Source organism: Streptomyces sp. NPDC026062, from assembly GCF_055568375.1.
In genome coordinates, this window is record NZ_JBVHOQ010000005.1 from 114,298 (window position 1) to 298,491 (window position 184,194).

General features: G+C 70.7%; 134 protein-coding genes and 2 pseudogenes (1 of these 136 only partly in view). 56 read left to right on the top strand and 80 right to left on the bottom strand.

Translation table 11 applies throughout. The annotated features are described in order from the left end of the window. A protein-coding gene (locus ACZ4LX_RS06255) for a cryptochrome/photolyase family protein (protein WP_467639054.1) crosses the window boundary here: on the top strand, window positions 1–1,326 show its 3' portion. Its footprint begins 48 nt before the window's first position; the window shows 1,326 of its 1,374 coding nt (coding positions 49–1,374); its start codon lies beyond the left edge, outside the window; its stop codon occupies window positions 1,324–1,326. Between the two features lie 165 nt (window positions 1,327–1,491). Next, on the top strand, window positions 1,492–2,181 hold the full coding sequence (locus tag ACZ4LX_RS06260; protein WP_467639051.1) for a YoaK family protein: 690 nt from the start codon (window positions 1,492–1,494) through the stop codon (window positions 2,179–2,181). A gap of 175 nt (window positions 2,182–2,356) precedes the next feature. On the opposite strand, the gene ACZ4LX_RS06265 is transcribed toward ACZ4LX_RS06260, so the two are convergent. Further along, window positions 2,357–2,620: a type B 50S ribosomal protein L31 gene (locus ACZ4LX_RS06265; protein WP_467639048.1), complete on the bottom strand. Its 264-nt coding sequence runs from the start codon at window positions 2,618–2,620 to the stop codon at window positions 2,357–2,359. A gap of 68 nt (window positions 2,621–2,688) precedes the next feature. Further along, window positions 2,689–2,853 carry a 50S ribosomal protein L33 gene (gene rpmG, locus ACZ4LX_RS06270; protein ID WP_467639045.1) on the bottom strand — a complete coding sequence of 55 codons (165 nt, stop codon included), beginning with the start codon at window positions 2,851–2,853 and terminating at the stop codon, window positions 2,689–2,691. A 243-nt stretch (window positions 2,854–3,096) separates the two neighbouring features. On the opposite strand from rpmG, the gene ACZ4LX_RS06275 reads away from it, so the two are divergent. Further along, a complete protein-coding gene (locus ACZ4LX_RS06275; protein WP_467639042.1) occupies window positions 3,097–3,390 on the top strand; it encodes a hypothetical protein in 294 nt (97 codons plus the stop codon). A 344-nt stretch (window positions 3,391–3,734) separates the two neighbouring features. Continuing rightward, window positions 3,735–5,192, top strand: coding sequence for a PP2C family protein-serine/threonine phosphatase (locus tag ACZ4LX_RS06280; RefSeq protein WP_467639039.1), 1,458 nt, complete (start codon window positions 3,735–3,737; stop codon window positions 5,190–5,192). A 150-nt stretch (window positions 5,193–5,342) separates the two neighbouring features. Here ACZ4LX_RS06280 and ACZ4LX_RS06285 read toward each other — a convergent pair whose 3' ends face one another. Next, window positions 5,343–6,839 (bottom strand): DNA-binding protein NsdB, encoded by a 1,497-nt coding sequence (locus ACZ4LX_RS06285; RefSeq protein ID WP_467639036.1) that lies wholly within the window; start codon window positions 6,837–6,839, stop codon window positions 5,343–5,345. 231 nt (window positions 6,840–7,070) lie between these two features. Between ACZ4LX_RS06285 and ACZ4LX_RS06290 the strand changes: the two genes are divergently transcribed. Then, entirely contained in the window at window positions 7,071–8,210 is a 1,140-nt protein-coding gene (locus ACZ4LX_RS06290; RefSeq protein ID WP_467639033.1) for an aminoglycoside phosphotransferase family protein, read from the top strand. 109 nt (window positions 8,211–8,319) lie between these two features. Here the strand turns inward: ACZ4LX_RS06290 and ACZ4LX_RS06295 are convergent, their stop codons facing one another. Then, the gene (locus ACZ4LX_RS06295; protein ID WP_467639030.1) at window positions 8,320–9,651 is read right to left on the bottom strand and encodes an N-acetylmuramoyl-L-alanine amidase; all 1,332 of its coding nucleotides are present in this window, start codon (window positions 9,649–9,651) and stop codon (window positions 8,320–8,322) included. Between the two features lie 401 nt (window positions 9,652–10,052). Here ACZ4LX_RS06295 and ACZ4LX_RS06300 point away from each other — a divergent pair, with 401 nt between their 5' ends. Then, window positions 10,053–12,266, top strand: a complete 2,214-nt coding sequence (locus ACZ4LX_RS06300) for a terpene synthase family protein (protein WP_467639027.1) — start codon at window positions 10,053–10,055, stop codon at window positions 12,264–12,266. Here ACZ4LX_RS06300 and ACZ4LX_RS06305 read toward each other — a convergent pair. From ACZ4LX_RS06305 to ACZ4LX_RS06335, 7 genes and pseudogenes are all read right to left on the bottom strand, one after another. Further along, window positions 12,242–14,475 (bottom strand): annotated as a pseudogene (locus tag ACZ4LX_RS06305) (glycoside hydrolase family 95 protein). The gene ACZ4LX_RS06300 and the pseudogene ACZ4LX_RS06305 sit on opposite strands and share 25 nt — an antisense overlap. Window positions 14,476–14,770: 295 nt before the next feature. After that, window positions 14,771–15,271 carry a hypothetical protein gene (locus ACZ4LX_RS06310; protein ID WP_467639024.1) on the bottom strand — a complete coding sequence of 167 codons (501 nt, stop codon included), beginning with the start codon at window positions 15,269–15,271 and terminating at the stop codon, window positions 14,771–14,773. 85 nt (window positions 15,272–15,356) lie between these two features. Continuing rightward, on the bottom strand, window positions 15,357–15,767 hold the full coding sequence (locus tag ACZ4LX_RS06315) for an ACT domain-containing protein (protein ID WP_467639021.1): 411 nt from the start codon (window positions 15,765–15,767) through the stop codon (window positions 15,357–15,359). A 118-nt stretch (window positions 15,768–15,885) separates the two neighbouring features. Next, entirely contained in the window at window positions 15,886–17,052 is a 1,167-nt protein-coding gene (locus ACZ4LX_RS06320; RefSeq protein ID WP_467639018.1) for a thiolase domain-containing protein, read from the bottom strand. Beyond that, window positions 17,045–18,097, bottom strand: coding sequence for a thiolase domain-containing protein (locus ACZ4LX_RS06325; RefSeq protein ID WP_467639015.1), 1,053 nt, complete (start codon window positions 18,095–18,097; stop codon window positions 17,045–17,047). Before ACZ4LX_RS06325 ends, ACZ4LX_RS06320 begins: the two co-directional genes overlap by 8 nt. Further along, on the bottom strand, window positions 18,098–19,039 hold the full coding sequence (locus tag ACZ4LX_RS06330) for a Zn-ribbon domain-containing OB-fold protein (protein ID WP_467639012.1): 942 nt from the start codon (window positions 19,037–19,039) through the stop codon (window positions 18,098–18,100). Between the two features lie 16 nt (window positions 19,040–19,055). Then, window positions 19,056–19,856 (bottom strand): crotonase/enoyl-CoA hydratase family protein, encoded by an 801-nt coding sequence (locus ACZ4LX_RS06335; RefSeq protein ID WP_467639010.1) that lies wholly within the window; start codon window positions 19,854–19,856, stop codon window positions 19,056–19,058. A gap of 165 nt (window positions 19,857–20,021) precedes the next feature. On the opposite strand from ACZ4LX_RS06335, the gene ACZ4LX_RS06340 reads away from it, so the two are divergent. The 3 genes from ACZ4LX_RS06340 to ACZ4LX_RS06350 all read left to right on the top strand — a co-directional run bounded on the left by ACZ4LX_RS06340 (window position 20,022) and on the right by ACZ4LX_RS06350 (window position 23,978). Beyond that, window positions 20,022–21,650, top strand: a complete 1,629-nt coding sequence (locus ACZ4LX_RS06340; RefSeq protein ID WP_467639007.1) for an acyl-CoA synthetase — start codon at window positions 20,022–20,024, stop codon at window positions 21,648–21,650. A 157-nt stretch (window positions 21,651–21,807) separates the two neighbouring features. Then, a complete protein-coding gene (locus tag ACZ4LX_RS06345) occupies window positions 21,808–22,881 on the top strand; it encodes a right-handed parallel beta-helix repeat-containing protein (protein WP_467639004.1) in 1,074 nt (357 codons plus the stop codon). 35 nt (window positions 22,882–22,916) lie between these two features. After that, window positions 22,917–23,978, top strand: a complete 1,062-nt coding sequence (locus tag ACZ4LX_RS06350; protein ID WP_467639001.1) for a methyltransferase — start codon at window positions 22,917–22,919, stop codon at window positions 23,976–23,978. A 27-nt stretch (window positions 23,979–24,005) separates the two neighbouring features. Here ACZ4LX_RS06350 and ACZ4LX_RS06355 read toward each other — a convergent pair whose 3' ends face one another. The 7 genes from ACZ4LX_RS06355 to ACZ4LX_RS06385 form a co-directional block, all read right to left on the bottom strand. Next, window positions 24,006–24,338: a TcmI family type II polyketide cyclase gene (locus ACZ4LX_RS06355; protein WP_467638998.1), complete on the bottom strand. Its 333-nt coding sequence runs from the start codon at window positions 24,336–24,338 to the stop codon at window positions 24,006–24,008. A 62-nt stretch (window positions 24,339–24,400) separates the two neighbouring features. After that, on the bottom strand, window positions 24,401–24,880 hold the full coding sequence (locus ACZ4LX_RS06360) for an SRPBCC family protein (protein ID WP_467638995.1): 480 nt from the start codon (window positions 24,878–24,880) through the stop codon (window positions 24,401–24,403). A gap of 1 nt (window position 24,881) precedes the next feature. Next, window positions 24,882–25,139 carry a phosphopantetheine-binding protein gene (locus tag ACZ4LX_RS06365; protein ID WP_467638992.1) on the bottom strand — a complete coding sequence of 86 codons (258 nt, stop codon included), beginning with the start codon at window positions 25,137–25,139 and terminating at the stop codon, window positions 24,882–24,884. Between the two features lie 38 nt (window positions 25,140–25,177). Further along, a complete protein-coding gene (locus tag ACZ4LX_RS06370) occupies window positions 25,178–26,416 on the bottom strand; it encodes a beta-ketoacyl synthase N-terminal-like domain-containing protein (protein ID WP_467638990.1) in 1,239 nt (412 codons plus the stop codon). Beyond that, the gene (locus ACZ4LX_RS06375; RefSeq protein ID WP_467638987.1) at window positions 26,413–27,681 is read right to left on the bottom strand and encodes a beta-ketoacyl-[acyl-carrier-protein] synthase family protein; all 1,269 of its coding nucleotides are present in this window, start codon (window positions 27,679–27,681) and stop codon (window positions 26,413–26,415) included. The genes ACZ4LX_RS06370 and ACZ4LX_RS06375 overlap by 4 nt, the downstream gene beginning before the upstream one ends. Beyond that, window positions 27,678–28,112 (bottom strand): cupin domain-containing protein, encoded by a 435-nt coding sequence (locus ACZ4LX_RS06380; protein WP_359079799.1) that lies wholly within the window; start codon window positions 28,110–28,112, stop codon window positions 27,678–27,680. Before ACZ4LX_RS06380 ends, ACZ4LX_RS06375 begins: the two co-directional genes overlap by 4 nt. Before the next feature lie 76 nt (window positions 28,113–28,188). Further along, window positions 28,189–29,310, bottom strand: a complete 1,122-nt coding sequence (locus tag ACZ4LX_RS06385) for a SchA/CurD-like domain-containing protein (protein ID WP_467638983.1) — start codon at window positions 29,308–29,310, stop codon at window positions 28,189–28,191. 262 nt (window positions 29,311–29,572) lie between these two features. Between ACZ4LX_RS06385 and ACZ4LX_RS06390 the strand changes: the two genes are divergently transcribed. Continuing rightward, window positions 29,573–31,207, top strand: coding sequence for an FAD-dependent oxidoreductase (locus tag ACZ4LX_RS06390; protein ID WP_467638980.1), 1,635 nt, complete (start codon window positions 29,573–29,575; stop codon window positions 31,205–31,207). Between the two features lie 21 nt (window positions 31,208–31,228). Here ACZ4LX_RS06390 and ACZ4LX_RS06395 read toward each other — a convergent pair whose 3' ends face one another. Continuing rightward, on the bottom strand, window positions 31,229–32,752 hold the full coding sequence (locus tag ACZ4LX_RS06395; RefSeq protein WP_467638977.1) for an alpha/beta fold hydrolase: 1,524 nt from the start codon (window positions 32,750–32,752) through the stop codon (window positions 31,229–31,231). A 182-nt stretch (window positions 32,753–32,934) separates the two neighbouring features. On the opposite strand from ACZ4LX_RS06395, the gene paaK reads away from it, so the two are divergent. After that, window positions 32,935–34,230 carry a phenylacetate--CoA ligase PaaK gene (gene paaK / locus ACZ4LX_RS06400; protein ID WP_467638974.1) on the top strand — a complete coding sequence of 432 codons (1,296 nt, stop codon included), beginning with the start codon at window positions 32,935–32,937 and terminating at the stop codon, window positions 34,228–34,230. Window positions 34,231–34,245: 15 nt separating this feature from the next. Here the strand turns inward: paaK and ACZ4LX_RS06405 are convergent, their stop codons facing one another. From ACZ4LX_RS06405 to ACZ4LX_RS06415, 3 genes are all read right to left on the bottom strand, one after another. Then, the gene (locus ACZ4LX_RS06405; RefSeq protein ID WP_467638971.1) at window positions 34,246–35,745 is read right to left on the bottom strand and encodes an acyl-CoA synthetase; all 1,500 of its coding nucleotides are present in this window, start codon (window positions 35,743–35,745) and stop codon (window positions 34,246–34,248) included. Window positions 35,746–36,027: 282 nt separating this feature from the next. Further along, a complete protein-coding gene (locus ACZ4LX_RS06410) occupies window positions 36,028–37,569 on the bottom strand; it encodes an acyl-CoA synthetase (protein ID WP_467638968.1) in 1,542 nt (513 codons plus the stop codon). Beyond that, on the bottom strand, window positions 37,566–38,675 hold the full coding sequence (locus ACZ4LX_RS06415) for an NAD(P)H-dependent flavin oxidoreductase (protein ID WP_467638965.1): 1,110 nt from the start codon (window positions 38,673–38,675) through the stop codon (window positions 37,566–37,568). The genes ACZ4LX_RS06410 and ACZ4LX_RS06415 overlap by 4 nt, the downstream gene beginning before the upstream one ends. A gap of 183 nt (window positions 38,676–38,858) precedes the next feature. On the opposite strand from ACZ4LX_RS06415, the gene ACZ4LX_RS06420 reads away from it, so the two are divergent. From ACZ4LX_RS06420 to ACZ4LX_RS06430, 3 genes are all read left to right on the top strand, one after another. Then, window positions 38,859–40,709 (top strand): serine hydrolase domain-containing protein, encoded by a 1,851-nt coding sequence (locus tag ACZ4LX_RS06420; RefSeq protein WP_467638962.1) that lies wholly within the window; start codon window positions 38,859–38,861, stop codon window positions 40,707–40,709. Window positions 40,710–40,839: 130 nt separating this feature from the next. Beyond that, a complete protein-coding gene (locus tag ACZ4LX_RS06425) occupies window positions 40,840–41,316 on the top strand; it encodes a hypothetical protein (protein WP_467638959.1) in 477 nt (158 codons plus the stop codon). Between the two features lie 373 nt (window positions 41,317–41,689). Then, window positions 41,690–43,495, top strand: coding sequence for a nucleotide sugar dehydrogenase (locus ACZ4LX_RS06430; RefSeq protein WP_467638956.1), 1,806 nt, complete (start codon window positions 41,690–41,692; stop codon window positions 43,493–43,495). Here the strand turns inward: ACZ4LX_RS06430 and ACZ4LX_RS06435 are convergent. The 8 genes from ACZ4LX_RS06435 to ACZ4LX_RS06470 all read right to left on the bottom strand — a co-directional run bounded on the left by ACZ4LX_RS06435 (window position 43,432) and on the right by ACZ4LX_RS06470 (window position 57,472). Further along, window positions 43,432–44,262, bottom strand: a complete 831-nt coding sequence (locus ACZ4LX_RS06435) for a 4'-phosphopantetheinyl transferase family protein (RefSeq protein ID WP_467638953.1) — start codon at window positions 44,260–44,262, stop codon at window positions 43,432–43,434. The genes ACZ4LX_RS06430 and ACZ4LX_RS06435 overlap by 64 nt on opposite strands. Before the next feature lie 17 nt (window positions 44,263–44,279). Continuing rightward, on the bottom strand, window positions 44,280–50,096 hold the full coding sequence (locus ACZ4LX_RS06440; RefSeq protein WP_467638950.1) for an SDR family oxidoreductase: 5,817 nt from the start codon (window positions 50,094–50,096) through the stop codon (window positions 44,280–44,282). A 6-nt stretch (window positions 50,097–50,102) separates the two neighbouring features. Further along, the gene (locus tag ACZ4LX_RS06445) at window positions 50,103–51,497 is read right to left on the bottom strand and encodes an acyltransferase domain-containing protein (protein WP_467638947.1); all 1,395 of its coding nucleotides are present in this window, start codon (window positions 51,495–51,497) and stop codon (window positions 50,103–50,105) included. Then, window positions 51,494–51,922, bottom strand: coding sequence for a carboxymuconolactone decarboxylase family protein (locus tag ACZ4LX_RS06450; protein WP_467638944.1), 429 nt, complete (start codon window positions 51,920–51,922; stop codon window positions 51,494–51,496). The genes ACZ4LX_RS06445 and ACZ4LX_RS06450 overlap by 4 nt, the downstream gene beginning before the upstream one ends. Before the next feature lie 548 nt (window positions 51,923–52,470). Next, window positions 52,471–52,983, bottom strand: a complete 513-nt coding sequence (locus ACZ4LX_RS06455; RefSeq protein WP_467638941.1) for an AMIN-like domain-containing (lipo)protein — start codon at window positions 52,981–52,983, stop codon at window positions 52,471–52,473. A gap of 234 nt (window positions 52,984–53,217) precedes the next feature. Next, window positions 53,218–53,925: a hypothetical protein gene (locus ACZ4LX_RS06460; protein ID WP_467638938.1), complete on the bottom strand. Its 708-nt coding sequence runs from the start codon at window positions 53,923–53,925 to the stop codon at window positions 53,218–53,220. After that, on the bottom strand, window positions 53,925–56,885 hold the full coding sequence (locus ACZ4LX_RS06465; RefSeq protein WP_467638935.1) for a hypothetical protein: 2,961 nt from the start codon (window positions 56,883–56,885) through the stop codon (window positions 53,925–53,927). The genes ACZ4LX_RS06460 and ACZ4LX_RS06465 overlap by 1 nt, the downstream gene beginning before the upstream one ends. A 35-nt stretch (window positions 56,886–56,920) precedes the next feature. After that, a complete protein-coding gene (locus ACZ4LX_RS06470) occupies window positions 56,921–57,472 on the bottom strand; it encodes a DUF2690 domain-containing protein (RefSeq protein ID WP_467638932.1) in 552 nt (183 codons plus the stop codon). Between the two features lie 561 nt (window positions 57,473–58,033). Here ACZ4LX_RS06470 and ACZ4LX_RS06475 point away from each other — a divergent pair. Together ACZ4LX_RS06475 and ACZ4LX_RS06480 are read left to right on the top strand one after the other, a co-directional pair. Next, window positions 58,034–58,307: pseudogene (locus ACZ4LX_RS06475) on the top strand (IS5/IS1182 family transposase); the annotation flags it as partial. Window positions 58,308–59,120: 813 nt separating this feature from the next. Then, window positions 59,121–60,440 (top strand): glycoside hydrolase family 10 protein, encoded by a 1,320-nt coding sequence (locus ACZ4LX_RS06480; RefSeq protein ID WP_467638929.1) that lies wholly within the window; start codon window positions 59,121–59,123, stop codon window positions 60,438–60,440. 204 nt (window positions 60,441–60,644) lie between these two features. On the opposite strand, the gene ACZ4LX_RS06485 is transcribed toward ACZ4LX_RS06480, so the two are convergent. Further along, window positions 60,645–61,730 carry a LacI family DNA-binding transcriptional regulator gene (locus ACZ4LX_RS06485; RefSeq protein WP_467638926.1) on the bottom strand — a complete coding sequence of 362 codons (1,086 nt, stop codon included), beginning with the start codon at window positions 61,728–61,730 and terminating at the stop codon, window positions 60,645–60,647. A 226-nt stretch (window positions 61,731–61,956) separates the two neighbouring features. On the opposite strand from ACZ4LX_RS06485, the gene ACZ4LX_RS06490 reads away from it, so the two are divergent. The 11 genes from ACZ4LX_RS06490 to ACZ4LX_RS06540 are packed head-to-tail and all read left to right on the top strand — an operon-like array spanning window position 61,957 to window position 75,923. Next, the gene (locus ACZ4LX_RS06490; protein ID WP_467638923.1) at window positions 61,957–63,225 is read left to right on the top strand and encodes an ABC transporter substrate-binding protein; all 1,269 of its coding nucleotides are present in this window, start codon (window positions 61,957–61,959) and stop codon (window positions 63,223–63,225) included. Between the two features lie 9 nt (window positions 63,226–63,234). Then, on the top strand, window positions 63,235–64,209 hold the full coding sequence (locus ACZ4LX_RS06495) for a carbohydrate ABC transporter permease (RefSeq protein WP_467638920.1): 975 nt from the start codon (window positions 63,235–63,237) through the stop codon (window positions 64,207–64,209). Continuing rightward, a complete protein-coding gene (locus ACZ4LX_RS06500) occupies window positions 64,196–65,119 on the top strand; it encodes a carbohydrate ABC transporter permease (protein ID WP_467638917.1) in 924 nt (307 codons plus the stop codon). Before ACZ4LX_RS06495 ends, ACZ4LX_RS06500 begins: the two co-directional genes overlap by 14 nt. Before the next feature lie 45 nt (window positions 65,120–65,164). Beyond that, complete coding sequence (locus ACZ4LX_RS06505) at window positions 65,165–65,929, top strand: SDR family NAD(P)-dependent oxidoreductase (protein WP_467638914.1); 765 nt, start codon at window positions 65,165–65,167, stop codon at window positions 65,927–65,929. Further along, window positions 65,917–67,704, top strand: a complete 1,788-nt coding sequence (locus tag ACZ4LX_RS06510; protein WP_467638911.1) for a heparinase II/III domain-containing protein — start codon at window positions 65,917–65,919, stop codon at window positions 67,702–67,704. Before ACZ4LX_RS06505 ends, ACZ4LX_RS06510 begins: the two co-directional genes overlap by 13 nt. 3 nt (window positions 67,705–67,707) lie before the next feature. After that, window positions 67,708–69,687, top strand: coding sequence for a hypothetical protein (locus ACZ4LX_RS06515; protein ID WP_467638908.1), 1,980 nt, complete (start codon window positions 67,708–67,710; stop codon window positions 69,685–69,687). Window positions 69,688–69,689: 2 nt separating this feature from the next. After that, window positions 69,690–70,292, top strand: a complete 603-nt coding sequence (locus tag ACZ4LX_RS06520) for a YesL family protein (RefSeq protein WP_467638905.1) — start codon at window positions 69,690–69,692, stop codon at window positions 70,290–70,292. After that, the gene (locus tag ACZ4LX_RS06525; protein ID WP_467638902.1) at window positions 70,289–71,368 is read left to right on the top strand and encodes a DUF1565 domain-containing protein; all 1,080 of its coding nucleotides are present in this window, start codon (window positions 70,289–70,291) and stop codon (window positions 71,366–71,368) included. The genes ACZ4LX_RS06520 and ACZ4LX_RS06525 overlap by 4 nt, the downstream gene beginning before the upstream one ends. Further along, a complete protein-coding gene (locus ACZ4LX_RS06530) occupies window positions 71,365–72,516 on the top strand; it encodes an SGNH/GDSL hydrolase family protein (RefSeq protein ID WP_467638899.1) in 1,152 nt (383 codons plus the stop codon). Before ACZ4LX_RS06525 ends, ACZ4LX_RS06530 begins: the two co-directional genes overlap by 4 nt. A gap of 10 nt (window positions 72,517–72,526) precedes the next feature. Next, window positions 72,527–74,944 (top strand): polysaccharide lyase 8 family protein, encoded by a 2,418-nt coding sequence (locus tag ACZ4LX_RS06535; protein ID WP_467638896.1) that lies wholly within the window; start codon window positions 72,527–72,529, stop codon window positions 74,942–74,944. Between the two features lie 4 nt (window positions 74,945–74,948). Further along, on the top strand, window positions 74,949–75,923 hold the full coding sequence (locus ACZ4LX_RS06540; protein ID WP_467638893.1) for an acetylxylan esterase: 975 nt from the start codon (window positions 74,949–74,951) through the stop codon (window positions 75,921–75,923). A 26-nt stretch (window positions 75,924–75,949) separates the two neighbouring features. On the opposite strand, the gene ACZ4LX_RS06545 is transcribed toward ACZ4LX_RS06540, so the two are convergent. The 5 genes from ACZ4LX_RS06545 to ACZ4LX_RS06565 form a co-directional block, all read right to left on the bottom strand. After that, window positions 75,950–77,494, bottom strand: coding sequence for a phytoene desaturase family protein (locus ACZ4LX_RS06545; protein ID WP_467638890.1), 1,545 nt, complete (start codon window positions 77,492–77,494; stop codon window positions 75,950–75,952). Between the two features lie 56 nt (window positions 77,495–77,550). Next, window positions 77,551–79,788 carry a serine/threonine-protein kinase gene (locus tag ACZ4LX_RS06550; RefSeq protein ID WP_467638887.1) on the bottom strand — a complete coding sequence of 746 codons (2,238 nt, stop codon included), beginning with the start codon at window positions 79,786–79,788 and terminating at the stop codon, window positions 77,551–77,553. 17 nt (window positions 79,789–79,805) lie between these two features. Beyond that, window positions 79,806–80,705: an oxygenase MpaB family protein gene (locus tag ACZ4LX_RS06555; protein ID WP_467638884.1), complete on the bottom strand. Its 900-nt coding sequence runs from the start codon at window positions 80,703–80,705 to the stop codon at window positions 79,806–79,808. 324 nt (window positions 80,706–81,029) lie between these two features. Continuing rightward, window positions 81,030–81,305 carry a hypothetical protein gene (locus ACZ4LX_RS06560; RefSeq protein WP_467638881.1) on the bottom strand — a complete coding sequence of 92 codons (276 nt, stop codon included), beginning with the start codon at window positions 81,303–81,305 and terminating at the stop codon, window positions 81,030–81,032. Between the two features lie 498 nt (window positions 81,306–81,803). Then, window positions 81,804–82,553 (bottom strand): transposase, encoded by a 750-nt coding sequence (locus ACZ4LX_RS06565; RefSeq protein WP_467638878.1) that lies wholly within the window; start codon window positions 82,551–82,553, stop codon window positions 81,804–81,806. A gap of 695 nt (window positions 82,554–83,248) precedes the next feature. Between ACZ4LX_RS06565 and ACZ4LX_RS06570 the strand changes: the two genes are divergently transcribed. From ACZ4LX_RS06570 to ACZ4LX_RS06590, 5 genes are all read left to right on the top strand, one after another. Next, window positions 83,249–84,007 (top strand): transposase, encoded by a 759-nt coding sequence (locus ACZ4LX_RS06570; protein WP_467638875.1) that lies wholly within the window; start codon window positions 83,249–83,251, stop codon window positions 84,005–84,007. Window positions 84,008–84,424: 417 nt separating this feature from the next. Then, the gene (locus ACZ4LX_RS06575) at window positions 84,425–86,425 is read left to right on the top strand and encodes a hypothetical protein (RefSeq protein ID WP_467638873.1); all 2,001 of its coding nucleotides are present in this window, start codon (window positions 84,425–84,427) and stop codon (window positions 86,423–86,425) included. Then, entirely contained in the window at window positions 86,422–86,826 is a 405-nt protein-coding gene (locus ACZ4LX_RS06580; protein ID WP_176156439.1) for a hypothetical protein, read from the top strand. The genes ACZ4LX_RS06575 and ACZ4LX_RS06580 overlap by 4 nt, the downstream gene beginning before the upstream one ends. Before the next feature lie 217 nt (window positions 86,827–87,043). Beyond that, window positions 87,044–87,607, top strand: coding sequence for a hypothetical protein (locus ACZ4LX_RS06585; RefSeq protein ID WP_467639269.1), 564 nt, complete (start codon window positions 87,044–87,046; stop codon window positions 87,605–87,607). A gap of 42 nt (window positions 87,608–87,649) precedes the next feature. Further along, on the top strand, window positions 87,650–87,952 hold the full coding sequence (locus ACZ4LX_RS06590; RefSeq protein ID WP_467639266.1) for a hypothetical protein: 303 nt from the start codon (window positions 87,650–87,652) through the stop codon (window positions 87,950–87,952). Window positions 87,953–89,044: 1,092 nt separating this feature from the next. Here ACZ4LX_RS06590 and fabD read toward each other — a convergent pair. From fabD to ACZ4LX_RS06630, 8 genes are all read right to left on the bottom strand, one after another. Next, window positions 89,045–90,292, bottom strand: coding sequence for an ACP S-malonyltransferase (gene fabD / locus ACZ4LX_RS06595; RefSeq protein ID WP_467638870.1), 1,248 nt, complete (start codon window positions 90,290–90,292; stop codon window positions 89,045–89,047). Beyond that, the gene (locus tag ACZ4LX_RS06600) at window positions 90,292–91,356 is read right to left on the bottom strand and encodes a ketoacyl-ACP synthase III family protein (RefSeq protein WP_467638867.1); all 1,065 of its coding nucleotides are present in this window, start codon (window positions 91,354–91,356) and stop codon (window positions 90,292–90,294) included. Before ACZ4LX_RS06600 ends, fabD begins: the two co-directional genes overlap by 1 nt. Next, window positions 91,353–99,719, bottom strand: coding sequence for a type I polyketide synthase (locus ACZ4LX_RS06605; RefSeq protein WP_467638864.1), 8,367 nt, complete (start codon window positions 99,717–99,719; stop codon window positions 91,353–91,355). Before ACZ4LX_RS06605 ends, ACZ4LX_RS06600 begins: the two co-directional genes overlap by 4 nt. Next, the gene (locus tag ACZ4LX_RS06610) at window positions 99,712–104,139 is read right to left on the bottom strand and encodes a beta-ketoacyl synthase N-terminal-like domain-containing protein (protein ID WP_467638861.1); all 4,428 of its coding nucleotides are present in this window, start codon (window positions 104,137–104,139) and stop codon (window positions 99,712–99,714) included. The genes ACZ4LX_RS06605 and ACZ4LX_RS06610 overlap by 8 nt, the downstream gene beginning before the upstream one ends. Window positions 104,140–104,163: 24 nt before the next feature. Beyond that, the gene (locus ACZ4LX_RS06615) at window positions 104,164–114,831 is read right to left on the bottom strand and encodes an amino acid adenylation domain-containing protein (RefSeq protein ID WP_467638859.1); all 10,668 of its coding nucleotides are present in this window, start codon (window positions 114,829–114,831) and stop codon (window positions 104,164–104,166) included. A 759-nt stretch (window positions 114,832–115,590) separates the two neighbouring features. Continuing rightward, window positions 115,591–116,769: an acyl-CoA dehydrogenase family protein gene (locus tag ACZ4LX_RS06620; RefSeq protein ID WP_467638856.1), complete on the bottom strand. Its 1,179-nt coding sequence runs from the start codon at window positions 116,767–116,769 to the stop codon at window positions 115,591–115,593. A gap of 103 nt (window positions 116,770–116,872) precedes the next feature. After that, window positions 116,873–118,030: a methyltransferase gene (locus tag ACZ4LX_RS06625; protein WP_467638853.1), complete on the bottom strand. Its 1,158-nt coding sequence runs from the start codon at window positions 118,028–118,030 to the stop codon at window positions 116,873–116,875. 192 nt (window positions 118,031–118,222) lie between these two features. Then, window positions 118,223–118,420, bottom strand: coding sequence for a hypothetical protein (locus ACZ4LX_RS06630; RefSeq protein ID WP_467638850.1), 198 nt, complete (start codon window positions 118,418–118,420; stop codon window positions 118,223–118,225). 239 nt (window positions 118,421–118,659) lie between these two features. On the opposite strand from ACZ4LX_RS06630, the gene ACZ4LX_RS06635 reads away from it, so the two are divergent. Next, window positions 118,660–119,484, top strand: coding sequence for an endonuclease I family protein (locus ACZ4LX_RS06635; protein WP_467638847.1), 825 nt, complete (start codon window positions 118,660–118,662; stop codon window positions 119,482–119,484). Between the two features lie 244 nt (window positions 119,485–119,728). Here the strand turns inward: ACZ4LX_RS06635 and glsA are convergent, their stop codons facing one another. Both glsA and ACZ4LX_RS06645 read right to left on the bottom strand, forming a co-directional pair. Continuing rightward, window positions 119,729–121,066, bottom strand: coding sequence for a glutaminase A (gene glsA, locus ACZ4LX_RS06640; RefSeq protein ID WP_467638843.1), 1,338 nt, complete (start codon window positions 121,064–121,066; stop codon window positions 119,729–119,731). A gap of 14 nt (window positions 121,067–121,080) precedes the next feature. Next, on the bottom strand, window positions 121,081–121,644 hold the full coding sequence (locus ACZ4LX_RS06645) for a hypothetical protein (RefSeq protein ID WP_467638840.1): 564 nt from the start codon (window positions 121,642–121,644) through the stop codon (window positions 121,081–121,083). 312 nt (window positions 121,645–121,956) lie between these two features. Here ACZ4LX_RS06645 and ACZ4LX_RS06650 point away from each other — a divergent pair, with 312 nt between their 5' ends. Both ACZ4LX_RS06650 and ACZ4LX_RS06655 read left to right on the top strand, forming a co-directional pair. After that, window positions 121,957–123,069, top strand: coding sequence for a baeRF3 domain-containing protein (locus ACZ4LX_RS06650; RefSeq protein ID WP_467638837.1), 1,113 nt, complete (start codon window positions 121,957–121,959; stop codon window positions 123,067–123,069). A gap of 76 nt (window positions 123,070–123,145) precedes the next feature. Then, window positions 123,146–123,469, top strand: coding sequence for a plasmid stabilization protein (locus tag ACZ4LX_RS06655; RefSeq protein WP_467638835.1), 324 nt, complete (start codon window positions 123,146–123,148; stop codon window positions 123,467–123,469). A 66-nt stretch (window positions 123,470–123,535) separates the two neighbouring features. On the opposite strand, the gene ACZ4LX_RS06660 is transcribed toward ACZ4LX_RS06655, so the two are convergent. The 7 genes from ACZ4LX_RS06660 to ACZ4LX_RS06690 form a co-directional block, all read right to left on the bottom strand. Further along, complete coding sequence (locus ACZ4LX_RS06660; RefSeq protein WP_467638832.1) at window positions 123,536–125,923, bottom strand: phosphoketolase family protein; 2,388 nt, start codon at window positions 125,921–125,923, stop codon at window positions 123,536–123,538. A 34-nt stretch (window positions 125,924–125,957) separates the two neighbouring features. Then, entirely contained in the window at window positions 125,958–127,370 is a 1,413-nt protein-coding gene (locus tag ACZ4LX_RS06665; RefSeq protein WP_467638829.1) for an NADP-dependent succinic semialdehyde dehydrogenase, read from the bottom strand. A gap of 177 nt (window positions 127,371–127,547) precedes the next feature. Further along, on the bottom strand, window positions 127,548–128,051 hold the full coding sequence (locus tag ACZ4LX_RS06670) for an ATP-binding protein (protein ID WP_467638826.1): 504 nt from the start codon (window positions 128,049–128,051) through the stop codon (window positions 127,548–127,550). 189 nt (window positions 128,052–128,240) lie between these two features. Next, on the bottom strand, window positions 128,241–130,340 hold the full coding sequence (locus ACZ4LX_RS06675; protein WP_467638823.1) for a xanthine dehydrogenase family protein molybdopterin-binding subunit: 2,100 nt from the start codon (window positions 130,338–130,340) through the stop codon (window positions 128,241–128,243). Between the two features lie 152 nt (window positions 130,341–130,492). Continuing rightward, window positions 130,493–131,479, bottom strand: a complete 987-nt coding sequence (locus ACZ4LX_RS06680) for an FAD binding domain-containing protein (protein ID WP_467638820.1) — start codon at window positions 131,477–131,479, stop codon at window positions 130,493–130,495. Beyond that, window positions 131,476–132,042, bottom strand: a complete 567-nt coding sequence (locus tag ACZ4LX_RS06685) for a 2Fe-2S iron-sulfur cluster-binding protein (protein WP_467638818.1) — start codon at window positions 132,040–132,042, stop codon at window positions 131,476–131,478. Before ACZ4LX_RS06685 ends, ACZ4LX_RS06680 begins: the two co-directional genes overlap by 4 nt. Before the next feature lie 94 nt (window positions 132,043–132,136). Continuing rightward, window positions 132,137–132,529 carry a hypothetical protein gene (locus tag ACZ4LX_RS06690; protein ID WP_467638815.1) on the bottom strand — a complete coding sequence of 131 codons (393 nt, stop codon included), beginning with the start codon at window positions 132,527–132,529 and terminating at the stop codon, window positions 132,137–132,139. A 163-nt stretch (window positions 132,530–132,692) separates the two neighbouring features. Here ACZ4LX_RS06690 and ACZ4LX_RS06695 point away from each other — a divergent pair, with 163 nt between their 5' ends. Both ACZ4LX_RS06695 and ACZ4LX_RS06700 read left to right on the top strand, forming a co-directional pair. Beyond that, window positions 132,693–133,025, top strand: a complete 333-nt coding sequence (locus tag ACZ4LX_RS06695) for a DUF6479 family protein (RefSeq protein ID WP_467638812.1) — start codon at window positions 132,693–132,695, stop codon at window positions 133,023–133,025. A 197-nt stretch (window positions 133,026–133,222) separates the two neighbouring features. Then, window positions 133,223–134,050: a VOC family protein gene (locus ACZ4LX_RS06700; RefSeq protein ID WP_467638809.1), complete on the top strand. Its 828-nt coding sequence runs from the start codon at window positions 133,223–133,225 to the stop codon at window positions 134,048–134,050. Between the two features lie 13 nt (window positions 134,051–134,063). On the opposite strand, the gene ACZ4LX_RS06705 is transcribed toward ACZ4LX_RS06700, so the two are convergent. From ACZ4LX_RS06705 to ACZ4LX_RS06715, 3 genes are all read right to left on the bottom strand, one after another. Next, window positions 134,064–134,576 (bottom strand): DUF6328 family protein, encoded by a 513-nt coding sequence (locus tag ACZ4LX_RS06705; RefSeq protein ID WP_467638806.1) that lies wholly within the window; start codon window positions 134,574–134,576, stop codon window positions 134,064–134,066. A 120-nt stretch (window positions 134,577–134,696) separates the two neighbouring features. Further along, on the bottom strand, window positions 134,697–135,188 hold the full coding sequence (locus tag ACZ4LX_RS06710) for a GNAT family N-acetyltransferase (RefSeq protein WP_467638803.1): 492 nt from the start codon (window positions 135,186–135,188) through the stop codon (window positions 134,697–134,699). Between the two features lie 47 nt (window positions 135,189–135,235). Further along, the gene (locus ACZ4LX_RS06715; protein ID WP_467638800.1) at window positions 135,236–135,640 is read right to left on the bottom strand and encodes a DnaJ family domain-containing protein; all 405 of its coding nucleotides are present in this window, start codon (window positions 135,638–135,640) and stop codon (window positions 135,236–135,238) included. 239 nt (window positions 135,641–135,879) lie between these two features. On the opposite strand from ACZ4LX_RS06715, the gene ACZ4LX_RS06720 reads away from it, so the two are divergent. Then, on the top strand, window positions 135,880–136,455 hold the full coding sequence (locus ACZ4LX_RS06720) for a hypothetical protein (RefSeq protein ID WP_467638797.1): 576 nt from the start codon (window positions 135,880–135,882) through the stop codon (window positions 136,453–136,455). Beyond that, a complete protein-coding gene (locus ACZ4LX_RS06725; RefSeq protein WP_467638794.1) occupies window positions 136,452–137,057 on the top strand; it encodes a hypothetical protein in 606 nt (201 codons plus the stop codon). The genes ACZ4LX_RS06720 and ACZ4LX_RS06725 overlap by 4 nt, the downstream gene beginning before the upstream one ends. A 174-nt stretch (window positions 137,058–137,231) precedes the next feature. Here ACZ4LX_RS06725 and ACZ4LX_RS06730 read toward each other — a convergent pair whose 3' ends face one another. The 3 genes from ACZ4LX_RS06730 to ACZ4LX_RS06740 form a co-directional block, all read right to left on the bottom strand. After that, window positions 137,232–138,032 (bottom strand): tyrosine-protein phosphatase, encoded by an 801-nt coding sequence (locus ACZ4LX_RS06730; RefSeq protein WP_467638791.1) that lies wholly within the window; start codon window positions 138,030–138,032, stop codon window positions 137,232–137,234. Window positions 138,033–138,411: 379 nt separating this feature from the next. Beyond that, window positions 138,412–138,750 (bottom strand): SHOCT domain-containing protein, encoded by a 339-nt coding sequence (locus ACZ4LX_RS06735; RefSeq protein ID WP_467638788.1) that lies wholly within the window; start codon window positions 138,748–138,750, stop codon window positions 138,412–138,414. Window positions 138,751–138,809: 59 nt separating this feature from the next. After that, a complete protein-coding gene (locus ACZ4LX_RS06740) occupies window positions 138,810–139,238 on the bottom strand; it encodes a DUF6325 family protein (protein ID WP_467638786.1) in 429 nt (142 codons plus the stop codon). 269 nt (window positions 139,239–139,507) lie between these two features. On the opposite strand from ACZ4LX_RS06740, the gene mutA reads away from it, so the two are divergent. Genes mutA through meaB form a run of 3 tightly spaced genes read left to right on the top strand, consistent with a single transcriptional unit; the run spans window position 139,508 to window position 144,588 of the window. After that, window positions 139,508–141,364 carry a methylmalonyl-CoA mutase small subunit gene (gene mutA, locus ACZ4LX_RS06745; RefSeq protein WP_467638783.1) on the top strand — a complete coding sequence of 619 codons (1,857 nt, stop codon included), beginning with the start codon at window positions 139,508–139,510 and terminating at the stop codon, window positions 141,362–141,364. Continuing rightward, a complete protein-coding gene (scpA, locus tag ACZ4LX_RS06750) occupies window positions 141,364–143,565 on the top strand; it encodes a methylmalonyl-CoA mutase (protein WP_467638780.1) in 2,202 nt (733 codons plus the stop codon). Before mutA ends, scpA begins: the two co-directional genes overlap by 1 nt. Window positions 143,566–143,577: 12 nt before the next feature. Next, window positions 143,578–144,588, top strand: a complete 1,011-nt coding sequence (gene meaB, locus ACZ4LX_RS06755; RefSeq protein ID WP_467638777.1) for a methylmalonyl Co-A mutase-associated GTPase MeaB — start codon at window positions 143,578–143,580, stop codon at window positions 144,586–144,588. Here meaB and ACZ4LX_RS06760 read toward each other — a convergent pair. Next, complete coding sequence (locus ACZ4LX_RS06760; RefSeq protein ID WP_467638774.1) at window positions 144,585–145,466, bottom strand: GNAT family N-acetyltransferase; 882 nt, start codon at window positions 145,464–145,466, stop codon at window positions 144,585–144,587. The genes meaB and ACZ4LX_RS06760 overlap by 4 nt on opposite strands. Window positions 145,467–145,812: 346 nt before the next feature. Here ACZ4LX_RS06760 and rho point away from each other — a divergent pair, with 346 nt between their 5' ends. Further along, window positions 145,813–146,964 (top strand): transcription termination factor Rho, encoded by a 1,152-nt coding sequence (rho, locus tag ACZ4LX_RS06765; protein ID WP_467638771.1) that lies wholly within the window; start codon window positions 145,813–145,815, stop codon window positions 146,962–146,964. Between the two features lie 17 nt (window positions 146,965–146,981). Here rho and ACZ4LX_RS06770 read toward each other — a convergent pair whose 3' ends face one another. The 4 genes from ACZ4LX_RS06770 to ACZ4LX_RS06785 form a co-directional block, all read right to left on the bottom strand. After that, window positions 146,982–148,346, bottom strand: coding sequence for an NAD(P)/FAD-dependent oxidoreductase (locus ACZ4LX_RS06770; protein ID WP_467638769.1), 1,365 nt, complete (start codon window positions 148,344–148,346; stop codon window positions 146,982–146,984). Between the two features lie 133 nt (window positions 148,347–148,479). Beyond that, entirely contained in the window at window positions 148,480–148,827 is a 348-nt protein-coding gene (locus tag ACZ4LX_RS06775) for a hypothetical protein (protein WP_467638766.1), read from the bottom strand. A gap of 29 nt (window positions 148,828–148,856) precedes the next feature. Further along, window positions 148,857–150,587, bottom strand: coding sequence for an aa3-type cytochrome oxidase subunit I (gene ctaD, locus ACZ4LX_RS06780; RefSeq protein WP_467638763.1), 1,731 nt, complete (start codon window positions 150,585–150,587; stop codon window positions 148,857–148,859). A 343-nt stretch (window positions 150,588–150,930) separates the two neighbouring features. Further along, a complete protein-coding gene (locus ACZ4LX_RS06785; RefSeq protein ID WP_467638760.1) occupies window positions 150,931–153,153 on the bottom strand; it encodes an NADP-dependent isocitrate dehydrogenase in 2,223 nt (740 codons plus the stop codon). A gap of 128 nt (window positions 153,154–153,281) precedes the next feature. On the opposite strand from ACZ4LX_RS06785, the gene ACZ4LX_RS06790 reads away from it, so the two are divergent. Further along, the gene (locus tag ACZ4LX_RS06790; RefSeq protein ID WP_467638757.1) at window positions 153,282–153,791 is read left to right on the top strand and encodes a tetratricopeptide repeat protein; all 510 of its coding nucleotides are present in this window, start codon (window positions 153,282–153,284) and stop codon (window positions 153,789–153,791) included. 6 nt (window positions 153,792–153,797) lie between these two features. Here ACZ4LX_RS06790 and ACZ4LX_RS06795 read toward each other — a convergent pair whose 3' ends face one another. Together ACZ4LX_RS06795 and ACZ4LX_RS06800 are read right to left on the bottom strand one after the other, a co-directional pair. Next, window positions 153,798–154,829, bottom strand: coding sequence for a glutathione S-transferase family protein (locus ACZ4LX_RS06795; RefSeq protein WP_467638754.1), 1,032 nt, complete (start codon window positions 154,827–154,829; stop codon window positions 153,798–153,800). Between the two features lie 9 nt (window positions 154,830–154,838). Beyond that, the gene (locus ACZ4LX_RS06800) at window positions 154,839–156,347 is read right to left on the bottom strand and encodes an MFS transporter (protein WP_467638751.1); all 1,509 of its coding nucleotides are present in this window, start codon (window positions 156,345–156,347) and stop codon (window positions 154,839–154,841) included. Between the two features lie 142 nt (window positions 156,348–156,489). On the opposite strand from ACZ4LX_RS06800, the gene ACZ4LX_RS06805 reads away from it, so the two are divergent. Then, window positions 156,490–156,885 (top strand): TOBE domain-containing protein, encoded by a 396-nt coding sequence (locus ACZ4LX_RS06805; protein WP_467638748.1) that lies wholly within the window; start codon window positions 156,490–156,492, stop codon window positions 156,883–156,885. Window positions 156,886–156,953: 68 nt separating this feature from the next. Here the strand turns inward: ACZ4LX_RS06805 and ACZ4LX_RS06810 are convergent, their stop codons facing one another. Next, window positions 156,954–157,499, bottom strand: a complete 546-nt coding sequence (locus ACZ4LX_RS06810) for a DUF1697 domain-containing protein (RefSeq protein WP_467721111.1) — start codon at window positions 157,497–157,499, stop codon at window positions 156,954–156,956. A gap of 126 nt (window positions 157,500–157,625) precedes the next feature. Further along, the gene (locus ACZ4LX_RS06815) at window positions 157,626–158,915 is read right to left on the bottom strand and encodes an MFS transporter (RefSeq protein WP_467638742.1); all 1,290 of its coding nucleotides are present in this window, start codon (window positions 158,913–158,915) and stop codon (window positions 157,626–157,628) included. A 185-nt stretch (window positions 158,916–159,100) separates the two neighbouring features. Here ACZ4LX_RS06815 and dhaK point away from each other — a divergent pair, with 185 nt between their 5' ends. The 4 genes from dhaK to ACZ4LX_RS06835 are packed head-to-tail and all read left to right on the top strand — an operon-like array spanning window position 159,101 to window position 161,724. Then, window positions 159,101–160,087 carry a dihydroxyacetone kinase subunit DhaK gene (dhaK, locus tag ACZ4LX_RS06820; protein ID WP_467638739.1) on the top strand — a complete coding sequence of 329 codons (987 nt, stop codon included), beginning with the start codon at window positions 159,101–159,103 and terminating at the stop codon, window positions 160,085–160,087. Window positions 160,088–160,140: 53 nt separating this feature from the next. After that, on the top strand, window positions 160,141–160,755 hold the full coding sequence (gene dhaL, locus ACZ4LX_RS06825) for a dihydroxyacetone kinase subunit DhaL (RefSeq protein ID WP_467638736.1): 615 nt from the start codon (window positions 160,141–160,143) through the stop codon (window positions 160,753–160,755). Continuing rightward, the gene (locus ACZ4LX_RS06830) at window positions 160,752–161,162 is read left to right on the top strand and encodes a PTS-dependent dihydroxyacetone kinase phosphotransferase subunit DhaM (RefSeq protein ID WP_467638733.1); all 411 of its coding nucleotides are present in this window, start codon (window positions 160,752–160,754) and stop codon (window positions 161,160–161,162) included. The genes dhaL and ACZ4LX_RS06830 overlap by 4 nt, the downstream gene beginning before the upstream one ends. 49 nt (window positions 161,163–161,211) lie before the next feature. Continuing rightward, the gene (locus tag ACZ4LX_RS06835; RefSeq protein ID WP_467638731.1) at window positions 161,212–161,724 is read left to right on the top strand and encodes an NUDIX hydrolase; all 513 of its coding nucleotides are present in this window, start codon (window positions 161,212–161,214) and stop codon (window positions 161,722–161,724) included. Between the two features lie 49 nt (window positions 161,725–161,773). Here ACZ4LX_RS06835 and abc-f read toward each other — a convergent pair whose 3' ends face one another. The 9 genes from abc-f to ACZ4LX_RS06880 all read right to left on the bottom strand — a co-directional run bounded on the left by abc-f (window position 161,774) and on the right by ACZ4LX_RS06880 (window position 170,917). Further along, on the bottom strand, window positions 161,774–163,420 hold the full coding sequence (abc-f, locus tag ACZ4LX_RS06840) for a ribosomal protection-like ABC-F family protein (RefSeq protein ID WP_467638728.1): 1,647 nt from the start codon (window positions 163,418–163,420) through the stop codon (window positions 161,774–161,776). A gap of 404 nt (window positions 163,421–163,824) precedes the next feature. Further along, a complete protein-coding gene (locus ACZ4LX_RS06845) occupies window positions 163,825–164,139 on the bottom strand; it encodes a DUF6191 domain-containing protein (protein WP_467638725.1) in 315 nt (104 codons plus the stop codon). A gap of 115 nt (window positions 164,140–164,254) precedes the next feature. Then, window positions 164,255–165,295, bottom strand: a complete 1,041-nt coding sequence (locus ACZ4LX_RS06850) for an NAD(P)-dependent alcohol dehydrogenase (RefSeq protein ID WP_467638722.1) — start codon at window positions 165,293–165,295, stop codon at window positions 164,255–164,257. A gap of 59 nt (window positions 165,296–165,354) precedes the next feature. Next, entirely contained in the window at window positions 165,355–166,128 is a 774-nt protein-coding gene (locus ACZ4LX_RS06855; protein WP_467638718.1) for an SDR family NAD(P)-dependent oxidoreductase, read from the bottom strand. After that, complete coding sequence (locus tag ACZ4LX_RS06860; RefSeq protein ID WP_467638715.1) at window positions 166,125–166,796, bottom strand: TetR family transcriptional regulator; 672 nt, start codon at window positions 166,794–166,796, stop codon at window positions 166,125–166,127. The genes ACZ4LX_RS06855 and ACZ4LX_RS06860 overlap by 4 nt, the downstream gene beginning before the upstream one ends. A gap of 111 nt (window positions 166,797–166,907) precedes the next feature. After that, window positions 166,908–168,083: a PP2C family protein-serine/threonine phosphatase gene (locus ACZ4LX_RS06865; RefSeq protein WP_467638712.1), complete on the bottom strand. Its 1,176-nt coding sequence runs from the start codon at window positions 168,081–168,083 to the stop codon at window positions 166,908–166,910. 207 nt (window positions 168,084–168,290) lie between these two features. Next, window positions 168,291–169,055, bottom strand: a complete 765-nt coding sequence (locus tag ACZ4LX_RS06870; protein ID WP_467638709.1) for a GNAT family N-acetyltransferase — start codon at window positions 169,053–169,055, stop codon at window positions 168,291–168,293. A 49-nt stretch (window positions 169,056–169,104) separates the two neighbouring features. Then, window positions 169,105–170,028 carry an NADP-dependent oxidoreductase gene (locus tag ACZ4LX_RS06875; RefSeq protein ID WP_467638706.1) on the bottom strand — a complete coding sequence of 308 codons (924 nt, stop codon included), beginning with the start codon at window positions 170,026–170,028 and terminating at the stop codon, window positions 169,105–169,107. A 151-nt stretch (window positions 170,029–170,179) separates the two neighbouring features. After that, a complete protein-coding gene (locus ACZ4LX_RS06880) occupies window positions 170,180–170,917 on the bottom strand; it encodes an SAM-dependent methyltransferase (RefSeq protein WP_467638704.1) in 738 nt (245 codons plus the stop codon). A gap of 281 nt (window positions 170,918–171,198) precedes the next feature. Between ACZ4LX_RS06880 and ACZ4LX_RS06885 the strand changes: the two genes are divergently transcribed. The 7 genes from ACZ4LX_RS06885 (at window position 171,199) to ACZ4LX_RS06915 (ending at window position 180,781) form a co-directional block, all read left to right on the top strand. Then, entirely contained in the window at window positions 171,199–172,851 is a 1,653-nt protein-coding gene (locus ACZ4LX_RS06885) for an ABC transporter substrate-binding protein (RefSeq protein WP_467638701.1), read from the top strand. A gap of 47 nt (window positions 172,852–172,898) precedes the next feature. After that, window positions 172,899–175,025, top strand: a complete 2,127-nt coding sequence (locus ACZ4LX_RS06890; RefSeq protein ID WP_467638698.1) for a S9 family peptidase — start codon at window positions 172,899–172,901, stop codon at window positions 175,023–175,025. Beyond that, on the top strand, window positions 175,022–176,080 hold the full coding sequence (locus ACZ4LX_RS06895; protein WP_467638695.1) for an ABC transporter permease: 1,059 nt from the start codon (window positions 175,022–175,024) through the stop codon (window positions 176,078–176,080). Before ACZ4LX_RS06890 ends, ACZ4LX_RS06895 begins: the two co-directional genes overlap by 4 nt. Then, window positions 176,077–176,901 carry an ABC transporter permease gene (locus tag ACZ4LX_RS06900; RefSeq protein ID WP_467638692.1) on the top strand — a complete coding sequence of 275 codons (825 nt, stop codon included), beginning with the start codon at window positions 176,077–176,079 and terminating at the stop codon, window positions 176,899–176,901. The genes ACZ4LX_RS06895 and ACZ4LX_RS06900 overlap by 4 nt, the downstream gene beginning before the upstream one ends. Continuing rightward, on the top strand, window positions 176,901–178,829 hold the full coding sequence (locus tag ACZ4LX_RS06905) for an ABC transporter ATP-binding protein (protein WP_467638689.1): 1,929 nt from the start codon (window positions 176,901–176,903) through the stop codon (window positions 178,827–178,829). Before ACZ4LX_RS06900 ends, ACZ4LX_RS06905 begins: the two co-directional genes overlap by 1 nt. Before the next feature lie 68 nt (window positions 178,830–178,897). Continuing rightward, a complete protein-coding gene (locus ACZ4LX_RS06910) occupies window positions 178,898–179,509 on the top strand; it encodes a helix-turn-helix domain-containing protein (RefSeq protein ID WP_467638686.1) in 612 nt (203 codons plus the stop codon). A 309-nt stretch (window positions 179,510–179,818) separates the two neighbouring features. Beyond that, a complete protein-coding gene (locus tag ACZ4LX_RS06915) occupies window positions 179,819–180,781 on the top strand; it encodes an RNA polymerase sigma factor SigF (protein WP_467638682.1) in 963 nt (320 codons plus the stop codon). Window positions 180,782–180,978: 197 nt separating this feature from the next. Here the strand turns inward: ACZ4LX_RS06915 and ACZ4LX_RS06920 are convergent, their stop codons facing one another. The 3 genes from ACZ4LX_RS06920 to ACZ4LX_RS06930 all read right to left on the bottom strand — a co-directional run bounded on the left by ACZ4LX_RS06920 (window position 180,979) and on the right by ACZ4LX_RS06930 (window position 184,024). Continuing rightward, window positions 180,979–181,884 carry an NAD(P)-dependent oxidoreductase gene (locus ACZ4LX_RS06920; RefSeq protein ID WP_467638679.1) on the bottom strand — a complete coding sequence of 302 codons (906 nt, stop codon included), beginning with the start codon at window positions 181,882–181,884 and terminating at the stop codon, window positions 180,979–180,981. Window positions 181,885–181,940: 56 nt separating this feature from the next. Then, window positions 181,941–182,648 (bottom strand): adenosylcobinamide amidohydrolase, encoded by a 708-nt coding sequence (locus ACZ4LX_RS06925; RefSeq protein WP_467639258.1) that lies wholly within the window; start codon window positions 182,646–182,648, stop codon window positions 181,941–181,943. A 74-nt stretch (window positions 182,649–182,722) separates the two neighbouring features. Continuing rightward, window positions 182,723–184,024 (bottom strand): alpha/beta fold hydrolase, encoded by a 1,302-nt coding sequence (locus ACZ4LX_RS06930; protein ID WP_467638676.1) that lies wholly within the window; start codon window positions 184,022–184,024, stop codon window positions 182,723–182,725. Between the last annotated feature and the right edge of the window lie 170 nt (window positions 184,025–184,194).

Genomic DNA, 184,194 nt, shown 5'->3' on the forward strand with positions numbered 1-184,194 from the left:
CATCCACCGCTGAGGGCGGCACTGGCTTCCTCGGACGAGGTCGTACCGCTGTTCGTCCGTGACAGCGCCATCGAGACGGCCGGGTTCGGTGCCCCGAACCGCCTGGCCTTCCTTGCCGACTGTCTGCGGGATCTCGACGCGGGGCTGCGTGAGCGGGGCGGCAGACTGGTGATCCGCTCGGGTGATGTCGCCGAGGAGGTCGGCCGGATCGCCTCCGAGGCCGGTGCGGCGGACGTCCATCTCGCGGCCGGGGTCAGCACGTACGCCCGTCTTCGTGAGGAACGGCTGCGCGCGGCGCTGGAGTCCGACGGGCGGCGGCTCCACGTCCACGACGGTGTGATCACCGCGATCGCGCCCGGCGCCGTGACGCCGGCGGCCTCGGACCACTTCGCCGTGTTCACGCCCTACTTCAGGCGCTGGTCCGCGGAGCGGGTGCGGGATGCCTTCGCCGCACCCCGCACCGTGCGGGTCCCGGACGGTCCCGGGTCGGAAGCCGTACCCGCCCGCAGCGCGGTCTCCGGTGTGTCGGAGGGGCTCGCCGAGGGCGGGGAACGGCAGGCCCGCGCACAGTTCGCCGCATGGCGGCGTCACGGTCTCTCCGCGTACGAGGAACGGCACGACGACATGTACGGCGACGCGACCTCCCGGCTCTCGCCGCACCTGCACTTCGGCACTCTGTCTCCCGTCGAACTCGTCCACCGGGCCCGCACCATGGAGGGGGCCGGAGCCGAGGCCTTCGTCCGCCAGCTGTGCTGGCGCGAGTTCCATCACCAGGTCCTCGCGGCCCGGCCCGCCGCTTCCCGGCGGGACTACCGCACCCGGCACGACCACTGGCGGTCCGAGGCCGACGCCGCCGATGACATCGAGGCCTGGCGTCAGGGGCGCACCGGCTACCCCGTGGTCGACGCGGCCATGCGCCAGTTGCGCCACGAGGGCTGGATGCACAACCGCGGGCGGCTCCTCACGGCCGGCTTCCTGACCAAGACGCTGTACGTGGACTGGCGAATCGGCGCGCGGCACTTCCTGGACCTGCTGGTGGACGGGGATGTCGCCAACAACCAGCTGAACTGGCAGTGGATGGCCGGGACCGGCACGGACAGCCGCCCCAACCGGGTACTCAACCCCGTGACCCAGGCCAAGCGGTACGACCCGGACGGCGGCTACGTCCGCCGCTGGGTTCCGGAACTGGCGGCGATCCCGGGCCGCGCCGTGCACGAGCCGTGGAAACTCCGGGGCACGGGCCGCGACCGGCCCGACTATCCGGAGCCGGTGGTGGAACTGGCCGACGGACTGTCCCGCTTCAAACAGGCGCGAGGCCTGGACTGAGCGCCCTACCCGCTCCGGAGCCGACCGGCGCGTCGCAGCTCCCGGCCACGGTGACGCTTGCGCGGCGCCCCTCCGCCGCGGTCGTGCTCCGGGCACTGTGCGGAACGCGCCACGCCGGGGACGATGTGGCCGGGCGGGCCGGACGGCGGCAGCGAAGATGCTGACGTGCCGACTCCGAACTCATCCACCGAACCGGCAGACCGCGACACATCGGAAGGTTCCCGCGCCCATACGGCGCTTCTGCTGCTGTCCGCGGCCTCCGGGGCCGCGGACGCCTTCGTCTTCATCTGTGTCGGCCAGGTCTTCGCCGGAGTGATGACAGGCAATCTGGTGCTGCTGGGCGCCGCCGCCGCGGGCGCCGGTGAGGAGGGAGTCGCCCTGCGTGCGGTCACCGCGCTGGCCTCGTACGGATGCGGGGTGGCCTGGGGCGCGGTGGCCGGGGAGCGGATGTGGCGGCGGCTGCCCGTCATGCTGCTGGCCGAGGTGGCGCTCCTCACCGTGGGCGCGGTGCTGTGGGCGTGCGGCCTGATCACGTCGGACGCCGACCGGCTGGGCCTGTTGGTGGCCATGGGGCTCGCGATGGGCATCCAGGGCCGTGTCCGGGCCACGCCCACGAACTACTTCACCGGAACTCTGACCTCTCTGGTCGCACGGCTGGCCCAGGCGTCGTGGCGTCGCGGTGACGTCTGGGTCGCCGGGCGGCTGCTCGCCGTCGTGGCGGGCGCCGCACTGGCCGCGCTGGCGGTGCGCGCGTGGCCCGCTTCGGGCGCCGTTCCCGCTGCGGGTCTGGCGGCCGCCGCTCTGTTCACCGAAGCTGCCGGACGGCGGGCCCTCACGGCAGCGGTCCGGGCGTGAGCCACGGACAGGGGAAAGCCCCGGCCGGATCGGGGGAATCCAGCCGGGGCGGCTCTGATGTGGGAGCTCTGCGCGTCATCCACATTTAGGTGAACGATAAATCATGTACCCCTGTTCCCGGGAATCCGCCCTCCGGACTGTGATCCGGAGCACGGACGTCCGGGCCGGGGCCGCGTCATGCGCCTGCCGTCCGCGCCTCGGCTCCGTAACGGCGGTTGAACTGTTCGATCCGGCCGGCCGTGTCCAGCACCCGCTGGTTCCCCGTGTGGAACGGGTGGCTCGCCGACGAGGTCTCCACGTCGATGACGGGGTAGCTCCGGCCGTCCTCCCATGTCACCCGCTGATCGGAATCCGCGGTGGAACGGGTCAGGAAGGCCGCTCCCGCGGCGCGGTCACGGAAGACCACCGGACGGGAGACGGGGTGAATTCGGGACTTCATGGGCATTCCTTCCCTGGTACGAGTACGGGCGGGCGGCAGGGGCCACCCGGCGACGGTCAGAGCCTCGCTCAGCGCTCCTCGCGGAACAGCGCGTGCTGTCCGGCCACGGGGTCGTACTTGCGCAGGACCAGGCGGTCGGGGTTGTTGCGACGGCTCTTGCGCGTCACATAGCTCTGACCGGTTCCAGCGGTCGAGCGGAGGGTGACGACGGGACGGGCCTCACTGCGGGCCATGGGCACCTCCGGACTCCTCGTACCGATCCCGCCCCTTGATGAGAACGGGATTCGTTTTCGTTTCGCTCGTACAACACGGGTACACCCGGGAGCATTCCCGCCCCGCCGGGCACACGCCCACCAGGCGTCCCCGCGCCGCGCCCGAACCTCACGGGTACTCCCCGCCCAGCCGTCACGTGGGGACGCGACGCTCGTTGATCGCTGTGCCCGGCATTGCAGCCGACTCCCCGAGGAACGTGAACCATGCGCCTGAAGAACACCCTGACCACCCTTGCGGCCACCGCGATGATCGCCGCCTGTTCGATGACGGCGGCGGGCCCGGCGTCCGCCGCCGGGGCCACCGCGCCCGCCTGCGTGGCGCGCGACGTCATCAAGCAGAACAAGACCGCCTGGACGACGAACAACTGCGGCCGGAACATGCACATCCAGCTCGTGATCAACAACGGTCCCGACAGGTCGTGCTGGACCACCTCCCCCGGCGAGACCCTCGAATGGAAGTGGACGATCGGTTCGTACGGCCGTATCGCCCTCTGCTGACACCGCCGGCCGCCACCGCCCCGGCGCCCGGCCCGCAAAGCTCCGGAGCTCCTGCCCCCGGCGGGGGCTCCGGACCGCATATGCCCCGACACGGGTCCGCCGGCCCCGCGCGAAAGGGCGGGCACGGGCGCACACCAGGCGCCATACGCCTGATGACTTGCATCAACACCCGCATTCAGCAAGGGTGTTCGACTAATCAGGGTCGCGACCAGCCGCTGGCGTATGCCGGATGCAAGAACGGGTCGAGTGTTGCCAAACCCCTTACGGGCGCCTGCGGGCTGTGCGACAGTCGTATTCGGTCCGCCCTCAGACCTGGTTGTACCGCGCCTGTATCGGAGTACGACATGCCGCCCCGCCCGTCCTCGGACCATCCCGCCCGGCCGCCCGAGCACGATGCCGTCGACGCCTTGATCAACCGGACGCACCGGCTCCGCGGCGACGTGGACGCGGTGCGGCGCGACACCGTTCTCGTCGACGAGGACGACCCCCAGCTGCGCTGGCAGCGCGCATTGTGCGACCTGGCCGTCCATCAGCTCGACGACCTGGGCGCGCATCTGGGACAGCTCAGGCAGGGACTTCCATCGGAGGCCGCAGAGCATTTCGTGGCCGAGGAAGCGCTACTCGTCAGCCGCGCTTCACCCGCCGGCGAACAGCCGGGTCCGCTGATCGGCCGGGTGGGCAGCGCCGAATGGAACCTGCTGACCGACGAGGTGAGCTGGTCCGACGAACTGCTCCAGATCTTCGGCCGCACGCCCGAGGCCGGCCCGCTCTCGCTGGACGACCTGCCGTCCGTACTCCTGCCCGAGGACCAGCCCCTGCTGACCTCGCTGGTAACGGACTGCCTCGTCGACGGGAAGCCGATAGACGGGGAGTTCCGCATCCTGCACACCGACGGCGGGATCAGGACCTTACACATGAGGGGCGAGCCCGTCCTCGACGCGGACGGCTGCACCGCATCCATGTGGGCGGTTCTGCGCGATGTCAGCGCTCTGCACCGCAGCCGGCAGGTGGTGCACCGGACTCAGGAGTCGCTCCGCCGCCAGCAGCACATCGTCAGGACCGAACGCCGGATGGCCGTGGAGCTGCAGGAGGCCGTGCTCCCTCCGTGGCGGGGCTCGCTCAGCCTTCCGGACCAGGGTCCCGGGTCGCTGGACATCGCGGCCCACTATCTGCCGTCGGATTCCAGCGCCCTGATCGGCGGCGGCTGGTACGACGCGATGGAACTGCCGGACGGCCGGACGCTTCTCACCGTCGGCGATCTGACCGGTCACGGCATCCAGGCCACCTCCGCCATGGCGATGATCCTGGGTGCGCTGAGGGGCATGGCCGTCGCCGGGATCGAACCCGGAGCGCTGATGGGGCACCTCAATCAATTACTGGAGACATCCATCCAGCCCGCACTGGGCAGCGCGGTGTGCTGCCGGTTCGACCCCGCCACCCGCAGGATCGACTGGGCGCAGGCCGGACACCCGGCGCCACTGCTCTTCCGCAACGGAGCCGGGCGCCCGGTACCCCCGCCGGACGGGGTGCTCCTCGGAGCGGCGTCCGGAGTCTCCTACGAACAGGACGCATTCCACCTGCTCCCCGGTGATGTGCTGGTACTGCACACCGACGGCCTGGCCCGGGGCAGGGGGAACCCACACAGCGGTCTCCGCGCGGGCACGGACACCCTGCTCGGACTGGCACCCCGCTTCGCCCGGGCCCGTACGGCCCAGGAGTGCGTACGAACCGTTGCCGAGGAGTTCGGCTCCACCGAGCGACTGGACGACGCGTGTGTACTGATCGCCCGCATCGGGGCGTAGCAGCACGGATGCACCACGCACACAGGCCGACGAAGGAGTTCAGGGCACGGATCAGTGACGGCGGAGACCGGGTGGCCCCCATGACGCCCTACCCGAAAGGGAGTTGAGGAATGGTCGTGCTGCGGGTCGTCGTTGTCGCCGCGTCAGGGATCAGATCTCCGCACTCCTGGGCCTCTTGGTGCCGGTACTCCGGGGCAGCGCACGCTTGATGTCCTCGCGCAGGTCCTCGATCTTCGCGTAGCCCGCGAACCGGCCCGTCAGCCGGTACATTTCGCGCAGCCGGTCCCAGGTGCGATGCGAGGAGGTCTCCCCCATCGTCATCAGGGCGAGCCGGGCGTACCGGTCGGCCTGCTCGGGGTCGTCGGCGATGAAGCAGGCCGAGGCGAGCGAGATGTAGTCGAAGATCTTGGACCGCTGGCGTCCCCTGATCCGCAGTTCCAGCGCCTGCTTTGCATGCCGCTGGGCGGGAACGGCTGCCGACGGGTCGTGCTCGGCAAGCGTGCGGAACGCCAGGGCCTGCATGCCGTGCAGATCGGCCTCGTCGAACATCTGCATCCAGCTCGGCGGTGGGACATCTCCCTTGTCGGAGACGAAGAGCTCCTCGGCCAGGCCGAGGCTGCGCCGCATGGCCTGCCCCCGCCCCAGCGAGGCCTGCGCCCAGGCCTCGATCGTGTGCAGCATCGCCTGGGTGCGTGGCAGGACCATGTCCCCCGAGCCCGACTTGGCGAGTTTCATGAGGTCGAGTGCGTCATCGGGACGGCCCAGGTGGACCATCTGGCGGGCCGCCCGGGAAAGGGCTTCGCCCGCGCGAGGACGGTCACCGCCCTCGCGCGCGGCGTGTGCGGCGATGACGAAGTACTTCTGGGCCGTGGGTTCGAGGCCGATGTCGTGGGACATCCAGCCCGCGAGGACGGCGAGGTTGGCGGCGACGCCCCAGAGACGTCGCTGCAGGTGGTCGGGGTGGCGATAGGCGAGCATGCCGCCCACCTCGTTGAGCTGGCCCACTACGGCCTTGCGCTGGAGGCCGCCGCCGCGCGAGGCGTCCCAGGCTCGGAACACCTCCACGGAGCGCTCCAGCGCCTCGATCTCCTCCGAGCCGATGGGCGCGGCTTCGTACCGGTCGTAGCCGGCCGGATCCGCGTGCACGGGGTCGTCGATACGTGGGGCATCAGCCGCCAGTACGGGGTCGGTGTGCAGCCAGTCGTGCATGGGGCCGGCGATCGTGGAGCCGGCGGCGAGCGCGGCGCCCGCGCTCACCAAGCCGCGTCGGTTGAGCATGAGGTCCATTCCCGTGAATTCGGTGAGGACCGCTGCCGTCCGCTCGGGCGCCCAGGGGAGTTGGTCGGGATTCTCTTCCGTCCCGGTCTCTCGCCGTTTCCCCGCACGCCCGCGTCGGCCGAACCCGAGGTCCTCGATGGTCACGACACGACCGAGCCGCTCGGTGAACAGAGCTGCCAGCACTTTGGGCACGGGATCGCGCGGGGACTCCCCCATGTCGATCCATCGCCTTACGCGCGAGGTGTCGGTGGCCAGTTGCGGGTGGCCCATGGCCGCCGCCTTCCGGTTCACCATTCTCGCGAGTTCGCCCTTGGACCAGCCGGCAAGGCCGAACAGGTCGGACAGACGGGTGTTGGGTTCTCCGGTCACGTCAAGCCCCCAGGTTCTCGGCTGTATTGACAGTAACGCCCTGTCAGATGCCCTGCGAGTATTCGCCAGGGTTCGCCAGGGTCCGCCACATGGTGTGCCACCGGCAGGTCGGTGTCAGGTAGGAAAGCGCCACCCCGCCCGGCAGCCCTAGGTACTCCCCAGGGTGCCGATCGGCCGCCGGCCGGGGTGGCGCACGCAATTTGTCGGCGCGCGAAGGGATCTGTCTCCCCCATGTACACAGCATCGTCCTCCGTGTCCGCCCCACCACGGCCGCTGCGTCCCCTGGGTGTGGGTGGCGGACCGTATCTCGACCCCCGCGCCATCGTCCCCGCGCCCGGCATCGGCCGGCCCCGGCGTATGGCGGGGCCGGGCTCCCCTTCGCTCAGCGGAAGGCTGGATCTGTCCGGCCCCCAGGGCGCCCAGCTGAGGATGGTGATCGCCTCGGTGCACCGGATCTGCCCGGAGTTCAATCCGGTACAGGTACTGCGCCGAAGCGGCCGGTCGGTGCTCCTGGTCGGTTCCACCGGCCGTGCGACCGCGGTCGCCAAGTGCTTACTGGACCACTCCCCAGAATGGTCGGAGCGGTTCCGTCACGAAATAGCTGCATACCGGGCGTTCGTCCGGCACCGCCCGCCGGTCCGGGCGCCCCGGCTCATCGCTGCGGACCCGGAGAACTGCACCCTGGTCATCGAACGGATGCCCGGCCGGGTGGCGGCGCTGACCAGGCATCCCTCGGAGACGCCGCCGCGGGCGGATCTGAGAGCCGTACTCGGCGCCATCAGCAGGGTCAACTCCTGGCGTCCGCCGGCCGGCCTGTTCGACGCCCCGCTGGACTACGCGGCACGCATCGCCCGCTATCACGAGCTAGGTCTGTTCACCGATCGTGATCTGGGAGACCTCCAGAAGCTGCTGCACGGCCTTGCCCATGCAGGGGGCCGCCAGGGCATGGGGCAGTTCTGTCACGGTGACGCGCTGCTCTCCAACATCCTCCTGTCACCCACCGGTCCGGTTCTGGTCGACTGGGAGCACGCAGGCTGGTATCTGCCTGGCTACGACCTGGCGACGCTCTGGACGGTCCTGGGAGACGCGCCGGTGGCGCGGCGTCAGATCAGTCAGCTGGCCCAGGTCGCGGGTTCCGCGGCAAGGGATTCCTTCCTGGTCAATCTGATGCTCGTACTCACACGGGAGATCCGTACGTACGAGACGGCCCTTCAGCGGGCCATGCGGGACACCGGCGCACCGGCCCGGACGGGGCAAGACCGTCCGGGTGCGTACTCGTCGGGTGAGGAGCAGCGACTGCTGCTGCGTCGCCTGCACGACGACTGCGCGATGGCGCGGAGTGCCGTCCGAGCCGCGGTCGGCACTCGCTGACCTCGGCCGACGGGGGATGCGCGCTGCGGGTCGGTGCCGACACACCGGGCCCGCAGCGCGCTTTTTGCTGCCCTTGGGCCGAAACCCGCGAGACGGCGCCGGCCCTCTCTCAGTGCGCGCGGACGATATCGACGTCGGATGCCTTCACAAAGGCGATGCGGTGGCCGATCTGGACGGTCACGTACTTCTCCTTGCCCCGGAAGTACGCATGGTCCAGGGGATACGAGGAGTCGATGGTCGGCGCGTAGAAGAATCCGGTAGGGGCCTCTCCGCCGCCGGGGTAGGACTGGCCGGCCTTGATGGTGTACTGGAGAGCTGTGCCCACCCGCTGGTCCGCGAAGTCGGCGGGGTACTCCGACTTCTCCGGGTATGCCACCCCGTACACCGGCACCTCCGTCCTGCCGGCCTTCGGCCTGACGACGTAGCCGGCGGTGGGGGTCGTGGTGCGGGCATGATCCGGGGTGCGGAGCCAGGCCTTCTTGCCGTACCACCAGATCGCCGTCCAGCCGGGTGCGTGGTCGGCGACGACGGCCTGCTGGGTGGCGCTGATCTTGCTGCCCCAGTCGGCGGCGCAGTTGGTGCCGGGAGAACCGTCGGTGTGGAGTCCCGGGTCGGAGAAGAGCGGTGACGCGTCGGAGGGTTCCGTGTGGAGCGGGACGGCGCTGGAGCCCTGGACAGGCAGGTCGACGCCCTTCTCGCAGTCACGGAAGGCCTGCTTGTTCTCCTTGAACCTCGGGCTGACGGTGATGAGTTCGCTGCCCTTGCCGGCCGTCGGCACCGTGGGCCTGCCGAGGAGCGCCATGAAGCGGTTCCAGTCCCAGTAGGTGCCGGGGTCCCAGTGCATGCCCTTGGTCCCGGCCGCGCTGGTGGGCGGCACCCCGTCGTGGCCGATGATGTGCTGGCGGTCGAGGGGGATGTCGTACTTGGCGGCGAGGTAGCGCACGAGTGCGGCGGTCGACCGGTACATCTCGGGGGTGTACCACTTCGCGCCCTCGGTGGCGACGCCCTCCTGCTCGATCCCGATGGAGTGGGTGTTGAGGTACCAGTTCCCGGCCTGCCAGGCGACGTCCTTGTTCTTCACCATCTGCGTGACATGGCCGTCGCCGGAACGCACCACGTAGTGGGCCGAGGTCTGCTTCAGCGGGTTCTGGAAGATCTTCAGGGTCGTGTCGAAGTCCTCCTCGGTGTCATGGAGGACGATGAACTTGATCTTGTTGCTGTGCGGCCGGTCCGCGGTGTCGTAGTTGCCGTACGTCTCCTTGTCGGCCGGGTCGCCGGTCTGCTGGTACGCAGCCGGGACCCAGTCGCATGCGAGACCGCGCGGGCACTCCGGCCGCACCCCGTCCGCGCCGGCCCGTGCCGTGGGACTGAGCAGCGCGAGACTCAGTGCGCCGGTGGTGGTCAGCGCGAGTGCGAGTCCGGTCCTCTGCTTGGACGTCATGACAACCCTTCTTGGAGCTGGGCGTTTCCCGAGCCGTACGTGTCGAGAGGTCTTCGTGTTCCGATCTCGTGTTCGGTCGTGCGCGGACACTCTGTGACCTGAGGTGATAGCACGTCAAGAGCGTTGCGGCAGACGCGGGTCGCATCAGTGGATCAGACCACTGGCAGGTGTCCTGACCTGCGGACGGAAAGCTGCCGCAGGACTCCGGCGGTGCCGCGTTACCTGAGTTTTACGCGGCTGCGGACTGTCCGTCTCGATCCGGAACGACACCCGAACGGGCGCACTTCTTGTGTGACTAATGACCGCCGTGCGTGCCTCGAACGGCCGAAGGGTAGGCCTCGCCCGGACCTGACCGCGCCGCGTGACACCCACGCGGAGGCTCATCGAAAGGCCTGACGCAGATGGCACAGCCCTTCACTCTGCCGGACTTCTATGTTCCGTATCCGGCGCGCCTCAACCCTCATGCCGAACAGGCACGGCAGCACACGAAGGCATGGGCGCGGGCCATAGGAATGCTGGAGGGCTCCGGCATCTGGGAGGAGAGGGACCTCGACTCCCATGACTACGCGTTGCTGTGTGCCTATACGCACCCCGACTGTTCGGCCGAGGCCCTGTCCCTGGTGACGGACTGGTATGTGTGGGTCTTCTTCTTCGACGACCACTTCCTGGAGCTGTTCAAACGCACCCCCGACCGCCAGGGAGGCAAGGCGTACCTGGACCGGCTGCCCGCGTTCATGCCGATGGAGCGGGGCGCGCCCGTGCCCAAGCCGGTCAACCCGGTCGAGGCCGGTCTGGCGGACCTGTGGGCGCGGACGGTACCCGGCATGTCGGACGCGTGGCGGGTGAGGTTCGCCGAGGCGACGAAGAACCTGCTGAACGAGTCGCTGTGGGAGCTCGCCAACATCAACGAGGGCCGCATCGCCAACCCGGTGGAGTACATCGAGATGCGCCGCAAGGTGGGCGGCGCCCCCTGGTCGGCCGGTCTCGTGGAGTACGCCGCGGGCGCCGAGGTACCCGAGGCGGTGGCGGGTGAACGGGCGCTGCGTGTGCTGCGCGACGCGTTCTCCGACGGGGTCCATCTGCGCAACGACCTGTTCTCGTACCAGCGGGAGGTCGAGGACGAGGGCGAGAACAGCAATGGCGTCCTGGTTCTTGAGCGTTTCCTCGGCTGTTCGACGCAGGAGGCCGCCGAGGCGGTGAACGATCTGCTGACGTCCCGGCTCCAGCAGTTCGAGAACACCGCGCTGACCGAACTGGGTCCGCTCTGCGCGGGAAAGGGCCTCGACGCCGCGCAGACGGCGGCGGTGCTCGCGTACGTCAAGGGGCTGCAGGACTGGCAGTCCGGCGGCCATGAGTGGCACATGCGCTCCAGCCGCTACATGAACGACGGCGGGGCCGCCCGGACAGCGCCGGGCTTCGGGATGGCCGCCGCGTCGATCCGCTTCACCGCCCGCTCGGAGTCCGCCAGGCTGCGCGCCCGTACCCATCTGCCGTTCCAGCATGTCGGCCCGCCGCTGCTTCCCGACTTCGACCTTCCGTTCGATACGACGCTCAGCCCGCACCTGCACGGGGCCCGGGAGCGAATGGTCTGCTGGGCTCGCCGGGTGGGCTTTCTGGAGGCTCAGCCGGGGGTGCCGGGCTCGCACATCTGGGACGAGGCTCGGCTGCGGGCGATCGACCTCCCGCTGTGCGCGGCCGGCCTTCATCCGGACGCCACCCCTGACGAGCTCGACCTGTCCTCGCGGTGGCTGGCCTGGGGGACCTACGGGGACGACTGGTTCCCAGTGGTGTACGGACGGACCCGTGATCTGGTGGGAGCCCGGCTGGCGAACGAACGGCTGTCGCTCTTCATGCCGCTGAACGGGGCCGCTGCGCCCGAGCCCGTCAACGCGCTGGAACGCGCGCTGGGCGACCTCTGGGAGCGCACCTCCGCACCGATGGACGACAGCGGCAGGCGCGCGTTCCGTAAGTCCGTCGAGGAGATGACCGCCAGCTGGCTGTGGGAACTGGCGAACCAGGCGCAGAACCGGATTCCCGACCCGGTGGACTATGTCGAGATGCGGCGCATGACGTTCGGATCGGATCTGACGATGAGTCTGTGCCGGCTCGGGCACGGCAGGAAGGTACCGCCGGAGATCTACGGGAGCGGCCCGCTGCGCTCCCTGGAGAACGCGGCCGCCGACTACGCCGCGCTTCTGAACGATCTGTTCTCGTACCAGAAGGAGATCGAGTACGAGGGCGAGGTGCACAACGGTGTCCTGGTGGTGCGGAACTTCTTCGGGGTCGACTATCCGACCGGGGTGAGGATCCTGCACGATCTGATGAAGTCCCGGCTGCGCCAGTTTCTGCACGTGGCCGAGAACGAACTCCCGGTGCTGTACGACGACTTCGGTCTGGATGCCGAGGCGAGGGAGGTCCTTGCCGGTTACGTCCAGGAGCTGAAGCACTGGATCGCGGGCCTGCTGATCTGGCACCGGGACTGCGGACGCTACCGCGAGGAGGATCTGCGGCGCGGCACCGCGGCCCCGTGGCACCTGGGAGGTCCCACGGGGCTCGGCACCTCGGCGGCGCAGGTGACGTCGTTGTTCGCTCAGCTGTCGGGGGCCAGCGTGTAGCGCCGTCCGGCTCGGGCTCTGATGACCTTCTCGCCACTGGCGAAAAGCGTGGAGCGTACGGTCAGTTCACGGGTCCGGCTCGCTGTGATCACCGCACGGCGGGCCCGGCCTGCGGCCCATTCGATGTCGACGGTGAATCCTCCCCGTGCGCGCAGTCCGCGCACGGAGCCGTCCGGCCAGGCCGCGGGGAGGGCGGGGAGAAGGTCCACGGTGTCGTGATGGCTCTGCAGCAGCATCTCCGCGACACCTGAGGCAGCACCGAAGTTCCCGTCGATCTGGAAGGGCGGGTGGGTGTCCCAGAGGTTGGGGAGGGTGGAGTTCTTCAACTGCTCGGCCAGCATTCTGTGCGCGTGGCTGCCGTCCCTGAGCCGTGCCCAGAAGTTGATCTTCCAGGCCTTGGACCAGCCGGTGCCGCCGTCCCCGCGTGCGCCGAGGGAGACCCTGGCCGCTTCGGCCCAGTCGCTCCCGGCCTCTATCTGGCGGCCGGGGTGGAGGCCGAAGAGATGGGAGACATGACGGTGTTCGTCGGCCGGGTCGTCCAGGTCGGCCTTCCACTCCTGCAGCTGGCCCCAGGAGCCGACGCGCAGACCGGGGTCGAGGCTGCCGAGGGCTGTTTCGAGACGGCTGCGGAAGGCGGGGGCGTCCCCCAGGGTGCGGGCCGCCTCCAGGGTGCTGGTGAGGAGGTCATGGACGATCTGCTGGGACATCGCGGCCCTGCGGTGAAGTCACCGTGCTCGGGCGAGTAGCTCGGGGTGACGACGAGAAGTCCGTCGCGCGGGTCGGTACGCAGGTTGGCCAGCCAGAATTCGGCGGCTTCCCTCATCGCCGGATAGGCGGTGGAGCGCAGATAGCCGGTGGAGCCGCTGAAGCGGTAGTGCTCGTACATCTGCTGGGTGAGCCAGGCAGCGGCTTCGGGGAACCAGAAGGCCGTGGACCAGTCGTGGACTCCGGTGAAGCCGTACGGATTGGTCTCGTTGTGCACGACCCATCCCGGGGTGCCGAACATCTCCTCGGCGGTTCTGCGGCCCGGCTCGCGCATGGCCTCGATGCAGCGGTCGTAGGGAGCGGTGGTCTCGGCGAGATTGGTGACCTCGGCGAGCCAGTAGTTCATCTGGAGGTTGATGTTGCTGTGGTAGTCGGCGGACCAGGGCGGGGTGGTCGAGTTGTTCCAGACGCCCTGGAGGTTGGCCGGCAGTGAACCGGCCCGGGAGGAGGCGATCAGCAGGTAGCGGCCGTACTGGAAGAAGAGCGCTTCCAGGGCCCGGTCCGCGGCGCTCGTTTTGCCGGTGTAGGCGCTCAGCAGCTGGTCGGTCGGCAGGTCGGGCAGCTGCTGACCGATATCGAGGGCGACCCGGTCGAAGAGGGCGCGATGGTCGTCCACGTGGGCGTCGCGGACGCGCTCGTACGTGGAGGCCGCCGCCGTGTCGACAGCTGCCGTGACCTTGGTGTGCGGGTCCTGGCCGCGGTAGGCGGGAAATGTGTCCGCGTAGTCGGTGCCGGCCGCGAGGAAGAACCACGCACGGTCCGCACCGGTGACGGTAAGGCTGCCGTCGGTCCCGGCGGTGACCGTGCCACCGGTGGTTCGGACGCGGATCTGGGCCTCGAAGCGCAGCCCGTTGTCCTTGAGGGCACCCCGGACGGTGAGGCGGTCACCGGTGGCGGATGCGGTGAAGTCGTTGCGCGGCGAGGTGTACCGCAGGGTGAAGGCCACCTGTCCCGGGCGGTCCGCCGTCAGCCGCCCGGCGATGACGGAACCCGGGTGGGAGACGAAGAACTCCCTTGTATGGGCGACCCCTTCACAGCTGTAGGCCACGGAAGCGAGGGCGGTACGCAGGTCCAGGCCGCGCCGGTAGGAGGCGTCGGGGGCGGCCGGCGCACCCGGCACATCGAGGCGCAGCTCCCCGAAGAGCTGGTAGGCGCCGTACCCCCGGCGCGCCTGTCCGAGTTCGGCGGCCACGGCGTCGGGGCCCAGCGAGCCCTCGGCGTCGAGGCGCTCCCGCACTCCGGCGAGGGCTCCGGGTCTGGGGGCGGTCCAGTTGCCGAAGTCGTACCCCTGGGCCGAGCCGGGTCCGCCGGTCCACAGGGTCTTCTCGTTGAACGTGAGGAGCTCGGAGGCGAGCGTTCCATGGACGCTCGCTCCCAGGGCCCCGCCGCCGATGGGCAGGGACTCGCGCTCCCAGTCGGCGGCGGGTGCGCGATAGTGGAGCACGGGGTTCGGCAGCTTCGCCTTGTGTCTGCCGGTCGTCGATTCATCGGAGGTACCGGCTGCGGCGGCCTCGCCGGAGAGTGCGGGAACTCCCAGCGCCATAGCGCCTGTTACGCCGATCGCTGCCTTCACAGTGGTACGTCGCGTCATCCCGGATGTCATGCCGAATGACGCTAGAGGTCCGACGACTGAGTGGACAAGACGCATGACAAAGCGGCCTCTTGGACAGAGACCGCTGGTACTTGGACGGAAGTGACAGCGCCGGGCGGCGTGTGGCAGCCCGGCGGACGCGCCCGGCTCAGCCCTGCTGGAAGAGTTCGGCGGGCAGCGGCTTCAGAAGGGTGTACAGATCGTCGGTGATCGGCCGGTCCCAGCTGGCGATGGTGACGAGCACGCCGTCGCTGCGGTCGAACTGAACGCAGGAGATCCGGGTCTCGGAGAGCTTCACACGCCGGACGATCAGCAGGTTGTCGCCCTGCATGACGGGCATGTCCTCGGTGCCGGTGACCTCGACCGGCTCGTCGTTCTCCAGCGCGAGCAGCAGTTGGGCCACCTCGAAGGGCACCTGGCCCTCCTCGGTCTCGCGGGCCGGCGAGCCCTCGGGGAGATTGCCGATGATCATCGCGGGGCCGCGACCGCCGAACAGGTCGTAGCGCAGGAAGACGCCCTGACAGCTCCCGTCGGGAGCGGGCAGCAGACCGGCGCCGAGGTTGCCGGGCCAGTCGCCCGGGTCCATGGCCAGGACGTCGAAGTCGGGGCCCGCGGGTGTGGCGGCGCTACGGCGGCGGAGGAAGGACATGCAGACATGTTACGTGTCCGGGCCCACCTCGCCGAGCCGGGCCCGGGCGGACCGCTGCCGCTCCGCCCCGCCACGACACCGCCGGTCACCCCGTACCCGACTCCTCGGCGAGCTCCTCCAGCACGGCGACGGCCTCGGCGGCCCGGTCGTACGGGACGAAGAGGTGATCGTGATGGAACCCGGCCACCATGTTGCAGCTGATCCCCGCGTCGGTGAGGGCGAGCGAGACGGCAGCGGTCAGCCCGACGGCCGCCAGTGGTGAACGCGCACGGAGAGTGATCCAGCCTGCCGGGCTGTCGGCGGCGGTCAGCCCGGCAGCCGCGGCCTCCGCCTCGGGGAGGACCACCGTGAGCCCTTCGCCCTCGCGGACCGTGACGACGGGGGCGGTGCCATCGGGCGCGAGGCCGCCGGGCGCGGAGGCGTAGACATAGCGCCCCGGACGCAGCTCCGGACGCAGCGTGCTCAACAGGAACCGAAGATCGCTCTCACCCGTCACGGACACCACGCTACCCACGGGGTGCGGTGTCGCCGGTGACCACGGACGACACGAGCGCGGCGGCCCCCGGGCAGGCCGCGGAACGCATGGGGGTGCGGCCTGCCCGGGAAGAAAGGGTTCAGCCCGTGGGCGGTTCGGCGCCGACGAGCCACATGGAGAAGAACTGGGCCCCGCCGCCGTAGGCATGGCCGAGCGCCCTGCGGGCGCCTTCCACCTGGTGCTCCCCCGCCTGCCCCCGTACCTGGAGGGCCGCTTCGGCGAAGCGGATCATTCCCGAGGCACCGATGGGATTGGTGGAGAGCACCCCTCCCGACGGGTTGACCGGCAGGTCGCCGTCGAGTTCGGTGACTCCCGCCTCGGTGAGTTTCCATCCCTCGCCCTCGTCGGCGAAGCCCAGATTCTCCAGCCACATCGGTTCGTACCAGGAGAAGGGCACATACATCTCCACCGCGTCGATCTCCCGGCGCGGGTCACTGATCCCGGCCTGCCGGTACACATCGGCGGCGCAGTCCTTGCCGGCCTGCGGGGAGACGAAGTCCTTGCCGGCGAAGAGCGTCGGTTCGCTGCGCATCGCCCCACCGTGCACCCAGGCCGGAGGGCGCGGTGAACGGTCCGCGCCCGCACGGTCGGTGAGGATCATCGCGCAGGCCCCGTCGGAGGAGGGGCAGGTCTCCGAGTAACGGATGGGGTCCCAGAGCATGGGCGCGGCCTGGACCTTCTCCAGGGTGATGCCGGCGTCGTGGATGTGCGCGTACGGGTTCTTGAGCGCGTTGCGCCGGTCCTTGTAGGCGACGAGGGAGCCGACGGTGTCCGGCGCCCCGGTCCGGCGCATGTAGGCACGGACATGAGGGGCGAAGAAGCCGCCCGCGCCGGCCAGCAGCGGCTGCTGGAACGGGATGGGGAGCGAGAGGCCCCACATCGCGTTGGACTCCGACTGCTTCTCGAACGCGAGCGTGAGCACGGTCGTGTGCACGCGGGCGGCGACGAGGTTCGCGGCGACGAGGGCGGTCGAGCCGCCCACCGATCCCGCGGTGTGGACGCGGAGCATCGGTTTGCCGACCGCGCCCAGGGCATCGGCGAGGTAGAGCTCCGGCATCATCAGGCCCTCGAAGAAGTCGGGTGCCTTGCCGATGACCACGGCGTCGATGTCCGCCCAGGTCAGTCCGGCGTCCTGGAGGGCGGCCACGGCGGCTTCGCGGACCAGGCCCGCGAGGGAGACGTCGCGGCGCGCGGAGACGTGCTTGGTCTGGCCGATGCCGACGACGGCCACGGGCTCCTTAGACATGAGCACTCTCCCCTTCGAGAACGGCGACCAGATTCTGCTGGAGGCAGGGCCCGGAGGTGGCGTGGGCCAGCGCCCGGTCGGACTCGCCGCGGTGGATGCGGGCGGCGGCCTCACCGAGACGGATCAGCCCGGCGGCCATCACCGGATTGGCGGCGAGCGCGCCGCCGGACGGGTTGACCGTGACCTCGTCGCCCAGGCCGAGCGCCTTGCGCAGCACCACTTCCTGGGAAGTGAACGGGGCGTGCAGTTCGGCGGTGTCGACGGGCCGGTCGAAGACCCCGGCACGTTCGGCGGCGAGCCGGGTCGAGGGCGATTCGGTCAGCTCGCGCACCCCGAGGCCGTGGGCCTCGATGCGGTGGTCGATCCCGCGGATCCAGGCGGGCCTGGCGCAGAGGGACCGTGCGGTGTCCCCGGCGGCGAGGATCACGGCGGCGGCACCGTCGCCGATGGGCGGGCAGTCGCCGGTCCGCAGCGGCCGGACGAGGTAGTCGCCGCCCGGGACGGCGCCGCTGAGCTGGGCGTGCGGGTTGTCCGACGCGTCCGCGCGACTGCGGGTGGCGATGGCTGCGAGAGCGGCCTCGTCGGTGTCGCCGGCGTCGATCAGCGCCTGGGCCTGGAGCGCGGCGAGCGCGATGGAGTCGGGCCACAGCGGGCCGGTGTAGTACGGGTCGAGCTGCCGGGTGAGGACGTCGCGCACCTGGCCCGGCGAGGACTTCCCGTACGCATAGACGAGCGCGGTGTCCGCCTCGCCGGTCTGGATCTTCACCCAGGCCTCGTACAGGGCCCAGGCGCCGTCCATCTCGACATGGGACTCGGAGATCGGCGGGTGCGCGCCGACGCCGTCGAGCGCCATGGTGAAGGAGAAGGCGCGGCCCGCGAGGTAGTCGCTGGAGCCGGAGCAGGTGAAGCCGATGTCACTGGTCCTGAGCCCGGTCGCGTCGAGGACCTGGTGCAGGACGGGCATCAGCATCTCGACTTCGGAGAGTTCGTCGGTGCGCCGCAGGTGGTCGGTCTGCGCGAAGGCGACGATCGCTACGTCTCGCATCTAGACCAGCTCCTTGTACGCGTCGTAGTCGGCGTCCGGCTCTCCGGTCGGCCGGTAGTGGTCGGGGTGGCGGCTTCCCTCGGCCCATACGGGCTCGACGCGCAGCCCCATCCGTACCTGGTCGTAGGGGATGCCGCCGATCCGGGCGTGCAGGGCGAGGTCGGCGCCGTCCAGGGCGATGTGCGCGTAGACGTAGGGGACTTCGATGTCGAGGTTCTTCGCCTTGATGTTGACGACACAGAAGGTGGTGACCGTGCCACGCGGCCCGACCTCGACGCGTTCGTCGGTGGCGACGCCGCAGGTGGGGCAGGCGCCGCGGGGCGGGACGTACACCTTGCGGCAGGACGGGCAGCGTTCGCCGACGACGCGGCGGTCCGCGAGCGCTTCGAGGTAGGCGCTCTGGGCGCGGCCCGGCGAGTAGGTGTAGTCGAGGCGGGCGGGGGTGACGATCCCGGCGACCGGGTCCGCGAACTCCCCGTCGTGCGGGGCGGATCGGCCGGGATCGCCCTCGTACGGTTCGAAGCAGGCGATGTCCGTGATGGCGCCGGTGCGGTCCCCCGCCCAGCGGACACGGACTCGCATGCCGGTGCGGACGGCCTCGGGTCCGGGGGCGTCCAGGACGTGCAGGAGCGCGGTGTCGGCGCCGTCGAGCCGGACGAGTACCCAGGCGAAGGGGGTGTCCAGGGGCTGGTCGCGGCGGGGCTGCGGGTTCCAGGCCCAGGTGGTGACCGTTCCGGTGGCCGCGACCTCGACCAGGTCGCGGATCTCCTCGGCGGTGACGGGGTCGTATTCGACGGGCGGGACCAGGACCTTGCCGTCCGTGGTCCGGACGCCGAGCACGGTGCGTTCGCGCAGTCCGGTGAGGAAGGCGCTCTGCACCGGGCCGAGGGAGCGGGTGAAGGGGAATTCGACCACCAGCGGTGCGCTGAGGACGTCGGGCACGGTTGCCTCCTGGGGTTCAGGCCCGCCGGTAGACGGGCGGGCGCTTCTCGGCGAAGGCGCGGGCGCCCTCCTTGGCGTCGGCGGTGGCGAAGACGGGCCAGCCGCGCTCCAGTTCGGCCGCCAGGCCGTCGGTCTCGGTCATCTCCGCGGTCTCGTACACCGATGCCTTGACCTCTTCGACGGCGAGCGGGCCGCAGGCGTTGATCTGTTCGGCGACGGCGAGGGCCGCGTCCAGTGCGGTGCCGTCGGGGACGACCCGGCCGATCAGGCCGATCCTGGCGGCCTCACCGGCGGTGTAGGGGCGGCCGGTGAGCAGCATTTCGAGCGCGTGGGTGCGGGCGATCTGGCGCGGCAGCCGCACCGTCGAGCCGCCGATGGGGAAGAGGCCGCGCCGGACCTCGAAGAGGCCGAAGGTGGCGCTCTCCCCGGCGATGCGGATGTCGGTGCCCTGGAGGATCTCGGTGCCGCCCGCCACACAGTGGCCCTCGACGGCGGCGATCACCGGTTTGCGGGGGCGGTGGTGGCGCAGCATGGCCTTCCAGTGCAGATCGGGGTCGGCCGTCATCCGGTCCCGGTACTGCTCGCCCTCCATTCCCCGGCCGGCGAGGGCCTTGAGATCCATGCCAGCGCAGAAGCAGCCGCCGGCTCCGGTGAGGACGACGGAGCGGACCTCCTCGTCCTCGTCCGCGGCGAGCCAGCCGTCGTACAGGCCGACCAGCATCGGCAACGAGAGCGCGTTCTTGCTCTCGGGCCGGTTCAAGGTGAGCACCAGTGTGGCGCCTTCGCGCTGCACGGTGAGGTGTTCCGTACCGCCCATGGTCTGTCTCCCGTCTCAAGGCTAGAACAGGTTGCAGTAAGTGGAGTTGCAGTTCAATAGTTTTCTGACAGGGAGTCAGATTTCTTGCCGGGCCCCCTTCCCACTTGTGCCGGTCGGCGCTCTAATGACCGCCGAGCCACTCAGCAACCGGGGTCAGGAGGAACGGTGGAGTACAACCTTGCCGACCTGTTCGAGTCGGTCGTCGACGCTGTCCCGGAACGAGAGGCGCTGGTCTACCTCGACCATCCCGGCACGGGTGCCGAACGCAGGCTCACCTACGCGGAGCTCGACGCGGCGGCGAACCGCGTCGCCCACCATCTGATCGAGGCGGGCATCGGCCCCGGCGAGCATCTGGGACTGCACCTCTACAACGGTGTCGAGTACCTCCAGACCGTGCTGGCCTGCCTGAAGGCGCGCATCGTCCCGGTCAACGTCAACTACCGCTACGTCGAGGAGGAGCTGGTCTACCTCTACCGCGACGCGGATCTGGCGGCCCTGGTCTTCGACGCCGAGTTCGACGAGCGGGTCGCGGCCGCCGCGCCGCAGGCCCCCAAGCTCCGCCACCTCGTACGGGTGGGCTCGTCCACCGACGGCACACCCGGGCCCGATGCTGTCGCGTTCGCCTCGGCAGAGGCCGACGGGGATCCCGGGCGCGGCTTCATGGCCCGCTCCGCCGACGACCAGTTCATCATCTACACGGGCGGCACCACGGGCATGCCCAAGGGGGTGATGTGGCGCCAGGAGGACCTGTTCTTCTCCGGCCTCGGTGGCGGAGCGCCGACCGGCGACGCGGTCAGCGCCCCGCAGGAGCTGGCCGAGCGAGTGGCCGCCGGCGGGGAGGGCATCACCTTCTTCCCCACTCCCCCGCTGATGCACGGCACCTCGACCCTCACCGCGTTCATCGGCTTCAACTTCGGACAGCGGGTCGTCGTGCACCGCAAGTTCGTGCCGCACGAGGTGCTCCGTACGATCGAGAAGGAGAAGGTCACCAGCGTGTCCCTGGTGGGTGACGCGATGCTGCGGCCGCTGATCGACGCGCTGAAGGGGCCACTGAAGGGCACCGACTGCTCGGCGCTGTTCTCCGTCTCCAGCTCGGGCGCGATCATGTCCGACTCGGTGCGCGCGGAGTTCCAGGCGCTGGTGCCCCACGTGATGCTCCTCAACAACTTCGGCTCGTCCGAGTCCGGTTTCAACGGCACCGCGACCGCCGACTCCGGCCCGGAGAACGGATTCCGGCTCCGGGTCAACGCCCGTACGGCGGTCGTCGACCCGGCCACGTACGAGCCGGTGGCACCGGGCGAGCCGGGGCGGATCGCCCAGCGCGGTCACGTACCGCTGGGCTACTACAACGACCCGGGCAAGACCGCAGAGACGTTCTTCCGCAAGGGCGACGAGCGATGGGTCCTGCTCGGCGACATGGCGACGGTCGACGCCGAAGGCATCGTCACGGTGCTCGGCCGGGGCTCGCAGTGCATCAACACCGGGGGCGAGAAGGTCTATCCGGAGGAGGTCGAGCAGGCGCTCAAGTCCCACCCGGACGTGTACGACGCGCTGGTGGCGGGCGCTCCCGACGAGCGGTGGGGCAATCAGGTCGCCGCCGTGGTGCAGCTGCGGGAAGGCGCCGACGCACCCTCGCTCGGCGATGTACAGGCGCACTGCCGCACCCGGCTGGCCGGCTACAAGATCCCGCGCCACCTGGTGATCGCCCCGCAGATCCGGCGCTCCCCCAGCGGCAAGGCCGACTACCGGTGGGCACGCTCCGTCGTCGCACCCGCCGGCCCGGCCACCGGCTGACCCGGGAGCGCCCGCGAGGGTGCGTCACCCGAGTGCACGGCCCCGCTTCCACGGCGGACACGGGGCCGCGGCAACGGCGTAAGCCATTCGGGCACGCCCCGTACACAACCGGGCACCATGCGTGGCATCGGGGGGTGATCGCCCCTAGCTTCGGCTCATGAGGAAACGACACATCAAAAGCCTTGTGAGCGTCGCAGCCGCCTCGGCCGCCGGACTGGGCGTCGTCGCGCCGTCCGTTCCGGCCGCCGCCGCGGACGGCCATGTGGTGCGTCCGGGCCAGTCGATCCAGGCAGCGGTGGACGCCGCCCGGCCCGGTGACACCATCATCGTCCGGCCCGGCACCTACCGGGAGAGCGTGCTGATCACCACGCCCGGACTGACCCTGCGCGGCTTCGGGCGCCGTACGGTCATCGAGCCGGGCGCGAGCGGCACCCAGCCGGACAACGCCTGCGCTGAGGCCGGCAACGGCATCTGCGTCCTGGGCACGGCGGAACACACCGTGGACGACGTGTCCATCAGGTCCCTGACCGTGACCGGCTTCAGCAAGAGCGGCCTCTGGGCCTCCTGGACGGACGGGCTGGAGGTCCGCTCGGTGACGTCCACGTCCAACAAGGTCTGGGGCATCGCGCAGCAGCGGTCCACCCGTGCCGACATCCGGCACAACACCGCCCGCTCCAACGGCGATGCGGGCATCTTCGTCGCCAACAGCGTCGACGAGGAGGGCGGCGCCACCGACACCGGGGGGACCCGGGTCCGGGGCAACACCCTGACCGACAACCGCATCGGGTTCACCGCACGGCGCGTGCGCAACCTCTCGGTGCACCACAACACCTTCACCGCCAACTGCAGCGGCGTCTTCGTCGTGGGCGACGAGGGAACACCGCAGGCCGGGGACATGCTCATCCGGGCCAACCGGATCACCGACAACAACAAGTTCTGCGCCGCCACGTCGCGGCTGCCCGCGATCCAGGGGTCCGGCATCGTCCTCACCGGCACCGCCTCCACCGAGGTCCGGTCCAACGTGATCCGCGGCAACGTGGGCGCCACGCCCCTCTCGGGCGGCGTCGTGCTGTTCAAGAGCTTCGTCGGGGCGAAGAACACCGACAACACGATCAGCGACAACACGGTCCTGGGCAATCGGCCCGCGGACCTGGCCAACCAGGACACCGGTACGGGCAACCGCTTCACCGGCAACACCTGCGCCACTTCCGCTCCGGCCGGAATGTGCTGACCGGTGTCCCCCCGCACAAGGAGAAGCGAGACGGCATGACCACCGTGAGCACCAACCCGACCACCACACCCGTCCAGCCCGTTCCCACCCCGCAGCCGGCCATGCGGCTGCGTGAGATCGTGTTCGGCGCCGCCCGTTCCGCGGCCGTGCGCGCCGCGGCCCGGCTGGGCGTCGCCGACGCACTGGGCGAGACACCGGCGACCGCGGCCGAACTGGCCACGGTGGTGAAGACCGAGCCCGTACCCCTGCGGCGGCTGCTGCGCGCCCTGTCCTGCTACGGCATCTTCACCGAGCAGGCGGACGGCACCTTCGCCCACACCGACATGTCCCGGCTGCTGCGCGAGGACGACCCGAACAGTCTTCGGGACATCTCCCTCTGGTGCACCGAGCCGTGGACGTGGGAGGTCTGGCCCCGCCTGGACGACGCGGTGCGCTCCGGCGGCAACGTCTTCGAGGACGTGTTCGGCAAGGAGTTCTTCGACTACCTCCACCAGGACGCCCACGAGTCGGCCCAGGTGTTCAACCGGGCCATGACGACGTCCAGCATGCAGTCCGCGCTGGATGTCGCCGCGCTGCTCGACCTCACCGGGGTGTCGGTCGTCGCCGACATCGGCGGCGGTCAGGGGCATGTCCTGGCAAGCCTGCTGGAGAAGCACCCGTCGGTCAGCGGCACCCTGATGGACCTGCCCGGTGTCGTGGCACGGGCCGACGAACGGCTGCGGGACGGCGGTCCGCTCGCCGGCCGGGCGAGCATCGTGGCCGGGGACTGCCGTGAGGGCATTCCGGTGGCGGCCGATCTCTACATCATCAAGAACATCCTGGAGTGGGACGACGACAGCACCCGCCGGGCGCTGCGGGCCGTCATCGCGGCGGCCCGTCCCGGTGCGCGGGTCGTCGTCATCGAGAACCTTGTCGACGACACCCCGTCGATGCGGTTCACCACCGCCATGGACCTGCTGCTGCTCCTGAACGTGGGCGGTGCCAAGCACACCCGGCAGAGCCTGGTCGACCGGCTGTCCGAAGCCGGGCTGTCGATCGGTGAGATCCGGCCGGTCAACCCGTACCTCCACGCCTTCGAGTGTGTGATCCCGGACTGACCTCCGCTCCCGGGGCGCTCCTGTGCGTCAGGCGGTGGAGTCGCTCTCCCACCGGTAGAACTCCCGCGCCATCGCGTCCTTCGGCCCGCGCCAGGTCTGCGGGTCGTAAGGGCTGACGAAGGCGGTGAGCCGGTCGCTGATGTCCTTGAACGCCGGGTGCTCCGTCACCTTGGCGATCTCCGGGCCGGGCGGGCGCTCGGACTCGATCAGGTGCAGATAGACATCGCCGAACTGGAACAGCTTGCGCCGGGTGACGCCGACCAGGTGCGGCAGCTCACTGTTGTCGGACGCGGCGAACAGTTCGGCGATGTCCGGCGCCGACTCCGGCGCCATCCGGGCGACGATCAGTGCGTGGTGCATCGGGTGATGCCTTTCCGGTACCCGGTCCGGAACCGCGTTCCGGACCGTCGGCGGACGGTAGGTCAGTTGGCCGGGACGGAGGCCGTCCGCCGCTCGCGGTCGCGCTGCTCGATCTTGTCCCGGATGAGTTCCATCTGGACACGCGAGTTGCGGTTGATGTTGTCGGTCATCCAGGCGTCGTCGACCGGGGCGTCCGGGCGCATCGCGAAGTCCTGCGTCCACCGCATGCGGGTGCCGCCGGGCGCCTCGGAGTACTCCCACCGGATGTCCATGTGCTGGAACGGGCCGGGCTCGACACGGCGGGCCCGGACGGTGCGTCCGCGGCGGTCCATGGTGCGCTCGGAGACCCAGCTCCACACCTTGTCGTTGTCGTCGGGGTGCATGGTCAGGCGGAAGGTGGTCCGCTCGCCGTCGCGCTCGATGACCTCGACCGAGGCGTACTCGCTGAACAGCTGCGGCCAGTTCTCCAGGTCGTTCGTCATGTCCCAGACGAGGTCCAGGGGTGCGGCGATGACGATCTCGTTCTCGGTGTGTCCGGACACTTCAGGCTCCTGTCACAAGGCTGTTGTTCACGAGGTCGAGGAACTCGCGGGGCGTCTTGCAGCGGTCGGCGTCGGCCGGCAGCGGCTGCCCGTGCCGGTTCTCCAGGACGCCGACGATGCCGAGGAGGCCCAGCGAGTCGAGGCCGAACTCGTCGAAAGCGGTACCGGACCGGTTCTCCATCTCCCGGGGGTCGACGGTCAGTCCGGCGCCCTTCTTCATCAGGGCGGCAAGCTCTTCGTACGTAAGTCGATCGGGCATGAGGGACTTCTCCTTCTCACGAGGGGTGTCGGTGAGGCCTACGCGGGGCGCCGGAGCACCATCGCCGCGTTCGAGCCCATGAGGCCGCGGCTGAGCACGAGGGCCGTGCGCAGTTCGGCGGGGCGGGCCCGGCCCATGACCAGGTCGAGGTCGTGGCAGACCTCGAACACGTTGGGTGTGGGCGGGATCAGGCCGTCCTCCATGGCGAGGACGGCGGCGGCGGCGTCGAGGACAGGGGCGCCGCAGTAGGCCCGTCCGGTGCCGGTCTTGGGTGCGGTCACCGGGACGCGCCGGCCGTGTGCTCCGAGCGCGTCGGCCAGGGCCAGGGCCTCGGCCCGGTCGGCGGCGGGGACACCGAGGGCGTCCGCGAAGACCACGTCGATTTCCTCGGGCGCGCACCCGGCCTCCCGCAGTGCGCCCTCGATGGCGTGGGCGAGACCCTCGCGGGACTCCTCCCACCGCATCGCGGTGGTGAAGGTGGCCGCGTGACCGGAGAGTTCGGCCCGGACCCGGGCACCGCGCTCCCGGGCCGCGCCCTCCTCCTCGACCACGAACATCGCGCCGCCCTCGGCGGGCACGAATCCGCAGGCGTCCGAGGTGAACGGGCGGTAGGCCCGCGTCGGGTCCTCGGCGGCGCTCAGGTCCCGGTAGCCGAGCTGGCAGACGACGGAGTAGGGCGCGAGCGGAGCCTCGGCCGCGCCCACCACCACGGCGTCGGTGCCGCGCCTGACCGTCCGGTCGGCGTGCGCCAGGGCGTCGAGGCCGCCGGCCTCGTCGCTGGCCACCACCGCACACGGCCCCTTGAAACCACCCCGGATCGAGATCTGGCCGGTGCTGGCCGCGTAGAACCAGGCGATCGACTGGTAGGGGCCGACGTACTTGGAACCCTGGCCCCACAGCCGTTGCAGCTCGCGCTGGCCGAACTCGCCGCCACCGGAACCGGCGGCGGTCACCACGCCCACGCTGAACGGCGCGTTCTCGTAGTCCGCGCGGCCCAGCCGGGCGTCGTCCAGGGCCATGTCGGCCGCGGCCATCGCGAAGTGCGTGAACCGGTCGGTCTGCACGAGGTAGCGCTCCTCGATCAGCGAGACGGGGTCGAAACCCCTTACCTCGCCGGCCACGTGCAGCGGCAGGTCCTCGCACCCCTCGCGGGTGACCCGGTCCAGGACGCTCAGGCCTTCCTGCGTACGTTTCCAGAAGGATTCGGTGCTCGTGCCGTTGGGGGCGACGACGCCGATGCCGGTGACGACGGTGCGCCGGGCCTTGCGGGTGCTCATGGTGTCCTCCCACCGCTTCTGGTCAGGGCCACCGCGGACTGGAATCCGCCGAATCCGCTGCCGACCGACAGGACGCTGCGCAGTTTCAGCGGACGCGCGGTGCGGGGTACGTAGTCGAGGTCGCACTCGGGGTCCGGGGACTCGTAGTTCGCCGTCGGCGGCACCGTCTGGTGGACCAGCGCGAGTACACAGGCGGCGATCTCTATCGCACCGATCGCTCCGAGCGAATGGCCCACCATCGACTTGATGGAGCTCATCGGCACGTCGTGGGCGTGTGCGCCGAGTGCCCGCTTCACGGCGGCGGTCTCGTGCCGGTCGTTCTGCTTGGTGCCCGAGCCGTGCGCGTTGACGTAGTCGATGTCGGACGCGGCGATCCCGGCGTGCCCGAGGGCGCGGTTGATGGCCTCCGCCATCTCCAGGCCCTCCGGAGTCAGCCCGGTCATGTGATAGGCGTTCCCGAAGGTCGCGTAGCCCGCGATCTCGCAGTACACCGTCGCGCCGCGAGCACGGGCGTGCTCCAGTTCCTCCAGGACGAGTACGGCTCCGCCCTCACCCATCACGAAGCCGTCGCGGCGGGAGTCGAAGGGCCTGGAGGCGTGCTCCGGGTCCTCGTTGTTGGGCGAGGTCGCCTTGATCGCGTCGAAGCACGCCACGGTGATCGGGGTGATCGGCGAGTCCGAGGCCCCGGCGATGCACACATCGACGCGGCCCTCCTCGATGGAGTGGAAGGCGTAGCCGATCGCGTCGAGCCCGGAGGTGCAGCCTGTGGAGACCGTCTGGACCGGTCCGTGCGCGCCGACCTGTTCGGCGACGGCCGAGGCCAGCGAACTGGGAGAGAAGGCACGTTCCAGGTGGCGGCCGGCCGGACGGTGGTCGACGTCCCAGCGCGCTCCGCTGCCGCTGACGGCGACGTAGTCGTGCTCCAGCCGGGTGGTTCCGCCCACCGCGGTGCCGAGCGAGACGCCCATGCGCCACGGGTCGGTCCGCTCCGGGTCGAGGCCCGCGTCGGCGAGTGCCTCGCGGGCGGCCACCATCGCGAACTGCACATAGCGGTCCGCGCGGGCGACCTCTTCCTCGTCCAGTCCGTACGCAGCCGGGTCGAAGTCGCACTCGGCGGCGATCCGGGACCGGAATCCGGCCGGGTCGAAGAGTGTGATGCCCCGGGTCGCGGTGCGGCCGTTGGAGAGGAGGTCCCAGAAGGCCGGGGTGCCGATGCCGCCAGGAGCGACGACGCCGACACCGGTGACGGCCACGCGCCGGGTCATGAGGCGGCCTCGGTTCGTTCTGGCGGCGCGCCCCGCTCGGCCGATTCGGTGACCTCGGTGTCGACGTGGCCGAGTTCCGGGCGGGGGGCGAGCGGCCCGAGGTGGAAGACCATGCGCGCCTCCACGTCGCCCACGTTGCGGAATCGGTGGCGGACGTGCGGGGGGATCAGCAGTCCCTGGTCGGGCCGCATCGCGTGCGGTTCACCGTCCAGGTCGACCTCCAGGAGCCCGTTCACCACGTACACGAACTCCTCGGAGTACGGGTGGTAGTGCTCACCGATGCGGTCGCCGGGCTGAACGATGGCCAGACCCATGAAGCCGCTGGTGGCGCCCACGGCCGTTGGAGTGAGCAGCGCGCGCAGGTCACCTCCACGCCTGCGGTTGGGCTGGGTCTCGCTGAGGTCCACGATGCGTGGCCGGTGCATGGTCATGACTGCTTTCCTCCTGGCGCATTGCGCGTTGTTCCGACGGGTTGAGCGAGAACCCCCCAAGGTGCTGCCGCGCGGCTCAGGACTCCGCGGCACGCCGGTCGGTGATGAGGCGCATCTCGGACCGGGCGAGGAAGCGCGCGGCGTCCTGGTCGGTGGTCGGCACGGCATTGGCCTCACCGTCGAGAAGACGGGCGAGGCGGGCCGCCTTGCCGGGGCCGTGGATGCCGAGCGCCTGAGCGGGCTGGGCGTCGAGCGGGCCGCTCACTTCGAGGAGGCGGACCACGATGTCGTCGCGCTGGAAAATCGTGCTGCTGTCGATGGGGCTGCCGGTGTTGTCGGCCTCCTCCTCGTCGTGCTCGGCAAGGAGGCGGGCCAGTGCCATCCCGCAGCCCTCCTTGGCCTGGTAGAACAGCGCGTGGCGCTTGCACTCCCCGGCCGCGTGACGGCCCGTCGTCACATGGTGGACGGTGGGCAGGGCCGCTCGGGTGAAGAACATACGGGCGGAGTCGGGGTCGGCCAGGTCGCGGTCCTGCTCCAGGTACGGGTTGATCGCCTCCTCGACGGCCCGGACCTCGGGCTGCCGGGACACATGGCGCAGGGCCGCGAGGAGGTCGCCCTCGACCTCGACCGCACGCACCACCCGGTTGCCGTGCATGAACAGCGAGGTGCGACGCAGTCGGGTGTGCTCGTCGACCCGGGCCTGCGGGGAGTCGTAGTCGGCGAGGATCTTCGCGACGATTTCCTCGGTGCCCGGCTTGACGGTGAAGGTCAGCGCGTGGCGCACCACCCCGTCCCCGAGGCGGGGCGCGGCCTGAAGACCGCCCTTGACGGGCTCGAAGCTCTCCTCGAAGGCCGCGCCCGTCTCGCGCAGGACGCTGAAGCGCAGCGAGCGGGTGTCACGTACGCAGCTGTGCAAGGGCTGGACCGTGGCGACGTGGTCCTCGCTGTTCACCCAGGCGAGGAAGGGCGGTGCACTCTCCCACTCGCTGGTGATGAGCCACTGGGACGGGTTCTCGATGGACTGGCACAGCTGGTCGCTGATGTGGCCGGGGATCGCGGCGACCTGGTTGCGCATGTGCTCGTACGCCTCCAGGAACTGCTTCTGGGCGCCGTCGTGCAGGTCAAGCAGCAGGATGACCCGCAGCCTTGATCCGTCGAAGGCGGACTGGGAGGTCCGTTCCGAGAGGGTGGTGGTCATCTTGCGAACTCCTTCGAGACGAGGGGAGAACCGGCCGGGTGCCGGTGAGGAACTGTCGAGGGGCGGAGCGGGGTATCTCCCGGCGGGTGCGCACAGTCCGCCCGGACTGTGGGCGACGTCTCCGTGACCGATCGTGAAACGCTGGTCCGGGTGACGCGAGATTTATGAACCGTTCAGGTGAGCGGGCGTCCGAACCGCTCCGACAAGGCTCCGACGAGGGCATGAACACTGCATCTGTACGGCGTCCGAGCTGGAGCAACTCATGAACGAGAACGTCGACGTCCAAGTACCGGTCCTCATCGTGGGCGGCTCCCTGGTGGGCCTGTCCGCGTCCCTTTTCCTCGGCCGGCTCGGCGTCGAGCACCTGCTGGTCGAGAAGCACGCCGCGACCTCGACACATCCGCGGGGCCGCGGCAACAACGTCCGCACGATGGAGATCTTCCGCAGGGCCGGGGTGGAGCCGCAGATTCGTGCGGCGGCCTCGGTCCTGGCGGAGAACCACGGCATTCTGCAAGCCGGTTCACTGACCGGCGACGACCAGGAGTGGCTGTTCAAGGAAATCGACCCGGGTGGCGCACTCGCCCGCTTCAGCCCGAGCGGCTGGTGTCTGTGCAGCCAGAACGATCTGGAGCCGGTCCTTCTGGACCGGGCCCGGCAGCAGGGCGGCGATCTGCGGTTCTCCACCGAGCTGCTCTCGTTCGACCCGGACGGGGAAGGGGTCGGGGCGGTCCTGAAGAACCGGGACACGGGTGAGCACACGACCGTGCGGGCGGACTACCTGATCGCCGCCGACGGTCCGCGCAGCCCGGTCCGCGAGCAGTTGCGCATCGGCCGTTCGGGTGCTGGGGAGCTGTTCCACAATGTGAGCGTCACCTTCCGGTCCCGTGCGCTCGCCGATGTGCTGGGCGACCGGCGTTTCATCGTGTGCTACCTGACCAATCCGGAAGCGGACGGCGCGCTGCTGCCGGTGGACAACGAGCGGGAGTGGGTGTTCCACGCGCCGTGGCAGCCGGGCCGCGGCGAGACGCTGGAGGACTTCACGGACGAGCGGTGTGCGGCGCACATCCGCAAGGCCGTCGGAGCGCCGGACCTCGACGTCGAGATCACGGGCAAGGCGCCGTGGCACGCGGCGGAGCGGGTGGCGGACCGCTACTCACGGGGCCGGGTCTTCCTCGCCGGCGACTCGGCGCACGAGATGTCGCCCACCGGGGCGTTCGGCTCCAACACCGGCATCCAGGACGCGCACAACCTGGCGTGGAAGCTCGCGGCGGTGCTGCGGGGTGAGGCGGGTCCGGGTCTGCTGGACACGTACGAGGCGGAGCGGCGGCCGGTGGCACGGGCGACGAGCGAGCGGGCCTCGGCGCGTTCCGGCGAGCACAGCCACCCCGGGTACGCGGCGCCGCCGACCGTGGGCGGCGGGAAGCGGGGCGGGATGCTGAACGTGGCGCTGGGCTACCGCTATGTGGACGGCGCCGTGCTGGGCATCGGCCCGGAGTGGCCCGTGGTGCCCGAGGGCGTGCAGCTGTCGGGTGAACCGGGCAGCAGGGCACCGCACTTGTGGGTCCGCCGCGCCGGTGAGCGGATCTCCACGCTTGACCTGTACGAGCGGTCGTTCGTGCTGCTCACCGACGCGTCCGACGTGGCGTGGCGGCAGGCGGCCGCACGGGTCGGCGAGCGGCTGGGAGTGCGGCTCGCCGCGTTCGGGATCGGCACCGGCCCGGGATCCGATCTGGAGCCGGAGGCCGGTGCCGAGTGGGCCGAGGCCCACGGGACGAGCGCCGAGGGCGCCGTGGTGGTGCGCCCCGACGGGTTCGTCGCCTGGCGGGCGGAGTCGGGCGTCGAGGACGCCGAGGCGGCGCTGTACGAGGTCATGGTGGCCCTGTTGCGCCGGGACTGACGGCGGGGGTGCGCGCCGGGATCAGCCGACGCCGAACGACCGGAGGGCCGCGAGGAATTCCTCCGGTCGTTCGTCGTGCACGAGATGACCCGCCTCGATGGTGACGAGCCGGGCGCCGGGGATCTGGCGTGCCATCCAGGCGAGGTCCTCCTGGGCGATCTGGCTCGTGGGCCCGCCGCCGATGACGAGCGTGGGTGCGGTGATCTCACCCAGGCGCTCGCGGGCCTCCGTGCCGGGTTCGTTGAGCTGGGCATCGGTGGAGGGAATGACGGGCCAGTCGAAGTCCAGCTCTCCGCCGGGGTGTTCGGCGGGTGGGCGGGGCGGGTCGAGCGGGAAGGGCGGCGGCGCCTCCTCGATGACGAGGCGGCCGATCAGTCCTGGCTGCCGCTCGGCGAGCAGATAGGCGGCGGCGCCGCCCATGGAGTGCCCGACGACGGTGGCACCGGATAGGTTCCGGGCCTCCAGGAAGGCGTGCAGATCATCGCGGAACAGCTCGAAGGAGTAGCGGCCGGGCCAGTCGCTGAGTCCGTGGCCGCGGAAGTCGAAGGCGAACACCCGGTGCCGTGCGGCGAGTCGTTCGGCGACGGTGGTCCACGTCGTACTGTCGCCGCAGCGTCCATGGACCAGGACGACGGGCGGCGCGGAGGGGTCCCCCCACGCCCGGTAGGCAAGACGGATTCCGCCTGCCTGCACACTGTGCACATCCGGGTCCAGGAACGCGGTGACTGTACGGGTGAACGCGCCGGGGTCGTCCAGCCAGGGGAAGTGTCCGGCGGCCCGCTGCACGGCGAACTCGGACTCCGGGAAGAGCGCCGCGAGTTCGGCTCCGCGGTCGGGCGTGGACACACCGTCGTACTCTCCGGCGAGGACGAGCACCGGGGCCGGGAACTCCCGCAGCGCGGCGACCGTCGCCGGCGGGTCGAACGCCCCCTGTCCGTAATAGGCCCGAGCCGCCTCGGCGTTGATCTGCCGCGCGGACAGGGCGGCGTGGGCCTGCGCGGCGGCGTCCCAGCGTCCGTACAGGAACGGCCTCGCCCCGGTACGGAGTTCATCGGTGAGCCGCCCCGCCCAGATCTCTTCCAGGGCCAAGAGCGCCTGCGCGTACCAGGATTCCGACCGGCGGAGCGCGGCGGCCTCACGGGCCTCGCGCTCGGCGAACGCGAAGCCGACAGCCCGGGTGGTGGGCGACACGAGGACCAGGCTCCGCAGCGCGTGGGGGTACCGGGCCGCGTAGAGCGCGGCGAGGTCCCCGGCGGCCGAGTGGGCGAGCAGGTCGACGCGTTCGAGGCCGAGGTGCAGGCGCAACGCCTCGACGTCCTCGACGAGCCGGTCGCAGCGGTAGGTGGTGACGTCGTCCGGTACGGCGGAGTCCCCGGTCCCGCGCAGATCGAGAACGACCAGCTGTCGCGTGGCGGAGAGCCCGCCGAGGTCCCCGAGGTAGGCGCCGGCTCTCATCGCGCCGCCCGGGAGACAGATCAGCGGTGCGCCCTCCCCCAAGACGTGATAGGCGAGCTCGGTCTCGTCGTATGTGTGGAAAGTCGGCATGGACCCATCCAAACAGGGCCGACCGGGTGACGCAGGCGTGTTCGGTACGGGCGTAGCCGCAGCGCGAACCGGATGTGTCACCCCCCTTGCCACGTGGGGGAAGATCCTGAATTACTGCTCCCGGGAGAAACGACCGAATGATCGGTCGCCCGAACGGTGCGCACGGGAAGAGGGAGATCCGTATGACGGCTCTGCTGGACGCGGCGGAACGAATGGGCCGCGAGGAACTGGAAGCGCTGCAGCTGGAGCGGCTCCGGGCCACCCTGCGCCACGCCTACGACCGGGTGGACCACTACCGGCAGGCGTTCGACCGGGCGGGGCTGCGTCCGGACGACTGCCGCTCACTGGCTGATCTGGCCCGCTTCCCGTTCACCACCAAGGCCGATCTGCGCGACAACTACCCGTTCGGGATGTTCGCGGTGCCCGAGGAGCGGGTGCGCCGGATCCACGCCTCCAGCGGGACGACGGGACGACCGACGGTCGTCGGCTACACCGAGAGAGATCTGGACATCTGGGCGGATGTGGTGGCCCGCTCGATCAGGGCAGCCGGCGGGCGGCCGGGACAGAAGGTCTATGTCGCGTACGGTTACGGGCTCTTCACCGGCGGCCTGGGCGCGCACTACGGAGCGGAGCGGCTGGGCTGCACGGTCATTCCGGCCTCGGGCGGCATGACGGCCCGGCAGGTGCGGCTCATCCAGGACTTCCGGCCCGAGATCATCATGGTGACACCGTCCTACATGCTCACGCTCCTCGACGAGTTCGAGCGGCAGGGCGTCGATCCTCGGACGACATCGCTGAAGGTGGGCGTCTTCGGCGCAGAGCCGTGGACCGAGGAGATGCGCCGCGAGATCGAGGAACGGTTCGCGATCGACGCGGTCGACATATACGGACTGTCCGAGGTGATGGGGCCCGGTGTGGCGCAGGAGTGCGTGGAGACGAAGGACGGTCTGCACATCTGGGAGGACCACTTCTACCCCGAGGTGGTCGACCCGTTCACCGGCGAGGTACTTCCGGAGGGCGCGGAGGGCGAATTGGTGTTCACCTCGCTCACCAAGGAGGCCATGCCGGTGATCCGCTACCGGACCCGCGACCTCACCCGGCTGCTGCCCGGCACGGCCCGCGTATTCCGGCGCATGGAGAAGGTCACCGGGCGCAGTGACGATCTGGTGATCCTGCGCGGGGTGAACCTCTTCCCGACCCAGATCGAGGAGATCGTGCTCCGTACGCCGGGCGTGTCGCCGCACTTCCAGCTCCGGCTGACCCGTGAGGGGCGGCTGGACGTGCTGACGGTGCGGGCGGAGGCGCGGGCCGGGGCGACCGCGGAGCAGCGGGCAGCGGCCGCCGCGTCGGTCGCGGCGGCCGTCAAGGACGGGATCGGGGTCTCGGTCGGGGTCGAGATCCTCGATCCCGAGACACTGGAACGGTCGGTCGGCAAGTTCCGTCGGATCGTTGACGAGCGGGAGCGGCCGGGAAGGTGACGCCCCGCGCCCTCGTCAGGCGAAGCGGTCGCGGAGCTCCCGCTTGAGAATCTTTCCGCTGGCGTTGCGCGGGAGGCCGTCCACGAACACGATCCGCTTGGGAGCCTTGAAGTGGGCGATTCTCTCACGGGCGTGGCTGATCAGTTCGGCCTCGGTGGCCTCCCCGCGCAGCACGACAACGGCGGTGACCGCCTCGATCCAGCGCTCGTCGGGCAGTCCGACGACCGCCACCTCGGCAACGGCCAAGTGGGTGTAGAGCGCGTCCTCCACCTGACGCGAGGCGACGAGGACGCCGCCTGAGTTGATGACGTCCTTCACCCGGTCGACGACGGTGAAGTAGCCCTCCGGGTCACGGACGGCGAGGTCTCCGGAGTGGAACCAGCCGTCGCGGAACGCCTCGGCGCTCTCCTCGGGCTTGTCCCAGTAGCCGCTGCACAGCTGGGGTGAGCGGTAGACCACCTCGCCCGCCGTGCCGTCGGGGACGTCCTTGCCGTTCTCGTCGACGACCTTGGCCTCGACGAAGAGGACGGGCCGGCCGCAGGAGTCCATCCGGCCCTCGTGCTCGTCCGGTCCGAGGACGGTGGCGAGCGGGCCGATCTCGCTCTGGCCGAAACAGTTGTAGAAGGCCAGTGCCGGAAGGCGCTCGCGAAGGCGTTCGAGCACCGGGACGGGCATGATCGACGCCCCGTAGTAGGCCTTGCGCAGTCCGGCGAGATCACGCGCCGCGAAGTCCGGGTGGTTGGCGAGGCCGATCCAGACAGTGGGCGGGGCGAAGAGGCTGTCGGCCCGGCCCGACTCGACCAGGTCGAAGATCCGGGCCGCGTCCGGGGCGTCGAGAATCGTGTTCTCGGCGCCGACGGCGAGGTACGGCAGCAGGAACACGTGCATCTGCGCGGAGTGGTACAGGGGCAGGGCGTGCACGGGCCGGTCGCAGGGGCGCAGGTCGAGGGCGGTGACGGCGCTGACGTACTCGTGGACGAGGGCGCGGTGCGTCATCATCGCGCCCTTGGGCAGCGCGGTGGTGCCGGAGGTGTACAGCAGCTGCACGAGGTCGTCGGCGGCCGGTTCGTGCGCGGGCTCGAAGGGGCGCGGGGTGCCGAGATCGTCCAGGAGGGAGCCGGGGGCGTCGCGCAAGGGCCGGAGCGCGTACCCCTGCGGGACGCGGCCCGCGAGGTCCGGGTCGGTGAGGACCAGGGAGCTGCCGGACTGGCTCAGGATGTACGCGAGGTCCTCGCCCGTCAGGTTCTGGTTGACGGGCACATGGACAAGTCCGGCCCGGGCGCAGGCGAGGTACGCGATCAGGTACGCGTCGGAGTTGTGGGCGTAGGAGGCCACCCGGTCCCCCGGGTGCAGCCCGTGGCCGTCCATGAGGACGGCGGCCGCGGTACTGACCGCCTCGTCGAGACCCCGGTAGGTCCAGGCCCGGTCGGCGTACCGCAGGGCGGTGCGCTCGGGGGTGCGCCGTGCGCTGCGGGTCACGACGCCGTCGACTGTGCTGCTGCGTACACCGGTCATGGCGTGATCCTGTGCGGCCCGGGCCCCCAGGTCAAGGGTCCGGTTGTCTGCCGGGACGTCGGCGGACGTAGGGGCGTGCCGGGTGAGCGGCCCATGACGTCCCGGCCTGCCGAGGCGCCTCGGGTGGTGCGGGTGCGTGGACGGCGGCAGCCCCATTCACATTCCGCCGGTCCCTGGACCTCCGCGGTCCGGCGCGGCCACGGGGTCGGCGGAGTCCCGGGGCCCGTGCCGTCACCGTGCGGCCATGAGGCAGCCCGGCCCCCGTTCGCCCGGGTACGGGCTTCAGCTGTGCCCCTCCCAGTACGGTTCGCGCAACCGCCTTTTGTACAGCTTGCCGTTGGGGTCGCGGGGCATCGTCGTGATGAAGCCGAGGGACTTGGGACGCTTGTAACCGGCGAGCAGATCCGCACAGTGTGCGAGGATCCCGGCGGCCAGATCGTCGCCCGCCTCGTGTCCCTCGGCGGCTTCGACGACGGCTCTGACCTCCTCGCCCCAGTCGGCGTGCGGAATTCCGAAGACGGCGGCGTCGGCGACCGCGGGGTGGGTCAGCAGGGCGCTCTCGATCTCGGCGGGATAGATGTTCACCCCGCCGGAGATGATCATGTCGATCTTGCGGTCGCGGAGGAAGAGGTAGCCGTCCTCGTCCAGCACGCCGAGGTCGCCGACGGTGAAGTAGTCACCGATGCGGTTCTTCCTCGTCTTGCCCTCGTCCTTGTGGTAGCTGAAGCCGCCGGTGCTCATCTTCATGTACACGGTGCCGAGTTCGCCCGGCCCGAGCCGGTTGCCGTCGTCGTCGAAGACCGCGAGTTCGCTGATCGGCCAGGCACGGCCGACGGTGCCCGGCTTCTTGAGCCAGTCGTCGGCGGTGGCGAAGGCACCGCCCCCCTCGCTCGCAGCGTAGTACTCCTCGACGCACCCGCCCCACCAGTCGATCATGGCCCGTTTGACATGGTCGGGGCAGGGGGCCGCGCCGTGGATCGCATGCCGCATCGCCGTCACGTCGTACGCCTGTTTCACCTCGTCCGGGAGGGCGAGGAGACGGTGGAACTGGGTCGGGACCATGTGTGTGTGGGTGCAGCGGTGGGTGTCCATCGCCCGCAGCATCTCCTCGGGCGACCACTTGTCCATCAGGACGAGGGGGTGGCCGATGTGCAGGGCGGCGCCCGCGAACTGCAGCACGGCGGTGTGGTAGAGCGGCGAGCAGACCAGGTGGACGTTGCCGTCGAACGGCTTGATGCCGAAGATGCCGAGAAATCCGCCGAGATAGCTCTCCTCGGGGAGCTTTCCCGGCAGCGGACGGCGGATGCCCCGCGGGCGGCCGGTCGTGCCGGAGGTGTAGTTCATGACCCAGCCGAGCGTGCGCCCCTCAGGGGGCGAGACCGGCCGGTTCTCCAGCAGTTCGGCGTACGGACGGAAGCCGTTGACCGCGCCGACTCCGTAGCGGTGGCTCGCGGGCAGTTCCGCCTCGTCGGCGGCGGCCGTCGCGGCCTGGGCGAAGCGTTCGTGGGCGATGAGCACCTTGGCGCCGGAGTCGGAGACGATCCAGGCGATCTCCGGCCCCACGAGATGGTGGTTGACGGGGACGAGGTAGAACCCGGCCTGCGAGGCGGCGAGGTAGGCGGTGAGGAATTCGACTCCGTTGGGCAGCACGACGGCGAAGGCGTCGCCCTCTTCCAGCCCCGCCGCGCGCAGTCCGTGGACCATGCGGTTGGCCTCGGCGTGCAGCCGGCCCGCCGTCCAGTTCTCGCCGTCGGGTGCGACGAGGACTTCGCGGTCGGGGTCGGCCGTGGCCTGGGCCCAGAAACCGTTGGGCGGCTGGTTCATGAGGCGCTCCGTCCGGCGATGCGGTTGATCCGGTCAATGGCCCGCTCGAAGCCGAGGGTCAGGTCGTCGAAGACGGCCTGGACGCTGCGTTCGGTGTTCATCCGGCCGACGATCTGACCGACGGGCGTGCCGAGCAGTGCGTCCGTCTCGTACTTCTGGATACGGGAGACCGCCTCGGCGACCAGAAGTCCCTGGAGTGGCATGGGCAGGGTGCCGGGTCCCGACGGGTCGTCCCAGGCGTCCGTCCATTCGGTACGCAGCTGGCGTGCGGGTTTCCCGGTGAGGGCACGCGAGCGGACGGTGTCGCCGGAACCTGCGGCGAGGAGTTTGGCGGTCAGCGCCCGGGAGTGCATGTCGGCCTCCTCGGTGGTGAGCCAGAGGGAGCCGAGCCAGACGCCCTGGGCTCCCAGGGCGAGTCCGGCGGCGATCTGTTCGCCGCTGCCGATGCCGCCTGCGGCAAGGACCGGAAGCGGGCCCACGGCGTCGACCACGTCCGGGACGAGGACCATGGAGGCGATCTCGCCGGTGTGGCCTCCGGCCTCGTATCCCTGGGCGACGACGATGTCGATGCCCGCGTCCGCGTGGTGGCGGGCGTGCCGGGCGCTGCCGGCGAGGGCCGCGACGAGGACGTCGTGGCCGTGGGCTCGGGCGATGACATCGGCGGGCGGTGAGCCCAGCGCGTTGGCGAGGAGCTTGATGGGGTAGTCGAACGCCACGTCGAGCTGGTTGCGGGCGACCTCCTCCATCCAGCCCGTGATACGCCAGCCCGAGGCCTCTCCTTCGGCGAGTTCGGGAACTCCGTGTCTGGTGAGGGTCTCCTGGACGAACTTGCGGTGACCGGGCGGGATCATGGCCTCCACATCGGCCTCGCTCACGCCTTCCACCTTCTTGGCGGGCATGACGACGTCGAGGCCGTAGGGCTTGCCGTCCGTGTGTTCCTGCATCCAGTCGAGGTCGCGTGCGAGGTCGTCGGGGGCGGTGTAGCGGACCGCGCCGAGTACGCCGAATCCTCCGGCCCGGGTGATGGCCGCGGCCACCGCCGGGAACGGCGTGAAGCCGAAGATGGCGTGCTCGATCCCCAGTTTTTGGCTCAGCTCCGTCTCCATGGGCGGCAGGATGCCGCAGTCCGACAGACGAGGGAAGAGATTTTCTGATGCTGTGTCAGATTCTTTGTGGCTCCGGGGCCTACGGGGCGGCAGGGGGGTGACAGTAATCTCTGGCTCGGCAGGAAGTTTCAGACTCGGACAATTTTTCGAAAATTATTTTCAGGCATGAGGAAGGGGTTCCGGATGACCGAGGACACGGCGGGCGGAGGCATCAGCCGGCGGAGGCTGGGCAGTGGGATGCTGGCCCTGGGCGGCGCACTCGCCCTGGCGCCCATTCCGTTCGCGGCCGCGGCGTCTGCCACGGAATCGGGGGCGGGGTCGTCGGACATGGGCACGGAGGCAGCGGCGGAGAGCCCGGCGGTCCGGACCGGACCGACGCTGCGGCGCGGATCGGCCACCCGTGCGGGGCTGTTGCAGGAGCCCCTCGACCAGCTCGTCAGCGAGGCGGAGAAGTACCTGGCCGACGTGCCGAAACACCCCTGGTACGCGGGCGCCGTCCTGCTCGCGGGCCGGGGCGGAACGGTGGCGCTGCACCGGCCGATCGGCAAGGCCGTGCGCTATGCGGCGTACGACGAGAAGACCGACACCGGTGTGGAGTTCCCGGCGGACCAGCAGATTCCCATGGCCGAGGACACGGTCTTCGACCTGGCATCGGTGTCGAAGCTGTTCACGTCGATCCTGGCCGTGCAGCAGATCGAGCGCGGCACGCTGGAGCTGGAGGCGGCCGTCTCCTCCTACCTCCCCGACTTCGCCGGGGGCGGCAAGCAGGACATCACCATCCGTCAGCTGCTCACGCACACCTCTGGTTTCCGCGCCTGGATCCCCCTTTACCAGGCACCCACCCGCGAGGGAAAGCTGGAGCTGATCTGGAACGAGGTGCCGGCGAGCCCGCCCGGCACGGCGTACCTCTACTCCGACCTCAATCTGATCTCCCTCCAGCTGGTGCTGGAGAAGATCACCGGCCGCACCGAGGATGTACTGCTCCGCGAGCAGATCACCGCTCCGCTCGGGATGCAGCGCACCCGGTACAACCCGCCGGCCTCCTGGAAGCCGAAGATCGCCGCGACCGAGGACGCCCGGCTCCCCTGGTCCGGGCTGGAGCGCGGACTGGTCTGGGGCGAGGTCCACGACGAGAACGCGTACAGCCTGGACGGTGTCGCGGGCCACGCCGGGGTCTTCTCCTGCGCCTGGGACCTGGCGATCCTCGCCCGCACCCTGCTCAACGGCGGGGTCTACGGCCGCGCGAGGATCCTTTCGGCCGCTTCGGTGGATCTGCTGTTCACCGACTTCAACACCGCGTTCCCCGGTGACGCGCACGGCCTCGGCTTCGAGCTCTACCAGCACTGGTACATGGGCGCGATGGCCACACCGCGCACGGCGGGCCACACCGGGTTCACGGGCACGAGCCTGGTCCTCGACCCGACCACGGACTCGTTTCTGATCGTGCTGGGCAACTCGGTCCACCCCGTGCGCAACTGGCGCTCCGGCAGCGCGCCCCGTGTCGCCACCGCCAACCAGATGGCCCGTGCGGTCGCCGTCCCGCCCGCCCGTGGCCGTACGGCATGGTTCTCCGGTCTGGCCAGCGCCTCGTCCGCCACCTTGGCCCTGCCGCCGCTCGCTCTCGCGTCCTCACGGGCCCGGCTGAGCTGCGCGCTGTGGTGGGACACCGAGCCCGGCTCCGACTTCCTCTTCCTGGAGGCCTCGGCGGACGCCGGGGCCACCTGGCAACCTGTCCCGTTCACCACAGGCCCGGCTTCGCGGAAGGGGCAGGAGCGGCTGGAGACACATCCGGCGGGCTCGGTCTCCGGCTGGTCGGGCCGGGTCTGGCAGCGGCTCGATGCCGACCTCGCGCGGTGGAGCGGCGGGGAGTTGCGGCTGCGCTGGCGGTACACCACGGACCAGTTGTACGTCGGCCGCGGGGTGTACGTGGACGCCCTCAGGGTCGAGGACGACGGCCGTACGGTCTTCGACGAAGGCCGACCGGCCGACGCCCGGCGCATCGAGGCCAACGGCTGGGCCCCTTCGGCGAACTGACGGAAGAGCAGGGCGGCCGGGCGGCCTCTGCAACAAGACGTCCGCAGTGAGTCACAACTCTCTCACCGCTCAAGCCCTGCCGCCCTGCCGGCCGCACCATGTCCCTACTCGTGTCACACCAGGGGGGACCATGCACATCCGTACCACGACCGCGGCCGTTGCCGTACTGCTCGCCGTCACCCTCGTCGGCTGCAACAGCGACGACGGCAGCGACAGCAGTACCGGCACCACAAGAAGCACCACACCCGAAGCATCGGGGGCAGCGGACAAGAGCGACTCCGCCAAGGACACCGGCACGCCACCCGAGGCGTCGGGTGCGGCGGACAAGAGCGACTCCGCCAAGGACACCGGCATACCACCCGAGCCCAAGGGTGCGGCGCGATCCGCCGTCCTCCAAGCCATTCATGACGTCAACGGCAACCTCACCCACGACGAGGACAAGGCCATCAGCGCGGCGCGCAACCAGTGCGCGGCCCTTGACGGCGGTGCGACGGACCCGGACCACAGTGCCGCGCAGCGGTTCTCCTACGACGGCATCACCCTGACCGATGAGGATGGAAGCCACCTCAACTTCGGGCTGCGCAAAACACTCTGCCCCGAATCCTGATCAGCCACTCCACCGGCCCGGGCGCGACCGTATGCGGCCGGGCCTCGCCGCGCCCGGTGGTCACCCGGAGGTGGTCCGAACCGCTGACGATCCGGTCCGCGCGCACGTCGGGCCGGGTCCCCTCCGCGGTGGCGCGCTCGGCACCCGCGGGCTTTCTCCCCGAGGAAGAACGGTCCAAAGTCCCGCCCGTCGAGGTCTTTGGAGCGCGTTAAACGCAGCGTAAACCTTGCTACGTTGTCATTCTCGGGTAAACAAAGTGTTGAAGTGAGGTCGTTCGGATGCTTCAGGGGCAGGCCGCGGATGTCGCAGTAATCGGGCTCGGATATGTGGGAATGCCGCTGGCGCAATACGCCGTGCGAACCGGCTGAAAGTCGTGGGGCTCGACCGTGAAAGCGCGGTCGTCGACGGACTCAATTCCGGAAAGTCACATATCGGCGATCTCTCCGATTCCGACGTGACAGAAATGCGGGAGCACGGCTTCACCGCCACCACGAATCCCGATGTACTGGCAGAGGCACGCGTCGTCGTCACCTGCGTCCCCACCCCTCTGACCGCGCATGGGGAGCCCGATCTGGGAGCCGTGCACCGTGCGGTGGCGGCGGTGGCGGAACGGCTGCGGCCGGGCACGCTGGTGGTGCTCGAATCAACCACGTACCCGGGGACGACGGACGAGGTGGTGCGCCCGGCCCTGGAGGCGTCGGGGCTGCGTGTGGGCGTCGACTTCCATCTGGCCTTCTCGCCCGAGCGGATCGACCCGGGCAACCCGGGCAACCCGGAGTACGGCATCCACAACACTCCGAAGATCGTCGGCGGCTGCACCACGGAATGCACGACAGCGGCCCGAAAATTCTATGAGCAATTCGTCGACCAGGTCGTCGAGGCGAAGAGCCCGCGCGAAGCGGAATTCGCGAAGCTGCTGGAGAACACATACCGCTACGTCAACATCGGCCTGGTGAACGAGATGGCCACATTCAGCCAGGAGCTGGGTGTCGATCTCTGGAACGGTGCTGATCTGGCACGGCACATGGAACGTGGCCACGGTGTTCTTCGCCTCCTCGTCCCTCGTCATCCTGGCCCTGTTCGTCTGCGGCGCACTGCCCCGCAGTTTCGAGCGCCGGGCATCGGCCCCGGGCCGCGTGCTGGCGATCGTCCCCGTGTACAACGAGAGCCCGGACGATCTGCGCGCCTGATCGATGCGCTGCTCGCAGGGACCCGGGTGCCCGACGCGATCCACGTGGTCGACGACGGGTCGACGACCCCCGCCCGCCGGTACGAACACCCGAAAGTCGTCTGGCACCGCACCGAGAACGGCGGCAAGCGCGAAGCGCAGGTCTACGCGCTGAGTCAGGTGGACGCGGAAAACTTCGACTTCGTGGTCACGGTGGACTCCGACTCCGTTGTGCTGCCCGACGCCCTGGAGAAGGCGATGCGGGCCTTCTCCGAACCGAGCGTTCAGGGTGTCACGGGCAACGTGGTGACCACGAACCGCACCCAGAATCTGATCACCCGGGTCACCGACCTGTATCTCGGTGTCTCGATCCAGCTGATGCGTGGGGCCCGTTCTCTGTTCGGCGTCGTCATACCGTGCTCGGGCGCCTTCTCCGTCTACCGCAAGGAAGTGCTCTTCGACAATGTCGACGACTACGTGTCCAGCGGCACGTTCAGCGACGACCGGCGCCTGAGCCACTACGCGACGCAACGAGGTGAGGTGGTCCTGGCGCATGACGCCGTCGTACTCACCCAGATGCCGACCACGCCGCGCGGCGCCTTCCGGCAGCAACTCCGCTGGTCCAAGGGCAACTTCTTCTACATGAAGTGGGAGCTGCAGAACCTTCGGGGGCTCGCTCTCGCCATGAAGATCTGGCTGCTGATCTCCATGTTCGGGTGGCTCATCGCGACGGGCTATCTGTTCGTCTACGTTCCGCTCACGGGGCACACGTTCCCCTGGCGTGAGCTGCTCTACCTCTTCGTCCTCAAGTACCTGACCACACTCCACGGCGCCTTCGGGCGAGTGCCCGGCCGTGGTGGCTACGCCTCCTGGATCGTGCTGACACCGTTCCTGTCCCTCATGGAACTCTGCATACTGCGGCCCGCGCTCTATGTCGCGGCGTTCACCTACCGCAAGCAGGTGTGGGGCACACGCGGGGCAGTCACCCCGACGCCGGCCGTCGCCTCCTGAGGGTCCATGTGCCGCCCCGTACAGCACGTCGTGCGTACAGGGCACCACCGCAGAAGGGCCGGGTGGTGGCTGCTGCCCGACAGCAGGCGGGGTGGCGTGGCCAGGGCGGCGGTCCAGCGTAGTCGGCTGGTGGGTGAGGTCAGTGACAGCTGGGTGATCGCCAGGTCCTGATGCCCCGGGGCGTGGGCCAGCGTGACCGCTCCGCAGGAGCGCAGTTCGATGCTGCGGAAATCCAGGGTGAGGCCGAGCATGAGGGCCTTGGCATAGGCCTCCTTGCAGACCCACCTGCTCAGGAAGAAGGGACGCCTGCGGTGCGAAGGGAGCTCGGAGAGCTGTTGGCGTTCCCGAGCGTTGAGGGCACTGACGAACGAGAACGGGCCGGGGGTGGGAGCGGTGTCGACCGGCTCGATGTCGATACCGACCGGTCCGGGCCCACCGATCGCGATCACGGCCAGACGTCGGGTACGGGACACGGAGATGGACAGGTCCGGTGCTCCTGGGAGGCGCGGCGGACCGTGCGGTCGGCCGCAGTGCGCGCAGGTGGTTTCGAGCCGGACGCCGGCCGGAGAGGTGGCGAGGAGCCGTCCCAGAACCTGGCGCAGCGCGGCGCGCGTGAGACCGAATTCCCGGGCGGCATCCGGCAGGCGGTAGCGTGCCATGCGCTCGTGCTCTTCAAAGGACAGGGCGTCGAACGCGCCGGCGTGTGCACGCAGTGGCAGCGGGACGGTCCAGAGCCGGACCGCCGTTCCCCTCTCAGGTGTGCCCATGGGGCCTTCGGATGTGCTCACGGACCGACGTCGGCGGGCTGTGCCTGCGCTGAACGGTCGTGCGCGGCAGATGGTGGCCGGGCCGGCACCGTGCCCATCGGGGCCAGTTCCACCTCCGAGAGCTCCAGGAGGATCTGGCCACCGGGCGCGCAGGCCCGAAAGACCTGCCCCTCGTGGGAGTGCAGAGAGATCGTGGAACCGTATCTGCCCGCGAGCAGGGTGTCGTTGCTGCCCGGCGCGAACAGGTCGACCCGGCCCATCCTGCGGGGGACGTACAGTGTCTGCTCGCCGAGTGGGTCCACCGGCAGAGCAGCAGTGCGGCCCGCCGCACAGAGCAACAGGGACGGGATGGCGAAATCTCGCAGCCAGGGGCATTCCTCCAGGCTCGGTGCCCAGACGGCATGGCAGTCGCCGCCGTGGGTGTGGCTGTCACGGGTGTTGCGGTAAATGCCCTGGAGCAGCACGGGGGATGCTTCCGCGTAGTACGGATCCGGCACGGTGCGGCCCTGGACCGGTGGGCGCTCTGCCGGGCCCGGCAGAGGCGCGTGGCCAGGTACGGCAAGGACGACGACCGTGCTGAAGTGGCGGCGCCGCACCGGTGGCCGGGCGCCTCCCGGCGGGGTGACCTCGGATTCGAGGGTGACGCGCACCCGCAGTCTTCCCCGCACGTCCGGGGCCTGGTCCATGCTTGTGGCCGCTACGTGAAGGGTGAGTGGGAGGCGGCCGGTGAAAGGACGTACGAAGGTGTTGAAGTCGGCGTTGCGGAAGCCGCACACCAGGAGTCCGGGGTGCACCTGTGCGGCCGCTTCGGCGGCGATCTCCAGCATGAAGGTGCCGGGGAGGGTGGGCTTGCCGTCGACCAGGTGGTCGTCGAGATGGCCGTCGTGGCCGGGGGTGAAGGACAGCAGCCAGTGGTCCTTGCGGGTCTGGACCGCCCGAGGGCTGTCCAGGTATGCGGCCCCGTGACGGGAAGGGTCCGCTTCGTTGGAGGGCCGGCGGCCGGAGCGTTCCGCTTCGAAGAGGAGGGCTTCCTCTGCGCCCACGTAGGGGTGAGGGGTGGGGGCTGCTGTCGTCGCGGCCGCCAGTTCGGCGCGGAACTGCGCGACTGCCTCGCCGGTGGACACTGCTGTGAGTGTGGTGGCCCGGCCCATGTATCGCTTGGTGACCGGATCGGCCGCGTAGAAGCCGTCCTCGCCCCACAGCGGGAAGACGACCGTGCGCTCTCCAGGGGTGCTGCCGTGTTCGGCGGCTGCGGTCAGGAAGTCGTTCGCGGCGCAGTAGTCCGCCTCGCCCGGCAGACCGAGGGCCCCGCCGAGCACCGATCCGATGTTGCACCAGAGCTCTGGCGGGTCGTCGGCGAAGGCTGCTCTGAGATGGTGGTAGCCGAGCAGTTTGGTGTCCCGTACCCGCTGGAACGAGCCGAGGGCCTTGTTGTCGATGAGGGTCGCCCCGGGTAGGCCCGCAGCATGGATCACCAGGTCGACCCGCCCCTCCGCCAGCCGGATCTGCTCGGCGGCGGTGGCCACGGCCGGTGCCTTGAGCACATCGCAGGCCAGGTAGTGGACCCGGTCCTGGCCGTGCCGCCTGCGCAGCCGGTCCAGTGCGCGATGCACCTTGCGTTCTGCCAATTGCTGGTCGACGAGGGCGACCAGCTCCCGTACGGGAAGGCCGGGGTTGGTCCGGTGGGCCTCGCGCAGCAACTGCGCGCGCGCCTGGCCGTCTTCGTGCGGTCGCCCGTTGTGCGGCGGCTCGGGCGGCTCCGTCATGGGAGTGCGCCCGAGAAGCCAGACGCGGGCCTTGTGCGGGAGGGCGTCGACGAGTTCGACGCTGACGCCGCCGGCGCCGCCGGTGACGACGACGACCGGGTCCTCACCGAGCGAGGGGGGATTCGTCGCTGCGTCCCACGATGGTGTCCCGGGTGGTTCGGCGGACAGGGTCTCCACGTGCCGCCGTCCGCCGCGGTAGTGCACCACGGGGTGCGGGCTTGGCAGTCGGCGCTCCGCGGCAAGCGTCTCGAGGGCTCCGGGACCAAGGGGGGTGTCGGTGACCAGCGCGAAGACCGTCGAGTCCGGCTGCTCCCAGGCGAGGCTGCGGACCGTGCCGGTGAACAGTGCCGCATGCGGATGCGTGGGGGTGGGCTGACCGGCCAGCAGCACCGCCAGCGAACTTGCCGCAGTCCAGCGGGGCCAGAGCCGCTGCGCGATGAGGAACAGCAGATCGTGCAGCTTCAGCAGGTCCGGGGCAGGGGCTGCGGGCCAGGGCCGGGCGGTGGCGAAGTCGGCGAGCACGGTGAGAGAGGGGCGGGCCTCGTCGAGAGCATCGCGCAGGGCGTTCAGAGCATCGGAGTCCTGGAGATCCTCCGGTACGTGGACGCGGTGGCCGGCCTGCCCTGCCGAGCAGCCCACGATCAAGTCGGCCCGGTCCAGATGGGGGGTCAGCTGCTCGGCGTTGACGCCGGGACCGAGCAGGACCACTCCCCCGTCGGGGACCGGCCGCTGTGGACCGCCATGAGCGGGGCGGCCCACAGGAACCAGGACTCGGGTGTGGCGGGTGGTGAGCCGAGGTTTGTCCGCGACGGCGGGCGCCGACTGCTGCGGAGTCTGCTCCTGCCCGGTCGTCCGGCCCGGCTCGTCCCGGTCCGTCAGCATGCCCTGTCCCGGCCGTTCGCCGGCACCGGGAACGATGCGCAGAGGGAAGGCCCTTCGCGCTGCTGCGTGCAGCGTACGGACCTGGCCGGACTCCGCCGCTGCCAGCAGCCGCACCGCGGCGCGGACCGCTGTGCCGGGCCCGGCGTCGTCCCGCTCGGCGCGGACCGCTGGGCCGGGCCCGGTGTCATCCCGCTCCGGGCGGTCGGACCCGGAGCTCACAGGCACGAGATGCGCGAGCACCGGCCACTTCTGTCGGTGGGCGCGCTCCTGGGTGGCCAGCGCCAGCAGCACGGCCCCCTCGCCCCCGTAGCCGTCCGGTGTGCCGTCGCCGCCGGTGGTTCCGGAGACATCGGCGGTGACAGCGAGCACCAGCGCAAGGCCGAGCTCCCCGCTGAAGAGATAGCGGCTTGCGACCCGGACCGCGGCCAGCAAGGAGTCTTCCCCGGCGTCGACGGTCATCGAGGCACCGTGCAGATCGAATCGCGCGGCGATGCGGGACGCGATGACGTTCGTCATGACACCGGCCTGGCTGTCCTCACTCGCAGGCGGTGTGCTCTCCCGCACTGTTCGTACGTACTCCTCGACCCCGGAGACGATGCTGCCGGAGACCTTCCCCCTCAGTGTCCGCAGAAGGTCGTCGGCGTAACAACGCATGGTTGCCCCGGCGAGTGCTCGCGGAACGCCGGTGTGCGCCACGACGACGCCGGTGCTCTCCTCCAGTCCGGACCACAGGGGGCCGCACTCCGCTGCGAATCGCACGGCGGATTCGATGGACATGACCTGCGCGGGATCGATGGCGCGCAGGGTCCGTGGGGTGAGCCGCATATCGGCCGTGACGGGAACCGGATAGGGGCGGTCGAATACGGTGCCGGGAAGGCCGCCCTGCTCCTTGAGCCAGGCGGTGACCGTTGACCGGTCGGGGGTGCGGGGCAGATGGGCACTCCAGCCGACGAGCACGAGGTCACTCTTGGCGGCGGACGGCGCGGAGCGTGTCGGGGCCGTCGACGACAGGTCCTGAACGAGGAGGTGGCCATTGGTGCCACCGAAGCCGAAGGCCGAGATGCCCACGGTGCGCGGTGCGTCCGGACGGGCGGGGAAAGCGGTAGTCGCGCGGGGAACACGGATGCGCCCGGGGTCGACGCCTTCGGGCAGTTGCCGGAAGTGCGGCTGCGCGGGGATCTGTTCATGTCGCAGCGCCAGCAGGGCGTGAATGAGGGAGGCGGCCCCCGCGGCCCATCCCGTGTGTCCGATGACGGCTTTGCTGCCTGTGCAGTGGTAGCCGTTCGGCGGGGCGGCTTCCGCGAGCATCCGCAGTTCCGACCGGTCGCCCACGGGAGTTCCGGTCGCGTGGGCGATGACCCAGTCGATCTGGGAGGGCCGGGTGGCGTTCACGGCTCGGGCGCGCTCCACCGCGCGGCGCTGTCCTGCCGGATTGGGGGCTGAGATCGATTTCCCACGCCCGTCGGTGGCGGCTCCGAATCCGGACAGCACCCCAAGGACCGTGTCTCCGTCGGCCAGGGCCTTCGAGAGCAGCTTGAGGGCCACCATGCCGGCCCCGTCACTGAACAGCGTGCCGTCCGATCCGGCGTCCAGAGACCGCACCCGGCCGGACGTGGACAGGCCCCGCAGTTTGGCGAAGAGCACCGCATTGGTCGGGTCGAGGGCCTCCACACCACCGCAGAGAGCCACCTCGCAGGTGCCGTCGAGGAGCGCCTTGACCCCGAGGTCCACCGCGTACAGCGAGGAGGAGCAGGCGGTGTCGACCACCAGCAGCTCAGCGACCTCGTCGAGAATGCCGTCGATGGCGTCCCGGACAATGGCATCGGGCCGGGCATGGCGGGGATCGTCGAGCGCATATCGGTAGTGGGCGCGCAATACTCGGCGCACCTCGCGGGCCGCTTCCGGTCCACCGGCCGCGGCCGAAGCGGCGTCGACGACCGCTGACTCGGCAAGGCTCTGGCTGCCGCCGGGCCATGCGCCCACATACACTCCGCACCGTTCGGCCGGGGCTGTCCGCAGTCCGTCGACGGCTTGCAGCAGGCAGTGCCGCAGCCACAGCGCCGCTGGATCACGGTCCTTGGCGGGCCAGGTGTCATGCAGCCCGGGATGTGGCCGAAAGCCATGCAGATAGCCGCCCACGCGGGAGTAGGTGCGGTCTGTCGCGGACGAGTCGGCCGACCAGAAATGGTCCAGGGCGAAACGGTCCTGCGGCTCGCTGAAGATCTCACCCGGACGGTTGAGCAACTCCCAGAACTCATCCGGGCCGGAAGCTCCCGGCACGGCGATGCCCATCCCGACGACCGCGACCGCGTGTTCCGACCCGGGCGGTGGCGGGAGCGCGGTTGGTTCGTGAGCGGCGGCTGGTGGCCGGGCCTCGGACGATGGCCTGTTCGCGGCCGGTCGCCCGGCCGGCGGCGACAGCATGGCGTGTCCCAGCGACAGGCCGCCGTCGGCCAGGATCATCTGCCCGGTGATGAAGGCGGACGGCTCGTCGGCAAGGAACAGCACCAGGGCCACGAGATCCTCTTCGGTGGCCAGCCGCCCGAGTGGCGTCGCCCGCTCGATCACCTCACGCAGAGCCTCCGCCTCGGGGAACAGCGGCAGCGTCGTGTTGTCCATCATGCCGGCGGACGCGGTGTTGACCCGGATCCCCTGCGACGCGAACTCGACTGCCAGATAGCGCGTCAGCGCCTCGAGCGCGGCCTTGCTGACGCCCACCGTCGCATAGTTGCCGAAGACGTTTCCGGCTCCGATGGACGACAGATTGACGATGCTTCCCCCGCCTCGCCGGGCCATCAGGGGTGCGGCGGCCAGCGCGCAGCGGCGGGCCCCGTCGAGGTTGACCGCCATGGCCCGGCCCCAGTCCTCCTCCGTCAGGGTGGACATGGCCGCGAGGGTTCCCCGAGCGGCGTTGTTGACGAGGATGTCCAGGCCCTCGTGCCGGTCGGAGAGCTCGGCGAACATGGCGTCCACCTGGTCCTGTTTGGCCACCGACGCACGGACCAGCTCGCCCGAGCCTCCCGCCGCGAGGATCTCGTCGAGGGTGGCGCGTGCCGCGTCGCGCGAGTGGAAGTAGTTGATGACGACATGGGCCCCGAGCCCGGCCAGTTCGCGGCACACTGCCCGGCCCACGCCCTTGCCTCCGCCGGTGACCAGGGCGGTCTTTCCTGTCAGCCTTCCGTCCATCGCCGCTCACGCTCCCGTCCGGTCGGGAGAACCGACGGCAGTGGGGCCCGGCAGCTCCGTCAGCAGGTCGGCGACGCCGGACAGCGTCGTATAGGAGGTGACGCGCAGGCCCGCGGGCGGCTCACCGAGCCCGTAGCGCTGCCGTACAAGATCGAAGGCCTCCATCTGTTTGATCGAGTCCACTCCCAGATCGGCCTCCAGGTCGATCTCGTCGGCCAGCAACTCCTCCGGATAGTCCAGGAATTCGGCGTACGCCTCGCGGAGCTCGGTGAGGAGCTGTGCTCGCGCCGGAAGGTTCCCGGCCGCAGGTTCGCCCTGCGATTCCGGGGCTGCGGCCGGCCGAGGCACTTCGGCAGCGACCGCCGCGGGACCCGGCGCGGTTCGGGTTTCGGGCGGCCGTGTCGCAGACATCGCCTCCCGCACCGGGACGTCGGTGCTGATGCCTGCGCTGCGCAGCTCGGCGACGATCAGGTCGGATGTGCGCCGCCGGTCGAAGGGGGCGGTGACCACGATGCCTCGCGGCAACGCGGCAGCGGCCAGCTGGGTCAGGATCCGGCGGGCTCCCGACTCGACAAAGACCCGTACCCCGTCCCGGTGCAGCTGCTGCAGTCCGGTGTAGAACCGCACCGGCCGGACGAGGTGGCGGGCCGCCAGAAGCCGCAGATCATCCGGTCCTTCCATATAACGGCCCAGAATCGCCGAGTAGACGGGGACCCGCGGGGCCCGCATCGGCAACCGGGCGGTGCGTTCCTCCAGCAGGTCCGCGGCCCGTTGCAGCATCGGGTTGTGGAAGGGGTACGCGGCCCGCACCCGGGTCGCCCGTGCGCCGACGGCCTCGGCGAGCGCTTCCGCGCGAGCCAGCGCCCCCAGCGGACCGGAGATCACGCAGGCCTCCGGTCCGTTCTCCAGCGCGACCGTGACCGATGGGTCGTCGAGCAGACCCACCAGGTGTCCGCTGCGCCGGCCGTCGAGGTTCAGCGCGGTCATTCCGCCCCCCGTCAGGTCGAGGCCGGCGAACACCTTGGACCGTTCCAGGATGAACCGTGTCGCGTCGGCCACGGTCAGCGCCCGCGCCGCGGTGAGCGCGGCGATCTCCCCGAAACTGTGTCCGGCCAGCACATCGCTACGCACGCCGAGCGTCTCCAGCACCGTGTGGGTGGCGACATCGGTGGCGAAGATGGCCAGATCGAGGTCCTCGGGCCGGGTGTCGACCAGTTCGTCCTGTCCAGGTGCCGTTGCCTCTGTGAGCAGAGGAGAGACCGGGCTGCCGCCGAGACCGGCACTTGCCGCGTCGATCTCGGCGAGCACGTCCGTGACCCGGTGCCGGTCTTTGATGTCGGACAGGATCCCGGGCACATAGGAGCCCTGGCCGGGAAAGAGCAGAGCCGTTCGCATGGTCATGACGCCTCCGGGGCGGGAACCGGCAGCAGGTCGCGTTCGGCGAATGTCTCCCGGGCTGCCAGCACCGCGTTCACGGAGCGTGGTACTCCCGCGTAAGCAGCGATGTGCAGCATCACTTCAACGATCTGGGAAGGTGAGATGCCCGCGCCGAGAGCTACTTCCGTATGCAGCCGGATCTCACGCTCACAACCGCCAAGGGCCGCCAGCGCCGCCAAGGTGACCAGCTCCCGCTCGCCGGTAGCCAGCACCGGCCGGTGGTGGAGATCGCCGTAGATGGAGGTCACTATGTGATCCCCGAGAGCCGGGCAGACATCGGAGATGGAGGCGAGGAACGCATCGGTCCCTCCCTTCCCGCCCAGTTCATACATGGTCTTCAGGCCACGCTCATAACGCTGGTCCACCATCACTCCCAAGTAGCCGCTCACCAGACGCCTCGGCCGCCACTTCGATACTCGCCAGTAGTGGCGAGAAACGGCAGGCGCAGAGACAGCCTCTGGAAGCAATGAGCGGGCTACGACGTACGCCGCGAACCGTTGATGTCACCGCGCACGCCGGTCCTCGCAGGCGCATCAAGCAGCGCGCGGCCGCGGACTGCCGGCGGGCCCGGATCGTCGGAGGCATGTTCCACAGGCGCTCCACCGCTGCCGTACGCGACCCGGCTCAGCGGGGAAGCGTCCACTGCGACGGAGGTCGCTCTCGGCTCCGTCCGTACTCCGACCGCCCCCAGGGATTCAAGCCCCGGTCTCACCGAGGCCCTTCCAAAGACCGGACAACAAGGTGTGGCTCCGTGCCCGTTGAGTCCACCGATCACGGCTCGGTGGTACACCCTGCGTACAGGGAAGAGGCCTCTCCGCTCCCGGTTGCGCCGGAGCAGCGGCTCGGACTCCTGGTAGCCGTCTTCGGGCAGCGGCCTGTGCGCCGGGGGCGGATGCCGCCCCCGGCGCGCAGAGCCGCCTCATGCGAGGGGCGGGGCCTACCTGTAGATGTCGATGACCACGCGGTTCGGGGCGGTCAGGGTGAAGACGTTGTAGCGGGAGACCGGACCGTCGAGCGTGATACCGAAGGCGGGCTGGGAGTGCTGCTCGTGCAGGTACTGCACGCCCTTGACGGTGGGCAGGGCGAACGGCTTCACCAAGGGGTTCGTGTCCGCGTAGTCTCCGGTTCGGGCCGGGTAGAAGTCGGCGAACAGGTACGAACTGCCGGTGATGGCGAGGTTCTTCGTCTCGCCACTCGGCGTTCCGTATCCCGGGCTCGTGCTCTGGGTGACATCGACCTGCGGCAGGGTGCCCGTGCCCAGGTCGAAGACGACGCGGTCGTAGCCGTCGTGGGTGGCCGCGCGTACCCCGTCGACGCATATGTTGTCGCAGATCTCGGCTGCGGTCTCCGCGGGCGTCGCCGAGGCCATGGGGGCGGCGACGAGTGTGGCAAGGAGGGCGGTTGCCGCCGGGGCGACAAAGCGGACGAGAACACGTCTTGCAGCGCGCATGATTCCTCATTCCTTCGGGAGTTCTCCGGGTCAAAAGGACCCGGAGTCCAGATCAGATATCTGTCGGCAGTCACAGGAATTTCACACACTGGCCGGAAATTCCTGGGGCTCAAGGGCCTGCCGAGTGCTGAACGGCGGATGGTCCGTCGGACAGCTCCGGCCAAGGCCACTTGCTTGCGGGGCGAAGAGCCCTGCCGTCACCGGCAAGGCCCTTCGCCCGGGACGGTTCGCCTGCTATGCCGCCGCGCTTCCGAGGATGCGCAGCGAGTACTTTTCGTACGCCCGGTGCAGAACCATCACCACGGGCCCCGAGGTGAATACTCCGCTGACGACGTACTCCTTCTTGTTCTTGGTCTCGGCAACCTTCGCCTTGTACAAGGAGTCGGTTTCCTTCTTGGCCTGTTCGAGCCATGAAGACGCCTTGCCATGGTCGATGCCCGCCACGTCCAGCTCGGTGCAGGCCGCGAGGAAGCCGAGAGCTCCGGACTGATTCGTGCCGGTCCTGCACACAAGAGACGACATGTCCTCCTGGTCGGCGAATCCGGCCGAAACCGTCATCCCGCTTCCGCTGTCGCTTCCGGCGTGCCCGTGGATGTACGTTCTCTTCTTCCCGTCGGGCATTTCCTGATCGACGGGCTTGTCCAGCTTCAGCTTCCAGTCCTTCGCGAGCCGGGCGAGAAAGTCCTTCCCGGTGTATCCGGCGGCCATCGTGTGCCCCGCGTCGAGGCTGGGCCGCTCGTCACCTGCTACCGCGTGCTTCGGCAACTCGGTGACAGGCGGCGCAGTCGGCGTTCCGGAGGGCTTGGACGCGGCCTTGGCCGCTGCGGCCTTCGGATGCTCGGTCGCCGTCGTTTCGGGGGTGCTCCGGCTACAGGAGGTGGCTCCCGCCACGCCGATGACGACAGCCATCAGCACGACGGGAACGCGGAGGGCGGTGCGCATCACAGGCCACCGTCGTTGAGACTGCACACGCCGGGGTCCGCGTAGAGGGACGGAACGAAGGCGATCGCGTCGAACACCACGTTGTCGTCCCCGGTTGCGCCCTTCTGGATGTTGTCCAGTTCGATCCGGCCGCCCTTCCAGAAGGTGAAGGTGCCCATCTCGAACCAGGTTTCCTGGCCCGCACTGCGTGTTCCCTGGTTGATGCTGCAGTGGTCGGGCTCGGCGCCGGACGAGTTCTCGCCCGGGATGAAGTCGTACCCGATCGATGCTTCGGCGCCGTGGCTGGGCAGGTGGACATAGACCTTGTAGCGATTGCCGGGCTGGTCTCCGGAAGGGAGCAGCTTCGGGTTGATCTGCCACCGGCCGGTGACCTTGTGGAAGATCTCGCCGTAGTCGTAGCTGTGCGTGAAGTACACGTGGTGGTCGTACCCCGCGCCGAGCTGGTGAAGGTCGATGTTGCCGATGTAGGGGGTTGCGCGGTAGGAGCCGTCGTCCCTCTGCGTGGTGAAGTTGTCACCGACCTGGAGCGTGAACTTGCCGTCCCAGGCCCCCTCGAAGTCGCCGCAACCGTAAGTGTCCTCGTGCTCTCCGAGATCATCGATGACGATGGCATCGGTGTAGACACTCGGATGGTCGATGCACGGCCCGTGGTCGTACTTGCTCTGGAGCTCGGGTTCCGACGAGCCGAGGGAGTAGCGGAGATTCTCGGTGCTGGAGTTGCTGGTGCTCTGCGAGCCTATCCATTCCGCGCTCTTGCCCCAGTAGCACAGGTTGTTCCAGCTCGGGCACGGGTCCGCCGCGGCCGGGTCGCACGCATTGGACGCGTCGCAGAACAGTCCGTACGGGGGAGTCTTGAGGACGCTCAACGGCATGTCGGGTCTGACGTAGGACTCTTCGTTGTTCCAGGTCCGCTGGGGGTTCTCCGCCCAGCCGAGGATCTTCTCCGAGTAGTTCCACTCGCCGGGGCGGGAGGCGTCGTCGTAGTCGTAGCGCAGGAACGCCTCCCGGTCGGCCGGGTAGCTCGGGTTGATCGGGTTGTTGAAGAAACCCAGGCCGGCGTTGGCACCGACGGTGTAGACGCCGGAGTTGTAGCCCCACAGCGCCATGTACCAGTTCTCGATGTAGGCCGGGCTGCCGCTGTTGGCGTTCATGCCCAGGTCCTTGAGCTGGTTCCACTTCTCGCCCAGGATGCGCAGACCCGCGGCGATGTTCGCCGCGTAGTCCGTGGTGACGGCGCCCGCGTGCAGGGTGTCCAGCGGTTCGGGGTACGCCCCGTCCATTCCGGTCGTGACCTGGGCGATGCCGTAACCGCAGTCGGACGCCGTCGCGTCGGGATAACCGTGGATGCCGTTCTGGTTCCCGAGCCAGTCGGACCTGGTGACGTTGCCCGAGTCACCGTTCATGGAGTGCCAGGACGCCTGCTTGAAGTTGGACTCCTGGGCGAGGATGCCCAGCATGACCTGCGCGGGAATCTCGCCCCCACCGGTCAGTTCAGGCTTCGGGAACAGACCCTGCGGGGTATAGGCGCCAAGACCGGTGTCGTGCCAGTCCGCCCCACGCGAGATCGTCAGCTTGCCGTGGACAGCCTGATCGACGGCCCACTCGACCTGGTTGGCGCTGGCCTGGAGAGCCTGACGCTTGGGGTCGTTGCGCTTGACGATGCAGGGGGTCTCCATCCTCTCGATCTTGCCGTGGACAGCCGCACCCGCCCCGGACAGGCACTGGGTTTCCGGCGAGCCCTCACCGCAGTTGAGAGGATCGTCGTCATCGGACATGGCGAACGCGGTCGGGCCCATCGGCAGCGACGCGTCCGACTTCGGCCGCTTGCGGTCGGCGTCCACGAGCTTGGTGGCCTTCGCACCCGTCTTGAGCGCGGTCGCCTTGACGGTCAGCGATCCGGCGCCCTTGGCCTGCGACGAGCCGACGCCCTCGGTTACGCCCTTCATCTGCTCGGAGAACACCGAGTGGGTCACCAGGTGACCGAGACGCGAGATCCCGGCCACACGGCCGTCCACCGCGTGCTTGGCGAGTCCCGGGGCCTTGCCGGTGTCGATTCCCTTCACGTCACCGACGACCGCGTCGCCATGGGCCACGGAGAGGAGCTTCACCTTGCCCTTCGGAGCCCGGCCGAGCTCGGTGAAGGTCTTGCCGTCGAAGCGGGAGATGACGCTGCTCCCGCCCTTGACCGTACCGACGTCCACGGCGCCGTTCTCCGAGGCGGCCAGCGCGAACATCGGGCCGGGTACCTTGGAGAGCTTACGGGCGGACAGCTTCGTCTTCCCGTTGTCCTTCAGGTCGACGAGGTTGCCGTCGAGGACCCCGACGGTGCCCTTCTGCGTGGGCGTGACATGTGTCAGGTAGCCGTCGACAGTGCGGCGGGAAGACACCGATCCGGCGGCCGCGTCGACCGAGATCACCGTTGTCGAGCCGACCGACGTGTCCGTGGCCGAACTGGAGGTGAACGCCACCTCGTCGCCCGCGCCGCAGCCCGGCGCGAAGTAGGCCAGCTGAACCCGGTCGGGAACCTCGGTGACCTTGCCGTCGGAAAGACGGATCACCGCGGCGAAGGCGCCGCTCGCGTAGGCACCGGCCTTGTTGGACCAGACCGACGGTGCGTAGACCGCCGCCGCGTAGTTCCCTGAGCCCGTGGTACAGACGTAGCCCGTCCACGGACCGACGTCGGACAGTTCCTTGCGCCTGAGACGGGCGATCTCGTAGAAGGAGAACCCGTCGCTCTCCCGCGCCGCGAGGATGTGCAGACCCTCGGCGTCGCCGGTGGCCTGCACGATCTCGTCCGCCGAAGAGGTGTAGTCCGCTCCCAGGTCCTTGTTGGGCGCGGAGAACAGACGGGATGTGGTCTCGGTAGCGGCAGGGGCCGGTGTGGTATCTGTGGAAGCCAACGGGACCAGCGCGGCGGAGGCCGCCACCACGCTCATGATGACCAGCGGGTTCGTGGACAAATAGCGTATAAGGCGTCTTCTTCGCATGATGCTCCTCACATCCAGTCCGTGCAGCTGCCGTGCACGACCGGGAGGCTCGCATCGACCGGCCAGTCGTTGCTCCTGTTGGGGTCCTGGATGACATAACTCGTCGGTGCGGGGTCGAATGTGGCATTGACGTCGTTCCAGCACGCCTTCGCCGTCGTCTTCTTCCAGTTCTGCATCTTGGTATAGGCGCCTGCCACACCGTCGCCGAGACGGCCCGCAGTGTCGCCGGCCTGGACACCGCCGTCGGGATCGCGTGTCGTCCACAGTGTCAGGTACACATAATCGGGCGAAGTGTCGAGATCACGTGAGACCTTTGCCCACACTCCCTGACACATCGGCGACCACAGAAGCCGCACCGAGACCGATTCGTCCGCCTCGGTCACCTGCTGAAGAATCTCGGCATCCTCGTCACACCCCATCTCTATGGGGTCTTTTCCTGAACATGTGGCTCGAAAGCAGTCGAATTCCGCTGCCGCCGGGGACGCTTGGATTCCTTGAAAAACCCCCGCCAGCAGCGTCAGCGCTGCCGCCGCCGGCCCCCATCTACGTATGCCGTGCACACACATCACTCCAGACGTTCTCTTCTTCGTGCCGCACGATCGCGGCCCGGATGGCCGTGTTCGCTCTTTGCGTCTGTGCCGCCCCGGGCATCGGAGAGGCAGGCGCAGCCTATGTGAACGCGCCTGGGATTATGTGGAGTTATTGCGCCCCCCACCTGCGCAGATGTCGAAGTTGGACATGTCGCCGCAGTGCACCTCAAAGGTGGTGTGAGGCCATCGGAGGATGTGCGCCGGAAGGTGTTTACGCCGCGAAAAGCGGGGGTAATCGCTGCCCCCTCGGGGCGGCGATTGAAGTACAGACGCACCACTTGTCAGTTGTCCGTTCGCGGCCCCACGGCGTACGGAATCCCGGGAAGTCGAACCCATGACTCAGAGCTTGTTACGAGATTTGGCTGAAAACATACGGCGCGCCGTCGCCGGCCCGTCGCCGGTCAATGAGCGTTCTCGGCGTGGCCACCGACCGGGGGACGGTTCGGTGCGGGATCGGGGTACGCAGCGGACAGGGCTCCCGTGCAGTTCAGGAGGTGTTCGACGCCTCAACCCAGCGACGCGGTAGCCCTGTTGTCGTTCCCGGCACTTGCCGCGCTCGACCCGCCTCACGCATTGGCCGAGTGGGTCACGGTGCTCATCGTCATCCGCGAAGGTGACCGCCGGTGCGGACTCCGGCCGCACCGATGTGCGCCGATCCCACTCGTGCGACCCGCGCCGCCACGACACCCTCGCCCGTACCACCGCGGCCTCCGGGTACCCCGTCGGCACCGCCCACGCCTACGCCTACGCCGCCACGGCCACCCACCCGCTCACCGAGCAGGCGCCGGGCCGGCCGGGAACACTCACCGGACTTGAATGTGTGATGTCTGCTTGATCGTGTCAGCCGGCCGGAGTCAGACCGGCCCCTGCGGGGCGGCCGGCGATGAGGTGCGGCCGGCGCGGCCCGCTTGTGGCCGCGCTTCACAGCGGCGGCGAGCTGGTCGAGGTTCGGGGCGGCGAGGTTGCCGATCGCCCCCCTTCACCCCGCTCGCGCCACCGACGGCGCTCCACCCACCGCTCACCCACGTCGGAAACCCGTACAAGATTCTTTTGGTGTCGAAATATTTCGCCCTCACGTCGCGCGGCTTTCGATCCATTCTCCCTCCAATTCCTCGGCGCGATCACAGATATCGCAGGTCAGCCAGGATCCCTCCGGTCAGCGATCCGCCGTGACGACGGCCATCGCCTCAACCATTGCACACAACGTTCGGAATCCTTTCGTAGCCCTCAGCGGCGAATGTACCCATGCGCCCCATCCGTCATCCCGGCAAGACCGAGCGAAGGTCAAATAACAGCAGGTCAAAGTCATATTCAAAGACAGCCATGGAGTTAACCGCATCGAAACATTTCGGAAATGTAGCGTTGACGAGTCGTTCAGGCGCGCGCATACTCTCCCTCGCTCCCCTGTATCACCGATCAACTCCGCGCCACGGAGTCGCCAATGAGCGGTGCACCCGTGGCGGACGAACCGCTCCGCGCACAGTTCCCCCACTCGTCCGGGCGGCCCGCTGGGGCCCGCCCGGCGACCGGAAGAAGGTGTTGGAAAGTGATCGTCAATTCACCGCATGGCAGCAAGGCCACGCGTCCGCGGCCGCGCTCACGGGCGCGAAAGGCCGGCGTGCTCGCCACAGCGGGCCTGCTCACCGCGGCAGCGGTCCTCTCGCTCGCCGGCACCGCCGAGGCCGCCACGACGCTCGGGGCGTCGGCCGCCGCCAAGGGCCGGTACTTCGGCGCCGCTGTCGCCGCCAACCACCTGGGCGAGGCCGCGTACTCCTCGACCCTGGACACCGAGTTCACCATGGTGACCCCGGAGAACGAGATGAAGTGGGACGCCGTCGAGGCCTCCCGCAACAGCTTCAACTTCGCCTCCGCGGACCAGATCGTCAGCCACGCCCAGGGCAAGAACATGAAGCTCCGCGGGCACACCCTGGTGTGGCACTCCCAGCTGCCCGGCTGGGTCGGCGGCCTCGGCGCCGACGATCTGCGTTCGGCGATGAACAACCACATCAACCAGGTGATGGCGCACTACAAGGGCAAGATCTACGCCTGGGACGTGGTCAACGAGGCCTACCAGGACGGCAGCAGCGGTGCCAGGCGCAGCTCACCCTTCCAGGACAAGCTCGGCAACAGCTTCATCGAGGAGGCCTTCCGTACCGCACGGGCAGCCGATCCGGGCGCCAAGCTCTGTTACAACGACTACAACACCGACGGCCAGAACGCGAAGAGCAACGCGGTCTACGCCATGGTGCAGGACTTCAAGCAGCGCGGTGTGCCGATCGACTGCGTCGGCTTCCAGTCGCACTTCAACAGCAACTCCCCCGTCCCCGCCGACTACCAGGCCAATCTTCAGCGCTTCGCCGATCTCGGTGTCGACGTGCAGATCACCGAGCTGGACATCGAGGGTTCGGGATCGGCGCAGGCCGCGAGCTACACCAAGGTCGTGAACGCCTGCCTGGCCGTGTCGCGCTGCGCAGGTATCACCGTGTGGGGCATACCGGACAAGTACTCGTGGCGCAGCAGTGGCACTCCGCTGCTGTTCGACGACAACTACGGCAAGAAGCCGGCGTACACGGCCGTGCTCACGGCCCTGGGCGGAACCAGCGGCGGCGGGGGCGACGGGGGCACGGGCGGTGGCGCGTGCACGGCCACGTACACCAGGACCAACACCTGGGGCGACCGCTTCAACGGACAGGTGACGATCAGGGCAGGCAGTTCGGCGATCAGCACCTGGACGGTGCCCGTGACGGTGACGTCACCGCAGAAGATCGCCACGACCTGGAACGGCACCCCGTCCTGGGACGGCAGCGGCAACGTGATGACGATGAAGCCGAACGGCAACGGCAGTCTGGCCGCCGGTGCCTCGACTTCCTTCGGGTTCACCGTCATGACGAACGGCAACACCTCGGAGCCTGCCGTCGGCGCCTGCACCACCTCCTGACCCGCCCGCCCACGGACGGGCACGGGCACGAGAGGCCTCGGCCGTCCCGTCGGGCACTGGCACTACCGCAAGGGCACCGGCACAAGGGCCCGGTGCCGGAGCAGCGGCACAGAGGCACCGGCGCGAGGGCACCGTCTCCCGGACGGTGCCCTCGTGCCGTTGGCGTACGGACCGGCGCGCATCGCGGGGATGCGCACCGGTGGTTCACCCCCGCGCACCGGCCGTGTCCTGAGCCGCCGCCACGCCGGCCGGTGCTGGAGCCGTCGACTCCCGGATCACCAGCCTCGGCCTGATCAGGAGCGAACGCCCGGCAGCCGGCGCCGAGTCGATACGGGCGCGGAGCTGCTGAAACGTCTCGGCGGCCATCTCCGGCAACGGCTGCCGGACCGTGGTCAGCGGCGGCTCGAAGAGGTCGGCGAGCAGGATGTCGTCGAACCCGACCACGGAGATGTCCTGCCCTGCGCTGCGGCCGGCATCCTTCGCGCCCCGGCAGATCCCGATCGCGCACATGTCGTTGATGGCAACGAAAGCGGTGGGGGGACGCGACCCCCGGAGCAGTTCACCGGCGGCCCTGCGTCCCAGTTCGGCGGCGTCCTTGTCACCGAACTCGGCGGTGTCGGCGCCGGGCCACACGATCGCGTCCTCCGGATCGAGACCCGCCGACTCCAGGGCGGCCCGGAAACCGCGCAGCCGCTCGCGACGGTTGACACTGTTGACCGAGCCGGAGACGAACGCCAGCCGGCGGTGGCCCAGTTCGAGCAGATGGCGGGTGGCGAGCTCGGCACCCATCGCGTTGTCGACACTGATGGAGGCCAGCGACGGCGGGTCGCCCGCCTGGGCGGTGCGGTCGAAGGCCACCATCTTCAGCCCCCGGCCGAGCAGCGGTGCCACGTGGTCGAGCGAGGGCAGCGAGGAGCAGAGCACCACACCGCTCACCCCGTCGGCGAGCAGCTCCTCACCGTACTTGAGCTCACGGGCGGGATCCCGCTCACTGTTGCAGAGCAGTACGTGATACCCCTCGGCGAGCGCGATGGCCTCCAGCTCCCGGGCGAGCGCCCCCCAGAAGGGGTTGGCGACGGACGGCACGATCAGGCCGATGACCTTGATCCGGCCGGTGCGCAGCATGCGCGCGGCGCGGTTGGGCCGGTAGCTGAGCTGCTCGATCACCTGCTCCACGCGGGCCAGAGTGGCCGCCTGCATGCGGTCCGTACGTCCGTTGAGGACGTTCGACACGGTGCTGGCGGATACACCCGCAGCCTCCGCGACCTGATGGATCGTTACTCCGCTCATGCCACCTCCGGTTCGTCACGCGTTCACCCACCCTAGTGTACCGATTTACTGAACTCGCTTCACCGGTACACCCGTTAACTTCCCCGAAAATTGTTGTGCATCAGCTGTTGACGCATCTCGCGCGGCGTTCCTAGTCTCAGTGCATCGATTTACCAGCGCTTCTCAGCCACGACTGGGTTGCCATCGCTGGATCGATCCACAACCTCCACCTCACGAGGGGTGCCCCATGGAACTCAAACGACGGTCGCTGCTCGCCGCCATCGGTGCCGGTACGGCTGCGGCCGCACTGTCCGGCTGCGGCACCGGCTCCTCGGCGGCCGGCTCCGCCGACGGTCCCGCCGAGGGCGAGATCACGCTGCTCACCCCTATCTTCGAAGGTGCCGACGGCAAGACGCTGTTGGAGAAGGAGATCATCGGAGGCTTCCGGAAGAAGTATCCGGACGTCAAGGTGAACGTGGACTACACCACGTACGCGCAGCTCAACGAGAAGATCACCACGGGTATGGCCGGCGGGCTGCTGCCCGACGTGCTGATGATGGGCGTCGGCTGGATCCCGCCCTTCGCGGCCAAGAAGGCGATCGCCCCGCTGCCCGAGAAGTTCGCCGCCGCGCACGACTACGAGAAGCGGGTGCTGGAGCCGTCTCGTTACGAAGGCAAGCTCTACGCGCTGCCGGTGGTGCTCGACACCCGCATCGTCGTCTACCGCAAGGACCACTTCGCCGAGGCGGGCATCAAGAAGACGCCTGCCAACTGGGCCGAGCTGCGGGCCGTGGCGAAGCAGCTGACGAAGGACGGCCGGGTCGGTTTCGACCCGTTCTCCATCGATCTGCGCCAGTGCTGGGAGACGTTCCTGTTCGCCAACGGCGGTCAGCTCTTCAGCGCCGACGGCAAGAAGGTGCTGTTCACCGACAGCCGGGGCGTCGAGGCGCTGCAGTTCTTCAAGGACCTGATCAAGGACGGCTCCGCCAGCTACGCCAAGAAGACGGATCTCGGTGCCCCGACCAACGTCCAGACGGGCAGGGCGTCGATGATGATGACGACCAGCGCTCTGTGGGAACAGGTCCGCGAGCAGAACCCGGACCTGCTGAAGGGCGACAAACTCGGCGCGTTCGTGCTGGCCAACCGCAAGCCGGCGATGCTCCAGGGCGGCACCCTCGTCACCCAGTCGGCAAGCTCCAAGCACCCGGCGGCTGCCCGTGCCCTGGTCGAGTACCTCGCGACTCCGGAGGCGATCCTGGGCGCCGCCAAGCAGCGCGGCTCCGTACCCGGGCTCAAGGACCTGAGCGACAGCAGCTATGTCAAGGAGAACAAGTTCGTCGACCTCTCCCTGCAGAGCATGAGCGCCGCCTGTTCGGAGGGCGGCTCCGCCGCCTGGATGGAGATCCGCGAGAAGATCAAGCCGACGCTGGAGCCCGCGATCGTGGGCGGCCAGTCCGCGAAGGACGCCATCGCGGAACTCGGCCGTCTCGCCGAGGCCGCCATCGGCCGGATGTGAGGCGCCGCTGTGGGAGCTGTATCCGTACTGAAGGCACGGCCGGAGCGGCTGCCTTCCCCGCCTGAGAAGACCCGGCCCGCCAAGCGGCGGACCACCGGGAGGACCCCGACGGGTCCGGGGCGGCGCAGGCAGCGGGCCGGCATGCTGATGGTCGCCCCCGCCCTGCTGCACGCGTCGCTCTGGATCGGCCTGCCGGTCGTCGCCTCGGTGGTCCTGGCCTTCACGAAGTACGACGTGCTGACGCCGCCGCAGTTCGTGGGGCTGGACAACTTCTCGGAGATGATGGACGACGCGGTGTTCCGCAAGTCCATCGTCAACACCGTCATCTACACCTTCTTCACCGTGCCGTTCGGCATGATGCTGGGTCTGCTGGTGGCGCTCGCCCTGCACACCGGCCTGAAGGCGCGCGGCATCTTCCGTACCGCGATCTTCCTGCCGCAGGTCACCGCCACCGTGGCGATCGCCCTGGTGTGGCTGTGGATCTACAACCCGGGCAACGGACTGCTGAACGCCCTGCTCTCGTTCGTCGGCGTCGACGGTCCGGCCTGGCTGTCCTCGACCACCTGGGCACTGCCCTCGGTGATCCTGGTCGGGGTCTGGCAGGGCATCGGCATGAAGATGCTCATCTACCTGGCCGCGCTCCAGTCACTGCCGAGGGAGCTGTACGAAGCGGCCTCGGTGGACGGCGCTTCCAAGGCGCGGCAGTTCTTCTCGATCACACTGCCGCTGCTGAAGCCCGCGACGTTCTTCGTGCTCATCACCTCGATGGTCAACGCGTTCCAGTCGTTCGACCAGATCTACATCCTCACCGAGGGCGGACCGGCCAACAGCACCACGATGATGACGTACGAGATCTACAAGTCCGCCTTCCGGGAGTTCCGCGTCGGCTACGCCAGCGCCCAGTCTCTGGTGCTGTTCGTGCTGCTGATGGGCTTCACCCTGGTCAACCGGCGGATCATGGGAGGCACCCGTGGCCACAACTGAGCTGCACAAGGCCGGGGCAGCACAGCCGCCCCGTCCCCGGGCGAACCGGAAGCCGGTCGCGGGCGGCCGGATCGCGCTCTCTGTGACGCTGTCCGTGGTCTCGCTGCTGATGGTGGTGCCGTTCATCTGGATGGTGCTGACCTCCCTCAAGACACCGGTGGAGATCGCGTCGCAGGACGGCGGACTGCTGCCCGAGCACTGGGCCTTCGGCAACTACACCGACGCGCTGAAGGCCGCGCCCTTCGCCACGTACGCCCGCAACAGCTTCATCATCGCGTTCAGCCACACCATGCTCAACCTGGTGATCGCCTCAATGGCGGGGTACGCGCTGGCCCGGATCAGGTTCCGGGGCAGCGAGGTCATCTTCTACCTCTTCATCGCGGCACTGATGATCCCCACGTACACCAAGGTGCTCCCCGAGTTCCTGATCGTCCGCTTCATGCCGCTGGCCGGCGGGAACGACCTGTTCGGCCAGGGCGGCAGCGGCTGGCTCGACACGTGGTGGGCACTCATCGTGCCGGGCGCGGTCACCCCGTTCGCGGTCTTCCTCTTCCGGCAGTTCTACCTGGATCTTCCGGTGGAGCTGGAGGAGGCGGCCCGGCTGGACGGTCTGGGCGAGTTCCGGATCTACGCCCGGATCATGACGCCGCAGGTCAAGCCCGCGCTCATCACGGTGGCGCTGCTGACCTTCGAGACATCCTGGAACAACTTCCTGTGGCCGCTGCTGGTGACCCGGACGGACAGTCTGCGGGTCATCCAGGTGGGGCTCTCCGTCTTCAAGACGGAGAACGGCCCCCAGTGGCACTTCCTGATGGCGGGCACCACGCTCGCCACCCTGCCCATGGTCGTGCTCTTCCTGATCGGCCAGCGCTACTTCGTGCAGGGCTTCGCCACCGCCGGTCTCAAGTGACCGGTCCCGGTCCTCAACGGCCGGTTATCGAAAGGGTTACCCCCCATGTCTGCTGATCTCCAAGGCTCCCGCGCGCTCGTGACCGGGGCGGGCCACGGCATCGGCCGCGCCATCGCCGTCGCCCTGGCCGAGGCCGGCGCCGATGTCGCCGTCCACTACCACTCCTCGTCGGACGAGGCCGCGAAGACGGTGTCCGCGATCGAAGCGGTGGGCCGCCGGGCCAAGGCGTTCCAGGCCGACGCGACGGTGACGGCCGACGTGGACCGCCTCGTCGAGGAGGCCACCGGCTTCCTCGGCGGGCTGGACGTCCTGGTCTGCAACGCCGGACATCTGATCGGGCGGGCGACGATCGCCGAGATGTCCGACGACCACTTCGACCAGGTCATCAACACCAATCTGACCTCGACATTCCGTACCGTGCGGGCGGCGCTGCCCCATCTGAAGGAGTCGTCAGCCGGGCGCGTCATCACGATGTCGTCGCTCGCCGCGCACAACGGCGGCGGCCCGGGATCGGTCGCCTACGCGGCGGCCAAGGCCGGGATCCGGGGCTTCACCAAGGGTCTGGCCAAGGAGCTCGGCGGCAGCGGCATCACGGTCAACACCGTCGCCCCCGGCTTCATCAAGGGAACCGCCTTCCACGACACGTTCACCGCTCCCGAGGCGCAGCGGGCGATGGAGGCGGGCATCCCGGTGGGCCGGGCCGGCACCCCGGAGGACGTGGCCTCGGCCGTCGTCCATCTGGCATCGCCCTCGTCCGGCTTCCTCACGGCGACCACGGTGGACATCGACGGTGGCGTGTGGCCGCGTTGAGGCAGATCGCGCGGGAGCGCGGCGGCTGGTGGCACGCGTACGTGTGCCCGGCGCACGGGGTGGAGCTGGACCACGGCGACGTACTCACCGGGGTGTTCCCCGAAGGCGGTGCGCGCTGTGCGTACGGCTGCCGGGTGGACAACGACGCGGTGCGCGGTGCCTGGCTGGTGCTGTCGCACCAGGCCTGGGCGCGGCACCTGCGGGTACTCGCCCACCGGGGCGAGCGTGCCGAGGCGGTGGCCCGCCTCGTCGAGTACACCGCTCTGTACGAGGAGTTGGCCATCGCCCGGCACGGCGAGGCGCAGGGCTGGATGCTGCGCGGCCGGCTCTTCCACCAGGCGCTGACCGACGCGATCTGGGCGGTGAACATCGGACACACCGTCCTGACGCTCGCCGAGCGGGGCACGGAGGATCTGTCCGGGGTGCTGCCGCTGCTCGACTCGCTGGAGCGGGCGGCTCTCGACGCCCGCTCCGTGCTGATCGGGAAGGGGCAGCTCGCCTCCAACTACACCGCGTGGCTCAACGCCGCGGGCGCCGCCGCCGGGCGGGGAGCCGCGGCGGTGCGCGGGCAGGAGTGGGACGGCGGCAAGGAGTGGCTGGAGGGCGACAGCGGGCTGTTCGCGCATCTGCGGGTCGCGGTCGCCGAAGACGGCTGGGAATGGGAAGGCAGTACCTATTACCACGGGTTCGTGCTGCGGGCGGCGCTGCTGGCGCTGCGGGGCACCGATCCGGCGGCACTGCCGGCCGATGTGGTGGGTGTGCTGGCCGGGATGACGGATGTGCTGGCCTCGATCGCGACGCCGGGCGGCATACTGCCCGCGCTGCACGACGGGCCGTACCTGCGTGCCCCGCTGGCACTGGAATGGCTCGAACTGGTGGCTCTTGCACAGCAGTTGGTGCCGTCGGCCGAGCTGGAAGCGGTGGCTGTCCGGGCCCGCGCCGAACTGGGCACCGCCGACGACGGTCTGGACCGGCAGCTGGACGGCTGGTTCACCGGTCCGCCGCTGCCGGGGCGTCCTGTGCCCGGCGCGCTCACCTTGTTCAGGACGGCCGGCTACGCGGTGCTGCGGGTCGCGGGCATCCACGCGCTGCTCGACTTCGGTCCGCACGGCGGTTCGCACGGCCACCGGGACAAGTTGTCTCTCTATCTCTACGGCGACAACACGCCGTGGCAGCCCGATCCGGGCCAGGTTCCCTACGCCCACGCCGAGTTCCGTGATCTGTACGCCTCGACCGAGGCCCATCCGGCGTTCCGGGTGGACGGCACGGAGCAGGCGGAGTGCGCGGGCGAGTTGCTCGGCTCGGACGACCGCTCCGTCACGGCCGGGGTGAGCACGGCGTACGAGGGGGTGCGCGCGGTCCGCCGGATCGTGGCGGGTGACGGCTATCTGGTGGACCTGCTGACCGTGACAGCCACGGAGTCCCGCCACATCGCCGCCCAGTTGCGCCCCGGCACCGCGCTGGACATGCAGGTACAGGCGGCGGGCCCGGCGCACACCACCTGGTACGGCGACGAAACCCTGCACGGCTGGCACATCCACCGGGCCGATGTCCCCGTGCGCCCGGTGAGCCGGCCGGGTCCGGGGCCGGCCGACGATCCGCAACGCGTACGGACCCGGGTGGACTTCGCCGCCGACACCGACCGGGTCACGTTCGCCTCGGTCTACCAGGCCGCGTCGGCCGGACCCGCGGTGACCGATGTGCGGCTGGACGACACCGGTCTGACGGTCCGTCGGGCCGACGGCGGTACCGCACGGTTCCGGACGGAGGACTGACCCTTGCTGCTCTCGGCGACCCCGCCGCCCGGACCGCGCCCCGCGCAGGAGAAGCGGCTGTACGAGGAGGCCACCCGCCACCGCGGAGTGACCCCGCCCCGTACCCACCCTCTGGCGAGCATCACCTGGCTCGGCCCCGCCGCCTCCAACCCGGCGCTCGCCCACCGGATCGGCGGGGATCCCGCGCATCTGGCGGAGAGCCTGCGCTGGATCGAGGCGGTGGTGCGGCTGCCGCACTGGGGCAGGGCCCATATGCCGGACCACGACCTGGACGCCGGCTGGCTGCTGCACCATCTCTCCCTCGCCCACCGGTGGCTCGGTGACGACCTGCCGGAAGAGACTGAGGCGCTGCTGCGGTACAAACTGCTGCTCCAGGGGCGGCGGATGTACGAGTTCGCGGTGGCGAGCGAGGGCGGCTGGTGGTCGTCGTCGTACTGGCAGAACCACAACTGGATCTGCTATGCGGGTCTGGCGACGGCCGGATACGTACTCGGCAAGGAGGAGTGGACCGAGCGCGCCAAGGAGAACCTCGGGACCGTTCTGGACCTGATGCCGCCGGACGGTTCGCATGCCGAGGGCGTCGTCTACTGGCGCTACGGCGTGCCCTTCCTCGCGGCCCACCTGGACCTCCTGAAGGAGGCGGAGGGCATCGACTGGTGGGACCGGGGCGGCTTCATGTCCCGCACGTTCCGCTACCGGCTGCACCAGACGGCTCCCGGGTTCGCGTTCAACGTCGATCACGGCGACTGCCACGACCGGCGCAGCGGCCACAGCGCCGGTCTCTACTACCGCCTGGCCGCCCAGTACGCGATCCCGGAGGCGCAGTGGATGGGCGATCTGGCGTCGGGCGAGCTGCTGTGGCAGGAGGCGGCCGAGAGCGGGGTGCGGCCGGGGATTCTGCCGGAGGCGTATCTGGAGTACCTCTGGTACGACCCGTCGGTGCCGGCCGCCCGGCCCACCGAGAAGCGGGCGTTCTTCCCGGACCTCGGGCTGCTCGCCGCGCGCACGGGCTGGGACGGGGACGCCACGCTGGTGTCGTTCAAGGCCAGCCCCGGCGGTGGCCACCGGGCGTGGGAGACCGCCGAGAAGTACCGGGCGGAGAAGGGCTGGGACACCCTCAACCAGGGCCATCACCACCCCGACTCGGGTTCGTTCGTGTATGTCTCCCAGGGCGCGTTCCTCGCCGTGGACGAGGGCTACAGCAACCGCAAGCGGGCCGCGCACCACAATCTCCTCCTGGTGGACGGACAGGGGTACGCGGACGAGGACCGTTATCACGTGTACCGGGACATCCCCTTCGAGCGGCAGGCCCGGCAGCGCGATGTGCTCGTCTCCGACGACTGCGGATGGGCTCACTCCACGGCCGGGATCGCCGCGATGTACGACCCCGCGCTGGGGGTGCGGCGGCTCGACCGGACGCTGGTGTTCACCCCGTCGGGGCGTCTGGTGCTGCTGGACCTCGCCGAGGCGGATGCGGCACGGGAGTGGACGTTCCTGCTCCAGACCGACCGGCCGGCCGAACCCGGTCCTGACGGCAGCCGGCTGATCCGCTCGGGGACGGCCACGGCCCTGTTCCGGCAGTTCGCCCCGGCCGGCGCCCGCATCGCGGGGGAGGTCACCGAGGTGGAGGCCAATCCGACGTCGAGCACCCCGGAACTCCGCCTCACCCGCACCCTGCACACCCTGCGCTCGGCCACGGAGCGCTCGGCCGAGGCGCTGTTCCTCACCGCGATCACCCCGGGGGCGGACACGGACGCCACCCGGGTCGTCTGCTCGCAGGGCCAGGGCGTGGCCTTCGGGACGGAGACCGTGCTGCTCTCCCCCGTGGCCCGGCGGATCCGCTCCGGCGGCGTTCTCGCCGAGGCCTCGGCCGTGCTGCTCACCGAGGGCGAAGCCCCCTGGGTGGTGGCGGCGACCCGGCTGGAGCTGGACGGGCGGGTACTGCTCGACGTGGCGCAACCGTACACAGGAAAGGTCGGCTGATCATGCAGGCAACCCTCTCGTCCGGCTGGCCGACGCTGCTGCGGCGGCTGGAGTTCGTGGCCTACCCGGCTGTCGCCGGCGCCGCGTTCGCCGTGCTCTCGCTGGGGGTGGTGACCTGGCTGCCCGCGCTCGCCGCGATGGCGCACGGGCTCCAGCGGTGGCGGGCCGATGGGGACAGCCGGTGTTTCGTCCACACCTTCACGGCGTTCCCCCGGTACTGGCGCTCCCTGTGGCGGCACTCGCTCGTCTCCACGGCTGCCGGGGCCGTACTCGCCGCCGACATCGTCCATCTGCTGAGCCGTTCGGAGCCCTGGACCTTCATGCTGCTCGCCGCCCAGGCGGGCATAGCGGCCGCCCTGGTCATCCACCATGTGGCGCTGGCGGCCGAGGCGGGCCGGACGCCGGACGGCACCGTGCGGGACTGGACGCGGGGCGCGCTGGCGCTCGGCTTCGGTTCGGCCGCCCGGGGCACCGCCCTGCTCGGTGCGGTGGTCTCCGCCGTACTCCTCTCGCTCGTCGTACCGCTCGGACCACTGCTTCTCGGCCCGAGCATTCCCGTACTGCTCGCTCTGTCCTTCGCCGATCCCAGGAGGCACACCCCATGAGCCATGCACTGCGCACCGCCCTCGTCGCCGCGCTCGCCGTCGGCGCACCGCTCGTCCTTCCCCCGCCGTCCATGGCCGCCGCTTCGGCCACCGCCTACTTCGTGTCGCCGGCCGGCAGCGACACCAACTCCGGTACGTCGGCGGGCGCGCCGTTCGCCACGATCCAGAAGGCGGTCGATCTGGCGCCGGCGGGCGCGGTGGTGAACCTCGCAGCCGGTACGTACAAGCAGGACATCGTGACCAAGCGCGCCGGGGTCACGATCACCGGTCCGGCGAACGCCGTGGTGAAGGGGGCGGGAGACGCCCGGATCATTCAGGTGCGGCACGACTCGACGACGCTGAGCAGCTTCACCGTGGACGGGCTGCACGGGTCGTCCACCGAGGTGTCGGGGTACCGCCTCAAGCTCATATATGTCATGAGCACGACCCCAGGCAATGGTGTGGGCGCGCTGCGCATCACCGGAATGACCCTGAAGAACGCCGCCGACGAATGCCTGCGAGTGCGCTATCTCGTCACCGGCGCCGACATCTCCGGCAACACCATCACCGACTGCGGTGTCGCCGACTTCGAGTTCGGTGGCGGCGGCAAGAACGGCGAGGGCATCTACCTCGGCACCGCTCCCGAGCAACAGGGCGCGAACGGCGCCCCGGACGCCGCACCCGACATCAGCAAGAACAACCGCATCCACCACAACACGATCGCCACCCGCGGCAACGAGTGCGTCGACGTGAAGGAGAACTCGACCAACAACTACGTCGAGTACAACGACTGCAGCCAGCAGAAGGACTCCAGTTCGGGCGGTCTGGACGCGCGCGGCAGCGGCAACATCTTCCGGTACAACACCATCCACGACAACGCCGGTGCGGGCATCCGGCTCGGTGGCGACACCGCGACCGACGGGATCGACACCAGCGTCTACGGCAACACCATCACCGCGAACGCCGGGGGCGGCATCAAGTTCATGCGCACCCCGCAGGGCCCCGTCTGCACGAACACGATGAGCGGGAACACCGGAGGCGACTCCGTGGGCACCTACGGCAGCGAGTACTCCCCGACCGGTGCGTGCCCCCAGTGAGCGGGCAGGGACCCGCGAGACGCGGGGTACTGACCGCCGCGGCCGGGCTTGCCGCGGTCGCGGCGACCGCATCCGGGGCGCAGGCCGCCGCGGCACCGGGCGGCGGGGCGCGCCGGTCGCACTGGACGACATCGTGGGCGACCGCGCAGACGGCGCCGACCCCCACCGACACGGTCGCCGTCGCGGGGCTGACCCAGGGCACGTTCACCGCTCACGTGCGGTTGTCCGCCGGTGGCGCGGTCCGGCTGCGCTACGGGCACGCCTTCGGAACCGTGCCGGTGCTGATCGGCCCGGTGACCGCGGCCGGCCGGCCCGTCACGTTCGGCGGGCTCCCGCAGGCCCGGATCGCCGCCGGCGCCTCGCTGACCAGTGACACGGTCGCGGGCCTGCGGGCCGCCGAGGGCTCGCTGCTGACGGTACGGACCGAACTGCCCGGCCCCACCGGGCCGCTGTCGTTCCACCGCAACACCCATGCCTCGCACGACGTCGACGGGGTCCGCACCACCTCCGTGTACCTGCTGACGGGTGTCGAGGTGACGGGCGCCCACGGACCCGTGATCGCGGTGCTGGGCGACTCCATCGCGGAGGGTGTCGGCACGCCCGACGACTCCGATCTGCGCTGGCCCGACCAGCTGGCCAGGCGCCTGCCCGGCGCGGCGGTCGCCGATCTGGGAATCAGCGGAAACCGGGTGCTGCTGGACGACGCCCGCTTCGGGCCCGGCGGGCAGGCCAGGTTCGACCGCGATGTGCTGTCCCTGCCCGGACTGCGGACCGTCCTGATCCACCTCGGGGTCAACGATCTCCAGCAACCGCCCAGCCAGACCGATCCGGGGCTCGTCCTGGCCGGCTACCGGCAGCTGGTGCTGCGCGCCCGGAGCGCCGGCCTCCGTGCCGTCGGCGCGACGATCACCCCGTTCGGCGGCTGGACCCGTTGGACGCCCGAGCTGGAGACCGTACGGCAGCGGATCAACGCGGCGGTGCGGACCGGCCGCGTCTTCGACGCCGTCGCCGACTTCGACGCCGCCCTGCGCGACCGTGACCACCCCGAGCGGATGCTGCCCGCGTACGACAGCGGCGACGGCCTCCACCCCAGCCCATCCGGCCACGCGGCACTCGCCGCGGCCGTCGACCGCCGACACCTTCTGTGAGGGCCGCCCCATGAAGCCAGGCACCACCCGAGGCACCACCACCCGGCGCACCGTGCTCACCGGTGCGGCGGCCATCGGCGCTGCCGCCGCCCTGCCGTTCACCCTCGCGGCCGGCTCCGCGCAGGCCGAGGACCCCGTCGACGACGCCGCTTCGCTGCGTGGCCGGTGGCACACCCTGCTCACCGGCGGCCCCGGTCTCGACCTCACCGACCCGCAGATCGCCGCCGCCGTGGCCCGGATCGGCAAGGCCGCGACGACATCCGCGAAGGGCCTGGACCCGTCCCGCACGGACGGGCTGTTCCCCGACCTGACCAGCACCACGCTCTCCAACCACGTCACGACGTCCTTCAAGCGGCTCGCGACAGCCGCGACCGCGTGGGCCGTACCCGGAACCGTCCAGTACGGCGACACCGCGCTGCGGGACCTGCTTGTGGCAGGCATCGACTGGATGCTGACGAACCGCTACGGGCCGGAGCACACCCGGTTCGACAACGACTGGGACTGGGAGATCGGCTCCGCCCTCGCGCTCAACGACGCGGCCGTGCTGCTCCACGACGTGCTCGGTGCCGAGCGGCTCGGCCGGATCAACGACGCCGTCCGGAGCTACACGCCCGATCCCAATCTCTGGCGGGCCGACCGGCAGATCGCGACAGGCGCCAACCGGGTGTGGATCTCCACCGTCGTCGCCGTGAACGCGGTGCTCCGCGACAGCGGCGCCGACCTCGGCCGGGTCCGTGACGCTCTTTCGGACGTCGAGGGTTCGGGTGCCAACAGCGTCCTGGCCTTCAACGACGCGAGCGCGGCGGCGGAGGGCACGGGTGAGGGCTTCTACTCGGACGGCTCGTTCCTCCAGCACTACAAGCACCCGTACAACGGCGGCTACGGCAAGGAGTTGCTGAACAACCTCTCCCGGCTGCTCAACCTCCTGGCCGGTACGGCGTGGACGGTCACCGACCCCGATCTCGACAACGTCCGGCTCTGGGTGGACGAGGGATTCGACCCGCTCCTGGCACGCGGCGATGTGATGGCCTCGGTCTGCGGGCGCGAGATCGCCCGCCCGAGCAAGCAGGGCCATGTCTCGGCCCAGACCGTCATCGAGGCGGTGGTGCGGCTGATCCCGAGCTTCCCCGGGGAGACCGCCGACCGGTTCACCGCGCTGGTCAAGCAGTGGATCGCCGAGGACACCTACCGCGACTTCCTCGCCGTCACCGACCTCGCCTCGCTCGTCGCGGCCCGGGACGTCATCGCGTCCCCGGTTCCGGCCCGGGGCCCGCTGGTCGCGCACAAGCAGCACCCCCGGATGGACAAGGCGGCCCACCACCGGCCCTCGTTCGCGCTCGGCGTCTCCGCGTACTCGTCGCGGATCTACAACTACGAGTCGATCCAGAACGAGAACCTGCACGCCTGGCACCTCTCCGACGGCATGGTGCTCCTCTACACCGACGACCTCGGCCACTACAGCGAGGACTACTGGCCCACGGTCGACCCCACCCGGCTGCCCGGGACCACTGTCCTCGCGGGTCGGCCCGCCGACGCGGCGGGGCAGCGCACCACCAGCACCGCCGACTGGGCGGGCGGCACGGCACTGCCCGGGACGACGCTCGGCGCGTACGGCATGGAGCTGAGGGCGTTCGGCAGTTCGCTCCAGGGCCTCAAGAGCTGGTTCTGCCTGGACGACGTCATCGCCTGCGTCGGCTCCGGCATCACGGCCGACGCGGGGACGGCCGAGACCGTGGTGGAGAACCGGAAGCTGCGGGACCCGGCGACGGCCCTGCTGGTCAACGGTCAGGCGGCGCCGACGGACACCGGCTGGTCCGCGCGGCTGGACAAGGTGCGCTGGCTGCATTTCGCCGGAACCGGCGGATACATCTTCCCCGAGCCCGCCACCCTTCAGGGCGTGCGCGAGGACCGGACCGCGACCTGGCGCGAGATCAACCTCAAGTACGGCACGGACACCTCGGTCACCCGCCCGTATCTGACGCTGTGGCAGGACCACGGCACCGCGCCGGAGGGGGCCGGCTACTTCTGGCTGCAGGCGCCGATGGCCTCCGCCGGGCGTACGAAGCAGTGGTCGTCCGCGCCCCCGGTGCAGGCGGTCGCCCGCACCACGGCCGTGCACGCCGTACGCCGCTGCGCGGACGGACTGCTCGCCGCGAACTTCTGGACCGCGGGCACCGCGCAGGAGCTCACCTCGGACGGGCCGGCATCGGTCCTCGTCCGGCCGGAGGGCAGGACGGTGACCGTCTCGCTGTCCGACCCGACCCAGCTGCGGTCCTCCGTCGTACTGCACCTGGCCCAGCGCAATCTGAGCGTCGTCTCGGCCGACCCGGGCATCACGGTGGCGCCGACCGGCACCGGTGTCCGTATCACCGCCGCCACGTCCCGGCTCCACGGCTCAACCCTCGGCGTCACCCTGAAGAGGAGCTAGACCCTTGCTGTTCGACATGTCCCTGGACCGGCTGCACGACTACCGGCCGGAACCGGAGGAGCCGGCCGACTTCGACGCGTTCTGGGAGAAGACGCTCACCGAGACGGCCCGCCACCCGCTGGACGCCGAGTTCGTCCCGTACGACGCCGGATTCGCCACCGTCGACGTGTTCGACGTGACGTTCCGGGGCTGGGGCGGCCAGCCGGTCAAGGCCTGGCTGATGCTCCCCCGGGAACGCACGGGGCCCCTGCCCGTGGTCGTGCAGTACATCGGCTACAACGGCGGCCGGGGTATCCCGTACTCCTGGCTCACCTGGAGCACCCTGGGCCACGCCCATCTGGTGATGGACAACCGGGGGCAGGGCGGTGGCGGCAAGAACACCGCCGACACCGTGGACATCGGTCCGGAGGGGAACGGCTCCTCCTCCCCCGGCTTCCTGACCCGCGGCATCGAGGACCCGTACCGGCACTACTACCGCCGGCTGATCACGGACGCGGTCCGGGCCGTCGACGCGGCGAAGGCCCACGACGCGGTGGACGCCTCGCGGGTCGCGGTGCTCGGCGGCAGTCAGGGCGGCGGCCTCGCGCTCGCCGTGGCGGGACTGCGGGACGACATCGCGGCAGTCGTCGCCGATGTGCCGTTCCTCTGCCACTACCGGCGCGCCTCGCAGATCACGGACACGGGACCGTACGCGGAGATCGCCCGCTGGCTGTCCGGGCACCGCTTCCGGATCGAGGAGGCGATGGAGACCCTGTCGTACTTCGACGGGGTGAACTTCGCGGCGCGGGCGACCGCTCCGGCGTGGTTCTCGGTGGGGCTGATGGACAAGGTCTGCCCGTCGTCCACCGTGTTCGCCGCCTACCACCGTTACGCGGGCCCGGCGCAGATCGAGGTGTTCACGTACAACGGGCACGAGGGCGGGGCGGAGTACGACCTGCCGCGCAAGATCGCCGCTCTGCGCGGTGTGTTCGGCCCGTAGCGGATCCCTGGGTCAGCGGGTGAGGTTCACCGGCCCAGCGCCGCCATCGCGGCGTTGTGGCCGGGGACTCCGCTGACCCCGCCGCCGCGTACCGCACCGGCCCCGCAGAGCAGGATGTTGGCGTGCGCGGTCTCCACACCCCAGCGTCCGGTCGCCGGGGTGGCGTACGGGAACGCGAGGTCCCGGTGGAAGATGTGTCCGCCGGGCAGCCGCAGGTCCCGTTCGAGGTCGAGCGGTGTTCTCGCCTCGACGCAGGGCGCGCCGTCCACGTCGTGTGCCAGGCAGTCGGCGAGCGGCTCCTCCAGATGGGCGTCGAGCTCGGCGAGCGTGGCCTTCAGCAACGTGACGCGGGTGGCGTCGTTGTCCGCGGCGAACAGGCGGGCCGGGGTGTGCAGGCCGAAGAGGGTCAGGGTCTGGTAGCCCCTGGCTGCGAGATCCGCACCGAGGATCGAGGGGTCCGTGAGCGAGTGGCAGTAGATCTCCGAGGGCGGGGCGGCGGGGAGCCGGCCCGCTGCCGCGTCCCGGTAGGCGTCGGCCAGCTGCCCGTACCCCTCGGCGATGTGGAAGGTCCCGCCGAACGCCTCGCGCGGGTCCACGGACCGGTCCTTCAGCCGGGGCAGCCGGGTGAGCAGCATGTTCACCTTCAGCTGGGAGCCCTCGGCGGGCGGGGGCGGCGCGTCGCCGAGGAGGGTGGCGAGAGCCTCGGGCGAGGCGTTGACCAGGACGCGGCCCGCCCCGACGGCCGACTCACCGCTGTCCGTGCGCACCGTCACCTCGGCATGTGTCCCGTCGGTGTCGATCCGGACGGCCTCGTGCCCGGTACGGATCTGAGCCCCGGCTGCCAGGGCGGCGCCGGCGAGGGCGTCGGTGAGCGCGCCCATGCCGCCGACCGGGACGTCCCAGTCGCCGGTGCCGCCGCCGATCACGTGATAGAGGAAGCAGCGGTTCTGGAGCAGTGAGGGATCGTGCGCGTCGGCGAAGGTGCCGATGAGCGCGTCGGTGAGCACGACGCCCCGGACCAGGTCGTCGGCGAAGTTCTCCTCGACGGCGGCGCCGATCGGCTCCTCGAACAGCATCCGCCAGGCGTCCGTTTCATCGATCCGTTCCCGCAGCGCGTCGCGGGTGGGCAGCGGCTCGGTGAGTGTCGGGAAGACGCGCTCGGCGACCCTCCCGGTCAGTCCGTAGAACCGCTGCCATGCCTCGTACTCCCGGTCGGAGCCGGTGAGCGCGGCGAAGGAGCCGCGGGTGCGGCCGCCGCCGACGAGCAGCCCGGTGGCACGCCCGTCGCGGACGGCCGGGGTGTACGAGGAGACGGTCCGTCTGCGTACGGTGAAGTCCAGCCCAAGATCGCGGACGATCTTCGGCGGGAGCAGCGACACCAGATAGGAGTAGCGCGAAAGCCGGGCGTCGAACCCGGCGAAGGGGCGGGTCGAGACAGCCGCCCCACCGGTGGTGGCCAGCCGTTCCAGGACCAGGACGGACTGTCCGGCGCGGGCGAGGTAGGCGGCGGCAACCAGTCCGTTGTGGCCGCCGCCCACGATCACGGCGTCATAGCTGTCTCGTGCGGGCATGCCCCTTGGTAGCACGGACACGCGTCCCGGACCAGGGATCCCGTCGGGCGTGGCCGTCAGCGCGGCGGGCTGCCCTGCCGCTGCCGCAGCGCCGCCACCTGCCGGTAGAGCTCGACGGCCTCGGGCCCCCGGCCGAGCTGTTCGAGGCAGTGCGCCTCGTCGTTGCGGCCGGCCAGGGTGTCGGGGTGGTCGGCGCCCAGGATCCGGGTCCGTGCTTCGGCGACCTGACGGTACGCCTTCAGGGCGTCGGCCCAGCGCCCGAGCCAGCCGAGGCCCACGGCGATCTCGCGACGGCTGACCAGGGTGTCGGGGTGGTCGGCCCCCAGGACGCGTTCGCGGTGCGCGCACACCTCGCGGGATTCGGCCAGCGCCTCCTCCCAGCGGGCCAGTCTGCCCAGGTTGACACCGAGCCCGTGGCGGGCGCGGAGGGTATCGGGGTCGGCCGGGCCGCTGACCCGCGTCCGGTCCTCGACGAGCCCGCGGTAGAGCTCCAGGGCGTCGGCACTGCGCCCCAGCCGGCCGAGACTGATGCCGACCTCGTAGCGGGCCGCGAGGGTGTCGGGGTGGTCGGCGCCCAGGGCCTGCGAACGGGCCCGGACGACTTCCCGGTAGGTCTCCAGTGCCTCCGTCCACCGGCCGAGCCGGCCCAGGGTGTAGCCGACCTCGTAGCGGGTGACGAGGGTGTCGGGGTGGTCGGCACCCAGGAGCCGTCCGCGTGCCGTCGCCACGTCGCGCGCCATGACGTACGACTCCTCCAGCCGGCCGAGCCTGCTGAGGTTGAACGCCATGTTGTGGCGGCAGCGCAGGGTGTCGGGGTGGTCGGGCCCCATCAGGCGCTCCCGGGAGGCGAAGACAGCGGCGTAGAGCTGGTGGGCCTCGAAGTGGCGGCCGAGCCGGCCCAGTACGTACGCCATCTCCTGACGCGCCGCGAGGGTTTCCGGGTGGTCGGGGCCAAGAGTGCGTTCGCGGCCCCGGGCGACGCGGTCGAACTCCCGCAACGCCTCCGCCGTACGTCCTGTCCGGCTGAGGGTGAACCCGACCTCGTACCGGCTGGAGAGCGTCTCGGGGTGGTCGGGTCCCAGTACGTGCTCGCGTTCGGCGGCGACCGCGCGGTGGACCTCCTCCGCTTCCTCCCAGTGACCGAGCCTGCCCAGGTTGAGGCCGGCGCTGTGGCGGTTGGCGAGCGCCGAGAGGAGTTCCGGGTCCGGGGTGGGCCGCCCGGCCCCGGCCGGCCCGCCGGTGGTCCATGCGCCGGTCAGACCCGATGCGGGACCGAGTGGATCGGGCGGGCCGCCCGCGCTGCGTGCCGCCTTGTGGCCAGTGGTCATCCCGCGGGTCCAGTCCGGCAGACGCCGTGCGGGTGCGGCCTGCCCGCCGGGTCGCACCACCAGTGCGGGCGGTGCGAGCAGCACCTGACCGGTCGGCTCCAGGTGCGGGTGTTCCCCGGTGCGGCCGCCGGCGATGCGCCGGCGCAGGTCGCTCGCGTCGGCCGGACGCTGCTCCGGGGTCTTGGCCAGCAGTTCCAGGACGATACGGTCGAGGAACCCGGGCAGTTCCGCCCGGTGGGTGCGCAGCGGTTCGGGCGCGGTGTCGCGGTGCCCGACAAGCACACCCCAGGCGTCGTCCAGGTCGAACGGCGGGGCGCCTGTGGCGATCTCGTACAGCACGCAGCCCAGTGAGTAGAGGTCGCTGCGGTGGTCGACGTGGCCACCGCTGATCTGCTCCGGTGACATGTAGTGCGGCGTGCCCATGGCGACGCCCGCACCGGTGAGGCGGGAGGTGACAGAGATGTCGTGGCCGAGTCTGGCTATGCCGAAGTCGCAGATCTTCACGGTCCCGTCGGCCAGCCGCATGATGTTGGCGGGTTTGAGGTCGCGGTGGATGATGCCCTGGTGGTGGGTGTAACCGAGGGCGTCGGCCACCTGGTCGGCGATGTCCACGACGTCGTCCACGGGCAGCGGACGCTGCCCGTTGTCCTCCAGGAGCTGGCTGAGGTTTCGGCCGTCGAGGAGTTCCATCACCAGATAGAGCACGCCCTCGTGCTCGCCGAAGTCGTGGACGACGGTGACGCCCCGGTGCTGGAGGGCTGCGGCGACGCGGGCCTCCCGGCGGAAGCGTTCGCGCAGGATGCGGGTGAAGTCCTGGTCGTGCTGCGGGCCCATCGGCTTGAGGCATTTGACGGCGACCTGCCGGCCGAGCGATTCGTCGCGGGCACGCCACACCTCGCCCATGCCGCCACGCCCGATCAGCTCAAGCAGTCGGTACCGGCTCTGGATCAGCCTGGTTTCCGCCATCCCCGCCGTCGCCCCCGTCATTCCGCCTGCTGTTGCTGTGCCCTCCCCGGCCCGTCCAGTATGGCTGCCTGCCCTGTCAGTTTGTACGGGGTGGGGCGGCTGCCGGGTCCGAGTCGCGCCATCGCGTTCACGATGTGGCCGGGCGGGATTCGCCAGCGCAGCTTCGACGGGATGGCGCGCAGGACGGTTCCGGTGGTGCGCAGGCGGCGGTCGACGGTGGCCACCGGCGGTACCGGTCTGCCGTACAGCTCATGGGCGAACGGGGGCAGTGACTGGTAGGCCAGGGTCGCCACACGCCGCCACAGCACGGCGCGCGCGGGTGTCAGCAGAGGGTGGACGGGCGGCCGGCGCAGGAAGTCGTCCACCTCCAGGGCCTCGGCTGAGGAGGCCAGCTGGGGACGTACCCGCTCGAAGTAGTCCGCCAGTCGCGCGGTGGTCCCGGGCACTTCGTCCGGGTCGAGACCGACGAGGCGCGCCCCGGTGCGGTGTTCGTCGACATATCGGTCGGCCTGCGCGTCGGTGAGCGGGTAGCCGGAGCGCCGCTGGACCTGGAGGTAGGAGTCGACCTCCGCGCAGTGCACCCACAGCAGCAGGTCCGGCTCGTCGACGCCGTACGTCTCACCGGTCAGCGGGTCGGTGACCTTGAGGAGCCGGTGGATCCTGCGGACCCGGGCTCCGGCCTTCTCGGCGGCTTCGGTGGTGCCGTAGGTGATCGTTCCGACGAAGCCCGCCGTACGCATCAGCCGGCCCCAGGCGTCCTTGCGGAAGTCGGAGTTCTGCATGACGCCGCGCACGGCGCGGGGGTGGAGCGCCTGGAGGTACAGGGCGCGCACCCCCGCCACCCACATCATCGGGTCGCCGTGCATCTGCCAGGTGACCGATGAGGGCCCGAAGAGCCCGGGGTCGGGTTCCGTCATGTGGTCCTGCCTTCCACTGGTGTCACTGACGGTCCGTCAGCCGGGCACGAGGCGACGGGCTGCCGGGATCACAGGTCCGGCCTTCCGGATCCGGGGCGTTCACGCAGACGCGGGATCCGTTCGGCGTTCCCCGGCAGCCGTGGCAGCGGGAACTCAGCGTAGCTCCGGGGCACGACCAGGTCTGCCGGCGCGGTGGCACCGAAGTCACCCGGGACCACAGCTACGCGTGGGCCGGGGCCGAGAGCCATTCCTTCGCCGGGGAGCGCGTCCCGGCTGCGGGTGGGAGCGGTGACGGCACGACGGACCGCGCCGTCACCCGACGCCTCACACGCATAGGACATCCTGCGTGAGGTGCAGCGGATTCGAGTCCTCCCGCTTACGGTCCGCCGGCGACTTCTTGACCGAACCGTCGGCGTTCATGCTGAAGATCCGACCGCAGGGCTGGAAGGTGTCGTCATGGAGTGCGGCTTCTTCGCGAAAGCCGTACGTACCGCTGTTGCGGAGAATGCGGCCGTCGTGGTTCCGGACGGCGTGGCCGTCGTTCGCCCCGCTGCTCGTGAGAATCTGCAGGCCGCTTCCGTCGGGCTTGATGGTGCGCACGTCGAAGTGGGTGAAGAGGATCCGTCGCCGGCCACCCCGACCAGCACAGTGTTGGTGGTCGCGCGTGCCTGGTCGCGTGTGTCCGGAGGAAAGGGCCGGCGCCGGACCCGGGGCGCCACTCGGCCGACGGAGCCGGGCATCGGCCGCCGGCGGGAACGAGGTTCACCGGTCACTCGACCGCCGCACGCCCCACCGGCCGCCGGCGTGTGACGTATCCGCCGGCAGCCGACGTCCCTGGGGCCCGCCGGGGGCGGAGCGATCACCTGCCGGCACATCACGGGCGCGCTCTCCCCCTGTACTGTGCCCCGCCCGGCGACGGTTGAGTGGGGTGACGGCACGACGGCGGCTGCGGGACCGGAGCGAGGCCGGAGTGCGGCCCCGTCCGCATGAGGTTCCCCTGGCGGAACTGTGCAACGAGGGGTTGCTGGAGATGGACGACGCATCGATCGAGGGTTCACACGTCGGATCCGGGCGCGCCAGGCGGGCCATTGAGCGTTTTCAGCGTTGCCTCTCCAGGGTGAGGACGGCTCTGGCGATGACGCTCATGCGGTTGGGGCTGATGCGGGATCTGCGGAAGATCTGCCAGGACTTCAGTCGTGCCATGCCTCGTTCGACGGGGGCCCGTGCTGCGGACAGGGCACGGTTCGCTGTCTGCTCGGTGGGTGTGAGTTCGCCGCCCGGCGGTCGGCGCTTGGCGGTGGTGACCCAGTCGCCTGCACCGATGTAGGCCATGTCGGCGAGGATCGGGATGCCCTGACGTTCGCAGATCCGGAGGATCTTGTGGGTGCGGGCGGCGGTCAGGTCGTGTGTCCGGCCCGGCAGGGCCGGCGACAGCCACAGGATCTGGCCGGCCGGGTTGGTGACGACCTGCACGTTCACCCCGTGCCGCTTGTGCTTCGAGGAGTAGTCGGCCCTGCCGTCACCGACGCGGTCGCACTCCGCGAGCGTGCCGTCCAGGAGGACGAAGTCCGGATCGTGTGCGCGTAGCGTCTTCAGCAGACCCGGTGCATGCTCGGCGAGTAGGCTGGTGACCGTGGTGACGTAGGCATGGGCGGTGCCGACGGATATCCCGAAGGCCGAGGCGATACGGGCGAGGGTGTCGTGGCGGCGCAGGTACACGAGTGCGATCAGCGCACGACGGTGCGGCGGGAGTTTGCACCGGCGGTCACCTTCACGGGTGATGATGAGCATCGTGACCCACTCGACCAAGGCGTGAGGCAGGTCGATTACGGCAGGATAGGGAACCAACAGGGCTCCTGCGTTGCTGAGTTGAGACGTCGAACACCTCCCTCAACGGCACGGGAGCCCTGTCCGTTGCGCACTCCGATCCCACACCGCCCCGTCACTCGATCAGTGGCCACTCTGAAGACGCTCACTGACTAGGAGCGAATACGTGACCGCTGATTTCCCGCTGTGACTGAGCACTTCAGTTGGCCAGTGAGCGTTCGATCTGGCCAGTTGAGCGCCGCCATTTCCCCTGGTCAGCGGGTCCTGATGTTAGAGAGCTGCACTCCTCGGAGTGCGGCCTTGGGTATCGCGCCCGCAGGCAATGGTGTGCGGGCGGAGCCCCCTGCACTGATCCTGCCACTCAGGCCCCGTTCGCCCCGCCTCGGGACCGGGTGGCCGGGGACAGCTCGCGGGTTCGAGGAAGGCAGCCTGGTCGCTCCGGACGTGGGAGCCGGGCCGGTCTCCCGAGTGTGCGCGGCTAACGAGCTCGTGCACGGTTAGCGGTGAGACGTCGGTCTCCGATCGGCGATCATGGCTGGGTGGTGGGGAACGTGACGCGCGCAGCGATCATCAGCGACCGGAGGATCACGGGCCTGTCAGCCGCTGTGATCGCTGAACTCGTTGCTGAGGTCGCACCGTTGTGGCATGAACGGCACCAGGCCAGGCCGGCATCCCGGTCGCGGAAGCGTGCGGTGGGCGCCGGCGCGAAGCACCGCATGGTCTTCGTCGATCGGCTCCTGGCCACGCTCGTCCACCTTCGCCACGGCGTCACTCATGATGTGCTGGCCTGCTGGTTCGGCGTGGACCGCTCGACCGTCACCCGGGCTATCGGCGAGGTGCGGCCCCTGCTCGCGGAGCGGGGACGCACCGTCAGCCCCGACATGCGGCTGCGAACCCTGGCCGAGGTCGTCGATCATCTCGGCCAGGCCGGGGAGACCGGCATCATCGACGGCACCGAGATCCGGGTCCGCCGTCCGGCGGTCGGCCACAAAGACCGGGACAGGTTCATCTCCGGCAAGAACAAGCAGAACGCCGTGAAGGCCATGGTCTTCACCGACGGGGACGGACGGTTGCTGTTCTGCAGCCCGACCAAGCCCGGAAGCTGCGCGGACATCACCCACGCCCGCGAGTTGGGGCTGGTCAAGCTCCTGGCCGAAGGTCATGCAGTCGAGATCCTTGCCGATGCCGGCTACCAAGGACTCGGAGCACAGACCGGCGGACGTGTCGTGACGCCGCCGCACCGCAAGTTCAAGAAGAACGCCCCGGACTGGTACGAGGAGATACACGAGCGCCAGCGCAAAGCGCACTCCTCACGCCGCATCCGGGTCGAGCACGGCATCGCCCACCTGAAGAACTGGCGAGCACTGGCTTGCCACCTCGGCCGCCGCGAGCACATGGACGACACCGTCCAAGCCATCGCCGGCCTGCTGTCCCAGCAACAGACCGCAGACCGGATCCTGGCGTGGCAGACGTGAGCACCGAGGCCCCCGGCCCTTCGACGTCTCACCGCTAACCGTGCACGAGCTCGTTAGTGAGCCTGGAGTCGCACGGTATCTGCCGATGCGTCAGAAGGAGTCCAGTAAAACCACTTTGAGCGATGGTCAGCGAACCGGTAGGGTGCGGCCGACGCCGTTGATTGCGGCGGTCAAACGCCTGCGCGCGCGGACCGAGGTCTGCAACCGCACGACTTGGGCTCCTCTCCGCCTGCGACGGCCTCGCCGCCACACACGTAGAGCACTCGAACTGCCACTGACCGACGTGACAACGCTACGAAACCCTGAACGGACTGAGGTTCTTCAGAGGCGGAGTGGGTGCGTGGCAGCCCGGATGGCGCCGCGTGACGCGCGGCCAACGCCGGCGTACTACACGCCGGCCATCCAAGAAGGCGCCCCATGAGCAGCAGTTCCAAGCCGGACCGTGGCGAGACCCGTGAGATCCAGGTCATCCCGGTCAGCGGATTCCGAAACGGCAACGGTGAGTTCGAGCACCGTGTCCCGCCGGTCAGCCAGACGACCAAGGCCCAGACCCAGCTCGGCAAGCTCGGCGGAGTTCTCCTTAGCCCCAGCCACATCGAGCGTCTCGCCCACCTGGCCACCGACCCCCAGGAGCTCGAGCTCAGCCGGGCTGAGCGGCACCGGACGCCGTTCGGCTGGCTGACGACGCTGAACTTCCGCGCGTACGCGCCGATGATCTCCCCTGCGGTGGAGAACGACCGGTTGCTCGCGGACGCGAGCTACGCCGCCGACCCCAAAGCGCCCCGCAGCCGACTCGCGCTGTCGATGCCGGCCCCGCACGACCGGTACGCGACACTGGTCCACGGCGACGCGTTCGAGGCCGTGATGGAGGCCGTGGACCGGGCCGCGATCGCCGTGCAGAAGGACAACCCGCAGGACGTAGGGGAGCGCATCGTTGAGCGCTCGCTGACGCTGGTGCCGGCGACCTTCACCGGCTCCCCCGACTCGGTCGGCGAGGACTACACGGCCGTGGACGGCAACTGTCGGCTGATCTCCTGCCTGGTGCTCCTGCCGGTCGAGCGCGGATGGCTGACCGGCGACGCCCGCGACCACACCCGGATCCGACTGCTGCCCTCGTACCTCATGCGACTGCCGCTCGTTGCCCGCCGTGAGCTCGTCCGCAAGATCGCCAAGGTGGCCCACAAGCGACTGGCGCAGCCGCCGAAGGGTACCGAGGCGGACCAGCGGGAGCGGAACGAAGCGGCGATCGCGCTCAACGCGCTCACCGTGCCGGTCCAGGTGATCGTCGGCTACGAGGACGACGACCCGCAGCGCGGGATGGAGCGCTTCCCCGCCGCTGTCCGCAGCGTGCTGGTGCGCATGAACGTGTCCGCCAAGAAGTTCTCCGCCGGCTCCCAGCACGCCGTCGTCGCCGAGGAGATGGCGACGGCCCTCTACGACGAGGGCCTGCTGGATTGCGGGCAGCCCGACAAGGACCTGGCGACGGCGCGGCGGGACGTTCTGATCGGCCGCGAGCAGGTGCCCGAGGGGATGCGCCTGCTTGGCCTGGACGACCTGCCCGACCTTCGCTTCGCCCAGATCGTCCAGGAGCTCACCCGCAAGGGGCACGCCTTCAACCGCCTCGTGCGCTCCCAACTCGGTAAGACTGGTCTCTACCTCAGCCACCGCAACGGGCCGGTGGTGGAACTGGGACTGCGTTCGTACTCGGCGAGCGTCGAGACGCCGAAGCACCTGGACTCGATCCGCAAGGCGCTGGACACCGGCTGCCTGTGGCAGGACCTGGTCGACACCGAGTGGACGGTGGAGAACGCCGCCACGGACCACGCCATCGACGGCCTCCGGGACCGCGCCCACGCCAACGACACCCAGGCCGCCCTCGTGCTCGGCGTGCTCGGCATGGTCGCCTTGGTGGTCACCGGTCACCTGCGGGCCGCCGCCGGCTCGGCCGAGGAGACGGTCGGCACCACCATCGCCCGTACCAGCGTCGGGCAGATCATCAAGGGCCTCCTGGAGACCGGGCCGGGCCGCGAGCTCTTGGCCGACGCGGTGAAGCGGTCTCGGGCCCGCCAGCCGCTGCGCTGGTGGGACAGCGAGTCCAAGTCCCTGGTCGAGCAGCCGTCGGACTGGGCGACCTCCACCTTCAACGCCTACCTGCGCCAGGCGGTCCGGCACGGCTTCACCTCCGAGGCGGAGCGCAACAACCCCGCCGCCAAGGAGGCCGCGAGCCTCACCCGATTCCAGGAGGCGGTGTTCACCGCGAAGGACCGGCTGATGGACCTCATCGAGATGCGCGACGAGAACGGCACTGACGACAAGATCGCCTGGCTCGAGGTGGAGTCGACGTTCGGGATCCTCGCGGGCATCACCGCTCGCCTCGGCAAGATCGCCGAGTCGGAGCCCCTGTCGGACAGCTGGTGAGCGCCCTGGTGTGGCAGGGCGTCGCCACGATGACGCCCGAGCGCTACGCCGTGCTGGCCAGCCTGGTAGGCCCCTGGCTGGAGGAGTACCGGGACTCTCCGATCTGGATCGGGGAGGACAGCGGGAACGAGCGTCGTGCCATCTACATCCCGGTGAACGGAGAGGGCGTGGCCTGCTACTGCGGACGGACCCGACCCGAGCGGGCGCTCTGCGGGGGCGCCGCTTCGGTTCGTATCCGTCAGCACATGGCGGAGTCCAGGTCCAAGCGGGAGGAGTGGTCGGCCTACTGGGTGCTGCCGCTCCGCGCCGATACCCCGGCTGTCGTGGTTGGTGAGTTGGAACGTACGGTGGCCGCTCGCCTCGGCGTTCCCCTCGTCAATCGCCGCTGGCGTCGCCACTGACGATCCGTCCCGGGGGTGGGACAACCGCCCCCGGGACGCGACGTTTGGACGCTGATTCGCACGTACCCTCGCGCGGCCGCACGGTCGTGTGACGGAGGAGTGGAGCTACACACGTGGTGAGTACGTCCCCGGATGACGGACAGGATGGGATGATCTTGTATCCGACCACGTTCAAGGGGGGTGGGACGTACGCGCGGCATCCTGAGCCAGTAAGCTGGTGCTGCCCCGGCCCTACTGGAAGCCCGGATTCGACGGCCCCGTGAAGTTCAGCCGGGACGGCACCCTGCTCGCCGACCGGGAGGCGAAGAACGTGGTCTCCGTCCGCGACGTCGCCACCCTGAGGGAGGTCACCTCGATCAGGACAGCCGAGTCCCCGTCCCTGCTCGTGCCCGAACCGTCCATTCTGGGACCGTCCCTGCCTGCAGGGGATGCCTGGAATTGGAGCTTCGCCCACTTCTTCGACACCGAAGGAAAGATCCTCACCATCTCGGGAAAGGTGAGGCAGCGCTGGGAACCGCGCACCGGCCAGGAACTCGCGAAGTTCAACGTTGGGCCTCTGCTGCCCGACGGCAAGCCGGACGTCATGTTCGCCCCCGGTCCGGTGCCGAACGAGCGGGTCACGGCGGGACCCCCCGCCTCTGCGCAGCCATCGTCGACCGCCTCACCTTCGGCAGCAATATCATCGAAACCGGGACCACCTGCCCCGGCGAAGCAAGATGCGGTCGATTCCCCTTCGCGGCGGGGCCTGCCGTCGGTGGTCGTGCTCGGCCAAAGCGCCTGACATGTGGATGCTGGTGGGAGAAATCCATGAGGAGGGGGAGGCGTGGTTGTGCCACAGCCGGCAGGGTTGATATCGGCTTTGCTGAACAGGGCTGCTCGCGTCGACGAGCGCGACGATGCCGCGATGGACCTTGAGGCGTACTCGGGTGAGCACGTGGTGAAGGCGCTCATCGACGTGACCAGTTCGCCGGTCGAGGACGAGCTTGTGCTCGACTCGGCAGCAGAGTCCCTGGGCCGGATCCTGGCCCGGGACGGCGGGTGCCCTGAGGAGCTGCTTGCGTCTCTGCGCCCTGACGCAAGGCGCATGGTCGAGGAAATGCTGCGAGCGAGTCGCCAAGCGGAGTAGACGGCGGTGTCACTCAGCCCCCGGGGTCTTGTCGGCAGGGGATTGGGGGCAGAGCCATTGAGCGTTTTCAGCGTTGTCACTGATCGGGTGACGGTGCGGTGTGCGGATCGGGGTGTGCAACGGACAGGGCTCCCGCGCCGTTGAGGGAGGTGCTCGGCCCACCGCGTACCGTCGTGGGACAGTTCCGAACTGAAGACCTGAGCGGCCGGCTTCCCGTACTGGCTGGGACTGACGACACAGAAGTGCGCAACCACCGTCCGGGCACCGTTCTCGGACCGCACGCTCAGCGTGAGGTCCTTGAACGACCAGCCCGGCTGCTTGGCCTGTGTCTGGAGCCAGGACTCGAACGGCCGGGTGACCCGCCAGCCCGTCGCACTGCCCAACGCGCGGGCTACGTGCCTGATGTCGGGCACCGGACCCTGCCGGGGGCAGAAGACCAGGGCCTGGTGCCCGTCGGAGTCGGAACCGGCTGTCTCACCGGGATTGTGGAACGCCAGCACGGGCTTGTGACGGGCGATGTCCACGACCACGGGAGTCCCCAGCACTACGTCCTGGCTCAGAACCTGGGTGACCTCGACCCGGTCCGGTTCGCGTCCCGCGATCCGCGTGTCCCACCGTGTCGGCTGGTCGGTTTCCGGGCGTGCCATCATGAGCGGCTCCTGTCTCGGTTTACCCGAACATTGACCACTTTGTTACGCTTCGACAGATTCTGATTACTATGTGGCGTTTCTGGACGGCAATCGCAGGACGCGGACGGCATGCCCAGTACGGAGAGACGTGTTTGCCTCCCTGCGGACAAGGAAGCCTTCTTCGAAGGCCGTGTTCACGCCCTGCGGACGCTGGGCGGGTCCCCCGGGCCAAGGTCCGCCACGACGGCCTGAAGGCCGCCGTCGTGAGGGTGCTGGGGCGGGCAGGACGAGGACGGACGGAGGCCGACCGGTGGATCGGGATCGCTTCCGCTCGCGTTGCGGCATCGAGTGCTTCTATCGCCCCCGACCTGCCCGGGCACGGTGAGTGGCACGGCATGGTCGTGTCCATGTGTTCGTCCGCTTCCCCTACGGCAGGACGAGGTAGTGACGCATGCGGCGCTCGTCACGCGAGGGCGCGGATCGCCTCGATGGTCCGCTCCACGCCGAGGGCCCCGTCCGCACAGTCGCGCAGCAGGGCCGTCACCCGTTCGTCCTGGTATTCACGCAACGGCGCGGGTGGGGCCTCGGGCGCCGGGGCTCGGGCGATGTCGTCGCGGGTCAGGAGGTGGTCCGCCAGGGCGGCGCAGGTACGGTGCTGGAAGATGACGTCCGGCTTGATCGGAATACCGAGGACCTTCCCGGCCCGGCGGGCCAGGCGCACGTAGATGATGGAGTTGAGGCCGAGCTGCCGGAACGACGCGTCCTCGTCGAAGCCCAGCGCCTCGTCGCCGATCTCCGGCTGGAGGATCTCGCGCTTGATGCGCTCGATCAGGTCTCGGCGCAGGTCGGGTGCGGGCTCCTGCGCCGTGGTGATCCGGTCGATGAGCGAGGTGAGCACCTTCGATTCGCTCAGTTCCGTGAAAACGGACACGCCCGCGTCCCGCAGATACCGGATGCAGTCGGTCCAGCGGACGGGCTCGGCGATCTGCCCGGCGAGCAGTTCGCGGACTTCCTGCGCATCGGGGCCGAACGGCCGGCCGGTCACGTTGGAGATGACCGGTGTCCGCAGTTCGCCCACGTCGACCGAGGCCAGCAGGGTGCGGAAGTGCGCGGCGGCCGGGGCCATCGCCGGTGCGTGGAAGGGGCCGCTGACTCGGACCGGGACGAACCCTCTGACACCTTCCACCTTCTCGAACACCGGCTTGATCCGCGCCAGTTCCTCGCGGCTGCCGGAGAGCACGAACTGCTCGGGCGCGTTGTAGTTGGCGATGACGACGCCGGTGGCATCGTGCTGCTTCAGAGTCTCCTCGACGATCTGCTCGGAGACACCGACGACGGCGGCCATCGCACCGCCGCCGACTTGGCTCATCAGTTCCGCACGGCGTTGCACCAGCGTCAGGCCGGTCTCGAAGTCGAAGGCTCCGGCCGCGAACAGCGCACTGTACTCACCCAGGCTGTGACCCGCGAGAAAGTCCGCGGGCGGCAGGTCCTCCTGCGCCGCTGACCAGTGCAGCGCGTTGACGACGTAGATCGCGGGCTGCGCGTACGTGGTCTCGGAAAGCCGTCGTTCCGGGTTTTCCAGACAGAGCTCCTCGATCGGGTATCCGAGCACCCGGTCGGCGCGGCGACGGAGGTCGGGGAACCTTCCGAACAGGTCTCGTCCCATCCCCTTCTTCTGGATGCCCTGTCCCGGGAACACGTAGCAGCGCATCAGATCCGCCCGCCCCCGAGGCCGAATCCGGCCGACGGCGTCGGCCACTCGGGAAGCTCGACGATCCGGACCACGGCGCACGTCCAGGTGAAGCCGGCACCGACACCGAGCAGCATGCAGAGGTCGCCGACGTCGACGGCGCGCTCCCGAACGAGGTGGTCGAGTCCGGCGATCTGGTCGCCCGCGCCCAGGTGGCCGACGGTACGGCCCCAGGCCCAGGTCGTGCGATCGAGGCCGATATCGAGTGCGGCAAGGACCTCGCGCTGCACCACGATGCGTCCGAAGTGCGGTACGACGAACCGGGCGACGTCGCCCAGCCGAATGTCCGCGTCGCGCAGCGCTCGATCGACACAGTCGCTGAGGCCGGCCCGGAATCGGCGGGTGAACTCGTCGAGCTCCACGTCTCCCAGGTACTGCAGTTTGCGCAGACGCAGGTCGATGGGGAGCGTGGGGTCGTGGTGAGGCGTAAAGGGCGCGTCGCCGCGATGCAGACGCTCAAGGGTGGGATCCGACACCGTGGAGGTGCTCAGCACCTGTGCGAACCCGGACCTCTTGCTGAGCACCATCGCCGACGCACCGTCGCCGGGGACGATGCCGATGTCGCTGTTCCAGCGGTCGATCACCGGCAGGCCGACCTTGTCGGCGGTCGTCACCAGCGCCGCCACGTCGTCGGTGGCCGCGAGGGAGCGCGCCGCGATGTCCAAAGCGGTCATGCAGCCGTTGGAAGCGTTCTTGACCTCGAAGGCGAGCGCCGAATGGTCTCCGAGTACTTCGCGGTGGATGTAGGAAGCGGTCGGATAGAGCTCAAGGCCTTGGAAGTACACACAGGCGTGCAGCAGCAGCGCGATGTCGTCGGCCCGGTGGCCCGACCTTTCCAGGGCGTCTCTGGCAGCGGCCACCGCCATCTCGGGCGGAGCTTCGTCCATGGCCTCGCAGACCGACTCCAGTTGGGTGTCCTCGGCGTCCTGGGCGTCGAACCGGCCGTCGGCGACGGCCTGTTGGACCTTGGTCGCCGGGGGCAGGTAGGTGGCGGTACCCGCGATGAACAGGGCCTCTGTCTTCACTTCTCGTTCCCTCTCAGGGTGGTGGCGTCGTGGAGCAGGAGCCCGACGATGGCCTCGACGGTCGGGTAGTCGAACACCAGCGTGGCGGGCAGTGTGGTGTCCAGCCGCTTGGCGAGGCGCTTGCGCAACTGGACCATGGTGAGGGAGTCCATCCCGAGGGAACGCAGTGCCTTGTCGGCCGGCACGCTGTCGGGTCCGGGCAGGCCGAGCACGTCGGCGGCTTCGCCGCGGACCAGGTCCAGCAGCAGGGCCGGCCGTTCGGCTTCGGAGGCGTCCGCCATCCGCGTATCGAGCGACTGCGCGGTCTCGGAAACTTCGGCTCGGCGCCCTTCCGTTGTGCTTTGCAGCATGGTGCGCAGCAGGGGAGGCGCTTCCGCGTCGCCGAGCGCGTGTCGCAGCGAGCCCAGTTCCAGGCGCACCGGCATCAGCTGGGTCTCGGGCCGCGCCAGTGCGACATCCAGGGCGTTCAGGCCCTCGGCCAAGGTCAGGGCGCCGATCCCCTGACGTCGCAGGCGTCCCAGCTCGGCCTTGCCGAGGTGGGCGGTCATGCCCACTCCGGCCTGTTCCCAGAGCCCGAAAGCGAGGCTGAGTGCTGTCAGACCCCGCCCCCGCCGGTTCGCCGCCAGGGCGTCCAGCGTCGCGTTCGCCGCGGCGTACCCGCTCTGTCCCGCGGTGCCCAGCGTTCCGGCCGCCGAGGAGAAGAGTACGAACGCGGCCAGGTCCAGCCGCTCGGTCAACTCGTCCAACAGGCGCGCGCCCCGGACCTTGGGTGCCATCACCCGATGCAGCCGCTCTGCGGTAAAGCCCTCCACCAGGCCGTCGTCGAGCACGCCGGCGAGGTGGAACACAGCCGTGAGGGGATGGCTCGGGTCGATCCCCTCCAGGACCGCGGCCAATGCGGCCCGGTCCGCGACGTCGCCCGCGACCAGGTCCACGCGCTCGGCGCCCGCGGCTTCGAGCTCCCGCACGAACGAGCCGGCTTCGGGGGTGCCGCCACCGCGCCGCGACAGCAGCACGAGCCGCCGCGCTCCGTGCGCGCGGACCAGGTGTGCGGCAAGCGCGCTGCCGAGTTCGCCGAGGCCGCCGGTGATCAGCACCGTACCGTCCGGGTCGAGGGCGCGCGGCAGGGTCAGCACGGTCGTGTGCGCGGCGTTCCGCCGCGCGTGGCGCAGGGCATGCGGCGCGTCGCGTACGTCGAAGGCAGTGAACGCCCTCTTGTCCTGCCTCGGACCGGGGGCGGACGGATCAGCGGCCGCCTGCGCGAAGGTGAGGCTCGCGGGCATCGGCCGAAGGGCGGCGCCGTCCACGCGGATCTGACGGCCGAGCACCTCCGCCGCACTGCCCATGACCCGGTCACCCGCGTGCACGGAGGTGACGCCGCTGCCGGCCTCCATGACGATCCCCGCGAACTCCAGGACCTGTGCGCGCTCCGGGCTCATCCCGGCGGCGCGCACCTCGACGCGGACTTCCCATGGCGCGACCGGCTCCGGCGCGCCCTCGTCGTGCGCGGCGGCGATGACGTCCAGCTGGTCGTCTTCCCGCTGACGCAGGTGCCAGCCGCCTTCGTCCGGCAGGACGAGCGCGTCGACCTCCTCCACGGTCGGCCTTGCTCGTGGCACGTGAACGGTCTCGCCGCGCAGCACGCACTCCGGCTCACCGCCGGTCTCGATCACGCGCGCCAGGAGCCGGAAGTCCGGGGTACCGGGATCGAGGTCGATCAGGCGCAGGACGCGCTCGGGCTGCTCCGTGCGGGCCGTACGCACCATGCCCCACACCGCGGCGTGGGCCCAGTTCCCCACCTGATCGTCCGGGCTCGAAGACACCGCGTCACGGGTGACCCAGACGAGCTCCGCGCCCTGGAGCCGGGCGTCGCCCAAGCACACCTGAAGCGTCCGCAGCGCTTCCGCGGCGCTCCGCTCCGCATCGTCCCCCTGAGCGGACGCGCGGTCGGGCAGCGCGAACAGCAGCCGCCGAGGCGTGTCCGCACGGACATCGAGCCGCTTCACGAGGGCGTCCAGATCGGGTACGACGTCGGCGCCGAGCCCCGCGCCCAGCTCTGCGTCGCCGACCACGAGCGTGCCCGCAGGGCCGGCGGTGTCGGCCACGGGGTGTACGGGTTCGAAGCCGACGCGGTAGAGGTGCTCGGCGAACGGGTGTCCGCGACGTCTGCCGCGCTGGAACTTCAGCCTGCCGATCCGGGCCACCGGGTGGCCTGCCGGGTCGGCCAGCCATACGGTGGCCGGTGCGAGGCCCTCCTCCCCAACAGATTCGAACGACACTCGCACGGTCAGTTCTCTGCCTGCGGCACGAAACAGCTCGACGTCCGACCAGATGAACGGGACGAGCGGCCCAGGATCCGCACCCGCCTCCATCAGGCCGGCGACGACGGCCTGCAGTGCCGCGTCGAACAGCGACGGATGCAGGCCGTGGCCGGCCGGATCCAGCGCGTCCGGAAGGGATACCCGCGCGTAGTAGACGCCGTCGCTGAAGGTGAGTTCGCGCAGTCCTCGGAAGGCCGGGCCGTAGTCGAGCCCGTTGGCGAGGGCGCGTCCATAGAAGGCCTCGATATCGAGGGCCCGGGCATCGGGCACCGGCCAGTTGTCGATGTCCGGCGGCATCGTGACATCGGCGCCCGCGCGGGTCACGCACTCTCCGGTCACGTGCTGCTGCCAGATCAGCGGCTCATCCGTGTCCTCGGCCTGGCTGTGGAACGCGAAGGGGCGTCGTCCGTGCGCGTCCGTTCCGCCGACGGTGGCCTGGATGCGCAGCGCGCGGCCCGGAAGGAGGACGACCGGCTCCAGCAGCGTCAGGTCTGCCACGGCGTCGGCACCCGCGGTCCGGGCGGCGAACAGCGTGGCGTCGGTCAGGCCCGCGCCCGGCACGTAGACCTGCCCGCCGACGGCGTGATCGGCCAGCCACGGGCAGTCGTCGAGCGACAGCCGGCCGGTGAACAGGTGGCCGCCGCTGCCGGCGAGAGTTGTGATGGCATCGAACCACGGGTGGCCGTCCGTGCCCTGACCTGCCGTCACCATCACTGGCCCGGCCGGGAGTTCGCCGAGCCAGAAGCGTTGGCGCTGGAACGCGTACGTCGGGACGTCGGCCTTGCCGGCACCACGGGACCCGAGGACCCGTTCCCAGTCCAGAGAGAGGCCCCGCTCGAACAAGGCGGCGGCTGCTCGCCAGAGCTGGTCCAGGCCGCCCGAGGCGCCCTCGGAGGGTGTGCCGAGCTCGACGAACGCTCCGAAGCCCTCGCCACGCAGCCGCTCCAGCGCGCGGTCGAGCCCATGGGGATCCGGCTTCAGGTCGCGGAACCAGTAGTCGCCGCCGAGCTCCGGGCCCGGTACAACGCGGCCCGTCAGGCGCGAATAGAAGGGGATGGAAGTCCGGCCAGGGACAATCCCTGAGATCTCACCGCCGACCATCTCCCCCGAGCGCGCGCGAGCTTGAAGGACGATGACGCGGGCGCCGTCCTCCACGCTCAACGCCCCGCTCACCACGGCGGCGGCGACCTCGCCCTGCGCGTCGCCCACCACCGCCGCCGGCTCCACACCCCAGCTGCGCCACAGCGCCGCACGCCCGAGGTGGGTCGCGAACAGCGTGCACGGCAGCACATCCGGACTGTTCACGTCCTGCTCGCCGCGCAGCACCTTCAGCACGGACCAGCCGGTCAACGGCGAGAGGACCGCGTCGCATTCCGCCACGGTGTCGCGGAACACCGTGCTCTGTTCCAGCAGTTGACGGTGTGTCCCTGGCGGCTGCGCGCCCTGGCTGCCGCATACGAAGGCGAGCTTCCCCGGCGCCGCGGCGGAGCCGGGACCGACCGCCCGCAGAGCTTCGGCAGCGTCCTTGGCGTTGCCCGCGAAGACCACGGCGCGGGCGTCGAAGTGCGTACGGCCGACGGCGGAGGTGTAGGCGATATCGCCCATCGACGCGGCGGGCCGCGCGTCGAGCCATTCGGCCCAGTGCTGGGCCTGCGCTCGGAGGGCGGCGGTGTCGGTGCCTGAGATCACCAGCGGGTGGACGAGATCGTCGCCGGGCCGGTCCGCGACGACGGTCTCCGGTGCCTCTTCGATGATGACGTGCGTGTTGGTGCCACTGATACCGAATGAGCTGATGCCGGCGCGACGCACCCGACGTGTCCTCGGCCACTGCCTCGGCTGCCGCAGGAGCTCCAGTTCACCGCCGGTCCAGTCGATCCGGGTGTTCGGCCTTTCCACGTGCAGGGTGCGGGGCAGCCACTCGTGCTGAAGCGCCATCACCATCTTGATGACGCCGATGACACCGGAGGCCGCCTGAGCGTGGCCGATGTTGGACTTGGCGGATCCCAGGTGCAGGGGCCGCACGCGGCCCGAGAACACTGCGGCAAGGGCGCCGGCCTCGATGGGATCGCCGAGCACGGTGCCCGTGGCGTGCGCTTCGACGGCGTCGATGTCGGCCGGGGTCAGTCCCCCGTCGGCCAGGGCACTGCGCAGCACGCGCTGCTGCGCGGGGCCGTTCGGCGCGGTGAGCCCCTGGCTGCGGCCGTCCTGGTTCATGGCGGTGCCCCGCACCACGGCCAGCACACGGTCCCCGTCGCGCCTCGCGTCCGAAAGCCGCTTGAGCACCAGGACGCCGCAGCCTTCCGCCCAGCTCGTCCCGTCGGCGTCATCGGCGAAGCTCTTGCAGCGGCCGTCTGCCGCGAGCCCGTTGAGCCGGCTGAACTCGACGAAGATCTGCGGGGTGCTCATCACGGTCACTCCGCCGGCGAGCGCCAGGTCGCATTCGCCACTGCGCAGTGCCTCGCACGCGAGGCGCAAGGCCACGAGCGACGAGCTGCACGCGGTGTCGATGGTGAGCGCCGGCCCGGAAAGGCCGAGTGTGTAGGCCACACGCCCGGATATGAGGCTCGACCCGTTGCCCGTGATCTTGTAGCCGTCGCTGCTCGCGACGTCCCAGCGCCGGGCGATGTCGTAGTCCGAACTCATCGCGCCGAGGTAGACACCTGTGTTGCTCCCTTCGAGCGACGCGGTGCGCAGATTGGCCCGCTCAAGTGCCTCCCATACGACTTCCAGCACGAGCCGCTGCTGCGGGTCCAGGGACAGCGCCTCACGCGGGCTGAGCCCGAAGAACGCCGCGTCGAAGTCCTCGACGTCGCGTACGAAGCCGCCCCTGCGCTCGAAGCGCCGGCCGGTGGCGGCGCGCTCCGCCTCCTCGATCGTGCTGAGATCCCACCCGTCCCAGCGCTGTGGGAACGGGGAGGAGGCTTCGCGGCCGTCGACGAGCAGTTCCCAGAACGCTTCGGGCGTGTTGATTCCGTCCGGAAGCCGGCAGGCCATGGAGACGATCACGACGGGGTCGTCGTCATCGGGCCGCGTGGGCACCGCGGCAGCGGCGGGCGAGACTTCCGGAGGCTCGTACTCCGCGTCGGCGTGCGTCAGCAGCAGTGTCGCGATCGCTCGCGGTGTGGGGTAGTCGAAGGCGAGCACCGTCGGCAGCGCAACCCGTGTCCGTGCGCTGAGCCGGTTTCGCAGCTCGACCACCATGAGGGAGTCACAACCCTGTTCGCGCAGCGTCATGTCGGGGCGCACGCCTTCACCGGGCCGGCCGAGCAGAGCCGCGGCCTCCTCCGTGACGAGTGCGACCACTGATCCCAGACGCTCGGGTTCGGGCAGTGCCCTCACTTCCTCGCGCCACGAGGCGCGGTTCACGGCCGGGATCGCGTCGTCGTGTTCGTCCAGCCAGTAATTGCGGTGTTCGAACGCGTACGTCGGAAGGTCCGCCCTGCGCGTGTCCGAGGCCGAGAACACCCGTTCCCACAGGATCGGAACCCCTTGGACGTGGAGCTCTGCCAGCGCCCGCAGCGCCTGCTCGATCCCGCCGTGACCGCGGCGCAAGCTGCCCACCACGACGGCCGTCCCGTCGGCTTCGGTTCCCTGCGCCAGGGCTATCTGGAGCACCGGATGCGGGCTCACCTCGACGAAGGTCCCGAACCCGTCCGCTCGCAGGCGCTCCAGCGCGCGATCGAAGCGCACCGGCTCGCGCAGGTTGCGGCACCAGTAGTCCGCGTCGAGCTCCGGACCGGCTGGCCGCTCCCCCGTCACGCTCGAATAGAAGGCGATCCCCGTATCCGCGGGGGCGACGCCCGTGAGCTGCTCGCGCAGCGCGGGCAGCAGCGCATCCATGTGCGGGCTGTGTGACGCGTAGTCCACGTCCACGCGCTGGCAGTACGCGCCGGTGGCCTCCATCCGCGCGAGGAAGCGGTCCAGCGCCTCGGCGTCTCCGGCCACCACGGTCGACCGCGCGGTGTTCACCACCGCGACGGACAGCGCTTCGCCGCAGGCAGCCAGCTGCTCGACGACTTCGCCCACCGGGCGCTCCACGAGTCCCATCGCTCCGTCCGGCGCGTGATCGCGCACGGCTCGGGCGCGCAACGCCACGATGCGAGCGCCGTCCGCCAGGCTCAACGCCCCGCTGACGACCGCCGCGGCCACCTCGCCCTGGCTGTGGCCGACGACCGCCGAGGGCTCGACGCCCCAGGCGCGCCACATCGCCGCGAGACCGACATACATCGCGAACAACGCGGGCTGCACCACGTCCGTGCGTGTGAAGGGCGGTGCGAGACCGTCCTGCCCGCGCACGATCGCGGCCACCGAGAACCCGGTGTGCGCGATGAGGGCCTCGTCGCAGGCCGTCACGGCCTCGCGGAACGCGTCGCTCTGCTCCCACAGCGACCGGCCCATCCCCCACCACTGGGCTCCCTGGCCGGGAAAGACGAACGCGACGCGGCCTCGACCGGCAGCCGCGCCCGTCACCACCGCGTCGTGGCTCTCGTCCGCGGCGAGCGCCCGCAGACCGGCCACCGCCTCGTCCGTCCTTCCGGCGATCACCACGCCGCGCGCGGGGTGGTGTGTGCGGGTCGTCGCCAGCGAGCAGGCGATGTCGGACAGCCTTGTCCCGGGCGACCGCCCGAGGTGGCTCGCCAGCTTCGCGGCGTTGCGCGCGAGCGAGTGCGGGCTCGTGCCGGAGACCGTCAGGCAGACCGGACCACCCGCGTCCGGCGTGGTCTCCACCGGCGCGCCCTCGGGCGCCTCGCCGAGGGCGACGTGCGCGTTGGTGCCGCCGTATCCGAAACTGCTCACTCCCGCGAACCGCGGCCCGGCAGGCCACGCAGCCGCCTCGGTGACCACTTCCAGGCGTTCCTCGGGGAAATCGATGCGCGGGTTCGGTGTGCGGAAGTGCAGGCTCGGCGGAATGACACCGTGGTGCACCGCCAGCGCGGCCTTGACGAGCCCGAGCACTCCGGCCGCCGGCTCGAGATGGCCGAAGTTCGTCTTCGCCGAGCCGATGCGCAGCGGCGCGCGCCGTTCGGGCCCGAACACGGTGCCGAGCGCGCCCGCCTCCGTCACGTCGCCCAGGGGCGTGCCAGTGCCGTGTGCCTCGACGTACGACACCGCGGACGGCGCGACGCCGGCGTTCTCCCATGCCGAGCGCAGCACCTCCGTCTGCGCCTCGCGGCCGGGGGCGGTCAGTCCATCGGTCGCGCCGTCGTTGTTGACGGCGCTGCCGTGCACCAGCGCGTAGACGCGGTCGCCGTCGGCGAGCGCGTCGGACAGCCGGCGCAGCACGACTACCGCGCAGCCCTCGCCCCGGGCGTAGCCGTCACCGTCGCCGTCGAAGGCCCGGCACAGGCCGGCGGGGCTCTGGGTGCCGAGTTTCGTCAGGGCCACCGAGGTGTTCGGATGCAGCATCAGGTTGACGCCGCCGGCCAGTGCGAAGTCCGACTCGCCGGAGCGCAGGCTCTGCACGGCGAGGTGCACCGCGACCAGGGAGGAGCTCGACGCGGTCGCCACGCCCATCGCGGGGCCGCGCAGCCCCAGCGCGTAGGCGATGCGGGACGGGATCACCGAGTTGTCCCAGCCGATGGCCGAGTGGGCGTGGATCGCCTCGGCAGCGCCCTGCGTGAACAGCGGGTACTCCTGCCACATCGCGCCCATGAAGACACCGGTGCGTGTGCCCGCGAGACTCGCTGTGGAACGCCGCGCGTCCTCGACCGCGGCGCAGGCCACCTCCAGGGCGATCCGCTGCTGCGGGTCCATCTGCCGTGCCTCGGCCGGTGAGATGCCGAAGTACTCCGCGTCGAATCCCATGACGTCGTCGAGGAACCCGCCTCGACGGTTCGCCGCCCCGCCGGATGCCTCCGCTTCGGCCCATGCGGTGGCGTTCCACCGGTTGGGCGGCACCTGGCGCACCGCGTCGACACCCCTGAGCAGGGCCTGCCAGAGTGCGGTCGGATCGTCGATCAGCGCCGGCAGTCGGCAGCCGATGCCGACGATCGCCACCGGCTCGTGGCGGTCGTACATAGGGGCGGCGGTCTGGTCAGCCACGGGAGGCCCCGATCTCGTCGGACGCGTAGAGCGCCAGGCATGTCTCCTCGATCGCGGCGAGCGGCTCCGCGTCGTTCAGGATCGTCATGTGGTTCGCGGCGTCGATCTCCACCAGGCGAAGGCCCGGCAGCTCGCGCGCCCAGTCCTGCTGGTAATTCACGTGGTCGAGGGAGAAGGTCTCGCCGGCGACCTGGAAGTAGGGTTCGACCTCGCCCAGGAAGAGCCCGCGCCGGTTGCGGAAGTAGGTGCACCTCACGGCTTCCGGCCGCGACAGAGGTCTGATGGTGTGCTCGCCGAGCCGGTAGGCGAGCTGGATCTCCATGGTGCGCCTGATGAACCGCTCGATCTGGGCAGGTCTCATGGCGAGGCCGCGGTCGGCCGCCAACTCCGCGAGCCGCAGGACGAACGTGTCCTCGTCCAGGTCCTCCGCGACCTCGTCCCGGTGGACGAGACGGGCACGCATGCGCGCAGGGTCCTTCTCCCCCGCCGGCCAGAGCAGGGAATTGACGACCTGCAGAGCCGCGCTCCGCGCCGACTGGAAGCCGTTCGCGTTCGACTTCGCCAGGCCGGTCTCGTCCGGCGAGTCCACCATCGTCAGCGAGGCCACGTCCTGGCCCTGCTCCTGGAGACGCCGGGTCACCTCATAGGCGACGATGCCGCCGAGGCAGAATCCGCCGACGTCGTACGGCCCCTCCGGCTGCACCGAGCGGATGACCTCGGTGTAGTACTCGGCCATGGCCGTGACGCCTTCGATCGGCGCGTCCTCGGTCAGCAGGCCACGGGCCTGGATGCCGTAGAACGGGCGGTCGATCCGCTCGGCGATCGTGCGGTAGGACTCGACGCCGGCGAGGGCTCCGTGGATCCAGAAGACCGGCCTGCCCTCGGTCGCGCCGTTGAGGCGTACCAGCTCCTGGGCCGGCGCGCGTGTGGAGCGGGTCTCCGCCTCGGGCAGCCTCGCGACCACGTCGTTCAATGTGTCGTGCGGCTGCCACCATTCAGGCTGGAACCCCGGAAACACCTTGCTGATCCGGCCCAGCATCGCGACCAGAAGCAGGGAGTTGAGACCGTAGTCGGCGAGCGACCTCGTGCTGTCGATCTCGTGGCGCGACAGGCCCAGCACCGAGGCGACGAGGTCGGCCACGAAAGCCTCGCCGTCCAAAGGGGCGACGCCCGTGTGCGAGGCCTGATCCGACCGCTGCGCCTGCTCGGCGAAACAAGGCAGACGTGCGAAGGGGTACCCGGGCAGTGCGATCCGCCTGCGTCGGGCGCCGCGACGCATCAGGTCCCAGTCCATGAACGTACCCGAGGCCCAGAGTTCTGCTGCCTGGTCCAGCTGTGGCCTCCCGTCGTGCTCGGCGCCGGCAGCGGGATCGACGCCGTCGCCGAACGCCACATGGGCGAGCGTGTCCGGGTCGCCGTTGAGCCAGCCGCCCAGAATACGAGCGGCCTCGTCCGTGCTCTGCGCCACGAACGCCAGCCGGCAGCTCATCGCTTCCCGGCCGGCCTGCAAGGTGTACGCGATGTCCGCCCAGGAGCGCGGATCCGCTTCGGCAAGCCGATGAATGAGCCGGCGCGCCCGTTCGCGCAGAGCGTCGACGCTCTGCGCCGAGAGGACAAGGACCTGTGCGCCCGGGTCGTCGTCCGGGTTCGCGGAGGCGATGTGCTGCTCCAGCACCACATGCGCGTTGACACCGCCGATCCCGAAGCTGTGCATGCTCGCACGGCGGGGCAGCGGCCGGCCGGCGCCGTCGGTGCGCTCGGGCCAGGGCATGTTCTGTGTGGCGATGCGCAGCCGCGTGCCCTTGAGGGAGAGGTCGCGGTGCAGCCGCCCGAAGCCCGGGAGCGCCGGGATCACCCCGTGCCGCATCGCCTGCGCGGTCTTCACCAGCGCCGCCAGACCGGAGACCACCTCCGTGTGCCCGATGCAGGGCTTCACACTGCCCAGATACGTCGTGTTTTCGCCGTCGTCCTCGGTGCGGAGTCCGGCGCCGAGCGCCGCCAGTTCCGCGCTGTCCGCCAGCATCGAGCTCATGCCGTGGGTCTCGATGTAATCCACGGCGCCCGGATCGATCGCGGCGTCGGCGTAGGCGTGCGCGACGGCTGTCTTCATGCCCTTGATGTTCGGTGCCGTGAAGGACACCCCCCTGCCGCCGTGGGCCACTCCGGTGCCGCGCACGACGCAGTGGACGAAATCCCCGTCCTCCATGGCCCGTCTCAGTGGTTTGATCAGTACGGCGGCGACGCCCTCGCTGCGCGCTGTACCGTCGGCGCCCTGCTGGAACGGCCGGACGTCGCCGCTCGGGCTGAGCATCCCCGCGGCCTGCATCCCGCCGAAACCTGCGGGCGACATCACCAGGTTCACCCCGCCGACGAGCGCCTGCTCGCACTCGCCGTCGCGGATGGACCGGATCGCCCGGTGCAGGGCCACGAACGAGGACGAGCACGTCGTGTCGCACTGCTCGCTGGGGCCGTTGAGGTCGAGCAGGTACGAGATCCGGTTGGGCACCATCGCGGGCGACGGCAGGCTCATCAGGTCCATGGCGGCGGGCCGGTATTCGCTCTGCGTCGTAGCGACGAACACGCCCGTGGGCCGGTTCCGCAGCTCGGCCGGCCGGTAGCCCGCGTCCTCGACCGCGTTCCACGACGTCATCAACAGCAGGCGCAGCTCCGGTGTCACCTGGCGCGCCTCGGTCATCGACATGCGGAAGAAGAGAGGATCGAATTCATGCACCCCGTCGAGGAATCCGCCCCGCAGCGCGGCTGCCTCCTCGCCGTAGCACGCCCAGTCCGCGCGCTTCTCCGGCGGTGCGGTGATGCACCGTCTGCCTTGCTCGACGATCCGCCAGAACTCGTCGACGTCGTCGGCCCCGGGGAAGCGTGCGGACATGCCGACGATCGCCATGCCGTCGAGCGCGGCCTCGTCGGGCTCAGGCTGAGGTCGAGGTTGAGGTCGCGCGGGACCGGGCGCCGGGTCCGGCGACGCGGGCTCCGGCGGAAGCACATCCCGCAGGTCATCGGCGTATTCGGAGACGATGAACTCGCCGAGCTCGGCCAGGGTGTTGTGCTCGAACAGCACAGTGATGTCGAGGTCGATGCCGAGCGTCCCGCCGAGGGTCCGGGCCACGTTCACCGCGAAGATCGAATCGAGCCCGTAGTTCGAGAAGGGCTCGCCCCGCCCGATCCTCGTCCGCGGGATGTCCAACGCCTCTGCCAGCACATCGAGCGCGACTGCCTCGATGTGGGCACGCAGCCGGTCTCCGGGCTCGCTCCCCGCGCTGTGCCCGGCCATGGCCCGCGCCGGACTCTCAAGCACCGGCGCCACGTGCGGCGCGGACGGACGCGGTACGGCCGTCGCCTGCCGTATGACCCCGTCGCTCTCGGCCACGATGATCTGCTGTCCCAGATCCTCGGCATCCTGCGCGGGCAGAGCGATCGCGCCGAATCCCTCCCGTGTCAGGACGTGCCGCCAGTGCGCCGTGGAGAGCAGCGGGCTGCCCTGGATTCGCAGGTGCGGGTCCTCGTAGCGCCACCATCCGTCGAGGAGGCCGAACGAGAACTGGCTGAGCAGGTTGTTCGCGGTCAGCTCGTTCAGGACCAGCAGTCCGCCGGGCCGGAGAAGCGCCTTGGCGTTGCGCAGGGTGTGGCGGATGTCCCGGGTGGCATGCAGGACGTTGGCGGCGACCACGACGTCGTACCCGCCGAGGGTGAGGCCCTGATCCGCCACCGGGCGCTCGATGTCCAGGATTCGGCAGGTCAGCGAAGGATTTCCGGCACCGAACGAACGCTCCGCGTGGTTCAGGAAGGCCCTTGATATGTCGGTGTAGCAGTACTCGCGCACGTCCAGCCGCGCGGACCGCAGGGCCTCCAGGACGACGGCGCTCGTGGCACCCGTGCCGGCGCCGATCTCCAGGATCCGCACGGCATCCGGTGTCACGGCTCGTGCCCGCCGTCGCAGCCGCGCCACCAAGTCGGCTGCCAGCACCTGGTTGAAGAACGCTGACGCCGGGTTGGTCGCGTAGGCGTTCTGCACCAGCTCCAGCGATCCCCCGGGAAAGATGACCTCGGTGGCCGGTCGCCGTCCGCTGAGGATGTCGGGGAAGGCACGCAAGGTGGTTTCCACCAGCAGATGGGTGGCCGCGAGATCGGGATTCTCCTGCCATGCGGGCTTTTCCGTCTCCCACTCGCGCCACAGCTGCTCGATCGGCCGGCACGGCACGGCATCATCGAGCAGGATCCTGCCGTCCCGCCGCTCGATGTGGCCGGCCCGCTCGAAGACGCGCAGGCACTCGTCGAACCAGGCGCCGTACCCCGGCGCGAGGCCTGCGGACTCCCGTGCGGCTTCCGGAGTCTGCCCGGATGTACGGAACGCGCCGAGCGTGCGCAGATGGGACCAGAGAAAATCGAGCAGCAGCTGTTTCATGATCAGTCCCTTCGAAGGCCGCGATCAGATCGCGAGCGCGGTCAGCTCTGCGGTGCGGGCACGTATCCGCTCCAGTTCGCCGTCCGGCGCGGCCGCCGGTTCCTGGACGTCGGCGGGCACAGCGTCCGGCGGCACGGCCGTGGGGAGGATGACTTCGTCGTCGCCCAGAACGATGCCCCGGTTGTTGAGCGCGGGACTGAACTTCATCAACGTCAGCCTGCTGACCGGCGCTGCGCACAGCCGTTCGATCGCCGCCGTCAGCTCGTCCGGCTGGATGAGCGGCGCCTGCGCTCCGACCATCGCGCCCCGCTCTCCCTCGACGGGTGCGTTGTTGAAGCAGTAGCCCAGGTTCAGCACCTTGCCGACAGTGCCGTAGCGGCGTTGCACGGTCGGTGCGAACGAATCGAGGAACGTGCAGGCGGCGGCGTAGTTCGCCTGCTTGATGGCTTTGAGATAGGAGTTGATCGAGGACAGGAACAGTGCGAAATCGAGCGAGTCACCGCCGAACACCTCCATGCACCGGGCGCTCGCGTCGGCCTTGCCGCGCAGCACGTCCTCGAACTGCGCCTCGCTCATCCGGGCCAGGCTCGCCCCCGAGAACACGAGGCCCGAGTGGATGACGCCGTGCACCGCGCCGAACCGTCGTACGATCTCGTCCTTCGCCGCACGCAGGGACGCGGGGTCGGTGGCGTCGGACCGCAGGTACAGCGGCGCGGGCCCGCCCGCGCCGGTTGCCCGGGCGACAGCGGCTTCGACTCGCGCATCCCGCGGCCTGCGTCCGAGCCACACCACCTGGGCGTGGTACCGGCGGATCAAGTACTCGCTGATGACCGTGCCCAGGGCGCCCGCCCCGCCGATGATGACGTAGGTGCCGCCCTCCCGCAGCCGGGACGACGTCGGCGCGGCCGGCTGAACGGTCATCAGCCGCTGCCCGTGCCAAAGGCCGTCACGGTGGATACGCAGGTTGCCGTCCGGGTCCGCGGCCAGGTCGAGCACCGCGGCGAGAGAAGGCGCGTCGTACTCCTCGACATCCGCCACCCTCACCCGCCAGTCCGGGTACTCCTTCGCAGCCGACCCCGCCAGTCCGGCGACACCGGCGTGCGCCGGGTCGACGGCCTCGGCCTCATGGACGGCGTGCGCCCGCTCGGTGATCAGGGTCAGGCCCAGTGAGCGATCGCCGTACCCTGCGGCCAGAAGTGCCTTCACCGTGCGGAAGGCGTGCAGCGAACCGCTGGACTGGCTCTCGACGACGCTCGCACCGGACCGGTCGTCCACGGCGCCGGGCGCCACCCAGATCAGATGGTCGAGTTCCGGGACCGACCGGACGGACCTCTCCAGGTCGTCGTCCTTGCTCTGCGACGGGTCCGCGATCACGTGCGCGCCCGGCAGGAGCGCCAGGAGAACGTCCCGCGCCCGCCCCGGGGGCGCGATGATGCCCACTGATGCGGACCGCTGCGGCCACGTCGCGGGTTCCGTCCGCTGAAGGGGATCCCACACCGGCACCAGCGTGGCGACGTCATCCGCCTCGTCCGGCGTCTGCTCGGTTCGACGGCCTGCGATGCCTTCCAGACGAAGACACACTGTGCCGTCGTCGGTCGCGAGGTCGATATCGATCCGGTCCGCGCCGCGCGCGTCCTCGGCACGGCGTATCAGGGCCCACATGGTGGTCGCGCCGGGAGCGAGGAATTCGGCCGACCTGATGGTGAACACCAGCCCGACCCGGTCGTCGCCGTCGAGCAATCGCATGCACTGCATCGCCGAGTCCACCAGCGCCGGGTGCGGGACGAGGCCGTCCATGGTTCCTGACGCCGCGCTGGGCAGTCGCAGTTCGGCGAGCACCGCGTTGTCGCCGCGGTGCACCGCCACGACGCCCTGGAACGTGGGGCCGTAGGCGATGCCACGATCCCGCCACTCGGCGTAGAACCGCAGAGGGTCGAATGCCGTGGACCGGAAATCCCTGAGCAGCGCGGCCAGATCGAGCGCCTGCGCGGCCGTCGGCTCCGCGGCTGACACCTCGCCCTGGCAATGGAGAACGGGCTCGTCTCCGGCGGACTCCGTGGAGGACACCGTGAACCGGGTGACGTCGCCGTCCGCGCGAAGAGCCACGCGCACTGCGCGCGGCGCCCCCGACACCGAAAGGGGTCGCAGGAAGACGACGTCGCGCAAGCGAACCGCGTCGCTCGCGGTCCGTCTCGCCGCTGCTGCGGCCCACTTCAGATACATGGCCCCCGGAGCGATCCCGGTTCCCCGCACCTGATGTTCACGCAGGTAGAACTCGTCACCGGTGAGGACTCCCTCATCGCGGCGCGGCCCGTCGTCCGCCGCCGGGGGGATCGGCAGCGCATAGCGTTCCCCCTCGAAGGGGTAGCCGGGCAGCGGAACGCGGCGGTAGCGGCTGTCGCGGAACAGTTCGGCGAAATCCGGTGCCTCACCGTCGAGGAACTGTTGGGCGAGTACCTGCAGCACGGGGTCCGCGCTCCGCGCCGGCATGTCCTGCCCGGAGAGCCAGTTGGTGCACCGGCTCTCCAGTTCCGCCATGTCCCGGACCACACTCACCCATCGATGCCGCAGGTGCCTGCGGCCGAGCAGGAGTGTGTGGCTCACGTCGCCGGTATCGAGGTCCGGGTGCTCGCGGCAGTGGCGCGCGAGCCGGGCCACCTGTTCGCGCAGGGCGTGCTCCGTCGCCGCCGACAGCACGATCAACCGGGCCCCGTCCTGCCTGCTCCGCGGTGGCGCGGGCGGCTTCGACGGCTGCTCGATGACAGCGTGGGCGTTGGTTCCGCTCGCGCCGAGCGATGTGACCGCGGCGCGCCGCTTGCCGCCTTCGGGCACGGCCCACCGTCTCGGCTCCGTGTGTACGAAGAACGGGCTGCCGGCCAACGTGACACTGGAGTTCGTCGTGGTGTGGTGGAGCAGGCCGGGGATCACCTCGTGCCTCATGGCCAGCAGTGCCTTGATGACGCCGATCACGCCGGCCGCGGCCTGCGCGTGGCCGATGGAGGCCTTTGCCGAGCCGAGCGAGCAGAACTGCTCGGCGTCCGTGAAGCCCCGGAACGCGCGATCGAGCGCCCGGAATTCCACCGGATCACCGAGCTTGGTTCCGGTGCCGTGCGCCTCGACCAGCCCGATCCCCGCGGGGTCGATGTCGAAGTCCTGGTAGATCTGGCGGATCAGCCGTTCCTGCGAGGTCCCGTTCGGCGCGGCGATCCCGTTCGTCGTGCCGTTGTGGTTGATCCCGATTCCACGGATCACGCCGTGGATGTGGTCGCCGTCCGCCTCGGCGTCCGAGAGCCGTTTGAGGATCAGCGCACCGACCCCCTCGGCCGGCACGAATCCGTCGGCCGCCTGGTCGAACGCACGGCACCGGCCAGTCGGGGAGAGCATCCCGGCCCGCGACGCCGCCAGATACAGCCGCGGCGAGTTCTGGACGTAGACCCCGCCCGCGATCGCCGTGGTGACCTCCCCCGCCCACAGCGCCTGACACGCCAGATAGAGGGAGACCAGCGAGCTGGAGCATGCGGTGTCGACCGCCATGGCCGGCCCGTGCAGGTCCAGGTAGTAAGCGATGCGGGACGGCACGAGCGAGTTCATGTTGCCCCACAGCGCCTGGCCCGGGTAGTCGGACGGCCCTGTCATGTCCAGGTAGTCTCCCGCAGCGCAGCCCACGTAGATACCGCACCGGTCGCGATCGAGCGACTCGCCCGCGTGGCCCGCGTCCTCGAGCGCCCGCCACGCTTCCTGAAGGAACAGCCGCTGCTGCGGCTCCATGTAGACGGCCTCCGCACCGGAGATCCCGAAGAAGAGCGGGTCGAACTCGTCGACGCCGTCCAGAAGACCGCCGTCGAGGCACACGCTGCCCAGCGACGCGAGGTCCCAGCGCGACACCTTCGAGACAGCGTCCCGGCCGGAGGCCAGCAGGTCCCAGAACGCGTCGGCATCCTGGGCGCCCGGGAACCGGCCGCTCATGCCGACGATCGCGACGGGCTCCCGGCCACCGCCCGACGGCTCGGATACCGCGGCCGGCCCGGGCACGGCCACCACCGACGGCTCGGGCACCGCGGCCGGCCCGGGCACGGCCACCACCGACGGCTCGGATACCGCGGACCACCCGGAAACCGCCAACGGCTCGGGCCCCGCGGCAGGCTCGGGCACCGCGGCCACGATGGCGGCGCCTTCCTCGTCGACGATGAAACGCGTCAGCCGCCTGATCGACGGGTTCTCGAACAGCACACTCGGATCGAGGTCGGTGCTCAGCGACTCGTTGAGCCGGTGCACCAGGGAGACGCCGGTGAGCGAGTCCAGTCCGTAGTCGGCGAACGGTCTGTCTGCCGTGAGCTCATCCGCGGTCAGCTTCAGCGTTTCGGCGAGGACCCGCTCGACGGTCGCGCGGACGTACTGCTTGAGCGAACCGGGCGCGACAGGCCGCGGATCCCGGTGCGGGGCGGGCGACCCGGCGCGCGCCAGCAGTACCTGCTGGCCCAGGTCACGGGCGGGCTCCGCCAGCAGTTCGACCGTGTCGAACCCACACTCCCGCAGCACTTCGCGCCACGCGTTCGAGGACAGCGCCGGTCCGCCCCGGATACGCCTTCCGTCCGTGAACCGCCACCACCCGTCGAGGAGCCCGAACGTCAGGTGCGACCACCAGTCGTTCCGGGCGAGCTCGTTGAGTACGAGGACTCCGCCGGGCCGCAGCAGTGCCCTGGCATGACGCACTGTCCGCACGATGTCCTTGGTGGCGTGCAGGACGTTGTTGGCGATGACGATGTCGTAGTCGCCCTCGGCAAGTCCCTGTGCGCCGGGCTCCCGCTCCACGTCGAAGGCCGAGAAGGACACGTACGGCACGTGGCCGGCGAACCGCCGCTCCGCGTCGAGCAGGAACGCCTTCGAAACGTCCGTATAGCGGTACTCGGCGATGCCCAGGCCCTTCAGCTGGGCAAAAACACGCTCGCTGGTGCTGCCGGTGCCCGCTCCGATCTCCAGGAGCCGGATCCCGTCGCGGCGGGCGTCCGCCTCCGCGCGCACCGCGCCGGCCGTCACGTCGTTGAAGTAGTCGGCCGTCGCGTTCCCCCGGTACGCCGGTTCGACCAGCTCGAACGAGCCGCCCGGGAACATGACCGCCGTGGCCTTCGTCCGCCCGGACAGGATCGCGGGAAGGGCCTCGATCATGCGCTCGGTCAGGCCGATCTTGGCCGCCAGCTCCGGATCCTCGGCATGGACGTCCTTCCACGCCCGCCAGGTGCGCCACGCCTGTTCGAGGCCTGTCGCATTCTCCCTGGGCGCCACGGACTCGCCCTCACGCACGAGCTCTCCGTGGCTCAGCAGCACGGTCACCGTATGGCCGAGCCACTGGGCGAAGGACGGCGTGATCCTCTGCCCGATCAGGTCGAGGCGAACGGGCTCGTCGAAGAGTCCCGCCGCCACGAGCTGTGCGAGCACGAGCGGGCGCGAGAGGCTGTCCATCTCGTCCGTGGCGGACGTGCGACCGGACAGGAACCTCTCGACGCTCTCGGGCCCGGCCGCGGCCACGAGCAGCGATGCCGCGTCGAGCGGGGCAGGGGCCCGGGGAACCGGCACCGCCTCGGCAGCCGGCCAGTACCGCTTCGCAGCGAACGGATACGTCGGCAGGCTCACCCGCACCGGCGGATTCGCACCGTGGTAGGTGCGCCACTCGACGTCGATGCCATTGACCCACAGGGGCGCGATCTTGTCCCACTCCCCTTGTCCGAGCCACCGGGTGGCCAGGTCTCGCAGCTCACCGGAGTGGTCGAAGAGGCCGAGCAGCGTGTCCTCGGGCCGTCGGGCCGTACCTTCGAACACGGTTCCGCGCGCCCCGCGCTCGACGTAGTCCTGAAGGATTGCGATCAGCTCGTCGACGTCGTTCACGACGAAGACCACTCGTTCGGCCATCGCCCGGCGCCCGACCTGCAGCGTGTACGCGAGCGACACCAGATCGCCGTGCGCGTCGCGGTAGCCCGGCAGGAACTCCAGAAGCTGCCGCGCGAGGACGCCGAGCCGCTCCCCGTCCCGGGCCGAGAGGACCACCGCTTGAGGACCGGGGCGTCCGGCGTCCCGCGCTCCGGCCGGCGCCTGTTCCAGTACCGCGTGCACGTTGGTGCCGCCGATCCCGAAGGAGCTCAGTCCCGCCCGTGCGGGCCCGTCGCCGTCCAGCGGCAGATTCCGGTCGGCGACGAAGAACGGCGACTCGTCCCAGTCGATCTCCGAGCTCGGCGCGTCGCAGTGAAGGGTCCGCGGAACCTCTCCGTGCTGCAGGGCCAGGGCCACCTTGATGAGGCCGGCGATCCCCGCGGCCGCGTCCAGGTGGCCGATGTTGCTCTTCACCGAGCCGATGCCGCAGTACTGGGTGCGTGCCGTGTAGGGGCGGTACGCCTCGGTCAGAGCCGCGACCTCGATGGGATCGCCGAGCCTCGTGCCGGTGCCGTGCGCCTCGACGTAGCTGATCGTCGACGGGTCCGTGCCCGCCTTGTCCAGTGCCTTGCGGATCACCTCGGTCTGGCCGCGCACACCGGGCGCGTAGAACCCTGCCTTGTCGCCGCCGTCGTTGTTCACCGCGACGCCGCGGATCAGGCAGTAGATGTGATCGCCGGCGGCGATCGCGTCACTGGCGCGCTTGAGGACGACCACGCCGACGCCTTCGCCGCCGGACATGCCGTCGGCGCCGTCGGCGAACGCGCGGCTGCGCCCGTCGCTCGAGAAGTTCAGGCCCGGCTGGTGCACGTATCCCAGTTCCCCCGCGGAGAACAGACTGGCCGCGCCGACGATCGCCTGGTCGGCATCGCCGGCCAGGAGTCCCTGACAGGCGACGTGCACCGCGCTCAGCGCCGAGGAACAGTTGGTGCTCACCTCCATGCTGGGACCACGCAGGCCCAGCTTCGTGGAGATCATCGTGGGCACCGTGCCGCCCTGGGCGAACAGCCACGCGGCGTAGGTCTCGGAGCTCGCCAGGACCCGCGGGCCCGACGCGTTCGCCATCAGGGCCGGGAGCAGGGCCTGGTAGAAGTTCGAGCTCGTGGACGTGGTGACGCTGGTCCCGGGAACGTCCTCCGGGCGGTAACCGGCGTCCTCCAACGCCTGCCACGCGTGCTGCAACAGCAGGCGCGCCTGTGGGTCCATGAACTCGGCGTCGCGGGGCGAGATGTCGAAGAACGCCGCGTCGAACTCCGCCCTGCCGTCCACGACCGAGCGCTGCGGCACGTATCCGGGCCGAGTGATCAGTTCCTCCGGCACTCCGAGCGTGCGCAGTTCCTCGGGCGACCATGCCGTGCCACCGCTGCGTCCTTCCATGAGCGCCGACCAGAACGCGCGGTGGTCCATGGCTCCCGGGAACCGGCAGGAGATGCCGATCACCGCGATCGAGTCATCGGGCGGGGCGTCGTCGGCCGCCGAAGCGGCACGGCTCGGAGCAGGGTGCTGCACCGGCTCGACCGGCTGCGCCGCAGGTGCCTGCCCGGCAGGCAGCAGCCCCGTCAGGTGCCGGGCCATCGTCGCGACGGACGGGTGCGCGAACATGCCGGCGGGTCTCAACGAGCAGCCGAACTCGCGGTTGATCCGCTCCACCGCTTCGATGGCCGCGAACGAGTCTCCGCCGATGTCGAAGAAGCCCGCGGCACGATCGATTTCACGCGAGCCGAGCACCTCTTCGAAAATCCCGCGCACGGTCCGCTCGATGTCGGGCGCGGCCACCGGACTGTCGGCGGCCGGGAGCGGCACCGTCCGGGCGGCCTCGGCCAGCTTCGCCCGGTCGACCTTGCCGTGCGCCGTGAGCGGAAAGGCGTCCAGGGCCACGAATGCGGCGGGCAGCATGTAGGCGGGGAGGGTCTTGGCGAGTTCCGCGCGCAGCATCGCGGCGTCGGCCGGCGCGTCCCCGTTCCGGGTGTAGTAGGCGGTGAGCCTGTCCGACAGTCCGGCATGCTCAAGCAGGACGACGCTTCGGCCGACCTCCGGGTGGGCATCGAGCACTGCCTCGATCTCACCGGGTTCGATGCGGTGGCCGCGCAGTTTGACCTGGTTGTCCATCCTGCCCAGGACGACGATCTCGCCGTTCGGCAGTCGGCGTGCGCGGTCCCCGGTCCGGTACAGCCGTCCGGGCGCGAACGGGTTGTCCAGGAAGCGTTCGGCCGTCAGCTCCGGCTTCCGGTGGTAGCCCAGGGCGACCCCGTCGCCCGCGATGTGAAGCTCGCCGGCGACGCCGACGGGCAGTGGGCTCATGTTCTGGTCGAGGACGTAGAGCCGGGTGTTCGCGATGGGTCTGCCGATGGTCACCGGTTCCTCACGACGCAGCCGCTTGGCCGCTGACCAGATGGTCGTCTCCGTGGGCCCGTAGAGGTTCCAGGCCTCGCCGCGCGCCACGAGCCGGTCCTTCAGGCCGTCGGGTAACGCCTCGCCGCCGCACAGCATCTTGACGCCCTCGGTGTTCTGCCACCCGACGCGCACCAGCATGGCCCAGGTCGCCGGAGTCGCCTGCATGACGGTGGGCCGCCAGTCGGCGATCTTGTCGGCCAGCAACGTGGCATCGGCGGCCGTGGCCGATTCACAGATGCAGACCTGCCCACCGGTGATCAGGGGGAGGTAGAGCTCCAAGGCGGCTATGTCGAAACTGTGCGTGGTGACGGCCAACAGCCGATCGTGGGACGCCACGCCCAGCGTGTGCGCCATGGCCAGCAGGAAGTTGGTCAGCGCGGTGTGCGGAACCACGACGCCCTTGGGCCTCCCCGTGCTGCCCGAGGTGTAGATGATGTAGGCGGCTGGAGGTGTCGAGGCTCGCGAGTCCGGCGCGTCGGCCGTCGCCTCCCCCGCCGCTGCCGCTGTCTGGGCGACCTGATCGTCCTGGCGGTCCGTCGGGTACAGTCTCGCCCCCGGCGTCCCCACGGCGGCCAGCCTTTCCATCACCGCCTCATGACAGATGACGAGTTGCGCGCCGCTGTCCTCGACCATGTAGGAGAGGCGTTCGGCCGGCAGTCGGCTGTCCAGGGGCAGGTACACCGCGCCGAGCCGCATGACTGCGAGGAGGGCCACGAGAAGGTCGGGTGACCGTTCGTAGCAGACCCCCACGACGTCCCCGGGGCGGATGCCTTGACGCGTCAGCGACTGTGCAAGACCCGAGCTGTGGTCCGCGAGTTCGCGATAGGTGAGGATCCGGTCCCCGCAGGTGACCGCCGGGGCGCCCGGGTTCGCCTCTGCCTGCTCCGCGAAGAGGTCCCAGCACGTCCGGTGCGCGGGGAAGTCGGCCTCGGTGTGGTTCCATGCCTCGATGACGAGGCGTTGTTCCTCGTCGCCGAGGAGGTTCAGCCTGCCTGTCGGCGACTGCCCGTCCGAGTCGAGGATGCTGTCCACCAGGGTGGCGAAGTGTTCTGCCATGCCCGCGACGGCGTCGCCCGAGAAGGCGTCGGGGTGGTACTTCCAGTTCACCAGGAACCCGTCACCGGGAACCACGTCCACCGTGAGGTCGTACTCACCCAGCTGGTACAGCCCATCGACGAGCTCGAAGTCCGTCTCGCCGGTGGCGCGGGCCCGCTCGCCCAGGTATCCGGAGAGGGCGGAATCCTGATAGTTGTACACGATCTGGTAGAGAGGCGACCGCGGATTCACGCCCCGGGCACCGAGATCGCCCACGATCCGGTGGAACGGGTAGGTCCCGTGCTCGAGCACGTCCAGCACCGTGGACTGCACGCGCCGGGCGAACGACAAGAACTCCTCGGAGGCGTCCGGCCTGCTCCGGACGGGCAGCGTGTTGACGAAGCAGCCGACGATCGGGTCAAAGTGTTCCGTCGGGCGCCCGGCCACCGGCATCCCGATGACGAGGTCCTCGCTTCCGGTGTAACGGTGCAGCAGAGTCAGGAAGGCCGTCAGGAAGAAGATCCCCGGGCTGATCTCGTGTGAAGCGGTGAAGTCCGCGACGGCGGCGGCCTGCTCCTTTCGCAGCCGGCTGGTGTACACCTCGCCCACATGAGGCGCGTCCGGCAGCAGAGCCACCTGCGAGGGCAGCCCCGTGAGGACCTCCGCACCGGCGAGCTCCCGCACCCAGAACTCGCGGTCCTCCTCAGCGCGCTCGCCGGCGAGTATGTCGCGCTCCCACGCGACGAACTCACCGAATGAGGCGGAGCCCGTACCGACCGGCACGTCCCGCCCCTCGGCCCGCGCCCGGTACGAACGGAACAGTGTGTCGACGACGAGACGCGCCGACACTCCGTCGATCACGAGGTGGTGGATGACCAGCAGAACGTACGCCTCCGACGCGGAGCGACGCAGGACAGCCAGCCTGGTCAAGCAATCACCGGCCAGGTCGAACGGCCGCCTCGCCCTTTCCTTCAGAAAGTCCAGCACCCGGCCGGACGGCACATCGGAGATGTCCACGTGCTGGACGGAGAAACCGTCCGCGTCCCCGTGGGACAGGCGCGGCCCGTCATCCGTCTCGCGCACCGCGGCCGAGAGAAGCGGATGCCGGGAAAGCGTGTCGCGGAACGCGGCCTGAAGCGCCGCAGTATCCACCTCCGCGAACGAAAAGCACACGGGAACGTTGTACGCGTACGTCTCCGGCTCCATCTTGGCGAGCGCCCACAGACCGCGCTGCCCCTCGGACAGAGGGGTGTCCACGCGTCTGCCGAGCTCGGCCAGCACCCCCGTCGTCGACAACTCACCGTCGGCATACATGCGGGCGAGCGCGCGAAGGTTCATGACGGACTCCTTCCTGCCACACCACCCAGGCATGACTCTGTGACAGAAGACCGCGAGCGAACGCGAGACCTCTGCCCGAGCCCGCAAGGAACGGGCTGCCGGTTGTCTTCCCGCTCGGATCCGGGTGCTGGCACGGGTCGAGGCAGGCGCGGATCCGGGCGAACACGCGGCCCCACTCCTGGCGGCACAGTTCCGCATCGGTGAGCACGGCACCTTCGGCCGGTCCGCCCTCGGAGTCGACGAACTCCGAGAGGTCGGCCGAACGCGACATCCCGGCCCGGCACTTGAGGCCTGCACGCAGCAGCGAACAGCAGCCGCCCACGGATGTGGCCGTCGGTGTCATGACAACGAGTATGACCCGCGGACCCTTGCGTGTTCTCACGTTTGTTCCGCTGTGGGCCACGTCACTTCTACGCTTCGGCCGGCATGGAGTACCTGATGCGTGCCGCCGCCGCGAGTCAGTGCCCGACCGGTCCACTTGCCGGCCTCATGCCGGCCGACGAGGCCTAGCCGACGGCCTCGGTCACGACGTCGACGAGTTCGCACGGGGTGTCGCACAACTCATCGCCACGGCTCGCCGCACCGAGCTCCGTCGAGCCGGGTTCGGTCCACATTGAGCACCACGGCCCGGCTCGCCGGCTGCCGCCGCCTCCACCGACGTGCCGAACGCGAAGCCGCCCCCTTCCTCGACTGCACCCTCATCCGCTGCCGCAGGCCGACCACATGAGATGGCTCCGGAAGTGCCTCGTCACACAAACCTCAGCGGCGCACCCGAGGCATCCCGAGCCCGATCCACGAGATGATCTCCCGCTGGATCTCGTTGTTGCCACCGCCGAAGGTGAAGATGACGGCGGACCGGTATCCGCGTTCGAGTTCGCCGTGCAGGACGGCGCCCGCGGAGCCCTCCTTCAGCGGGCCCGCCGAGCCGACGACCTCCATGAGCCAGGCGTAGGCGTCGCGGCGCGCCTCGGAGCCGTAGACCTTGACGGCGGAGGCGTCCTGCGGGGTGAGGGTGGCGTGCTGGACCGCTGACACCATCTGCCAGTTCAGGAGTTTCATCGCGTCGAGCCGGGCGTGTGTACGGGCCAGGCGGGCACGGACCCAGCCGAGGTCGATCACGCGGCGGCCGTCGGCGAGGCGGGTGTCGGCGGCCCAGCGCCGGACGTTGTGCAGGGCGCGGATGGCCATGGTGCCGTGGGCGGCGAGCGTGACGCGTTCGTGGTTGAGCTGGTTGGTGATGAGCCGCCAGCCCTTGTTCTCCTCGCCGACCCGGTGGGAGACGGGGACGCGGATGTTCTCGTAGTAGCTGGCGGTGGTGTCGTGCGAGGCCAGGGTGTTGATCAGGGTGCAGGAGTAGCCGGGGTCGGACGTCGGTACGAGGAGCATGGTGATGCCCTTGTGGGGCGGGGCGTCCGGATCGGTGCGGGCGGCGAGCCAGACCCAGTCCGCGGTGTCGCCGTTGGTCGTCCAGATCTTCTGCCCGTTGACGACGTAGGTGTCGCCGTCGCGCACCGCCCGGGTCTTGAGGGCGGCGAGGTCGGTGCCCGCGTCGGGTTCGCTGTAGCCGATCGCGAAGTCGATCTCACCGGCGAGGACCTTGGGCAGGAAGTAGGCCTTCTGTTCGTCGGTGCCGAACTGCATGATCGTCGGGCCGACGGTGTTGAGGGCCATCAGCGGCAGCGGGACACCCGCCTGCGCCGCCTCGTCGAAGAAGATGAACTGTTCCATGGGCGAGAGCCCGCGTCCGCCGTACTCCGTGGGCCAGCCCACGCCGAGCCAGCCGTCGGCGCCAAGGCGTCTGATCGTCTCCCGGTAGAAGCGCTTCTGGGCGGCGGGGTCGGCGTAGCGGGCATAGGCGTTGTCGGGCACCAGGGCAGCGAAGTACGTATGCAGTTCGGCACGCAACTGCTGCTGTTCAGGCGTGTATTCGAGGTGCACGGCCCCTCCAGGAGTCTCGCTTCGCGTCGCCCGTGTACGGCGGCGCACACAGTAGAACGCGTTGCAAGAATCCGGAAGGGGCGCGGACACCCGGGCGCACCCCTCAGCGTTTGACGGCGCGCAGTACGACGAATTTGGGGTCGCCCGCCACTGTGGTGCAGTTGCCGAAGATCCGGCGCAGCTGGGTGTGGTAGCCGAGGTGCCGGTTGCCCACCACCCATAGTTCGCCGCCCTGGCGCAGCGCGGCGCGCGCGCCGTGGAACATGTTCCGGGCGGTCGCGTCCGTGGTGGCCTGGTGCGAGTGGAACGGCGGGTTGCACAGGACGAGGTCCGCACCGGCGGGCTCGGCGCCGGCCAGCCCGTCGGCGACGACGAAGCGGGCATCGGCGTCCGCGCCGGTGTTGGCCCGGAAGGTTTCCTCGGCCGAGGCGACGGCCTGGTAGGACTCGTCGATGAACGTGAGCTCGGCCTCGGGGTTGGCGAGTGCGGCGGCGAGGCCGACGACTCCGTTCCCGCAGCCGAGGTCGACGACCCGGTCGGGGCCGGTGCGTGCCGGCAGGTGCTTCAGGAAGAAGCGGGTGCCGATGTCGAGCCGCTCCGCGCAGAAGATCCCGGCGTGGTTGACCACGGTGCGGCCGGCGACGGTCCCGGTGTCGCCGGGCAGCTCGTAGCGGTACGGCCAGGGGCTGGGGGTACGCACCAGGGAGGGGTCGGGGGTGCAGTGGACGAGGCGGGCCTTCTTGACCGCGAGCGAGGTGCGGGTGGGGCCGATGATCCGCTCGAAAAGCTTGAGGGTGGAGGTGTGGATCTCCTTCACCATCCCGGTGCCGATGACGACCGTTCCCGCGTGGACGGCGGGGGCGAGCCGGTGCAGCTGGTCCTCCAGGAGCGCGAGGCTCTTGGGCACCCGGACGAGCAGGACGTCGATACGGTCCGGCGGCGTCTGCCGGGCGGACAGCAGGCGCACGGCACCCGTGTCGGCACCGTTGCGCTCCAGGTTCGCCTCCGTCGCGCGCTGCGCGAGGTAGGAGTCGGTGATCTGTACGGGGCGATGCGCGGCCAGCACCGTACTCAGCGCGCCCCAGCGGTCACCGACGATCACGAGGCGTCCGGAGAGTGCGACCGGTTCGGCCTCGTCGATCCCCTCCAGGTAGCGGAGCAGGTACTCATCGGCCGCGTCCCAGGCCTGGAACGGGTCGCGGGGGTTCTCGGGGAATCGGGCGAGGTCGTAACCAGCCCCTGACGTCGTCAAACGGTTCATATTGCGTTCAGGCTATCCGAGCAGCGCCGCACGCCCGCACCACCGACGGACGCCGCGCACCCGCACCACGAGCCACATCCCGTGCCACGAGCCGCACCACCGCTGCGCGCCCCACCACCACAGCCACCGCGGCCGGGCGCCCCCGCACCACCGGCGTCCACCGGCGGCCGGGGCAGCCGCCCGGCCGCGTGACTACGGCAGCAGCTTGTCGATGGCCGCCCGGCCCTCCCTGGCAAGCCTGCGCTCGGCCCACTCGAGATTCCGGGGTGTCAGGTCACGCCCGGAGGCGAGCACCACATCCTCCGCCGATGGGTTTTCGCTGGCACCGGTGTGCAGAAGACTGTCGGGGGTCACGCCCCGTACGGATACGGATTCGGGCTCGTCGCTCATGCCGCCTCCTCGTCCTTGCGGCCATTCTCACCCCGCTCCGGCGGGGACGCATCCGAGGCGGCGAGGGCCCGCCCCCGACCCTCACTTGACCTGCACATGATAGGTACGCAGCGTTCACACCTGGGTCACGGTGCGTATGGAAGGCTCCCGCTGACCACCTAGTAACACGACCACCGCGGCACCGTCCACCACCCTGTGACGGCGCCCCGGTGCCCGTATTTCCGGAGAGGACACCCCACATGTCCCGTCGTCACCTGTCCCACCGGCGCCCGCTGCTGGCCACGCTCGCAGCCTTCGCGGTGCTCGCGGGCACCGCGGCCGCCGCGCCCGCCGCGACACCGCCGGCCCCTGCCCCGTCCGCCACCCCGCTCAGCACCCTGGACGACACGTACTACCAGGACGCGCTCGGGAAGTCGGGAACCGCGCTCAAGAGCGCGCTGCACACGATCATCAGCGACCAGACCAAGATCAGCTACAGCCAGGTCTGGGACGCACTCAAGGACACCGACGAGGACCCGGCCAACTCCTCGAACGTGATCCTCCTGTACACCGGAGCCTCCGAGCCCAAGAGCAACAACGGCGGCAGCGTCGGCCAGTGGAACCGGGAGCACGTCTGGGCCAAGTCCCACGGCGACTTCGGCACCGCCACCGGCCCCGGTACGGACATCCACCACCTGCGCCCGGAGGACGTCCAGGTCAACTCCACGCGCGGCAACAAGGACTTCGACAACGGCGGCACCGAGCTGAGCAACGCTCCGGGCAACTACACCGACAGCGACTCCTTCGAACCGCGCGACGAGGTCAAGGGCGACGTGGCCCGCATGATCCTCTATATGGCGGTGCGCTACGAGGGCGACGACTCCTTCGCCGACCTCGAACCCAACGACAGCGTGTCGAACGGCTCCTCTCCCCACATCGGCCGGCTCTCCGTGCTGAAGACGTGGAGCCAGCAGGACCCGCCGGACAGCTTCGAGGAGCGCCGCAACGACGTCATATTCGACCAGTACCAGCACAACCGGAACCCGTTCATAGACCACCCCGAGTGGGTGGAGTCCATCTGGTGACCGGCTCCTCCTCCCAGCCGGGGCGCGCAGGGGACACGGCCTAGGATCCGAAGCCCGCGCGGATGCGGCGCCGGGGCATGGACGGACGACGCGTGATCCTCTCGCTCGTCGTGAGGGCGGGGCCGCACCGGTACGGCCCGGTGGCGGCTCCGCTCGCGGGCGGCGGCGCCGTGATCCGGCGCGGGAACGGCGACGGCGGACGCGCAGGGCGGCGTCCGTCCGGACGGACGGGCTCCGCGGCGGCTCAGCCGGTGGCCGTCTCCACACACCAGGCCACGGCCTCCTCCCGGGAGTCGAAACTGCGTGGGATCCAGGCCTCGTCGCCCGGCTCCCGGAGGCGGCCGTCCGGGTCGGCCACAGCGGTGTGCCTGCCCACACCGGCGAGCCGGGCCAGTCCGCTGCGCAGCATCGCTCTGGCCACGGCGTCGATGCCCGTCACCCGCACCAGATCGAGCACCACGGCCCCGGTCCGGCCGGTCCCCGCCTCGTCGAGGGCGTACAGCACCCGCTCCGCCGCGGTGAAGTCCAGAGCGCCCTGGGCCGCGGCGACCGCCACCCGTTCACGGCGGACGCGCTCCCGTTCCCCCTTCGGCGCGGCGGGCAGGCCGTCCGCGGTGGTGGCCAGCGTGACGGTGGAGCCCGCGAGCGCCGGGTTGTACATGAGGTGCAGGCCGAGCCGCTCCGAGAGCGTCCCGATCGCCCGGCGTCCCCGCACGGAGGTGCCGGTGGCGTCGAGCAGCGGGCTGTACGCCGCCAGTCCGAACCGTGCGGGTCCGGCGGCGATCAGGCCGCCGGACACTCCGCTCTTGGCCGGCAGCCCCACTCTGAGCAGCCAGTCGCCGGAAGTGTCGTACATGCCGCAGGTCGCCATCACGGCGAGCACCTGGGCGGCGACGGCCTCCGAGACCACCGTGTCCCCGGTGAGCGGATTGACGCCGCCGTGCGCCAGGGTCGCCGCCATCGCGGCGAGATCCAGAGCCGTGACGCGTACCGCGCACTGGCGGAAGTACGTCTCCACCGCCGCCACCGGGTCCATGGGCAGGGGGCCGGTGGACCGGACGAGGTAGGCGAGGGCGCGGTTGCGGTCGCCGGTGGCCGCCTCGGAGGCGTACACCTCCTCGTCCACATCGAGCCTCCGTCCGGCGAACCGGCCGAGGCAGTCGAGGATGCGTCCGAACCTCGGCGCGACGGGGGTGTCGGGGATGAGCGCGGTGGTGACGATGGCTCCCGCGTTGACCATGGCGTTGGCCGGACGTCCGGTGCCGCGTTCCAGGCTGATGGCGTTGAACGCCTCGCCGCTGGGCTCGGCGTTCACCCAGCGGGACACCTCGTCGAGGCCGAGAAGGGACAGGGCCAGGGCATAGACGAACGGCTTCGACACGGACTGGACGGTGAACGGCACCTCGGCGTCGCCCGTGCTGTACCGGTGGCCGTCCATGCTGATCAGGGCCAGCCCGAAGGCGCCCGGGTCGGCGAGCGACAACTGCGGGATGTAGTCCGCCAGTTCCCCCTCGTCGACAGCGGCATACCTGGCGTGCAGCTCTCGCAGCGCGTCCGTGACCGCACCGGTGGCGACGCGCACCGCGCTCCCGCCCGTCAGCCGCGCTCGGCCTGGGCGATCCGGGGGAACGACTTGACGCCCGCGGCTTCACGGCTGTTGGCGTGCTGGCTGACCGTCCGGTTCGGCGGAACGTCCGCGAAGCCGAGCACCACGGAGTCGAGCACCGTGCCGGAGGCGTCCACGAACTCCACCCGCACCGCGTAGAAGGCGGCCTCGCCACTGCGGTTGGTCACCTGCACGAGGGCGCTGCGGAACTTCTCCGACGCCGCGACGGGGAGCCCCTTGACGGAGACGTCCTCGACGGCATCGCCCTTCCCCTCAACACCCTTCAGTGCCGCGACGGCCTTCTGCCGGTTACGTTCCACATCGGCGGAGACCGAAGCCGCGAAGTCCTCCTGGGTGCGCGGGCTCTCGGTGGCCGAAGGGGACGCCGGCTCCGCGGACACCGTACGGGTGCTTCGGGCCGTGCCCTGCGACGAGCTGTCGGAGCTGTCACAGGCGGCGGTGCCGACGATGATCACCGCGGCGAGCACGGCGGGGGTCAGGCTGCGGGCTGCGCGGGCGCCGAGGGCGCGCCGCACGGGGCTGGTCTGGTTCACGGACGCTCCGTCTGCTCGGACGTACGAAGGGAAGTGGGGCGGGCGAGGTGGAAACCGGCCGGGGCGCCGGCTCCCCGGTGGTCATGCCGCGTCCTCGCCGAAGATGCCGTCTCCACGCCCTCCGCACCTTCGGCCGGCACGTCCTCCGGGCCTTCGGCCGACCGGCATTTCCACACGGTGAGCGTGGACATCGCGCATACCTCCCGTACCCGGAATGACCAACTCGCCCATATTAGTATCAAAAGGTATGAATTGACTCGACGAATCACCCGCTTCGCACCGCAGTGCGCACAAGTCCCCGGGAGGGAACTGATGGATACGGACGCCCTGACCGCCGCTCTGCTGCAAGAGCTCCGCGCGGCCAAGCCCTATCCGGCTCTGTCCCTGACCATGCCGACCCACCGCCGCGCACCGGACAATGCCCAGGACGCCGTGCGGCTGCGCAACCTGGTGGCCGAGGCCGGCAACCGGCTCGACGCCGATCCCGGGGTCACCCGCGAGGTGGGCGCCGAGATCAGGAAGCAGCTCGACCGGGCGGTCGACGAGATCGATCCGCGCCGCGCGCTGGACTCCCTGGTGCTCCTCGCGACAGCGGACGAGTACCAGATCTGGCAGCTTCCTCGCACCGCACCCGAACGGGTGGTGCTCAGCGACAGCTATCTGACCCGGAACCTGGTCGCCGCGAAGGCGCAGGCCCGGCCGTTCTGGGCGCTCACCGTATCGGCCGACCACGCCACCCTGTTCAGCGGCACCTCGGACGCGGCGCACGAGGAGCACATCGGCGGTTTCCCGCTGACCGCCCCGCGCGAGGCTCCCAACCCGCAGCGCGAGGAGCGGATCGGCGACACCCCGAGCACCTTCAGCGACGAGGAGACCCGGCAGTTCCTGCGCACGGTGGACGAGAAGCTGCGCGGTGTACTGGCCACCGATCCGCGCCCGCTCTACCTGGTCGGCCTCGCCCCCGCGCTCGCCCTGCTCGACGAGGTCGGCGAGGCCGCCAAGGACGCGGCCGGCCGCGTCACGAAGGGCGCACCCGCGGACACCTCGCCCAGCAGTCTGCTGACCGAACTGCGGCCCGCGCTGGAGGCCCGGCAGAAGCGGTTCGCCGCGGAGATCGACGGCAAGCTGGACGAGGCCCGCGGGCGGCGTGCCTTCGCCGGCGGCCTCGACGAGGTGTGGGCCGCCGTACGGGAGGGCCGCGCCGGCCTGGTGGCGGTGGAGGAGCACTTCCAGCAGACGGTCCGGGTCGACCAGGAGCACCTGGTGCCGGTGAGCGGTGAGCCCGGCCCGGCCGACGAGAAGGTCCGCGAGGACATCGTCGACGAGCTGGTCGAGGCGGCGCTGGACAGCGGCGCCGACGTGGTCTTCGTCGCCGACGACTCGCTCAAGGAGCACGGCCGGATCGCGGCGGCGCTGCGCTACTGACCGGATGGCTCCGGCCCGGCCTCCTTTGTCACACTGGAGGAGTCCCGGGCCGAAGCCCCCGAGAGGAGAACGCATCATGCCACGCGGATCGAATCCGAAGCGGGAACGGCAGTACGAGCACATCAAGGAGAGCGCCCAGGAGCGCGGCGTCGGCGAGGACCGGGCCGAGGAGATCGCCGCCCGGACGGTCAACAAGCAGCGGGCCCGTGCCGGTGAGTCGCGGACCGCGAGCCGTACGTCGACCGAGGACATCTCGTCCTCGCGGCGCGGTGGACTGCGTTCGCACAGCGGCGCCCGGGGCCCCACCCGTGACCAGCTCTACGAAGAGGCGAAGCACAAGAACGTCAAGGGACGTTCTTCGATGACGAAGGCCGAGCTGGCCCGCGCGGTCGGCCGCTGAGCCCTGCTGCCGGACAGGCCCGGACGGGATTCCCCGTCCGGGCCTGTCCGGCAGCGCCGCCGCGCCTCACCCCTCCCAGGTCCAGTCGGCCACCTCCGGCAGGTCCGTGCCGTGGGCGCGGATCCAGTCGTGGTGGCGCTGACGGGTGTCTGCCATCTCCTGGCGCACCGCCACCGCACGGACCCCCAGGCCCGGGACGCGGTCGATGACGTCCATGACGAGGCGGTAGCGGTCGAGGTCGTTGCGGACCACCATGTCGAAGGGCGTGGTGGTCGTGCCTTCCTCCTTGTATCCCCTGACGTGCAGCTGGGCGTGTCCGGCACGGCGGTAGGCCAGCCGGTGGATCAGCCAGGGATAGCCGTGGTAGGCGAAGATCACCGGCTTGTCGCGGGTGAAGAGGGCGTCGTACTCGGAGTCCGGCATCCCGTGCGGATGCTCGGCGTGGGGCATGAGCCGGGCCATGTCGACCACGTTCACCACCCGCACCGACAGTTCCGGCAGATGACGCCGCAGCAGACCGGCGGCCGCCAGGGTCTCCAGGGTGGGCACATCCCCTGCGCAGGCGAGCACGACATCGGGTTCGCGGCTGCCGTCCTCGGTACCCGCCCACTCCCAGACGCCCGCACCGCGTGCGCAGTGGGCACGGGCCCGGTCGAGCGTGAGCCAGTCGAAGCCGGGCTGCTTGCCGGCCACGATCACGTTCACGTAGTCCCGGCTGCGCAGCGCGTGGTCGGCCACGGAGAGCAGGGTGTTCGCGTCCGGGGGCAGATAGACACGGACGACCTCGGGGCTCTTGTTCAGGATGTGGTCGACGAAGCCCGGGTCCTGGTGCGAGAAGCCGTTGTGGTCCTGGCGCCAGACGTGGGAGGTGAGCAGGTAGTTGAGGGAGGCGATGGGGCGGCGCCAGGGCAGCCGCCTGGAGGTCCGCAGCCACTTGATGTGCTGGTTGACCATCGAGTCGACGATGTGGGCGAACGCCTCGTAGCAGGAGAAGAGTCCGTGTCGGCCGGTGAGCAGATAGCCCTCGAGCCAGCCCTGGCAGAGGTGCTCCGAGAGGACTTCCATGACACGGCCGTCACGGGCCAGGTGCTCGTCGGTCGGGAGTGTGCCGGCCTGCCAGGCCTTTCCGGTGGCTCCGTAGAGGGCGTCGAGGCGGTTCGACGCCGTCTCGTCGGGGCCGACGACCCGGAAGTCCCGCCGGTCGGCGGTGGCTTTCATGACGGCCTCCAGCAGCCCGCCGAGGACCCTGGTCGGTTCATGGAGAACGGTTCCGGGCCTGTCCACCTGGACGGCGTGCTCGTCGAGGGGCGGCACCGGCAGGTCGCGCAGGAGCAGACCGCCGTTGGCGTACGGAGTGGCGCCGAGGCGTGCCGCTCCCTCGGGCACACATGCGAGGACCTGGGCCGTGGGACGTCCGCCGGCGTCGAAGAGCTCTTCCGGCCGGTAGGAGCGCAGCCACCGCTCCAGCTGCCGCAGGTGCCCGGGATTGTCGCGGACCCCGGGCAGCGGTACCTGGTGGGCACGCCAGGTGCCCTCGACGGGCACTCCGTCGACCTCGTCGGGTCCGGTCCAGCCCTTCGGGGTACGGAGCACGATCATCGGCCAGTGCGGGCGCCCGGTGTCGCCGCCGGCCCTGGCGGCGTCCTGGAGCTCGCGGATCCGGTCGACGGCGCTGTCCATCGCGGCGGCCATCGCCCGGTGCACGGTGAGGGGGTCGTCCCCCGCCACGTACAGCGGATCATGTCCGTACCCCCGCAGCAGGGCGTCGAGTTCCGTCTCCGGGAGGCGGGCGAGCACGGTCGGGTTGGCGATCTTGTAGCCGTTGAGGTGGAGGACCGGAAGGACGGCCCCGTCGTGGACGGGATCGAGGAACTTGTTGGCGTGCCAGGAGCCGGCGAGCGGTCCGGTCTCCGCCTCGCCGTCGCCGATGACGCAGGTGACCAGCAGGTCCGGGTGGTCGAGTGCGGCACCGTAGGCATGGGCGAGGGCGTAGCCGAGTTCGCCGCCCTCGTGGATGGATCCGGGGGTCTCCGGCGCGACGTGGCTGGGCACCCCGCCGGGGAAGGAGAACTGCCTGAACAGCAGCTCCATGCCCGCCTCGTCCCTGCTGACGTCGGGGTACATCTGCGAGTAACTGCCCTCCAGCCACGCGTTGGCGAGGACGGCGGGGCCGCCGTGCCCGGGACCCCAGACGCACAGCGCGTCGGTGCCGCGCGAGGCGATGACGCGGTTGAGGTGGGTGTACACGAGGTTGAGCCCCGGTGAGGTGCCCCAGTGACCGAGGAGCCGGGGTTTGATGTCCTCGGGGACCAGGGGGCGGGTCAGCAGTGGATTGGCCATCAGATAGATCTGGCCGACGGCCAGGTAGTTGGCGGCCCGCCAGTGCGCGTCGAGCGCGGCGATCTCTTCGTCGGTCGGGCCGGTCGTCGATGAGGACGGCGGGACGTCGCTCATGGTCACCTCTCTGCGGGCGTGTGCGGTGGGCCGGCTACTTCGGCTCGGGGCCGTACCAGACGGTGGTGGCGTTGCAGAACTCACGGATGCCGTGACCGGCGAGCTCACGTCCGTATCCGGAGCGCTTCACCCCGCCGAACGGCAGCGCGGGGTGCGAGGCCGTCATGCCGTTGAAGAACACGCCGCCCGCCTCCAGATCGCGGACGCAGCGGCGGCTCTCCTCGGCGTCGCGGGTCCAGACGTTCGAACTGAGCCCGAAGGGTGTGTCGTTGGCCAGCGCCAGGGCCTCGTCGAGGCTGTCGGCCCGGTAGAGGGTGGCGACGGGGCCGAAGGTCTCCTCGTGGTGGATGCGCATGGCGGGGGTGATCCCGGAGAGGACGGTGGGGGCGTAGAACCAGCCCCGTTCCAGTCCTCCGGCCAGGCCTTCGGGCCGGCCGCCGCCGCACAGGGGGGCCGCACCCTGCCGTACGGCGTCGTCGACCAGCTCCTCAAGATCGGTACGCCCCTGTTCGCTGGCGAGCGGGCCGACGTCGGTGGCTTCCTCCAGAGGGTCGCCGACGGTCAGGTCGCGCATCCCCACGGTGAAGCGTTCGGCGAACTCCTCGTACACCTCCGTGTGGACGATGAACCTCTTGGCGGCGATGCAGGACTGCCCGTTGTTCTGGACCCGGGCGGTGACGGCGGTGCGGGCCGCCTTGGCGACGTCGGCCGAGGGCAGCACGAGGTAGGGATCGCTGCCGCCGAGTTCCAGGACGGTGTGCTTGACCTCGTCGCCCGCGACGGCCGCGACGGCGCGGCCGGCCGGTTCGCTGCCGGTCAGGGTGGCCGCGGCCACCCGGCGGTCGCGCAGAATCGCCTCGACGGCTCCGGAGCCCACCAGGAGCGTCTGGAAGCAGCCGGCCGGAAATCCGGCCCGGTGGAACAGGTCGCCCAGGTAGAGCGCGGTCTGCGGCACGTTCGACGCGTGCTTGAGCAGCCCGGTGTTGCCGGCCATGAGCGCGGGGGCCGCGAACCGCACGACCTGCCAGAGGGGGAAGTTCCAGGGCATCACGGCGAGTACGGTGCCCAGCGGCCGGTAGTGGACGTAGGCGCGGGACGCACCGGAGTCCTCGACATCGGCGGGCGACGGGTGCTCGTCGCCGAGCAGTTCCTCGGCGTGGGCCGCGTACCAGCGCATCGCCTTGGCGCATTTCGCCGCCTCGGCCCGGGACGCCTTCAGGGGTTTACCCATCTCCAGGGTCATGGTGCGCGCGATGTCCTGCTGGTCCTCGTCCAGGAGGTCGGCGGCCCGGTTCAGCAGCCGGGACCGCTCACCGAATCCGGTGGTGCGGTACTCCCGGAAGGCGGTGTCCGCCGCCGCGAGCCGCCGTTCGATCTCGTCCGGCCCCTGTGGTTCGAACGTCCTGAGGGTCTCGCCGTTCGCCGGGTTGACCGTAGCGATGGGCATGACTGTGGCCTCCTTGCCTCGGTATCTCGACCGTGCCGCGCCGCGGACATCGGCGCAACGCGGGCCGCCGCCGTCCGCATACCCGTCCGGCGCGGACCATGCATGCCCGGGGCATGCGATCCGCGCCGGGGGGGGCGGTGGGGGTACGGGTACGGGGGCAGCTCGGTGCCGCGCGCCTCAGACGAGGGCGGGGGCCTCGGTCCGGACCGGGGCCGGCGCGGGGTGGTCCGTGACCACGGCCGGCGGAAGGCGGAACTCGCGGACACCGGGCAGCGGCGGCGGCGTCACCAACTCGACGAGCTGCGGCTCCTGCGCGTAGCGGGTGAACCACACGACCTTGCCCTCGGCGGTCCGGCAGGTGCCCCAGCTGTCGCTGAGGGCCATGACCCGGCTGAGGCCGCCGCCCTCCTTGAGCAGGCGCGGCATGTCGGAACCGTTGTCGGCGAGGGAGACCGTGAGGTGCCGTCCGGACCAGCGGAGTTCGAGGACACAGGTGTTGTCGTCGCCGACGTGCCGCTGAACGTTGGTCAGCAGCTCTTCCACGGCACGGCACACGGGCCGGACGTGGAGTTCGAGGCTCCAGTGGCGGAGGTGTGCGGCGACGATCCGTCGCAGCTGGGACACACGCTCTGCCGATACCTGGAATTCGACCAGATAGTGCCGGTCGAGTGGAACGGTCATCGTCGAGGCTCCTCACATCGAGGCCCACACATTTCGCCCCGTTGAACCAACGACCCCCGAATACGAAGAGTGAGCAGATGTCACTTCTGGGTCACTCCTCAGAGTGAGGCCGCAGGGCCGTTCGCGCAACACATCAGGCCGTGCGCCCCGGTGACCGGCCCTGATGCGTGGGGGAGCCGGCCGTCCCCCTCAGCACAGTGCAGCCAGCAGCCGGTCCGGGGTGAGGGGAAGGGTGCGCAGCCTGACACCGGTGGCGTGATGGACGGCGTTACCGATCGCCGCGGCCGCGCCGACGATGCCGATCTCCCCGATGCCCTTGCTGCCCATGGGGTTGAGATGCGGGTCGTCCTCGTCGATCCAGTGGGCCTCCAGGCCGGTCACATCGGCACAGGCCGGCACGTGGTACGAAGCGAGGTCGCTCCCGGTGAAGTCGCCGAAGGCCGGGTCGACGGTGCTGCCCTCGGTCAGCGCCATACCGAGCCCCATCGTCATGCCGCCGATGAGCTGGGACCGCGCGGTGCGCGCGTTGAGGATGTGCCCTGCGGCGAAGACCCCGAGCATTCTGCGGACCCGTGCCTCACCGGTCCGGGAATCGACGGCGACCTCCGCGAAGTGGGCCCCGAACGCGTGCCGTGCGTAGGGGGATTCCCCGGCCGTCTCCTCGGTGGTGTCGGCGGTCACCGTCACTCCCCCGGCGGGCAGCGGTCCCGATACCGCGCGGAGCCGCTCCACGAGGGCCGCCGCCGCCTTGTGCACGGACCAGCCCCAGGAAGCGGTGCCCGAGGAGCCGCCGGCCAGCGGGGCGTCCGGCAGATCGCTGTCGCCGATGTCGACGGTCACGTTCTCCACCGGTGTCTCCAGTACGCGCGCGGCGATCTGGGCGAGTACGGTCCGTGCGCCGGTGCCGATGTCGGTGGCGTCGACGGCGATGCGGTACGAGCCGTCGGGCGCGGCGTGCGCCGAGGCGTGGGAGGCGCCGACGTAGACGGGGTACGTGGCGGCGGCGACGCCCGTACCGAGCAGCAGAGGGCCGTCCCGCCGGACACCCGGGCGCGGGTCGCGGCCGCTCCAGCCGAAGCGTGCCGCACCGTCGCGCAGACACGCGGCCAGATTGCGGCTGCTGAAGGGTTTGGCGGAGTCCGGCTCGGCGGCCGGGTCGTTGCGCAGCCGCAGTTCGACCGGGTCCAGCCCGAGGGCCGAGGCCAGTTCGTCGACGGCTGATTCGAGGGCGTACATGCCGGGAGCCTCACCCGGGGCGCGCATCCACGACGGGCTCGGGACGTCGAGCGCGGTGACCCGGTGGCTGGTCCGGCTGTGCGCGGATCCGTACATCACACGCGCCGGCACGGCCGCCTGCTCCACGAACTCCTTGACCGTGGAGGTGTGGGTGATGACCTCGTGGGCCACCGAGGTGAGGGTCCCGTCGTTCTCGGCGCCGAGCCGGACGCGGTGCACGGTGGGTGCCCGGTGTCCGACGACGGCAGCCATGTGGCGCCGGGGCATGGCGAGTTCCACGGGGCGGCCGGTGCGGAGCGCGGCCATGGCGGCGAGCACGGCCTGGGGGCGCGGCGTGCCCTTGCTGCCGAAACCGCCTCCGACGTGCCGCGAGACGACGGTCACCTGGTCCGGCCGGAGTCCGAACACGGTGGCCAGGCTGTCGCGCACCTTGGTGGCGCCCTGGCTGGAGTCGTACAGGGTGAGGTGTCCGTCCGCCGACCAGTGGGCGGTCGTGGCGTGCGGCTCCATGGGGTGGTTGTGCAGCGGCCCGGTCGTGTACGTGGCGTCCACCTGTACGGGTGCGACGGCGAAGGCGCGGTCGAAGTCGCCGCGTTCGCGGACGGCCGGGTATCCGCCGTTGGCCGTCCGGGGCGTGTACAGGCCGGCGTGGTCCTCGGTGAGGACGGCGTCGTGGGCGGCTGTCCCGTAGGTGATGTCCAGCGCCCCGGCGCCTGCCCGCGCGGCTTCGAGGGTGTCGGCCACCACAAGGGCGATCTGCCAGCCCCGGTGCGGCACGAGGCCGTTCTGGAGGACGGCGAGGATCGGGCCGTCCGGCTCCCCGGTCCGCGGGGCGTTCTCGTGGGTGAGGACGGCGCGGACACCCGGGAGGGCGAGCGCGCCGGCGGTCCGGATCGCGGTGACCCTGCCACGGGGCACGGTGGCGGGCACGGGCCAGGCGTACAGGCAGCCGGGCAGGCCGCGCTCGGCGGCGTAGCGCGCGGCACCGGTCACCTTGTCCCGGCCCTCACGGCGGACGACGGGGGCGCCCAGCGGCTGGGGGGCGTGGCTCATGGCGGGGTCCTCGGCCCTTCGGGGGCGGGGCGCCGTCTTCGGGCGGGTGCCTTCTTCGCCGGCGGGAGCCGACCTCACGGGACGTACGCGGCGGCGGGGCGCCCGCAGGGGCGGGCGTTCTCGGTCGCAGGCGATCTCACCGGCAGGCGCGGTCAGGGCCGGACAGCGAGTGCGGACAGGGCGTCGACGGCCAGGTTGCGGGCCAGTGTCACCTTGAACGCGTTGTCGCGCAGCGGCCGGGCCGCTGCCAGTTCGGCGTTCACCGCGCCCAGGTACACGGCGTCGTCCGCGGGTGCGCCGCGCAGCGCCTCCTCGGCGGTCCGGGCGCGCCACGGCCGGTGGGCGAGTCCGCCGAACGCCAGCGCGGCGTGCTCGATCCGCCCGTCGCGCACACGCAGAACGGCCGCCACGGAGGCAAGGGCGAACGCGAACGAGGCGCGGTCGCGGGCTTTGCGGTAGAGGCAGACCGTGCCGTCGGGGAGCGGCGGCAGGATCACGTCGGTGATCATCTCGTGCGGCCGGATCACGGTGTCCGTGCTCGGGTCGTCCCCGGGCAGCCGGTGGAAGTCGGTGACGGCCACGGTGCGTTCGCCGTCCGGTCCGCGCAGGAGGACGACGGCGTCGAGGGCGGCGAGCGCCACGGCCATGTCCGAGGGATGGGTGGCCACGCAGTCGGAGGAGTGACCGATGACCGCAAGGTCGCGGTGGACGCCCTGCCGGGCCGGGCAGCCGCTGCCGGGTTCTCGCTTGTTGCAGGGCTTCGAGGTGTCCTGGAAGTACGGACAGCGGGTGCGCTGGAGCAGGTTTCCCGCGGTGGTGGCGGTGTTCCGCAACTGCCCGGAGGCGCCGGCCAGCAGTGCCTGGGAGAGCGCGGGGTATCGCGTACGCACAGTGGGGTGGGCGGCCAGATCGCTGTTGCGGACGGTGGCCCCGATGCGCAGTCCCCCGTCGTCGGTGCCGGTCACCCGGTCCAGCGGCAGCCGGCTGACGTCGATGAGCAGGCCGGGGCTCTCGACACCGAGCTTCATCAGGTCGACCAGATTGGTGCCGCCTCCCAGAAACCGGGCTCCTGGATGCGCGGCGCTCTCCCGGACAGCCTCGGCCACCGATGCCGCGCGCAGATACGCGAAGGGTTTCACGGCGCCACGTCTGCGATCGCCTCGACGATACGGGGGTAGGCGCCGCACCGGCACAGGTTGCCGCTCATCCGTTCACGGATCTCGGCGGCGTCGAGCGGCACCGGGGCGGTGACGGGAGCGGTGTGCGCGGTGGCGTGGGACGGGAAGCCGTCGCGCGCCTCGCCCAGAACCCCGACGCCCGAGCAGATCTGGCCGGGTGTGCAGTGTCCGCACTGGAGCGCGTCGCGCTCCAGGAAGGCCTCCTGGAGCGGGTGCGGCCGGTCACCGTCGGCCAGCCCCTCGATCGTGGTGATCCGGGCTCCGTCCCGGGCGACGGCCAGAAGGAGGCAGCTGTTGGCTCGCCGGCCGTCGACGAGCACGGTGCAGGCTCCGCACTGGCCGTGGTCGCAGCCCTTCTTCGCCCCGGTCAGACCCAGGTGCGTGCGCAGGGTGTCCAGGACCGTGGTGCGGTGGTCGAGCGTCAGCGTGTGCTCGGTTCCGTTGATGGTCAGTGTGAGGACGGATAAGTGGCCGGCCGTCTCCTGCTCTCCCTCGCCGCCCCTCCCCCGGCTGGTCGGGTCCACGTGACGGCACCTTTCGAGAGAGGTCGTTATGCCTGCTTTCTACCAGTCGGACGGCGACTCGGCGCCATGAACCCTGGCAGGCGGAGCATCCGGCCTACTTGTTCGTCAGCCTGAGCCGGACCTCCTCCTCCTGGTCTCCGGAGACGGTGCCCACGACCTGTACGGCGAAGGCGCCCGTCAGGCTCTGCCGGAGCCGGTCGACCGCCCAGTAGCCGCCCTGCACGTCGGCGGTGACGGGCGCACCGAGCCGCACGGGCCCGGACACCACCCGGGCCTCGGTGACGTCGACGGTCACGACCCATGCCGTGGGCCGCTTGCCGGTGACGTCCTGCGGTACGTCGACGGAGGCCCGGTCGGTGACGAAAGCGGCCCTCAGCACGTCGAAGACCGTGCCCGCGTCCCCCTTCTCGCACCCGCTGACGACGACCGACACCTCACGGCCCTCACGGCTTCCCTCGGCCTGCTGCTTGTCCTGTGTGCTGTTCACCGCGGTTCCTTCCCAAGGGGTCACCTCCAGGCTCGCTCCTCGGGCGGAGGCCTGCGACACGGGCACCCCACCATTCCAAACATTTCGGTAGCCATATCCACTTAAAACATGAAAATCGACGCCAGAGTCGAGTGACAGCCTCGCCCCGGGGTATCCGGCAAGCATGGACGTATCGGATGGAGCCCTGAATTCCCTGGCAGTCACCCTCGCGGACGGACGGGGCGCGACCGGAGCGGTGCTGGGCGTGGTCGGCGTGATCCTGGTGGCCGTGCTGATCGGTGCCGTCTGGCTGGGCAGGCGGCGGCGCGCCGAGGAACTGCCGCCGCCCCGGCCCGAGGAGCAGCCGGTGACACCGGACCACCGCACCCATGTCGAGGAGCGCGACGTCCACGGGGACGACGCCTTCCCCGCCGACGGCCGGGGCCTCTCGCCCTACGAGCTCGGCGACCACGGGAGCGAGACCATCCACCGGGACAACGACGAGCAGCGCGACTGAGCGCACTCGCCCCTCCCCCGGTGTTCCGGGACGGCATCCACCCCGTCCCGGAACACCGCTTCGTCGCGCCGTCCGACCGTCCGGCCGTCCCGGTGGCGGACCGTGTGTTGCGGGAGTTCCCACCCGCGGTAAGGCTGGTGAAGGCCCGAAGGCCACCGGCACACACCTGCCGCACTCCCCATGAAGGCAGTAGGACCATGACGGGAAGCATCCCTGGCACGGAATCCACGCCCGCACCGCTGACCGGGGCGGCGGCACCGTGCTGGGTCAACCTGATGACCCGGAATCTGGAGTCCGCCCAGGAGTTCTACGCCGCGGTGATGGGCTGGACGTTCCGGCCGGGCAAGCTCGGCCAGGAGTTCTCGGTCGCCCGTCGCGGAGACGTACCCGTCGCCGGAATCGGAGCGGTCGCGACCACCTTCAGCGTCGCCGTGGCGTGGACGCCGTACTTCGCCGTCCAGGACGCGGATGTGACCGCCGCCCGGATCCGGGAGCGCAGCGGCACCGTGGCGGTGGGCCCGCTGACCCTCGGCAAGGGGCGCGGCGCGCTGGCCGCAGACCGGGACGGTGCGGGGTTCGGCATCTGGGAGCGGACCGCCCCCGCGACCTCGCCGCCCGCCCCGGACGGCCATGCGCATGCCTGGCTGCGGCTGCGCACACGGAGCGCCTTCGACGCCGCGATCTTCTACGGCGAAGTGCTGGACTGGGCCAGCGGCCTGCCCGGCTCCTGCGAGGTGGAGTACGCCAAGGACGAGGTGATCGTGCGGTGCGGTGGACGCCAGCTGGCCCGCATCAGCTCGGGTGCGGTCGAGGCGGCCCCCGACCCGCTGGTCCGTCCGCACTGGCAGGTCAATTTCCCGGTGGACGACGTCAGGGCCGCCATCGCTTCGGCGCAGGAGTATGGCGGTTCCCTGGTCGAGGAGTTCTCCCGGCCCGAGGGACACGAGGCGACGCTGGTCGATCCGGACGGCGGGCTCTTCACCCTCACCGACGCTCACAGGACCGGTGCCGCCGGCACACCCTGACCCCGGAACGCCGTCATAGTCCCCGGCGCCCGTGCGACCGGGCCAGCGCCCAGGCCGGGAAGACGAACCAGCAGATCAGGAACCACAGCGCCATCCCGCCGACCAGCCAGAGGGCCAGCGCGTTGTGCAGGGCCACGCGCAGAATCAGCAGAAGCGCCGAGCACATCGTGCAGAACAGCAGGATCAGCCCGATCACAGTCAGGCGTGACGCCCAGGTGACCGTCTGGGGCTTCAGCCGCCGCCCGGTGAGCAGCCGGTGGTACGACACCGGCCCGATGAGCGCACCGGCTGTGGCGGAACCGAGCATCACCGTGACCACATAGATCGTGCGGTCGGTGCCGGAGAGATCCACGAAGCGCGGCTGGAAGACGACGGCGAGGAGAAAGCCGAAGAGGACCTGCACGCCGGTCTGGGCCACACGCAGTTCCTGGAGCAGGTCGGTCCACCGCCGGTCGGCCCGCTCCTCCGGCGTTTCCCGGCGCCCCCGGCCTCGGCCCTCGCCCTGCTCCTCCTCGGGTGGGCTCACCGTGGACCTCCGTCCGGTACGCGCAGCGCCTGTGGGTACCCCGTTCCCACACGGTAGACCTCCGGGCGGGCCGGAGCCGTCCGGCAGGCGGGACGCGCGCCGCGACCGCCGCCCCCGGTCTCAGACGGCCGGCAGCAGCAGTTCGGGACGGTCCCACATCACCGCCGGGGGCGCGGCCCTCACCGTGCCGGTCCGCCGGGCTCCCACACTCCGGTAGAAACCCTCGGCCGGCGGATGCGACACGATGCGCACCTCGGTGAGTCCGGCTTCGTACGCCGCGTCCTTCAGATGACCGATGAGCAGACGCCCGATGCCCATGCCCTGCGCATCGTCGGCGACGAACATGAGATCGAGTTCGGGCGGGTCGAGGATCAGGGCGTAGAAACCCAGCAGCCGATGGGTGGTCGCACCCACGGCGGCGAAGACACGGTGCGTCTCGACGTAGTCATGGCCCACCCGGTATCCGGCGACCATGGGGGCATACGGGCCCTCGTAGGCGCGGGAGGTCCGGACCAGCCGGGTCAGACGCTTCGCGTCCCGGGCATCGGCCCGCCTGATCCCCACCTCTTCGCCCAGAGCCCGGCGAGCGCGCGACGTAATACCTGATCTCATACCGCGAGTATTACGCACCCGGGGCGGGACAGTGCGCCCCGGACGCCTCAGCGGGAGCGGCGGACCGCGCGCCATTCCTCGACCACGGCCTCGACGTCGAACGGCTTCAGATTGAGTGGCGGTCCCTGCGGCGGTCGTCTGACGGCCTCGGCGATCTTCTCGTTCACCTCGGTCAGCGCCCGTCGCACCTCGGCCTCGGTCCGTGTCCCGGGCACGGCCGCGAGGGTGTCCTCCGCCTCCTTGCGCAGGGCCAGCGAGGGCGGAAGCACGGAAATGCCCTCCCGCTGCATCTTCGCCTTGATCCACCACGCCTCGTCGTACGGGCGGTCGAGCCCTTCGAGCGGCTTGCCGAAGCCCGGCAGCTGGGCGAAGTCACCGCGCTGCTCGGATTCCCGGATCTGCTTGTCGACCCATGACTCGAAGCTGACGCCTGCGGGTTTGCGCTCGGTCACCGTGATGCCCCTCTCGGGAATGCGTGTGATGCGGCTGCCCGACCACCCTACCCAGACGCCGTCCAGCAGCGGGCGGAGCCCGCCGGACACAGCCGGGGCCGGCCCCGCGCCTTGAACGCGGGCGGCGGGGTACACGAGGGTCACGCCCGGCCGAAAGGGCCCGGGGACACGATCCGGAAAGGGATGGTGAGAGTGGAACACAGCGACATGCGGACCGAGAACCGGCGGGGGTGGTAGCGATGACGACCGTAATGATCATTGTCGCGGCCGTCCTCGTGGCAGCCTGCGCTCCGGCCCTCCTCCGCGCACGGCAGACAGGCGGGCACGGCCTGCGGCGCCGCTTCGGACCCGAGTACGACCGGACCGTCGCACAGCACGGGGGCGACACGAAGGCCGCCGGGCGTGAGCTGCACGAACGTCTGAAGCGGCACCGCTCCCTGCAGAAGCGTCCGCTGACATCCGAGGCGCGCGCACAGTACGCGGCCCGCTGGACGCGGATCGAGAGCAGCTTCGTCGACGCTCCTCAGCAGGCGGTCACCGAGGCGGACGGTCTGCTGGCCGAACTGGCCCGCGACCTCGGCTTCCCCGACGGCCGGGACTTCGGCGAGCAGAGCGCCGCGCTCTCCGTCCACCATGCCGAGCACGTCAACGGCTATCGCCGGGTGCACGCCGCAAAAAGCGGCGAAGGCGGCACCGAGGACATGCGAGAGGCGCTGCTGGAGGCCCGGGGGCTGTTCGACGCGCTCGTCCCGAACGGCACGGACCGGCCGGCTCACCGGCAGTCGCAGCACGCGGAAGGGAGTGGCACGGCATGACACACGACACCGGATCCATACCTCCTGTTCCCACCGAGGCCCCTGACGCGACCGAGAAGACCCGCGCCGGTGCGTCCGGCCGTGCGGCGGACCCCGGCACGGCGGACACCCCTGCGGCGGACACCGGCACAACGGGGACCCGCGCGACGGACGCCGGATTCGCGAGTCCCGTAACGACGGGTACCGCACGGAAGCCGGATGACCTCCTGTCCGGTGAGCCGCACACGCGGGCCGCCGCCGCGGCCACCCCGCCCGGCGAAGGCCCGCCGGCTGAACCGTCCGCCCGCCCCGGTCGCCCGCCGCTCACCGGGGACAGCACGCCCGGCGCCAAACGCCCCCTGTTCCCGGACGGCGACCACGACCGGCACTCCGAGCGGATCCAGCACGCGGTGAGCGAGTTCGTCGAGAACCCCGCCCGGGCTGTCGAGGAGGCCGCGCGCACGTTCGACAGCGTGGTCGACGGCCTCACGGAGTCACTCAGGGAGTACCGGCACACACTCGGCGCGGCCGGACAGGACGCCGATCCCGGCACGCGGACCGAGGAGTTGCGGGTCGCTCTCCAGCACTACCGCGACCTCACCGAACGGCTGCTGAACGTGTGAGGGGCGCAGTGCCCGCCGCCGGGCGGACGCTTCACGCATGACCCCGCACCTCGTCTCCCCACAGGCATGCCTTCTGCCGCCGGCGCACACGCACCGGCGGCAGAGGGCATGCGGTGAGCAGGAGAACAGGGTGACCGGAGTGGGCAGCGAGCCGAGCGGAGTCTCCGGCTCAGATCACCGGGCAGACACCACGAGGTCGCCGCGGAGCCTCTGCAAGGCGGCTTCGGGGAGGCGCAGCCCCTCGCGGGCATAACCGTCGATGCCTCCCCAGCGTTCGTCCATGGCATCCAGCGCCGTGTCCAGGTACCTGGGGCGCACCTCGATGATCGCGGAGGCGATCTCCGGGTCGCCGCCCGCGTCGAGGTAGCTCTGCACGGAGGGCCGGAAGGCGACCCGCATCACCGGGTTCACCGCGAGGAACTCAGCCCGCACCGCGTCCCGCGAGGCGCCGAGCAGAAGCAGCAGGAGGGCCGCCCCCCAGCCCGCACGGTCCTTGCCCGTGGTGCAGTGGAAGAGCACGGGACGCGCGGCGTCGTCGGCGGCCGTCTCCAGGAAGGCGCGGTAGGCGGCAGCCGCCCGAGGCGACAGCACCACCTGCCGGTACGTCTCGGCGAACATCTCCTCGGCCTTGCCGTTCCCGAGCAGCCGCTCGGTCTCGACCGGATCGGCGAGCAGCGAACGCAGCCGGGCCGGCGCCACGCCCGGATCGTCCCCGAGTACGTCGGCGACGAACAGCCGGGCTCCGGGCGGCAGACGGTCGGGCGCCGACCCCCGCTCGTCAGCGGTGCGCAGGTCGACGACCGTACGGATCCCGAGCTCGGCCACCGCCGCGTCGTGCACCGGATCGAGCCCGCTGAGCTGACCGGAGCGCAGCACGGCCCCCGCTCGCATCTGCCGGCCGGCTCCCAGAGCGATGCCGCCCAGATCCCGCAGGTTGAGAACGGAGGCTGCCGGGACGGCCCTGGCGGTTTGCACGATGAACTTCCTCTTTTCCCGACACGTACCGAAGTTGGTTTCGGCCTGGACGGATCAAAAGTCGCATGACGTCGGAAGATCGACAAAGTAAAACGCCGGTGATCATCGATTGGGCTCTCCGGCCGGACCGGGAGCCGTTCGTGAGAGGCCGCACGGGACTTCGGGGCCCGGGGCGCCGCACATCCGCCGAGGGACGGGAAGCGACCGGACCGGACATCACCGCGGCCCACCGGACCCGGAACCAAGCCGCTCCGGTACCCACGCGGTGCGCGGGAAACGCCTGTGCGCCACCGGGTCGCGCACGCCGCCCGGAGCGGCGGGAGAATCGAGCCTCGCGCCATCGGCTCGGCCGGAGATACGGCTGTTGCCGGGCGGAGGATCACTCCGCCAGAAGCTTTGCCTTCCGGGCCTCGAACTCGGAGTCGGTCAGGATGCCCTGCTTCTTCAGCTCGGCCAGGCGTTCCAGCCGGCTGATCAGATCATCGGCGGGAGGCTCTGCGCTCTGCTGCTGGGCAGCCTGTTGCTGAGCGGCCTGCTGCTGGGCGGCCTGCATCTGCATCTGCTGACGCATCTGCTCCTCGGCCATCCGCTCCGAGTCGTCCTCGGCGAATCTCGCCTGCTGGCGCCGCTGGACACGGCCGCTGACCGCCGACGCGGTTCCCGCGACGACGGCCGTGCGCGCCGCCGCCCCGAGCAGGCCCGGCCCACGACGGTTCATTCCAGGTCCTCGAAAGATCGGCATGCCCTACGCCTTTCCGGTGCGGTGCGGGTGCGTTGTCAGCGTGTGGAGGCGGCAGCGGACAGGGCCGCCTCCGCGACGTCGGCGGGGATCCGCTCATGGGCGACGAGCCGGCCGCCCGACGCACGGACCGCCTCGGTGAGCGGCAGCGCCCAGAGGTCCTCCCACACGATCAGTGCGGCAGAACTGCCCGGCGGCACGTTCTCACCCAGGGCCCGGATGTCGTCGCTGTTCAGCAGGCCGGTGACCTCACCCTCCACCGGATCGAAGGAGACGAGGTCATCGGGATCGAGATCGTCCAGCTCGATGACCTCGATCGTGCCGTCCTCGGCCCGGTGCACGAAGGTCAGGTCGATGATGCGCACCGCCTTCGACGCCACGGCATCGGCCAGCGCCGGAGCGATGGCACCGGTGAATCGACTGCCGGGGAAGGCGACGACGAGGTACTCCACAGGTCCCACAGCCACGGGCGTGTCCTCTCCGGAAGGATGAATTGCCAGCAGCATAACTTCGGACATTTACTGCTGCACTGTGACAAATATTTACCACTCAGGAGAATCGCCGCGCTGCTGTCCCACACGCCGGGAAGCCGACGGCGTCCGCATGGCCGGCGACCCCGGCGGGCCGGCGCCCTCCGGCTACGCGACCGTACGTAAAGGATCAAGTGCGCTCGGAGAGGGCAAGGTCACAGGCCGAGCCTCTGCTGCCCATCTGAGACCTGACCTAGCATCTGGGCATGACGGTCCTGCCTGCCGACGGGCTTTCGTTGGCCGCCGAATTCCCTGACCCCGCCCACGAGCAGTGGCAGAGCCTTGTCGAAGGCGTGCTGCGCAAGTCGGGCAGGGACGTTTCGGGTTCGGCCGCCGAGAAAGCACTGTCCACCCCGGTGGAGGACGGGCTCACCACCCGCCCCCTCTACACCTCGCGCGACGACGCGCCCGATGCCGGTCTCCCGGGCTTCGCCCCCTTCACCCGCGGCAGCACACCGCAGGGCAGCACGGCGGGGGGCTGGGGCGTACGGCAGCGGCACGCCTCGACGGATCCCGCCCTGCTCAACCAGGCCGTGCTCGCGGACCTGGAGAACGGCGCCACCTCACTGTGGCTGACCGTCGGAGGCACCGGCGGCGTGCCGGTCTCCGGTCTGGCGCGGGCACTGGAAGGCGTCCACCTCGATCTGGCACCGCTCGCCCTCGAAGCCGGGGACGAACTCGACGCTGCGGCAACGGAGTTGCTCAGGCTCCACGCCGAGCGCGGCGTACCGGCGGACGCGGTGCGCGGCAGCCTCGGGGCCGACCCGCTGGGGCAGTCCGCCCGCACCGGCGGAGAGGCGGATCTGACGTCGGCCGTCCACTGGGCGAAGCACTGCGCGGCCGGGTTCCCCGGGCTGCGGGCGGTGACCGTGGACGCGTTGCCGTACCACGAGGCCGGCGGCTCGGCCGCCCAGGAGCTGGGCAGTTCGCTGGCCACGGGTGTCACCTATCTGCGGGCGCTGACCGAGGCCGGACTCGGCGTCGAGGAGGCCTGCGCCCAGCTGGAGTTCCGTTACGCGGCCACCGCCGACCAGTTCCTGACGATCGCCAAGCTGCGGGCCGCGCGCCGGCTGTGGGCGCGGGTCGCCGAGGTGTGCGGGGCCCCGGAGGCCGGGGCGCAGCGCCAGCACGCGGTGACCTCGCCGGTGATGATGACCCGGCGCGATCCGTGGGTGAACATGCTGCGGACCACGCTGGCCTGTCTGGGCGCCGGAGTCGGCGGCGCGGACACCGTGACCGTGCTGCCCTTCGACCATGCGCTGGGGCTGCCGGACGCGTTCGCCCGGCGCATCGCGCGCAACACGTCGACGATCCTGCTGGAGGAGTCCCATCTGGCCCGGGTCATCGACCCGGCGGGCGGCTCCTGGTACGTGGAACGGCTGACCGACGAGCTCGCGGAGGCCGCCTGGGCCTTCTTCCAGGAGATCGAGCGGGCCGGGGGCCAGGCCGCCGCGCTCGGCTCCGGCATGGTCGCGGAACGCATCGCGGCGACCTGGGCCGCCCGCAGCAAGGATCTGGCGCGGCGCAAGGAGCCGATCACCGGCGTCAGTGAGTTCCCGCAGCTCGCGGAGCGCACCGTGGAGCGCGAGCCGTTGCCTTCGGACGCGGCAGGCGGCGGCCTGCCGGTGGTCCGCCGTGACGAGGCCTTCGAGGCACTGCGGGCCCGCTCGGACGCCCATCTGGCGGCGACCGGTGCCCGGCCGCGTGTGTTCCTCGCCGCGCTCGGTCCGGCCTCGGCGCACACCGCTCGGGCCTCGTTCGCCGCGAACCTGTTCCAGGCGGGCGGCATCGAGCCCGTCCATGAACCGGTACAGGTGGACGCCTCGTCGGCCGCCGCGGCCCTCGCGGCCGCCGGGACGGACGTGGTGTGTCTCTGCTCCAGCGACGCGCTCTACGCCGAACATGCGGGCGAGGTCGCCGGAGCACTTGCGGCGGCAGGTGCGCAGCAGGTGTACCTGGCCGGACGGCCCGGTACGTACCCGGGCGTCGACGCGTACGTCTTCGCCGGCTGTGACGCGGTGTCCGTGCTCTCTTCCGTTCTCGACCGTATGGGTGTGGCGTAATGCGGATCCCCGACTTCTCCGACATCGAGCTCGGGCCGGGCGGCGGCGCCGAGGTGACCGAGGACCAGTGGCGTGCCGCCGTCAAGGAGTCCTCCGGGACCTCCGAGGGCGACCTTCTGTGGGAGACCCCGGAGGGCATCACGGTCAAGACGCTGTACACCGGCGAGGACCTGGAGGGAATCGACTTCCTCGGGACGTACCCGGGGGTGGCGCCGTATCTGCGCGGCCCCTACCCGACGATGTACGTCAACCAGCCCTGGACCATCCGGCAGTACGCGGGTTTCTCCACCGCCGAGGAGTCCAACGCCTTCTACCGCCGTAACCTCGCGGCCGGGCAGAAGGGTCTCTCGGTCGCCTTCGACCTGCCGACCCACCGCGGCTACGACAGCGACCACCCCCGGGTGACCGGCGACGTCGGCATGGCCGGCGTGGCGATCGACTCGATCTACGACATGCGGCAGCTGTTCGACGGCATCCCGCTGGACAGGATGTCGGTGTCGATGACGATGAACGGGGCCGTACTGCCCGTCCTCGCCCTCTACATCGTGGCCGCCGAGGAGCAGGGCGTACCGCCCGAGAAGCTGGCCGGGACCATTCAGAACGACATTCTGAAGGAGTTCATGGTCCGCAACACCTATATCTATCCGCCGAAGCCCTCGATGCGGATCATCTCCGACATCTTCTCGTACACCTCGCAGAAGATGCCGCGCTACAACTCCATCTCCATCTCCGGCTACCACATCCAGGAGGCCGGAGCCACGGCCGATCTGGAGCTGGCGTACACCCTGGCGGACGGGGTGGAGTACCTTCGCGCCGGACGGGACGCCGGACTCGACGTCGACGCGTTCGCGCCGCGCCTCTCCTTCTTCTGGGCGATCGGCATGAACTTCTTCATGGAGATCGCGAAGCTGCGTGCGGCCCGGCTGCTCTGGGCCAAGCTGGTCAAGGAGTTCGATCCGAGGAACGCCAAGTCCCTTTCCCTGCGCACTCATTCGCAGACCTCCGGGTGGTCTCTGACCGCACAGGACGTGTTCAACAACGTCACGCGCACCTGTGTGGAGGCGATGGCCGCGACCCAGGGCCACACCCAGTCGCTGCACACCAACGCCCTCGACGAGGCTCTGGCCCTGCCCACCGACTTCTCCGCGCGCATCGCCCGCAACACCCAGCTGCTCCTCCAGCAGGAGTCGGGCACGACCCGGGTCATCGACCCCTGGGGCGGCAGCGCGTACGTGGAGAAGCTGACGTACGACCTGGCCCGGCGCGCCTGGCAGCACATCGAGGAGGTCGAGGCCGCCGGCGGCATGGCCAAGGCCATCGACGCCGGCATCCCCAAGCTGCGCATCGAGGAGGCCGCGGCCCGTACGCAGGCGCGCATCGACTCCGGACGCCAGCCGGTCATCGGCGTCAACAAGTACCGGGTGGAGACCGACGAGAAGATCGACGTCCTCAAGGTCGACAACTCCTCGGTGCGCACCCAGCAGATCGAGAAGCTGCGGCGGCTGCGCGAGGAACGCGACGAGCGGGCCTGCCAGGAAGCGCTGCGCGCGCTGACCGCGGCGGCCGGGCGGGAACCGGGCCCCGGGCTCGAAGGCAATCTGCTGGCGCTGGCCGTCGACGCGGCGCGGGCGATGGCGACCGTGGGCGAGATCTCCGACGCCCTGGAGAAGGTGTACGGCCGGCACGCGGGCCAGATCCGTACGATCTCCGGTGTGTACCGCAACGAGGCAGGGGAGTCGCCGTCCGTGGACCGCACCCGCGCACTGGTCGACGCGTTCGAGGAGGCGGAGGGGCGGCGTCCGCGCATCCTGGTCGCCAAGATGGGCCAGGACGGGCACGACCGGGGCCAGAAGGTGATCGCGACGGCCTTCGCCGACCTGGGCTTCGACGTGGACGTGGGCCCGCTGTTCCAGACGCCGGGCGAAGTGGCCCGGCAGGCGGTCGAGGCGGATGTGCACATCGTGGGCGTCTCGTCCCTGGCCGCCGGCCACCTCACGCTCGTACCGGCGCTGCGCGAGGAGCTCGCGGCCGAGGGCCGTGAGGACATCATGATCGTGGTGGGCGGAGTGATTCCGCCGCAGGACATCGAGGCGCTGCACGAGGCGGGCGCGGCGGCCGTGTTCCCGCCGGGAACGGTGATCCCGGAAGCGGCCCACGATCTGGTGACGCGGCTGGGCGCCTCGCTCGGTCACGAGCTGTGAGCCGCTGACCCGATGGCCCCGAAGATCGATCTCGACAGTTATGTGAAGGGGGTACTCGACGGGAGGCGGGCGCACATCGCGCGCGCCATCACCCTCGTCGAGTCCACCCGGCCCGATCACCGGTCGCTGGCGCAGCAGTTGCTGCGCGAGCTGCTGCCGCATTCGGGCAAGGCCAGGCGCATCGGCATCAGCGGGGTGCCGGGCGTCGGCAAGTCCACCTTCATCGACGCGCTCGGCACGACGCTCACCGGGCTCGGGCACCGGGTCGCGGTGCTCGCCGTGGACCCGTCGTCCAGCCGTACCGGCGGCTCCATCCTTGGCGACAAGACCAGGATGGAGCGACTGGCGGTGGACCCGGCCGCGTTCGTCCGCCCCTCCCCCACCGCCGGAACGCTGGGCGGGGTGGCGAAGGCGACCCGGGAGTCCGTCGTGGTGATGGAGGCGGCGGGCTACGACGTGGTGCTGGTGGAGACGGTCGGTGTCGGCCAGTCGGAGACGGCCGTCGCCAACATGGTGGACACGTTCCTGCTGCTGACGCTGGCCCGAACCGGTGACCAGCTCCAGGGCATCAAGAAGGGTGTGCTGGAGCTGGCGGACGCGATCGCGGTGAACAAGGCCGACGGTCCGCACGAACGGGACGCCCGCTCCGCGGCGCGTGAACTGGCGGGCGCGCTGCGGCTGATGCACCCGGTGGACGCGGCGTGGACCCCGCCGGTGCTGACGTGCAGCGCCCGCGAGTCCAGCGGTCTGGACACGCTGTGGGAACGGCTGGAGCAGCACCGGGCCCTGCTCGAATCGACGGGCCGGCTCGCGGCCAAGCGCAGTGAGCAGCAGGTCGACTGGGCCTGGACGATGGTGCGGGACGAACTGCTGGAAGGCCTGCGCTCCCATCCCGGGGTGCGTGCGCTCGCGCCGGAGCTCGAACTGCGTGTACGGGAGGGCTCGTTGCCCGCCACGCTGGCCGCCGAGCAGATCCTGGAGGTGTTCCGGGGCCCCGGGCAGGGGGCCCCGGACGGTTCCTAGAGGTCGAGCTGGTACTCGACCGAGCGGTGCGTCGCCTCGTATCCGAACGCGTCGTTGACGCGCCGCATGTACGTGTTGCTGTCGGCGGTGTCCGCGAGCAGTCCGCCCAGTTCCGGGTGGCGCTCGCGGGCCCGCAGGACGGACAGGGCCTTCATCCAGCGCGCGAGACCGTGGCCCCGGTGCTCGGGCAGTACGGCCGTCCCGTAGTGCTGACCGTCGCCGCGCCCGTTGCCCGGCACGACCAGTTCGGTGAAGCCCGCGATCGTTCCGTCCGTCTCGTCGACGGCGGCCACGGTGTGAAGGCGGTCGCCTCGGTCCTCGACCGCCTGTGCCACCGCCCTGACCCGGTCGACGTCCCACACGACGGTTCCGTAATCGGTGTCGTCCATGGGCATGTCGTCCATGGCGCGGCGTGACGCCGCGAATGTCTGCTCCAGGGGACCGGGCACGGTGCCGTCCCAGCTCTCCAGCCGGTAGCCCGGGTGGGGCTCGCGGGTGACTGCGGCCAGGGCCGCGGTGTCCACCGTCTCCAGCGGCAGCCGGGCGTAGGTGAGGGTGAGGACCTTGCGCAGTCCCCTGGCCCGCAGGAACCCGTCTCCCGGCGTCCCGGCTTCGGCCTGCGCGACGACGGAGCGGCGGCCGTGCTCCCGCGCCGCCCGGACCGCCGCTTCGAGCAGCCGCGAGCCGGTGCCCCGGCGGCGTTCCGCCGGGTGCACATGGAGTTCCAGTTCGGCGAGGTGATCCTGGCCCTCCCGGGTGAAGACCCGGAGGAACGCCGATCCGACGGGCGCTCCCGCCTCGTCGGAGGCCAGCCAGGCCAGGCGGAAACCGCCGGCGCCCCGGTCGGGATCGGTCAGGGCGGTGAGGTGTATCGGCAAGGTGACTCCGGAGTCGGGGGAATTGGCCCGGAGTACGAAACCACCCCCGGCTCTCCGCCGCAATGGGGTTACCCGCATCACATCGGCACCACCACTGCCCGGCAGCCGTGCTACATTGCCATCGGTACGCGTGTATGCCGTTCATTCAGGCTCCGGTACCGCTTCTTCACCTTCACCACGCCGATGCGCCCGTCCTTTCCGACCGGCGGTCCGGCTTCAACGCACTGCTTTCTCCGGTCCGGTACGGCTTGCTCCCACCGGCCTTTCCTGCCCGTCGTCCGGGGCGTGAGTTCTCCGCCCCCGGCCGGGCCCCTTCATTCGCATGTCCGCGAAAGGACCACCCCGCATGACCACCACCCTCGAACACCCCGTCACCTCAACCCCCCGGACGACGGCAGCCTCCACGGCCGCCGCCGGAATCCTCGACATCACACCGCAGGGGCACGGCTCCCTGCGCTCCTCCGGGGGCCACCCCGCCCCCGGGGACGTACAGGTCCCCGCAGCACTCATCCGCAGGCACGGCCTGCGCAAGGGCGATGTCGTCGAGGGCGCCTGCGAGCGGCCCCGGACCCTGAGCGCCGTCGCACGCGTCAACGGGCTCCCCCCGCAGTCGCTGCGCGGCCGCCCGCACTTCCGCGACCTCACCCCGCTGCACCCCCGCCGGCGACTGCGCCTGGAGACACCGGCGGGCAGCCTCTCGACGCGCATCGTCGATCTGGTCGCTCCGATCGGCAAGGGACAGCGCGGGCTGATCGTCGCACCGCCCAGGACCGGAAAGACGGTCCTGCTCCAGCAGATCGCGTCGGCCGTCGCCGAGAACCACCCCGAATCCCATCTGCTGGTGGTACTCCTCGACGAACGGCCCGAGGAGGTCACCGACATGCGCCGCTCCGTTCGCGGCGAGGTCTACGCCTCGACCTTCGACCGGCCGGCCAAGGAACACATCGCCCTCGCGGAACTCGCGCTCGAACGCGCCAAGCGGCTCGTCGAACAGGGCCGGGACGTCGTCATTCTGCTGGACTCGCTCACCCGTCTGTGCCGGGCCCACAACAACGCCGCCGGAAACGGCGGACGCACGCTCAGCGGCGGTGTGGACGCCGCCGCGCTGAGCGGCCCCAAGAAGCTCTTCGGCGCCGCCCGCCTCACCGAGGAGGCCGGTTCCCTGACCATCCTGGCCACGGCGCTCGTCGACACCGGCTCCCGGGCCGACGAGTACTTCTTCGAGGAGCTGAAAGGCACCGGCAACATGGAGCTGCGGCTCGACCGTGCACTGGCCGAGAAGCGCATCCACCCGGCGGTGGACATCGCCGCCTCCGGCACCCGCCGCGATGAACTCCTCGTACCCGCCGATGAGCTGGCCTCCGTACGAGGACTGCGCCGGGCCCTGCACTCCCGGGACACCCAGACCTCACTGGAGACGCTGCTGGACCGGATCCGGCGTACCGAGGACAACGCCGCCTTCCTGCGCCTGATCCGCACCACCGTGCCGTCGGCCTGACGGGCCCGGGTGACCGGTCACTTCATCCCGGCGTTCAGGGACGCGGTGTGCTCACGCACCTGCTCAGGGGTCAGATAGCTGTCCGTGTACTCGAAGTCCCGCAGTTTCGCGGGCTTCCGGGACTGGAATCCGGTACGGACGAAGTCGTCGCCCGCCGCCGCGTTGATCAGCCAGTTGGTCATGACGCGGGCCTTGGCCACACCGGTCCGCAGCGCCGACCAGTGGTAGCCGCGGGCCACGGCCTGGGCCGTGATCCCGTGCATCTCGACGCCGAGGGGCTTGGAGACGGCGTCCTTGCCGCCGAGGTCCACGACGAGCCCGAGGTCCTTGTGGACGTACGGCCGCAGCGGCTGATGCCGGAGTGTCGCCAGCAGGTTGCCGGCGAGCAGACGGCCCTGGCGCATCGCGTGCTGGGCCGTCGGGGGGCAGACCGCGCCGTCGCCCTTGACCAGGTCCGGCACGGCCGCCACATCGCCCAGTGCGAACACACCGTCGTAGCCGGGCAGGGACATCTCGGGGGTCACCGCCAGCCTGCCGCGTACCGTCTCCGCGTCGAAGGTGGCGACGAGCGGGCTCGCGGTGACACCGGCCGTCCAGATCAGCGTGCGGCAGGGCAGTACCCGGCCGTCGGTGAACGTCACCTTGTCGGGGCCCGCCTCGGCGACGGAGACACCGAGCGACACCTCGATGCCGCGTTCGCGCAGGACCTTCAGCGCGCTCTCGCCGAGCTTGTCGCCCAGTTCGGGCATCAGTTTCGGAGCGATGTCGATCAGATGCCACTTGATCAGCTTCGGATCGAGCCTCGGATAGTGCTTGACCGCGTTGCTGGTGAGGCGTTGCAGACAAGCCGCCGTCTCGGTTCCCGCGTATCCCCCGCCGACCACCACGAACTGCAGCCGGGAGGCCCGCTCCTGCTCGTCGCCGCTGGCGTCCGCGAGGTCGAGCTGCGCGATCACGTGGTCGCGTACGTAGGCCGCCTCGGCAAGCGTCTTCATGCCACGGGCATTGTCGAGCAGTCCGGGGATGTCGAACGTGCGGGTGACACTGCCCGGACTGAGCACGACGTAGTCGTACGGCTCGTAGACCACCTCGTCCGTGATCTTGCGGATGACGCAGACCTTCGCCTTGGGATCCAGTCCGATGGCCCCGCCGGGAATGATGCGGGTCCGGTGCCGGCTGCTCCGTCGCAGTGACACCGCGACGGACTGCGGAGTGAGGACACCGGAGGCGACCTGCGGCAGCAGGGGCAGATAGAGCTGGTACGAGAACGGCGCCACGAGCGCGATGTCCGCTTCGCCCGGGCGGAGCCCGCGCTCCAGACGGCGTACGCACTCGACCCCGGCAAAACCGGCTCCGACAACGAGAATCCTGGGTCGTGCCACAGTGTTCGTCCCTTCTCGGGGTCTGCACGGTCGACCGTTCGCCTGCCCCGTCACACGCGCCCGTCACTTCTCATCTTCACGAGACGGGCGCGAGTCCGCCTGCTGGGACGGCAGAACGGACGACCTCGGCGGGCTATCTGGCCAGGTACGTCACGGCTGTGCAGGCCCCACCCGCCGCGCCCGCGCAGACCACCGCCGCGGCGACACACCGTGTCCTCAGCCGCTCATAGCGCTCGCTGTACTCCCCGCGCAGTTCGGCGGCGCGCGCGGAGACACGTACGAGCATCGCCCGCGAGGCGGCGGCCCGGTCGGCCGTGTAGACCCGCTCCACGGCCTCGCGCTGGGCCGTCGTCAGCCACGGCAGCTCGTCCGTGAAGCGACGGGCGCGCCGGCGCGCCTCCTCGACCTCGGCGTTCCACAGCAGATAGCCCTCCATCCGGGCCAGGCCCCGGGCGCTGTCCTTCTCGGGATCGGGACCCATGCGTCTCTCCTCTTCCCCGGCGATCGTGCTCACGCCTGCCTGTCCCCCGGCGCCACCGTCGCGGAGCGGTCGCCCCGGTTGACTGCCTCGTCGAGCTCGCGTACGGAGGGGTGGTGCAGGTCGAACGCCGGGGATTCGGAACGGATCCGGGGCAGCGTGAGGAAGTTGTGCCGCGGCGGCGGGCAGGAGGTGGCCCACTCCAGCGAACGGCCGTAGCCCCACGGGTCGTCGACCTCGATCTTCTTGCCGTACTTGGCGGTCTTCCACACGTTGTAGAGGAAGGGCAGCATCGAGAGTCCGAGCAGGAACGAGGAGATCGTCGAGATCGTGTTGAGCGCGGTGAATCCGTCGCTCGCGAGGTAGTCCGCGTAACGGCGTGGCATCCCCTCGGCCCCCAGCCAGTGCTGCACCAGGAACGTGCCGTGGAAGCCGACGAACAGCGTCCAGAAGGTGATCTTGCCGAGCCGCTCGTCCAGCATCTTGCCGGTGAACTTCGGCCACCAGAAGTGGAATCCGGCGAACATGGCGAACACCACGGTGCCGAAGACGACGTAGTGGAAGTGCGCGACCACGAAGTACGAGTCGGAGACATGGAAGTCCATCGGCGGCGAGGCCAGGATGACGCCGGTCAGGCCGCCGAAGAGGAACGTGACGAGAAAGCCGATGGACCAGAGCATCGGTGTCTCGAAGGAGAGCGAGCCCTTCCACATCGTGCCGATCCAGTTGAAGAACTTCACCCCGGTGGGCACCGCGATGAGGAACGTCATGAAGGAGAAGAACGGCAGCAGTACCGCGCCGGTGACGAACATGTGGTGGGCCCACACGGTGATCGAAAGGCCGGCGATGGCGATCGTCGCACCGATCAGGCCGATGTAGCCGAAGACGGGTTTGCGGCTGAAGACGGGGATGATCTCGCTGACGATCCCGAAGAACGGCAGCGCGATGATGTACACCTCCGGATGGCCGAAGAACCAGAAGAGGTGCTGCCAGAGCAGCGCGCCGCCGTTGGACGCGGCGAAGACCTGCGCACCGAACTTGCGGTCCGCCTCCAGCGCCAGCAGCGCCGCGGCGAGCACCGGGAAGGCCATCAGGACCAGGACGGCGGTCAGCAGGACGTTCCAGACGAAGATCGGCATGCGGAACATCGTCATGCCGGGTGCGCGCATGCAGATGATCGTGGTGATGAAGTTGACCGAGCCGAGGATCGTGCCGAAGCCGGAGAAGGCCAGGCCCATGATCCACATGTCTCCGCCGATCCCCGGCGAGTGGACGGCGTCCGTCAGCGGGGAGTAGGCGAACCAGCCGAAGTCGGCCGCGCCGTTCGGGGTGAGGAAGCCGGCCACCGCGAGGACCGAGCCGAAGAGGTACAGCCAGTACGCGAACATGTTCAGGCGCGGGAACGCCACGTCGGGCGCACCGATCTGCAGCGGCATGATCCAGTTGGTGAAGCCCGCGAACAGCGGCGTCGCGAACATCAGCAGCATGATCGTGCCGTGGATCGTGAACGCCTGGTTGAACTGCTCGTTCGACACGAGCTGGGTGCCCGGGCGGGCCAGCTCGGCGCGCATGACGAGTGCGAGCAGACCGCCGATGAGGAAGAACGCGAACGAGGTGACCAGGTACAGCGAGCCGATCGTCTTGTGGTCGGTGGTGGTCAGCCATGTGACGACGGCGTTCCCCGGTTCCTTGCTGCGTACCGGAAGCTCGTTGGCGTACGACTCCTCTTCGTCCGTCGGCTCTGCTGTGCCCGTCGTCGTCACTGGGACGCTCCTTCGGTTGTCTTCCGCGGGTGGGCTGCGCACCCGGTGTGACGCCGCTTCCAGCGGGTCGGCCGAACGGCCCTCCCCGCGCGTCGCGCGTGTTTCCGGTTGCAGCAAACCAGCCACGGGCCCGCCGAAGGCGGCCCGGCGCCCGCCACGGCGCCACTTTCACTCGTCAGGGCGTCCCCCGGTCCACCGGCGGCCGGGCCAACTCGGCAGCGTGGGAACGGCGCTGAAAACAGCTCCGCCCCGGCTCGGTGGACGACCGGCCGGGGCGGAGCTGTGACAGGGCGTTCGGACGGGGCAGCGGTGCGGACCACCCGCCCCGTCCGCCCTTCTCACCTCAGGCGAGGCTCGCGATCGCCTGGTTGAACGTGGCCGACGGACGCATCACGGCGGCGGCCTTGGCCGGGTCGGGCTGGTAGTAGCCGCCGATGTCGGCCGGCTTGCCCTGGACCGCGGCCAGTTCGCCCACGATGGTCTGCTCCTGCTCGGCCAGCGTCTCGGCGAGCGGGGCGAACGCCGCGGCGAGCTCGGCGTCGGCGGTCTGCCGCGCCAGCTCCTGCGCCCAGTACAGGGACAGGTAGAAGTGGCTGCCGCGGTTGTCGATACCGCCGAGGCGGCGGCTCGGGGACTTGTCCTCGTTGAGGAACGTGGCGGTCGCACGGTCCAGGGTGTCGGCGAGGACCTGGGCGCGCGCGTTGTCCGTGGTCTGCGCGAGGTGCTCGAAGCTGACCGCGAGGGCGAGGAACTCGCCCAGGCTGTCCCAGCGGAGGTAGTCCTCCTTGACGAGCTGCTGGACGTGCTTGGGCGCGGAGCCGCCGGCGCCCGTCTCGAACAGACCGCCACCGTTCATCAGCGGCACGACGGAGAGCATCTTCGCGCTGGTGCCGAGTTCCAGGATCGGGAACAGGTCGGTGAGGTAGTCACGCAGCACGTTGCCGGTCACCGAGATGGTGTCCTCACCGCGGCGGATGCGCTCCAGCGAGAAGGCGGTGGCCTTCTCCGGCGTCAGGATCTCGATCTGGAGACCGTCGGTGTCGTGGTCGGCCAGGTAGGTCTTGACCTTGGCGATGAGCTGCGCGTCGTGGGCGCGGGTCTCGTCGAGCCAGAACACGGCCGGGTTGCCGGTCGCGCGGGCGCGGGTGACGGCGAGCTTGACCCAGTCCTGGATCGGCAGGTCCTTGGTCTGGCACATCCGGAAGATGTCACCGGCGCCCACGGTCTGCTCCAGCACGGCGTTGCCCGCGGCGTCGACGACGCGCACGGTGCCCGTGGCGGGGATCTCGAAGGTCTTGTCGTGGCTGCCGTACTCCTCGGCCTTCTGCGCCATCAGACCGACGTTGGGCACCGAGCCCATGGTGGCCGGGTCGAAGGCGCCGTGGGCACGGCAGTCGTCGATCACGACCTGGTAGACACCGGCGTAGCTGCTGTCCGGCAGGACAGCGATGGTGTCGGCCTCCTGGCCGTCCGGGCCCCACATGTGGCCGGAGGTGCGGATCATGGCCGGCATGGAGGCGTCGACGATGACGTCGCTGGGGACGTGGAGGTTGGTGATGCCCTTGTCGGAGTCGACCATCGCCAGGGCGGGGCCCTCGGCGAGCTCGGCCTCGAAGGACTCCTTGATCTCGGCGCCGACGTGCGGCACCGAGTCGAGGCCCTTGAGGATCCCGCCGAGGCCGTCGTTCGGGGTCAGCCCCGCGGCGGCCAGGACGTCGCCGTACTTGGCGAAGGTGTTCGGGAAGAAGGCACGGACTACGTGGCCGAAGATGATCGGGTCGGAGACCTTCATCATCGTGGCCTTGAGGTGCACGGAGAACAGGACGTCCTCGGACTTGGCACGGGCGATCTGCGCGGTGAAGAACTCGCGCAGCGCGGCGACGCGCATGACGGCGGCGTCCACGACCTCGCCGGCCAGCACGGGTACGGACTCGCGCAGCACCGTGGTCGTGCCGTCGTCGCCCACCAGATCGATGCGCAGCGAGCCGGGCTCGGCGATCACGGCGGACTTCTCTGTCGAGCGGAAGTCGTCGACGCCCATGGTGGCGACGTTCGTCTTCGAGTCGGCCGTCCAGGCACCCATGCGGTGGGGGTGGGTCTTGGCGTAGTTCTTGACCGACGCGGGGGCCCGGCGGTCGGAGTTGCCCTCACGCAGGACGGGGTTGACGGCGCTGCCCTTGACCTTGTCGTAGCGCGCGCGGACATCCTTGTCCTCGTCGCTCTGCGGGTCGTCCGGGTAGTCCGGAAGCGCGTAGCCCTGCTCCTGGAGCTCGGCGATCGCGGCCTTCAGCTGCGGGATCGAGGCCGAGATGTTCGGCAGCTTGATGATGTTGGCACCCGGGGTGGTGGCCAGCGCGCCCAGCTCCGCGAGAGCGTCGTCGATGCGCTGGTTCTCCTGGAGGCGGTCGGGGAAGCTGGCGATGATCCGGCCCGCCAGGGAGATGTCACGGCTCTCCACGGTGACCCCGGCCTTCGAGGCATAGGCCTCGACCACGGGCAGGAACGAGTACGTCGCCAGGGCCGGGGCCTCGTCGGTGTGGGTATAGATGATGGTCGAGTCAGTCACCCTGTGCTCCGCTCCATGTCTGCAACATTGCTTGACATCAAGATATCTCGTGATCGCCCGTGTCTCGACAGTGCCCTGCCCCCACCCGGTTTTGCGCTGTGTCCGCCGAACTGGCAGCGTGCGGGAGCATGAGCACCGACAGCGAGCACGAGACGGCGGACGCGGCACTGGCAGAGGCGGTGCGCCTGCGCCGGGAGAAGACGCCGCGGGCGCACGAGGAACTGGTGAGCCTGGCGGCGCGCCGTCCCCACGATGCCGCCATCGCCTATCAGGCCGCCTGGTCACACGATTCCCTCGGGTTCGAGGCTCAGGCCGTGCCCTTCTACGAGCGCGCCCTGAACGGAACCGGGCTTGCGGAACAGGACCGTCACGGAGCCTTCCTCGGCCTCGGCAGCACGCTGCGGGTACTGGGCCGCTACGAGGAGGCGCGCGAGGTCCTCGGCCGGGGGCTGGAGGAGTTCACGCAGGACGCCTCCCTGCGGACGTTCCTGGCCATGACGCTGTACAACCTGGGCGAGTCCCGCGAGGCCGTACGGACACTGCTCCTGGTGGCGGCCGCGACCAGCGAGGATCCGCAGGTCCGGGCGTACCGTCCGGCGATCGAGTACTACGCCGACCGCCTGGACGAGACGGAGTAGGGCCGCTCAGGGCCGGTGCCGCGGGGGGACCTCTTCGCCCGCCGGCACGGGACCGGGAGGGGTGCCGTCGCCGAACGGTCGGCCGCCGAGCCGCTCGCGGTGGTGCGGGGCCAGGAACCCCGACAGAGCGGGCCCGACGGGCACGATGCCGGTGGGGTTGATGCCGGTGTGGACCCGGTAGTAGTGCTGCTTGATGTGGTGGAAGTCGACGGTGTCCCCGAATCCGGGCGTCTGGTAGAGGTCCCTGGTGTACGCCCACAGGACGGGATCCTCGGCCAGTTTCGAGCGGTTGCACTTGAAGTGGCCGTGGTAGACGGAGTCGAAGCGCACCAGCGTGGTGAAGAGGCGGATGTCGGCCTCGGTGATCGTGTCGCCGACGAGGTATCGCCGGTCAGCCAGCCGGTCCGCCACCTGGTCCAGGCGGCGGAACAGCGCCTCGTAGGCGTTCTCGTACGTGCTCTGGCTGTCCGCGAATCCGGCCCGGTACACCCCGTTGTTGACGTCGCGGTAGATCCCGTCCATCACCTCGTCGATCTCCTCGCGCAACGGCTCGGGGTAGAGGTCGGGTGCCCCGGGGCGGTGCAGCGCGGCCCATTCGGTGGCGAAGTCCAGGGTGATCCGCTGGAAGTCGTTGGTGACAAGCCTGCCGCTGGGTACGTCGACGATCGCGGGGACGCTGACGCCGCCGTGGTAACCGCGCTCCCTGGCGTCGTACGCCTCGCCGAGATAGCGGATGCCGAGCACCGGGTCCCGGCCGTCCGGGTCCAGGGTGAAGCGCCAGCTGCGGTCGTCCTGCAAGGGGTCGGCGACGGCGAGCGAGAGGGCGCTCTCCAGGCCCAGCAGTCTGCGGGAGACCAGGGCCCGGCTCGCCCAGGGGCAGGCACGGCTGACGACAAGGCGGTAGCGGCCGGCTTCGACGGGCCAGCCGTCACGGCCGTCGGCGGTGACGCGGTCGGCGAAATGGCTCCGGGAACGCTTGAAGGGTTTGTGTCCGTACGCGCTGTTGCCGTCCTGTGCGGCGCCGTCGGGGTCGTTCATCGTGTCTCCTCAAGGGTCGGCCGGGGAGGCGGCGGACCGCGGTGTACGGCTGCTTCTGCCTCGCCGGGCTCCGCCCACGTCGGCCAGCGCCACGACGATTCCGGCGATCACGAAGGCGACGGAGACGATGAGCCCGTGGTCATAGGCGGTGGACCAGGCGGCGGAGCCCACCTGGGCGAAGAACACCGATCCCACGGCGGCGATCCCGATCGCGGAGCCGACGCGCTGGCCGGTCTGCAGGGTGCCGCCCGCGCTTCCCGCCGTGGCCACGGGGACCTGCGACAGGGTCAGGGTCTGGTTGGGCGCGATGACCAGGCCACTGCCCAGTCCGGCCAGCAGCAGCGGGGCGGCCATCGCCCAACCCGCGCCCCTGCCCGGTACCAGGTGGACGGCGAGCGCGGTGGCTGCCAGCCCTACCGCGACAGTGGTCATGCCCACGACCACGAGGGGGCGCCCGTACCGGCCGACCAGCCGGCCGCCGGGGCCCGCGGCGACGGCCGAGCCCAGGGCGAACGGGGTGATCGTCAGGCCCGCCTGCAAGGCGGTGTAATGCAGTCCGCTCTGCAGGTAGAGCGTGGTGATGAAGAAGATCGAGGTGAATCCGGCGAAGTACAGCAGGATCAGCAGACAGCCCAGCCAGTAGGAGCGGACCCGGAAGAGCCGGAGGTCGACGACCGGCTGAGTGCCTCGGCGCCCGCACCGGGACTCCCAGCCGACGAACGCGGCGAGCAGTACCGCGGCAGCCACCAGAAACAGCCATTTCCCGTCACCCCGCCACTGATGAGCCTGGACGAACGGGAGCAGCAGCGCCAGTACCCCCGCGCCCAGCAGCAGAATCCCGATCGGATCGAGGTCCCGCAGCCGCACCGGGCCGGCGGAGGGAGTGTCCGGCAGCAGCCGTCGCGCCAGCAGCAGGCAGACGAGCCCGAGCGGAAGGTTGACGTAGAACACCCAGCGCCAGCCCTCTTCGGCCCCGGCCGCCTGGATGAGCAGTCCGCCCAGCAGCGGCCCGACGGCGGTGGAGATGCCGACCACCGTGCCGAACATGCCGAACGCCCGGCCCCGCTCACGCCCCGAGAACATCTGCTGGATGAGGGCGGAGATCTGCGGCGACACCAGACCGCCGGCCAGCCCCTGGACCAGTCGGGCGATCACCAGCCAGGTGCTGGACTGGGCGGCGCCGCAGGCCGCGGACGACAGGGTGAAGAGCACGAGCCCGGTCATGAAGACCTCGCGGCGGCCGCGGGCGTCACCGAGGCGCCCGGCGGGAATCAGGAAGAGGCCGAAGGCGAGCGAGTATCCCGAGAGCACCCACTGCAGATCGGACTCCGGGGTGTGCAGCCCTTCCCGGATGGACGGCAGCGCGACATTGACGATCGACACGTCCAGCAGGGTCATGAAGCCCGCGACCAGGCAGACCGCGAGCGCCCGCCACCGCCGGGGATCGGGGGCGTCCGGCGCGGCTGCGGAGCCCGCATCCCGTCCCGAAGAACCCCGGTACCCCGCGCTCTCTGCCATGGCTCGCACCCTAGGTCGCGCACCCCGATTCCTCATCCCGGCAGGGCCACCCGGCCCACTGGCGGGTGAAGAAACCGCACTTTGTAAGCCTTCGGTGTATAAACCTTGCATCTACAAGGTTTTTTGCTCTAGAGTCTCGAATATGCAGTCTTACACCATCGGGCAGGCCGCCCGCCTGCTGGGCGTCAGCCCGGACACCGCACGACGCTGGGCGGACGCCGGCCGCGTCGCCACCCGGCGCGAGGAGAGCGGTCGCCGCCTCATCGACGGCCGCGACCTGGCCGCGTTCTCCGTCGAGGTCGCACAGAACGGCACGGGTGAGGAGGAGGCCTCCTACACCTCCGCGCGCAACGCCTTTCCGGGCATTGTCACCGCGGTGAAGCTCGGGGACGTGGCGGCGCAGGTGGAGATCCAGGCCGGTCCCCACCGGCTCGTGTCACTGCTGACCCGGGAGGCCGTCGAGGAGCTCGGGCTGGAGGTCGGTATGACGGCGACCGCCCGCGTGAAGTCGACCAGCGTGCACATCGACCGCACCTGAACCGTGCACATGACCCCCGCCCGAGCGGAGACGTCCGCCTCCGCTCGGGACGCCCGGCGGCCGCTCCCTCAGGCCGCCCCCTTCTTGGCCGCGGCAAGGATCTTCACCACGGTGTGGAAGAAGCGCGTCGTCGCGTCGTGGCCCAGGACGCGTTCCTGGAAGCCCTTGGCAGCGGGCGCCTTGCCGTTGACCAGGTACCAGACGACGAAGGCGTCGTACCCGGTGGTGCCGATGATCTCCATGTCCTCCTTCGGAGAGAGCATCGGCAGCGAGAGCTTCGGGTCGACGCGCTCGGTCGTGAACACCACGCAACAGCGGAGATCGTCGGTGACGGTGACGTCCTTGAACGGGTCGAGCGCGATCAGCGCTTCCAGTTCCGGCACCGTACGCAGACACACCGCGACCTCGTAGCCGAGTTCCCGTTCGAGGTGCTCCCCGATCCGGGCACCGAGCACGGCCCGGTCCGTCTCGTCGGACTCGAAGAAGACGTTGCCGCTCTGGATGTAGCTCCGTACGGAGCCGAACCCCATGTCCGTGAACAGACCGCGCAGATAATCCATCTTCACCGAGCGGCCCGGGACGTTCATCCCGCGCAGGAACGCGATGTACAGCAAGCAGATCACCTGTCCGCGAAGAGACGTAGCAAGGAGAGGGCGCCACGGCCGGCGCCCGACAGCGTAGTCCGCGCGCCCGCCGCCGAGGAGGCGGCACGTCCGCGCGGCGGCGGATTCGCCGCCGGGTCACGCGGCGTCCCCCGGCGGCCGTCCGGCCGGGGAGGACCGCACGATCCCGGTCACCGTGCCTGCCAGCGCGGTGCACACCACGGCGGCACCGATGACGAGGAAGACCGAGGTGACGCCGAATCCGGCCGCTGCCGCGGTCGCGGCGGCCGCGCCCAGCGGGCCGAGAGCCGAGTGGATGGTCCAGAACGTGGAGGTGACCCGCCCCAGCAGCCGGCTCGGGGTCACCTCCTGACGCAGCGACATGGAGGAAATGCCCGCCACACCGGTACACATGACGTTGACCGTCATCAGAACGGCGATCACCGGCACACTCCTCGCCGGTCCCATACAGACGATGGCCGCCCCGGCGAGCGCGAACGCCGTGATCCAGCTCGCCCCGAACCCCATCCGCGCACGGACCCGGGCGACCACGGCTGAGGCGATGAACGCGCCGACCGTACCGGCCGCCAGCACAGAGCCGACCGTGGTGTCCCGGTGGCCGAGATCGTGCTTCAGCAGATAGATGACGAGGTCGGTCATCCCGTAGGTGAGGAAGGTCAGCAGCGACAGCAGCACGGTCAGCGGCCGGAGCACCGGATGGGCCAGCAGAAAGCGCGCACCTGCCAGGAACTCCCGCCGCACCGAGCCGCGGCCGGCCCTGTCGGCCTCCGCGCGCGGGGCTGTGCGGATCCTGACGAACAGCACTCCGGTCGCGGAGACCGCGAAGGTCAGGGCATCGATACCGATGGCCGCGGCCGGACCGGCGGCCGCTGCCACGAAGCCCGCGAGTGCGGGGCCGGCGACTCCGGCGACGGCGAAGGTGGCGAAGAGATGGCCGTTGGCTCTCGCGATCAGGTCCGGCCCCACGATGGCCGGGACCACGGTCACATAGGTGACCTGAAAGAGCATCGCGAAGACACCGGCGACCGGAACGATGAGGTAGATCAGCCAGATCGGTGTCGCGAACAGCCAGGCCACCGGGACGATCGCGTAGAGCAGACAACGTGCCCCGTCGCTGATCATCAGGAGCCTCCGGCGGTCGAACCGGTCCGCGATCACCCCGGCGAACACACCCGTGACGATCGACGCGACTCCCGTGAGACCGGTGACGATCCCCATCTGGACCACCGACCCCGTGGTGTGCAGCACCAGGAGCGGAATCGCCACGTACGAGAAGGAGTCCCCGAGGGCGGACAGCGCCTGGATCACCAGGAAAACCCGGTAGGCGGGGTTTCTCCGGAGCGGGGGGAAGACAGCCTCACCCGCTGCGGCCGGTATCTCCTGCTGCGGCCCTTCGCCTGTGCCCACCGCACACCCTCCTCGGTCCGGTCCGTCCCCGACGGTATGCGCCGAGCCGATCAGGGGCCCCTCATTTTCCGGCCGCACCTGGGACATTGCGCACAAGCGGACACGTGCGGTTCTTCGCACGGGGCTTCCGGCGTCCTACGGTGGTGGTCCAGCGTCGACAGCCTTCCCGGGAGATTCCGTTGCGCATGCTGATCAACGTCCCTGAAACCGTGGTCGCCGACGGGCTGCGCGGCATGGCCGCCGCCCATCCCGAACTGACCGTGGACGTCGAGAACCGTGTCGTCGTACGCCGCGACGCCCCCGTGGCCGGACAGGTCGCCCTGGTCTCCGGCGGCGGGTCCGGGCACGAGCCGCTCCATGCCGGGTTCGTCGGCCCCGGGATGCTCTCGGCAGCCTGCCCGGGTGAGGTGTTCACATCGCCCGTTCCCGATCAGATGGTGCGGGCCGCCGCCGCCGTCGACAGCGGCGCGGGCGTGCTGTTCGTCGTGAAGAACTACACCGGTGACGTGCTCAACTTCGAGATGGCCGCCGAACTCGCCGACGAGGAAGGGATGCAGGTCGCCCAGGTGCTCGTCGACGACGACGTGGCGGTGACCGACAGCCTCTTCACAGCAGGGCGGCGGGGCACGGGAGCGACCCTGTTCGTCGAGAAGATCGCCGGGGCGGCGGCGGAGGAGGGCGCGCCACTGGACCGGGTGGCGGCCCTCGCACGGCAGGTCAACGAGGCATCGCGGAGTTTCGGGGTGGCGCTGACCTCGGTGACCACTCCGGCCAAGGGCTCCCCCACCTTCGATCTGCCGCCCGGAGAACTCGAACTCGGGGTGGGAATCCACGGCGAACCCGGCCGGGAGCGGCGCCCGATGATGACGTCACGGGAGATCGCCGACTTCGCGGTGGACGCGGTGCTGGAGGACCTGCGGCCGCGCGGGCCGGTCATCGCGCTCGTCAACGGGATGGGTGCGACGCCGCTGCTGGAGCTGTACGGATTCAACGCCGAGGTGCAGCGGGTGCTGACGGAGCGCGGTGTGGTGGTGGCCCGTACCCTCGTGGGGAACTATGTGACCTCGCTCGACATGGCCGGCTGCTCGGTGACACTCTGCCAGGTGGACGAGGAGCTGGCACGGCTCTGGGACGCACCGGTGCAGACACCCGCGCTGCGATGGGGCCGTTGACCCGCCTGTTCCTCCAGCAATGCCCTTCCGTCCGACGTACCCGAGGAGCGCATGTGCTCGACGCCGATTTCTTCCGCCGCTGGATGTCCGAGGCCACTGCCTCGGTCGACCGCGAGGCCGCGTATCTGACAGAACTCGACTCAGCGATCGGGGACGCCGACCACGGCAGCAATCTGCAGCGCGGGTTCACCGCTGTCGCGGCGGCCCTGGAGAAGGAACCGCCGGCGACTCCGGGCGCCGTACTGGCGCTCGCCGGGCGGCAGTTGATCTCCACCGTCGGCGGGGCGTCGGGGCCGCTGTACGGGACGCTGCTGCGGCGCGCGGGCAAGGAGCTGGGCGATGCCCCCTCCGTCACCGCCGAGGAACTGGGCCGGGCGCTCGGGGCAGGCGTGACGGCGGTGGCCCAGCTGGGCGGTGCGCAGGCCGGCGACAAGACGATGCTCGACGCGCTGCTGCCGGCGGTCGAGGTGCTCGGGACGTCGTTCGAGGCGGGCCGGGACGCGGCACGGGCCGGCGCGCTGGCAACCGTCCCCATGCGGGCGCGCAAGGGCCGGGCGAGCTATCTCGGTGAACGGAGTACCGGGCATCAGGATCCCGGGGCGACGTCGGCCGCGCTGCTGATCGCCGCGCTCGCGGACACCGCCGGTGCGACCGGAGGTGACGCGTGAGCGCGGACGGTCAGGTCGGGATCGTGCTGGTGTCGCACAGCGGTCCGGTGGCCGGGGCGGTCGCCGAGCTGGCGAGAGGGCTCGCGGCCGGTGGGGCAACGGCGCCGGTGGCCGCGGCCGGCGGCACGCCCGCGGGCGGGCTCGGGACCAGCGCGGAGCTCATCGCGGAGGCGGCCCGGTCCGTCGACGGCGGTGCGGGGGTCGCGGTACTGGTCGACCTGGGCAGCGCCGTGCTCACGGTGAAGGCGATGCTGGCCGAGGGCGACGAGCTCCCGGACGGGGCCTGCCTGGTCGACGCGCCCTTCCTGGAGGGTGCGGTGGCCGCGGTGGTCACCGCCTCGGCAGGCGGCGACCTGGACGCGGTGGTGGCAGCGGCCTCGGAGGCGTACAACTACCGCAAGGTGTAGGCGGCCTGTCGTCCGTACGGTTGCGGGCCCGCCGCCCACACTTGACGGCATGGCACCTCACACGTCCTCCGGACGCAGCGCCGGTCTCCTCTTGTTCCGCCGCCTCGGCACAGGCTTCGAGGTCCTCATCGGGCACATGGGCGGACCGTTCTGGGCGCGGCGGGAGAGCGCTGCGTGGTCGGTCCCCAAGGGGGAGTACGGCCCCGAGGAGGGAGCGGAGGCGGCGGCCCGGCGGGAGTTCGAGGAGGAGTTCGGGCACCCCGTCCCGGACGGGCCGTGGGTCGCGCTGGGCGAATCGCGGCAGGCCGGCGGCAAGACCGTGACGGTGTGGGCCGTGGAGGCCGACGTCGACCCGGCCACGGCGGTCCCGGGGACGTTCAGCATGGAGTGGCCCCGGGGGTCCGGCGTACGACGGGAGTTCCCGGAGATCGACAGGTTCGCCTGGTGCGCGCCGGAGGTCGCGGCCGAGCGGCTCGTCAAGGGCCAGCGGGTCTTTCCGGACCGGCTGCGCGACCACCTGTCGGGCGGAAGGATCTCCGCGGCCCACGACGACGGGGCCTGATTCCGCGCACAGGGCGGCGATCAGGCCCCGTCGTCGTGCCGCACAGCTGTCAGGTGCGGGCGGCGACGGGTCCGCCCGCCCGCAGTTCCATCCGGTCGCCGGTGAAGCGGCTGCGGAAGCCGCGGTCGTGCGAGACGACCACGACGGCTCCCTCGTACGCCGCCAGCGCCGTCTCCAGCTCCTCCACCAGGGCCAGGGAGATGTGGTTGGTCGGTTCGTCCAGCACCAGCAGGTCGGCCGGCCGGGTGACCAGCCGGGCCAGCGCCAGTCTGCGCTGCTGTCCGACGGAGAGCGCGGCAACCGGGACGGACAGGTCCTCCGGGCGGAAGAGACCGAGTGCGAGAAGCGTGCCGGTGTATTCGTCCGCGTGGCCGGGCCGTCCGGCGGCGAAGGTGTCCAGCAGGGTGCGGCGGGTCGGCCGGGCGGGGAGTTCCTGCGGGAGATATCCGATTCTGGCCCGGCGGCGCACCGTGCCCGTGTCGGGTGCGAGATCACCCGCCAGCACCCGCAGGAGGGTGGTCTTCCCGGCCCCGTTCGCACCGGTGACCAGCAGGCGCTGCCCGCTCTCCACCCGTAGCTCGGGCATGCTCAGCCGCTCGCCCACCGCGACGGACGCGAGTTCCACGAGCGGCCCCGGCTTCCGGTCGCCGTCGGAGGCCAGGGCCAGTCCTGCGGAGAACCGAAGTGGCCGGGGCGGAGCCGGCACAGGAGCCCTGCGCAGTTCCTCCCACCGTTTTCTGGCCGCTCCGACCTGCCCGGACAGCTTCGCCTCGTGCGAGCGGCGGTGCTTGCCCCAGCCCTCCCCCGGGTCCTTTCCGGTGACGGCCAGCCGTCGGCCCGCGGCGTTCACGAGCTCTTCGGTGCGGGCCAGCTCGTCCAGCCAGTCCTGGTGTTCCTGGGCCCAGCGGCGGCGTGCCGCCGCCTTCGCCGTGCGGTAACCGTCCCAGCCGTCCCCGTACCGGACGGCGCTGCGCAGATCGCGGTCGACCTCGACGATGACGGTGGTGCTCCGTTCCAGGAAGGCGCGGTCATGGGTGATGACGACGAGGGTGCCCCGGTGGGCACGCAGATGGTCCTCCAGCCAGGTGGTGGCCGCGAGGTCGAGGTGGTTGGTCGGCTCGTCCAGGAGAAGCAGTTCGGGCTGTGCGGCCAGGACGCAGGCGAGCGCGAGCCTGGACTGTTCGCCGCCGGAGAGGCTGCCGAGCGTGCGCTGCCGGGTGATGTGCGCGAGTCCGAGGCCGTGCAGTGCGGCGTCGGTCCGGGCATCGGCCTGGTAGCCGCCGCGTTCCTCGTACTCCGTCAGCAGGTCTCCGTACCTGGCCAGTTGTGCCTCTCCGCCGTCCCCGGGGGCGGCGAGTGCCGCTTCGGCGGCGCGGATCCGCCGCTCCAGTGCGCGCAGTTCGGCGAAGGCCGCGTCGACGGCGTCCTGGACGGTACGGGCGGGGCCGAGATCGAGGGTCTGGGAGAGGTGGCCGGTGCCGCCGTGGAAACGGACGGTGATCTCGCCGCTGTCCGGTGTCTCGGCGCCGGCGATCAGCCGCAGGAGCGTGGACTTGCCGGACCCGTTCTCACCGATGACGCCCACGTGGTCGCCGGGGCGGACGGTGAGTGACACCTGGTCGAGGACGGCACGGTCTCCGTACGCCTTGGAGACGTCCTTGAGGGTGAGCTGGGGGCGGTCGTGCGGGAGGGGCATGGTGGCTTGTCCCTGGGGTGCGTGCCGCAGCAGCCCATGACGGGCACGGCGGGCGGGGCTTCCGGATGGTCCGAGGAGAGGGCGGCGCGGCCAAGCAGTCACCGGCCGGCGGCTCGGCGTCGTGCGGCTCGGCCCGGGCGTTGCCGGGTGACGGCTCAGCGTCGTGCGGCTCGGCCCTGCCCGGAATCAGCGGAAGAAGTAGTACGAACCCATGCGGTCAGTGTAGCCGGGGGGCCGCGGGAGCTGTCAGCTCCTTTTCGCCGGACCCGCGCCTTGGGGTGTCCGAGCAGGCAGGGGCCGGTGAGGTGGGCCCGTTCGTGGACGAGGAGCGCCTCCGTCCCCGCGGGGCCGAGGGCCGCGTGCGAGGCGGGTGAGGCCACGGGCCGCCGGAGGATACCGCCCCGTCATTCCCCCGGCAGGCGGATGACGGCGAGGCCGGTGTCGAGGTCGACGGTGGAGTGGTGGGGCGGGGCGCCGTCCTCCTGGTCGTCGCGCATCAGCAGGGCGCTCCGGCGCTCCTTGAGCTCGCTCTGTTTACCGGGCGAGAACGTGGCATGGAGCTGTTCGAAGCCGGTCGCGGAGATCTGGCCCTGCCGGGCGCTGTTGCGCCACGGCAGCAGACCCGCCCGCCCCGCCCTCAGCAGCAGCTGGTCGAGGAAGGCGGCGACGGTCAGCCCGATCACCAGTGCGGGGAGCGTCATCAGGGCGGCGAATTCCATCGGGCCAGTATCCGTCCGGGGCGGTGCGGTACGCATCGGCCGCAGGTACGACGCGGGCCGGCGCGCAGTGCGCCGGCCCGCGTCGTCGCAGGGCCGTGAGGAACGGCCCGGACGGTCAGCCGTTGGGGAGGATGACCGCGCGACCGTTGATCCTGCCGTCGTGCAGCCGCTCGTACGCCAGCGGAGCCTCGTCCAGCGAGTACGTCTCGACGTGGACCTTCACCGAACCCGAGTGGGCCAGCTCCAGTACCTCTGCCAGCTCGGACCGGGATCCCCAGTAAGGGGCGGTCACGCTCGTGCTGAACGGCAGGGCGCCGAAGCCCACCGGAAGCGAGCCGCCGCCGATGCCGACGATCGTGACGTCGGAGTCGATGGCGGCCGCGGCACCTGCCGTGGCGACGGTCGGCGGCGCACCCACGAAGTCGAGGACGACCTGGGCACCGATCCCCCCGGTCAGCTCGCGGATCCGGCTCGCGGCGTGCTGGTCGGACAGGACGGTCTCGTGTGCCCCGACCGTACGGGCCAGCGCGAGCTTGTCCTCCGTGACATCGAGGGCGATGACGCGGACCGCCGTCATGGCGCGCAGCAGCTGGATCGCGACATGACCGAGCCCGCCGGTGCCGATGACTACGGCGGTGGCTCCGGGCACCAGCTTCGGCAGGGAGCGCTTGATCGCGTGGTACGGGGTGAGGCCGGCGTCGGTGAGCGGCACCGCCTGCACCGGGTCGAGGTCGCCGAGGGGCACCAGGTGGCGCGGGTCGTCGACGATCATGTACTCGGCCATGGCACCGGGAGAACCGAGTCCGGGCGGGTTGATGCCGAGTTCCTGTGCGCGCAGGCAGTAGTTCTCCTTGCCCTCGGCGCACTTGACGCACGTGCCGCAGCCCCAGGGGCCGTAGACGGCGACGGACTCGCCGGTCGTGAGCCCGCTGACGCCGTCGCCGAGTGCGGCCACGGTGCCGACGCCCTCGTGGCCGAGGGTCAGCGGCAGCGGGTAGGGGAACTGGTCCGCCGGCCACGACATCACCGCGATGTCGGAGTGGCAGACACCTGCCGCGGTGACCTTCAGCAGCACCTGGCCGGGGCCGGGCTCCGGGTCGGGCACGGTGACGACCTCGGGTGCGGCACCGATTTCGCGGTACTGAACGGCTTTCATGGGGTCCTCCTTGACCTCGTGCTGTTCCAGTTTTGGCCCCCCTGTCCCCCGTTCGCCACTCAGGAGGCGGAGTAGCCGCCGTCCACCAGGTGGTAGCTGCCGTGGATGAAGGAAGCCCGGTCGGAGAGCAGGAAGGCGGCGAGTTCGGCCACTTCCTCCGACGTGCCGAGGCGTCCGGCCGGGTGCAGCGAGATCAGGTGGTCGCGGGCCGGGCCCTCGGTGTTGCGCAGCAGCGGGGTGTCGATGAAACCGGGTCCGACCGCGTTGACGCGGACGTTCTGCGCGGCGTACTCAAGGGCTGCCGTCTTGGTGAGGCCGACGACTCCGTGCTTGGCGGCGACGTACGCGGGCGAGCCGGCGAAGCCGTTGGTGCCGAGGATCGACGACATGTTGACGATCGCGCCGCCGCCCGCGGCGACGATGGCGGGGAGCTCGTAGCGCATGGAGTAGAAGACGCCGCTCAGGTTGGTGGCGACGACGCGGTTCCAGTCCTCGACGGCGTAGTCGCCGGTCGGGTTGCTGGGGCCGCCGATGCCGGCGTTGTTCACGGCGAGGTGCAGGGCGCCGAAGGTGTCGACGGCGAACCGCACGCCTGCCTCGACGGAGGCGGGGTCGGTGACGTCCATGGCCACGGCGGCGGCCTTGGCGCCGGTGCTCTCCAGTGCGGCGACCGCCTTGCGGGCGCTCTCCTCGTCGTAGTCGGCCACGACGACGGAAGCGCCGGACGCGGCGAGCCGGTGGGACAGGGCCAGGCCGATACCTGAGGCCCCTCCGGTGACGAGGGCGGTGCGGCCGGCGAATTCCTGGTCGGCGGGGGTGGGGGTGGTGTTCATGATGGTCCGTTTCCTTCTGTGTTGTTACGTGACGCCGGTCCGGCGTCGGGCCGCGTGAGCAGCTCTCCCGTGAGGGCGTCGAATGCCTGCTCGACGAGCCGGGGCAGCTCCTCGGGGCATCCCCCGCGCACCCAGGCGGTCTGGGCGGCGAGGAGCGCGCCGGCTCCGGCGGCGACCGTGACGGCGGGGCGGATGTCCTGCCGGGCGTCGACTCCGAGCCGGTCGGCGACGATGGCGACCGAGTCCTCCTGGGCGTCCACCCGGATGTGGTGGAACGCCGCGTAAAGGGTCGGCTCCTCCCCGGCGAGGACCAGCAGTTCGAAGAGCCTCGGGCGGCGGTGCCAGGCCTCCGCCTCGGGGTCCGCGAGCCAGTCCATGACGGCCCGGTGGTACGCGGTGAGCGGGGGCTCCCCGGCGGGCCGGCCCCGCAGCGCGTCGTTGATCCGGTCGCCGTCGCCCCGTACCGAGTCCAGGACCGCGGCTTCCTTGCTCGCGAAGTACCGGCTGAAGGTGCGGCGGTCGACGTCCGCACGTTCCGCGATCTCCTCGACGGTGACGTCCCGCAGACCCCGGTCGAGCACGAGGTCGAACGCGGCCCGGGCAAGCGTGTCCCGGGTCCTGCGCGCCTTGCGGCTCCGCCTCTCGGGGGTCTTCCGTTCCCGGTTCATGTCTGCACCGTACACCCATAAATGTCCCAGCGCGACAAAAGTCCCACCAGGACACACGAGTCGGCTGCGGCGCCTCGGGGCGCGGAGCCTGCACGGTGCGGGGCATGGCCTCTACCGCCCGCCGAAGGCCTCGGCGGCCCGCCTCGCCCCGTAGCCGGACGGCTCGGGCCGACGGGGGCTCCCGGACGGCGTCCGCCGCATCGCGAGCACGGCGATGTCGTCGCGCCGCACTCCGCCGGAGAACTCCTCCAGGTCGCGCCGGAGGGCGTCGAGCAGTTCCCGCGTGCCCAGGTGCGCCCAACGGCCCAGCCGCGAATCGAGCGGGTAGAAGGCTCCGGCGGCGTCACGGGCCTCGGTCACTCCGTCGGTGAACATCAGAAGCGTCGCACCGTCCGGGAAGTCCAGCCATTCGGTGACCCGCGCCTCGCTGCTGAGCTCCGCCAGGCCCAGCGGCACCGAGGTACGGCGCAGCGGGACGGGGCCGGCCACGTTGTCGTGGAGCAGCCGGGGTGGCAGGTGACCGCAGTTGACGGCCTGGACGCGCCCGGCGCCGTCGAAACCGAGCACCAGGGCGGTGACAAAGCGCTCGATCTCGCCGGTCTGGGCGGAGAAGGCGTTGTGCCGGGCGACCGCGTCCTCCAGGGCGTCGACCACCCCGGTGAGGGTGGGTTCGCGGATGGCCGCCTCGCGGAACGCGCCGAGTACGGCGAATCCCGCCCCGATCGCGGCGAGCCCCTTGCCCTGGACGTCCCCGATGATCACCCGGGTCCCGTAGGGCGACTGCACGATCTCGTAGATGTCCCCGCCGACCAGGCGGTCCTCCTCGATGGGCGCGTAGGTGCCGTGGGCGACGACCTGGTCGGTCAGGATCGGCAGCGGGCGCAGGATCTGGCGCTGGAGGGCGACGGCGGCGGTACGCAGCCGGGCGATCTGGGTGGCGTGGCGGATGCGCAGCGCGCACGCGCCGACGCCGAGGAAGCAGGCGAGGACCGTGAACACGATGCTGCTGGCGACGTCCCAGAAGGTCCCGCCGGTGACCAGGCGGGAGGCGACGGCCACGGCCATGATCCCGGAGGCCACGGCCACGGTCTGCCGGATGGTGCCGAAGACGGACACGAGCGCGGGCACGACGACCAGCAGCGGCACGATACGCAGATCGTTGCCGGTTCCCACGTCGAGCAGAACGATCAGGGCGGTCAGCAGCGCCACTCCGCCGAACAGTGCCCGGCTGCCGATCCTCGGCGCCCCGACGGCGGCCTCCCCGGCGTCCGCACCGGGGAGCGCCATGACCCGCGTCCTCGGCTGGTGGTGAAGCCCGATCACGTCGCGCCCTCCGGATCGGCCGGCCCGGCGCCGGCGTTCCGTACCAGTGCACCCGGAGCGCGGCGGGCAGCACACGAGTCGTACGGCCTCAGCCTGTGCGCCGAAAGTCCCTCGGCCGGCACCGGCAGGGGCCTTCGGCCCGCGCGGGGCGGGCCGAAGGTCACCGGGCGGTCATCGCGCGGCGGTCTCCCGGACACCCTCGCGGCCGGTTCCGGGCCGGTGCGCCGGTGGACGGTCGGGAACCAGCGCCGAGAGGAACGGTGTGCGGCGGCGGAGTGCGAACCCCAGGGCCTCGTAGAGCCGCACGGCGTTGGTGTTGGAGGCGGCGGCGTGCAGGAACGGTATGTCGCCGCGCTGCCGGATCTCGTGGGCGACGGCCCGCACGAGTCCGCCGGCGAGCCCCTGTCCCCGTACCGACTCGTCCGTGCAGACGCCGCTGATCTCGCTCCAGCCGGCCGGGCGCATGCGCTCGCCCGCCATGGCGACGAGCCTGCCGTCGCGCCGCACCCCGAGGTAGCTGCCGAGTTCGACGGTACGGACCTCGAAGGGGCCGGGCCGGGTGCGTGCCACCAGGTCCAGCATCTCGGGCACGTCGGCCGGACCCAGCCGGACGGCCTGCGGGTACGGCTGCGCGTCGACCCCGCCGTCGACGAGCTGGACGCCCTCGGCGTGGAAGACGACCTGCCAGTCGTCGGGCGGTGGCTCGCGGAAGGCGGTGATGGTGACGGCGCCGCCGGGGCCGGCCAGCGCTGCGACGTCCGCCCAGTCCCCGGCGTCGGGCGCGTCCGGCAGGGCGGCCCAGGGTGTGACGTCCGGCGGGTAGCGCAGGATGCGGCCTCGGCGCTCGGCGAAGTGGGCGTGGGTGCTGCGCAGGGCGCTGCCCACCGGGTCGTCCAGCGGATGTGCGCCGCCCGCCGTGATCAGCTCCCCGCTCATGCGGTCACCTCGGTTCGTCCGGTGCGTCCGGTGCGGTGCATACGCCTTCTCACGCCGTCACCTCGATGACGGTCTTGCCGAGGGCGTGGCCGCTCTCCACCGCGCGCAGCGCCTCGCCGGCCTCGGTGAGCGGGCAGGTCCGGGTGAGGGGGGCACGCAGGACCCCGGCGGCCGCCAGGTCCGCGACCTCGCGCAGGACCGCGGCGTTGCGGGCCCGCTGGACAGGTGCCCCGCCGAGCTCGGCCACGAGCGGCTTGCCACCGGCGCTGATCAGGGCGGCGGCCGGGTCGTCGACCAGGGAGGCCACGTCACGCAGGGTGTCGCCGCCGACCAGATCGAAGACCGCGTCGACGCCGTCGGGGGCGGCGGCCCGGACCCGGTCGGCCAGCTGGGCGCCGGACTCGACATGGACCGCGCCGAGCGATTCGACGAACTCCTTCTTGGCGGCGCTCGCGACGCCGATGACCCGGATCCCGGCGTGGCGGGCGAGTTGCGCCGCGGCGGTTCCGACCCCACCGCCGGCGCCGGTGACCAGCAGGGTGGCTCCGGGAGCGAGGCCCAGCTGGGCCAGTCCGTCGTAGGCCGTGGCCGCCGCCACCGGCAGCACCGCAGCGTCGGCGAAGGAGAGACCGGCCGGTATGCGGGCGGTCACGGCGACGGGCAGCAGCGTGTGCTCGGCGTAGCCGCCGGTCAGCGGGTTGCCGAAGACCTCGTCGCCGACGGCGAAGTCCGCCACGCCCGGACCGACGGCCTCGACGACTCCGGCGGCCTCACTGCCGAACACGACCGGGAACGGGCTCGGTGCGCTGCCGGGCCTGATGTACCCGTCACGCAGCTTCCAGTCCACGGGGTTGACCCCGGCAGCGCGTACGGCGACGAGCAGTTCCCCGGGGCCGGGCACCGGGGTGTCCCGGTCGATCAGGGCCTCCGCCTCCGGCCCGCCGTTGCGGGTGTACACGTACGCCTTGGACATGGGTTGCCTCTCTGTCGTGGTGCCTGCGGGCGTCCGGACCGTGCACCGGTAGGCCCCAGCAGCAGGAAGTCCGCCCGGCGCGCGCGTATTCCCGGGGACGGCCCTGTTCACCGGGCCGCAACGAAGCCCCGCCCGGCGGCGCCCGCTCCGGTCAGCCGGCCGTCGGGCGCAGCACGAGGGTGACGAAGCCCCAGATGTCGCGGTAGACGCGCAGCCACTCGGTGCGGCGCACGGCCGCGAGGTCCAGGACCTCGGCACTGTCCGGGTGTTCCGGGTGGTCCAGGGCCCAGGCGGCCAGCGATCCCCAGCAGGACCACTCGTAGGCGTCGAGTTCGCCCCGGGTGCTGATGTGTCCGTGGACGGGCGTCCATCCGTCGGCGGCGACCAGGTCGAGGGTGGTCGCCAGGTCGGCGGAGTCACCGAGCATCTCGATGGCCTCGGGCGACGGTTCACGTTCCCAGTAGCCGTCCCCGATCAGCACCCGGCCGCCGGGTGCCAGCCGTTCACGGGCGGCGGCGAGGGTCGGCATCAGCCCGCCGAACACGTGCACCGCCCCGACGCTGAGGACGAGGTCGAACGGTTCCGGTGAGCGGAACGCGGCGCCGTCCTTCTGGTGCAGGGTGAGGCGGTCGCGGACACCGAGGCGGTCGGCGGCTTCGGCGGCCTGCCGGAGCGAGCCTGAGGAGATGTCGACGCCCTCGGCCCAGAGGCGCGGGTGACCGCTCAGGGCGCGCAGCAGCCACTCCCCTCCTCCGCAGCCGAGATCGAGCGCTCTGACGTCGCCGGGCGGGACCGCGTGGTCCAGGAGTGTGCGCACCGAGTCGTCGTCGAGGGGTGCCTTGACCGGGTGGGCGGTGTGGGCGAGGGCGGAGATCAGATCGTGGTTCACCGGCGCAGCCTGACAGCGTCGCCGGTCTGCCGCATGCCGTTTTCGGTGCCGCGCGGAACGCCCGGAGCGTGGCTCTCCCAGGACCATTCGTCCTCCGGTACGCGAATCCACCCATCGAGAATGAGTAGCCCCATTTCCCTTCACTTTCGCCGCATTTGACCCATTCGAATGTCCACCCCTTGGACGGTTATTAGCCACTCTTTGACGCCCTCAAAGCGTTCGGATACTGTCCACGCCCAGTTGGGCAGTGACAATGGACAAAGTGAGATGGGTGGTTCCCGATGACCTCGGAACCGGGTGGCAACCTCAGCCGACGCCGACTGCTGCACCTCGCCGGTGCCGGCATGGGTGTCCTCGCCGCGTCCGGTGTGCTGGCCGCGTGTGCGCCGCCGCCCCGGGAGGACTCCGGTGCCGCGGCGAAGGGATCGGGGACCGGTGCCCAGGGCTCGGACGTGCCGATCGGCGAACTGACCCTCGCCCTGCCCTCGTCCCTCTCCAGCCTGGATGTGGGACGCGAGTCCGGCGTCCTCAACTACCTGGTCGCGGTGCTGGCCCAGGAGTCCCTGCTCTCGGTCGACCCCTCCGGGAAGCTCGGCCCCGGGCTCGCGTCGTCCTGGAAGCAGCCCGACGCCAGGACGTACGTGTACACGCTGCGCCGCGGGGTCACCTTCACCGACGGCACCCCGTTCACCGCGGACGACGTGGTGGCCTCCATCGAGGCGATCCGGGACCCGAAGAACGGCTCCGCCCTCGGTTACGCCTACGCGGGCGTCGAGTCCGTGAAGTCCACGGGGGACCTCGAGGTCACCATCCGGCTGAAGGCCCCGGACGCCATGTTCGCCTGGACGACGACCGCCGGCGGTCTCCTCGTCAGCAGCCGCGCCTTCCTCACCCGCAACAAGGGCCGCGTCGGCACGGCGAAGACCCTGCTGCTCGGCACGGGCCCGTACCGGATCACCGAGTTCGCCGCCGACGACCACGTCCTGCTGGAGCGCAACGACGCCTGGTGGGGCGAGAAGCCCGCCGTCCGGAAGCTGAAGCTCTCCTTCGTCCCCGACGCGGGAACGCGGCTGGTCGCGATGAAGTCCGGTGCGGTGGACGGCGCCCTGGGCCTGGCGTCGGACGAGGCCCGCGGCTGGGAGTCGAGCGCACGCGTCACGTACACCGGCGACCGTTCCGTGGTGTCCCTGGCCTTCGACACCGCCAAGGCGCCCTTCGACGATGTGCACGTCCGACGCGCCATCGCCCACGCGGCCGACCGCGAAGGCATGGTGAAGGGCATCCTGCACGGCCGGGCCGAGGTCGCCGACGCCCTGCCCTCCCGTGAGATGTGGGGCGACCTGATGCCGGCGGACAAGGTCCGCTCGGGCTACGACGCCATACCCGTCCTGGACTTCGACCTGGACGCCGCGCGCGCCGAGCTGGCCAGGTCCGCGTCGAAGAACGGCTTCACGGCGGAACTGCACTACCCCAACAGCGGTCCTCAGCTGGGCAAGGCGGCGCTCGCGCTCGCCGCTTCGCTCAAGAAGATCGGCATCACGCTGAACGTCAAGGAGATCACCCTGGAGCAGTGGGTGGCGGAGCTCGGCTCCGGCAAGCAGCCGCTGCAGTTCCTGTGGTACTTCCCCGTCACCGGCGACCCGGCCGAACTGGCCGACCCGTACCTCAACGCGGCAGCCACCGCGACGGACATCGCGCACTACGACAACCACACGGTCAACACCGCGCTGGACACGGCGAAGTCCGCCACGGACAAGGACGTCCGCGCCCGGGAACTGATGAAGGCCGTGCAGACGGCCGGCGCCGACCTGCCGTACCTCCCGCTGTGGTGGGCGCAGACCGCGTCCGCGTTGTCCAAGGAGTTCGTGCTGCTGGACCAGGGGCCGTTCGCGTTCATCGGACCGTGGGCGACCCGGATCCGCAAGTCCGTCTGACCGGCCCCACCACCACCACCTCCTCCACCTTCAAGGAACGGACCCCCATGCCCAGTACCGCTGCCACCCTCGTGCGGCGCGTCCGCGAGGCGATGCTGCGCCTGGTCCACCCGGTAGAGGCCCGGATCAGCCCGGACGGCCGCGCCGTCGCCGTGGCAGCGGCCGGTCCCGAGCGGGCCGAACTGGTCCTCGCCCCGGTACCCGCCGGACTCGCCGGCGGGGGTACGGACACACCGCCGCCCGTACTCCGCGCGCCGGCCGGTCCGGACGCGCCGGCGGACCGTCACAGTCCGCGCTGGCTGCCGGACTCCAGGACGCTGCTGCACATCGCCGAGAGCCGGGGCCCCTCCGGAGCCGGGGTGTGGCTCGCCGCCCTGGACACGGTCACCGGCACCGTCCGCACCGTCGTCCGGGCACCCGGCGCCGTGGAGGAACTGCTGGTCTCCGACGACGGGAACCAGGCCCTGCTGCTCTGCGCGGCGGACGGCGCCGAGCAGGACGGCATGCACCTCGGCCTGCCCGTCCGGCTCGGAGCCGAACCGGCACCGGAGCGCTTCGCCCCCGGCACCGGCCGCCGGTCGCTGCATCTCGTCGACCTCGCCGAAGGCCGGGTGCGCGAAGCCGGACCCGCCGGGCTCACCGTGTGGAACGTCGCCTGGCGCGGCGGGACGACCGCCGTCGCGACGGTCGGCGAGGACACGCTGCCCGCCGGGTACTACGGTGCCCGGTTCGCCGCGCTGGACCTCGGCGCCCGCACCGCCAGGACCGTGTACACGCCCCAGGGGCAGCTGGGCTCCCCCGCGCTCGCCCCGGACGGACGGACCGCGGCGGTCTGCGAAGGCATCTCCATCGTCGCCGGACGCCCGGTCCTCACCGACCTGGCCACGGGGAACACGACCGTGGCGGCCGGTGTCGAGGACGCGACCTGGCTGCGGTTCGACGCCACATCGCCCGGCGCCCTGTGGTTCGCGGGCTGGGACGGGACAGGCTCCCGCGTCGGGCACACCGGCCGTCCCGGGGCCGTCCTCTGGTCGGGTCCTGCGACCCTCGGCGGGGCGGGCTTCCAGCCCGCGCTCTCGCTCAGCGGCGACGGACTGCTGGCCGCGACCGTGCTCGACGCGCCGGGGCGTCCGCCCGAGGCCGTCGTCGCCCGTACCGAGGGCCCCGGCGCCTGGGAGTGGACGCCCGTCACCTCGCTCAACACGCCGGGGGCCCCCGAACTCACCGCTGTCCGTACCGAACAGACCCACTGGCGCGCACCCGACGGCCGCACCGTTCAGGGGCTCCTCCTCTCCGGGGGCGAGAGCACCGGGCCCCGCCCCCTCGCCGTCCTCGTGCACGGCGGCCCGGCCTGGCTCTGGTCCGCCGGATACGCGCCGGGCGACGTACTGGGCCTCGCACCCGCCCTGGCCGCCGCCGGCTATCTGGTCCTGCTGCCCAACCCCCGCGGCAGCAACGGCCGGGGCCTCGAACACGCACGTGCCGTGGTCGGTGATGTCGGAGGCGCCGACCTGGACGACGTACTGTCCGGCGTGCGCCATCTGACCGACGCCGGGCTGGCCGACCCGGACCGCACCGCGGTCCTGGGCCACAGCTACGGCGGCTTCCTCGCCGCCCAGGCAGCGGCGCGCACCGATGTGTTCCGGGCCGCGGTCGTCGTCTCGGCGCCGACCGACTGGCTGAGCTTCACACACACCAGCAACATCGGCGGCGGCTACGACCGGACCTACGCGATCGGCGGCCCGGACGCTCCGCAGGAGCTGATCCGGCGCTCGCCGGTCTTCGCCCGGGGCGGCAGCGGCACCCCGACCCTCATCGTGCACGGCTCCGCCGACCGGGTCACCCCGATCGGCCAGGCCCACGAGCTGTACCGGTCACTGCTGCGGGCCGGCCGCGCGCCCGTCGAGCTGTACGTGTACCCCGGCGAGGGCCACGAGTTCACCGACGGACGCCATCTCCTGGATGCCTCGGCCCGGGTCGAACAGTGGCTCGCCACCCATCTGGCGCCGCGTCCCGCGGCCGCCCATCAGACCGCCGTGCGGGGGGAGGCTTCCCCCGAGCCGACCCCCGGCACGGCTTCCCAGGCAGGGCCGGACGGTGACACCCCCCGGAAACCGTCCGGTCCTGCCGTCCCCCACCCGGCTCCGGCCGTCCCGGAAGGCGGTACGCGATGACGGCCACCGCCCGTGCGCGACTGCGCGCCGCGCTCCCCGCCCGGCTCGTACTGCGCCGGCTCGCCGGCACACTGGGGCTTCTCGTCGTCCTGTCCGTCGCCGTGTTCGCGCTGCTCCAGGCCGCACCGGGCGACCCGGCCCAGACACTGCTGGGCCCTCGCAGCGCCACCCCCGAGGCGCTGGAGGCGGTCCGGGCCCGCTACCACCTCGACAGCCCGATGGCCGTGCAGTACTGGTACTGGCTGAGCGACGCCGTCCGGCTCGACCTCGGCACGTCGATCCGCACCGGTGAGAGCGTCGCCGCCGCACTGGGCGACCGCCTGGTGCTGACCGGTCAGCTGGTCGGCCTGGGATTCGCCGTGGCGCTGCTGCTCGGAGTGCCGCTGGGCGTCCTGGCGGGTCTGCGCAACCGGCGCGTCACCGACCGCGCGGTGCAGAGTCTCGGTGTGGTCGCGCTGTCCACCCCCGCGTTCGCGGGCGGGCTGGTGCTCATCTACGTGTTCTCGCTGATGCTCGGCTGGTTCCCCGCATACGGACCGGGCGAGGGTTCCGGCAGCGACCGGCTGACGCACCTGGTGCTGCCGGCCCTGGCGCTCGGACTCGCCGTCACCGCCGTCCTGCTGAAACTGACCCGGGCGGCCGTGATCCGGGAACTCGACCGGGAGCACGTCACGTTCGCCCGCGCCCGGGGCGTGCGGGAGCGGGACATCCTGCTGCGGTACGTGCTGCGCGGAACCGTCGTCCCCGTCCTCACCGGCGTCGGGCTGATCCTCGCCTACCTCCTGGCGGGAACGGTCATGGTGGAGCAGGTCTTCGCGCTGCCGGGGCTCGGCTCCCTGCTCGTCGACTCGGTCACCTTCAGGGACGTACCCGTCGTCCAGGCCGAGGCGCTGCTCATCGCCGCCCTCGTCTGTCTGGCCAACCTCGTCACCGACCTCGTACAGCCGCTGCTGGATCCCCAGCTGCGGACCGCACCCGCGGCAAGAACACCGGCGAGGGCGAAGGCTTCCGCCTCGGCGCCGGCGTCCGGCGTCCGTGAGGAGGAGAACGGATGAAGACCCGTAAGCCCCGCGGGTTCTCCCCGCTCACCGTCTGCTGCACCGTACTGCTGGTGCTGTTCGCGCTGGCCGCGGCGGTCGGCCAGCTGGTCCTGCCGGACTGGGACGCGCAGGATCTCGCGACCGGCGCCGCCATGCCGGGCGGCGGGCATCCGCTCGGCACCGACGAACTCGGCCGCGACATCGCCGAGATGGTGGTCGCAGGCGCCCGGAGCACCCTGGCGGGCGCGGCCCTGGTCGCGATCGGGTCCATGGTGATCGGCAATGTCCTCGGTCTCCTCGCCGGGTACCGGGGCGGCTGGATCGACACCGCCGTGCGGCGCTGGGCCGATCTCCTGCTGGCGCTGCCCGCTCTCCTGGTGACGATCGTCGTCGCCGGCATCGGCGGCGGAGGCTACGCACTGGCCGTCGGCGTCCTCGTGGTGCTGACGTCGCCCGCCGACATCCGGCTGGTGCGCTCCGCCGTGCTGGAGCAGCGGCACCGCGCGTACGTCGAGGCGGCGCAGACCCTCGGGCTGTCCGACTTCACCGTGATGACGCGCCACATCTGGCCCAATGTGCTGCCCGTCGTGGTGGCCAACACCCTGCTGAACTTCGCCGGAGCGATCGTCGCGCTGAGCTCTCTGTCCTTCCTCGGCCTCGGTGTGCCGCCCGGCGCCCCGGACTGGGGCCGGATGCTGTCCGAGAACCGCACCCTGCTGTACGACAACCCGTCCGCGGCCCTGGCGCCGGCCATGCTCATCGTGGCGGCGGCCGTCGCCCTCAATCTCCTCGGCGACCGGCTGTTCGAGGCGTTCTCCGACCGTGGGAGGTCCTGATGACAGCGCACCCGGCGACGGACAGCCGTACCGCCCCCACCGCACCGGCCGCCGGGCCGCTGCTCGCCGTCGACGGTCTCCGGGTGGCGGCCACGGCCGCGCCGGGCGGGCCGGTCCCGATCCTGGACTCCGTCTCGCTGGAGGTCGGCCGGGGCGAGTGCGTGGGCATCGTCGGCGAGTCCGGCAGCGGCAAGTCCCTGGCCATGCGTGCCGTGGCGGGGCTGCTGCCGTCCGGGACAGGGGTGACGGGCGGCTCCGTACGCATCGCGGGGCAGGAAGTCCTCACCCTGTCGCCGCGCGACCGGCACGCGTTGCGCGGCCGGCGCGTCACCCTGCTGATGCAGGACCCGTTCACCATGCTGCACCCTCAGCTCACCTGCGGGCGTCAGATCGCGGACGGCCTCCGCGGCCTCGACGGCGGGCGCCTGCGCAGGGACAAGGCGGCCCGGCGCGCGGAGGTGGAGCGGCGGCTCGCCGAGGTCGGTCTCTCCGCCGATGTCGCCGACCGCTATCCGCACGAGCTGTCGGGCGGGATGCGGCAGCGCGTAGCGGCCGCCGCGGCGCTCGCGGGCGACCCCGAACTGCTGATCGCGGACGAACCGACGACGGCCCTGGACGCCGCCAACCAGCACGCCGTGCTGGAGCTGCTGCGCGGTCTGCAGCGGAGCCGTCGGATGGGTCTGGTCCTCATCACGCACGACCTGCGGGTCGCCTTCTCCGCCTGCGACCGGGTGTACGTGCTGTACGCGGGCCAGGTGCTGGAGCACGGCCGCTCGCAGGAGCTCGAATCCGGACCGTTGCATCCCTACACCGCGGGTCTGCTCGCCTCCGAACCGTCCGTGCGGGAGCGGTTCGCGGAACTTCCGGCCATTCCCGGTTCCGTGCCCGCCCCCGGTACTCGCGGGCCGGGCTGCCCGTTCGCCGACCGCTGCGCCCACGCGGCGCAGGTATGCCGCAGCGCGCCGGTCGAGTTGCTGCCGCCCGGAGAGTCCGGGGAGCCGACCGACGGTACGGGCAGGCTGTCCGCCTGTGTACGGATCGCCGAAATCGGCGGCGCGCTCGCCGCACCGTCGGCGCGGCGGGCCGCCGAACCGGCCCCACTGCCCGGTGGGGGATCCGGCGAACAGCCGGACCTGGACGCGGCGCTGGTGGCCACGTCCGTCGACCGCACGTTCCGCTCCTCGGCCGGGGACCACCCGGCGCTGCGCGACGTGAGCCTGACGGTGCCGCGGGACGCGGTCGTCGCCCTGGTAGGCGAGTCCGGCTCGGGCAAGACGACGCTCGCCCGGATCGCGGTCGGCCTGGAGACGTTCGACGGCGGCACGGTGTCCGTGGGCGGGGTCCCCCTGCCCGCCGGGCGCCGTCCCGCGACGGCGGACCGGCGGCGTCTGGCGGAGCGGGTCCAGATCGTGTTCCAGGATCCGTACTCCTCGCTCAACCCGCTGCGCACCGTGGGCGCGACGCTGCGCGAGGCGCTGACCGCCGCCTCGGGCGGGCGGGACCGGGGCACCGCGTCCGGCGTGGAAGCGCTGCTCGCCCAGGTGGGGCTGCCGGGGTCGTACGCCTCGCGGCGTCCGGCCGCGCTCTCGGGCGGCGAGCGTCAACGGGTGGCGCTGGCGCGGGCACTGGCGGCCCGGCCCCGGCTGCTGATCTGCGACGAAGCGGTGGCGGCCCTCGATGTCTCGGTCCAGGCCCAGCTGCTCAACCTGCTCGTCGCCCTCCAGCGCGAGGAGGGCTTCGCGGTGCTGTTCATCACTCATGACCTGGGTGTGGTGCGGCAGATCGCCGACCGGGTCGCCGTGATGCACCGGGGACGGATCGTCGAGGAGGGCACCGCCGCCGAGGTCCTGGACGCGCCGCGGCACCCCTGGACCCGGCGGATGATCGACGCCCTGCCCGGGGCCGCCGAGATCGGCCGTATCAGCTGACCGGCCCGCTTACGGGGGGGTAGAGTGTGCCGCTGACCTGCGCGTACCACCGAGAGGGAGGAGGAAGGGTGTCCGAAGTGACCACCGCCGCCGGACCGCTCCCTGCCGCGCGGGTGCCGCAGTCCGCGTCCGGCGCCTCCGGGGTACGGGCATCGCTGGCCGGAAACCTCAACCGCCGTCGGCTCGCCCGTGGCTGGAGCCTGCGCGAGCTGTCGGCGGCGACCGGTGTCAGCAAGGGGCTGCTGTCCCAGATAGAGCGGGCCGAAGCCAATCCGACCGTCGATGTGCTGGTCCGGATCGCGGATGTGCTGGGCACCAACTGCACGGATCTGCTGCGCCAGCCGCTGCTGGAACCGGAGATCATCCGGGCCGCCTCGCTGGACGAGCCCGAGGACGAGACCACGGTCAGTCTGCTGTACGCGGGCCACGAGCAGGGCCGTACGGAGATCTACCGGACCCGGCTCCATCCGCACGCCCAGAGTCAGGTCAGCTCGCACGGCGCCGGCTCCGTGGAACACGTGCTCGTGATGTCCGGTCAGGTGACGCTGGTGGTGAACGACGTTCCCCACCTGCTGGAGGCGGGCGACACCGCACGGTTCTCGGCCCAGTGCAGCCACTACTACACGACCGAGGACTCGCCCGCGGTCACACACACGATCGTCGGCTATCCGCGCGACTGAGCCGTCGTGGCCGGTGCCGCTTCCGGCCACTGTCGTTTTCAGCCCAACCGCCGCCGGATATACGTCGGCAGGGCCTCCGGTGCCCGCGTCTGTGGCACCCTGGTGACGACCGCCCCACCGGGCTCCCCCGTACCGGTGGGGCGGTTCTGTGCGGCGGCGTCCGGCCGCAGGCCGCCGGGGCGCGTCACCGGGCCGCTGCCCGGCCATTGACGCACTGTCACATGATCAACTTCCGTTTGTGTGCATGAGAGCTCATCCACGGGGCATACGACAAGACCTCATGGCCTACCACCAGGGGAGCGTGACGAGATGACGACGCACACTGCGCGGACTGCCGGTGCGGAGCGAGCGGAGAGTGCACGGCCGGGACCGGCCGGCAACAGGACAGCCTCGGCGGCTGTCGCAGGGCAGCATGGGCTCACAGGCGCCGCACCGGCCCCCGGAGACCTCGGTGAACTGCCGTGGATCGAGGACGCGGGCAAGGTCGCGCCCACCGACGCGCGGGAACTGTCCCGGGTGTTCTTCGACCGGCTCCAGGTCCTGGAGGAGGGGACGCCCGCCCATCAGTACGCGCGGAACACCCTGATCGAGATGAACCTCTCCCTCGTCCGGTTCGCCGCCGGGCGGTTCAGAAACCGGGGCAGCGGCGACATGGAGGACATCGTCCAGGTCGGCACCATCGGGCTGATCAAGGCCATCGACCGGTTCGACCTGTCCCGCGAGGTCGAGTTCACCTCCTTCGCGGTCCCGTACATCACCGGGGAGATCAAACGATTCTTCCGGGACACCAGCTGGGCCGTCCATGTCCCGCGCCGGCTCCAGGAGTTGCGGGTCGACATCGCCAAGACCAAGGAGACACTGGCCGGCGAGCTCGACCGGGACCCCACCGTGCCCGAGCTCGCCGAACAACTCGGGCTGAGCGAGGGGGAGGTCACCGAGGGCATCGTGGCGGCCAACGGATACACCGCGGGTTCGCTGGACATGCCGGCCGCCGCGGCCGACTCGGGGAAGCACAGCCAGACCGGACGGACCTTCGCCGATGTGCTGGGCAGCCCGGACCCAGCCATGGAGACCGTCGAGAACCTGCATGCCCTGGCACCGTTGCTGGGCGATCTCGACGAGCGTGAGCGTCGCATCATCGACATGCGGTTCGGCCAGGAGATGACGCAGTCCCAGATAGGCGCGGAGCTCGGCATCTCGCAGATGCACGTCTCACGGCTGATCAGCCGGATTCTGAACCGGCTCCGCGACGGGATGTTCGTCGAGGAGTGAGCCGGGTGTCGGGGGGCTCCCGACGGACGCCCAGGGCTTCCGCGAGCGGGCGCCGGGTGCGCCGTACCCGTCCCCCGCGGTCACCAAGGGCCGACGGGCGGTCGTGCCGCCGCTCCCGCACCACGTGTGGGTGGTCCGCAGCGGAGAAGGCCCCGGGGTGCCGGAACATCCGTTCCGCTCCGGCACCCTGCGGAAGGTCAGGCGCCGTCCTTCGCCGGAGGCCGGCCGGCGTAGTAGGTGGCGATCATGTCCTCGTCGCCGTGCCCGGCCGCCTCGGCACGTTCGAAACGGGCGGCCGACGCCTCCGTCAGGTCCAGCCGGACGCCGGAGTGTTCGGCCGCTTCGAGGATGAGACGGGTGTCCTTGAGGGCCGTGGACACGGCGAAGCTCGGGGTGAGGTCGCCGGTCAGGACCGCGGCGGACTTGCCGTGCAGATAGGCGGAGTCGAGCGGTCCGCCCTTCATCAGGTCGAGGAACATCTGCGGGTCCACACCGAGTCCCTCGGCGAGATTGAGGCATTCCGCGACGCCGCCCACCATGTTGATCACCCAGGTGTTGACCACGAGCTTGAGCCGCGAGGCGGCTCCCGGTTCCTCCGCCACCCAGACCGTGCGCTGCCCGATCGCGTCGAGCACCGGTCCGGTCACCGCGCGGACGGCGGACGGTCCGGAGACGAAGACGGTCAGCATGCCCTGTTCCGCGGGCTGCCTGGTGCCGGAGACCGGGGCGTCCAGGTAGACGAGGCCGAGGTCCGCGGCACGCTGGGCCAGTTGGACGGTGGCCTCGGGTCCGACGGTGGAACTCTGCAGCAGGACCTGGCCCCGGTGCAGCCCGTCGGAGGCGGCGGTGAGGGCGGCGGCGACAGAGGTGCCGTCGTTGAGCACGGTGAGGACGACGTCGGCGCCGCGTACGGCCTCGGCCGCGGTGTCCGCCACGGTGGCACCGTCGGCGCCGAGCGGTGCCGCCTTGGCGTGTGTCCGGTTCCAGACGCGGACGTCGAGACCGGCACTGAGCAGGCTTCTGGCCATGGCCGAACCCATGATTCCGGTCCCGAGCACGGCGACGGCCGGCCGCTCCGGGACTGTGCCGGCTGCTGAGGTCATGAGAGGTTCTCCCTTCGTCGGCCGGGCCGGACCCGGCTTCGCGTCACTTCGGATGCTCAGGACGGCCGCAGTGCGCCTTCGAGGACCGCGGCGTGCACGGCCCTGGCGAGCCGGGCGCCCCAGCGCGACCGGGGCCCGGCGAACGGCTCACCGGCCCCGGTGTCCGGGGTGGGGGCGGGGGCCGCGACGCAGACGGAGTCGGTGGGGGTGCCGGAGCAGTCGAGTCCGGCGTCCAGGAGCGCCTGCACCTTGGCCTCGGTCGCCGTGGCGACGGCGTTGACGAGTGCGGCGTCGGTGAGGGCCACGGGCAGCGTGACGACGATGTTGACGGTCCCCGGCCTCGGCGGCCCCTCGGTGCCCTCCTCGGCTGCCGCCGCCCAGCCTCGTACACCGAGACCGCAGGTGACGGTCGCGGTGACCCCCTCGTCGGCGGCGGTCGTGTAAGCGGTGACGTCGGCGGCTGTCATCAGTCCGACGCCGGGGCCGGTGAGCCGTTCGGCCTCGGCGATCTCGGCCAGGTGGCGGTCGGGGTCCATGCGGGGATAGCCGCCGGGCACCTGGGCGTTGAGGATCCAGTCACGCGGGCCGATGCCGCCGCCCAGTACCGCACTGCTGCACACCCGCCAGCCGGGCCCCAGCCGCCACACGAGATGGTGCAGATCCCGGCCTTCCTCACGCCGGGCCAGCAGTTCACCGCGCTGTTCGGGCAGCCGGATGCGTACGGAACGGATGGGATACCCCCGGTGGTGCGGCAGGACGGCGATCGGCACGGGACCCGTCGATCATAGGCGCCGCGGGCGGGGCTCTCCCGGGGGCGCCCCGCCCGTCGCCGCCCGGGTCACGCTTCGCCGCGGGCCATGGCCATCAGCCGGTCCAGTACGGCGGCGTCGGCCCGGACGCCGTCGTGGGCGTAGGCGTCGGTCACCCAGGTGCGCAGCCCGCGTACGGCGGCGGCGGTGGCCAGGGCGTGCTCCCGGTCGACGTACATGTCGTCGTGGTAGACGGCGGCGAAGACGGGAACCTCGTTGGCGGCGAGCCGGTCCAGGTCGTAGAGGGCCGGCCAGTCGGTACGGGCGGCGAGCGCCTCGGCGGCGCCGCGCAGCGGGACGAGCGCCGGGTCCTCCTCGAACTGCCAGGAGTACACCATTTCGCCGGTGAACCGCAGGGGGCCGCCGGCGGTGGCGTCGAAGGCGGGGAACTCCTGACGGATCCGGTGGGCGGACCAGTCCGTGGGGCGGCCGCCCTGGGCGTAGATCGGTTCGTGGAGCGCGGCGTACAGGGGACGCTCGGCGAAGGACACCGCCGCGTCGACACCGCGCAGGAAGGTGTCGGTGAGCGCGGGCCCGTCGGGGCCCTCGGTGAACGCGGTCTCCAGGAGGTAGTGCAGGGAGTCGAACTTGGCGGCTGTGCCGAAGGTGATGCCGAGGGTCTGGAAGCGGCGCACCGTGAGGCGTTCCCCGGCCGGCATCCGGACATCGTGGGTGTCCAGGTGCGCGGCGACCGCCTCGGCGAGGGCCTGGTCGCCGGGGTAGCGCGCGAAGTAGCGCTCGTTGTGGGCGAGGGTGCGGGCGTAGGCGGCGCGGTAGACGTCGTCGGCGTGACCGGTGAGGGTCGGCAGCCCGCCGGTGATGTAGGCCCGGTCGAGGCCTTCGGGAGCGAGGGAGAGGTAGGTGAGGGTGGAGAATCCGCCGAAGCTCTGGCCGAGGACGCTCCATGGCCGGTCGCCCTGGAGGTGGCGGCGCAGGAGTTCCGCGTCGCGGACGATCGAGTCGGCGCGGAAGTGCGCGAGATAGCCGGCCGCGGCCTCGGAGTCCGTACCGAAGCGGGCCAGGGTGACCCGGTCGGCGGGGGTGGAGCGGCCGGTGCCGCGCTGGTCCAGCAGGACGACGCGGTATTCGGCCAGGGCGCGGCGCAGCCAGGCGCCTGCGGCGTTGGGGCGCTCCGCGCGGCCGCCGGGGCCGCCCTGGAGCCAGAGCAGGCGGGGCAGCTCCTCGTGCTCGCGGCCCTCGGCGACGACCTCACGGGCGAACAGGCCGATGGCGGGACCGTCGGGGGTGTGGTGGTCGAGCGGTACGTCGAGGGTGTGGTCGGTGCAGACCAGGCCGCCGTGGCGGTAGGAGACGGGGGCGGGGGTGGTCATGGGCGCTCCTTGCGCGTGGCGGTGCGGATTCACGGTGCCGGGCGGGGGCCCCCCCCGGGGGGGGGGGGGCCCCCCCGGGGGGGGGGGTGGGGGGGGGGGCCCCCCCGGGGGGGGCGATGTGGTCGTGGGGGGGGGGGGCCTATGCGCCGGGGGCCACGGTGGGGGCGCCC

Bases quoted from the DNA above. Each gene is read 5' to 3' on its own strand.
- ACZ4LX_RS06725 (WP_467638794.1), top strand. From the start codon at position 136,452: ATGACACACGACACCGGATCCATACCTCCTGTTCCCACCGAGGCCCCT.
- ACZ4LX_RS06655 (WP_467638835.1), top strand. From the start codon at position 123,146: ATGCCACGCGGATCGAATCCGAAGCGGGAACGGCAGTACGAGCACATC.
- ACZ4LX_RS06280 (WP_467639039.1), top strand. From the start codon at position 3,735: ATGCCGCCCCGCCCGTCCTCGGACCATCCCGCCCGGCCGCCCGAGCAC.
- ACZ4LX_RS06555 (WP_467638884.1), bottom strand. From the start codon at position 80,705: ATGACGGAACCCGACCCCGGGCTCTTCGGGCCCTCATCGGTCACCTGG.
- ACZ4LX_RS06535 (WP_467638896.1), top strand. From the start codon at position 72,527: ATGAAGCCAGGCACCACCCGAGGCACCACCACCCGGCGCACCGTGCTC.
- ACZ4LX_RS06675 (WP_467638823.1), bottom strand. From the start codon at position 130,340: ATGAGCCACGCCCCCCAGCCGCTGGGCGCCCCCGTCGTCCGCCGTGAG.
- ACZ4LX_RS06720 (WP_467638797.1), top strand. From the start codon at position 135,880: ATGACGACCGTAATGATCATTGTCGCGGCCGTCCTCGTGGCAGCCTGC.
- ACZ4LX_RS06860 (WP_467638715.1), bottom strand. From the start codon at position 166,796: ATGAACCGGGAACGGAAGACCCCCGAGAGGCGGAGCCGCAAGGCGCGC.
- ACZ4LX_RS06615 (WP_467638859.1), bottom strand. From the start codon at position 114,831: ATGAACCTTCGCGCGCTCGCCCGCATGTATGCCGACGGTGAGTTGTCG.
- ACZ4LX_RS06670 (WP_467638826.1), bottom strand. From the start codon at position 128,051: ATGACCGTTCCACTCGACCGGCACTATCTGGTCGAATTCCAGGTATCG.
- rho (WP_467638771.1), top strand. From the start codon at position 145,813: ATGACCACCACCCTCGAACACCCCGTCACCTCAACCCCCCGGACGACG.
- ACZ4LX_RS06520 (WP_467638905.1), top strand. From the start codon at position 69,690: ATGCAGGCAACCCTCTCGTCCGGCTGGCCGACGCTGCTGCGGCGGCTG.
- ACZ4LX_RS06650 (WP_467638837.1), top strand. From the start codon at position 121,957: ATGGATACGGACGCCCTGACCGCCGCTCTGCTGCAAGAGCTCCGCGCG.
- ACZ4LX_RS06610 (WP_467638861.1), bottom strand. From the start codon at position 104,139: ATGAAACAGCTGCTGCTCGATTTTCTCTGGTCCCATCTGCGCACGCTC.
- ACZ4LX_RS06695 (WP_467638812.1), top strand. From the start codon at position 132,693: ATGGACGTATCGGATGGAGCCCTGAATTCCCTGGCAGTCACCCTCGCG.
- ACZ4LX_RS06665 (WP_467638829.1), bottom strand. From the start codon at position 127,370: ATGCCCATCGCTACGGTCAACCCGGCGAACGGCGAGACCCTCAGGACG.
- ACZ4LX_RS06490 (WP_467638923.1), top strand. From the start codon at position 61,957: ATGGAACTCAAACGACGGTCGCTGCTCGCCGCCATCGGTGCCGGTACG.
- ACZ4LX_RS06895 (WP_467638695.1), top strand. From the start codon at position 175,022: ATGACGGCCACCGCCCGTGCGCGACTGCGCGCCGCGCTCCCCGCCCGG.
- rpmG (WP_467639045.1), bottom strand. From the start codon at position 2,853: ATGGCCCGCAGTGAGGCCCGTCCCGTCGTCACCCTCCGCTCGACCGCT.
- ACZ4LX_RS06735 (WP_467638788.1), bottom strand. From the start codon at position 138,750: ATGAACCGTCGTGGGCCGGGCCTGCTCGGGGCGGCGGCGCGCACGGCC.
- ACZ4LX_RS06420 (WP_467638962.1), top strand. From the start codon at position 38,859: ATGACCGAGGACACGGCGGGCGGAGGCATCAGCCGGCGGAGGCTGGGC.
- ACZ4LX_RS06350 (WP_467639001.1), top strand. From the start codon at position 22,917: ATGACCACCGTGAGCACCAACCCGACCACCACACCCGTCCAGCCCGTT.
- ACZ4LX_RS06930 (WP_467638676.1), bottom strand. From the start codon at position 184,024: ATGACCACCCCCGCCCCCGTCTCCTACCGCCACGGCGGCCTGGTCTGC.
- mutA (WP_467638783.1), top strand. From the start codon at position 139,508: ATGACGGTCCTGCCTGCCGACGGGCTTTCGTTGGCCGCCGAATTCCCT.
- ACZ4LX_RS06635 (WP_467638847.1), top strand. From the start codon at position 118,660: ATGTCCCGTCGTCACCTGTCCCACCGGCGCCCGCTGCTGGCCACGCTC.
- ACZ4LX_RS06545 (WP_467638890.1), bottom strand. From the start codon at position 77,494: ATGCCCGCACGAGACAGCTATGACGCCGTGATCGTGGGCGGCGGCCAC.
- ACZ4LX_RS06370 (WP_467638990.1), bottom strand. From the start codon at position 26,416: ATGAGCACCCGCAAGGCCCGGCGCACCGTCGTCACCGGCATCGGCGTC.
- ACZ4LX_RS06395 (WP_467638977.1), bottom strand. From the start codon at position 32,752: ATGCCGACTTTCCACACATACGACGAGACCGAGCTCGCCTATCACGTC.
- ACZ4LX_RS06870 (WP_467638709.1), bottom strand. From the start codon at position 169,055: ATGAGCGGGGAGCTGATCACGGCGGGCGGCGCACATCCGCTGGACGAC.
- ACZ4LX_RS06885 (WP_467638701.1), top strand. From the start codon at position 171,199: ATGACCTCGGAACCGGGTGGCAACCTCAGCCGACGCCGACTGCTGCAC.
- paaK (WP_467638974.1), top strand. From the start codon at position 32,935: ATGACGGCTCTGCTGGACGCGGCGGAACGAATGGGCCGCGAGGAACTG.
- ACZ4LX_RS06570 (WP_467638875.1), top strand. From the start codon at position 83,249: ATGGTCTTCGTCGATCGGCTCCTGGCCACGCTCGTCCACCTTCGCCAC.
- ACZ4LX_RS06440 (WP_467638950.1), bottom strand. From the start codon at position 50,096: ATGGACGGAAGGCTGACAGGAAAGACCGCCCTGGTCACCGGCGGAGGC.
- scpA (WP_467638780.1), top strand. From the start codon at position 141,364: ATGCGGATCCCCGACTTCTCCGACATCGAGCTCGGGCCGGGCGGCGGC.
- ACZ4LX_RS06425 (WP_467638959.1), top strand. From the start codon at position 40,840: ATGCACATCCGTACCACGACCGCGGCCGTTGCCGTACTGCTCGCCGTC.
- dhaK (WP_467638739.1), top strand. From the start codon at position 159,101: ATGCTGATCAACGTCCCTGAAACCGTGGTCGCCGACGGGCTGCGCGGC.
- ACZ4LX_RS06855 (WP_467638718.1), bottom strand. From the start codon at position 166,128: ATGAACACCACCCCCACCCCCGCCGACCAGGAATTCGCCGGCCGCACC.
- ACZ4LX_RS06415 (WP_467638965.1), bottom strand. From the start codon at position 38,675: ATGGAGACGGAGCTGAGCCAAAAACTGGGGATCGAGCACGCCATCTTC.
- ACZ4LX_RS06435 (WP_467638953.1), bottom strand. From the start codon at position 44,262: ATGGGCACACCTGAGAGGGGAACGGCGGTCCGGCTCTGGACCGTCCCG.
- ACZ4LX_RS06835 (WP_467638731.1), top strand. From the start codon at position 161,212: ATGGCACCTCACACGTCCTCCGGACGCAGCGCCGGTCTCCTCTTGTTC.
- ACZ4LX_RS06905 (WP_467638689.1), top strand. From the start codon at position 176,901: ATGACAGCGCACCCGGCGACGGACAGCCGTACCGCCCCCACCGCACCG.
- meaB (WP_467638777.1), top strand. From the start codon at position 143,578: ATGGCCCCGAAGATCGATCTCGACAGTTATGTGAAGGGGGTACTCGAC.
- ACZ4LX_RS06710 (WP_467638803.1), bottom strand. From the start codon at position 135,188: ATGAGATCAGGTATTACGTCGCGCGCTCGCCGGGCTCTGGGCGAAGAG.
- ACZ4LX_RS06625 (WP_467638853.1), bottom strand. From the start codon at position 118,030: ATGAACCGTTTGACGACGTCAGGGGCTGGTTACGACCTCGCCCGATTC.
- ACZ4LX_RS06805 (WP_467638748.1), top strand. From the start codon at position 156,490: ATGCAGTCTTACACCATCGGGCAGGCCGCCCGCCTGCTGGGCGTCAGC.
- abc-f (WP_467638728.1), bottom strand. From the start codon at position 163,420: ATGCCCCTCCCGCACGACCGCCCCCAGCTCACCCTCAAGGACGTCTCC.
- ACZ4LX_RS06920 (WP_467638679.1), bottom strand. From the start codon at position 181,884: ATGACCTCAGCAGCCGGCACAGTCCCGGAGCGGCCGGCCGTCGCCGTG.
- ACZ4LX_RS06485 (WP_467638926.1), bottom strand. From the start codon at position 61,730: ATGAGCGGAGTAACGATCCATCAGGTCGCGGAGGCTGCGGGTGTATCC.
- ACZ4LX_RS06365 (WP_467638992.1), bottom strand. From the start codon at position 25,139: ATGCCCGATCGACTTACGTACGAAGAGCTTGCCGCCCTGATGAAGAAG.
- ACZ4LX_RS06385 (WP_467638983.1), bottom strand. From the start codon at position 29,310: ATGACCACCACCCTCTCGGAACGGACCTCCCAGTCCGCCTTCGACGGA.
- ACZ4LX_RS06290 (WP_467639033.1), top strand. From the start codon at position 7,071: ATGTACACAGCATCGTCCTCCGTGTCCGCCCCACCACGGCCGCTGCGT.
- ACZ4LX_RS06800 (WP_467638751.1), bottom strand. From the start codon at position 156,347: ATGGCAGAGAGCGCGGGGTACCGGGGTTCTTCGGGACGGGATGCGGGC.
- ACZ4LX_RS06300 (WP_467639027.1), top strand. From the start codon at position 10,053: ATGGCACAGCCCTTCACTCTGCCGGACTTCTATGTTCCGTATCCGGCG.
- ACZ4LX_RS06660 (WP_467638832.1), bottom strand. From the start codon at position 125,923: ATGAGCGACGTCCCGCCGTCCTCATCGACGACCGGCCCGACCGACGAA.
- ACZ4LX_RS06275 (WP_467639042.1), top strand. From the start codon at position 3,097: ATGCGCCTGAAGAACACCCTGACCACCCTTGCGGCCACCGCGATGATC.
- ACZ4LX_RS06355 (WP_467638998.1), bottom strand. From the start codon at position 24,338: ATGCACCACGCACTGATCGTCGCCCGGATGGCGCCGGAGTCGGCGCCG.
- ACZ4LX_RS06900 (WP_467638692.1), top strand. From the start codon at position 176,077: ATGAAGACCCGTAAGCCCCGCGGGTTCTCCCCGCTCACCGTCTGCTGC.
- ACZ4LX_RS06410 (WP_467638968.1), bottom strand. From the start codon at position 37,569: ATGAACCAGCCGCCCAACGGTTTCTGGGCCCAGGCCACGGCCGACCCC.
- ACZ4LX_RS06380 (WP_359079799.1), bottom strand. From the start codon at position 28,112: ATGACCATGCACCGGCCACGCATCGTGGACCTCAGCGAGACCCAGCCC.
- ACZ4LX_RS06630 (WP_467638850.1), bottom strand. From the start codon at position 118,420: ATGAGCGACGAGCCCGAATCCGTATCCGTACGGGGCGTGACCCCCGAC.
- ACZ4LX_RS06390 (WP_467638980.1), top strand. From the start codon at position 29,573: ATGAACGAGAACGTCGACGTCCAAGTACCGGTCCTCATCGTGGGCGGC.
- ACZ4LX_RS06345 (WP_467639004.1), top strand. From the start codon at position 21,808: ATGAGGAAACGACACATCAAAAGCCTTGTGAGCGTCGCAGCCGCCTCG.
- ACZ4LX_RS06525 (WP_467638902.1), top strand. From the start codon at position 70,289: ATGAGCCATGCACTGCGCACCGCCCTCGTCGCCGCGCTCGCCGTCGGC.
- ACZ4LX_RS06915 (WP_467638682.1), top strand. From the start codon at position 179,819: ATGACGACGCACACTGCGCGGACTGCCGGTGCGGAGCGAGCGGAGAGT.
- ACZ4LX_RS06375 (WP_467638987.1), bottom strand. From the start codon at position 27,681: ATGACCCGGCGCGTGGCCGTCACCGGTGTCGGCGTCGTCGCTCCTGGC.
- ACZ4LX_RS06445 (WP_467638947.1), bottom strand. From the start codon at position 51,497: ATGACCATGCGAACGGCTCTGCTCTTTCCCGGCCAGGGCTCCTATGTG.
- ACZ4LX_RS06325 (WP_467639015.1), bottom strand. From the start codon at position 18,097: ATGCGAGACGTAGCGATCGTCGCCTTCGCGCAGACCGACCACCTGCGG.
- ACZ4LX_RS06575 (WP_467638873.1), top strand. From the start codon at position 84,425: ATGAGCAGCAGTTCCAAGCCGGACCGTGGCGAGACCCGTGAGATCCAG.
- ACZ4LX_RS06845 (WP_467638725.1), bottom strand. From the start codon at position 164,139: ATGGAATTCGCCGCCCTGATGACGCTCCCCGCACTGGTGATCGGGCTG.
- fabD (WP_467638870.1), bottom strand. From the start codon at position 90,292: ATGCGCTGCTACGTGTTCCCGGGACAGGGCATCCAGAAGAAGGGGATG.
- ACZ4LX_RS06460 (WP_467638938.1), bottom strand. From the start codon at position 53,925: ATGCGCACCGCCCTCCGCGTTCCCGTCGTGCTGATGGCTGTCGTCATC.
- ACZ4LX_RS06505 (WP_467638914.1), top strand. From the start codon at position 65,165: ATGTCTGCTGATCTCCAAGGCTCCCGCGCGCTCGTGACCGGGGCGGGC.
- ACZ4LX_RS06455 (WP_467638941.1), bottom strand. From the start codon at position 52,983: ATGCGCGCTGCAAGACGTGTTCTCGTCCGCTTTGTCGCCCCGGCGGCA.
- ACZ4LX_RS06875 (WP_467638706.1), bottom strand. From the start codon at position 170,028: ATGTCCAAGGCGTACGTGTACACCCGCAACGGCGGGCCGGAGGCGGAG.
- ACZ4LX_RS06790 (WP_467638757.1), top strand. From the start codon at position 153,282: ATGAGCACCGACAGCGAGCACGAGACGGCGGACGCGGCACTGGCAGAG.
- ACZ4LX_RS06265 (WP_467639048.1), bottom strand. From the start codon at position 2,620: ATGAAGTCCCGAATTCACCCCGTCTCCCGTCCGGTGGTCTTCCGTGAC.
- ACZ4LX_RS06865 (WP_467638712.1), bottom strand. From the start codon at position 168,083: ATGGCGCTCCCCGGTGCGGACGCCGGGGAGGCCGCCGTCGGGGCGCCG.
- ACZ4LX_RS06700 (WP_467638809.1), top strand. From the start codon at position 133,223: ATGACGGGAAGCATCCCTGGCACGGAATCCACGCCCGCACCGCTGACC.
- ACZ4LX_RS06405 (WP_467638971.1), bottom strand. From the start codon at position 35,745: ATGACCGGTGTACGCAGCAGCACAGTCGACGGCGTCGTGACCCGCAGC.
- ACZ4LX_RS06550 (WP_467638887.1), bottom strand. From the start codon at position 79,788: ATGGCGGAAACCAGGCTGATCCAGAGCCGGTACCGACTGCTTGAGCTG.
- ACZ4LX_RS06795 (WP_467638754.1), bottom strand. From the start codon at position 154,829: ATGAACGACCCCGACGGCGCCGCACAGGACGGCAACAGCGCGTACGGA.
- ACZ4LX_RS06295 (WP_467639030.1), bottom strand. From the start codon at position 9,651: ATGACGTCCAAGCAGAGGACCGGACTCGCACTCGCGCTGACCACCACC.
- ACZ4LX_RS06320 (WP_467639018.1), bottom strand. From the start codon at position 17,052: ATGTCTAAGGAGCCCGTGGCCGTCGTCGGCATCGGCCAGACCAAGCAC.
- ACZ4LX_RS06335 (WP_467639010.1), bottom strand. From the start codon at position 19,856: ATGGGCGGTACGGAACACCTCACCGTGCAGCGCGAAGGCGCCACACTG.
- ACZ4LX_RS06850 (WP_467638722.1), bottom strand. From the start codon at position 165,295: ATGAAAGCCGTTCAGTACCGCGAAATCGGTGCCGCACCCGAGGTCGTC.
- ACZ4LX_RS06890 (WP_467638698.1), top strand. From the start codon at position 172,899: ATGCCCAGTACCGCTGCCACCCTCGTGCGGCGCGTCCGCGAGGCGATG.
- ACZ4LX_RS06775 (WP_467638766.1), bottom strand. From the start codon at position 148,827: ATGGGTCCCGATCCCGAGAAGGACAGCGCCCGGGGCCTGGCCCGGATG.
- ACZ4LX_RS06310 (WP_467639024.1), bottom strand. From the start codon at position 15,271: ATGTCCTTCCTCCGCCGCCGTAGCGCCGCCACACCCGCGGGCCCCGAC.